This window comes from Kitasatospora sp. NPDC040550 (genome assembly GCF_055594965.1).
Genome location: NZ_JBVIWC010000008.1, coordinates 36066 through 208203 on the forward strand (window position 1 = coordinate 36066; position 172138 = coordinate 208203).

Annotated in this window: 159 protein-coding genes, 1 tRNA gene and 1 pseudogene; 91 read left to right on the top strand and 70 right to left on the bottom strand. The window is 73.4% G+C overall.

The genetic code is table 11. The features are described 5' to 3' along the window. Nucleotides 1-60: 60 nt before the first annotated feature. The 3 genes from ACZ58X_RS14050 to ACZ58X_RS14060 are packed head-to-tail and all read right to left on the bottom strand — an operon-like array spanning nt 61 to nt 1357. Nucleotides 61-252: a DUF397 domain-containing protein gene (locus tag ACZ58X_RS14050; protein WP_470333908.1), complete on the bottom strand. Its 192-nt coding sequence runs from the start codon at nt 250-252 to the stop codon at nt 61-63. Between the two features lie 57 nt (nt 253-309). Next, nucleotides 310-501 (bottom strand): DUF397 domain-containing protein, encoded by a 192-nt coding sequence (locus tag ACZ58X_RS14055; RefSeq protein ID WP_470333909.1) that lies wholly within the window; start codon nt 499-501, stop codon nt 310-312. Further along, nucleotides 494-1357, bottom strand: a complete 864-nt coding sequence (locus ACZ58X_RS14060) for a helix-turn-helix domain-containing protein (RefSeq protein WP_470333910.1) — start codon at nt 1355-1357, stop codon at nt 494-496. Before ACZ58X_RS14060 ends, ACZ58X_RS14055 begins: the two co-directional genes overlap by 8 nt. A 264-nt stretch (nt 1358-1621) precedes the next feature. Here ACZ58X_RS14060 and ACZ58X_RS14065 point away from each other — a divergent pair, with 264 nt between their 5' ends. Both ACZ58X_RS14065 and ACZ58X_RS14070 read left to right on the top strand, forming a co-directional pair. Further along, on the top strand, nt 1622-1987 hold the full coding sequence (locus ACZ58X_RS14065) for an ATP-binding protein (RefSeq protein ID WP_470333911.1): 366 nt from the start codon (nt 1622-1624) through the stop codon (nt 1985-1987). A gap of 11 nt (nt 1988-1998) precedes the next feature. After that, on the top strand, nt 1999-2268 hold the full coding sequence (locus ACZ58X_RS14070; RefSeq protein WP_470333912.1) for a hypothetical protein: 270 nt from the start codon (nt 1999-2001) through the stop codon (nt 2266-2268). Nucleotides 2269-2457: 189 nt separating this feature from the next. Here the strand turns inward: ACZ58X_RS14070 and ACZ58X_RS14075 are convergent, their stop codons facing one another. Further along, on the bottom strand, nt 2458-2826 hold the full coding sequence (locus tag ACZ58X_RS14075; RefSeq protein WP_470333913.1) for a nuclear transport factor 2 family protein: 369 nt from the start codon (nt 2824-2826) through the stop codon (nt 2458-2460). 70 nt (nt 2827-2896) lie between these two features. On the opposite strand from ACZ58X_RS14075, the gene ACZ58X_RS14080 reads away from it, so the two are divergent. Both ACZ58X_RS14080 and ACZ58X_RS14085 read left to right on the top strand, forming a co-directional pair. Continuing rightward, nucleotides 2897-3772, top strand: coding sequence for a LysR family transcriptional regulator (locus ACZ58X_RS14080; RefSeq protein ID WP_470333914.1), 876 nt, complete (start codon nt 2897-2899; stop codon nt 3770-3772). A 65-nt stretch (nt 3773-3837) separates the two neighbouring features. After that, nucleotides 3838-4254: a nuclear transport factor 2 family protein gene (locus tag ACZ58X_RS14085; RefSeq protein ID WP_470333915.1), complete on the top strand. Its 417-nt coding sequence runs from the start codon at nt 3838-3840 to the stop codon at nt 4252-4254. 4 nt (nt 4255-4258) lie between these two features. Here ACZ58X_RS14085 and ACZ58X_RS14090 read toward each other — a convergent pair whose 3' ends face one another. Beyond that, nucleotides 4259-4846, bottom strand: coding sequence for a TIGR03086 family metal-binding protein (locus ACZ58X_RS14090; RefSeq protein ID WP_470333916.1), 588 nt, complete (start codon nt 4844-4846; stop codon nt 4259-4261). Between the two features lie 102 nt (nt 4847-4948). Here ACZ58X_RS14090 and ACZ58X_RS14095 point away from each other — a divergent pair, with 102 nt between their 5' ends. Further along, entirely contained in the window at nt 4949-5740 is a 792-nt protein-coding gene (locus ACZ58X_RS14095) for an AraC family transcriptional regulator (RefSeq protein ID WP_470333917.1), read from the top strand. A 12-nt stretch (nt 5741-5752) separates the two neighbouring features. Here the strand turns inward: ACZ58X_RS14095 and ACZ58X_RS14100 are convergent, their stop codons facing one another. The 5 genes from ACZ58X_RS14100 to ACZ58X_RS14120 form a co-directional block, all read right to left on the bottom strand. Then, nucleotides 5753-6448 carry a VC0807 family protein gene (locus tag ACZ58X_RS14100; RefSeq protein ID WP_470333918.1) on the bottom strand — a complete coding sequence of 232 codons (696 nt, stop codon included), beginning with the start codon at nt 6446-6448 and terminating at the stop codon, nt 5753-5755. A gap of 187 nt (nt 6449-6635) precedes the next feature. Continuing rightward, entirely contained in the window at nt 6636-7625 is a 990-nt protein-coding gene (locus tag ACZ58X_RS14105; protein WP_470333919.1) for an ABC transporter substrate-binding protein, read from the bottom strand. Between the two features lie 70 nt (nt 7626-7695). Beyond that, nucleotides 7696-8520 carry an ABC transporter ATP-binding protein gene (locus ACZ58X_RS14110; RefSeq protein ID WP_470333920.1) on the bottom strand — a complete coding sequence of 275 codons (825 nt, stop codon included), beginning with the start codon at nt 8518-8520 and terminating at the stop codon, nt 7696-7698. Further along, entirely contained in the window at nt 8520-9566 is a 1047-nt protein-coding gene (locus tag ACZ58X_RS14115) for a FecCD family ABC transporter permease (RefSeq protein WP_402489130.1), read from the bottom strand. The genes ACZ58X_RS14110 and ACZ58X_RS14115 overlap by 1 nt, the downstream gene beginning before the upstream one ends. Next, nucleotides 9563-10594, bottom strand: a complete 1032-nt coding sequence (locus ACZ58X_RS14120) for a FecCD family ABC transporter permease (protein WP_470333921.1) — start codon at nt 10592-10594, stop codon at nt 9563-9565. Before ACZ58X_RS14120 ends, ACZ58X_RS14115 begins: the two co-directional genes overlap by 4 nt. A gap of 99 nt (nt 10595-10693) precedes the next feature. On the opposite strand from ACZ58X_RS14120, the gene ACZ58X_RS14125 reads away from it, so the two are divergent. After that, nucleotides 10694-11332, top strand: coding sequence for an HAD family hydrolase (locus ACZ58X_RS14125; RefSeq protein ID WP_470333922.1), 639 nt, complete (start codon nt 10694-10696; stop codon nt 11330-11332). A 62-nt stretch (nt 11333-11394) separates the two neighbouring features. Here ACZ58X_RS14125 and ACZ58X_RS14130 read toward each other — a convergent pair whose 3' ends face one another. Further along, on the bottom strand, nt 11395-11634 hold the full coding sequence (locus ACZ58X_RS14130; RefSeq protein ID WP_470333923.1) for a hypothetical protein: 240 nt from the start codon (nt 11632-11634) through the stop codon (nt 11395-11397). Between the two features lie 498 nt (nt 11635-12132). On the opposite strand from ACZ58X_RS14130, the gene ACZ58X_RS14135 reads away from it, so the two are divergent. Then, entirely contained in the window at nt 12133-12516 is a 384-nt protein-coding gene (locus ACZ58X_RS14135) for a cold-shock protein (RefSeq protein WP_350504961.1), read from the top strand. Nucleotides 12517-12529: 13 nt separating this feature from the next. Here the strand turns inward: ACZ58X_RS14135 and ACZ58X_RS14140 are convergent, their stop codons facing one another. The 4 genes from ACZ58X_RS14140 to ACZ58X_RS14155 all read right to left on the bottom strand — a co-directional run bounded on the left by ACZ58X_RS14140 (nt 12530) and on the right by ACZ58X_RS14155 (nt 16125). Then, nucleotides 12530-13381, bottom strand: a complete 852-nt coding sequence (locus ACZ58X_RS14140) for a menaquinone biosynthesis family protein (RefSeq protein WP_470333924.1) — start codon at nt 13379-13381, stop codon at nt 12530-12532. Continuing rightward, nucleotides 13374-14135 carry a futalosine hydrolase gene (locus ACZ58X_RS14145; protein WP_470333925.1) on the bottom strand — a complete coding sequence of 254 codons (762 nt, stop codon included), beginning with the start codon at nt 14133-14135 and terminating at the stop codon, nt 13374-13376. Before ACZ58X_RS14145 ends, ACZ58X_RS14140 begins: the two co-directional genes overlap by 8 nt. A gap of 11 nt (nt 14136-14146) precedes the next feature. Next, complete coding sequence (locus ACZ58X_RS14150; RefSeq protein ID WP_470333926.1) at nt 14147-14677, bottom strand: hypothetical protein; 531 nt, start codon at nt 14675-14677, stop codon at nt 14147-14149. An 83-nt stretch (nt 14678-14760) separates the two neighbouring features. Further along, on the bottom strand, nt 14761-16125 hold the full coding sequence (locus tag ACZ58X_RS14155; RefSeq protein ID WP_470334110.1) for an MFS transporter: 1365 nt from the start codon (nt 16123-16125) through the stop codon (nt 14761-14763). A 653-nt stretch (nt 16126-16778) separates the two neighbouring features. Here ACZ58X_RS14155 and ACZ58X_RS14160 point away from each other — a divergent pair. Next, nucleotides 16779-17660, top strand: coding sequence for a DUF3027 domain-containing protein (locus tag ACZ58X_RS14160; RefSeq protein ID WP_470333927.1), 882 nt, complete (start codon nt 16779-16781; stop codon nt 17658-17660). Between the two features lie 486 nt (nt 17661-18146). Next, entirely contained in the window at nt 18147-21443 is a 3297-nt protein-coding gene (locus tag ACZ58X_RS14165; protein ID WP_470333928.1) for a sacsin N-terminal ATP-binding-like domain-containing protein, read from the top strand. A gap of 56 nt (nt 21444-21499) precedes the next feature. On the opposite strand, the gene ACZ58X_RS14170 is transcribed toward ACZ58X_RS14165, so the two are convergent. From ACZ58X_RS14170 to ACZ58X_RS14180, 3 genes are all read right to left on the bottom strand, one after another. Next, nucleotides 21500-21709, bottom strand: coding sequence for a hypothetical protein (locus tag ACZ58X_RS14170; RefSeq protein WP_470333929.1), 210 nt, complete (start codon nt 21707-21709; stop codon nt 21500-21502). A gap of 80 nt (nt 21710-21789) precedes the next feature. Next, on the bottom strand, nt 21790-24249 hold the full coding sequence (locus tag ACZ58X_RS14175) for an HAD-IC family P-type ATPase (RefSeq protein ID WP_470333930.1): 2460 nt from the start codon (nt 24247-24249) through the stop codon (nt 21790-21792). A 52-nt stretch (nt 24250-24301) separates the two neighbouring features. Beyond that, a complete protein-coding gene (locus tag ACZ58X_RS14180) occupies nt 24302-24640 on the bottom strand; it encodes a DUF2530 domain-containing protein (protein ID WP_470333931.1) in 339 nt (112 codons plus the stop codon). A 184-nt stretch (nt 24641-24824) separates the two neighbouring features. Between ACZ58X_RS14180 and ACZ58X_RS14185 the strand changes: the two genes are divergently transcribed. Further along, nucleotides 24825-26285, top strand: coding sequence for an NCS2 family permease (locus ACZ58X_RS14185; protein WP_470333932.1), 1461 nt, complete (start codon nt 24825-24827; stop codon nt 26283-26285). Between the two features lie 81 nt (nt 26286-26366). On the opposite strand, the gene ACZ58X_RS14190 is transcribed toward ACZ58X_RS14185, so the two are convergent. After that, nucleotides 26367-26816 (bottom strand): VOC family protein, encoded by a 450-nt coding sequence (locus tag ACZ58X_RS14190; RefSeq protein ID WP_470333933.1) that lies wholly within the window; start codon nt 26814-26816, stop codon nt 26367-26369. A 130-nt stretch (nt 26817-26946) separates the two neighbouring features. Between ACZ58X_RS14190 and ACZ58X_RS14195 the strand changes: the two genes are divergently transcribed. Then, nucleotides 26947-27870, top strand: coding sequence for a DUF4231 domain-containing protein (locus ACZ58X_RS14195; RefSeq protein WP_470333934.1), 924 nt, complete (start codon nt 26947-26949; stop codon nt 27868-27870). A gap of 372 nt (nt 27871-28242) precedes the next feature. Next, a complete protein-coding gene (locus ACZ58X_RS14200) occupies nt 28243-29952 on the top strand; it encodes a hydrogenase maturation protein (RefSeq protein WP_470333935.1) in 1710 nt (569 codons plus the stop codon). Between the two features lie 154 nt (nt 29953-30106). Here ACZ58X_RS14200 and ACZ58X_RS14205 read toward each other — a convergent pair whose 3' ends face one another. Further along, nucleotides 30107-30934, bottom strand: a complete 828-nt coding sequence (locus ACZ58X_RS14205; protein ID WP_470333936.1) for an MHYT domain-containing protein — start codon at nt 30932-30934, stop codon at nt 30107-30109. 294 nt (nt 30935-31228) lie between these two features. Then, on the bottom strand, nt 31229-31651 hold the full coding sequence (locus ACZ58X_RS14210) for a VOC family protein (RefSeq protein ID WP_360239303.1): 423 nt from the start codon (nt 31649-31651) through the stop codon (nt 31229-31231). A 122-nt stretch (nt 31652-31773) separates the two neighbouring features. Between ACZ58X_RS14210 and ACZ58X_RS14215 the strand changes: the two genes are divergently transcribed. Together ACZ58X_RS14215 and ACZ58X_RS14220 are read left to right on the top strand one after the other, a co-directional pair. Beyond that, a complete protein-coding gene (locus ACZ58X_RS14215; protein ID WP_360239300.1) occupies nt 31774-32208 on the top strand; it encodes a MarR family winged helix-turn-helix transcriptional regulator in 435 nt (144 codons plus the stop codon). 364 nt (nt 32209-32572) lie between these two features. Then, nucleotides 32573-33862, top strand: coding sequence for an MFS transporter (locus tag ACZ58X_RS14220; protein ID WP_470334111.1), 1290 nt, complete (start codon nt 32573-32575; stop codon nt 33860-33862). A 51-nt stretch (nt 33863-33913) separates the two neighbouring features. Here ACZ58X_RS14220 and ACZ58X_RS14225 read toward each other — a convergent pair whose 3' ends face one another. Then, complete coding sequence (locus ACZ58X_RS14225) at nt 33914-34432, bottom strand: GNAT family N-acetyltransferase (protein WP_470333937.1); 519 nt, start codon at nt 34430-34432, stop codon at nt 33914-33916. A gap of 46 nt (nt 34433-34478) precedes the next feature. On the opposite strand from ACZ58X_RS14225, the gene thpR reads away from it, so the two are divergent. After that, nucleotides 34479-35066, top strand: coding sequence for an RNA 2',3'-cyclic phosphodiesterase (gene thpR, locus ACZ58X_RS14230; protein ID WP_470333938.1), 588 nt, complete (start codon nt 34479-34481; stop codon nt 35064-35066). A 324-nt stretch (nt 35067-35390) separates the two neighbouring features. On the opposite strand, the gene serC is transcribed toward thpR, so the two are convergent. Both serC and ACZ58X_RS14240 read right to left on the bottom strand, forming a co-directional pair. Beyond that, nucleotides 35391-36515 carry a phosphoserine transaminase gene (gene serC / locus ACZ58X_RS14235; RefSeq protein ID WP_470333939.1) on the bottom strand — a complete coding sequence of 375 codons (1125 nt, stop codon included), beginning with the start codon at nt 36513-36515 and terminating at the stop codon, nt 35391-35393. 151 nt (nt 36516-36666) lie between these two features. Next, entirely contained in the window at nt 36667-37767 is a 1101-nt protein-coding gene (locus ACZ58X_RS14240; RefSeq protein WP_470333940.1) for a citrate synthase 2, read from the bottom strand. 417 nt (nt 37768-38184) lie between these two features. On the opposite strand from ACZ58X_RS14240, the gene pdxH reads away from it, so the two are divergent. The 11 genes from pdxH to ACZ58X_RS14295 all read left to right on the top strand — a co-directional run bounded on the left by pdxH (nt 38185) and on the right by ACZ58X_RS14295 (nt 53071). Next, entirely contained in the window at nt 38185-38817 is a 633-nt protein-coding gene (pdxH, locus tag ACZ58X_RS14245; protein ID WP_470334112.1) for a pyridoxamine 5'-phosphate oxidase, read from the top strand. Between the two features lie 190 nt (nt 38818-39007). Beyond that, nucleotides 39008-39202 (top strand): FxSxx-COOH cyclophane-containing RiPP peptide, encoded by a 195-nt coding sequence (gene fxsA / locus ACZ58X_RS14250; RefSeq protein ID WP_350504982.1) that lies wholly within the window; start codon nt 39008-39010, stop codon nt 39200-39202. Nucleotides 39203-39335: 133 nt separating this feature from the next. Then, entirely contained in the window at nt 39336-40730 is a 1395-nt protein-coding gene (locus ACZ58X_RS14255; protein WP_470333941.1) for a TIR-like protein FxsC, read from the top strand. Next, a complete protein-coding gene (fxsT, locus tag ACZ58X_RS14260; protein WP_470333942.1) occupies nt 40727-44740 on the top strand; it encodes an FxSxx-COOH system tetratricopeptide repeat protein in 4014 nt (1337 codons plus the stop codon). Before ACZ58X_RS14255 ends, fxsT (ACZ58X_RS14260) begins: the two co-directional genes overlap by 4 nt. A gap of 44 nt (nt 44741-44784) precedes the next feature. Then, complete coding sequence (locus tag ACZ58X_RS14265; RefSeq protein WP_470333943.1) at nt 44785-45963, top strand: FxsB family cyclophane-forming radical SAM/SPASM peptide maturase; 1179 nt, start codon at nt 44785-44787, stop codon at nt 45961-45963. Between the two features lie 142 nt (nt 45964-46105). Further along, nucleotides 46106-47194 (top strand): aKG-HExxH-type peptide beta-hydroxylase, encoded by a 1089-nt coding sequence (locus ACZ58X_RS14270; protein WP_470333944.1) that lies wholly within the window; start codon nt 46106-46108, stop codon nt 47192-47194. 348 nt (nt 47195-47542) lie between these two features. After that, nucleotides 47543-47728, top strand: coding sequence for a hypothetical protein (locus ACZ58X_RS14275; protein WP_470333945.1), 186 nt, complete (start codon nt 47543-47545; stop codon nt 47726-47728). Between the two features lie 53 nt (nt 47729-47781). Beyond that, nucleotides 47782-50184: an FxsB family cyclophane-forming radical SAM/SPASM peptide maturase gene (locus ACZ58X_RS14280; protein ID WP_470333946.1), complete on the top strand. Its 2403-nt coding sequence runs from the start codon at nt 47782-47784 to the stop codon at nt 50182-50184. A 16-nt stretch (nt 50185-50200) separates the two neighbouring features. Continuing rightward, nucleotides 50201-50977: an AAC(3) family N-acetyltransferase gene (locus tag ACZ58X_RS14285; protein WP_470333947.1), complete on the top strand. Its 777-nt coding sequence runs from the start codon at nt 50201-50203 to the stop codon at nt 50975-50977. Between the two features lie 251 nt (nt 50978-51228). Next, nucleotides 51229-51897 carry a DUF4097 family beta strand repeat-containing protein gene (locus ACZ58X_RS14290; RefSeq protein WP_470333948.1) on the top strand — a complete coding sequence of 223 codons (669 nt, stop codon included), beginning with the start codon at nt 51229-51231 and terminating at the stop codon, nt 51895-51897. An 85-nt stretch (nt 51898-51982) separates the two neighbouring features. Continuing rightward, nucleotides 51983-53071 carry a serine hydrolase domain-containing protein gene (locus ACZ58X_RS14295; RefSeq protein WP_470333949.1) on the top strand — a complete coding sequence of 363 codons (1089 nt, stop codon included), beginning with the start codon at nt 51983-51985 and terminating at the stop codon, nt 53069-53071. 235 nt (nt 53072-53306) lie between these two features. Here ACZ58X_RS14295 and ACZ58X_RS14300 read toward each other — a convergent pair whose 3' ends face one another. Both ACZ58X_RS14300 and ACZ58X_RS14305 read right to left on the bottom strand, forming a co-directional pair. Then, nucleotides 53307-53759 carry an SRPBCC family protein gene (locus tag ACZ58X_RS14300; RefSeq protein ID WP_470333950.1) on the bottom strand — a complete coding sequence of 151 codons (453 nt, stop codon included), beginning with the start codon at nt 53757-53759 and terminating at the stop codon, nt 53307-53309. Between the two features lie 26 nt (nt 53760-53785). Beyond that, nucleotides 53786-54175, bottom strand: coding sequence for a VOC family protein (locus ACZ58X_RS14305; protein WP_470333951.1), 390 nt, complete (start codon nt 54173-54175; stop codon nt 53786-53788). A 128-nt stretch (nt 54176-54303) separates the two neighbouring features. Between ACZ58X_RS14305 and ACZ58X_RS14310 the strand changes: the two genes are divergently transcribed. Beyond that, on the top strand, nt 54304-55155 hold the full coding sequence (locus tag ACZ58X_RS14310) for a helix-turn-helix domain-containing protein (protein WP_470333952.1): 852 nt from the start codon (nt 54304-54306) through the stop codon (nt 55153-55155). Here the strand turns inward: ACZ58X_RS14310 and ACZ58X_RS14315 are convergent. Beyond that, complete coding sequence (locus ACZ58X_RS14315) at nt 55152-55346, bottom strand: DUF397 domain-containing protein (RefSeq protein ID WP_470333953.1); 195 nt, start codon at nt 55344-55346, stop codon at nt 55152-55154. The genes ACZ58X_RS14310 and ACZ58X_RS14315 overlap by 4 nt on opposite strands. 2 nt (nt 55347-55348) lie before the next feature. Next, nucleotides 55349-56203: a helix-turn-helix domain-containing protein gene (locus ACZ58X_RS14320; protein WP_470333954.1), complete on the bottom strand. Its 855-nt coding sequence runs from the start codon at nt 56201-56203 to the stop codon at nt 55349-55351. A 157-nt stretch (nt 56204-56360) separates the two neighbouring features. Between ACZ58X_RS14320 and ACZ58X_RS14325 the strand changes: the two genes are divergently transcribed. The 4 genes from ACZ58X_RS14325 (at nt 56361) to ACZ58X_RS14340 (ending at nt 58129) form a co-directional block, all read left to right on the top strand. Next, nucleotides 56361-56738: an ATP-binding protein gene (locus ACZ58X_RS14325; RefSeq protein WP_470333955.1), complete on the top strand. Its 378-nt coding sequence runs from the start codon at nt 56361-56363 to the stop codon at nt 56736-56738. Continuing rightward, nucleotides 56735-56980, top strand: coding sequence for a hypothetical protein (locus ACZ58X_RS14330; protein ID WP_470333956.1), 246 nt, complete (start codon nt 56735-56737; stop codon nt 56978-56980). Before ACZ58X_RS14325 ends, ACZ58X_RS14330 begins: the two co-directional genes overlap by 4 nt. Nucleotides 56981-57097: 117 nt before the next feature. Continuing rightward, nucleotides 57098-57556, top strand: a complete 459-nt coding sequence (locus ACZ58X_RS14335; RefSeq protein ID WP_470333957.1) for a MarR family winged helix-turn-helix transcriptional regulator — start codon at nt 57098-57100, stop codon at nt 57554-57556. Nucleotides 57557-57601: 45 nt separating this feature from the next. Beyond that, nucleotides 57602-58129, top strand: a complete 528-nt coding sequence (locus ACZ58X_RS14340; RefSeq protein ID WP_470333958.1) for a hypothetical protein — start codon at nt 57602-57604, stop codon at nt 58127-58129. A gap of 75 nt (nt 58130-58204) precedes the next feature. Here ACZ58X_RS14340 and ACZ58X_RS14345 read toward each other — a convergent pair whose 3' ends face one another. The 3 genes from ACZ58X_RS14345 to ACZ58X_RS14355 all read right to left on the bottom strand — a co-directional run bounded on the left by ACZ58X_RS14345 (nt 58205) and on the right by ACZ58X_RS14355 (nt 59883). Then, nucleotides 58205-58765, bottom strand: a complete 561-nt coding sequence (locus ACZ58X_RS14345; protein ID WP_470333959.1) for a GNAT family N-acetyltransferase — start codon at nt 58763-58765, stop codon at nt 58205-58207. Between the two features lie 90 nt (nt 58766-58855). Continuing rightward, nucleotides 58856-59410 (bottom strand): NIPSNAP family protein, encoded by a 555-nt coding sequence (locus ACZ58X_RS14350; RefSeq protein WP_470333960.1) that lies wholly within the window; start codon nt 59408-59410, stop codon nt 58856-58858. Then, nucleotides 59407-59883, bottom strand: a complete 477-nt coding sequence (locus ACZ58X_RS14355) for a hypothetical protein (protein WP_470333961.1) — start codon at nt 59881-59883, stop codon at nt 59407-59409. Before ACZ58X_RS14355 ends, ACZ58X_RS14350 begins: the two co-directional genes overlap by 4 nt. Before the next feature lie 56 nt (nt 59884-59939). Between ACZ58X_RS14355 and ACZ58X_RS14360 the strand changes: the two genes are divergently transcribed. Further along, nucleotides 59940-60884, top strand: a complete 945-nt coding sequence (locus ACZ58X_RS14360) for a helix-turn-helix transcriptional regulator (RefSeq protein WP_470333962.1) — start codon at nt 59940-59942, stop codon at nt 60882-60884. A gap of 4 nt (nt 60885-60888) precedes the next feature. Here the strand turns inward: ACZ58X_RS14360 and ACZ58X_RS14365 are convergent, their stop codons facing one another. Next, on the bottom strand, nt 60889-61086 hold the full coding sequence (locus ACZ58X_RS14365) for a DUF397 domain-containing protein (protein WP_360239249.1): 198 nt from the start codon (nt 61084-61086) through the stop codon (nt 60889-60891). Nucleotides 61087-61284: 198 nt separating this feature from the next. Here ACZ58X_RS14365 and ACZ58X_RS14370 point away from each other — a divergent pair, with 198 nt between their 5' ends. Genes ACZ58X_RS14370 through ACZ58X_RS14380 form a run of 3 tightly spaced genes read left to right on the top strand, consistent with a single transcriptional unit; the run spans nt 61285 to nt 67936 of the window. Then, nucleotides 61285-62946, top strand: coding sequence for a TIR-like protein FxsC (locus ACZ58X_RS14370; protein WP_470333963.1), 1662 nt, complete (start codon nt 61285-61287; stop codon nt 62944-62946). Then, entirely contained in the window at nt 62943-66941 is a 3999-nt protein-coding gene (gene fxsT / locus ACZ58X_RS14375; RefSeq protein WP_470333964.1) for an FxSxx-COOH system tetratricopeptide repeat protein, read from the top strand. The genes ACZ58X_RS14370 and fxsT (ACZ58X_RS14375) overlap by 4 nt, the downstream gene beginning before the upstream one ends. 32 nt (nt 66942-66973) lie before the next feature. Further along, nucleotides 66974-67936, top strand: a complete 963-nt coding sequence (locus tag ACZ58X_RS14380) for a 2-hydroxyacid dehydrogenase (protein WP_470333965.1) — start codon at nt 66974-66976, stop codon at nt 67934-67936. 21 nt (nt 67937-67957) lie between these two features. On the opposite strand, the gene ACZ58X_RS14385 is transcribed toward ACZ58X_RS14380, so the two are convergent. The 3 genes from ACZ58X_RS14385 to ACZ58X_RS14395 all read right to left on the bottom strand — a co-directional run bounded on the left by ACZ58X_RS14385 (nt 67958) and on the right by ACZ58X_RS14395 (nt 70724). Continuing rightward, nucleotides 67958-68812: an alpha/beta fold hydrolase gene (locus tag ACZ58X_RS14385; protein WP_402489232.1), complete on the bottom strand. Its 855-nt coding sequence runs from the start codon at nt 68810-68812 to the stop codon at nt 67958-67960. 22 nt (nt 68813-68834) lie between these two features. After that, nucleotides 68835-69734, bottom strand: a complete 900-nt coding sequence (locus ACZ58X_RS14390; RefSeq protein ID WP_470333966.1) for a DUF4231 domain-containing protein — start codon at nt 69732-69734, stop codon at nt 68835-68837. Between the two features lie 225 nt (nt 69735-69959). Then, nucleotides 69960-70724, bottom strand: coding sequence for an SIS domain-containing protein (locus ACZ58X_RS14395; protein ID WP_470333967.1), 765 nt, complete (start codon nt 70722-70724; stop codon nt 69960-69962). Between the two features lie 221 nt (nt 70725-70945). Here ACZ58X_RS14395 and ACZ58X_RS14400 point away from each other — a divergent pair, with 221 nt between their 5' ends. Next, nucleotides 70946-71644 carry a metal-dependent transcriptional regulator gene (locus ACZ58X_RS14400; RefSeq protein WP_470333968.1) on the top strand — a complete coding sequence of 233 codons (699 nt, stop codon included), beginning with the start codon at nt 70946-70948 and terminating at the stop codon, nt 71642-71644. Nucleotides 71645-72082: 438 nt separating this feature from the next. On the opposite strand, the gene ACZ58X_RS14405 is transcribed toward ACZ58X_RS14400, so the two are convergent. Next, nucleotides 72083-72787 (bottom strand): bifunctional DNA primase/polymerase, encoded by a 705-nt coding sequence (locus tag ACZ58X_RS14405; protein WP_375888897.1) that lies wholly within the window; start codon nt 72785-72787, stop codon nt 72083-72085. A gap of 305 nt (nt 72788-73092) precedes the next feature. Here ACZ58X_RS14405 and ACZ58X_RS14410 point away from each other — a divergent pair, with 305 nt between their 5' ends. Continuing rightward, nucleotides 73093-74469, top strand: coding sequence for a transcriptional regulator (locus tag ACZ58X_RS14410; protein WP_360239228.1), 1377 nt, complete (start codon nt 73093-73095; stop codon nt 74467-74469). A 164-nt stretch (nt 74470-74633) separates the two neighbouring features. After that, complete coding sequence (locus tag ACZ58X_RS14415) at nt 74634-75836, top strand: hypothetical protein (protein ID WP_470333969.1); 1203 nt, start codon at nt 74634-74636, stop codon at nt 75834-75836. 98 nt (nt 75837-75934) lie between these two features. Here ACZ58X_RS14415 and ACZ58X_RS14420 read toward each other — a convergent pair whose 3' ends face one another. Further along, nucleotides 75935-77236 (bottom strand): ABC transporter substrate-binding protein, encoded by a 1302-nt coding sequence (locus ACZ58X_RS14420; RefSeq protein ID WP_470333970.1) that lies wholly within the window; start codon nt 77234-77236, stop codon nt 75935-75937. A gap of 256 nt (nt 77237-77492) precedes the next feature. On the opposite strand from ACZ58X_RS14420, the gene ACZ58X_RS14425 reads away from it, so the two are divergent. Together ACZ58X_RS14425 and purU are read left to right on the top strand one after the other, a co-directional pair. Next, nucleotides 77493-77927 carry an SCO4402 family protein gene (locus ACZ58X_RS14425; protein ID WP_470333971.1) on the top strand — a complete coding sequence of 145 codons (435 nt, stop codon included), beginning with the start codon at nt 77493-77495 and terminating at the stop codon, nt 77925-77927. 225 nt (nt 77928-78152) lie between these two features. Then, a complete protein-coding gene (gene purU, locus ACZ58X_RS14430) occupies nt 78153-79019 on the top strand; it encodes a formyltetrahydrofolate deformylase (RefSeq protein ID WP_470333972.1) in 867 nt (288 codons plus the stop codon). A gap of 78 nt (nt 79020-79097) precedes the next feature. Here the strand turns inward: purU and ACZ58X_RS14435 are convergent, their stop codons facing one another. Together ACZ58X_RS14435 and ACZ58X_RS14440 are read right to left on the bottom strand one after the other, a co-directional pair. After that, on the bottom strand, nt 79098-80297 hold the full coding sequence (locus ACZ58X_RS14435; protein WP_470333973.1) for a zf-HC2 domain-containing protein: 1200 nt from the start codon (nt 80295-80297) through the stop codon (nt 79098-79100). A gap of 37 nt (nt 80298-80334) precedes the next feature. Further along, a complete protein-coding gene (locus ACZ58X_RS14440; RefSeq protein WP_470333974.1) occupies nt 80335-80910 on the bottom strand; it encodes a sigma-70 family RNA polymerase sigma factor in 576 nt (191 codons plus the stop codon). 667 nt (nt 80911-81577) lie between these two features. Between ACZ58X_RS14440 and ACZ58X_RS14445 the strand changes: the two genes are divergently transcribed. Continuing rightward, entirely contained in the window at nt 81578-82051 is a 474-nt protein-coding gene (locus tag ACZ58X_RS14445; RefSeq protein WP_470333975.1) for an ATP-binding protein, read from the top strand. Between the two features lie 397 nt (nt 82052-82448). On the opposite strand, the gene ACZ58X_RS14450 is transcribed toward ACZ58X_RS14445, so the two are convergent. Continuing rightward, on the bottom strand, nt 82449-83420 hold the full coding sequence (locus ACZ58X_RS14450) for a GlxA family transcriptional regulator (RefSeq protein ID WP_470333976.1): 972 nt from the start codon (nt 83418-83420) through the stop codon (nt 82449-82451). Between the two features lie 190 nt (nt 83421-83610). Here ACZ58X_RS14450 and ACZ58X_RS14455 point away from each other — a divergent pair, with 190 nt between their 5' ends. From ACZ58X_RS14455 to ACZ58X_RS14475, 5 genes are all read left to right on the top strand, one after another. Beyond that, nucleotides 83611-84936 carry an MFS transporter gene (locus tag ACZ58X_RS14455; protein WP_470333977.1) on the top strand — a complete coding sequence of 442 codons (1326 nt, stop codon included), beginning with the start codon at nt 83611-83613 and terminating at the stop codon, nt 84934-84936. Nucleotides 84937-85185: 249 nt separating this feature from the next. Further along, a complete protein-coding gene (locus tag ACZ58X_RS14460) occupies nt 85186-85818 on the top strand; it encodes a GNAT family N-acetyltransferase (protein WP_470333978.1) in 633 nt (210 codons plus the stop codon). Beyond that, nucleotides 85815-86159 carry a DUF4229 domain-containing protein gene (locus ACZ58X_RS14465; RefSeq protein ID WP_470333979.1) on the top strand — a complete coding sequence of 115 codons (345 nt, stop codon included), beginning with the start codon at nt 85815-85817 and terminating at the stop codon, nt 86157-86159. The genes ACZ58X_RS14460 and ACZ58X_RS14465 overlap by 4 nt, the downstream gene beginning before the upstream one ends. Nucleotides 86160-86186: 27 nt before the next feature. Beyond that, the gene (locus tag ACZ58X_RS14470) at nt 86187-87356 is read left to right on the top strand and encodes a LacI family DNA-binding transcriptional regulator (RefSeq protein WP_470333980.1); all 1170 of its coding nucleotides are present in this window, start codon (nt 86187-86189) and stop codon (nt 87354-87356) included. A 174-nt stretch (nt 87357-87530) separates the two neighbouring features. Next, complete coding sequence (locus tag ACZ58X_RS14475) at nt 87531-90986, top strand: SdrD B-like domain-containing protein (RefSeq protein WP_470333981.1); 3456 nt, start codon at nt 87531-87533, stop codon at nt 90984-90986. Between the two features lie 77 nt (nt 90987-91063). Here ACZ58X_RS14475 and ACZ58X_RS14480 read toward each other — a convergent pair whose 3' ends face one another. After that, on the bottom strand, nt 91064-92272 hold the full coding sequence (locus ACZ58X_RS14480) for an MFS transporter (RefSeq protein ID WP_470333982.1): 1209 nt from the start codon (nt 92270-92272) through the stop codon (nt 91064-91066). Nucleotides 92273-92484: 212 nt separating this feature from the next. Here ACZ58X_RS14480 and ACZ58X_RS14485 point away from each other — a divergent pair, with 212 nt between their 5' ends. Then, nucleotides 92485-92637: a hypothetical protein gene (locus tag ACZ58X_RS14485; RefSeq protein WP_470333983.1), complete on the top strand. Its 153-nt coding sequence runs from the start codon at nt 92485-92487 to the stop codon at nt 92635-92637. 98 nt (nt 92638-92735) lie between these two features. After that, nucleotides 92736-94061 carry a dicarboxylate/amino acid:cation symporter gene (locus tag ACZ58X_RS14490; RefSeq protein ID WP_470333984.1) on the top strand — a complete coding sequence of 442 codons (1326 nt, stop codon included), beginning with the start codon at nt 92736-92738 and terminating at the stop codon, nt 94059-94061. Between the two features lie 272 nt (nt 94062-94333). Here ACZ58X_RS14490 and ACZ58X_RS14495 read toward each other — a convergent pair whose 3' ends face one another. After that, nucleotides 94334-94537, bottom strand: coding sequence for a cold-shock protein (locus ACZ58X_RS14495; protein ID WP_030287184.1), 204 nt, complete (start codon nt 94535-94537; stop codon nt 94334-94336). Nucleotides 94538-94991: 454 nt separating this feature from the next. Between ACZ58X_RS14495 and ACZ58X_RS14500 the strand changes: the two genes are divergently transcribed. The 7 genes from ACZ58X_RS14500 (at nt 94992) to ACZ58X_RS14530 (ending at nt 103090) form a co-directional block, all read left to right on the top strand. Continuing rightward, nucleotides 94992-95903, top strand: a complete 912-nt coding sequence (locus ACZ58X_RS14500; RefSeq protein ID WP_470333985.1) for a menaquinone biosynthetic enzyme MqnA/MqnD family protein — start codon at nt 94992-94994, stop codon at nt 95901-95903. Nucleotides 95904-96141: 238 nt separating this feature from the next. Continuing rightward, complete coding sequence (locus tag ACZ58X_RS14505; protein WP_470333986.1) at nt 96142-97893, top strand: serine/threonine-protein kinase; 1752 nt, start codon at nt 96142-96144, stop codon at nt 97891-97893. Nucleotides 97894-98012: 119 nt separating this feature from the next. After that, nucleotides 98013-99236 (top strand): cyclic dehypoxanthinyl futalosine synthase, encoded by a 1224-nt coding sequence (gene mqnC, locus ACZ58X_RS14510; RefSeq protein ID WP_470333987.1) that lies wholly within the window; start codon nt 98013-98015, stop codon nt 99234-99236. A 52-nt stretch (nt 99237-99288) separates the two neighbouring features. Next, the gene (locus ACZ58X_RS14515; RefSeq protein WP_470333988.1) at nt 99289-100017 is read left to right on the top strand and encodes an imidazolonepropionase-like domain-containing protein; all 729 of its coding nucleotides are present in this window, start codon (nt 99289-99291) and stop codon (nt 100015-100017) included. 340 nt (nt 100018-100357) lie between these two features. Further along, entirely contained in the window at nt 100358-100945 is a 588-nt protein-coding gene (locus ACZ58X_RS14520) for a hypothetical protein (RefSeq protein ID WP_470333989.1), read from the top strand. A 46-nt stretch (nt 100946-100991) separates the two neighbouring features. After that, nucleotides 100992-101687 (top strand): demethylmenaquinone methyltransferase, encoded by a 696-nt coding sequence (locus ACZ58X_RS14525; protein ID WP_470333990.1) that lies wholly within the window; start codon nt 100992-100994, stop codon nt 101685-101687. A 113-nt stretch (nt 101688-101800) separates the two neighbouring features. Continuing rightward, nucleotides 101801-103090, top strand: a complete 1290-nt coding sequence (locus ACZ58X_RS14530) for a geranylgeranyl reductase family protein (RefSeq protein ID WP_470334113.1) — start codon at nt 101801-101803, stop codon at nt 103088-103090. Between the two features lie 89 nt (nt 103091-103179). Here ACZ58X_RS14530 and ACZ58X_RS14535 read toward each other — a convergent pair whose 3' ends face one another. From ACZ58X_RS14535 to ACZ58X_RS14545, 3 genes are all read right to left on the bottom strand, one after another. Next, nucleotides 103180-103611: a MazG-like family protein gene (locus ACZ58X_RS14535; RefSeq protein WP_470333991.1), complete on the bottom strand. Its 432-nt coding sequence runs from the start codon at nt 103609-103611 to the stop codon at nt 103180-103182. Nucleotides 103612-103743: 132 nt separating this feature from the next. Next, on the bottom strand, nt 103744-104454 hold the full coding sequence (locus tag ACZ58X_RS14540) for a peptidylprolyl isomerase (protein ID WP_470333992.1): 711 nt from the start codon (nt 104452-104454) through the stop codon (nt 103744-103746). Between the two features lie 83 nt (nt 104455-104537). Continuing rightward, nucleotides 104538-105182 (bottom strand): TetR/AcrR family transcriptional regulator, encoded by a 645-nt coding sequence (locus ACZ58X_RS14545; RefSeq protein ID WP_470333993.1) that lies wholly within the window; start codon nt 105180-105182, stop codon nt 104538-104540. Between the two features lie 94 nt (nt 105183-105276). Here ACZ58X_RS14545 and ACZ58X_RS14550 point away from each other — a divergent pair, with 94 nt between their 5' ends. Both ACZ58X_RS14550 and ACZ58X_RS14555 read left to right on the top strand, forming a co-directional pair. Continuing rightward, a complete protein-coding gene (locus ACZ58X_RS14550; RefSeq protein ID WP_470333994.1) occupies nt 105277-105942 on the top strand; it encodes a CatB-related O-acetyltransferase in 666 nt (221 codons plus the stop codon). A 176-nt stretch (nt 105943-106118) separates the two neighbouring features. Then, entirely contained in the window at nt 106119-107090 is a 972-nt protein-coding gene (locus ACZ58X_RS14555; protein ID WP_470333995.1) for a DMT family transporter, read from the top strand. A 13-nt stretch (nt 107091-107103) separates the two neighbouring features. Here ACZ58X_RS14555 and ACZ58X_RS14560 read toward each other — a convergent pair whose 3' ends face one another. After that, nucleotides 107104-107688, bottom strand: coding sequence for a hypothetical protein (locus ACZ58X_RS14560; protein WP_470333996.1), 585 nt, complete (start codon nt 107686-107688; stop codon nt 107104-107106). A gap of 195 nt (nt 107689-107883) precedes the next feature. Between ACZ58X_RS14560 and ACZ58X_RS14565 the strand changes: the two genes are divergently transcribed. The 20 genes from ACZ58X_RS14565 (at nt 107884) to ACZ58X_RS14660 (ending at nt 131975) form a co-directional block, all read left to right on the top strand. Continuing rightward, entirely contained in the window at nt 107884-109011 is a 1128-nt protein-coding gene (locus ACZ58X_RS14565; protein WP_470333997.1) for a sensor histidine kinase, read from the top strand. After that, a complete protein-coding gene (locus ACZ58X_RS14570) occupies nt 109008-109703 on the top strand; it encodes a response regulator transcription factor (RefSeq protein WP_470333998.1) in 696 nt (231 codons plus the stop codon). The genes ACZ58X_RS14565 and ACZ58X_RS14570 overlap by 4 nt, the downstream gene beginning before the upstream one ends. Nucleotides 109704-110556: 853 nt before the next feature. Beyond that, nucleotides 110557-110916: an NADH-quinone oxidoreductase subunit A gene (locus ACZ58X_RS14575; protein ID WP_360239135.1), complete on the top strand. Its 360-nt coding sequence runs from the start codon at nt 110557-110559 to the stop codon at nt 110914-110916. A 127-nt stretch (nt 110917-111043) separates the two neighbouring features. Then, on the top strand, nt 111044-111598 hold the full coding sequence (locus ACZ58X_RS14580; protein WP_074005520.1) for a NuoB/complex I 20 kDa subunit family protein: 555 nt from the start codon (nt 111044-111046) through the stop codon (nt 111596-111598). After that, complete coding sequence (locus tag ACZ58X_RS14585) at nt 111595-112308, top strand: NADH-quinone oxidoreductase subunit C (RefSeq protein WP_470333999.1); 714 nt, start codon at nt 111595-111597, stop codon at nt 112306-112308. Before ACZ58X_RS14580 ends, ACZ58X_RS14585 begins: the two co-directional genes overlap by 4 nt. Further along, nucleotides 112308-113639 (top strand): NADH-quinone oxidoreductase subunit D, encoded by a 1332-nt coding sequence (locus tag ACZ58X_RS14590; RefSeq protein ID WP_470334000.1) that lies wholly within the window; start codon nt 112308-112310, stop codon nt 113637-113639. The genes ACZ58X_RS14585 and ACZ58X_RS14590 overlap by 1 nt, the downstream gene beginning before the upstream one ends. A gap of 26 nt (nt 113640-113665) precedes the next feature. After that, nucleotides 113666-114457, top strand: a complete 792-nt coding sequence (nuoE, locus tag ACZ58X_RS14595) for an NADH-quinone oxidoreductase subunit NuoE (protein ID WP_470334114.1) — start codon at nt 113666-113668, stop codon at nt 114455-114457. Beyond that, nucleotides 114457-115818, top strand: a complete 1362-nt coding sequence (nuoF, locus tag ACZ58X_RS14600) for an NADH-quinone oxidoreductase subunit NuoF (RefSeq protein WP_470334001.1) — start codon at nt 114457-114459, stop codon at nt 115816-115818. Before nuoE ends, nuoF begins: the two co-directional genes overlap by 1 nt. Beyond that, nucleotides 115815-118319, top strand: a complete 2505-nt coding sequence (locus ACZ58X_RS14605; RefSeq protein ID WP_470334002.1) for an NADH-quinone oxidoreductase subunit G — start codon at nt 115815-115817, stop codon at nt 118317-118319. The genes nuoF and ACZ58X_RS14605 overlap by 4 nt, the downstream gene beginning before the upstream one ends. Continuing rightward, nucleotides 118316-119656, top strand: a complete 1341-nt coding sequence (gene nuoH / locus ACZ58X_RS14610; protein WP_470334003.1) for an NADH-quinone oxidoreductase subunit NuoH — start codon at nt 118316-118318, stop codon at nt 119654-119656. Before ACZ58X_RS14605 ends, nuoH begins: the two co-directional genes overlap by 4 nt. Nucleotides 119657-119662: 6 nt before the next feature. Next, a complete protein-coding gene (gene nuoI, locus ACZ58X_RS14615) occupies nt 119663-120265 on the top strand; it encodes an NADH-quinone oxidoreductase subunit NuoI (protein WP_470334004.1) in 603 nt (200 codons plus the stop codon). Further along, the gene (locus ACZ58X_RS14620) at nt 120265-121161 is read left to right on the top strand and encodes an NADH-quinone oxidoreductase subunit J (protein WP_470334115.1); all 897 of its coding nucleotides are present in this window, start codon (nt 120265-120267) and stop codon (nt 121159-121161) included. Before nuoI ends, ACZ58X_RS14620 begins: the two co-directional genes overlap by 1 nt. Further along, complete coding sequence (nuoK, locus tag ACZ58X_RS14625; protein ID WP_360244848.1) at nt 121158-121457, top strand: NADH-quinone oxidoreductase subunit NuoK; 300 nt, start codon at nt 121158-121160, stop codon at nt 121455-121457. The genes ACZ58X_RS14620 and nuoK overlap by 4 nt, the downstream gene beginning before the upstream one ends. A 14-nt stretch (nt 121458-121471) precedes the next feature. Next, complete coding sequence (gene nuoL / locus ACZ58X_RS14630; protein ID WP_470334005.1) at nt 121472-123367, top strand: NADH-quinone oxidoreductase subunit L; 1896 nt, start codon at nt 121472-121474, stop codon at nt 123365-123367. Nucleotides 123368-123416: 49 nt separating this feature from the next. After that, the gene (locus ACZ58X_RS14635) at nt 123417-125036 is read left to right on the top strand and encodes an NADH-quinone oxidoreductase subunit M (protein ID WP_470334006.1); all 1620 of its coding nucleotides are present in this window, start codon (nt 123417-123419) and stop codon (nt 125034-125036) included. Continuing rightward, nucleotides 125033-126670: an NADH-quinone oxidoreductase subunit NuoN gene (gene nuoN, locus ACZ58X_RS14640; protein WP_470334007.1), complete on the top strand. Its 1638-nt coding sequence runs from the start codon at nt 125033-125035 to the stop codon at nt 126668-126670. The genes ACZ58X_RS14635 and nuoN overlap by 4 nt, the downstream gene beginning before the upstream one ends. A 252-nt stretch (nt 126671-126922) precedes the next feature. Next, nucleotides 126923-127933 (top strand): polyprenyl synthetase family protein, encoded by a 1011-nt coding sequence (locus tag ACZ58X_RS14645; RefSeq protein WP_470334008.1) that lies wholly within the window; start codon nt 126923-126925, stop codon nt 127931-127933. 93 nt (nt 127934-128026) lie between these two features. Further along, a complete protein-coding gene (locus ACZ58X_RS14650; protein WP_360244863.1) occupies nt 128027-128689 on the top strand; it encodes a response regulator transcription factor in 663 nt (220 codons plus the stop codon). Nucleotides 128690-129090: 401 nt separating this feature from the next. Then, nucleotides 129091-130923, top strand: a complete 1833-nt coding sequence (locus ACZ58X_RS14655) for a 2-oxoacid:acceptor oxidoreductase subunit alpha (protein ID WP_470334009.1) — start codon at nt 129091-129093, stop codon at nt 130921-130923. Beyond that, a complete protein-coding gene (locus tag ACZ58X_RS14660) occupies nt 130920-131975 on the top strand; it encodes a 2-oxoacid:ferredoxin oxidoreductase subunit beta (RefSeq protein WP_470334010.1) in 1056 nt (351 codons plus the stop codon). Before ACZ58X_RS14655 ends, ACZ58X_RS14660 begins: the two co-directional genes overlap by 4 nt. A gap of 70 nt (nt 131976-132045) precedes the next feature. On the opposite strand, the gene ACZ58X_RS14665 is transcribed toward ACZ58X_RS14660, so the two are convergent. From ACZ58X_RS14665 to ACZ58X_RS14675, 3 genes are all read right to left on the bottom strand, one after another. Then, the gene (locus ACZ58X_RS14665) at nt 132046-132426 is read right to left on the bottom strand and encodes a VOC family protein (RefSeq protein ID WP_470334011.1); all 381 of its coding nucleotides are present in this window, start codon (nt 132424-132426) and stop codon (nt 132046-132048) included. Nucleotides 132427-132618: 192 nt separating this feature from the next. Next, the gene (locus ACZ58X_RS14670) at nt 132619-134292 is read right to left on the bottom strand and encodes an LCP family protein (RefSeq protein ID WP_470334012.1); all 1674 of its coding nucleotides are present in this window, start codon (nt 134290-134292) and stop codon (nt 132619-132621) included. Further along, nucleotides 134285-134635: a DUF6542 domain-containing protein gene (locus ACZ58X_RS14675; protein ID WP_470334013.1), complete on the bottom strand. Its 351-nt coding sequence runs from the start codon at nt 134633-134635 to the stop codon at nt 134285-134287. The genes ACZ58X_RS14670 and ACZ58X_RS14675 overlap by 8 nt, the downstream gene beginning before the upstream one ends. Before the next feature lie 417 nt (nt 134636-135052). On the opposite strand from ACZ58X_RS14675, the gene ACZ58X_RS14680 reads away from it, so the two are divergent. Continuing rightward, a complete protein-coding gene (locus ACZ58X_RS14680) occupies nt 135053-135694 on the top strand; it encodes a TetR/AcrR family transcriptional regulator (protein ID WP_470334014.1) in 642 nt (213 codons plus the stop codon). Between the two features lie 122 nt (nt 135695-135816). On the opposite strand, the gene ACZ58X_RS14685 is transcribed toward ACZ58X_RS14680, so the two are convergent. The 4 genes from ACZ58X_RS14685 to ACZ58X_RS14700 form a co-directional block, all read right to left on the bottom strand. Further along, nucleotides 135817-136524, bottom strand: a complete 708-nt coding sequence (locus ACZ58X_RS14685; RefSeq protein ID WP_470334015.1) for a hypothetical protein — start codon at nt 136522-136524, stop codon at nt 135817-135819. 521 nt (nt 136525-137045) lie between these two features. After that, on the bottom strand, nt 137046-137606 hold the full coding sequence (locus ACZ58X_RS14690) for an RICIN domain-containing protein (protein ID WP_470334016.1): 561 nt from the start codon (nt 137604-137606) through the stop codon (nt 137046-137048). 58 nt (nt 137607-137664) lie between these two features. Then, entirely contained in the window at nt 137665-138114 is a 450-nt protein-coding gene (locus ACZ58X_RS14695) for a CAP domain-containing protein (protein WP_470334017.1), read from the bottom strand. Between the two features lie 131 nt (nt 138115-138245). Continuing rightward, nucleotides 138246-141164, bottom strand: coding sequence for an AfsR/SARP family transcriptional regulator (locus ACZ58X_RS14700; protein WP_470334018.1), 2919 nt, complete (start codon nt 141162-141164; stop codon nt 138246-138248). A 134-nt stretch (nt 141165-141298) separates the two neighbouring features. Here ACZ58X_RS14700 and ACZ58X_RS14705 point away from each other — a divergent pair, with 134 nt between their 5' ends. Beyond that, the gene (locus ACZ58X_RS14705; protein ID WP_470334019.1) at nt 141299-142729 is read left to right on the top strand and encodes an AfsR/SARP family transcriptional regulator; all 1431 of its coding nucleotides are present in this window, start codon (nt 141299-141301) and stop codon (nt 142727-142729) included. Nucleotides 142730-142745: 16 nt separating this feature from the next. On the opposite strand, the gene ACZ58X_RS14710 is transcribed toward ACZ58X_RS14705, so the two are convergent. Together ACZ58X_RS14710 and ACZ58X_RS14715 are read right to left on the bottom strand one after the other, a co-directional pair. After that, the gene (locus tag ACZ58X_RS14710) at nt 142746-143243 is read right to left on the bottom strand and encodes a hypothetical protein (protein WP_470334020.1); all 498 of its coding nucleotides are present in this window, start codon (nt 143241-143243) and stop codon (nt 142746-142748) included. Between the two features lie 242 nt (nt 143244-143485). After that, nucleotides 143486-143989, bottom strand: a complete 504-nt coding sequence (locus ACZ58X_RS14715) for a hypothetical protein (protein WP_470334021.1) — start codon at nt 143987-143989, stop codon at nt 143486-143488. A 163-nt stretch (nt 143990-144152) separates the two neighbouring features. On the opposite strand from ACZ58X_RS14715, the gene ACZ58X_RS14720 reads away from it, so the two are divergent. Then, nucleotides 144153-144605 carry a hypothetical protein gene (locus ACZ58X_RS14720; RefSeq protein ID WP_470334022.1) on the top strand — a complete coding sequence of 151 codons (453 nt, stop codon included), beginning with the start codon at nt 144153-144155 and terminating at the stop codon, nt 144603-144605. Nucleotides 144606-144710: 105 nt separating this feature from the next. Then, on the top strand, nt 144711-145829 hold the full coding sequence (locus tag ACZ58X_RS14725) for an alpha/beta hydrolase (protein WP_470334023.1): 1119 nt from the start codon (nt 144711-144713) through the stop codon (nt 145827-145829). Between the two features lie 67 nt (nt 145830-145896). Here ACZ58X_RS14725 and ACZ58X_RS14730 read toward each other — a convergent pair whose 3' ends face one another. The 3 genes and pseudogenes from ACZ58X_RS14730 to ACZ58X_RS14740 all read right to left on the bottom strand — a co-directional run. Then, nucleotides 145897-146613, bottom strand: coding sequence for a DsbA family oxidoreductase (locus ACZ58X_RS14730; RefSeq protein WP_470334024.1), 717 nt, complete (start codon nt 146611-146613; stop codon nt 145897-145899). A 93-nt stretch (nt 146614-146706) separates the two neighbouring features. Further along, a complete protein-coding gene (locus tag ACZ58X_RS14735) occupies nt 146707-147264 on the bottom strand; it encodes a GNAT family N-acetyltransferase (protein ID WP_470334025.1) in 558 nt (185 codons plus the stop codon). A gap of 163 nt (nt 147265-147427) precedes the next feature. Next, a pseudogene (locus ACZ58X_RS14740) lies at nt 147428-147874 on the bottom strand (MerR family transcriptional regulator); the annotation flags it as partial. A gap of 68 nt (nt 147875-147942) precedes the next feature. Here ACZ58X_RS14740 and ACZ58X_RS14745 point away from each other — a divergent pair. Then, the gene (locus ACZ58X_RS14745; protein ID WP_470334026.1) at nt 147943-148911 is read left to right on the top strand and encodes an oxidoreductase; all 969 of its coding nucleotides are present in this window, start codon (nt 147943-147945) and stop codon (nt 148909-148911) included. 91 nt (nt 148912-149002) lie between these two features. Here the strand turns inward: ACZ58X_RS14745 and ACZ58X_RS14750 are convergent, their stop codons facing one another. The 3 genes from ACZ58X_RS14750 to ACZ58X_RS14760 form a co-directional block, all read right to left on the bottom strand. After that, complete coding sequence (locus ACZ58X_RS14750; protein WP_470334027.1) at nt 149003-149200, bottom strand: hypothetical protein; 198 nt, start codon at nt 149198-149200, stop codon at nt 149003-149005. Nucleotides 149201-149330: 130 nt separating this feature from the next. Further along, nucleotides 149331-149861 carry a P-loop nucleotide/nucleoside kinase family protein gene (locus tag ACZ58X_RS14755; protein ID WP_470334028.1) on the bottom strand — a complete coding sequence of 177 codons (531 nt, stop codon included), beginning with the start codon at nt 149859-149861 and terminating at the stop codon, nt 149331-149333. 109 nt (nt 149862-149970) lie between these two features. Next, complete coding sequence (locus tag ACZ58X_RS14760) at nt 149971-150687, bottom strand: chitinase (RefSeq protein ID WP_470334029.1); 717 nt, start codon at nt 150685-150687, stop codon at nt 149971-149973. A gap of 260 nt (nt 150688-150947) precedes the next feature. Here ACZ58X_RS14760 and ACZ58X_RS14765 point away from each other — a divergent pair, with 260 nt between their 5' ends. Beyond that, on the top strand, nt 150948-152972 hold the full coding sequence (locus tag ACZ58X_RS14765; protein WP_470334030.1) for a tetratricopeptide repeat protein: 2025 nt from the start codon (nt 150948-150950) through the stop codon (nt 152970-152972). A 63-nt stretch (nt 152973-153035) separates the two neighbouring features. Here ACZ58X_RS14765 and ACZ58X_RS14770 read toward each other — a convergent pair whose 3' ends face one another. After that, on the bottom strand, nt 153036-153227 hold the full coding sequence (locus ACZ58X_RS14770; RefSeq protein ID WP_465653428.1) for a DUF6011 domain-containing protein: 192 nt from the start codon (nt 153225-153227) through the stop codon (nt 153036-153038). A 42-nt stretch (nt 153228-153269) separates the two neighbouring features. On the opposite strand from ACZ58X_RS14770, the gene ACZ58X_RS14775 reads away from it, so the two are divergent. Further along, the gene (locus ACZ58X_RS14775) at nt 153270-154127 is read left to right on the top strand and encodes a TetR/AcrR family transcriptional regulator C-terminal domain-containing protein (RefSeq protein ID WP_470334031.1); all 858 of its coding nucleotides are present in this window, start codon (nt 153270-153272) and stop codon (nt 154125-154127) included. Here ACZ58X_RS14775 and ACZ58X_RS14780 read toward each other — a convergent pair. Continuing rightward, entirely contained in the window at nt 154114-154533 is a 420-nt protein-coding gene (locus tag ACZ58X_RS14780) for a winged helix-turn-helix transcriptional regulator (RefSeq protein WP_470334032.1), read from the bottom strand. The two genes, ACZ58X_RS14775 and ACZ58X_RS14780, sit on opposite strands and share 14 nt — an antisense overlap. Nucleotides 154534-154626: 93 nt before the next feature. Between ACZ58X_RS14780 and ACZ58X_RS14785 the strand changes: the two genes are divergently transcribed. Together ACZ58X_RS14785 and rarD are read left to right on the top strand one after the other, a co-directional pair. After that, complete coding sequence (locus tag ACZ58X_RS14785) at nt 154627-155535, top strand: SDR family oxidoreductase (protein WP_470334033.1); 909 nt, start codon at nt 154627-154629, stop codon at nt 155533-155535. A gap of 131 nt (nt 155536-155666) precedes the next feature. After that, nucleotides 155667-156644, top strand: coding sequence for an EamA family transporter RarD (gene rarD, locus ACZ58X_RS14790; RefSeq protein ID WP_470334034.1), 978 nt, complete (start codon nt 155667-155669; stop codon nt 156642-156644). Here the strand turns inward: rarD and ACZ58X_RS14795 are convergent. The 3 genes from ACZ58X_RS14795 to ACZ58X_RS14805 are packed head-to-tail and all read right to left on the bottom strand — an operon-like array spanning nt 156634 to nt 159964. Next, nucleotides 156634-157611: an ABC transporter permease gene (locus ACZ58X_RS14795; RefSeq protein ID WP_470334035.1), complete on the bottom strand. Its 978-nt coding sequence runs from the start codon at nt 157609-157611 to the stop codon at nt 156634-156636. The two genes, rarD and ACZ58X_RS14795, sit on opposite strands and share 11 nt — an antisense overlap. After that, entirely contained in the window at nt 157598-158650 is a 1053-nt protein-coding gene (locus tag ACZ58X_RS14800) for an ABC transporter ATP-binding protein (protein ID WP_470334036.1), read from the bottom strand. The genes ACZ58X_RS14795 and ACZ58X_RS14800 overlap by 14 nt, the downstream gene beginning before the upstream one ends. 3 nt (nt 158651-158653) lie before the next feature. Beyond that, entirely contained in the window at nt 158654-159964 is a 1311-nt protein-coding gene (locus tag ACZ58X_RS14805) for a LolA family protein (RefSeq protein WP_470334037.1), read from the bottom strand. A 181-nt stretch (nt 159965-160145) separates the two neighbouring features. Between ACZ58X_RS14805 and ACZ58X_RS14810 the strand changes: the two genes are divergently transcribed. Beyond that, complete coding sequence (locus ACZ58X_RS14810) at nt 160146-162734, top strand: bifunctional FO biosynthesis protein CofGH (protein WP_470334038.1); 2589 nt, start codon at nt 160146-160148, stop codon at nt 162732-162734. 278 nt (nt 162735-163012) lie between these two features. Beyond that, nucleotides 163013-164128 (top strand): ADP-ribosylglycohydrolase family protein, encoded by a 1116-nt coding sequence (locus ACZ58X_RS14815; protein WP_470334039.1) that lies wholly within the window; start codon nt 163013-163015, stop codon nt 164126-164128. A gap of 203 nt (nt 164129-164331) precedes the next feature. Here ACZ58X_RS14815 and ACZ58X_RS14820 read toward each other — a convergent pair whose 3' ends face one another. The 3 genes from ACZ58X_RS14820 to ACZ58X_RS14830 all read right to left on the bottom strand — a co-directional run bounded on the left by ACZ58X_RS14820 (nt 164332) and on the right by ACZ58X_RS14830 (nt 166690). Further along, on the bottom strand, nt 164332-164541 hold the full coding sequence (locus ACZ58X_RS14820; protein ID WP_350505095.1) for a DUF397 domain-containing protein: 210 nt from the start codon (nt 164539-164541) through the stop codon (nt 164332-164334). Beyond that, nucleotides 164538-165401: a helix-turn-helix domain-containing protein gene (locus ACZ58X_RS14825; protein WP_470334040.1), complete on the bottom strand. Its 864-nt coding sequence runs from the start codon at nt 165399-165401 to the stop codon at nt 164538-164540. The genes ACZ58X_RS14820 and ACZ58X_RS14825 overlap by 4 nt, the downstream gene beginning before the upstream one ends. A 536-nt stretch (nt 165402-165937) precedes the next feature. Then, nucleotides 165938-166690, bottom strand: a complete 753-nt coding sequence (locus tag ACZ58X_RS14830; RefSeq protein ID WP_470334041.1) for a GOLPH3/VPS74 family protein — start codon at nt 166688-166690, stop codon at nt 165938-165940. A 297-nt stretch (nt 166691-166987) separates the two neighbouring features. Here ACZ58X_RS14830 and ACZ58X_RS14835 point away from each other — a divergent pair, with 297 nt between their 5' ends. Beyond that, nucleotides 166988-169441: a D-alanyl-D-alanine carboxypeptidase family protein gene (locus tag ACZ58X_RS14835; RefSeq protein ID WP_470334042.1), complete on the top strand. Its 2454-nt coding sequence runs from the start codon at nt 166988-166990 to the stop codon at nt 169439-169441. Nucleotides 169442-169587: 146 nt separating this feature from the next. Then, nucleotides 169588-169660 (top strand) — tRNA-Arg (locus tag ACZ58X_RS14840). Between the two features lie 116 nt (nt 169661-169776). On the opposite strand, the gene ACZ58X_RS14845 is transcribed toward ACZ58X_RS14840, so the two are convergent. Next, nucleotides 169777-170580 carry a phosphatase PAP2 family protein gene (locus ACZ58X_RS14845; RefSeq protein WP_470334043.1) on the bottom strand — a complete coding sequence of 268 codons (804 nt, stop codon included), beginning with the start codon at nt 170578-170580 and terminating at the stop codon, nt 169777-169779. 425 nt (nt 170581-171005) lie between these two features. Between ACZ58X_RS14845 and ACZ58X_RS14850 the strand changes: the two genes are divergently transcribed. Beyond that, nucleotides 171006-171992 (top strand): sigma-70 family RNA polymerase sigma factor, encoded by a 987-nt coding sequence (locus ACZ58X_RS14850; protein WP_350505103.1) that lies wholly within the window; start codon nt 171006-171008, stop codon nt 171990-171992. The last annotated feature ends 146 nt before the right edge of the window (nt 171993-172138 follow it).

Here is a 172138-nt window from a genome sequence, read left to right on the forward strand (position 1 = left end):
CATTCGGCCCTCCTTGGCTCGGTTGGCCCGTCGCGCGGTCGGGCGCGACGGGCTGGGAGGCTAGGCGTGGTGGTCGAACTCGCGGGCCTTGATGCCCTGGAGGAGGGCGGAGAGGGTGGCCGGGGTGGTGCGGAGAATGAGGTGGCCCTCGTCGGACTCGCGGAGTTCGACTGCCCGGCCGGCGGCACGCACCTCCACGCACTCGCTGGACGCCCCGCTGTAGCTGGACTTCTGCCACTCTGACTTGCGCATTCGGCCCTCCTTGGCTCGGTTGGCCCGTCGCGCGGTCGGGCGCGACGGGCTGGGAGGCTAGGCGTGGTGGTCGAACTCGCGGGCCTTGATGCCGTTGAGCAGGGAGGCGAGGGCTGCGGGGGTGGTGCGGAGGATGAGGTGGCCTTCGTCGGACTCGCGGAGTTCGATAGCGCCGTCTACGGCGCGGACTTCGACGCAGGTGTCGTTTGCTCCGGAGTAGCTGGACTTCTGCCACTTGAACTTAGTCATGTTTGTCTTCCATCTCTGCCTTGACAGCCTGAATGAACGATCGAGACTCATCCTCCGACAAGGCGACGGACTCCATGCGGCCGAGAGTCTCCCGGAACGCGGCCAGGTGGGGTGGAGCGTCATAGAGGTGGTTGCCGTGGCCCGAGTCCATTTGGACAGTGTCGAGCTCGGGCACTGCACCGTTGGCGTAGGTGAAGTTCTCGCTGGGGCCGGGCAACGTCTCGACATCGAACGGTACGACTCGGATCGAGATTCCCGGAGTGTAAGAGTCTTCGATGAGAGCGCCGAGCTGGTCGGCGAGGATCTTTGGACCGCTGAACTGCATCCGCAGTGCTGCCTCGTGGATGAACCCTGTGTAGGGAACGTCTCCGGACCTGACGATCTGCTGTCGCTGCATGCGGAAGGCAGTTCTGAGATCGACTTCATGAGGAGCTGGGGCGGGGAAAGCCCGGCTGAAGACTGCCGAGGCGTAGGCGCTTGTCTGAAGTAGCCCAGGGAGGAAGGTGATCGTGAAGGTGGCGAGTCTTTGCGCGTGGCCCTCAACTTCGGCCACATCGAGGAAGTCGTCTGAGAGGGTGCCGCGATACTCCTCCCACCACCCCTTGCCTCGCTCACCGATGAGGGTGGCGAGAGCTTCGATGAGGGGCTCGTTGACACAGCTGCAGGCAGCGGCGATCACGCGCAGTCGGTCAGTGCTGATGCCGATCCTGCCTGACTCCATCTGCGTCACCTGGGCTGGGCTCATGCCGACCATCCGGCCAAGTTCAGTGCCGCCGAACCCGGCCTGCTCGCGCATTCTCCGAAGCTCGATTCCGAGTCGGCGCTGGCGGAGTGTTGGGTTCGAACGAGGAGGCATGACTTCCTTCCAGGTGCAGTGAGGCCCAGTCTGCCGCGCTGGCTGAGCGCGAGGCCATCAGTTACCACCGTAGAGGGAACTTTCCGCGAGTGTGGAAATTTGGATACTCGTGTGCGTTATGGTCGATGTCACATCGATCCGACGGATCGTCAGTAACGCTTGCTAGCAAGCGCCGCAGAGCAGCTATGCCCATTTGCCTGGCCTGGCTCACGGCGACATCTATCCGCCGGATCCCCCTTCTCAACCACGCCCGGGAGAACTCCCATGCGTCACCTCAACACGCCCTCGCTCGCCCTCGGCCGCCAGTCCCTCCAGGACGCCATGGTCCGCCTCGGCTGGCCCGCCTCCACCATCTTCGAGGCCGAACTCTGCCTCTACGAGCTCCTCGTGAACGCCTGGCGGCACGGCAACACCCCCGCCCCCGTCGTCCAGATCCTCGCGATGACCCGCAACACCCTCCGGGTCTCCGTCTCCGACGAGAGCCCGCTCTTCCCCGACCTGCACGCCCCCTCCGTCCTCGCCGAGTCCGGGCGCGGCCTCCAGCTGGTCGAGGGCCTCACCACCCGCTGGGGCGTGGACCCCCGGGAGCACGGCAAGTCGATCTGGTTCGAGCTGGACGGCGCCCAGTGACCCGCCAGCCCATGCAGCCCACCGACCCCCGGATCCGGGCCTTCACCGAGGACCACATCCTCAGCCTCCTCGCCGAACTCCACGAGCGCGGGCGCAGGTTCGGCCTGATCTTCCCCTCGGCCGCCACCGACCGGACCCTCGACGGCCGCGTCCTGGTCTGCTTCAACACGGCCCCGGCGTCGACGCTCCTCAACCTCCTCACGCTGCTCCTCGACGCCGACCGCGACCGCGACCGCGACCGCGACCGAGACCGTGACCGCGAGCGCCCGTGCGGTTCCTGATCGCCGCCGCCTTCGCGACGCTCCTCGCCCTCGCGATCGCCACGGTCGTGCTGGGTGTCATCACCGCCCTGAGGGTGATGACACCCGACGAGGACGCCTGAGCGCGAACAGCCGAAGAGGGCCGCCACCGCCCCCGGCGATCACGACCCCCGTCTCCCGTGCTGTTCGGCCCGCCCCGCTCGGCCCTCCTCAGGCTTTCTTCTCGAATCCCGCCAGCACCTCGCGCGGGTCGAAGGTGACCCGGATCCGCGCGATCCTCCCGTCCTCCACGTGCATCCAGTTCGCCGTCGGCGCCGGCGGCGCGATGCTGGTGTTCAGCTCGAACCAGGTGATGACCTCGTCGCCCTCCGCCACCCGCATCTTCACGTCGATCTTCTCCAGCACCTGACCGAGCCCCCGCAGTCCGCCCAGCGCCTGGTCGATCCCGGCCGCGGTGCCGAGCGGGCCCACGAAGTCGACGTCCTCGGCCAGCAGGCCCCGGATGGTGTCGAAGTCACCCGCCTCCCAGGCGGTGAAGTAGGTCTCGGCCAGCTCTCGCGCGTTCTTCGTCGTCGTCATGCCTCCATCCTCCCGCCGCCCCGACCATCCGTCCAACAGATAGAACCGATCCCAGCTATCATCCTCAGATATGGAGATGCACCAGCTGCGCTACTTCGCCGCCGTCGTCGACGAGGGCTCGTTCACCGCGGCTGCCGCCCGCCTGCACGTCAGCCAGTCCGGCGTCAGCACCCAAGTTGCCAAGCTGGAAAAGGAGTTGGGCCAGCAACTGCTGGACCGCGCCGGCCGCCGCATCCACCTCACCCCGGCCGGGGAGGCCATCCTCCCGCTCGCCAAGAACGCCCTGGCCACCCTCGACGCCATCCGGCACACCGCCGCCGAGTTCGCCGACGCCGTACGCGGCCGGGTCCGGCTCGGCATGATCATGGGCTGCTCGATCCCGCCCTTCCTGGACACCGTCGCCGACCTCGGCCGCACTCACCCCGGCATCGAACTGAGCCTGCACGAGGGGCACTCCGACCTGCTCCAGGCCCAGGTCCTGGCGGGCGCCCTCGACCTCGCCCTGATCGGCTACGCGGGCGAGGTGGCCACCGGGCTGGAGGTCGGCGTGGTCGTGGACGATCCGATCGCCGCCGTCGTCCCCGTCGGCCACCGCCTCGACCGCCCCGGCCTGACTCTCGTCGACCTGCGCGGCGAGAAGATCCTCTGCCTCTCCCCGGGCACCGGTCTCCGCGCCGCCTACGACCGCTCCTGCGCGCAGCTCGGCCTCGAACCGCGGGTGGACATCGAGGCGAGCTCCCCGGCGGCCGTGCTCCGCCTGGCCGAGCGCGGCGCCGGGGTGGCCGTCCTCAGCGCCTCCGCCGTGGAGGGCGCCGGCCTGCGGGCCGTCCCGCTGACCGACGCCGGTACGAACGCCCGCCTCGGCCTGGTCGCCCGCCGCGACCAGCACTCCCCGGCCGTCCGCCTCCTCCACACCAAGCTCACGACGGCGATGCGCGCCGACTGAAACCGCCCTCCCCGCGCCGGCCCGTGATGGGATGGCCTCCTGTGCCCGAGCCCGAGGAGGCCGCTGTGTCCCGCACACCGCAGCAGATCTTCCTGAGCTACGTCCACGCCGGCGCCATGACCAGGAACGCCGACGCCCTCGCCGAGTGCTTCACCGAGGACGGCGTCCTCGAGGCGCCGCTGATGCCCGCCGGCGCCGCCTTCCCCCGGCGGCTGGAGGGCCGCGAGGAGATCCGCAGCGCCATGGCGGCGTACTACGAGCAGCACCGGGCGAAGGGCGGGCGCCCGCCGAACGTCGAGAAGTCCGCCTACGTGCTGCACACCACCGCCGACCCCGACGTGTTCATCGCCGAGATCGACACGGTCTTCGACGGGGACGACGGCGAGGAGGAGCGGGCGGTCTCCCTCGTGCAGATCGTCCGCGTCCGCGACGGGAGGATCGCCCGCCTGCGGGACTACTTCTCGCCCGACCTGATGGACTGAGCGGTCAGGCCTTCCAGCGCGGGTCACGCCCCGACGCCGCCAACGCGCGCTCCCACGCCGAGGCGTCCTCGGGCACCGCGACGGGCTCCGCGAACCCGCCGTACTGCCGGAACAGTTCGGCGTTCTCCGCGACGATCTCGCCCACCAGCAGCGCGAGTTCGTCATCGACCTCGATGCTCCCACCCACCGCCCGGGACACGTCCCAGCCGTGCAGCAGCAGCTCCAGGACCAGCATCCGGGCGATCCCCACCGCCGGGAACGGCGACCCGCCGAGGTCGACGTCCCCCTCCCAGGCGGCCGGGTCGCCCCAGGCCGCCACCGCCCGCTCCACCTGGGCCGCGTACTCGGCGCGCCAGTCCGCGTCCGCCGTGAAGTCCCGCTCGATCAGTGCCACCGGCAGTTCGGTGCGCCGGGCCCGGTGCTCCAGGCCGTGCGAGGTGTACAGCACCCAGTGGTTGATCAGTGTCCGGGTGTCGAACTCCCCGCAGGGCGTCGGCGCGTCCAGGGCCGCCCCGGCCGGGACGCCGGTGGCGACCTCGGAAGCGACGGCGGCGGCACGCGCCAGGAGGGGGTGCAGGGGGTGAGCGTTCATGCCCCGATCGTGCGCCGGGGGGCGCCGCCCGGTCTTGAAGAAACGCGACGACCGCGAAGAGACGCGACGACCGTGAAGAAGCGCGACGACTAGCCTGGTGCCATGGCTGCCCCCGATGCCCCCGACCTCGGCCGTGGCGTGCTCCACCCGGCCCGGGCCGCCGAGCTGATCGGCGTGGAGCGGGTGGCGCCCGCGCCCGCCGTGGCGCGCTTCGTGGAGTTCTACTGGGTGGTCCGCTGGGACCTGGCCGGCCACCCGCCGTACGAGCAGAAGGTGCTCGCCCACCCGAACGTCCACCTGGTCTTCGAGGCCCCGCGGGCCCGCGTCTACGGGGTGGACCGCTCGCTCTTCGTCCGCCGTCTCGAAGGCACCGGGCATGTCCTGGGCGTGAAGTTCCGCCCCGGCGCCTTCCGGCCCTTCGCGGGGCATGCGGTGAGCGCCCTGGCCGACCGGTCCGTCCCCGCCGCCGACTACTTCGGGCCCGGGGCGGACGAGGCCAACGCCCTGGTCCTGGACGGGCCGAGCGCGGCGCGGGCCGACGCCTTCCTGCTGCCGCTGCTGCCCGCGCCCGACCCGGTCGCCGAGGAGGTCGCCGCGATGGTGGAGCGGATCACCGGCTCCCCGGACCTGCGCCGGGTGGACGAGCTGGCCCGCGAGCTGGGCCTGACCGTCCGCCGCCTCCAACGGCTGTTCGCCGAGTACGTCGGCGCCTCCCCGAAGTGGGTGCTGCGCCGGGCCAGGCTCCACGAGGCCGCCGAACGCGCCTCGGAGGAGGGGAGGTTGGACCTGGCGGCGCTCGCCGTCGAACTCGGCTACGCCGACCAGGCCCATCTCACCCGGGACTTCACCGCGGCGGTCGGCATCTCACCGGCCCGCTACGCGAGTTCGGGCTGAACTCCGCACGGCTCAGGCGGCCGCCGTCGCAGCCGCGGCCGCCTCGGCGGCGGCCCGGCCACGGGCGCTGGCCCGCTTGGCGTAGGTGATGGTGAAGTAGATCAGCCCGCCGAGCACCGCGAACGGGAGGATGCTGTTGATGGTCACCACTGTGCCGTGCGAGAGCGTGTAGACGAACACGATCCGCAGCGCGGCCTCCAGGATGAACGCGGTGCCCCAGACGATGGTCAGGTTGCGCTGCACCAGCCGGAAGCCCGGGTACTGCCACATCGAGTTCCACCAGGAGACCATCTCCGGGGTGCCGTCGGTGGCGAACTTGCGGCCGAAGTAGAACATGATCGGCTTGGGCGCGGCCAGCGAGCCGAGATACAGCACGCCGAGCAGGCCCGAGACGAAGGAGTCCTTGGCCAGCAGCATCTTCGGGTCGGTCGGGCCGACCAGCGAGACGACGAGGGTCAGCGCCACGAAGACCAGCGAGACGACGGCGAACTCGTCGATCCGGCGGTGCCAGGCGAGGTAGATCACCGTGTCGAGGACCGGGCCGAGGCCGGAGAGCAGGATGGCGGTGGACTCGCTGTAGCCGTGGTCGTGCAGCTGGTTGTAGATCATGATCGGCGCGACCACGTTGAAGGCGATGCTGATCAGCCAGCCGAGCGCGGCGGCCTTGCCCTTGCGGGCAGGGGCGGTCGGAGCTACCGCAGTTGACATGGTGGTGTCCCCCGGACGAAATGGTGTGAATGGGCGGCGCCATTGTGGCGGAAGCGCCGGTCGGCTGCACAACCCGACGATGTCGACTAATCGTCAGTGGGCGGACGAGGCCGCGCCCATGCCGTCCCCCGGCTCGGCCCCGGCCCGGCCCCGGCTCGGCCTCGGCCAGGCCCCGACCGCGCCCCGCCTAGGCCCCGAGGAACCGCTGGAGCTCGTCCAGCATGAAGTTCGCCCCGGTGTACCCGATCCCCTGGAACCACAGCTGGTCGTCCACCGGGAACGCCCGGTGCGCCTTGACCGCCCCGAGGCCCTGCCAGCCCGGGCTCGCCAACGCCGCCTCCTCGCCGGCCCGCTCCGGATCGCCGTAGGTCGCGTACAGCAGCAGGTCGCCGTCCGCCTTGCCGATCTGGTCCAGCGGGATCTCGAAGTCGGACTGCTCGACGTTCTGCGCGTCCGGCCGCCCGACCGCGGCGTCGGCGAGCACCGACCCGGGGAAGCTCTGCCGCCCGAACAGCCGGATCCCGCCGCCCTCCGTGAACCGCACCAGGCTCACCTTGCGCCCGGACAGCTTCGCCGCCGCCAGCGCCCCCGCCACCTGCCCGGCGTGCTTCTGGTACGAGGCGACGAAGGCCGCCCCGGCCGCCACCCGGCTCAACGCCTGGGCGTGCAGCTGGAAGTTCGCCTTCCAGGGCGCCCCGGTGGTCTGGGTGAGCACGGTCGGGGCGATCGCCCGCAGCTGCTCGTACCGGTCGCCGTCCCGGGTCTGGTCGGACAGGATCAGGTCCGGCCGCAGCGCCCGGAGGGCGGCGAGGTCGGGCGCGCCGGCCGGGCCGACCAGCCGGACGCCCGCCGTGCGGGAGGCCGGCCAGTACGCGGGGAAGCCGGTGTCGGCGGCCGGGAGCGCGGCCCCGACCGGGGTGATGCCCAGGGTCAGGGCGGAGTCGAGCACGTCGGTGTCCAGTACGACCACCCGCACCGGCTCGCCCGGCACCTGCACCGGCCCGGTCGCGGCGTTCACCGTCACCGGCGGCAGCGGGGTGGGGGAGGGCGTGCCGCTCGCCTCGAAGTCCGCGGCGGGCGGCTGGGAGCCCCCGGAGCCGCTGCACGCCGCGAGCGCGGCGGCCCCGCCGAGTCCGCCGAGCCCGGCGAGGAACGTACGGCGGGAGATCCGGGGCATCGGCGGGTCCTCGGGCGGTGAGGCTGCGGTGGGCCCGTCGATTATGTCCGAAATGGCGGCTAAAAGGCCGTTAAGCGTCCACGGCCCCGGCCGTTTCGGCCGTCGCCGCCCACGGCGCCCCCGGCACAACGAGCGGAGTGCCCGTCACCGGATCCGGCACCACCACCGAGTCCAGCCCGAACACCTCGCGCACCAGCTCCGCCGTCACCACCTCGCCCGGCGGACCCTCGGCGACCACCCGGCCGTCCCGCATCGCCACCAGGTGGTCCGCGTACCGGGCCGCCTGGTTGAGGTCGTGCAGCACGGCGACGACCGTCCGGCCGCGCTCCACGTTCAGCCGGCGCACCAGGTCCAGCACCTCCACCTGGTGCGCGATGTCCAGATAGGTGGTCGGCTCGTCCAGCAGCAGGATGTCGGTGCCCTGGGCGAGCGCCATCGCGATCCAGGCCCGCTGGCGCTGCCCGCCCGACAGCTCGTCCACACTGCGCTCGGCCAGCTCAGCCGTCGAGGTGCGCTCCAGCGCCTCGGCGACGGCCTCCTCGTCCTCCGCCGACCACTGCTGCCACCAGCTCTGGTGCGGCTGGCGGCCGCGCGAGACCAGGTCCGCCACCGAGATGCCCTCGGGCGCGGTCGGCGACTGCGGCAGCAGGCCGAGCCGCTGGGCGATCCGCTTGGTCGGGATCCGGGCCAGCTCCTCGCCGTCCAGCAGCACCGCGCCGCGCACCGGCTTCAACAGCCGGCCCAGCGCCCGCAGCAGCGTCGACTTGCCGCAGGCGTTCGGGCCGACGATCACCGTCACCCGCCCGTCCGGGATGCCGACGTCCAGGCCCTCGACGACCGTGCGCGCCTCGTAGGCCAGGGTGAGGCCCCGGGCCTCCAAGCGGGGAACGGACATCAGGAACCTCCACGGCGGGAACGGATCAACAGCCACATCAGGTACGGCGCGCCGACCATGCCGGTCACCACGCCCACCGGCAGCTCGGTCGGGGCGAGCAGCCGCCGGGCCACCAGGTCCGCCAGGACCACCACCAGCGCCCCGGTCAGCGCCGAGCACAGCAGCGGCACCTGCGCCGAGCGGGCCAGCCGCAGCGCGATCTGCGGGGCCATCAGCGCCACGAAGTCCACCGGCCCGGCGGCGCCCGCCGCACAGGAGGCCAGCACGATGCCCAGCAGCGCCATGCCCAGCCGGATCCGGTCCAGCCGCAGCCCGAGGCCCACGGCCGTCGCGTCGTCGAAGGAGATCGACCGCTGCGCCCGCGCCGCCCACAGCGCCACCGGCAGGGCCGCCAGCAGCACCCAGGCCAGCCACCCGGCCTGGTCGAAGCCGGTGCCGTTCAGGCTGCCGGTCATCCACACCTTCGCGGCCTGCGCCTGGAAGCCGTCGCCCTTGGTCAGGAAGACGGAGGTCAGCGAGGACAGCGCCACGCTGATCCCGATCCCGATCAGCACGAACCGCTGGGCGTGCAGCCCCCGCCGCCAGGCCAGCGCGTACACCAGCAGCCCGGCCGCCAGTCCGCCGCCGACCGCCGCGTACGGCGCCTGCCCGGTCGAGCCGACCACCCCGTACGCCATCAGCCCGACCACGGTGACGGTCGCGCCCCAGGTCACGCCCACCACGTCCGGGCTGGCCAGCGGATTGCGGGCGACGGTCTGCACCAGCGCCCCGGCCAGCCCGAGCGCCGCCCCGACCAGCAGCCCCACCACCACGCGCGGCAGCCGGAACTCCCCGACCACCAGCTCGTCCGGACTCGGCTGCCCCAGCACCACCTTGACCACCTCGCCCGGCGAGACGGTCGACTCGCCCAGGCACAGCGAGGCCACCACCGTCGCCGCCAGCACGACCAGCAGCCCGACGGCGGCCAGCGCCGAGCGCCGGTGCAGCAGGAACGAGGCCCGCCCGGCCCGCACCACCGAATAGCCGCGCAGCGAAACCGCGGTCATGCCGCCACCACCTTCCGCCGCCGCACCAGCGCCACCAGCACCGGCACCCCCACCAGCGCCGTCATCACGCCCGCCGGGACCTCCGAGGGCGGGAACAGCACCCGGCCCAGGGTGTCCGCGAGCAGCAGCAGGGCCGGGCCGAGGACGGCCGAGAAGGCGAGGATCCAGCGGTGGTCGGCGCCGGCCACCGCCCGGGCGGCGTGCGGCACGGCGAGGCCGATGAAGGCGATCGGTCCGGCCGCCGCGACCGCCGAGCCGGTCAGCACGGTGGCGCCCAGCGCGCCGACCGCCCGGACGGCGCCGGTCCTCGCGCCCAGCCCCTTCGCGGTGTCCTCGCCGAGCGCCAGCGCGTCCAGCCCGCGCGCCACCGCCACCACCAGCAGGGTGCCGACGGCCAGGAACGGCAGCAGCTGCCAGGCCACGTCCGCCGTCCGGCCGGAGAGCGAGCCGACGTGCCAGAACCGGAACTGGTCCATGGTGGCCGCGTCGGTGGTCAGCACCAGGGTGTTCAGCGAGGCGATGAACGCGGACATCGCCGAGCCGGCCAGCGCCAGCTTGATCGGTGTGGCCCCGCCCCGGCCGCGCCCGGCCAGGCCGTACACCAGCACGGTGGCGAGCACGGCGCCCGCGAAGCCGAACCAGACGTACCCGGTGAGGGTGGAGACCCCGAAGCCCGAGATGGCGACCACCACGCCCGCCGCCGCGCCCTGCGAGACCCCGAGGATGCCGGGGTCGGCGATCGGATTGCGGGTCAGGCCCTGCATCACCGCGCCGGCCAGCCCGAGCGCGGCGCCCACGGCCAGCCCGACCACCGTCCGGGGCACCCGCAGCTCGCGGATCACCACGGCGTCGGCGGAGCCGCCGCCGTGCAGCAGCGCGTCGACGGTCGCCGACAGCGGCACCGTCCGGCTGCCGACCGCCAGGCTCAGCAGCACCGCGACGGCCAGCACGGCCAGTGCGGCGGCGAGCCACAGTATTCGGTGACGGGGTGTCCGCCGCTTGCCCGGTGGTGCGGTGGTGTCGGTCATGAGCCCTCTCCGCGGAAAACTCAGGTAAACCTAAGTTCCGCCTCGGAGGCGGGGCAAATCGCCTCGTCCCGGCCCGGACCCGTTGGGTAGCCTGGCGGCATGCCCGCGACCCCGCCCGCCCCGCTCACCGTCGGCTTCGACCTGGACATGACGCTGCTGGACACCAGGCCAGGCATCCACGCCACCTACCGGGCGCTCTCCGCCGAGACCGGCGTCCCCGTCGACGCCGACCTCGTGGTCACCCGGCTCGGCCCGCCGCTGCTGGACGAGATCCGCAACTGGTTCCCGGCCGACGAGGCCGAGCGGGCCGCCGCCCGCTACCGCGAGCTCTACCGTGACCACGCCTTCGCCCCGACCGTGCCGCTGCCCGGCGCCCACGCCGCCGTCGAGGCGGTCCGCGCCCACGGCGGCCGGATCGCCGTGATCACCGGCAAGTACGAGCCGAACGCCCGCCTCCACCTGGAGCACGCCGGACTGGACGCGGACGTCCTGGTCGGCGACCTCTGGGCGGAGACCAAGGGCGAGGCGCTGCGCGCGCACGGCGCGACCATCTACGTCGGCGACCACCTCGGCGACATCGTCGGCGCCCGGCACGCGGACGCCGTCGCGGTCGCCGTGGCCACCGGCCCGTACGACGCCGACGAACTGCGCCAGGCCGGGGCCGACGTGGTGCTCACCGACCTCACCGGCTTCCCGGAGTGGCTCGACCGGCACCTGGCCGGCCACGACCCGGCCTGATCCACCGGACGCGGCCCGGGACTCCGGGGTCCTGGGACTTCCGGGCCCGGGGCTCCGGGGCCCTAGGACTCCTGGGGCGCGATCCGGGCGCGCTGGGCCCGGGCGTTCAGGAAAAGCCCGGTCAGCGCGGCCAGGAAACCGGCCGGCATCAGCATGCTCAGCCAGTACATGGCCGTCGGCAGCGGCGTCAGGTGCAGGAACAGCGGGACGAAGGTGACCAGGGTGGCGAGCGCGCCGATGCCGAAGACCACCGTCCCGGCCTTGACGTACACGTCGCCGGGGTCGGCGCTCTGGCTGCTCACGTCCGCTCACTCCTCCGAGCCGCGCCGGGCCGCCCGTCCGGGGCCCGGTCCGCGCCCCAGTCTGGCAGAACCGCCCCCGCGGCGGCCCACCGGAGCGGCTCGGTCACGTTGCGCAGTTTCCCGGCAGCGATGCGTTTTGATCCCTGCTGGGCGAGGGTATGCAGGGGGTGCCGAGGGGCGCTACAGGTGCGTCCCGTGTCCTCAGACCCGGGGGTGTGAGCCGATGGACTGCGCAGAACCGCGCCCCGGCCGTGCCAGTACCGGGTCGTCCGCGGCCGCGAGATCCCCGCGCTCCCGTCGGCCCGTCCGGCCCTCGGAACGCGGACCCATCGCGGACCGCTGATGAGGCAGTGACGGACCATTAGTCTGCTCCTGACAACGCGCCGGCCGTGAGCGCCCACGGGCGCCGAGCCGAGGTCGGCCGTCTTTCTCCCCACACCACCCAGTGATCCCCGGCCAGGGCCGGGATCCCTCACACCCATTCGAGGACTGTTCGAGATGCCCACCGGCCAGGTCAAGTGGTTCAACGAGACGAAGGGCTTCGGCTTCCTGTCGCGCGACGACGGTGACGACGTCTTCGTCCACACCAAGGCGCTGCCCGCCGGTGTCACCGTGCTGAAGCCGGGCCAGCGGGTCGAGTTCGGCGTGGTCGCCGGCCACCGCGGGGACCAGGCGATGGCCGTGCAGTTGCTGGACGCACTGCCGTCGGTGGCCGCCGCCCAGCGCCGCAGCGCCGACGACATGGCGCCGATCGTCCAGGACTTGATCACCACCCTGGACGCGGTGCTGCCCGGCCTCCAGCGCGGCCGCTACCCGGCCAAGCCGACCGGCCAGAAGCTGGCCGGCCTGCTGCGCGCGGTGGCCGACCAGTTCGACGTCTGAGGCCCGAAAGGGTCTAGAACGCGAGCGCACCCGGGTCGAGCGGGGGCACCAGCCCCGCTGCGGCGGCCCGGGTGAGCAGCGCGTGGACGGCCCGGTAGCCCTCCTCGCCGAGGTCGGCGGTGAACTCGTTGACGTACAGCCCGATGTGCTGGTCGGCCACGGCCGGGTCCATCTCCTGGGCGTGCGCCAGCACGTACTCCCGGCTGGCGGCCGGATCCGCCCAGGCCTGCCGGACGGACTCGCGGATCGTCGCGGCGAGCTCGCGCAGCCGCTCGGCGCCCAGCGAGCGCCGGGCCACGATCGCCCCCAGCGGGATCGGCAGGCCGGTCTCCGCCTCCCAGGCCTCACCCATGTCGGCCAGGCTGTGCAGGCCGTACTGCTGGTACGTGAAGCGGGCCTCGTGGATCACCAGGCCGGCGTCCACCCGGCCGTCCCGGACGGCGGGCATGATCTCGTGGAACGGCAGGACGACGATCTCGCCGAAGCCGCCCGGCACCGCCCGTGCCGCCCAGAGCCGGAACAGCAGGTAGGCGGTGGAGCGCTCGGAGGGCACCGCGACGGTCCGGCCGGCCAGGTCCGCGGGCGAGGCCACGCCCGGCAGGGTGAGCACCAGCGGCCCGCAGCCGCGCCCCAGCGCACCACCGCAGGGCAGCAGGGCGTACTCCTCCAGGACCCAGGGCAGCGCGCCGTAGCTGATCTTCAACACGTCCAGCTCGCCGCGCTCGGCCAGGCCGTTGGTGATGTCGATGTCGGCGAAGGTCACCTCGGGGGCGTCCGCCCCGGGGACGGCGCCGTGCGCCCAGGCGTGGAACACGAAGGTGTCGTTCGGGCAGGGCGAGTACGCGATGCTCAGCCGTTCAGCCACGGCCGGCCTCCTCGATCAGTTCTGGGACGGGAAGCGCGGCGAAGGCCCGCTCCAGGGCGGCCAGCGCCTCGCCGATCCGCCAGGCGGCCCGGTCGCGCGGGCCCACCGGGTTGGACACGGTGCGCAGCTCGAAGGCCGGCACGCCGAACCGGGCGGCGGCCTCGGCCACGCCGAAGCCCTCCATCGCCTCGGCCGCGGCCCCCGGGTGCCGGGCGGCCAGCGCGGCGGCCCGCTCGGCGCTGCCGGTCACCGTGGAGACGGTCAGCACCGGGCCGGTCACGGCCCGGACGTCCCGGTCCGCCAGGGCGCGTCCGGCCAGGGCGACGACGGCCGCGGGAGGGGTGTGCCGGGCGGTGCCGAAGCCCAACTCGGTGACGTCGGCGAAGCCCTCGGGGGTCTCGGCGCCGAGGTCGGCGGCCACCACCGCCGACGCCAGCACGGTGGCGCCGACCGGCGCGAGCGGCGCGAAGCCGCCGGCGATCCCGGCCGAGGCGACCAGACCGTACGGGCGGGCCGCCAGCGCGGCGCAGGCGCCGGCCGCGGCGGCCGCCGGGCCGACGCCCGCGGCCAGCACGTCCACCGGTGCGGCCGCGCAGCGGTGCAGGGTGCCGCCGGGCAGCGGCAGGTCGGCGGCACCGCCGGGCAGGCCGCGCAGCACCGCCTCGGCCTCGGCCGGCACCGCGACGACCACGAGCAGCCGGGCCCGTTCGGGGCCCGGCTGCCCGGGGTGCGCTTCGGAGACCTGCGCGGTCATCGCGGGGAGCGTCAGTCGTTCTTGGTGTTCAGCTGGAAGTACCAGACCGCGATCGGGCTCTCCGACTTCTTGTCGATCTCGACCACGGTGATCACGGTCTTGCCGCTGGAGTTCAGCACCTTGCCCGCGGTCTGGGAGCCGGAGAAGCTCGGGCCCTGGGCGTAGGAGAACAGGCTGGTCTGCCCGCCCTGGCTGCTGGCGCCACCGTTGGTGGAGGCCCACCAGCCGGTCTTGGCGACGTTCGGGCTGACGCCGACGCCGATCCGGTCGCTCGCCCGCACGTCGGACTGCGGCAGGCTGCCGTCGGCCAGGGCCTGCTTGGCCTTGGTCTGGCACTGGTCCTGCTGGTCGTCGGTCAGCGGGCTGCCGTCGTTCCAGCACAGCGGGTCCGTGACGGTCGACGTGGTGCCGACCTGGAGGGTGGCCCGGTGGGAGCTGTGCTCGGTCTGCCCGGCGGCAATCGCGACGGAGGTGCCCACCGTGGCGGCACCGACCACGACGACGGCGCCGAGGGCGGCGATGACACGGGTATTGAGGCTCATGCGACAGAATCTACCGGGCCCGGGCGATCACGCGACGCGGGGGTCGGCCACCGCGTGTTGCTCCGTCACGCCAACCGACCGGTTCAGGCCACCCTGGGCGCGGTCGGATGCCGCCGCAGGCCCAGCCGCAGCAGCGAGCGGGCCGTCCACAGCAGCACCAGGCCGACCACCGAGGCGGCGATCGACAGGCCCAGCACCCCGTTCAGCGGCAGCACGATGCCGACCCCGCCGCCGACCACCCAGGACATCTGCATCAGGGTTTCCGAACGGGCGAACGCCGACGTCCGCACCGCCTCCGGGACGTCCCGCTGGATCAGCGCGTCCAGCGCCAGCTTGCCCAGTGAGGCCGCCATCCCGGACACCGCGGCGACCAGAACCACCGTCACCACGCCGTACCAGAGCGCGGCCGCCGCCGTCACGCAGGTCGCCAGCAGCAGCATCGCGGTGACCGTCGCCTCCGGGCCCCGGGTGCGCAGCCAGGAGCCCAGCACCGAGCCCAGCGCGTTGCCCGTCCCGGCGGCCAGTGCCACCAGGCCCAGCGCCAGGGTCGGCCGCAGGCCGCCGATCGGGTCGGTGCGCAGCAGGAAGGCCAGGAAGAACACCAGGAAGCCGACCAGCCAGCGCATCCCCGCCATCGCCCGCAGCGCCAGCACCACCGAGGGGCCGACGGTGCGCAGCGAGGCCTTGACCTTCGGGGGCTTGTGGTGGATCAGGTGCGTGCCGCCGGCCGGCGCCTCGGCGGACACCTCGGCGTGCAGCACGGCCCGCTGCTCGCCCTTCGCCGAGTCCACCGTGTGCGGCAGGTGGAAGGCCATCAGGGTGCCGATCACGAACACCAGGAAGGCGCCGCGCAGCGGCCAGCCCGGCCCGATCAGGTGCAGCAGCCCGCCCACCGCGGCCGCCACCCCGGTGGCCAGCAGCCCGGCCAGGGTGACCCGGGAGTTCGCCTTCACCAGGGACAGCCGGCTCGGCAGCAGCCGGGGCACCACCACGCTGCGCACCACCCCGTACGCCTTGGACGCCACCAGCACGCCCAGCGCCTCCGGGTAGAGCGCGATGCCGCCGCCGGAGATCACCCCGGCCATCGTCCAGGCCAGTACGGCCCGGGCCAGCATCGACATCGCCATGGCGGCCCGGCGGCCGTGCGGCAGCCGGTCCAGCAGCGGCCCGATCACCGGAGCGAGCAGGGCGAACGGGGCCATCGTGATCAGCAGGTAGAGCGCGACCCGGCCGCGGGCCTCGCCGGTGGGGACGGAGAAGAAGATGGTGGAGGCCAGCGCGATGGTGATCAGCATGTCGCCGAAGGAGTTCAGCGCGTGCAGCTCGATCAGCTTCGCCAGGCCGGACTCGCCCGCGCCCTCGGCCGAGGTGGCCCGGCGGATCCGGCGGCCGGTGCCGTGCACCAGCTTGCCGGTGCGCAGGCCGGCGGCGGAGGCGGTGCGGACCAGGAAGTGGCGGTGGGGCTCGGAGGTCTCCTCGGCGGTCTCCCCGTCGAGGTCCGCGCTGAGGTCGGCGTCGAGGTCCGCGCTGAGGTCGGCGTCGAGGTCCGCGCCGAGGTTCCCGTCGTGGGCGCCGGCGGGGGAGTCCGGTCCGGTTTCGGCGGTTTCGGCGGCTGCCACGGAAACCCGGGCCGACTTTTTCAGACTGACCCGGGCGGCTGCGGACGGCCCGCCGCCCGCCACCGGCTGCGGTTCGCCCGCAGCGGGGACGGGAGACTGCTGTCGCGGCGCGACCCGCGCCTCGTCGGGGCTGCCGGCCTGCGAGGGGCGCAGTGCGTGCTGCGACGGGTTTTCGTCCGCCACAAGCCCATCCTGCCCCAGATTCGCCGGGGTGACGCGGGATTCGGCTCCGCTCGGCGCGGCCTCCGGAAGGTTCGGCTCCGCCCCGGACTGTGCCGGGGCGCCGACCGGCGGGTAGCCTGCCCCAAGGTCCGCCCGCGTGGGCGCCGGGGCGCCGGCAGGCCGGACGGGCGGCGCGGTCGGTACCCGTGGCGGCCCAGGGTCGCGCAGAATGGACGCGGGACTACCGAGCCGCGACGGAGAAGGCAACACGCCGTGGGCGACAGAAGAACTGGGAGAGAATCGACGCCGTGAGTGCTGCGATGCGAAGCCGTACCCCCGACCGGCTCTGTGCCGAGGCCGTCGAACTCGCCCGCCAGGCTGCCGAGGAGGCCGTCGGGCCCGAGGCCGTCGGCGCGCACCTCGGTGCGCAGGCGGACGCCGACCGCGTCGTCACCCACAGCTTCGAGTGCCTGGACGCGGCCTACCGCGGCTGGCACTGGGCGGTCACCGTCGCCCGCGCCCCGCGCGCGAAGAACGTCACCCTGGACGAGGTCGTGCTGCTGCCCGGCCCCGACGCGGTGCTGGCGCCGGAGTGGGTGCCGTGGAGCGAGCGGCTGCGCCCGGGCGACATGGGCCCCGGCGACCTGTTGCCCACCGGCGCCGACGACGCCCGGCTGGAGCCCGGCTGGACCGGCGAGGACGAGCCCGCGCCGAACTCCGCGGTCGCCCTGGCCGCCGAGGAGGACGTGGTCGTCAGCGACCCGCACGTCCAGCCCGCGCCGGCCCGCGCCCGGATCAACGCCGTCGCCGAGGAGCTCGGCCTCGGCCGCAGCCGGGTGCTCTCCCGGCTCGGCCTGCACCTGGCCGCGGACCGCTGGGAGAAGGTCCACGGCCCGCACACCCCGATGGCGCAGGCCGCCCCGGCCGCGTGCGGCAGCTGCGGCTTCCTGGTCCCGATCGGCGGCTCGCTCGGACAGGCCTTCGGCGTGTGCGGCAACGAGTTCGGTCCGGCCGACGGCCAGATCGTCTCCTTCGCGTACGGCTGCGGCGGGCACTCCGAGGCGGCCGTCATCCCGGCCCCGCCGGCGCCGTCCGAGCTGATCCTGGACGAGCTGGTGGTCGAGCCGCTGCAGCTCCACCCGGACCGGACCTCCGGCTCGGTCGAGCCGGACGCCCCGGCCGAGGAGCTCGGCCACTCCTGACGTTCCCCGGCCGCGGCCCGTCCCACTGAACCGGTGGGGCGGGCCGCGACGTTCCAGCAGGTAGGGGTGCCCGCCGGTGGCGGGGCCCCGCCCGCCTGCCGTCCGTGGGGACTCCCCCCAGCCCACGGGCGGCAGCAGGGCGGGCCGTCGGACCCGGCAGTGGGGTGCCGGCCCGGCGGTTCCGCCCCCTCCGCGTCCTCCGCCTCCGCCTCCTCGGCCCGCTCGGCCGCCCGCTGACCCGCTCCGCCGCCCCGCCTGTCGCTGCCGCTGATGCCCGCCGGTGACCGCTGGTGCCCCTGGTCCTGCTGGGACGGGAGTGGCGGACGGTACGGCCGGGCGGACCGCCGCCGACCGGCCCCCGCCTGCGGATTCCCGCGCCCGGCCGGGCCCCGCGCCGCCCCCCGGACCGGGCGGTGGTCGGGAGCAGTCAGTGGGGCAGGGAAGAATGCCCTACGACGTACAGGGCGGCGGAAGGTGGCAGGTCCCGTGGAACCTCGGATCATCGGCAGCGGCACGGACGAGCACCTCGCGGACCCGTTCGGGAGCGCCGCGCTGCGCCGACGGGTGCTGGACGCCTGGGTCGCCTCCCCGGCCCGGTTCCGGGAGGACGCCAACGCCGAGGAGGAGCTGGCGCTCGGCGGCTACCGCGACCGGCTGGTGGTCGAGTTGGCGCAGAACGCGGCCGACGCCGCGGTCCGGGCCGGGCGCGGCCCCGGGCGGCTGCGGCTGACCCTGGCCGACGGCGTGCTCGCCGCCGCCAACACCGGTGCCCCGCTGGACGCGGCGGCCGTCGAGTCGCTGTCCACCCTGCGCGCCTCCTCCAAGCGCGGCGAGGAGCCCGCCGTCGGCCGGTTCGGGGTCGGCTTCGCCGCCGTCCTCGCCGTCACCGACGAGCCCGCCGTGCTCGGCGCCGCCGGCGGGGTGCGCTGGTCGCTGGGCGAGGCCCGCTCGCTCGCCGAGGCACAGCCCGCGCTGGCCGACGAGCTGCGCCGCCGGGACGGCCACGTGCCGTTGCTGCGGCTGCCGTTCGCCGCCGAGGGCCCGGCCCCGGACGGCTACGACACCGTGGTGGTGCTGCCGCTGCGCGATGCCGCCGCCGAGGACCTGACCCGGCGTCTGCTGGCCGCCGTCGACGACGCCCTGCTGCTCACCCTGCCCGGCCTGTCCGAGGTCGTGGTGGAGACCCCGGAGGGCACCCGGACGCTCACCCGCAGCGCCGCCGAGCCCCGCCCGGACGGCGTCACCGAGGTCACCGTCACCGACGACGGCGGCGGCCGGCTGCGGCGCACCCTCTGGCAGACCGCCGGCGCCACCGGTCGGCTCGACCCCGAACTGCTCACCGACCGGCCCACCGAGGAACGCGCCCGCCCGTACTGGACGGTGACCTGGGCCGTCCCGGTCGAGGAGGACGGCACCCCGCAGCGGCCCGCCATCGCGCCGGTGCTGCACGCGCCCACCCCCAGCGACGAGCCGATCGGCCTGCCCGCGCTGCTGATCGCCTCCTACCCGCTGGACTCCACCCGCCGGCACATCGCCCCCGGCGCGCTCACCGACTTCCTCACCGAGCGCGCCGCCGACAGCTACACCGACCTGCTGCGCGCCCGCGGCGCCGACCTCGGCTCGCTCGGCCTCGTCCCCGGGCCGCTCGGGCAGGGCGCGCTGGACAACGCGCTGCGCGCGGCCGTGCTCTCCCGGCTGCCCGGCACGCCGTTCCTGCCGCACCCCGGCGGCGTCGAGGAGGGCACGCCCGCGCTGCGGCCGCGCGACGCCACGCTGCTGGAGGGCGCGGACGGCTCGGTGGTGGAGGCGCTCGCGCCGATCTTCCCCGGCCTGCTGCCGGCCGGACTGGAGCGCCGCACCGAGCTGCGGGTGCTGAACGTGCGCCGGGTGCCGCTGGCCGAGGTGGTCGACCAGCTCGGCGGCCTGGACCGCGACCCGGCCTGGTGGCGCAACCTGTACGCGGCGCTCGGCGCGGCCGACCCGGAGGCGCTCGGCGCGCTGCCCGTGCCGCTCGCCGACGGACGGACCGTCACCGGGCCCCGGCGGGTCCTGCTGCCCTCCGAGGACGCCGACTGGGCGGCCTTCCCCGGCTACCCCGAGTCGCTGGCCGGGGCGCTCGCCGCGCTCGACCTGCGGCTGGCCCACCCCGAGGCCGCCCACCCGCTGCTGGCCAAGCTGGGCGCCGGCACCGCCACCCCGGCCGGGGTGCTGGACACCCCCGAGGTGCGGGCCGCCGTCGCCCGCTCCTACGAACTGGCCGACGACGACCTGGACGCCGCGCTGGAACTGGCCGACGCCGTCCTGGCCCTGGTGAAGGCCGCCGCCCCGGCCGTCGGCGAGCACCCCTGGCTGGCCCGGCTGGCGCTGCTGGACGACGAGGGCGAGCCCGCCCGCGCGGGCGAACTGGTGCTGCCCGACAGCCCGTTCGCGGCCCTCGCCCGCGAGGAGGACGCCGGCTGGGTGGACGACGAGCTGCTGGAGCGCTGGGGCGCCGAGGTGCTGGCCGCCGTCGGCGTGCTGGCCGACTTCGTGCTGGTGCGCGCCGAGGACGTGGTGCTCGACCCGGACGATCTGGAGCGGCTCGACCCGACCGTGCCCGCCGACCGGGCGGCCGGCGGCCACCCCACCGGGCTGCTGGACGAGGCCCCCGACGGGCTCGCCGAGTGGGCCGAGGACGCCCTGGAGGCGCTGAACGCCGACGAGGTGATCGGTGTCCCGCCGGTGGCCGCCGAACTGCTGGCCGTGCGCGACCTCGACCTGGTCGACGACGACGCCTGGCCCGAGGCGCTCGCCGCGCTCGCCCGCCCGCCGTACCGGGACGCCGTGGTCAACCCGGTGCGCACCCTGCTGCCCGACGGCACCTACGCCGACCTCCCGCCGTACACCGCCTGGTGGCTGCGAGACCACCCGGTGCTGGGCGGCCGGGAGCCCGCCGGGCTGCGCGCCGCCGGGGCCGACCCGCTGCTGCGCGGCCTGTACGACGAGGCCCGCACCACCCTGGACGACCAGTTCCTGCACGCGCTCGGGGTGCGCACCACGCTGGCCGCGCTGCTCGCCGAGCTGCACGGCCCGGACGAGGTGCTGGACCGGCTCACCGATCCGGCCGCCGAGGTCGGGCACCGCCAACTGCACGGCATCCACAGCGCGTTGGCCCGGGTCGACCGGGAGCGGATCGAACCGCTGGACGTGGTGCGGGCGTTGCCGCCGCTGGACCCGGCCACCGGGCGCCGCCCGGACCACACGGTGGTGGTGGACGCCACCGAGGCGGTCGTCGCGGACGCCCCCGACCTGGTCCAACTGCTGCACCCGTACCCGCTGCTGCCGGTCGCGCCGGCGCTCGCCGCGGACCTCGCCGAGCGGCTGCACGTGTCGCTGGCCAGCGAGGTGGCGGGCGGGCGGGTGCTCTCCGAGGGCGTGCTGCACCGGGTCCCCGCCGTGGTGCGGGAGCTGCTGCCCGGCTGCCCGGTCGCCTACGAGGAGCACGAGGAGCTGCTGGTGGTCGGTCCGGACGGCGGCGAGGCCGCCGTCGACTGGCGCTGGGACCACGCGGCGGACGCCCCGGAGCCGCCGTACGACCCGGAGCTGGCCGAAGCCGGGGACGAGGACGACGAGTTCGAGGTCCCGCCGGTGCCCGGGCTGCTGCACGCCGCCACCCCGGAGGGCCTGGCGGCCGGGCTCGCCTGGTCGGTCGGCCAGTGGCACCGGCGCTTCGAGGTGCTGGCCGCGCTCAGCGAGCCGGACCGGGCGTACGAGCTGTCCGCGGCCCGGGACTTCGAGGGCTGAGCCCGGTCACCGCGCGGCCCGAGCTCTGCGGTCGGGCGGGGCAGCGGTCGCGCGGCTCAGCGGTCGCGCGGCCTGAGGCGCAGGTAGACGGTGGTGGTGACGGTCAGCCAGACCGCGCCGAGCGTCACCACCGCCGCCGCCTTCACCGCGGGGGTCGGCCTGACCGTCAGGCCGACCCCCGCCATCGCCAGCGCCGTCAGCCCGGCCGCCAGCAATCCGCCCAGGAAGGCGATGAACGCCTCCAGATCCCCGCCCTTGCGTGCCATCGGGCACCCCCTCTCGGGGAAATGCTAAGGGCGCTGACGGGGCCGGGGCGGGCGGGTCGCTCCGTGCCGCGGCGGGCCGGTCACTCCATGCCGCGGCGCTTCATCCAGCCCCAGGCGAGCTCCAGGACGACGCCGCAGACCACCGCGATGGCCACGCCCGTCCACGGGTCGCGCTGTCCGACCAGGGAGAGCTCGAAGAAGTCCGACAGGAACGGCACCAGCAGCACCAGGGCGAAGGCGAGGCCCATGGTGCCGATCAGCAGCAGGCGCCACCAGTTGTACGGGCGGGCGACGATGGCGAGCACCCAGATGGCGATCAGGAAGAGCGTCAGGGTGGCCACGCTGGTGTCGGCCTTGAGGTCGGTGGCGTGGTCGGCCCGGGCCAGCGCGTAGGCGACGAAGGTGCCGGTGCCGGCGATGGCGCCGCCCGGGATCGCCAGCCGCAGCACCCGCTTCACGAAGCCGGTGCGGGCCCGCTCGTTGTTGGGGGCGAGGGCGAGGAAGAAGGCCGGCACGCCGATGGTGAGGGTGGACAGCACGGTGGAGTGCCGGGGCAGGAACGGGTACGGCGAGTGGGTGAAGATCACCAGCAGCGCCAGCAGCACCGAGTAGACCGTCTTGACCAGGAACAGCCCGGCCACCCGCTCGATGTTGCCGATCACCCGGCGGCCCTCGGCGACCACCGAGGGCAGGGTCGCGAAGGAGTCGTTCAGCAGCACGATCTGGGCGACCGCCTTGGTGGCGTCCGAGCCGGTGCCCATCGCCACGCCGATGTCGGCGTCCTTGAGCGCCAGCACGTCGTTGACGCCGTCGCCGGTCATCGCCACGGTGTGGCCGCGGGACTGCAGCGCCCCGACCAGCTCGCGCTTCTGCTGCGGGGTGACCCGGCCGAAGACGCTGGTCCGGTCGGCGGTCTCGGCGAGCTGCTCCGGGTCCTTCGGCAGGGTGCGGGCGTCCACCGGGCGGTCCGCGCCGGGCAGTCCGAGGTGACCGGCCACCGCGCCGACCGAGACCGCCGCGTCCCCGGAGATCACCTTGGCCCGGACGTTCTGGCCCTCGAAGTAGCGCAGGGTGTCGGCGGCGTCCGCGCGCAGCCGCTGCTGGAGCACCACCAGGGCCAGCGGGGTCAGTCCGGCGGCCGGGTCGGGGGAGTCCAGCGGGACGGGCGTGCGGCCGAGCAGCAGCACCCGCAGGCCCTTCGCGCCCAGCTCGTCCACCTCGGCGAGCGCCGGGTGCCCGGCGGGCAGCAGGACGTCCGGGGCGCCGAGCAGCCAGCTGGCCTCGCCGCCCTGGGGTTCCAGCAGCTGCACGCCGCTCCACTTGCGGGCCGAGGAGAAGGGCATCGCCTCGATCACCCGCCAGGCGCGGCCGCCCGGGCCGGCGCCGTCGCCGCGCCCGTACGCGTCGATCACGGCCTGCATGGACGGGTTGGGGCGGGCGTCGGCGCCGGCCATCACGGCGAGCGCGTGCTGGACGGTGTCGCGGTCCACCGGGGCGGAGCCGCCGTCGGCGATCAGCCGCAGGTCGATGACGTCCATGCCGCCCTCGGTGAGGGTGCCGGTCTTGTCCAGGCAGACGGTGTCCACCCGGGCCAGGCCCTCGATCGCCGGGAGCTCCTGGACCAGGCACTGCTGGCGGCCCAGCCGGATCACGCCGATCGCGAAGGCCACCGAGGTCAGCAGCACCAGGCCCTCGGGGACCATCGGCACGATGCCCGCCACCATCCGGCGCACCGCCTCGCGCCAGTCGCGGCCCTCCACGGCCAGCTGGCTGATGATCAGACCGATCGCGGTGGGGATCAGCAGGTAGGTGATGAACCGCAGGATGCTGTTGATGCCGCTGCGCAGCTCCGACTTCACCAGGGTGAACTTGCTGGCCTCCTCGGCCAGCTGGGCCGCGTAGGCCTCCCGGCCGACCCTGGTGGCGGTGAACGCACCCGCGCCGGCCACCACGAAGCTGCCGGACATCACCTGGTCGCCGGGCTGCTTGAGGACGGGGTCGGGCTCGCCGGTGAGCAGCGACTCGTCGATCTCCAGGCCGTCCGCCTCGGTGACCTCGCCGTCGACGATCACCTTGTCGCCGATGCCGAGCAGCACGGTGTCGTCGAGGACGATCCCGGAGACGGAGACCTGCTGGACGGCGCCGTCCCGGCGGACCTGCGGCCTGGCCTCGCCGATCAGGGCCAGGCTGTCCAGGGTCTTCTTGGCGCGCAGCTCCTGGATGATGCCGATCGCCGTGTTGGCGACGATGACCAGGCCGAACAGGCCGTCCTGGAGCGGTCCGACGACCAGGATGATCCCGAACATGATGCCGATGATGGCGTTGAAGCGGGTGAAGACGTTGGCCCGGACGATCTCCCCGGTCGACCGGCTGGACCGTACCGGGACGTCGTTGACCTGCCCTTTCGCCACCCGTTCGGCCACCTCGGCGGCCGTCAGGCCGCCGCGCCGGCCGGGCAGCAGCCCGAGCGGGTGCGCTCCGTCGGGGCGGTCTCCGTCGGCGGGCTGCTGCTCTTCCGCGGGCTGGGCGGGCTGCGTCATGGCACCGACTCTACGGGCGCCTTATGTCCGGTGCGTGCTACTAAAGGACTATTCAGTCCGACTGGGTGGCAGGGCCGGTGCCGCCCCCGGTGCCGTCCGTGCCGCCGTCCGTGCCGCCGTCCGCGACCTGCTCGGCGGCGGCCGCCTCGGCGGCGCGGCTGCGGGCGATCGCGTCCCGCCGGGCGCGGCAGTACCAGAGGCCGATCAGGCCGAGCAGGCCGCCGGAGAGGCAGATCCACGGCCAGGTGCCGTGGCCGTGGTCGGACAGGGTGCCCTGGAAGGGGAGCAGGGCGACGAAGGCGACGAACCACAGCACCGTGCCGGCGCCGACGATGGCGACGTCATTGGCCTCCAGCGGAGGGGGCGAGGGGTGCAGCGGCGTCTTGGGCATGGGGCCTAGCGTACGGGGCGCGGGGGCTTCGAGGAGTGTGGCGGGCGCCCGGTCGGTCAGGGGCGGGCTCTACGCGCGAAGATAGCGCGTGTGCGACCGGGAAACCATACTTGAAGGTCCACGCCCGGCCACCGTCGCCACGGGCGTTCTCCCCCTCCTCAGCTCCCCCACAGAGGACGCACGCATGCCTGTGGTCCAGCCGACCACCGAGTCGCCCGAACCCGCGGAACCCGCGCCCACGCCCCCCACCGGCGCCCTGGACCGCTACTTCAAGATCAGCGAGCGCGGCTCCAGCCTGCCGCGCGAGATCCGCGGCGGTGTCGCCACCTTCTTCACCATGGCGTACATCCTGGTGCTGAACCCGATCATCCTGGCCAGCGCCACGGACATGACCGGGGCCCACCTGGACAGCGCCCAGCTGGTCACCGCCACCGCCCTCACCGCGGGTCTCACCACCCTGCTGATGGGCGTGATCGGCAACGTGCCGATCGGCCTGGCGGCCGGACTCGGCGTCAACACCATCGTGGCGCTCCAGCTCGCGCCCAGGATGACCTGGCCGGACGCCATGGGCATGGTGGTGCTGGCCGGCTTCGCGATCATGCTGCTGGTCGCCACCGGCCTGCGCGAGCGGGTCATGAACGCCGTGCCGCTCGGCCTGCGCAAGGCCATCGCGATCGGCATCGGCCTGTTCATCAGCCTGGTCGGCCTGGTCGACTCCGGCTTCGTCAGCCGCATCCCGGACGCCGCCCACACCACCGTCCCGCTCCAGCTCGGCGGCAACGGCCACCTGCTCGGCTTCCCGGTACTGGTCTTCGTGTTCGGCCTGCTGCTGACCCTGGTCCTGGTCATCCGCAAGGTGCCCGGCGCCATCCTGATCAGCATCGCGGCCTCCACCGTGCTCGCCCTGGTGATCGACAAGGTCGCCGACGTCCCGGCGCTCAAGTGGGGCCTCACCGTCCCCACCTGGCCCGGCAACCCGGTCGCCGCCCCCGACTTCGGACTGGTCGGCAAGGTCAGCCTGTTCGGCGGCTTCGAGAAGGTCGGCGTCCTCACCGGCGTGCTGTTCGTCTTCACCGTGCTGATGTCCTGCTTCTTCGACGCGATGGGCACCATCCTCGGCGTCGCCGACGAGGCCCACCTGCTGGACGAGAAGGGCGACCTGCCGGGCATCAACCGGATCCTGATGGTCGACGGCATCGCCACCGCGGCCGGCGGCGCCACCTCCGCCTCCGCCAACACCTGCTTCGTCGAGTCCACCGCCGGCGTCGGCGAGGGCGCCCGCACCGGCTTCGCCTCGATCGTCACCGGCCTGCTCTTCGTGGTGGCACTGTTCCTCACCCCGCTCGCCACCATGGTCCCCGCCCAGGCCGCCACCCCGGCCCTGGTCACGGTCGGCTTCCTGATCCTGGCCAACTCGATCAAGGAGATCGACTGGGCCGACTACACCATCGCGATCCCGGCCTTCCTGACCATCGTGATGATGCCGTTCACCTACTCCATCACCAACGGCATCGGCTTCGGCTTCATCGCCTTCTGCGTGTTGCGCCTGGCCGCCGGCCGCGGCCGCAGCGTGCCGGTGCCGCTCTACGCGGTGGCGGCGGTCTTCGCCTTCTACTACCTGATGCCGGCCTTCGGCCTGCTCTGACGGCTCGCGCCCGAAGGCCGTACGGCCGTACGGCTCCCGAGGGCCCTCCCCGCACCGGCGGGGAGGGCCCTCGCGGCGTTCCTAGTGCACGCAGAACTCGTTGCCCTCCGGGTCCCGCATGACCGTCCAGGCGCCGCCGGGTTCGGCGACCTCGCGCAGGACGGTGGCGCCGAGGGCTTCGAGGCGGGCGACGGTGGTCGCGCGCCCGCCCGGGCCGGGGTGGATGTCGAGGTGGAGGCGGTTCTTGTCCTGCTTGGGCTCCGGGACGGCCTGGAACAGGATCCGGCGGCCGAGGCCGGTGTCCGAGGCGGGGTCGTACGGGTCCTCCGGGTGGCGGACGGCGGCGAGGGTGCGCCAGGCGGGGCTGCCGTCGACCTCGGTGAGGGCGTCCGGGGTGATCGCGCCGGCGTCCAGCAGCCGGGCGATCAGGGTGGCGTGGTCCTCGACGGTGTAGTCGAGGGCGGCGCCCCAGAAGGCGGCCTGGCGGTGCGGGTCGGCGCAGTCGATGACGAGCTTCCAGTGCAGCGGCATGTAACCGGTTGTATCGGTTACCGGCGGGTGGGGCAATCACCGACGGTCGGAAGGTGTCAAAAAGGCGACCGTGTAGGGCAGTTGGCGGCGGGAATACTGGCTGGACGGAGACGGGGAGGGGACTCGACCGATGGTGCAACAGGATCCGCCCGGGGGCGTCGAGGGGCGACTGCTGCCGGAACTGTTCTGGCGGGCGGACAAGGCCTCGCTGGACGGACAGCGCGAGACGCTCCGCTGGCACCGCGGCCTGATCGCCATGCTGGTGGTCGCCGCACTGATCGGCTCGCTCCCGGGCCCGGACCACAAGGGCGACAGCGATATCAAGCCACTGTTCTCGGTGGCCGCCTTCCTGATCGCCGGCTACTTCTGGTCCCGGCTGCGCCGCGGCAACCCGCAGGGCCGGTGGTACGAGGCGCGGGCGGCGGCCGAGTCGGTCAAGACGCTCGCCTGGAAGTACAGCGTCCGGGCCCGGCCGTTCGGTGGCGAGGCCGAATCGCCGGACGCCGACCGCGGCTACCTGCTCCAGGTCGAGGACGTGCTGCGGGCCTTCGAGGACCCGGAGATCGTGCCGCCCGGCAGCGTCCCGGAGATCACCGAGGAGATGCGGCGCGCCCGGGCCGACAGCCTCGTCGCCCGGCGCACCCTCTACCTGCGCACCCGGGTCGAGGGCCAGCGCACCTGGTACCGCTCCCGGGCCGAGTCCTGCGAGTCCCAGGCGGTCTCCTGGGGGCTCGGCATCGCAACGCTGATCATCATCGGCGCGGCGGCGGCGATCGCCCAGGCCACCGGCGCCCTGGAGGTGCACATCTTCGGCGCCAGCTCGGCCGCGGCCGCCGCGATCATCGCCTGGACCCAGCTCAAGCAGCTGCGCCCGCTGGCCGCCGCCTACCAACTGGCCGCGCGCGAGCTGGAGAACGTCGGCAACCAGCTCTCCGACCTCGACCTCAGGACGCCGGACGCCGAGGAGCGCTGGGCCCGGCTGGCCGCCGAGGCCGAGGACGCCGTCTCCCGGGAGCACACCACCTGGCGGGCCCGCCGGGCCTTCCCGCGGTAGGGCGTGTCTGACAATTCCCGCCGGGCGCGCGACGCCGGGGCACGCACCTCGCCGCGTTGTCGTCGGTCGCCGATGCTCCGCATGGACTCCCTCCTCCGCCTTGCGATGCACGCACCCCAACGCCGCACGCTGATCCGACGCGAATTGTCAGACACGCCCTAGCCTCCCGTCCGCGCGCTGGTCCAGCTCCGGCGCGCCAGTCCAACTCCGGGGAGGGGCTGGGGAGATCCGGCGAAGCGGGGCCACGCCGGGGGCACAGGTGTGCGGGGTGCGTGAGAGTGGGGCGCCGAGGCGCGGAACGTGACCATTACGTGTCCATGCCCTGGTTTCATCGCCTCCGCGCGACCCGCAGTCCCTGCCCGGAGGCCCCCTGTGCGCATTCTCCTGATCGCCACCGCGTTCAACAGCCTGACCCAGCGCGTCCACACCGAGCTGCGCGAGCGCGGCCACCAGGTCGCCGTCCAACTCGCCCTCGGCGACGAGCAGATGAGGGAGGCGGTGGCCCGGGTCGACCCGGAGCTGATCGTCTGCCCGATGCTCACCAGGGCCGTCCCGGCGGACATCTGGTCCACCCGGACGGTCCTGATCGTGCACCCGGGCCCGAAGGGCGACCGCGGCCCCTCCTCGCTCGACTGGGCGATCACCGAGGACGCCCGGAGCTGGGGCGTCACCGTGCTGCAGGCCGTCGAGGAGATGGACGCCGGCGACATCTGGGCCTCCGTCGAGTTCCCCGTCCCCGAGTGCGGCAAGAGCGAGCTGTACCGGGGCGAGGTCGCGGACGCCGCCGTCGAGGCCGTCCTGCTGGCCGTCCAGCGGTACGAGGGCGGGCTGTTCACCCCCGAACCGCTGGACTACGCCCGCCCCGACGTGCGCGGCGAACTGCGGCCCTTCCTGCGCCAGGAGGCGCGCCGGATCGACTGGCAGCAGGACGACACCGCCACCGTGCTGCGCAAGCTGCGCGCCGCCGACTCCCAGCCGGGCGTGCTGGACGAGCTGTACGGGCGGGAGTTCTTCCTGCACGGCGGCCACCCCGAGGACGAACTGCGCGGCCCCGAGCCCGGCGCCGTGCTCGCCACCCGGGACGGCGCGATCTGCCGGGCCACCGTGGACGGCGCGGTCTGGATCCCCCAGCTGCGCCCGCGCCGCACCCCGGGCGGGCCGGTCACCTTCAAACTGCCCGCCGCCACGGTGCTCGCCGACGAGCTGCACCGGGTCCGCGAGGTGCCGGTGACCCCGGAGCAGGCCGCCCGCCGGGACACCTGGTCGGAGCTGCGCTACCACGAGGACGGCGAGGTCGGCTTCCTCGAATTCGGCCACGCCGGCGGGGCGATGGGCACCGAGCAGTGCCGCCGGCTGCTGGCCGCCTACCGTGCGGCCGCCGACCGGCCCACCTCGGTGCTGGTGCTGGGCGCGCCCCGGGACTTCTACTCCAACGGGATCCACCTCAACGTCATCGAGGGTGCGGCCTTCCCGGCGCTGGAGTCCTGGGAGAACATCAACGCGATGGACGACCTGGTCGAGGCGATCCTGACCACCGACGACAAGCTGACCGTCGCCGCGCTGGCCGGGAACGCGGCGGCCGGCGGACTGATGCTGGCCCTGGCCGCCGACGAGGTGTGGTGCCGGGAGTCGGCGGTGCTCAACCCGCACTACCGGCTGATGGGCCTGTACGGCTCCGAGTACTGGACGTACACCCTGCCCGCCCGGGTCGGCGCCGAGCAGGCCGAGCGGCTCACCACCGAGGCGCTGCCGGTCGGGGCCGCACACGCCCGCGGGATCGGCCTGGTGGACCGCACCGCCGGCGGGGACGCGGCGGAGTTCCGCCGCTGGACGGCCCGGGAGGCCGCCCGGCTGGCCGGCTCGCCCGAGCTCACCGGGCGGCTGGTGGACAAGAAGCGCCGCCGCGCCGAGGACGAGGAGGCCAAGCCGCTGGCCGCGTACCGGGCGGAGGAACTGCGCCGGATGCACGCCAACTTCTACCGGGCGGGCGAGCCGTACCACGCGCTGCGGCGGGACTTCGTGCGCAAGGCCTGCCCGGCGGCCACGCCGGAGCACCTGACCGGGCTGCTCGGCCGGCCCTGAAACCCGGCGGCGACGTCCGGCGGTACGGCGGTCACGTCCGGCGGTACGGCGGTGACGTCCGGCGGTACGCCAGTGACGTCCGGCCGGGGTGGGGGGCCCGGCCGGACGTCACTGGTGGGGCCGCCCGCGACCCGGCGCGGGGCGGCGGCCCGGCTCAGCGCCGGGCGGTGGTCCGGCTCAGCGGCTGGCGCTGCGGCGGGACGCGGGGCGTCCGCGGGGGCAGCGGGGCCGCCGGGCCGACGAGCAGCGGCTGGGTGCTGGGCTTGCTCGGGGAGACGGCGAAGGCCAGCGAGCCGAAGAACACGTAGCAGCCGAGCCCGACCCCGAGCGGGAAGATGAACTGCAGCGCCATCACCCCGCCCTGGGTCGACTGCGAGGCGTCGAGGCGGACCGAGAGCGCCGCCATGCCGGTGTAGTGCATCGCGCAGACCGCCACGCCCATCACCGGCGCCGCCGCCAGCACCGCGAGGGTGCCGCGGATGTTCAGGGCGGCCCAGAGCGCGGCCGTGGCGGCGAACACCGCGATGCCGATCGAGAGCCCGACCGTCACGTGGTCGTAGCCGAGCCGGCCGGGCAGCACCATCGCGGCCATGCCCAGGTAGTGCATCGCGGCGACCCCGAGCCCGGTGGTCAGCCCGCCGACCAGCAGGGACAGCACGGGGTGGCGCCGCCAGTACCCGACGGTGAACAGCCCGATGCCGACCACCGCGACGGCGACCAGCAGGCTGAGCACGGTGAGCCCCGGCTGGTAGGTGATCTCGGCGCCGGTGACGGAGAAGCCGAGCATCGCGATGAAGTGCATGGACCAGATGCCGGCGCCGAGCGAGGTCGAGGCGAAGAGCAGCCAGACGGCCCGGCTGCGGCCCTTGGAGACCAGTGCCCAGCGGGCGCTGCGCAGTGCGACGAAGGCGCCGAGGCAGGCGACGAAGTACGAGACCGCCGGTGTCACCCAGCCGTGGTCGGCATGATGGATCTCACCCAATTGAGCTCCCTGGACGAGGGGTTGAGGGCGCCAGGTGTGGGCGGAGCCGGCCGGCGGGGGTACCGGGAAACGGGTGGGACGCGCGCGCAGACGGGCGCGGAGGGGGCTCCGCCGAGGGGAGACCTGGCGTGGTGATGCCCCTGACAACCCGGGACAGTAGCCACTGCCCGGTGGTCGCACAAGGTTCGCGCTTTTCGTGAAGTCCCAGGTCAGGAAGGACCTTTACGCGGCCTGCAAGATCTCGGCACCAAGCCCTGACACCGCCTGCGCACGGTCTCCGGGCGCCTTGGTGCGTTACTCCAGCGGGGCCAGCCCGAACGGGTGCCCGGCCGGGTCGATCAGCACCTTGAGCGTGCGGCCGTGTTGGTAGCTCGGCTCGGTGGCGCCGAGCGCGAGGGCCTTCGCGGTGGACTCCTCCAGGTCGTCGACGTAGAAGTCCAGGTGGAAGTGCTTGCTGCCGTCCGGCTCGGTCCACGGCTCCGGCCGGTAGCCCGTCACCCGGCCGAAGCCCAGCGGGCTGCCGCCCTCCGGGTTGTCCAGGATCGCGAAGTGCTCGTCCACGTGACGGGTCTCCCAGCCCAGCAGCTCGCCGTAGAACGAGGCCAGCGCGACCGGGTCGGCGCAGTCGATGGTGACCATGGCGAGCCGGGCGAAGCCGGAGTCGTCCGGCACGGACTGTGCGGATTGCGCGGGTTGCTCGGAGGCGAGGTCGGACATGTCTGGTCGGCCCTTCCAGGAGGCGGGAACGATCACCCCTCACCAATATGGCACCCGGCCGATCCTCCGGCGCGGTGGGAACCCGTTTTTCCTTAGCGAGAGTAATGACGTAAGCTAAAGAGATGCCCGAGATGTCCGAGCAGGACCTCGCAGCGATCTCACAGCTGCGGTCGTCCACGATGCGCCTCTCCCGACGACTCAAACACCAACGGGTGGAGGAGTCGCTGAGTCCCACCGAGATGGGAGTGCTGGGCACCCTCGCCCGGTGCGGGAAGGCGACGCCGGGTGAGCTCGCCCGGAAGGAGCACGTGCAGCCTCCTTCGATGACCAGGATCGTCGCGATGCTGGAGGAGAAGGGGCTGGTGCGGCGCGAGCCGCACCCCGAGGACCGCCGCCAGGTGGTCGTCAGCAGCACCGAGCAGGCCGAGACGATCCTCGCGGAGAGTCGTCGGCGCCGAAACGTCTGGCTCGCCGAGCTCGCCCAGGGGCTCGACGACGAGGAATGGGCCGTCCTCAGGGAGGCCGCGCCCGTGCTCTACAAGCTCGCCCACCTGTAACTCGTACAGATCGAGGCACACCGACCCCGGCCGGCCGCCGGGAGGAGAAGGAGCCCGCATCACCGCAGGACCGACCACCGTAACCAGGAGCGCGACGGCCCCCGCCAGGGCCGTCGCGCCGCGAGGGGAGACCACCGTGACACCGCCGGCCGCAGCCAGCGCCGCCGCCCGTACCGACGACCCGACCAACGACCCCGCCGCGGACCGCACCGCGGCCGCCGACGCCCAGGCCCCCGCCCCCAGCGGGCTGCCCGGCAGCGGCGACGACGACCCCGACGAACGCACCGCGGCGGACCCCGCCGCTCAGCGCCGGACCCACCCGGCCGCATCTCCCGCAGGAGCCCGCTTCACCAGGCCCGGGGGGATGTTCTCCTCCCTGCGCGTTCGCAACTACCGCTACTACTTCGCCGGCCAGGTGGTGTCCAACACCGGCACCTGGATGCAGCGGATCGCCCAGGACTGGCTGGTCCTGAGCCTCACCGGCAGCCCGCTCGCGGTCGGCATCACCACCGCCATGCAGTTCCTGCCGATGCTGCTGCTCGGCCTGTTCGGCGGCGTGCTCGCCGACCGGATGCCCAAGCGCCGGCTGCTGATCTACACCCAGGGCGCGATGGGCCTGCTCGCCGCCGGCCTGGCCGTGCTGACCGTCGGCGGCGTGGTGACGCCGTACTACGTGTACGCCTTCGCCCTGCTGCTCGGCCTGGTCACCGTGGTCGACAACCCGACCCGGCAGGCCTTCGTGTCCGAGATGGTCGGCCCCAAGGACCTGGCCAACGCCGTCAGCCTGAACGCCGCCAACTTCCAGACCGCCCGGCTGGTCGGCCCCGCCGTCGCGGGCCTGCTGATCGCCGCGGTCGGCAGCGGCTGGGCGTTCGCCGTCAACGCGCTGTCCTTCGCCGCCGTGATCGGCGGACTGCTCGCGATGCGCGAGTCCGAACTGCGCCCGACCGAGCCGATCGCCCGCGAGAAGGGCCAGCTGCGCGAGGGCCTGCGCTACGTGAAGGAGCGGCCCGAGCTGCTCTGGCCGATGGTGCTGGCCGGCTTCATCGGCACCTTCGGGTTCAACTTCCCGACGCTGCTGTCCGGGTTCGCGCACGACACCTTCAAGGTCGGCGCCGGCCAGTACGGCCTGCTGAACACCGCGATGGCCGTCGGCTCGCTGGCCGGCGCGCTGCTCGCCGCCCGCCGGGGCGCGCCCCGGCTGCGCCGGCTGGTCGGCGCGGCCCTGGCCTTCGGCACCCTGGAGGTGGTCGCGGCCTTCGCGCCCGACTACTGGACCTTCGCGCTGCTGCTGACGCTGATCGGGGTGTTCGGGCTGAGCTTCAACACCTCGGTCAACTCCCTGCTGCAGCTGTCCACCGACCCCGAGATGCGCGGTCGGGTGATGGGCCTGCTGGTGCTGGTCTTCACCGGCGGCACGCCGATCGGCGCCCCGGTCGTCGGCTGGGTCACCGCCTCGTACGGGCCCCGGCTGGGCCTGCTGGCCTGCGGCGTGGTGTCCGCGCTGGCGGCCGGCGCGGTCGGCCTGGTGCTGGCCCGCAGCGCGGACCTGCGGGTGCGGTTCGACCTGCACCCCGGTCGCGGCGGGCGGGTGGTGGCCGTCGTGCCGCGGACCGTGCCGGCGCGCAGGTCGGAGCTGGCAGCGGCCTGCTGATGGATCGTCAGGACGCCTCGGGGTGTGACCCCGAAGCGTCCTGACGTCGCGTCAGAGCCGGATCTCCAGCACCTGGCCGAGCCAGGTGCCGGTCGGCTGCTCGACCTCGAAGCCCGCGGTCTCGGTGAAGCCCAGCGCCCGGTACTGGCCGACCAGCTTGCGGTCGTCGCCCGCGTAGCAGTCCACCCGCAGCAGGTCGAGGCCGCGCCGGCGGGTCTCCTCGACCGCGTCGGCGATCAGCGCCGCGCCGATGCCGGAGCCCTTGCGGCTGCGGTCGGTGACCAGCAGGCGGACGAACAGCTCGGGCTCCTCCGAGACCGGGACGAACTTCCCCCGCTGCTCGGCCAGCACGCAGCAGCCGATCGTGCGGCCCTCGTCGTCCACCGCGAGGCGGACCAGGAACGACTCCCCGGTGTACGAGGTGACCTGGTCGACCCGGGCCCGGTCGGTGCTGAACGGCCGGTCGCCCCACTGGCCGGTGCGCTCCCCGGCGGCCAGCCAGGAGACAGCACCGTCGAGCAGGGACAGGATGTCGGGGACGTCCGCGGGACCCCCGTTGCGGATCTTCATGGACACCCGTTCTACACCGAACGGCCGGGCGAGGGAAGCTAGGACCATGAGACTGTTCGTCGCGGTCCTGCCGCCCGTCGAGGCGCTCCAGGGACTCTCCGACGCGGTCGCGCCGCTGCACCGGCTGCCCGGGGCGGACCGGCTGCGCTGGACCACCGCCGAGGGCCGGCACCTGACCCTGGCCTTCCTCGGCCAGGTACCGGCCGAGCGGCTGCCGGAGCTGGAGACCGCCCTGGCGGCCGTCACCGAGGTGCACCCGGCCCACCCGCTGCGGATCGCCGGCGCCGGCCGGTTCGGCGACCGGGTGCTCTGGGCCGGGGTCGAGGGGCGGACCTGGGCGCTGCGCCGGCTCGCGGAGGCCGTGGCCGGGGCCACCGCCGAGTTCACCGGGGAGGCCGACACCTCCGCCTTCCACCCGCACCTCACCCTGGCCCGGACCGGCTCCTCGCGGGGCCACCGGCGGGCCGTCCAGCGGGTCGCGGCGGCCGAGCTGGAGGGGCTGGCGGCGGCGCTGGCGGACTACCGGGGGCCGGAGTGGGAGGCCGCCGAGCTGCACCTGATGAGGAGCGACCCGGCCGGGGGGCTCGCCCACTACGAGGCGCTGCGCTCGTGGGCGCTGGCCGACCGGGGCTGACGGGGCCGGTCGGGGCCGGGGCCGGCGGGGCCGGCGGGGCGGACCGGGGCCGGGGGTTCGGGGCGGGCCAGGGTGAGGTGTGGGTGTGAGCCGGGGGTACGCTCGTTGACCGTGGACCCCAAGACTCGAATGCGCATCGTCTCCGGCACCCTGGTGCTGCTGCTGTTCGTCGTACTGATCAGCTCGCTGGCCGGCAAGTAGCCCGGGCCCGAGCGGCTGGGCGGGCCCGTCCGCCGGGCGGCCCCGAACGGCCGGGACGCCCCCCGGAACGGCGAGAGGGCCACCGCCCGCAGGCGGTGGCCCTCAGCCGTGTCCTCGGAGGGCTCAGCCGGCCAGCTGCTCGACCACGTGGTCGATGCAGTGGGTGAGCGCCTCGACGTCCGCCGGGTCGATCGCCGGGAACATCGCGATGCGCAGCTGGTTGCGGCCCAGCTTGCGGTACGGCTCGGTGTCCACGATGCCGTTGGCACGCAGTGCCTTCGCGACCGCGGCGGCGTCCACCGACTCGTCGAAGTCGATGGTGCCGACCACCTGGGAGCGCTCGGCCGGGTTCGCCACGAACGGGCTCGCGTAGGAGGACTTCTCGGCCCAGGCGTACAGCCGGGACGAGGAATCAGCCGTACGGGCGACGGCCCAGTCCAGCCCGCCGTTGCCGTTGATCCACTCCAGCTGGTCGGCCAGCAGGAACAGGGTGGCGAGCGACGGGGTGTTGTACGTCTGGTCCTTCGACGAGTTGTCGATGGCCGTCGGCAGCGAGAAGAACGGCGGGACGTAACGGCCGGAGCCGGCGATCTCGGCGGCGCGCTCCAGGGCGGCCGGGGAGAAGGTGGCCAGCCACAGGCCGCCCTCGGAGGCGAAGGACTTCTGCGGGGCGAAGTAGTAGACGTCGGTCTCGGTGATGTCCACCGGCAGGCCGCCGGCGCCCGAGGTGGCGTCCACCAGTACCAGCGAGCCCTCGTCCGCGCCCACCGGACGCTTGATCGGCATCGCGACGCCGGTCGAGGTCTCGTTGTGGGTGAGGCCGTAGACGTCCACGCCGGCCTCGGCGACCGGCAGCGGGTGGGTGCCCGGCGCGGTCTTGATCACCGTCGGCTCGGCCAGCCACGGGGCGGCCTTGACCGAGGAGGCGAACTTCGAGGAGAACTCGCCGAAGTCCAGGTGCTGGGACTTCTCCCGCACCAGGCCGAAGGCGGCGATGTCCCAGAAGGCGGTGGAGCCGCCGTTGCCGAGGACGACTTCGTAGCCCTCCGGCAGCGAGAACAGGCTGCTCACGCCCTCGCGCACGCGCTTGACCAGGTTCTTCACCGGGGCCTGGCGGTGCGAGGTGCCGAGCAGGGAGGTCTGGGTGGCGGCGAGGGCACTCAGGGCCTCGGGGCGCACCTTGGACGGTCCGCAGCCGAAACGGCCGTCTGCGGGCTTGATGTCAGCGGGGATCTGGATCTGAGCCACGCGCGCAGCCTACCGGCGCGGGACTCGCCCGGGATACGGTCGTCCGCCCGCTGAGACTGTGATCTTCGCGGCTCGGGGAACGCCGACAGCGGGCCCGGACGGAGCCGGACCCGCTGGTCAGAGGCGTTCGATCGGCCGCTCGGGCGGGGGATCAGTGCGCGATGGCGTCCCAGCCCTCGATCTCCTCGGGGCGGCGCGGGCCGGGGCCGATGTAGCGCGCGGAGGGGCGCACGAGGCGACCGGTGCGCTTCTGCTCCAGGATGTGCGCCGACCAGCCGGCGGTGCGCGCACAGGTGAACATCGAGGTGAACATGTGCGCGGGGACCTCGGCGAAGTCCAGCATGATCGCGGCCCAGAACTCGACGTTGGTGGCCAGCACGCGGTCCGGACGGCGGTTGTGCAGCTCCTCCAGCGCGGCCTTCTCCAGCGCCTCGGCGACCTCGAAGCGCGGCGCGCCGAGCTCCTTGGCGGTGCGGCGCAGCACGCGGGCGCGCGGGTCCTCGGCGCGGTAGACGCGGTGGCCGAAGCCCATCAGGCGCTCGCCCTTGTCCAGCGCGTTCTTGACCCAGGCGGTCGCGTCGCCGGTGCGCTCGATCTCCTCGATCATGCCGAGCACGCGGGACGGGGCACCGCCGTGCAGCGGGCCGGACATCGCGCCCACCGCGCCGGACAGCGCGGCCGCGACGTCGGCGCCGGTGGAGGCGATGACCCGGGCGGTGAAGGTGGAGGCGTTCATGCCGTGCTCGGCGGCCGAGGTCCAGTAGGCGTCGACGGCCTTGACGTGCTTCGGGTCCGGCTCGCCCCGCCAGCGGATCATGAAGCGCTCGACGACCGTCTCGGCCTTGTCGATCTCGCTCTGCGGGACCATCGGCAGGCCCTGGCCGCGGGCGGACTGGGCGACGTAGGACAGTGCCATCACGGCGGCCCGGGCGAGGTCGTCGCGGGCCTGCTCGGCGGAGATGTCCAGCAGCGGCTTGAGGCCCCAGACCGGGGCGAGCATGGCGAGCGCGGACTGGACGTCGACCCGGATGTCACCGGAGTGCACGGGGATCGGGAAGGGCTCGGCGGCCGGCAGGCCGGGGTTGAACTTGCCGTCGACCAGCAGGCCCCAGACGTGGCCGAAGGAGACGTGGCCGACCAGGTCGTCGATGTCGACACCGCGGTACCGCAGGGCGCCGCCCTCGCGGTCGGGTTCGGCGATCTCGCTCTCGAACGCGACGACTCCCTCAAGCCCGGGTACGAAATCGGACATGCGACGGCTCCTTCAGTTCTGCGATCGGTGCTCCGCCGTGGTGGGGCGGCGCTCCAGTGACCGAATCGTGGTTGGCACTCGGTGCCAGAGTGACAGGCACGGGGTGCATTGCGCCATACACCACCGCGGTGATGTTTCCCGTGGGACCACTTGACTTTCCCGTCGAGGGTCGGTCGTGCCCGGGGGACTCCCGGAACCAAACGCCAGGTTCCGGACAATTCCCCGTACGGCGGGCAGTCAAGCGGTGGCGAGTCACCATATCTCCGACCGGGGTTTGTCCGGAGGTAGCGGTGCCGGTTGCTTGTCGTACGGGATGATGTTGGCGTGCAGACCCCGGAACGCGCCCAGTCGACGCCCCTGAGCCCCGCCACCCGGACCCCGGCCGACGAGCCCCGCCCCGGTCCGGACCCCACCGTGATGCGCAAGCACTACATCCACGAGGGACTGGCCGAGGAGCAGCTCGCGCCCGAGCCGATCGGGCAGTTCGCCCGCTGGTTCCACGAGGCGGACGACGCCGGGGTGGTGGAACCCAACGCCATGGTGCTCTCCACCGCCGACGAGCGGGGCCGGCCCAGCTCGCGCACCGTCCTGCTCAAGGGCTTCGACGTCCGCGGCTTCGTGTTCTTCACCAACTACGGCTCCCGCAAGGGCTCCGAGCTCGCCGCCAACCCGTACGCCGCGCTGCTGTTCCCGTGGATCGCGCTGGGCCGCCAGGTGATCGTCCGGGGCCCGGTGGAGAAGGTCGGCCGGGACGAGACCGCCGCCTACTTCCGCACCCGCCCGCACGGCTCCCAACTCGGCGCCTGGGCCAGCGAACAGTCCAGCCCGGTCGAGAGCCGCGCCGTCCTCGAACAGCGCTACGCCGACCTGGAACGCCGCTACCCCGAGGGCGAGGGCGTCCCCGTCCCGCCGTTCTGGGGCGGCTACCGGGTCGTCCCGGAGGAGGTCGAGTTCTGGCAGGGGCGCGAGAACCGGCTGCACGACCGCCTCCGCTACCTCGCCGACCCGGCCGGCCCCGGCGGCTGGCGGGTGGAGCGCCTCTGCCCGTGACCGCCGGGGCCGGGGCGGGTTCCTCGGCCGAGCCCCTGCGCGGCGGGCCACCGGATCTGATGAACCGTCACCGTTTTGTGTAGAATGTGCGCGTCGCGGACCGGGGTCGAGGATTTTTCGGCCGCCGGCCCGCCGTGCCTGCGTGATCGGGTCGTGCCTGCGTGCATCGTAGTGAGGGACTAAGGGACTGATGGGCGTCACCGGTGCGGAAACCGTCGCTGGCCTCGACTCCGACCTGGTCGACGTCGCCGCCCTGCCGCTCGACGAGCTCGACGCCCTGCCCGACACCGTCCTCGGCGACCTGCTGCGCCGGGTCGTGGCGGACGCCCTGACCCCTGGGGCCGAGCCGCTCGCCGCGTTCCAGTCGGCGCTCGAACTCCGCTGACCCCACCGCTGACCGCCGGTTAAACCCCCATTGGTGAACGAGATCGCCAACTCTTGCACCAGCTGGTGCGGTTGACGACATGCTGGGTAAGAAACCAGCGCCGTCACGGCACCGTCAGGGTCGGGGGGAACAGGTGAGTGAACGGGAACAGCAGCGACCGTACTTCTTCTTCAGCTACGCGCGTCGGGACTTCGAGGCGGGGGACGCCTTCGTCGACCAGTTCTTCAACGACCTGAGGGACGAACTCGGGCGCATCCTCGGACCGGCCGTGCAGGCCGACGAACTCGCCTTCCGGGACACCGAACGGCTCCGGCTGGGCGACGAATGGGCCGAGAAGCTCGCGCTGATGCTCGGCCGCAGCCGGACCATGGTGGCGCTCTACTCCCCGGCCTACTTCGCCAGCCTCTACTGCGGCAAGGAGTGGACGGCCTTCCGCGGCAGGGTCCGACGCCACCACGAGGAGACCGCGGAACTGGTCTCGGCACTGATCCCGGTGCTGTGGGAACCGGTCGCGCCCGGGGACCTCGTCACCGAGGTCACCAGGATCCAGTGGGCCCAGCCGGACATGGGCGAGGCCTACGCCCGGCACGGCCTGCGGGCCCTGCTGCGCACCGCCCAGCAGGACGCCTACCGGCAGGTCGTCCGGGTCGTCGCCGGACGGGTCCGGGACGCCGCCGTCCGGCGGCTCGCCGAACTGCCCGAGTTCGACCTGGAGGCCGTCCGCGGCTACTTCCCCGGGCCGGCCGCGCCGGCGCCCGCCGCCGAACCCGGCATGGTCCGGCTGTTCATCGCGGCCGGCCGGGCCTCGGAGGCCGCCGCCGAGGGCGGCTCCCGCCCGGGCGGCTGGTACGGGGCCAGGCCGTGGAACTGGACGCCGTTCTACCCGCCCGCCCAGCCCTCGCTGGCCTCCCGCGCCCAGCAGGTGATCACCAACGCCGGGCACATCACCACGCTGGAGGAGATCGGCGCCGGGCTCGGCGAGAAGCTCGACCAGGCCCGGGAGGACAGCCAGGTCAGCGTCCTGCTGGTGGATCCGTGGGCGGCCGAGACCGAGCGCTACCGGTCCGCCCTGCGCGAGTACGACGACCAGAACCATCCGGTCACCGGCGTGGTCGTGCCGATCGGCGGCAGCGACCCGGACGGGGAGCGCGAACCGCCGTGGACCGGCGTGCGCGCCGTCTTCCGGCGCAACTGGTTGCGCCGGCGCGACCCGGAGCACTTGTTCCGGGTCAAAGTGAGCCAGGAGAGCTTCGACAGCGACCTCGCCATCATGGTGACAGTTGCTCAGAACAAGCTCATGGACGACAACTTGGATTGGGGGGACGATGGCGGCGACGCCTTCGGCTTCGGCCCGGGCGGCGGCCCGGACATGCCGGGCCTCGCCATTCCGGCCGGTCCGCCCGGCCCCTCCGGTCCGTCGCGGAGCCCGTCCGCGCGCCGGGAACCCGAACCGCCACCGAAGGACCTGCCCGGCCAGCGCCCGGGCAGCCACGACGGCTCAGTCCCGCTGAGGGGAGACGGACGATGAGCATCGAGCCCGGCACGGAGCCCGGACGCGGCGGACCGGGATCGGTCGTCACGTTCTACTCCTTCAAGGGCGGCACCGGCCGGACCATGGCGCTCGCCAACGTCGGCTGGATCCTCGCCAGCCGGGGCCTGCGCGTCCTGGTGGTCGACTGGGACCTGGAGGCGCCCGGCCTCCACCGCTACTACCACCCGCTGCTGGTCGACCCCGAACTCCACTCCACCGACGGCCTGATCGACCTGCTGCGCGGGTACGTCAAGCAGGCGCTGCCCTCCGCCGCCGGCCCCACCGGCCAGTCCCCGGCCGCCTGGCTGGACGAACCCGGGCGGCTGGAGGGCTACACCTGCGGCCTCGCCCTCGACCTGCCGGCCGGCGGGCGGCTCGACTTCCTCCCGGCCGGCCGCCAGAACGCCGCCTACGCGGCCGCCGTCACCAGCTTCAACTGGCGCAGCTTCTACCACGGCCGGGACATCCGCGGCGGCGAGTTCCTGCGCGAACTGCGCGAACGCTGGGCCCGCGCCTACGACTACGTGCTCATCGACAGCCGCACCGGGGTCAGCGACACCTCCGGCATCTGCACCGTCCTGATGCCCGACACCGTGGTCGACTGCTTCACGTTCAGCGCCCAGAACATCCGCGGCGGCGTCGACGCCGCCAAGGCCATCGCCGAGGCCGAGGAACGGGCCATCCGGGTCCTGCCGGTGCCGATGCGGGTCGAGGACGCCGAACAGGAACGCCTCGAAGCCGGCCGGGACTTCGCCCGCGAGGCCTTCGCCCCGTACCTCGGCCGCTGGCTGCCCGGCGACCGCCGGGCAGCCTACTGGGCCGACGTCGAAGTGCCGTACAAGCCCTTCTATGCCTACGAGGAGGTGCCCGCCACCGTCGCCGACCGGCCGCAGGAGGCGCGCAGCCTGCTCAACGCCTTCGAGCGGCTGGCCGAATGGATCACCGACGGGCGGGTCCGCTCGCTGCGCCCGCTCGGCTCCGAGGCCCGCCGCCGCCTGTACGGCGCCTACCTGCGCTCCGCCCGGGCAGTGCCCCGCCAGGTCTACGTCAGCTACGCGCCCGAGGACCGGATGTGGGCCGAATGGGCGGCCGGCACCCTCACCCGCTTCGGGTACCAGACCTCCCTGCACAACGCCGCCGAACCGTACACCGGCCAACGGCCGCCGGAGGTCGCCGGACCGCTCGACGGCCAGGGCCGGCTGCTCGCGCTGCTCTCGCCCGAGTACACCGCGCTGCCCCGGGCCGGCGAGGTCTGGCAGCTCCTCCAGGGGCGTGAACTGCCCTCCGGCACCTCGGCGTTGGTAGCCCTGCGGCTGCAGGACTCGGACGAGCCGGTGCCCCGGCCGTTCATCGGCCAGGCGGTGCCCGACCTGGTCCGCTCCTCGGCGACCGGCGCCGAGGCCCAGCTGTACGGCGAACTCGGCCCGCCGCCCGGCAGCAACCGCCAGTTCGACACCGACAGCGGCGAGTTCATCGCCCCCGCCCGCTTCCCCGGCACCGCCCCGCAGGTCCAGGACGCGCCCTCGCGCAACGCCGCCTTCATCGGCCGCGGCAAACTGCTCGAACTGCTCCGCAACCGCTTCACCGGCGGCCCCGCCGCCGTCCTCAGCCAGGTGCTCTACGGCTTCGGCGGCGCCGGCAAGTCCCAGATCGCGGCCGAGTACGCGCACCGCTTCAAGTCCGCCTACGACGTCATCTGGTGGGTGCCCGCCGAGGAGCCCGCCAACATCCCGCAGAAGCTCGCCGAACTCGCCCCCCGGCTCGGCGTACCCACCAGCGACGACGTCGCCCACACCGCCGCCGCCGTCCTGGACGCGCTGCGCCGCGGCCACCCGTACCGCCGCTGGCTGCTGGTCTTCGACAACGCCGGCACCCCCGAGGAACTCGCCCCCTGGCAGCCCGGCGGCTCCTCCGGCGGGCACGTGCTGATCACCTCGCGCAACCAGGGCTGGGCTCGGCACGCCGGCCTGGTCGAGGTCGACGTCTTCCTGCGCGAGGAGAGCATCCGGCTGCTGCGCCGCTTCAACAGCGGCCTCTCCCCGGAGGACGCCGACCAGGTCGCGCACCGCCTCGGCGACCTCCCGCTCGCCGTCGGCCAGGCCGCCGTCTGGCTCCAGGAGACGTCGATGCCGATCGCCACCTACCTCGAACTGCTCGACGACGAGCTCACCGAGATGCTCGAACGCACCCGGCTGCGCCCCGCCGAGTACCCCCACTCCGCCGCCGCGACCTGGCGCATCTCGGTCGAGGAACTGCGACGGATGAACGCCCCGGCCGCCCAGATACTGGAACTCTGCGCCTTCTTCGGCCCCGACGCCATCCCGATGCGGCTGCTCTACAGCCGGGCCGTCACCCGCGCCCTGCGGCTGTCCCCGCGCGCGCCGCGGGACAAGCTCGCGATCGGCGAGTTCCTGCGCGCCATCAACCGGTTCGGGCTGGCCCGCACCGACCAGGGCAGCGAGACGATCACCGTCCACCGGCTGGTCCAGGCCGTGCTCCGGGACCAGGTCGAGGAGGAGCGGCAGGCCGAACTGCGCGGCGTCGTGCACGCCGCCCTGGCCACCGCCAACCCCGGCGACCCGGACATCCCCGCCAACTGGACCGAGTACGCCGAACTCCTGCCCCACCTCTGGCCGTCCGGCGCCGTCGACAGCGGCGACGAGGACGTCCGGCAGTGGATCATCGACTCGGTCCGCTACCAGTGGAAGCGCAGCCTGCACGAGTCCGGCCGGGAACTCGCCGAACGGGCCCTGGAGCACTGGCGCGCGGACGGCTACGGCGGCGCCGGCTTCGACGTCGACAACGACGCCCAGACGCTCATGCTGCGCACCCAGCTGAGCAACATCCGCCGCTCCCAGGGGGCCCTCCAGGAGGCCTACGAGATGGACCGGGACATCCTGGAGCGGTTCACCGCCACCCTGGGCCCGGAGCACTCCCACACCCTCGCCGTCGCCAGCAGCCTCGGCGCCGACCTGCGCTTCCTCGGCCGCTACGACGAGGCCAGGGCACTCGACCGCAGGACCCTGGACGCGGCCCGGCGCACCCTCGGGCCCGACCACCCGCGCACCCTGATGATCACCAACAACCTGGCCGTCTCCGACTACCTGGCCGGGGACCGCTACGCCGCCCTGGAGCGGCACCGCAGCAACTACCTCCAGCAGCGCGACGCCCTCGGCGCGCACAGCCTCTACGCCCTCTCCTCCGCCTCCAACTACGCCCGCGACCTGCGCGAGACCGGGCGGCTGCGGGAGGCGCTGGACCTGCTGGAGGAGACCGTGCGGATCTACCAGCAGACCATCGGCGACAGCCACACCGACACCCTGCGGGCCCGCAAGAACCTCGCCGTCGCGCTGCGCCGGGCCGGGCGCTACCACGAGGCCCTGGAGATCGACGAGGACATCTACCAGCGCTACCTGGACATCAACGGCCCCGAACACCCGGACACCCTGGCGGCCGCCACCAACCTGGCCAGCGACCTCAACGCGCTCGGCGACACCGAACGGGCGATCCCGCTGGCCGAACGGGCCCTCGCGCGGTACCGGGACTACCTGGGCGAGAACCACCCGGTCACGCTGGCCGGCGCCAACAACCTCTCGGTCTACCTGCGGCTGGCCGGCCGGATCGCGGAGGCCCGGGAACTGTCCGGGCGCACGCTGGCGCAGTTCCGGACCGTCCTCGGCCCGGACCACCTGTACATCCCGATCGCCATGATGAACCACGCGAACGACCTGGCGCTGGGCGGTGAGATCCGGGCCGCGCTCGCCCTGGAACAGGAGGCGGAGCCGCTGATGACCAGGGCGCTCGGCCCGGACCACTACGACTCGATCGGCATCAACTCCAACCTGTCGCTGTCCCTGGCGGCGGTCGGGGAGACCGAGCGGGCCGCCGAACTGCGGGCCGACTGCATCCGGCGGGCCCGGATCACGCTGGGGGAGGAGCACCCGACCACCGTCGCCGTGAAGGCCGGCACCAGGCTCGACTCGGACGTGGAGCCCCCGCACGTGTGACGGGCGATCAGGAGATGCCACCGGGCGGTGCTAGGTTCACGCGCATGGTGCCGTTCCGGCAGTTCCTGCTGAAGATCCACAGCCGCTGCAACCTCGCCTGCGACTACTGCTACGTGTACGAGGGCGCCGACCAGAGCTGGCGCGACCGGCCGCGGCGGATGGAGCTCGCCACCGCCCGCCGCACCGCCCGGAGGATCGCCGAGCACGCGGCCGAACAGGGGCTCGACGAGGTCTCCGTGGTGCTGCACGGCGGCGAGCCGCTGCTCGTCGGCGCGGCCCACCTGGACGCCCTGCTCGCCGAGTTGACGCGGATCGCCGAGGCCGGGCCGCGGGTGCGGTTCAGCCTGCAGACCAACGGGCTGCGGCTGCTGGACGAGCCCGCGCTGCTCGACGTGCTGCACCGCCACCGGGTCGGCGTGGCCGTCTCGCTGGACGGCACCCGGGCCGACCACGACCGGCACCGCCGGCTGCCCTCCGGCGCCGGCAGCTGGGAACGCACCGCGGCCGCCGTCCGGCTGCTCGGCTCCCAGCCGCACCGGGAGCTGTTCGCCGGCCTGCTGTGCGTCGTCGACCTGGCCGCCGACCCGGTGGCCACCTACGAGGCGCTGCTGGAGTTCGCCCCGCCCAGGCTCGACCTGCTGCTGCCGCACGCCACCTGGCAGAGCGGGCCGCCGGGCGTCCGCCGCGGCCTCCCGGCCGGGCCGCCCGGGCCCACCGACCCGGCGCCGTACGGCGAATGGCTGATCGCCGCCTTCGACCGCTGGTACGACGCGCCGCGCCGGGAGACCGGAGTACGGCTGTTCGAGGAGCTGTCCGTCCTGCTGCTCGGCGGTCGGGCCGCCAGCGAGGCGGTCGGGCTGGCACCGGTCGACCTGGTGGTGGTCGAGGCGGACGGCACCGTCGAGCAGGCCGACAGCCTCAAGGCGGCCTACGACGGCGCCGCCGGGACGGGCCTGGACGTGTGGCGGCACGGCTTCGCCCAGGCGGCCGCCCACCCGGCCTTCCGGGCCCGCCAGCGGGGCCTCGCCGGGCTCGGGCCGGAGTGCGCGGCCTGCCCGCTGGTCCGGGTCTGCGGCGGCGGGCTCTACGCCCACCGCTACGCCGGGGACGGCTTCGCGCACCCCTCGGTGTACTGCGCCGACCTGGACCGGCTGATCCGGCACATCGCGGGGCGGCTGCGGGCCGGGGTGGCGGAGCTGGCGGGGGCCGGGCGGCGGCGGTAGCGGGGCGGTCGGCGACGGGTGTGCTCACCCGTCCGGGTCATGCACGGGCCGGGACCGGCTGAGTCGGCGTCGCGCGGGGAGACTGCGGGCGGACCGGGCGGGGCGCCCGGCGATCCAGGGGACCTCACGAGAGGACGGACCGGTGACGGGTACGGGCGAGGCGGTGGCGGCCGGGGTGCCGGGCGCGCGCGGGAAACAGGGCAGCGGCGCGGCCGGAAGCGGTGCGGCCGGGCTGCGGCGGCACGGCCTGGACCGGGCGACCTTCCGGGCGATCGCGGCCGCCCGGGGCGGCCCGGAGGCCGTCCGGCTGCTGCGCGCCGGCCAGTTGAGCAAGCGGGCGCTGCTGCTGCTGGCCCTGCGCCGGACGGCGCCGCAGGACGAGGGCTACCGGGAGGCCTACCGCGCGGTGTGCGAACTCCAGCGGGCCGACCGGGCGCGCTGGGAAGAGGTGCTGCTGCGACCGGAGTTGGACGCCTGGGCGGCGGACTGCCTGGCTGCCCTCGCACGGGGCCGGGCGGTGCCGCTGGACGGGCTGGGCGAGTTCCTGCGGGCCGGGGCCGGGCCGGCGCTCGACCTGGAGTGCGAGGGGCTGCGCTGGGCGCCGGTGGTCGACCACCTCGGGCCGCGCCGGGTGGACTACGGGTGCCCGCCGGACGGTCCGCTGTCCGCCGCCGAACTCGGCTGGTGGGAAGTCCAGTTGGCGAAGGCCTGGGAGATCCTGGTGCGCCGGCACCGCCGGCACGCGGAGGCCGTGGCGGCCTGCGTCGCCGTGGTGGTGCCGTTGCGGCCCGCCCCCGGCGGCGAGGCGGTCAGTGCCGCCGCCCGACGGGCGTACGGCGCGGTGGCGGCCTCGCGGCCGGCCGAGCCGGTCCTGCTCGCGCTGGCCCTGGTGCACGAGTTCCTGCACGTCCAACTCGGCGCCCTGCTGGACCTCGTACCGCTCCACCTGCCCAACGGCCCGGCGGTCTACCACGCCCCCTGGCGGCCCGACCGGCGCCCGGCCGGCGCGCTGCTCCAGGGGACGTACGCGCACCTGGGGGTGGCCTCGTTCTGGGCGGCCGAGGCCGCCGCCGGGGTGAGTGAACCGGACCGCGCGGAACGGGAGTTCGCCTGCTGGCGGGGGCACACCCTGACGGCGGCCCGGACCCTGCTGGAGTGCGGCGAACTCACTCCGAACGGACGGGAGTTCACCGAGGAGCTGGCACGCTCCGTCCGGGAGCTGGGGGTCTGAGGCGCGGTACTCCGGACGGATTCGGCCGGCCGGGCGACGGTGCGGCGGAGCCGGGAGCGCCCGCCATGGGCGCCGCCCGCACCCCGGCGCGCATCCGTGCGGAGACCGGCCGAGCGGCTCGAACGCCTGCTCCGGTCAACGCGCTTCGGCGCGCGCGATGGCGAAGCGCGCGACCGCTGAACGGGTGAATTCTCGGGCTTCCGCGCGCCGTGGTACGGCGTCGGCCGGCTGGGCACACCAACTTGGGGAGGCAAGGTGCCGCGCGGAGACCTCGCGGGCACTACATTGGTCGCAACCGGGTGACCTACCCGGACTCGGCAGGTCCTAACCGCGCCTAAGGAAACGAATATGACTCCGGTAACCAGCACCAGGCCGGCCCGTAACCTCACTGACACTCAGGAGGCGCCGGAACGCCCGTCCCTCGCCGAGCTCGCCGCCCTGGGTGCGGAGGAACTCGCCGCCCGGCTGCAGCGCGCCCTTCCCGGCGCGGAATCCGGCCTCGTGCCGGTCGCGGCCTTCAACTCCTCGATCTGACCCGCTCCGGAACCTCGAAACGGACCCCAGGCCGAGCTGAACCCGCCACACCCATGACGACGCGAATTCCGGTGCCACTGACGCAATTCGTGGTCAAGATGCACAGCCGGTGCGATCTCGCCTGCGACCACTGCTACGTCTACGAGCACGCGGACAGCAGCTGGCGCTCCCGCCCCAAGGTGATCGGGGAGGGGATCCTGGCCAAGGCCGCCGAGCGGATCGGTGAGCACGCGCTCGCCCACCGGTTGTCCGCCGTCCGGGTCGTCCTGCACGGGGGAGAACCCCTGCTCGCCGGCCCGGACCGGTTGCGCCGCGCGGCCGAAGCGCTCCGGGCGGCGCTCCCGCCCGGCTCTGCCCTCGACCTGCGCATCCACACCAACGGCGTGCTGCTCAGCCGCGCGTTCTGCGAGCTGTTCGCGGAGCTGGACCTCAGGGTCGGCATCTCGCTGGACGGGGACCGGGCCGCCAACGACCGGCACCGGCGCTTCGCCGACGGGCGGAGCAGTCATCCACAGGTGCTGCGGGCGGTCGGGCTGCTGAACGAGCCCGAGTTCCGGCACCTGTTCGCCGGGCTGCTGTGCACCATCGACATCGAGAACGACCCGGCGGCCGTGTACCGGGCGCTGGTCGAACTGCGGCCCCCCGCCGTCGACTTCCTGCTTCCGCATGCGACCTGGGAGGACCCGCCGAAGCGGCTCCCGGGCGGTCCGGAGGACCCGTACGCGGACTGGCTGCTGGTTGTCCACAGGCTGTGGGAAACGGACGCGCGGCCGTTCGCCGTGCGCACCTTCGAATCCGTGCACCGGACGGTGCGCGGGCTGTCCAGCCTCACCGAGTCGCTCGGACTGGAGCCCTCCGACCTCGCGGTGCTGGAGACGGACGGGACCTTCGAGCAGGCGGACAGCCTCAAGACCGCGTACGACGGGGCGCCCGTCACCGGCATGAACGTTTTCGCGCACAGCCTCGACGACCTCGCCCGCCACCCCGGCATCGCCGCCCGCCAGTCCGGCCTGGCCGGACTGAGCGCGACCTGCCGGGCCTGCCCGGTGGTCCGCGCCTGCGGCGGCGGACTGTACGCCCACCGCTACCGGGCCGACAATGGCTTCGACAACCCCTCCGTCTACTGCGGTGACCTCATGACGCTCATCAACGGCATTGCGGGCAGCGCGGTTTCGGCCCCCGCACCGGCACCCGTGCCCACCCAGGGCGGCCGCCCGCTGCTGCCGACCGCGCTCACTCCGGCCCAACTCGACGAGCTGGCAAGGGGATACGGCGGCGCCGACACCATCGCCGCCCTCGGCGCCGCCCAACTCTCCCTCACCCGGGCGATGCTGGCCGCCGCCTGGGACGCCTCCGGGCAGGGCCGGGCCGCCGCCTGGGAGCTGCTCTCGGAGCTCGACGGGGCGGCGCCGGAGGCCGTGGACGCGGTGCTGGCCCACCCGTACGCCCGGGCCTGGGCCGCGCGGCGGCTCGCCGGGGACCTCACGGTCGGCCTCGGCCCGATGGCGGCACTGGCCGCCGCGGCCGCCGTGCGGGCCGGGCGCGGGGACGCCGTCACGGTGCCCGCCCGGGGCGGTCGGCTGCACCTGCCGACGCTGGGGCGGATCGCGGTGCCGGACGGCGAGGCCGTGGTCACCGGGCACGCCGACGGCTTCGAGGTGCGGGCCGCCGACGGGACGGTGTTCACCAGGCTGGACGACGCGCTGCGACGGGTCCGGCTGGCCGGCGGCTGGACGGTCGCCCTGGAGGACCTCGACCCGCTGCGCGACAGCCACGACCACCCGGTGGCCGACCGGCTGCCCGAAGCCGAACTGCTGGGCTGGACGGGCGCGTTGCGCGAGGCCTGGGAGCTGCTCGGGCGCGACCTGCCCGACTACGCGGAAGGCATCCGGGCCGGGCTGACGACGATCACCCCGCTGCGGCCCGGCCCGGCCGGCCGCGACGTCAGCTCGGCGGCGCGCCAGGCGTACGGCGCGGTCGGCATCGCCCGGCCCGCCACCGCGCCCACGCTGGCGCTGCTGCTCGCCCACGAGTTCCAGCACGTGAAGCTCGGCGCGGTGCTGGACCTGTACGACCTGTACGACCGGGCCGACGACCGGCTGTACTTCGCCCCCTGGCGGCCCGACCCGCGCCCGCTGGAGGGCCTGCTCCAGGGCACGTACGCCCACCTCGCGGTCACCGAGTACTGGGGCACCCGGACCGCCGCGTACGACGGTCTGGCGGGGGAGGCGGCCGACCGGGCGCGGGCACAGTTCGCGCTCTGGCGGCAGTACACCGCCGAGGCCGTCGAGCGGCTGGCCGGATCCGGGGCGCTGACCGGCCTGGGGGCCCGGTTCGCGGCCGGGATGGGGGAGAGCGTCGCGCCGTGGCTCGCCGTACCGCTGCCCGCAGCGGCGGAACGGGACGCGGAGCGGGCGCGGGAGGAGCGGAGCCGGCTCCGTTTCGTCGAGGCCTGAACCGAAGGGGTGTCGGATGATCACCACCGCTGAGCTGGCCGACCGCTTCGCCCGGCTGGGCGTGCGGCCGGGCACGGTACTGCACGTCCAGGCGTCGCTGCGGACCCTCGGGCCGGTCCGGGGCGGGGCGGCCGGGGTGGTCGACGCCCTGCTCGAAGTCCTGGGTGCGGAAGGGACGTTGGTGGCGTTCACCAGCACCCCCGAGAACTCCTCGACCTCACGGATCCACCAGGCCGCGATCGCCGGGCTGACCCCGGCCGAGATCGCGGAGCACCGGGCGCGGATGCCGCGCTTCGACCCGGCCACCACCCCGGCCTCCCCGACCCTGGGCGCGCTCTCCGAAGCCGTCCGCACCCGCCCCGGCGCCCTGCGCAGCAGCCACCCGCAGACCTCCTGGACGGCCCTGGGCCCCCGGGCGGAGGAGATCACCTCCCGGCACCCCCTCACCTCCCACCTCGGCCCCGACTCCCCGCTCGGCCGACTGTACGAGCTGGACGCCCGGGTGCTGATGCTCGGCGTCGACATGGCCCGCTTCACCGCCTTCCACCTCGCCGACCTGCGCCAGCCCGACGTACGGATCCGCGAGTACGGCTGCGTCACGGCGGACGGCTGGACCAGCTTCCGGGCCCCCGACCTGGACGACCTGCACTTCGCCGACCTCGGCGCGGAGGTGCTCGCCGCGGCCGAGGGCGTCACCACCGGCCGGATCGGCGGCGCGGACTGCCGGCTCGTCCCGGTCCGGGAGGCGGTCGACCTGGCCGACGGGCTGCTCCGGGCCCGGGCCCGGAGCTGAGTCCCCGGGCCCAGGGCTGAGCCCTTCGCAGCGGCCCCGCATAGCGTTCGCCCTCAGTCCATTGCAATGAATGGGCTGAGGGTCGTTGCATTCCTGGCAGGACTGTTGCAATGATTTATGGCCGTTGAGCTGCAATGATTAGTCTGTGGCGCGGTTCGGCTGTTGCCGGAGTGCAGAACGCAACGTAGCGTTTCCTTCATCAGAAAGCGGCGGGCCACCGGGTCCGCAACGCGGAGAAGAAGGAGAGCACGATGCAGAAGTTCGCCACCCCCACCCCGGTCTCGGCCGTCCTGGACATCCCCGCCGGCCGCATCCGGATCATCGCCGCCGACCGGGCCGACACCGTGGTCGAGGTCCGGCCCGCCGACGCCGGCCGGAGCCGCGACGTGAAGGCCGCCGAGCGGGTCGAGGTCGCCTACGCCGACGGCGTGCTGCGGGTCGAGACCCCGGAGGCCGCGAACCGCCTCCTCGGCAACTCCGGCTCCGTCGAGATCACCGTCCAACTGCCCACCGGCTCCCGGGTCGACGCGACGGCCGCGCTGGCCGAGTTCCGGGGCGTCGGCCGCCTCGGCGACGTCACCATCGAGGCCGCGCAGGGCACCGTCAAGCTCGACGAGACCGCCGGCGCCCGCCTCGACCTCCAGGCCGGGGACATCGCCGTCGGCCGACTCGGCGGCCCCGCCGAGATCCGCACCCGGAAGGGTGACCTGCGGATCACCGAGGCCGCGCAGGGCGCCGTCACCCTGCGCACCGAGTACGGGCAGATCGAGGTCGGCGCCGCCCGCGGGGTCTCCGCCGCCCTCGACGCCGGAACGGCGCACGGCCGGATCCACAACGCGCTCCGGAACGCCGACGGCACCCCCGGCCTCACCATCCACGCCACCACCGCCTACGGCGACATCACCGCCCGCAGTCTCTGATCCGCCCGTAGTTCCCTGATCCACCCGCAGTCTCCGATCCGCCCGCAGCCCCTGAACCGCACTCCCACCGGAAGCAGGAACCACCATGAGCAGCACCATCGAGCAGGACCGCCCCGAACTCCAGAAGGCCGCCCAGGACTTCGTCGACGCCGGCTTCGCGGGCGTCCAACTGCGGGTCCGCGACGAGCGCGGCGAGTGGACCGGCAGCGCCGGGGTGCACGAGCTCGGCGGGAGCGCGAAGCCCGCCACGGACGGGCAGTTCTGGATCGGCAGCACCACCAAGACCTTCGTCGCCGCCCTGGTGCTGCACCTGGTCGCCGAGGGCCTGATCGAACTGGATGCCCCCGTCGCCGAGCACCTGCCCCGCTTCGGCGGCCTGGACGGGCGGATCACCGTACGGATGCTGCTCCAGCACACCAGCGGCCTCTACAACTGCACCGGCGAGCTCGACGAGAAGGGGGAGTTCGTGCCCGGGCTGCCCTCGATCGGCAAGGCGTGGGTGGACAACCGCTTCCACGACTACCGGCCCGACGAGCTGGTCGAGTTCGCGCTCACGAAGCCGGCCCGGTTCGAACCGGGCGCGGACCAGAGCTACTCCAACACCAACTACACCCTGGCCGTCCTGCTGGTCGAGGCACTCACCGGGCACTCGTACGCCGAGGAGGTGCAGCGGCGGATCCTGCGGCCGCTCGGCCTGCACGACACCCTGGTGCCGGGCAGCCTCTCCGAGCTCCCCGGCCCGCACGCCCACGGCTACTACCGCTACCAGGACGGCGAGGAGTGGACGGTGGTCGACGTCTCCCGGCAGAACCTCTCGCTGCTCTGCGGCTCCGGGGACATGATCTCCACCACCCGCGACCTCCAGGTGTTCTTCGCCGCCCTGCTCGGCGGCCGGCTCCTGCCGGGCGAACTGCTGGAGCAGATGCGGACCCCGCACGGGATGCTCGGCTACGGACTCGGCCTGTTCGTCCAGGAGCTGGGCCCGGAGAACGGCGACATCACCATCGTCCACCACAACGGCGGCGCCCCCGGCGGCTACGGCGCCCTGATGATCGCCACCCCGGACGGCGCCAGGGTCCTCACCGCGGGCCTCACCACCGGCGACTCCGATCAGGACCCGGTCCAGACCTTCCCGCCCGCCCTGGACCGGCTGATCAAGGCGGTCTTCCGCTGACCCGGCCGCAGTCGCCCGAAGTCGCCGCCGCCGTACTTCGCCGGATGGGCCAGGGGCCCTGGGCACCGCCTCCAGCGGTGGCGTGACGCCCGCTGGCAGTGGACGCCGGTGCTCTCCGACACCCCGCTCACGGTCGAGCAGGTGGAGCGGGTTCGTCGGGAACGGACCGGCGCCGAGTAGCAGTTGAGCGCAGGAAGTCGGCCCAGCCGACTTCCTGCGCACGAGGATGACGCACTCAGTGCCGTCGAGGACGTGTCGAGGGCATGTCGCGGGCATCAGGAGCGAGGGCGGCGGCCTCCAGGGTCCGGCGGATCACCCGGATCCCCTGGTCGACCATCGCGGCGATGGGCTCCGCCAGGCCGGGCGGCTGCACGTCGGTGACCCAGACGAAGCGGCTGCGACCACCGGCTTCGGCGAACACCTGCATGGAGGCGTGGTGGTGGACGACGTCCAGAGAGCCGCCGACCACCGAGTAGGCGATGCGCCGGAGACCGTCGTCGAGCGAGACGATCAGCTCGTGCACCACCGTGCCGTCCGCGAAGGTCACCACCCGGACATCCCCCTCGACCCGGGTGCCGACCACGAACACGGGGGCGAGCCGGTGATGGACCTCGCCCCAGTCGCGGATCGCCGCCCAGACCCCCGCGGGGCCGGCCTCGATCAGGACCTCTCGGTGCACGGTTGCCACAGGGTGCTCCTTATCCGTTCGGACGGTCAGTTGGCGGCGGTCGCGGTGGCGGTCGCGGCCGGGACCAGGCAGAAGGGGTGACCCTCGGGGTCGGTGAGGACGACCCACCGGCCCTCGCCCGGCTGGAACTCCGGCCGGGACGCGCCGAGGGCGAGCAGCGCCTCGACCGCGCCCTCCAGGTCGGCGACGGTGAAGTCGAGGTGCAGGTGCCCGCTCCCCTCGGGCCACTGCGGCGCGCGGTGGCCCTCGGCGCGGACGAAGGCCAGCCCCGCCCCCGCGCTGCCCGCGCTGAGGGAGGCGAAGTCCGCGTCGCTGTAGGTGAGTTCCCAGCCGGTGGCGTGCTGGTAGAAGGCGGCGAGCGCGACCGGGTCGGCGCAGTCGACGACCACGGTGGCGAGCTGTTCGAGAACGGGCATGAGCGGACTCCAGGATCGTGAACGAGCGCAAGCCGTACGGGCTTCGGTGAGGAGCCTCGCCCAGCAGCACCGCCCCGGTCTTGAACATCCTTGCGCCGCTGTCAGACCCGGTGCGTAGCGTTCGAGAGGTGCTCACCGCCGACCCTGTCGCCACCCGCCCCGGCTTCGCCATCAGTGCGGTGTCCTGCCGGTCCGACCACAGCCGCTGGTCCGCGCCGGAGGTACGGGCCGACTACCGGGTGGTGCTGGTACGGAGCGGGAAGTTCCGCAGAACGACCGCCGGAGTTCCCGCCGACATCGACACGGCCCTCGGTTATGTGGGCGTCCCGGGCGAGGAGGAGAGCTTCGCCCACCCCTCCGGGGGCGACGTCTGCACGTCGATCAGCCTGACGCCGCACCTGTGGCGCTCCCTGGCCGGGGACGGGGCAGAACCGACCGCGCAGACCCTCTACACCGACCCGAAGCTCGACCTGGCCCACCGGCGCATGCTCGCCGCCGCTCGCTCCGAGGACATCGACTACGCGCTCGCCGAGGAGTTGCTGGGGCTGTTGTCGACGGCCATCGGCCGCACCGTCGCCGGGCGAACCCTGGTAGGAGACCCGGCAGTCGAGCGCGACCGGAATCTCGTCGCGGCCGCCCGCGAGGCGATCGCCGAGGCCGACCCGGCCGCGGACACGCTGTTCGGACTGGCCCAGTCGCTCGGAGTCTCCCCCTACCGCCTCAGCCGGGCCTTCCCGCGCCACCTCGGCGTCTCGGTGACCCACTACCGGCACCGCATCCGCATCGGCCACGCCCTCGACCGCCTGGAGGCCGGCGAGACCAGCATCAGCACCCTCGCCGCCGACCTCGGCTACGCCGACCAGGCCCACCTCACCCGCACCGTGCGCCAACACCTCGGCCACACGCCGACCGCCCTGCGGCGGCTGCTGAGCCCCGTGCCCCCGGCGGTGGGCCGGGGGCACGGGGCCGGCGGGGCTTAGGCGGTGAAGTGGTCGAACTCGCCGGCCTTGGCGCCCTGGATCCAGGCGTTGAGCTTGGCGCGGGTGGTGGTGACGACGGTGGTGGGGTCGTCGGACTCGCGGAGGTAGACACGGTCGCTGTCGGAGGCGATCTCCAGGCAGTTGGTGCTGGTGCCACTAAAGCTCGACTTCTTCCAGTTGAGCTGTTCCATGCTTACCTTCCTTGTACTGCGTATCGAACGTGCTGGAGCAAGCCCCAGGAGTCGCGAGAGGTGGGCGACGGTTCGGACGCACTTGCCGACAAGGGTGGGAGTGCCAAGCCCCTGAGTCGTTCGAACTGCCGCCGGAATGAGGCTACTGCTTCGGGATCGCCGAGAAATGGCGAGCCCTGGGGCTGCTCCATCAGAACGGTGTCCAGCTTGGTGTGTCCGCCGTGAAGCAGCATGAATGGGGTGTCGGTCCTGGCGAAGACAGTGCAGTCGAACGGCAGGATCTGGATGGTGATGTGAGGCAACCTGCCGACCTCGATCAGGTGGTTCAACTGGTCGCGCATGATGGTTGGCCCGCCGTACATCATTCGTAGCGCAGCCTCGTGGATTACGGCGTGGAATGGCGTCTTGTTCTCAGAGCTCAGGATTTGTTGCCGCTCCTGGCGGAACTCGACGGGCTTCTCCGAGTAGTCGAGGATGACTTCGCTGTAAGCCTTGGTCTGCAGCAGGCCCGGGATGAGTAGCGTCTCGTAGGTATCCAGTCGGGTGGCGCTGCGCTCGAACTCGGCGAGATCAAGGGCTGAGGTCGGGACGTGGTGCCGGTAGTCGGTCCACCAGCCCTTGCCGTTGCTCTGGCTCATGTCGAGCAGGCCCGCGCGGTATTCGGGGTCGTTGGCATGGCAGGCGTCGAGCCAGAGGTTCAGGCGAACAGGATTGATACCAAGCCTGGCCGACTCCGTGTGACTGACGGCCGGGCCCTTCATGCCGACTAGATCGCCGAGCTCCGGCAGGGACATACCCGCACCGGTTCGAAGACGTCGCAGTTCATCGCCAAGTCGACGTTGCCTCTCGCTGATCACGGTCCTGAATCCCATTCATATGCCCTTCTCGCGCAGAGGTTCGGCTGCCGATGGCCACCTACTCGCAGTATAGATCCAAGCACGGAGAGTGTTGCAGGATTGTGGTGGTTGGCCCTACAGTCAACTCACCAACTCTTGCACCGCTGGGAGACTCCCCATGTGTGACCCCAACCTCAACTCCCCCTCCCTCCACGTGTCCCGTGAACTGTTGCGCGAGGCCATGGCGCGCGCCGGGTACGACCTCGCCGCGATCGCGGATGCCGAACTCGCCCTCGCGGAACTGATCGTGAACGCCTGGAGGCACGGCCGGACCCCCGCGCCGGTCGTCGTCATCTCCGTCGAGTCCGGCACCCTCCGGGTCGACGTGGCCGACCTCAGCCCCCTCCTCCCCGAACGCCGCAAGCCCTCCGAACTCTCCGAGTGCGGCCGTGGGTTGCAGTTGGTGGAGGGGCTCACCCACCGGTGGGGCGCCGAGCCGCAGACGTTGGGCAAGCGGGTCTGGTTCGAGCTGTCGCAGGGCGATGGTGCCGCGTGAACGCCCTCCATCCGATCCACCCGGCCGATCCGGCGATCCACCACCTCACCGGCCCCCAGCTCACCGGGCTGATCGTGGAACTCCGGACCGAGGGGCGTGAGTTCGGCCTGCTCTGGCCGTCCGCCAAGCCGGGCGAGACCGTCCTGGACGGTCGGGTGCTCGTGGATCTGGGCAACGTCCCCGCCAGTACGGTGATCAACCTGCTCGCACTGCTGCGGGAGTTCAAGCGGCACCGGAACTGAGCGGTGCCAAGTTTGCTACTGGCGAGGAGGCGCGGACGGAACGCTTGACCTCAAGTCGGCTTCACCTTCTAGTGTCGGTCGTGTCGAAATGACCGATGCGAAGGGGAGGGATCGGCCGTGGAGTACTCGCACAGCGATGCCGAATTGATCAAGCAGCCCGTCGGCTACTGGAGTTGGGCCGCGTACAAGGCCGTCGTCAACCGCACCCGTGGGGCGCTGGCCGAGCTCGGTGCCACGCAGCCGCAGTGGTGGGTGCTCGCCCAGCTCGCCCGGGCCGAGGAGCCGAGGACCCGCGACGACGTCTCCGCCGTCCTGCGCGACTACCTCGACACCGGGCAGGACGCTCTCGACGCCGAGATCGACGCGACCGTCGAGCGCGGCTGGGTCGCCGAGCCCGCCGGAGGCCCGCTCGTACTGACCTCCGAAGGCCGGGCGTTCTTCGACCGGGCGGCCGCTCTCCAGGACGAGCTCTGGGCCGAGCGCCATGCGGGCGTCTCCGACGAGGAGTACCTGACCACGCTGAAAGTCCTGCAGCGGTTCATCCACAACACCGGAGGACAGGCCTGGCACCACTGAGCGTACGGAGTCCGGCTGTCCGACCCCGTTCCTAGGATCGGCGCCATGCCCGATGCCTTCACCGTCCTCTGGACCCACGACACCTGCCGTGCCCTGCGCAAGGGGGGCCGGGTGGGCGAGCGGCCGCCCGTCGCCTACAGCGGGGTGCACCAGTCGCTGCCCGCCTGGTCGACGGCCGAGGCCGGGGACGAGGTGTACGCGCTGCACGTCAGCCGGTGCGAGGTGTTCGTGGTGAGCCGGATGCGGATCGTCGACCGGGAGCCCGGCGAGTGCTGCGGCGCCGCCCGAGCGACCTGGGAGGACCCCGCCTTTCCAGGGCACGACGCCTGGTGGATGCTCGGAGCGGGCGGCTGCGGTGCCGAGGCCGTCCACGTGGACGGGACGCCCGTGCGCTTCGACCAGCGGATACCCGGCGAGCTGCTCGGGCGGCTCGCCTGGCGCAACCAGCGGGGCAGGGCCCGAGGGTTGAAGTACCTGGTGGACGGCCGCCTCGAACGCTCCGTCAGCCTCCAGGGCTTCTACCGCCTGACCCCCGAGTCGGCCGACGAGCTCGCGCAGCTCGTCGGCCGGTGACCCGGCCCGTGACCCAGCCGGTGACCCGGCCCGTGACCCAGCCGGTGACCCGTTCGGGGTGCGGTCGGGGTGCGGTCAGTGGCGCTGCTGCCACTCGGCGCGGGTGAGCTCGTACTCGACCTCGCCGTGTTCGGAGCCGGGGATCGCGTCGGGCCAGTCGCCGGTGAAGTTCCGCAGGAACGTCAGGCCGGACTTCTCCATCACGCGCCGGGAGCGGGAGTTGACCGTCATGGTGTTCGCGGTGACCCGCTCCACCCCGAGCTCCGTGAAGCCCTTGTCGATCAGCGCCCGCGAGCCCTCGGTGGCGTAACCCTTGCCCCAGGAGGCCTGGTTGAGCCGGTAGCCGAGCTCGACGACGGCGGGGTCGTGGTCGTCGAGGGGGCGGAACTCGAACCAGCCGAGGAAGGTCCCGGTGGCCTTCTCCTCGGCGGCCCAGAAGCCTCGGGTGCCGGTGCACGGGTGGTCGTGGAGGAGCCGGGGGAGGACCTTCGCCTCGACCGTCTCCCGGCCGGTCGGCTCGCCGCCGTTGATGAAGCGCATGACCTCGGGGTCGTTGTCCAGCGCGAGGAGGTGGTCGGCGTCGGCTTCGGTGAACGGACGCAGGACGAGCCGCTCGGTCTCAAGGAAGACATGCATGGCGTGATCCTGGTTGCCCGCGAACGGGTGCGCCACCGGATATCCGACGGGGCCCAGCGAGGAGCACGTCGGCCCGCTGGGCGAGTGCCGTCAACCGGTGACCGGTTCCAGGCGGAGGCGTTGCTGGGGCCAGGGCGGTTCCTGCTCGGTCGGGCCGAACCAGACCCGGACGTCCTCGCCGGTACGGACGGGGAGGACGGGGAAGTCGTTCTCGGCGTGTTCGGTGCGGTGCAGCGCGTGCTCCGGGCCGAGGTGCCGGGCGGCGTACGCGTCGAAGGACGCGTGGTCGGACGGGTGGCAGACGGTGGCGTGCACCTCGCGGGCCCCCGGCGGCGGGAGGAAGCCGGGCCCGCGGAGCAGCAGGACGTCGTCGCTGTCGACCATGGTGGCGTTGGCCGCATCGCGGTGGGCCCGCCAGACCGGTCCGCCGTAGAAGGCCTCCAGGCACCGGCGGCGCGCGGCCAGGTCGGGGAAGGCGCGCAGCCAGACGAAGCGGTCCGGGTGGTCCAGGTCGCGGAAGCGGCCGCCGAGGGTGATGCCGACGGCCTCCTGCCCGGTCACGAACTCCCGCTCGAAGAGCTCGATCAGGGTCTCCCGGGCGCCGGGGTGCAGGGTGTACTGGCGCAGTTCGACGATGAGGCTCATGCGGCGAGCCCGCCCAGGGCCGGCCCGGTGCGGGTGAAGTCCATGGTCCAGTTGAGCTCCCAGGTGCGGCCCTCGTCGGCGGAGAACTCCTGCTCCCAGCGGGCGGTGTCCGGGCCGAGCCGGTGCCAGGTGAAGTGCACCCGGATCGGGCGGCCGTCGAGGGTGTCCTCGCCGTGGAAGTCGCCGCGGTCGCCGGTGAAGCTGCCGATCACCGGGGGGTCCAGCCGACCGGTGCGGCTGTCGGACCAGAAGATCGACCACTGCCGCGCCTCCGGGTCGTACAGGCGCAGGGTGGCGCCCCGGCGGCCGAGGGTGGGGAAGTCGATCTCGTCGATGTTGCCCGCGCCGCCGAACAGCGGCCGGACCGCCGTGCGGCCGGGGAACTCCTCCCAGGTGCCCCCGCCGGTGAGCGGTGCGGTGAGGCGGCGGTTGACCACGTCCCAGGAGCCGTGAAAGAAGTCGAAGTCGTTCATGCGTCGCAGGCTAGGGGCGCTTCACTGACAACCTCTGTCAGTGAATACTGGGCGCTGTGCGCGCGAGTCGACTGGTCACCCTGCTCCTGCTGCTCCAGAACCGGGGCCGGATGACCGCCCGGCAGTTGGCGCAGGAGCTGGAGGTGTCCGTCCGGACGGTCTACCGGGACGTGGAGGCGCTGGCCGCCGCCGGGATCCCGCTGTACGGCGAGGCCGGGCACGAGGGCGGCTACCGGCTGGTCGACGGCTACCGGACCCGTCTCACCGGGCTGACCGCCGAGGAAGCCCAGGCCGCCTTCCTCGCCGCGCTCCCGGGCACCGCCGCCGACCTCGGCCTCGGCGGGGCCCTCGCCACCGCCCAGCTCAAGCTGCGGGCCGCGCTCCCCGTGGAACTGCGCGAGCACGCCGGGCGGATCCAGGAGCGGTTCCTGCTGGACGCCCCCGGCTGGTACGCGGACCCGGACGCGACCCCGCACCTGGCGGCCGTCGCCGCGGCGGTGTGGGCGCGACGGGCGGTGGTGCTGGGGTACCGGCGGTGGCGGGCGCCGGAGGAGATCGAGCGGCGGGTGGAGCCGTACGGGCTGGTGCTCAAGGCGGGCCGCTGGTACCTGGTGGCCGGCGGGCCGTCCGGGACGCGCACTTACCGGGTCGACCAGATCATCGAACTGCGGCCGCTGCCGGAGGAGTGCGAGGTGCCGGACGGCTTCGACCTGCCGGCGTACTGGCGCGCCCACCTGGCGGACTTCCGGGCCCGGCTGCACACCGGGGAGGCGCTGGTGCTGCTCACCCCGGAGGGCGCCCGGCGGCTCGGGGTGCCGCCGGGGGAGGGCGGCCGGACGCGGGCCCGGGTGCCGATCGAGTCGGTGGACCACGCCCACGGGGAGTTCCTGCGGCTGGGCGCCGAGGTCGAGGTGCTGGAACCGGCCGAACTCCGCGAGCGGATCGCCGGGACGGTACGGGCGCTGGCCGCCCGCTACGGCAGCGCCCGCGAGGAGGGGTGAGGGCTCAGAGGCCGACGAAGTGGTCGAACTCGCCGTCCTTGGCGCCCAGGATCCAGGCGTTGAGCTTGACCCGGGTGGTGGTGACGACCAGGTCGGGGTGGTCGGACTCGCGGATGTAGACGAGGTCCCCGGCGGAGGCGATCTCCAGGTAGTTGGCCTCACCGACACTGAAACTCGACCGCTGCCAGTTGAGCTGGTCCATGAGGGCTCCTCCTGATCGTTCACAACAGCCGCAACGAGGGTACTGCTCCACGCAAGAGGGCAGCGGCATCGTTTCGGTCATGTCAATTCGTGCGGGGCGCTGTGCTATTCCATTGGGGTGTCAGTCGTTCCTACACTGAGACCCCGCCGCACGGGGGCTGCGGGAGCCAGGTTGCCGACGGGCCCGGGGGAGGCACGTGTGACTGACCGGGGCTGGGACGAGGACGAGACCCGGCCGTACTTCTTCCTCTCCTACGCGCACACGCCGAAGTCCGGCGCGCGGGGCGCCGGCGACCCGAACCACTGGGTGCGCCAGCTGTACCGGGACCTCTGCGAGGCGGTCCTCCAGCTCACCACCGTCCCGGCCGGGGTGCCGGTCGGATTCATGGACGAATCCATGCACCAGGGCGAGTTGTGGGCCGAACGGCTGTCCGAGGAGCTGGCGACCTGCCGGGTGTTCGTGCCGCTGTACTCGCCCCGGTACTTCAACAGCGTTCCGTGCGGCCAGGAGTGGCACGCCTTCACCCGCCGACCGGTCTACCCGGCGACCATGGACGTGGAGCGCACCAGCGGCATCGTCCCGGTGCTGTGGGCGCCGATGAGCCGCTACCGGCTGCCCAAAGTGGCCAGCGAACTCCAGTTCAACCACGCGGGATTCGGGCCCGACTACGCCACCGAGGGCCTGTACGCGCTGATGAAGCTCAGCTACTTCCGGGCCGCCTACGAGCTGGCCGTGCACCGGCTGGCGGCGCGGATCGTGCAGGTGGCGGAGGAGACGGTGATCCCGGTCGGGCGGCGGCTGGAGTTCAACGGACTGCCCAGCGCGTTCAACGTGTCCGCCCCGACCAAGCAGCTGCGGATCTCGGTACTCACCTACCACCAGGGCGAGTTGCCGCAGGACCGCAACCCCGACTTCTACGGCGCCCGGCGCACCGACTGGCACCCCTACCGGCCCGCCGGCTCCCCCATCGCGCAGCACGCCGTGCGACTGGCACGGCAGTTGGGGTTCCAGCCGACCGTGCACGAGTTCGACGACGAGGTCGAGTCCATCATCGAGGGCACCGCCGAGGCCCCCGGACTGCTGCTGCTGGACCGGTGGGCGCTGCGCGACCCGCGCCGCCGGGAGCTGGTCCGCCGCTTCGACCGCTCCGACGCCACCTGGGTCAGCGTCCTCGAACCGTGGAACACCGAGGACCGGGAGTGCCTCGAACGGGACGGCGAGTTCAGCGGGCTGAGCGACCAGACGCTGCGCAAGACCCGGCGGGCCGGGCGCCCGAGCTTCCTCGGCGTGACCGGCCCGACCGGGCTGAACAGCCTGGAGGACTTCGACGACGCGCTGCCCCGCGCCGCGATGAAGGCCAAGTACGCCTTCGAGAGCCGGACCAGGGCCGAACCGGAGGACCCCCCGGCGCCCCGGCCGAGCCTGCGCGAGGCCTTCCGCCGCGGCCCCGGGGCGTACGGGCCGGACGGCTTCGGCGGGCACCGCACCGAACCCTTCGGACCGGACCCCTTCGACCGCGACCACGACCCCGACCGGGAGGACCGGGACGACCGCGCCGACCGGGACGCCCGCAACCGGGACGACCGGGACGCCCGCAACCGCGACGAGCCCGACGAACGCGACGAACGCGCCGCGCGGGACGACTACGGCGCCCCCGAGGAACGCACCGTCCGGCTCTCCCGCGCGGACTACGCCGCCCCCGAGGAGCGCACCGTCCGGCTCTCCCGCGAGGACTACGGAGCCCCCGACGACCGCACCGTCCGCACCGCCCGTGACAACGATCGCCCCTACCGCAACGACCGTGACGACGGCGATGACCCCGATGCTGGGATGGCGCCCTTGGGAGGACCGCACCGATGAGCGACAACACCACCAGGAACCTGCGCCTCGGCGCCGCCGAACTGGCCGCCGCCCGCGAGGCCGCCCGGCAGGCCGCCGAACAGGACCGCCAGGGCCGGATCATCACCTTCTACTCGTACAAGGGCGGCACCGGCCGCACCATGGCCCTCGCCAACACCGCCTGGATCCTGGCCGCCAACGGCTTCCGGGTGCTCACCGTCGACTGGGACCTGGAGGCGCCCGGCCTCGCCAAGTTCTTCCACCCGTTCCTGGACCCGGCCTCGCTGGCCGGCACCACCGGGATGATGGACCTGATCGCCGAGTACCGCGAGGAGGCGCTGCGCCCGGTCGAGCACGCCGAGGGCTGGCACCTGGACTTCGCCCGGGTGCACCCGCACGCCCTCTCGCTCTCCTGGCCGTACTTCCCGGCCGGCGGCAGCCTGGACTTCCTCTCTGCCGGTCAGTTCAACCGGGACTACTCCGAGGCCGTCACCCACCTCGACTGGGACATCTTCTACGACCGCTTCGACGGCGGGCAGTTCTTCGACGCGCTCAAGGCCGACATGGCCAAGCGCTACGACTACGTGCTGATCGACTCCCGCACCGGCCTGTCCGACATCGCCGAGATCTGCACCGTGCAGATGCCCGACGACCTGGTGGTCTGCTTCACCCTCAGCGACCAGTCCATCGACGGCGCCTCCCGGATCGCCCAGCACATCCACGACCGCTACCGCGACCGCGGCATCCGCATCCTGCCCGTGCCGATGCGCATCGACGAGGGCGAGAAGGAGAAGGCCGACGCCGGCCGCGCCCTGGCCCGGGTCCGCTTCGACGGCCTGCCCGCCGGCCTCGGCGGCGAGGAACTCGCCGGCTACTGGGGCTCGGTGGAGATCCCGTACCGGCCGTTCTACGCCTACGAGGAGATCCTCGCCACCTTCGGCGACCAGACCGGCACCCCCACCTCGATGCTGGCCGCCTGCGAGCGCCTCACCTCGATGATCACCGAGGGCCGGGTCACCGGACTGCCGCCGATGGACGAGGAGGTGCGGCTGCGCTACGTCGACGCCTTCACCCGCCGCCGCCCGTCCGTGCCCGCCGACCTCTACCTGTCCTACGTGCCCGAGGACCGGATGTGGGCGGACTGGATCGAGTCCGTGCTGACCAGGGCCGGCTTCCGGGTGCTGCCGCGCGACCTCAGCGCCGGCACCGACCCGCGCGAGGAGACCGAGCGCGGCATCGACTCCGCCTACCGCACGGTCGCCGTCCTCTCGCCCGCCTACCAGCGCTCCCCGCAGGCCCGGGCGCTCTGGGAGTCGGTGGTCAACTCCGACCCCTCCGGCACCCGGCGCCAGCTGCTGCCGGTGCGCGTCGGCGACGTCCGGCTCACCGCGCCGTTCAGCAACCGCAACCCGGTCGACCTGGTCGGCCGCGACGAGAACCAGTCCATCCAGAGCCTGCTGCGCGCCCTCGGCCGCGGTGACGCCGTGCTCGGCGACGCCCCCGCCGGCGGCCCGCGCTTCCCCGGCAGCAAGCCCTCGGTGTGGGACGTCCCGCCGCGCAACCCCTCCTTCACCGGCCGCGCCGCCGTCCTGGAGCAGCTGCGCAACCAGCTGCGCGGCGGCATGGCGGCCGTCCTGCCCACCCCGCAGACCCTGTACGGGCTCGGCGGCGTCGGCAAGACCCAGGTCGCGCTGGAGTACGCCCACCGGTTCATGTCCGACTACGACCTGGTCTGGTGGATCGACGCCGAGCAGACCGAACTGGTCGCCCCGGCCCTCGCCGAACTCGCCCGCCGCCTCGGCCTGCGGGTCGGCGACTCGGTCACCGAGGCCGCCGAGGCCGCCCGGGAGGCACTGCGCCGCGGCGTGCCCACCTCGCGCTGGCTGCTGATCTTCGACAACGCCGACGAGCCCTCCGAGATCCGCCGGTTCTTCCCCGGCGGCTCCGGCCACATCCTGGTCACCTCCCGCAACCAGGCCTGGACCGGCCACGCCGAGGCGCTGGAGGTCGACGTCTTCACCCGCGGCGAGAGCGTCGAGCACCTGTGCCGGCGCGCCCGCAGCCTCTCCCGCGCGGACGCCGACCGGGTCGCCGAGGCCGTCGGCGACCTGCCGCTGGCCGTCGAGGTGGCCGCCGCCTGGCTGGACACCACCGGCACCCCGGTGGAGACCTACGTCGCCCAGCTGCACGCCGAGGCCGCCCGCGCCCTCGCCGTCGACCACCCCACCGACTACCCGACCCCGGTCGCCGCGACCTGGAACGTCTCGATCGGCCGGCTGCGCCAGCAGTCCCCGGCGGCCGTCCGGCTGCTCCAGCTGTGCGCCTTCTTCGCGCCCGAGCCGATCTCGATGAACCTCTTCTACAGCGACCAGATGATCCGGGCGCTGGTGAAGTACGACGCCGACCTCAGCGACAAGTTCATGCTCGGCAAGGTCATCCAGGCGATCGGCCGGTACGCGCTGGCCAAGGTCGACGCCGGCAGCAACAGCTTCCAGGTGCACCGCCTCGTCCAGGCGGTGATCCGGGCCGGGATGACCGACGACGAGCAGGAGATCGCCGTCCACGAGGTGCACCGCATCCTCACCGGCGCCCGGCCCGTCCTCGGCGACACCGACGACCCGGCCAACTGGCCCGCCTTCGACGAGATCTGGCCGCATCTGTCGCCCTCCAAGGCGCACAACTGCGACGAGGCCGACACCCGCCAGCTGCTCATCGACCGGGTCCGCTACCTGTGGAAGCGCGGCGAACTCGACCGCGCCCGCGACCTCGGCCACGCCCTCGACGCCGAGTGGACCAGCAAGCTCGGCGAGGACGACCGGCAGACCCTGCTGCTGCGCTTCCAACTCGCCAACGTGCTGCGCTCCCAGGGCAACTACGCCGAGGCACTGGCCCTGGACGAGGCCACCCTGGAACGCCAGCGGGTGCTGCTCGGCGAACACCACCCGTACACCCTGATGACGGCCGGCTCGCTCGGCGCCGACCGGCGGGCGCTCGGCCGCTTCCAGGCCGCGCTCGACCTCGACCAGGAGATCCTGGAGCAGTTCCGCGAACTCTTCGGGGACGACAACCCGCGCACCCTGTCGATGGCCAACAACCTGGCCATCGACTACCGGCTGGTCGGCAACAGCGAGGCCGCCCGCGAACTCGACCAGGAGACCCTCGACCGGCGCACCGCCGTCCTCGGCCCCAAGCACCCCTACACCCTGTCCACCAAGTCCAACCTGGCCCGCGACCTGCGCGAACTCGGCGACTACCGCGGCTCGGTGGACCTCCTCCAGGAGGTCACCTCCGACCTCGGCGACGTCCTCGACCCCGACCTCCCGGAGAACCTGCGCAACGCCAAGTCGCTGGCCGTCTCACTGCGCCGGATCGGCCAGCTCGCCGAGGCCCGCCGGATCACCAAGGAGACCTACGAGCGCTACCTGGAGCGCTACGGCGCCGACGCCCCCGACGCGCTCGCCTGCGCGCTCAACCTGGCCGCCGACCACAGCGCCTCCGGCGACAAGGAGGCCGCCCGCGACCTCTGCTCCACCGTCTTCGAGGGCCACCGGCGGCTGTTCGGCGACGAGCACCCGTTCACCCTGGCCTGCGCCAACAACCTGGGCATCTACCTGCGCGGCAGCGGCGACGTCCAGGGCGCCATCGAGCGCGGCCGGCTCACCGTCGACGGACTGACCCGCTCGGTCGGGGCGGAGCACCCGTACACCCTCAACGCGGTGATCAACCTGGCCAACGCCTACGGCGACGACGGGCAGACCGACCTCGCCGAGCGACTCGGCCGGGCCGCCTACGCGGGACTGTGCGGGCGCTACTCGCCGCAGCACCCGGACGCGGTCGCCTGCGAGGCCAACCTGGCGATCACCCTGCGCACGGCCGGCCGGCACACCCAGGCCGCCGAACTGCGCGCCCGGGCGATCTCCGAGCTGATCCGGCAGTTCGGCGAGGAACACCCCAACACCGTCTCCGCGCGCGGCTGGAAGCGGATCAACCGCGACCTGGAGCCGCAGCCCGTGTAGTCGGGAGAGGGGGCGGGGTACGCTGCCGAGCCATGAGTACCCTGCCCCCCGTCCTGGTCACCCGGCACCCCGCGCCCGGCGTCCTGGAACGGCTCACCGACCGGTACGCCGTCACCGTGCGCGAGACCGACGAGGAGCTGGACCGGGCCGAACTGCTCGCCGCCGTCCGCAGCCGCCGGGCCGTGCTCACCACCCTCAACAACCGGGTGGACGCCGAGTTCCTGGACGCCGCCGGCCCCCAGCTGGAGATCGTCGCCAACCACGCCGTCGGCTACCACAACATCGACCTGGCGGCCTGCGCCGAACGCGGCGTGATCGTCACCAACACCCCCGGCGTGCTCACCAACGCCACCGCCGAGACCGCCTGGGCGCTGCTGCTGGCCGCCGTCCGCCGGCTCGGCGAGGGCGAGCGGCTGCTGCGCTCCGGCACGCCCTGGACCTGGAGCCCGAACTTCCTGCTCGGCCTGGAACTGGCCGGCACCCCGCTCGGCGTGCTCGGCATGGGCCGGATCGGACAGTCGGTGGCCCGCCGGGCCGCCGCCTTCGACATGCCGGTGAGCTACCACAACCGCCGCGCCCTGCCGCCCGAACAGGCCCACGGCGCCGAGTGGAAGCCGTTGGAGGACCTGCTCGCCACCTCCACCGTGCTGGTCGTCACCTGCCCGTGCACCGAGGAGACCCGGCACCTGCTGGACGCCCGCCGGCTGGCCCTGCTGCCGCCCGGGGCGGTGGTGGTCAGCATGACCGCCGGCGTGGTCGACGAGGAGGCGCTGGCCGCCGCCCTGGAGTCCGGCGCGCTGTTCGCCGCCGCCGTGGACAACTTCGAGCACGAGCCGGACGTCCCGTCCGCGCTGCTCGCCCAGGAGCGCGCGGTGCTGGTCCCGCACCTGGGCAGCGCCACCGTGCGGACCCGGCAGGCGATGGGCGGCCTGGCGGTGGACAACATCCTCGCGGTGCTGGGCGGCTCCGAACCGCTGACCCCGGTCAAGGGCTGACCGGCCGGGCGCTCGGAGCCGCTAACCCGCCGCCCAGGCCAGCGCCGTGGTCATCACCCGGAACGCCCCGAAGTGCGCGGCGCCGGGCTCCAGGAAGAGCTCGGCGCCCGGGATGTGGTCGGCCAGCCAGCGCGAGTGGTCGACCGGCGAGAACTGGTCGTCCGCGCCGTGCCACAGCCAGGTCGGCACCCCGATCGACCCGACGTCGAAGCCCCAGTCGGCGGTGAAGGCCAACACGTCGTCGATCCAGCCGTCCGCACCGTGCCGGAACGCCTCCCGGTAGTTGCTCTGCAGCATCCGGCGCAGCCCGCTGTCCGCCACCACCTCCCGGTCGGCGGGCGACAGTTCGGTGCGCAGCCCGTTCAGCAGCCGGACCGGGTCGTCCTTGATCTGCCGGGAGCGGAACTCCATCGCGTCGGCGATCCGGCCGTGCCCGCGCTCCGCCTCCCGGTAGGCGCGGACGTTGGACGGGGTCATCCCCGCGTACCAGTCCAGGCCGGTCGCGTTCCGCGGCGCCAGCCCCACCAGCACCGCCACCCGGCTGACCCGCCCCGGCAGCATCGCCGCGCAGGCCAGCGCGTGCGGGCCGCCGCCGGAGCGGCCCAGCACCGCGAAGTCGCCCAGCCCCAACTCGTCGGCGATGGTGCGGACATCGGCCGCCGCGTGCGACACCCGGCGGCCGAACAGCCGGGTCGAGTCGCCGTAGCCCGGCCGGTCGTAGGAGATCAGCCGCACCCCCAGCCGGTACAGCACGGTGCTGCGCGGATGCGGCCCGACCCGACTGCCCGGCATGCCGTGCAGCAGGAACACCGGACGGCCGCGCGGGTCGCCGAGGGACTCCACGGCGAGGGCGCGACCGTCCGCCGCTTTGACCATCCGTAACGCCACGCGTTCCTCCTCAGTACTCCCGGTCGGTGGTGGTACGCACCTCCCGGCGGGCCTGCCAGGTGGTGTGCTCGCGGGACACCGCGTCCTCGGCGTCCCGGGCCAGCCGGGCCCAGATCTCCTCGGCGTCCATCGACTCCAGGTCCAGCCGGGCGAGTTGCAGGCGGATCAGCTCCAGCTCCTCGGCGGCCAGCCCGTACGCGGCGGCCAGCGGGCGGTACTGGCGCAGCTGCGCCCAGGCGGTGACCGAGGCGGCCACCGCCGACACCGTGCCCAGCGCGTCGTAGGTGAAGGCGCCGAGCGCCCGCAGCACCGCCAGCGCCAGGCCCAGCGCCGGCAGCAGCACCCCCAGCACGCCGGTCCAGTAGCCGGCGCGGGCGCAGTAGCGGGCCTTGTCGCGGTACCAGTCGTGCTGCACCCGGATCCGCTCGTTCAGGTACACCTCGCGGCGTACCGCCAGCGGCTGCCCGCGCAGGTCGCGCATGGCCGGGGTGATGTCCACCCCGGTCGCCGGCACCGCCACCGGGCCGCCCCGGAACGCGCCCAGCACCCGGGCGAGTTGGAAGCGGTACAGGCCCTCGGCGTCCGGCAGGCTGTGCGGCGGCGGCTGGTAGGCGTCCGCCCGGACGGCGAACTTCCAGGCCAGCGTCTTCACCGACTCGGCGGCCGCCCGGCCCTCGTACCAGAGGCCCTGCGGGTTCTGCCGGCCGATCACCACCGCCAGCGCCATCGCGCCCAGGTAGGCCGCGGCGGCCGGCCAGGCCCACGGCTCGCCGTCGGCCGAGCCGGTCGCGGCCGCGACCAGCAGCAGGAGCAGCTCCCAGGCGGAGAGCAGCACCGAACGGCGCTGGCCGCGCAGCGAGGCCGCGTCGGCGGCCCAGAAGAACTCGGGCAGCAGCTCCCGCTCGCGCACCCACCCGGTCCGTCCCGCACCAGACGCCATGCTCGGCCCCCACCCGTCGCTCCGGTCCCTCCGCTCTCCTGCCCCGGGCGGGTCGCCGGTACGCCTGGCCGTCGCCGGGGCGCCGCGCAATGGCCGGGAAGGCCCGGTGGATTGTCCGGTACGCCCCGTAGTCGGACGGTTGCGGGCCGTCAGCAAGGCGTCGTCGGTAGGCGTGGTCGTCGGTAGGTGCGGTCGTCAGTAGGTGTAGAGGATGCGCTCGGCGTTCTCGGCCATCTGCTTGGCGTTCCACTCGGTGCCCCCCGGCACGTTGCCGGAGCGGAACAGCGGCGGCGCGGCGGCGTCCCCGGCGGCGGCCCGGTCGGCCAGCAGGCCGACCGCGGCGGCGACCACGGCCTGCATCAGCGCGCTGGTGACGATGGTGGAGACCGGGCCGAAGGAGGTCTCGGCGCCCGGGTGGGTCAGCTCGCCGTCGCCCACCGCGACCTTGCTGTCCAGCACCACGTCGCAGTGGTCCTTGAGGTAGGTGCCGGAGGGGTGCGCCGAGGGCACCTCGGCGGGGTAGGCCAGCGAGGTCACCCCGATCACCTTCAGGCCGCGGTCCCGGGCGTACCGGGCCAGCTCGACCGGCATCACCTGGCGGCCGGAGAGCGAGATCAGGAACAGCAGGTCCCCGCTGGTCGCCGGGGTCAGGTCCAGGGTCGAGGTGGCCAGCCCGGACACCCGCTCCAGGGCGCTGGACAGCGGCGCGGGCATCATCGTCACCCCGGCCATCCCGGGCACGTTCAGCAGGTTCATCGGGACCAGCCCGCCGGCCCGGTAGACCACGTCCTGGGCCGCCAGCGAGGAGTGCCCGGCGCCGAAGGTGAAGATCCGACGGCCCTCGGTGATCGCCTCGGCCAGCAGGGCGGCCGCCGCCTCGATGGTGTCGGACTCCTCCGCGCGGACCCGGTTCAGGTGGGCGATCGCGGCGTCGAAGTACCGGCCGACCAGGTCGTTCATCGGTTGCCTTCGCTCTCTGCCGGTGGGGGCGCCGGCCGGGTGGGGCGGCCGGGATGGCCCGGACCGCCAGTGGAGAAAGCTACGGCGAGCACGGTCGCGCCCCGGCGGCACCGCTGTCAACAGGAACGAAAACCGGTCCCGGAAACCCCGGGGCGGGCCCGGTTGTCGGTGCGGTACGTCAGAATTGGCGGTGAGGACACCGAAGAACGGAGCCAGCGGCGATGTCTGGGCTGATCGACACCACTGAGATGTACCTTCGCACCATCCTGGAGCTGGAGGAAGAGGGCATCGTCCCGATGCGTGCCCGGATCGCGGAGCGGCTGGAGCAGAGCGGCCCCACGGTCAGCCAGACGGTCGGCCGGATGGAGCGCGACGGGCTGCTCCAGGTCGCCGGGGACCGCCACCTCGAACTGACCGAGGAGGGCCGCCGGCTCGCGGTGCGCGTGATGCGCAAGCACCGCATCGCCGAGTGCCTGCTGGTCGACGTGATCGGCCTGGAGTGGGAGCAGGTGCACGAGGAGGCCTGCCGCTGGGAGCACGTGATGAGCGAGACGGTCGAGCGCAAGGTGCTCGCCATGCTCGGCCACCCGACCCAGTCCCCCTACGGCAACCCGATCCCGGGGCTGGACGAGCTGGGCGACACCAAGGCCGAGGGCGAGGGCTTCGACGCCGCGCTCGTCCCGCTGGACACCGTCAAGCCGGGCGAGGCCGGGGCGGACGTGGTGGTCCGCCGGATCGGCGAGCCGATCCAGACCGACAGCGAGCTGATGAGCACCCTGCGCCGGGCCGGCGTCCGGCCGGGCTCCACGATCAAGGTGACCGTCGGCACCGGCGCCGGCGGCGTGCTGGTCGGCACCGGGGACAACGCGGCGGAGCTGGGCAAGGACATCGCCCAGCACGTCTTCGTCGCCCAGGCCTGACCCGCGCCCGACCGCCGGGGCCCGATCGCCCCGCCCCGTGCGGCGGTCCGGAAGCTCCGCGCGACGTGACGGTCGGGGCCCGCTGCTCCCCGTGCAGCGGGCCCTTCCCGTCCCTCCCCGGCTCCCTCCCGGTCCCCTCCTGCCCCTCCCGTTCCCTCCCGGCCCCTCCACCGCCTCGCCCGGCTTCCCCGTCCGAGCGACCCTTCCGGCGACCCCACACACCGCAATTCCTCCCCTCGGCCGATCATGGCAATCCTTGAGCGCTGTCACTCGTACGAGGGGCTTTCCCGGTTGACCAGCGGGTAGACCGAGGCCTTATCCGCACATGCGTGTGACGGGCCCCGCCTCCGGTGGGAGACAAGGCCCGTCAGTCGCGCGCGTTGTGTCGCGCGGTGCACGCCCTCACCCGATCGGCGCAGGGCGGCAGGCTTCGGCCGTTCAGACGCCGGCCGGCTGGGCGGCCTGGAGCTGCTGGGCGGGCGCCTCGCGGCCGCAGGCGTAGGCGAGCGGGCTGATCAGCTCGGCGGCGTCCGGCAGCCAGCGGTTGGACTCGGAGGGGGAGCGGGCCCACTGGGCGTAACCGGTGGAGCCGATCCGCGAGGGCGGGGCGACCGTCCAGTCCCCCTCGCCGCGGGCGACCAGGTCCAGCCGCCCGGGCGGCCAGCCGAGCTTGCGGAGCATCTCCGGCAGCTTGGCCGCGACCCCGGGCAGCACCAGGAAGTGCAGCCGCCGCCCGACCCGGCCGGGCGAGCTGGGCAGCACCACGACCGGGCCGAGCTGGAGGTCCATCCGCTCCATCCGGGCCAGTGCCAGGCATCCGGCGGTCTCCGGCACGTCCAGGACGTCGAAGGACCGGCCGGTGGGCAGCAGGATCGAGGCCTTGGGCCGTTCGGTCCACCAGCGCCGCACCGCGCCCGGTCCGGCGCTCGCCTTGCGGGCCCAGTCCGCGTCCAGCGGGTGGGCACCCGGCTGGGGGCAGCGCTGGTCGCCGCAGGAGCAGCGGGCGGGTCCGTCGCCGTCGATCAGCCAGGCGCCCGGGGCCACCTCCCAGTGGCGGTTCTCGGCGTAGCCGACGGCTTCGATCAGCAGCGGGGGCAGGCCGGCGTTCTTGTCCTGGCCGGGGGCGTCGGGGATGTCTTCCACGGGCTGCTCAACTACCGTGCGTGAGGCTGGTTACGGCCCGGCGGGCCCCGGTCGGCCGCATCCCGGCAATGTCACCCGAACCGGTGACTCAAGCGAGTTGGGGCGGGCGGAGGCAGGCGCAGCGGGGGCGCACGGAAGCATTCCCCAGGGCGCGCGGGGGGTGCGGTTCGTCACCGTGGGTATCCCGCTGGCGTTGCTGATCGCTAACCTGGTGTCAGATTCCTTGGACGGTCGGACAGTCGGCAACAGATCAGCACATCGTCGCCCGCCGGCCGGGACCGGAGGGTGTGGGGAGGCGAAGCCCAATGGCCGCGAGACCACTCGTCGCACGACAGCCCAACGAGCGCCTGCAGCAACTGATCCAGGAGGCCAGTTGCTCCAACGCCGGCCTGGCCCGCAGGGTCAACCTGTGCGGCGCGGAGCACGGACTGGACCTGCGCTACGACAAGACCTCCGTCGCCCGCTGGCTGCGCGGGCAGCAACCGCGCGGTCAGGCGCCGGCCGTGATCGCCGAGGCGCTCGGGCGCAAGCTCGGCCGCAGCGTGTCGGTCGAGGAGATCGGCATGGCCGACGGCAAGAACCTCAGCTCCGGCATCGGGCTGCAGTTCGCGCCGACCCTCAACGCGGCCCTGGAGCAGGTGTGCGAGCTGTGGCGCAGTGACGTCGGCCGGCGGGACTTCCTCACCGGGGCGACGGTCGCCGCCTCCGCGCTGGTGGAGCCCAGCCGGGACTGGCTGATCACCCCGCCCGACCCGGTGGTGGCCCGCACCGGCGGCCCCCGGGTCGGCCCGACGGACGTGGCCGCGATCAAGGCGACCACCGCGATGCTGGTCGACCTGGACCACCGCTTCGGCAGCGGCCATGTCCGCCCGGTCGTCGTGCACTACCTCAACTCGGTGGTCTCCGGGCTGCTCGGCGGCGCCTACCGGGAGGAGACCGGGCGCCAACTCTTCGCCGCGGTGGCCCGGTTGACCGAACTGGCCGGGTACATGGCGGTGGACACCGGGCAGCCCGGGCTGGCCCAGCGCTACTACATCCAGGCCCTGCGGCTCGCCCAGGCCGCCGACGACCGCGGCTACGGCGGCTACGTGCTGGCCGCCTCGATGAGCCACCTGGCGGCCACCCTCGGCAACCCGCGGGAGATCGCCCAGCTCGCCCGCGCCGCCCAGGAGGGCGCCCGCACGGTGGCCACCCCGACGGCGATGGCGATGTTCTACGCCGCCGAGGCCCGCGGCCACGCCCTGCTCGGCGACGCCCGCTCCTGCGAGGCGGTGTCGGCCAAGGCGCTGGAGATGATGGAGAAGCGCCGCCCCGAGGACGACCCGGACTGGATCGCCCACTTCGACGACGCCTACCTCGCCGACGAACTCGCCCACTGCCACCGGGACCTCGAACAGGCCGGGCCGGCCGAGCACTACGCCCGCCGGGCGCTCGACCTGCACCCGCCGACGCGGGTCCGCCGCCGCGCGGTGGACCTCGTGCTGCTCGCCACCGCCCAGCTCCAGCAACGCGACCTGGAACGCGCCTGCGAGACGGGCACCCAGGCGGTGCGGCTGCTCAGCGGGCTGCGCTCCAACCGGGGCGTGGAGTACCTGGACGAGTTCCGGCGCCGGCTGGAGCCCTACCGGGAGCAGCGGGTGGTGCGCGAGTTCCACGCCAGGGCGGACGCGGAGGCGGCCTGACCATCGTCTGTGCAGGGAGCGTGTGGGAATGTCCCGCCCGCGTGGTCACCCGGTGAGGCGAACCGGTAGCGTGGGCGCGACGTCCAAGGAACTGTGATGCTCCCAAGAACCGACGAGATGTGGTCCGCCGCCAGTGCGCGGTCCTGCACAGGTGAGGAATCGCGTTGAGTCAGCGCCGCTCGTACAACTCGGGTGACTTCAACCTGGACGACCTGTTCCGCCCCGAGCCCGGCCAGCCCCAGGGCCAGCCGGGCCAGCAGCAGGGCCCCACGGCCGTGCCGCCGGTGGGCCGGCCGTCCGGGCAGCCCGAGTACCTGGGCGAGGGCGCGCAGGCGCCGCCCACCCAGGCGATGCCGCCCCAGCAGCCCGCCTGGGGTGCACCGCCGCAGGGGGGTTACGGTGCCCCGCCGCAGGCCCAGCCGGCCCCCGAGACCCAGCACCTGCCGCCGTACCCGGCCGGCGACCCGCAGGGCGGCTACCCGGCGCCGCAGCCCGGCTACGGCGTCCCGCCGCAGGCCGCGCCCGGCTACCAGGGCTACCCGCAGGCCGCGCAGCAGCAGCCGCACCAGCCGCAGCAGCCCCAGCCGGGCTACCCGGCGCAGGGCGGCTACGCCCAGCCGGACGGCTACGGCCAGGACGGCTACGCCACCGACGGCTACGGGTCGGACGGCTACCGGCCGGACCAGGACGCCACCCAGGCGGGGCGCGGCGGCCGCGGTGGCCGGTCCTCCAACAAGCTGGTCATCGGCGGGGTGGTCGCGGGCTTCGCGGCGGCCGGTGTGCTGGTCGCCGTGCTGATGAGCGGCGGCGACGACACCGCCAAGGGCGGCCAGAAGACCGCCCCGGTCGCGGCCACCGGCAGCACCGCCAGCGGCGCGGCGAGCGCGAGCGGCTCCGGCGCCGCCGCCGACCCGGAGGTCAAGGCGCAGGCCCAGCCGCTGTCCGACCTGCTGGGCACCGCGAGCGACAGCCGCAGCGCGGTGGTCTCGGCGGTCGCCTCGGTGCAGAAGTGCGACAAGCTCCCCGACTCGCAGCAGGCGCTGGCGGCCGCGGCCGGCAAGCGGCGTGAGCTGCAGACCAAGCTCGGCCAGTTGAAGACGGACAAGCTGCCCGGCGGCCAGCAGCTGGTCGAGCAGCTCAACGCGGCCTGGACGGCCTCGGCCCAGGCCGACGACGAGTACGCGGCCTGGGCGGGCGACGCCCAGTCCTCCTGCGACCCGAAGAAGCCGGACACCGGCAACCAGCACTACAAGAACGCCGTGCAGGCCAGCGGCACGGCGACCACCGCGAAGAAGCAGGCCTCGACCCTGTGGAACGCGATCGCCACCCAGGCCGGCCTGCCCAGCCGCGGCGACGGCGACCTGTAGCGGACCCCGGACACCGGAGGGCGGGCCCACGCAGGGCCCGTCCGCCCGTCCGCCCGTCCGTGCGCGGTGTGGGGCGGGGCGGGTCAGGGCGGGGTGGGTCAGGACGGGGAGCGGGCCCCGGTGAGGACCCAGCGGACGTCCACGAAGCCCGGCTGCTGCAAGGTCATCCGACCGTTCCTGACCACCTGGTAGGTGACCCAGGTGTTGACCAGCCGGGGCGACTCGGTGCTGGGCAGCATGTTGGTGGTGCCCCAGTTCAGCGGCGGGGTGAGGCCGACGTCGATGCCCTCGCCGCTGTCCAGCAGGGCGTCGACGGACTTCGCCTCGACCGGCTTGCCGGCCGCGGTGAGCTTCTCCACCACCACCCGGAACACCTCGTAGGCGACCCAGGTGGTCTGCACGCCCGGGTCGGAGACGTCGATGGCGTGCCCGTCGGTGGCTTGGGAGCGGACCACCGCGCGCAGCCCGTCCCAGGTCTTGGCCGATTCCGGCGGGTACCAGCTGGTGACGAACGCGCCGGCCAGCGGGCCGGCGTCGCCGCCGGTGGAGTCGACCACCGACTGCTGGACGCTGCCGATCACCGAGGCGATCCGGGTGTTCCTCACGTTCTGCCGCCGGTAGGCGTCCAGCAGGTTCCCGGTCGGCTCGGCGGCCAGGGCGCTGGTGAGGCAGTTGCCCGGCTCGTCCCTGCCGATCGCCTTGCGGACCACCTGGCTGTAGTCCGAGGACTGCTCGGGCGCCTTCACGTCCAGCAGCTTGATGCCGGCCGGCTTGAGCGCGTTGCCCAGGTAGCCGAGCAGGTTGTCACCGGCCGGGGTGTCCGGGCGGATCAGCGAGACGGCCTTGCAGCCGGCGTCGACCAACTGGCGGCCGCTGCCCGCGATCAGCGCGGGCATGCCGCCGTCCACCGGGTAGGACAGCGGGCTGGAGAACTCGGGCTGGGACAGGCCGTAGCCGCCGATCAGCGGGATGCCGGCCCGCTCCAGCACCGGCATGAAGGCGTCGCCCCACTGGCTGTAGGAGCCGAGCACGGCCACCGCCTTGGCGTCCACCGCCTGCTGGGCGCAGGCCTTGGCGCCGTCGGCGGTGTTGTGCTCGTTGCAGGTGATCACGTGCAGCCGGTGACCGCTCAGACCGCCCTTGACGTTGACGTCCCGGCCGATCGACTCGGCGAGCGCGGTCATGCCGGGCCGGTCCGCGGAGCCGGTGCCGGACGGGGCCCAGGTCATCACGGTCAGGTCGTCGGCGGCGGTGGAGGCCCCGGCCGGTCCGCCGCACGCGGAGGCCGAGAAGAGGGTGGGGAACAGCACCGCGGCGGTCACCGCGGCGGCGATCGGGCGGCGCGGGCGGCGTCCGCTGATCGTGGGACGGGCCCGGGACGAGTCCCTTCGGCGGGTCATCGGTCTTCCCTCTCTGGGGCGCCATCCGGCGCACCGGGGGACAGCCAAGCCCCGGAGCCGCAAGCCGAGAGGGACGAAATGTGAACGCTCGGCCAACGGACACCGAAATCCGGGTCGGTACGCGTGTAGATCGCGAGTGGAGCACGAACAGACGGGGAACGTACGATCGTCCACCATGTCCGCCAGCACAGATTCTTCGCACCGGTCCGCCCGAAACCCTTCTCGTCCGGGCCACCGCTCCAGCACGATGGGCGGCATGCCGCTCAACGACCTGCCCTGGTGGCGCTGGCGAGCCCGACTCCGCTCGGCGCTGCACATGCTGTCCGACCCCGGTTTCCAGCACGAGGCCTGGCTCACCGGCCGGGAGGGCTACGGGGACGTGACCGACGCCGTCTACCGGCTGGTCGAGGACACCTGGCTGGACCGCTGGTCCGCCGAGAAGTACGTGGGCACCATCTTCCGCGACTCCGCCGAGGCCGCCCTGGTCGACGTCGCGGTGCTGCGCGCGGTCCAGATGCTGCACGAGGTCGGCGCCGACGCCCCGGCCTCCGCGTACCTCGGCCACCCCGGCTGGCCGGAGACCGTCCGGGCCGCCCGCGAGGCGCACGTCGCCCTCGCCGCGGGGGACGGGGACGACCCGGACGCGGTACCCAAGTCCCTGGACGTGTTGCGCATCCTGACCCAGGTCTGAGGCGAGGCCTGACCCAGGTCCGAGGCGGGGCCTGGGGCGGAGGCCCGGGGCGAGGTCCGAGGCGGGGCCTGGGGCGAAGGCCTGGGGCGTGGTCCGCGGTGCACCGCCGGTCGGCGCCGTCCCGCAGTACGGGCAGCGGGGCGGCGACTGTCCAGGATGTGACACGCTGGACCATTCACGCACGCGCGTCACGCATTCGTACGACCTCAGAACGGGATACCCGCAGTGGAACAGCAGCCGGCCAGCGCCCAGTACGTCCTCACGCTGTCCTGCCCCGACAAGCAGGGCATCGTCCACGCTGTCTCCAGCTACCTCTTCATGACCGGCTGCAACATCATCGACAGCCAGCAGTTCGGGGACGGGGACACCGGACTGTTCTTCATGCGGGTGCACTTCTCCGCCCCCGAACCGGTCACCGCCGACAAGCTGCGGGCCAGCTTCGCCGCGATCGGCGCCTCCTTCGGGATGGACTGGCAGATCCACCCGACCGAGCAGCGGATGCGGATCGTCCTCATGGTCAGCAAGTTCGGGCACTGCCTGAACGACCTGCTCTACCGCACCCGGATCGGCGCCCTGCCGGTGGAGATCGCCGCGGTGGTCTCCAACCACACCGACCTCCAGGACCTCACCGAGAGCTACGGCGTCCCCTTCCACCACATCCCGGTCACCCGGGACACCAAGGCCGAGGCGGAGCGGCAGCTGCTCGACCTGGTCGAGAAGGAGAACGTCGAACTGGTCGTGCTGGCCCGCTACATGCAGGTGCTCTCCGACCAGCTCTGCACCGAGCTGTCGGGCCGCGTGATCAACATCCACCACTCCTTCCTGCCGAGCTTCAAGGGCGCCAAGCCCTACCACCAGGCGCACACCCGCGGCGTGAAGCTGATCGGCGCGACCGCGCACTACGTCACCGCCGACCTCGACGAGGGCCCGATCATCGAGCAGGAGGTGGCCCGGGTCACCCACGACGTCAGCCCGGACCAGCTGGTCGCGCTCGGCCGGGACGTCGAGTGCCAGGCGCTGGCCCGCGCGGTCAAGTGGCACAGCGAGCACCGGGTGCTGCTGGACGGGACCAGGACGGTCGTCTTCGCGTAAGCGCCGGGCGTCCGCGCGCAAGCGCCGGTCGTCCCCGCGAACGCGCCGGGCGTCCGCGCGGCAAGCGCTGCAGGAGCGTTACGGCCGCGCCAGCAGCGGCAGCGCGTGCAGCACCTCGCGGACCGCGGCCCGGTCACCGTGCTCGCCCACCGGCAGCCGGTCCGGGTCCCGGTGCGCGGCCGCCAACTGGCACAGCTCCAGGCCGTCCAGCACCATCGAGGCCACCGGCTCCCCGACGGCGAGCCCCACCCGTCCGGCCGGTCCGGCCGGACCGCTCGGCCCGCCGTCCAGCGGCACCAACCACTCGCCGGCCGCCGGACCGTCCACCACCAGCCGCACCCGCCGAACGGTCCGACCGTCCCCGGACGGCGCCCCGGCGGGCGCGGGCTGCGCCGCGCGCAGCCCCGCCAGCGCCCGCGGCAGCAGCCGGACCACCAGCTCCACCATCTGCCGCAGGTGCTGCGGCGACGGCGGAGCGTACGGGTAGGCCACCGCGCGGGCCACGTCCTCGCCGTGCACGAAGCACTCCAGGGCGCGCTCCACGAAGGCGTCGCGCAGCGGCAGCACCGCGAAACCGAGGTCGACCGGAGTGCTGCCCTGCGGGGCCAGCGCGGCGCTGCGCACCAGGTCGTGGGTCTGCTGCCGCCACCGGGAGCGCACCGACCGGGGCGGCAGCCCGGCCTGGTCGGCGAGCAGCCGGGCGGTCCGCGCCGCGTCCGCCGCGTACCGGCCGCCCTGCGGGGGCACCCGCGGCACCGGGACGGCGGCCTCCTGCGGCGGCACTCGCCGCTCCGCGACCGGCACCGGCCCGGGCCCGGCGGCGGCCGGCACCGGGTCGGGCAGGCCCAGGGCGAGTGCCAGGAAGCCGTCCGCCGCGGTCAGCCGGCCCAGCACCTCGGCCGGGCGCAGCAGCTCGGTGCCGCCGTGCCACGGCAGTTCGGCCACCTCCTGCCACTCCTCCGGGCCGAGGTCGCGCAGCAGCGCGTCCAGCTTGGCGGTCTCCGCGGTGTACGGCATCCCCCAGGCGGGGACGGGCAGTTCGGCCGGGCGGCGGGCCAGGCACCAGTCCAGCACCTGCTGGCGCAGCGAACCGGGCTGGTCCAGCGGCTCGTCCAGGGACAGCCAACCGGCCGCCTCGCGCAGTCGGTCCGCCTCATCGGCGCACTCCGGGCAGGCCGGCAGGTGCTGCTCCAACTCGGCGGCCTCGCGCGGCGGGCAGGCGCCCAGGGACCAGGCGCCGAGCAGCGAGCGCAGGGCGTCGTGCCGCTCCTCGCTCATCCGCCCGCGCACCTCTCGACGGTTCGCACGCTCACCTTCACCTGCCCCCGTTCCCGTCCCCGTGCTCCTGGCGGGCGCGTTCGTCGGCCAGTTCGGTGGCCAGCAGCTCCAGGCCGAGCCGCATCCGCTGCTTGGCGGCCTGCTCGCTGATGCCGAGCAACCGGGCCGTCTCCTGGTAGGTACGGCCGTCGTAGTACGTCACCGCGATGGTCTCACGCAGGGGTTGGGGCAGGGAGTCGACCACGTACTGCATGCGCGCGGCGGTGGCGACGGCCCGGATCTCCTGCTCGGCCGCCCCGCCGCGCTCCGGCGCCAGCTCGGCGCCGCGCCGCGCCCGCAGCCGTTCGACCGCGCGGCGGTGGGTGAGCGCGCCGAGCCAGGAGCGCAGCGAGCCCCGGGCCGGGTCGAAGTCCTCGGGGTGCTCCCAGACGTGGGCGAAGACCTCCCGGGTGAGCTGGGCGGCGGCCGCCTGGTCGGCGAGTATCCGGCCGGCCAGGCCGTGCACCATCGGGGCGAGCCGGTCGTACAGTTCGCCGAGCGCGGTCTCCTCGCCACGGGCGAGGCGTCGCTGCAACTGCTCGTCCCAGCGCGGGATCCCGTCCGGGGTGGCCATCGAGAACCACCCTCCTGCCCGGTTCGCTGGCGTTACCCAACGGTATCCCCTGGCCGGTCCGCGATGGGAGGGATTCGGGCAAGAACGGAACCCGGCCTCGTGGTTCGGTGCGGGTGTGGGCGTGGGTGCGGTCGCCGTCGTCGCCGTTGCGGTCGTCGGCGTTGCGGTCGTCGCCGGGGCCGGGTGGGTCGGGACGGCTCGTCATATCGTGGGACGGTCCGCCGATGCCGCTGTTCGAGACCCGCTGGACATATGTCGCACGGGTGGTTCGCGAGTGGCGGGCGGGGTGACGGGGGTGTCCGGCGGTAGGTTCCCGCCCAGGGCGGGTCCGAACAGGCCCCGCGGGACCGGCGTCGGCCCGGGCCGGACGAGTGCCGGTGCGAGGCTCGCGAGAGTGAACGGGACAGTATGCACTGCCCTGTCCCCCGATCGCCGGAATATGCCCGAAGCGCTTGCTGCGGCCCGTCCGCCCACCCATCCTGAGGCGTATTCGTGTCGCGGCCGTTGTGCGACTGACGAGTTGACGCGGGCGAGTGGCGCGGGCGGACGGGTCGGCGAGCGCCCGGGTGGGCCCGGGTGGCACCGGGCAAAGAGCGAGGGCCCCGCCGGCCGGCTGATCCGGCCCGATCGGGACGTTGGCCGAACTGCGAGTGCAGGTGGTGGAGCGGTGCAGGTTCTTCAGGTACAGCTTGCGGTGCAGGCGGACCCCGCCGAGGTCGGCCGGGCCCGGCGGTGGGTGCGCTCGCGGCTGCTGAACCACGGGGTGGACCCGGACGCGCCGATGGCCGAGACGGTGGTGCTGGTGGTCTCGGAGCTGGTGACCAACGCCGTGGTGCACACCGGCTGTCCGGCCGTGCTGAGACTCTGCCTGCCGGTGGCCGAGGGCCCGGCGCAGGACGCTCCGCCCGGCCCGCTGCGGGTGGAGGTGGCCGACGCGAGCCGGGCCGCCCCGGCCCCCCGGCACGCCGGAGCGGACGAGGACGCCACCAACGGGCGCGGACTGGAACTGGTCGAGCTGCTCTGCGACCGCTGGGGCTGGTACCCGGACGGTTCGGGCAAGCGGGTCTGGTGCGAGATCGGCGCCGGGGCACGACCGGTCGATCCGATGGCGGGCGTGGACTGGGCGGCCCTGGCGCAGTAGCGGCCTCCGGTGGCGATCACCGGCCGAAAGCTGACGCAACCATTCCGAATTTCGGACTACCCATTGACGTGACGTATCCGACTGATCACGCTTGGGTGCGGCTCCCGTTGCGAGGGGACGCCGAGGGAACGTCCGTCCGCCGTCACGGTGCTGCTGTCCAGGGGGATCGCGTCAGCAGGGGGGATCGTGGACTGCCGGTCGCGGACGGCTCCTCGGCGAGTGCGGAGGGTCCGGCGCGGGTTCAGGGCCCGTGCGCCGCGATCGGACGGCGGCCCGGCACGCTGCGCTCGGCGCGCAGGCGGCCGGCCGTCGTCCGTGGTGCCGCTCCGGACGATCGAATTCCGGCCACGCGTCGGGCTCCCGCCGGGTTTCGACCTCGCCCCCGTACGGCCGTTGCTCAGAGCGGGGCGGCTCGGAAGGTGCGCCGGTAGGCGCTCGGGGCCACGTCCAGCCGACCGCGCAGCTGCAACCGCAATGAGGCGGCGGTGCCGAAACCGGACTCCCGGGCGACCTGGTCGATCGTCAGGTCGGTGCGCTCCAGCAACTGCCGGGCCCGCTCGGTGCGCTGGGTCGTGATCCACTGGCCGGGGCTGGCGCCGGTCTCCTCGCGGAAGCGCCGGGTGAAGGTCCGCACGCTCATGCCCGCCCGCTCGGCCAGCCGGTTCAACGGCAGCGGCCCGTCCAGGTGTTCCAGTGCCCAGGCGCGCACGGCGGCGGTGCCGGCGCCCCCGGTCTCCACCGGGCTCGGGGCCTCCACGTACTGCTTCTGGCCGCCGTCGCGCCAGGGCGGCACCAGGCAGTTGCGGGCCACCGCGTTGGCCACCGCGCTGCCGTGGTCGCGGCGCACCACGTGCAGGCAGAGGTCCACCCCGGCGGCCACCCCGCCGGAGGTGAGGACGTCGCCGTCGTCGGTGTAGAGCACGTCCGGGTCCAGCCGGACCTTCGGGAAGGCCCGGGCGAAGCGCTCGGTGTAGCGCCAGTGGGTGGTGGCCGGACGCCCGTCCAGCAGACCGGCGGCGGCCAGCAGGAAGGAGCCGGTGCAGATCGACATCAGCCGCGCGCCGGGCCGGATCCGCCTCAGGGCGGCGGCCAGTTCGGGGGTGAAGGCGGCGTCCGCGCCGTCCGGGTCGGCGTCGTGGGAGGCCGGGACCACCACCGTGTCGGCCCGCTCCAGGAGTTCGGGCCCGTGGTCGACCGAGATCCGGAAGTCGGCGCTGGTGGCGACCGGCCCGCCGTCCAGGGTGCAGGTGGCCACCCGGTAGAGCGGCCGGCCGGAGCCGTCCTTGGCGTTGCCGAAGATCCGTGCGGGGATGCCGAGTTCGAAGGCGATCACACCCCGCAGGGCGAGTACCGCGACCAGGTGCGTCATGTCGTCCTTTCCTTTCCGGTCCGGTCCTTCTCGTCCATCCGGTCTTTCTCGTCCATCCGGTCCTTCCGGGGGTGCCCGCCCGGGCGGTGCCGGTCCGGGCCAGGGTACGCGCCGGACGTGGCCCGATTCTTGCGAAAGCTGTCATTCGGGCCACTCGTCCCGGCCGGGCCCGACCGGGAGACTCGTCCACGTGACCGAACGCAGTGCCCTCGCCGCCTCCACGTCCCCCACCGCTCCGATACCCGCCCCCGGCCGGCGCCCCCGGGTGCACTACGCCTGGGTGGTGGCCGCCGTCGCCCTGCTGGTCCTGCTCGGCTCGGCCGGCTTCCGCTCCACGCCCAGCCTGATGATGGACGCCCTGCACAACGAGTTCGGCTGGTCGCTCGCGACGATCGCCAGTGCCACCTCCGTCAACCTCACGCTCTACGGCCTCACCGCCCCCTTCGCCGCCGCCCTGATGGACCGCTTCGGCGTGCGCCTGGTGGTGGTCTGCGCGCTGCTCACCATCTCGGTCGGCGCCGGCCTCACCATGCTGATGCGCCAGCCCTGGCAGCTGATCCTCTGCTGGGGCGTGCTGGTCGGCCTCGGCAGCGGTTCGATGGCCGGCGCCTTCGCCACCACCATCACCGGCCGCTGGTTCCAGGCCCGGCAGGGCCTGGTCACCGGGGTGCTCACCGCCGCCGGGGCGGCCGGGAACCTGGTCTTCCTGCCGGTCGGCGCCTGGCTGGTCGAGCAGCACGGCTGGCGCTCCGCCGTGGTCGTGGTCTCGCTCGCCGCCAGCGCCGTCGCCGTGCCCGTCCTGCTGCTGATGCGCGAGCGCCCCGCCGACCTCGGCCTGCTCCCGTACGGCGCCACCGAGGCCCCGCCCGAGCCGGCCCGGGACGGCCGGGCCCTGGCCCGCACGCTGCGGGTGCTGCGCGACGCCGCCCGCACCCGGCCGTTCTGGTTGCTGGCCGGCTCCTTCGCGATCTGCGGCGCCACCACCGCCGGCCTGGTCGGCACCCACTTCATCCCGGCCGCGCACGACCACGGCATGCCCGTCACCACCGCCGCGAGCCTGCTCGCCCTGATCGGCGTGTTCGACGTGGTCGGCACCGTGTTCAGCGGCTGGCTCACCGACCGGGTCGACTCCCGGCTGCTGCTCACCGTCTACTACGGGCTGCGCGGCGTCTCCCTGCTCCTGCTGCCGCAGCTGCTGGCCGGCTCGCTGCACCCGCCGATCCTCGCCTTCGTCGTCTTCTACGGCCTGGACTGGGTGGCCACCGTGCCGCCGACCGTCGCACTCTGCCGCCGGCAGTTCGGCGAGGACGCCCCCATCGTCTTCGGCTGGGTGCTCGCCGCCCACCAGATCGGCGCGGCCGTCGTCGCCGGACTGGCCGGGCTGGCCCGCGACGCCCTCGGCAACTACGACCTCACCTGGTACGGCGCCGGCGCGCTGTGCGCGGTCGCGGTCGGCCTCTGCCTGGCGCTGCGCACCGGGCGGCCGGGCGACCGGGCGGTGCCCGCCCTGTCCTGAGCGGTGCGGCGACGGGGCCGGACGGACGTACGTCTGGCACGTACGTCCGTCCGGCCTCATGTTCCGTCTGGTGCGGACGTACGTCTGACAGGTACGTCCGTGTGACGGTCACCGGCATCCGACTCCGGCATGCGTCTGATGCGGACGTCCGTCTGACAGAACGCGTCCGCCCGGTTCGGACGTCCGTCCGGCACGGCTGTCCGGCACAGCCGTCCGGGCCGTCGGGGCGGAGGGCTAGGCTCCGGATCCATGGCGCTCACCTTCACCCTCGACCCGAAGCCCGACCCCGACCTGCGCACCGCCGTGGTCCGGCTGTGGACGGACGTGACCAACGCAGGTGGCGCGGTCGGCTTCGTGGCCCCGGTGACCGAGGACGAGGTCTGGGACACCGCCGACCGCCAGTTCGCCGGGCTCGCCCCGGACGGCCCCGACCGCCTCCTGGTCGCGCACGAGAGCGCGACCGGCCGGCTGGTCGGGGTGCTGTTCTTCGCCTCGATGCGCTTCGAACCGATGGAGCACTGGCGGATGCTCAAGCGGGTCATGGTGCATCCCGACTTCCAGGGACTCGGCCACGGCGCCGAGCTGCTCGCCGAGGCCGAGCGGGTCGCCCGCGCCTGGGGTCTGGAGTCGCTGCGGCTCACCGCGCGCGGCGGCCTGGGTCTGGAGCGCTTCTACGCCCGTTGCGGCTACCGGGAGGTGGGCCGGGTGCCGGCCGCGATCCGGGTCGCCCCCGGGGACGACCGCGACGACATCACCATGTGGCTGGACCTGCGCCGACCGGCTGCCGAGGAGGGACGGCGGCCCCCTGGCCCGCGTCCGGTGTCAGGCATGCTTGACTGGGAGACCCGCCCCGGCTCGAACCAGAAGGATGTGTCCCAGTGAGCAGCAACGGCCCGCAGAAGTCGCACGCCACGCTCCGCTACACCTCCATGCGGGCCAGCATCTTCCTCGGCTGCCTGCTGGTAGCCCTGCTGCTCGGGCACTTCCAGGTCATCCCGGTGAGCGGTGAGGCCGGGATGATCTTCCTGTTCCTGCTGGCCGCGATCGCCTCCGCGCCGCTCAGCTACGTGCTGCTGAGCAGGCAGCGCGACGAGATGTCCTCCCAGATCACCACCAAGGTCGCCGGGATGCGCAGCCGCACCGCCGACCGGATCGCCGCGCAGAACGCCGAGGAGGACGCCGTGGACGACGCCGCCCGCGCGGCGGCCTCCCGGCAGAGCTGACCCGGGGCCCAGCCCGCCGTGCCGAACGTGCCCTCGGTACCCGCTGATCCACACCCGAGCACCGATGCCGGCGCCGACGCCGGCACCCCCACCGGCGCCGACGCGGGCACCGCCACCGACTCCGGCACCGCCACCGCCACCGACGCCCGCACCGCCACCGACTCCGGCGCCGGGCGTGCCGCCGGGACGTGGCCGGCCCCCGTGCGCAGGCCCACCGGGCGGGACGTGGCCAGGCTGGCCGGGGTCTCCCAGGCCACCGTGTCGCTGGTCTTCTCCGGTGCCGAGGCCGGTCGCCGGGTCTCCGAGGCGACCCGGGCGCGGGTCCGCGAGGCCGCCCGCAGCCTCGGGTACCGCCCGCAGGCCGCCGGGCGGCAGCTGCGGCTGGGCCGCAGCGGGATGATCATGCTGGCGGTGCCCAACCTCCAGGGCCCGTTCTTCGGCCGGGTGCTGGAGGGCGTCCACCACGAGGCCGGCCGGCACGGCCTGGCGGTCGTGGTCAGCTCCGGCTGGGGCAGCGCGACCCTGGCCGAGGCCGCCACCGCGGGCCGCTTCGACGGCCTGCTGATCTGCTCCCCGGACGACAGCCAGCTCGGCGAGCTGCCGCCGGACACCCCCGCGGTCTTCCTGGACGCCGACCCCGGCACCGACCGGGCGCGCCCGACCGTCGAGCTCGACGTGGCCGGCGGGATGCGGGCGGCCGTCGAGCACCTGGCCGCGCTGGGGCACCGCCGGATCGGGCACCTGCGGTCCACCCATGCCGCGTACACCTTCCGGGTCCGGCAGGCCGCCTTCGAGCGGGCCGTCCGCGAACTCGGCCTGGAAGTGGTGGAGTTGGGCGTGAGCCTGAATGACGGCCACGCGGCCGCGCGGAGTGTGGCGGGGGAGCTGCTGGAGCGGGCGGACCGTCCGCGCGCGGTGATCTGCGACGACGACGTGGTCGCCTCCGGGGTCTACCAGGCCGCCGCCGAGCGCGGGTTGCGGGTGCCGGACGACCTGTCGGTGGTCGGCATGGACAACGTCGCCGTCTCCGGGCTGCTCGCCCCGCCGCTGACCACCGTCGACCTGCCCGGCGAGGAACTGGGCCGGGCGGGGGCGGCCGCGCTCGCCGGACTGCTGGCCGGCGAACGGGTGGAACCGGTCGCGCCGCTGGCCACCTCACTGGTGCTGCGCTCCTCGACCGCCCCGGCCCCGGCCTGACGGACCTTCGGCGGCCCGCCCCCTCCCCGTCCCCGCCGCCGGTTCGCGCTGCCGCCCATCCCTGCCACCGGTTCGCGCCGCCGCCCGTCCGAGGCTGGTCCCAACGGGTGAAAACCGGCTGCCCCCTCTCGCGCCGCGATCCCGCACAGATAAGCGGACGATGAGATTCCGGCTATGCGGACGCCCCGACCACGAACCCCACGCCTGTCCAGAGCAGCCCGACTGGCCACCGCCTTCGGCCTCTTCGCGGGCACCCTGCTCACCGGCACCCTCACCGCCCCGCCCGCCGAAGCGGCCGTCACCTTCACCAAGACGGTCGACAAGGCCACCGTGGCACCCGGCGAGAACGTCACCTACACGCTGCGGTACACCTGCTCCGTCAGCGACTGCACCAACGGGCACATCACCGACGCCCTGCCCGCCGGGATGGAGTTCGTCGGCTGGTCCCCGGACGCCAGCACCGTCGACGTGGCCGGCTCGACCGTCCCGGCCGCGGGTGCCGTCGGCGCCACCCTCGACGTCAAGCTGCTCACCCTCACCCCGGGGACCACCGCGACCGTCAAGGTCGTCCTCAGGTTCCCCAACTTCACCACCCCGAACGACACCCGGACCGTCAACTCGGCCACCCTGACCGCCGACGGCGAGACCCCCCAGACCGGCAGCGCCACCACCACGGCGCTCGTCCAGCCCGACTACAAGGTCACCAAGGGTGTCCAGACCAGCAGCCAGGACGGCCGTTCGGTCACCTACCAGTTCAGCGCCTGCTCCACCGCCGGCATCCCCAACGTCGACCTGGACGCCGGCCGGCTGGTCGACACCCTGCCGCCGGGCGCCGTCGTCGACACCGCCCGCTCACCCGGCTGGACCCAGGACCCGAACGACCCCGACCGCTGGACCTACGACATCGGCGCCTTCCGGGCCGGCAACGGCCAGGCCGGCTGCCGCATCCCCGGCGTGCTGGTGGTCAACTACCCCGACCCGACCTTCCCCAGCGGCACCACCTCCACCAACTCCGTCGTGCTGCAAGGCGATCCGCTCGGGCCAGAGGGGATGCGCGACCTGTCCACCGCCACCGCCGAGACCCCGGTCTTCCAGCCGCCCGCCACCGGCATCCAGGTCACCGCGGGCAAGGTCTGGCAGGAGCGGACCGTCTCCGGCGACCTCGCCTCCTTCGGCCTCTACCCCCGCAACACCGCCGGCCCCGCCACCGGCCTGGTGATGACCGACCCCGGCTCCGGCACCACCCCCGGCCTCTACGGCTGGCTGATCCCGCAGTCCATCCAGCTGGAGGCCTGGAACCCCACCGGCATCGGCCTCACCCTCCAGTACCGCCTGGACGGCGAGACCACCTGGCGCACCTTCACCCCCGGCAGCCCCCTCGACGGCTCCACCACCCGCCGGATCACCTTCGCCGAGGGCGCCGGCGACCCGGCCAACGACGTGATCGGCCTTCCGGCCGGCCGCTGGCTGGACGGCCTGCGCTTCGAGTGGAACGGCCCGATCCCCACCGGCTGGAGCCCCGGCAACGCCGTCCAGGTCCTCGCCCAGGTGGTCACCCCCGGCCACGACGGCCGCCCCGCGCCCACCCCGCTGCACAACTGCGTGGACGTCACCGGCACCGACGCGGCCGGCGACACCTCCTCCGCGAGCGCCTGCGCCGACACCACCGTCACCGCGGCCACCAACCTGGGCGCCGCCAAGACCACCACCGCCGGGGAGGTCCTCGCCCCCGGCGGCACCGCCACCTTCGAGGTCATCCCGTACAACCGCACCGGGCGCACCCTCGACACCCCGCTCGTCCTGTACGACCTGCTGCCGCCCGGCCTGGTCTACGTCGACGGCAGCGCCCGCCGCAACCCGGCCTACCCGGACGCCGTCGCCCCGCAGTCCGTCCGGGTGCTGCCCGGCCCCGACGGCCGCCAGCTGCTCAAGATGACCTGGCCGGCCGGCGCGCCCGACATGGCGTACCTCAACGACCACAAGGCGTACCGCACCCTGATCGACGCGCAGGTCGCCGGCAGCACCCAGCCCGGCACCCTCACCAACGACGTGTACGTCACCACCGAGGGCGCCACCGCCCCCGTCAGCTGCTTCTACTTCGGCACCGACAGCGGGGTGCCGGACGCCCAGGACCTCAACGGCGACGGCAACACCACCGAGACGATGTGCCACGCCTCCTCGAAGATCGAGGTGCAGGTCCCGGCCGTGCTGCGGTCCTTCAAGGAGGTCAAGGGCGACCTCGACAAGGACTACGCCACCACCGGCACCACCACCCCCGGCGGCGGCATCTCCTACCGGCTGACCGTCCGCAACGACTCGCCCGACCCGGTCACCGACTTCATCGCGTACGACAAGCTGCCCACCCCGGGCGACTCCTACGTGCTGCGGCCCGACATCCCGCGCGGCTCCGCCTGGACGCCCTCGCTCACCCAGCCGCTGACCTCCAGCGACCCGACCGTGCTGATCGAGTACACCACCTCGCCCGACCCGTGCGTCACCGGCGCCATCACCGTGCCCGGCCCCTGCGACGCCGACGCCCGGTGGAGCAGCACCTTCCCGGCACCCGGCACCACCACCTGGTTCCGGGTCCGCCGCCCCGGCACCCTGCCACCCGGCGGGGTGTTCACCCTGACCTGGCCGATGGTCGCCTCCGTCGACGCCGGCAACGCCGACTTCGCCTGGAACAGCTTCGCCTACACCGCCACCGACTCCGGCGGCAGCCCGCTGCTGCCCGCCGAGCCCGCCAAGGTCGGCGTCGGCGTGACCGCCCCCGTCCCGCCGAACAACGCGCTCGGCGACTTCGTCTGGCTCGACCGCGACGGCAGCGGCATCCAGAAGCCCGGCGCCACCGGTGTGCCGGGCGTACGGGTCGAACTGCTGGACGGAACGGGGCAGCCGGTCCGGGACCGGACGGGCAAGCCCGTCACCACCGCCACCGACGCGAGCGGGCACTACCTGTTCGACAAGCTGCCGGACGGGGAGTACGCGGTGCGCTTCGACCTGACGACCCTTCCGGACGGGGCGAAGGTCACCGTGCGCCACGCCGGGACGGACCCGGCGCTGGACTCGGACGCCGACCCGGCGACGGGGACCACCCAGACGGTGCGGCTGGCGGGCGGGCAGCGGGACCTGGAGCTGGACATGGGGGTGGTGCCGGCGAGCTCGCCGTCGCCGTCGCCGTCGCCGAGCCCGTCGCCTTCGCCCTCGCCGAGCCCGTCGCCGTCGCCGTCGCCTTCGCCGACGAACTCGCCGTCTCCCACGGCGTCGCCTTCGCCGACGAACTCGCCGTCTCCCACGGCGTCGCCTTCGCCGACGAACTCGCCCTCCCCGACGGGGTCGCCGTCGCCGTCGCCTTCGCCGACGAACTCGCCCTCGCCCTCGCCCTCGGTCTCGCCGAGCCCGACCCACAGCCCGTCGCCGAGCGGGAGCCCGACCACGAGTGAGCCCGGCACCCCGACGCCGACGCCGACGCGCACGCACACCCCGTCGCCCTCGTGGAGCCACGGCGGCGGCGAGCTGCCCGGCACCGGCGGCAACGGGCTGTTCCCGCTGCTGCTCGCGGCCGGGGTGCTCGGCAGCGGGGTGCTGTTCTCGGTGATCGCCTGGGCCCGTCGGGGTCGCCACAGCTGATCGCCGTAGCCGAACGGAGGACATGACTGCGCCCGCCGGCCAGACCCCGGCGGGCGCAGTCGTCTGTGGGGTGGGGGTCAGCCCACCGGGACGGGCTCGGCGAGCGGCGCGACCGGTGCGCCGCGGAACCAGCGCCGGGCGCCGAACAGCACCAGGCCGCCCAGGGCGATCCCGCCGGCCGCGCACACCGCGACCGGGCGCAGCGATCCCTCGGCGAGGTGGCCGGAGACCGCGTAGCCGAGCGAGTTGCCGGTGGCGAACAGGGTCACCAGCCAGGCGAAGGCCTCGGTGACCGTCCCGGTCGGGGCCAGTTCGGCGACCAGGACGAAGGCGGCCGCCAGCAGCGGGGCCAGCATGACGCCGGAGAGGAAGGCCAGTGCGGCCATCGGGTACGGGCCGGGCAGGGTGACCAGCGGCAGGTAGGAGGCGGCCATGGCGAGGGCCATCAGCCAGGTGCGGGTCGCGGTGCTCTGCCGCCAGGCGACCATGCCGTAGGCGAGTGCGCCGAGCAGCCCGCCGAGCGCGGCCAGTGCCAGCAGGGTGCCCCCGCCGCCGGGCAGGCCGCCGGCGTGCTGCTCGGCGTAGGCGATGAACAGCACGTTCTGCGCGCCGACCGCCCAGCCGGCCCCGGCGAGTCCGACCAGCAGCAGCACCAGGCCGGGGGAGCGCAGCGGGCCGAGCAGTCCGGCGGAGTGCGCGCGGGCGGGGGCGCGCCACGCCCGGGCCGGTGCGGTGGTGGCGACGACCAGGGCTCCGGCCAGTCCGAGTCCGGCGGCGACCCAGAGTGCGGCGACCGGGCTGAACAGGCCGGCGATCCCGGCCACGGCCAGCGGTCCGGCCACGTAGAGGATCTGCTGGGAGGCGGAGTCGAAGGCGTACGCGGTGTCGAGCTGCTCCTCCTCGACCACGTCGGGCCAGAGCGAGCGCAGGCAGGGCTCCAGCGGCGGCATCGCCAGGCCGGCGACGGCGGCGCCGAGCGGCGCGGCGAGCGGGGAGCCGGGGGCGAGGGCGAGCAGCGCGTACCCGCCGCCCGCCACCACGGCGGAGGCGAGCAGGACGCGCGGCTGGCCGGTGCGGTCGACGATCCGGCCGAGCACCGGCCCGCCGACGGCGGCGGCGAGCGCGTACACGGAGGTGGCCAGTCCGATCCGGCCGTAGGGGACGCCGGCTTCGCGCAGGGCGAGGGCGATCACCAGGGCGGTCATACCGGCGGGCAGGCGGCCGAGCAGGGTGCCGAGCAGGAGTCGGGAGACGTGCGGGGCGCGGAGCAGGGCGAGGTAGCCCATCGGTGGTCTTCTCCGGTCAGGGCAGGGGAGGGCGGGGACGCTGTCAAAGTTATACGTATAACTGCCGTTCGGTCAATCCGACCGGAGAGTGGGACTGATGGGGTGTCAGCTTCGTTCGTGTCCGGATCTCACGGCTGGGCGAGGAGTGACCGTGGCTCGATCTCAAACAAGTACTTTGAACATCTCAAACCTTTACTGCTAACGTATCGGCCGTGACCACCTCAGACGCACTGCGGATGCACGGCCCGGGCCCGCTGCCCGGCGCCGCCCGCCCGGGTGCGCTGACCGGTGCTGTGGACAGCCCGCGCCGTTGTCGCGCCATGAGCTGCGCAGCCATGAGCTGTATCGCGGCGGCACGCCCCTGACCGGGGTCCGTGACCTCTCCCCGTCCGGCCCCGAGCCGTGCCGCCGCCTCCGCCCCGCACCCACCGCCAGCAACGCCCTCCCCCGGAGTCGCACCCCCATGTCCACAGCGCCCGAGGCGACCTCGTCGCCGTCCCTGCTCACCCGCATCCGCAAGACGCCGTTCTGGGTGCAGATCGTCGCCGGCCTCGTGCTCGGCGTCGGCCTCGGCTACCTGGCCCGCGCCGCCGACATCTCCTGGCTGGCCACCACCCTGGAGACGATCGGCAAGATCTTCGTCCAGCTGCTCAAGCTGGCCGTGCCGCCGCTGGTCTTCACCGCGATCGTGGTGAGCGTCGCCAACCTGCGCAACGTCACCAACGCGGCCCGCCTGGCCACCCGCACGCTGCTCTGGTTCATGATCACCTCGCTGATCGCGGTCGGCATCGGCCTGGGCCTGGGCCTGCTGACCAACCCCGGCCAGGGCACCAACCTCAAGACCGAGGGCCTCAAGGCGATCGACTCCAAGGGCACCTGGATCGACTTCCTGACCGGGATCTTCCCGACCAACATCGTCGACGCCTTCGTCAAGGTGAACGTGCTGCAGATCGTCTTCATGGCGGTCGTGGTCGGCGCCGCGATCATCAAGCTCGGCACCAAGGCCGAGCCGGTCCTCAAGCTCAGCGAGACCGTGCTGGAGCTGACCCAGACCGCGCTGTGGTGGGTCATCCGGCTCTCCCCGCTCGGCACCCTCGGCCTGATCGGCAAGTCCGTCGCCAAGTACGGCTGGGACCTGCTCAAGCCCTTCGCCACGCTGACCCTCGACATCTACGTCGGCTGCGCCCTGGTGCTGTTCGTCGTCTACTCGCTGGTGCTGCGCTTCGCCGCGGGCCTCAACCCGCTGCACTTCTTCAAGGGCGCCTGGCCCGCCATCCAGCTGGCCTTCGTCTCGCGCTCCTCGGTCGGCACCCTGCCGGTCACCCGCCGCGTCACCGAGCGCCTCGGCGTCCCGAGCGAGTACGCCTCGTTCTCCGTGCCGTTCGGCGCCACCACCAAGATGGACGGCTGCGCCTCGATCTACCCGGCCGTCGCCGCGATCTTCGTCGCCCAGGTCTACAACATCGAGCTGGGCATCAAGGACTACATCCTGATCGCCTTCGTCTCGGTCGTCGGCTCGGCCGCCACCGCGGGCCTCACCGGCGCGATCATCATGCTGACGCTGACCCTGTCCACCCTGGGCCTGCCGCTGGAGGGCGTCGGCCTGCTGCTGGCCATCGACCCGATCCTGGACATGATGCGGACCGCCACCAACGTGGCCGGTCAGGTGGTCGTGCCGGTCGTGGTCGCGGCGCGGGAGCGGATCCTTGACCTGGCCGCCTACAACAACCCCTCCGGGGACCTGTACGAGGAGGACGCGCCGAAGGTCGCGGTTCCGGTCGCCGCCTGACGGTCGGCACGCACGCCGCCCGATCGCCCGCGCGATGCGAAGGGCCCTCCCCGGTGCACGGGGGAGGGCCCTTCGACGTTTCCCTGTTCCCCGCTTGCCCGCTTCCCCGGCTTACCCGGTTCCTCTGGCTTGCCGGGTTCACCGGGAAAAGGCAGGGGGCCCGCCGCGATGGGCAGGCCCCCTTGGGTGCTGCTCTTGTGCTCATGGTGACGGCTGTCGGGAGCCGCCGGCGGACCCGAAGGGTCCCGAGCGATCAGAACATCAGAGGATGGTCAGACGGCGGTGACGTTCTCCGCCTGCGGGCCCTTCGGACCCTGGGTGACGTCGAAGGTGACCGCCTGGTTCTCCTCCAGCGAACGGAAGCCGTTCGCATTGATGGCGGAGTAGTGGACGAAGACGTCGGGGCCGCCGCCCTCCTGGGCGATGAAGCCGAAGCCCTTCTCAGCGTTGAACCACTTGACGGTTCCCTGAGCCATGCCGTTCTCCTTGCGATGCGTGTCGGGGGCCACACCGTGTGGTCCCCGGTCCGCTGCGCTGATCGCCCTGCCTCCGGACGAGTCCGAAGTTTTTCGATATTGCTGAAAAACTACAAAAAGCCCGCGGTTACATGCTCCGCAGGCTTCAAGTACTGCAAGGGGAATCAAACTGCAACTGAGGGCAACGCTAGCATGCGGCCGCTGTGACGACCAGGGGTCACTTGCCCTTCGGACGGCGCGTGTCGTAGGCCCCCGGATCGGGCTGGTTACGGGTGCGGGCAGGCGTGTTGGGGGCGTGCACGAGCCTGCCGGGAGGCGCCCGCGGGCCTGTCCGGAAGCGCCCGCGCGCGTGTCGGGTGGCCGGTGCGAGCCGTCGCGAACTGCAGGCATACGCTGCGGTGAAACGCATGAACAGCGCCGTGGGGAAGCGCACGAACAGCAAGGGAGCGCCGCAGTGGCAGCACCGGACGGACAAACGCGGGAGCCCGAGCACCAGGAGAACACCCCGGTCAGGCCCAGGGTCGGCCACATTCAGTTCCTGAACTGCGTCCCCCTCTACTGGGGCCTCGCCAGGACCGGCAACCTGCTCGACCTCGACCTCACCAAGGACACCCCGGAGAAGCTGAGCGACCAACTCGTCGGCGGCTCCCTCGACATCGGCCCGATCACCTGCGTGGAGTACCTGCGCAACGCCGAGGACCTGCTGGTCCTGCCCGACATCGCGGTCGGCAGCGACGGCCCGGTGATGTCCTGCCTGATCGTGAGCAAGGTGCCGCTCGCCGACCTTGACGGCCGCCGGGTCGCCCTCGGCTCCACCAGCCGCACCTCCGTCCGGCTCGCCCGGCTGCTCCTGGAGGAGCGGGAGGGCGTGCGCCCGGACTACTTCACCTGCCCCCCGGACCTCAGCGCGATGCTCGCCGAGGCCGACGCCGCCGTCCTGATCGGCGACCCGGCCCTGCGCGCCTACCTCGGCCAGGCCGCCGACCTCGGGCTGACCGTCCACGACCTCGGCGAGATGTGGAAGGAGTGGACCGGACTGCCGTTCGTCTTCGCGGTCTGGGCCGTGCGCCGCGAGTTCGCCGAACGCTGCCCCGAGCTCACCGCGGCCGTCCACCGGGCCTTCCTGGAGTCGCGTGACCTCTCACTGGTCGAGGCAGCCAAGGTGGCCGAGCAGGCCGCCCGTTGGGAGACCTTCGACGCGGACGTGCTGGAGCGGTACTTCAGCGAGGCGCTCGACTTCTCGCTCGGCGGGCGGCAGCTCGCCGGGGTCGCCGAGTTCGCCCGGCGGGTCGCCCACGACAGCGGCTTCGCGCCGGACGTGACGGTGCGGCTGCTGGAGCCGGCGGCGCTGCCGGTCGGGCCGTAGAGTCCGTCCCCGAACCGTCGTTCGCGGGAGGGGCCGGCCGGACCAAGGTGGTGGTGCGGCCGGCCCCTTCGCGTGGGTCCGGCGGGCCGGGTCGGGCGGCGGGTCGGGCGTGGGTCGGCGGGCGGGTCGGGCGGCCGGTCGGGCGGTGGGTCGGTCCGGCCCGGTACGGTCTGCTCCCGAGACGCGTCCGGCGGGGTCCCGCGCGGGTGCGGGGGTGGGCGAGGGGAGCGTGCGGGGCATGCGGGCACTGGGATCGGACGATCCGCGCCAGGTGGGCGCCTACCGGCTGTTGCGGCGGCTCGGCTCGGGCGGGATGGGCCGGGTCTACCTCGGCCGGACGGCCGGCGGGCGCACCGTCGCCGTCAAGGTGGTCCGGGCCGAACTCGCGGACGACGCGGAGTTCCGCGCCCGGTTCCGGCAGGAGGTGGCCGCCGCCCGACGGGTCGGTGGCGCCTGGACCGCCCCCGTCCTGGACGCCGACACCGAGGGCGAACAGCCCTGGGTCGCCACCGGCTACGTCGCGGGCCCCGCCCTCGCCGCCGCCGTCCGGGCGCACGGCCCGCTGCCGGAGACCGCCGTCCGCGCCCTCGGGGTCGGACTCGCCGGGGCGCTCGCCCATGTGCACGGGCTCGGCCTGGTGCACCGCGACGTCAAACCGTCCAACGTGCTGCTCACCCTGGACGGCCCGCGGCTGATCGATTTCGGGATCGCCCGGGCCCTGGACGCGACCAGTGGTTTCACCCGTTCGGGTTATGTGGTGGGCTCGCCGGGCTTCATGTCGCCCGAACAGGCGAACGGGCAGCCGTCCGGACCGGCCGGGGACGTCTTCTCGCTCGGCGCCGTCCTGGCCTTCGCCGCCACCGGGGTCCACCCCTTCGGCGAGGACGTCAGCGCGGCCGTCCTGCTCTACCGGGTGCTGCACGAGGAACCGGACGTCACCGGACTGCCCGACGCGCTGCGGGCGGTCGCCCTCGACTGCCTCGCCAAGGACCCGGCCGCCCGGCCCACCCCGCGGCAACTGGCCGCCCGCCTCGACCCGGACGGCGCGGCCGCCGCCCTGCTCGGGCGGGGCGACTGGCTGCCGCCGGCGTTGGCGGCCGGGGTGGGGCGCAGCGCGGTGGAGCTGCTGGACCTCGAGGGGGTACAGGGGGAGGCGCCGCCGTACGCGCCGACGTGGGAGTCGGCCCGGGCGTCGGCTCGGGCGTCGGACCGGGTGTCGGTGCAGGGCGTGGCGTCCGGGTCGGAGCCGGGAGAAGGGGAAGGGGACGGGCCGCTGCCGCTGTGCAGTTACCCGGCCGGGACGGGGGAGGAGCAGGGGCTCGCCCGGCGTCGTCGTCGGCGGGTCGCGGCCGCGGTGGCGGCGGTGCTGGCGGTCGCGGCGCTCGGGGGCGCCGGGTACGCGTGGTACGCGCTGACCGGGCCGTCCGAGCCGGTGGTGTCGGTGCCGACCGTGGGGCCGTCGCCCCTGCCGTCCGTGGACCCGGGCCGGGCCGTCGCCTCGCCGGGGGCCTTCCTGCCGGGTGGGACGCAGGGGGCGTCACCCTCCACGCCGGTGTCCCCGTCCGCGTCGGCGTCCACGGCCGGGTCGGCCCCGCCGACCGGGACGGGCGGGCCGGGGGCGGTGCCCGCGCCGTTCCTGGGCACCTGGAGCGGCGACATGGTCACCGACAAGGGGCTGCCCGGCGGCACCACCACGCTCACCGTCCGCCAAGCGGCGATCGGCCAGGAGGCCACCACCAGCCACAACGGCGTCTCTGGGCTGATCTCGATCAGCTGCGAGGGCGCCTGGACGCTCACGTCGGTCTCCGACACCGAGCTGGTGTTCCGGTCCCGGCTGGTGCGCTCCTCCATCCCCGGCGCCTGCACCGGCGGCTCCAACACGGAGACCCTCAGCCTGCGGTCCGACGGGACGATCCGCTTCACCTCCGCCGACCCGGCGGCCGGGAACCCGGCCGGCACGCTGCGCAGGACCGGCGCGGCGGGCCAGTGAGGCGGGCCGGTGAGACCGGTGGAGGGGCAGTTCAGCGGGCTGACGCGGGCGCCCGAAAGGCCTGGCGTAGGCTGGTTCGGCCGTACCCGAGTTGCACTTGAGAGAGAGAAGGCCGCCAGGTGACCGAGCTCGCAGCGACCACCCTCGATGCGTCCAGCACCGACCTGCAGGCCGTGCTCGACCGGGCCGCCGCCGGCGGCCGGATCACCCCGGAGGAGGCGCTGGAGCTCTACCGCTCGGCGCCGCTGCACGCGCTCGGCTCCGCCGCCGACGCGGTGCGCCGCCGCCGCTACGCGGGTACCGAGCACATCGCGACGTACATCATCGAGCGCAACATCAACTACACCAACGTCTGCGTGACGGCGTGCAAGTTCTGCGCCTTCTACGTGCCGCCGAAGAGCGACAAGGGCTGGTCCCGCGAACTCGACGAGATCCTGCGCCGCTGCGCCGAGACGGTCGAGCTGGGCGGCACCCAGATCATGTTCCAGGGCGGCCACCACCCGGACTACGGCGTCGAGTACTACGAGCGCGCCTTCTCGGCGATCAAGGCCGACTTCCCCCAGCTGGTGATCCACTCGCTGGGCGCCTCCGAGGTCGAGCACATGTCCCGGATCTCGGGCGTCTCCATCGAGGAGGCCATCACCCGGATCCACAAGGCAGGCCTGGACTCCTTCGCCGGCGCCGGCGCCGAGCTGCTCCCGGAGCGGCCGCGCAAGGCGATCGCCCCGCTCAAGGAGTCCGGCGAGCGCTGGCTGGAGATCATGGAGGCCGCGCACGGCCTCGGCGTGGAGTCCACCTCCACCATGCTGATGGGCACCGGCGAGACCAACGCCGAGCGGATCGAGCACCTGCGGATGATCCGCGAGGTGCAGGACCGCACCGGCGGCTTCCGCGCCTTCATCCCGTACACCTACCAGCCGCAGAACAACCACCTCAAGGGCTCGACCCAGGCCACCGTCTTCGAGTACCTGCGGATGATCGCGATCGCCCGCCTGTTCCTCGACAACATCGCCCACATCCAGGGCTCCTGGCTCACCACCGGCAAGGAGGCGGGACAGCTGTCGCTGCACTACGGCGCCGACGACCTGGGCTCCGTGATGCTGGAGGAGAACGTCGTCTCGGCGGCCGGTGCCAAGCACCGCTCCAACCTCACCGAGCTGATCCACCTCATCCGCGCCGCCGACCGCGTCCCGGCGCAGCGCTCCACCACCTACGAGCACCTGCGGGTGCTGGACGACCCGGCCAACGACCCGGTCGACCCCCGGGTGGCCTCGCACATCGCCTCCACGGCGATCGAGGGCGGCACGGCGCACCCCGAGCTCAAGATCCTGGACAACGACTGAGGCCCCGGACGGCCGAGGACCACGGACACCCGAGACCGCTCCGGTCGACGCCGTGCTGACCCTGCACCGGGCCGAGTTCCTGCTGCCCGACCCCGCCGAACCCACCGCCCCGTCCTTCGCCGACGGGGCGGTGGTGGTGCGCGGCGAACTGGTCGAGGCCGTCGGCCCGTACGCGGAGCTGGCGGCGGCCCACCCGTCGGCCCGGGTCCGGGACTGGGGCCGGGCCCTGCTCGCGCCCGGCCTGCGCAACCCCTGCGGGCAGCGGCTGCTGGAGCGGGACTACCACCCGGACCCGCGTGAGGAGATCGGCGTCGAGCCGGTCGTGGACGGGCTGGTCGGCTGCACCGACGAGGCCCGCTACGGGGCCAGTGCGCGGCGCGGCCTTCAGCGGATGCTCGGGTTCGGCGTGACGGCGGTGGCCGGGCCGTTCGCGCGGGCGGCGGTGCGGACGGCGGTGGCGCGCTCGGGGCTGGTGGCGCTGCCGGGGTCGGCGGGGGTCGTGGGGGCAGTGGAGCTGTCGGGGGCGGTGGCGTTGGGCGAGGGGTCGGGGGAGCTGGGCGAAGGGGCGGGCCCGCTGGACCCGTTGGCGGTGCTGCCGCTCGCCCGGGCCGTGCACGGGCGGGTCGCGGCCGGTGGGCGGGCGGACTTCGCGGTGTTCCCGGTGTTTCCGGTGGTGGCGGAGGAGCCGGTGCTGGCGGAGGAGGAGGGCGGGGTCCGGCCGATGGCCGGTGGGTGCCTGGCGACCGTGCTGGCCGGGCGGTTGGTGTACCGGCGGAGGTGACCGCCCGCGGGGGTGGCATGCGGGACGGCCCGCGGGGCGGCTCGCAGTGGTGACGGTCGGCGGGCGGGAGCGGTCGTGAACGGTCGTGAACGGTCCTGAGCTCTCCGGTGTGACGTACTCGTCAGTAGGCGGATTGCCTTGCGGTGCACGGGACTTCCTTCGTGTGCACCCGAACTGCCGCTCCCTCCCAGGGGGGTGATTGTCCCTTCACCGTGACCTGAGGGCCCGCCAGCGGATACGATCCCGGACAGCTCACTCCGTACGCCCACCACACCACCACCCGTGCCCACGGGCGGCGGGGCCGCGTCCCAGGCCCCGGAGGCAAGCCAGGACAGGAACCATGCGAACCGCGACCGTCCCCCCGCCGCGAACCCCGCGGATGGGCCGTGGTTGGTACCTCGCCGCCGTGCTCAGCGCCGTGCTGGCCGTCGGGATGTGCCTGCTCGGTTGGCGCCAGGCCGACCAGGCCGACCGGATCGCGGCCCACCCGGTGAGGGTCGAGGGCGTCGTCACCCAGCTGCCGACCGGCGGCGGCACCTACAGCGCCGTCAGCTACAAGGTCAGCGGCCAGCCGCGCACGGCCGCCGCGCTGCCGCTCGCCGACGGCGCCAAGCTCGGCGACGCCGTCTGCCTCGAACACGCGGCCGACGACCCGGGCGCCGTCCGGATCTGCGGTGACACCTACCCGCAGCCCGTCGGCGTCGGCCTGGCCCGGTTCAGCGTGCCCGTCGCCGTCGTGCTGTTCGTGATCTGCATGCTGCGCATCCGGCGCCACCGGCGGGCCGTCGCCGTCCGCAGCGGGCAGGGCCGGATCGCCGCCAACCTGGCCATGGCGACCGGGGCCCTGGCCGAGGGGATGCCCGCGATAACCCAGGGCAAGCGCTCGCGCCGCCGCCGTCGCGCGGGCGGTCGGCGCGGATCGCACTGAGGCCCCGTTGGTCGGGGCAGCCGTCGCAGGGTGAACAATGGGGGACGTGACCCGAGCCTCCCTGGACAAGCAGCCGCACGAAGTCGCCGCCATGTTCGACGACGTCGCGGCCAAGTACGACCTCACCAACGACGTGCTCTCCCTCGGCCAGGCCCGCGCCTGGCGCCGGGCGGTGGCCGAGGCGGTGGCCGCCGGACCGGGGGACCTCGTGCTCGACCTCGGAGCCGGCACCGGCACCTCCTCGCTGCCCTTCGCCGAGGCCGGGGCCGACGTCGTCCCGTGCGACTTCTCGGTCGGCATGCTCACCGAGGGCAAGCGCCGCCACCCCGAGCTGCCGCTCACCGCCGGCGACGCCACCCGGCTGCCCTTCGCGGACGACACCTTCGACTCGGTGACGATCTCCTTCGCGCTGCGCAACGTCCAGGAGACCGACGCGGCGCTGCGCGAGATGCACCGGGTCACCAAGCCCGGCGGCAAGCTGGTGATCTGCGAGTTCTCCACGCCGACCTGGACGCCGTTCCGGACCGTCTACACCGAGTACCTGATGCGCGCGCTGCCGCCCGTCGCCACCGCCGTCAGCAGCAACCCGGACGCGTACGTGTACCTCGCCGAGTCCATCCGGGTCTGGCCGGACCAGCCCTCGCTGGCCGCCCGGATGCAGGAGAGCGGCTGGTCGAAGGTCGCCTGGCGGAACCTGACCGGCGGGATCGTCGCGCTGCACCGCGGGTACAAGCAGGCGTAGCCGGAGGGAGCGTCTCCGGCAGCGTGAGCGGAACTAGACTGCCGGAGACAAAAGCCGCCATCCCCCCGCCGCAGCTCCAGGAGTGTGTCCACGTGTCCGAGACCGCAGCCGATCTGACGAAGCCGGACAGCACGGTCGAGAGCACCGCCGACGTCATCGTGGTCGGCGCGGGCCCGGCCGGCGCCACCACCGCGTACTACCTCGCCCAGGCCGGACTGGACGTCCTGCTGCTGGAGAAGACCGCCTTCCCGCGCGAGAAGGTCTGCGGAGACGGCCTCACCCCGCGCGCCACCAAGCAGCTGGTGGACATGGGCATCGACGTCTCCACCGAGAACGGCTGGCTGCACAACAAGGGCCTGCGCATCATCGGCGGCGGCGTCCGGCTGGAGCTGGACTGGCCCGAGCTGGCCTCCTTCCCCGACTACGGCCTCGTCCGCAAGCGCGCCGACTTCGACGAACTGCTCGCCCGTCAGGCCGAGAAGGCCGGTGCCAGGCTCTACGAGCGCTGCAACGTCAGCGGCCCGGTCCTGGACGAGCGCACCGGCCGGATCGTCGGCGTCACCGCCAAGCTCGGCGAGGAGAAGCGACCGGTCACCTTCCGCGCCCCGCTGGTCGTCGCCGCCGACGGCAACTCCACCCGGCTCTCCCTCGCCATGGGCCTGCACCGCCGCGAGGACCGCCCGATGGGCGTCGCCTACCGCACCTACTTCAACTCGCCGCGCCACGACGACGACTACCTGGAGTCCTGGCTGGAGCTGTGGGACACCCGCGGCAGCCAGCGCAAGCTGCTGCCCGGCTACGGCTGGGTCTTCGGCATGGGCGACGGCACCTCCAACGTCGGCCTCGGCATCCTCAACTCCTCGCCCGCCTTCGGCGAACTCGACTGGCGCGAGGTGCTCAAGGCCTGGTGCGCGAGCATGCCCGCCGAGTGGGGCTACACCCCCGAGAACATGACCGAGCCGATCCGCGGCGCCGCCCTGCCGATGGCCTTCAACCGGCAGCCGCACTACACCTGCGGCCTGCTGCTGGTCGGCGACGCGGGCGGCATGGTCAACCCGTTCAACGGCGAGGGCATCGCCTACGCGATGGAATCCGGCCAGATCGCCGCCGGCGTCATCGTGCAGGCCCACGCCCGCGTCACCGAGGGCGGCCGCGAGCGCGCCCTGCAGGCCTACCCGCGCATCCTCAAGGACGTGTACGGCGGCTACTACACGCTCGGCCGCGCCTTCGTGAAGCTCATCGGCAACCCCAAGGTGATGCAGCTCGCCGCCCAGCACGGCCTGCCGCGACCGCTTTTGATGCGCTTCACCCTCAAGCTGCTCGCCAACCTCACCGACCCGCAGGGCGGCGACGCCATGGACCGCGTGATCAACGGGCTGGCGAGGGTCGCGCCGAACGCCTGAGGCGAAGGGAAGGGGTGCCTGGGGCGCGGGGGCGCTGGGGGTGCCTGGGGCGCCGGGGGCGGAGGGTGCCTGGGGCGCTGGGGGGCTGGTCAGGGCGACTTCGGTGTCGTCTGCTGCTTCGTCGTCCCCTGCGCGGCAGAATCCTGCTCTGCCGCATCCTGCTCCGCCGTGTCCTGCTCTGCCGTGTCCTGCTCCGCGGTGTCACGGGAGGCGGCGGAGCGCTGTTCGACGTAGGCGAGGCGCTCGTCGAACACCCGGGCCGCGTCGGGGGTGAGCGTCCGCAGGGCGACGAGGGCACTGAACACGACGTCGCAGAGCTCGTGCTGGACGTCCTCCCAGGTGTGGGTGACGCCCTTGCGCGGGTTCTGACCGGTCGCGCCGATCACCGCGGCGCCGACCTCGCCGATCTCCTCGGAGAGCTTGAGCAGCCGCAGCAGGCGCTCCTCCTGCGGCGACTGGGTGCTCTGCTGGTCCAGCCACGCGACCAGGTGGTCGACGCTCTCCCAGATCCGGCTGTCCATGCGGTGCTGCTCCCCTGCGGTGTCGTTGGTGCTGCCACCGTACGGGAGCGGCAAGGGGGGCGGGCCGGACCGCTGCGCGCCGGCCCGGTGCGGCCCGGCCCACCCCAGGTGATCGCCTGCCCGGCCGGTGGATCAGCGCTTGCTGATCTTCACGTGGCGGATGTTCACGGGGACGTTCGGGAATCCGTCGCCCGGGCTGTTCTGGTCGTCCTCGCCGGCGGCGGCGATCTTCTGCAGGACGTCCAGACCGGCCGTCACCCGGCCGAACGGGGTGTAGGCGGGGGAAAGCTTGGTGTCCTTCCAGACGATGAAGAACTGGCTTCCGTTGGTGTTCGGACCGGCGTTGGCCATGGCCACGGTGCCGGCCGGGTAGGTGGCGCCGGTCAGGTTCTCGTCCGGGAAGGAGTAGCCCGGACCGCCGCTGCCCGTCCCGGTCGGGTCGCCGCACTGCAACACGTAGATCCGCTGGGTGGTGAGCCGGTGGCAGTGGCTACGGTCGAAGTAGTCGTGCTCGGCGAGGAAGCGGAACGAGAAGGTGGTGCAGGGCGCCTTGTCGGTCAGCGCCTCGAAGGTGATCGGGCCCTGGTTGGTGCGCAGGGTCGCCTGGTAGGGGCGGGCCGCCTTCGCGGCGTCGAAGACCGGGATGCCCTTGAAGTTGTCGGCCGGGACGGCGGGTGTGTAGGTGCAGGCCGCGCTCGGGGCGGGGGTGGCGCCGGAGGGGGCCGCGACGGCCGTGCCGGTGCTCGCCGCGAGCGGGAGGACGGTGGCGGCGGCGACCAGCGCCCAGTGCTTCCGCTTCACGTGACGGGCCTTCCGTGGGGTGGTGGACGGCGTGCTTGTCATGGAGGAATCATCCACGGCCGGGTGGGTCTTCGGTAGGGGGTGGGGCGGCTGGGGCTCCTTCGGCTGTCGGCGGTGATGTGAAGTCAGTTCTCTTTCGGGATAGGCGTGAACAGTCCGGCTCGGGCGGCGAGGGCGGCGGCGTCGGCGGCCCGTTCGGCGGTGCGGGCGTCCAGCGGTTCGCCGGTGACGAACAGCCGGTAGTAGAGCGGGGCGGTGGCGGCCCGGACCACCTCGACGCCGTCCGTCCCGGCGGGAAGGTCGCCGCGTCCAACGGCCCGTTCGGCGACCTCGGCGGCCTGGCGGTGGCGGGCCGCGAAGAACTCGCGCAGGGCGGCCGCGCCGACGTCGGAGCGCTGGGCGGCGGAGATCAGCGCGGTGGGCGTGGGGCCCTGCTCCGGGTCGGTGAAGACGCTGAACACCTCCTGGGTGATTCGGCGGAGATCCTCTTGCAGGTCTCCGGTGTCGGGTAGTGGCCAGGGCTGGTCGGCGGAGGCGGTCAGTGCGTCGGCGATCAGGCCGTCCACTCCGCCCCACCGTCGGTAGAGGGTCGCCTTGTGGACGCCGGACCGTGCCGCGACCGCCTCGGCGGTGAGGCCGTCGTACCCCTTCTCGGTGACCTCGGCGAGCGTGGCGGCGACCACGTCCGCGCGGACCCGGGCGCTGCGCCCGCCCGGGCGTGGGGTGGGTGTGCGGGACGGCTGCCGGGCGGGGGTGCTGGACTCGCTCAAAGTCGACTCCTGTCGCATTAAGGCTTGCTGCGGGGTGGTGGTCGTGCCATGCTCATCGTAATGCGACTCAAGTCGCATTACGAGAGGAGCCTGTGTGACCACCCGTGCCGTCCCCGACCCGACCGCCCTCCACCCGCTCGCCGGCCACGACCGAGTGGTCCTGCTGCGCCCGCTCGTCACCGACCCGAGGATCGAGGTCGGCGAGTACACGTACTTCGACGACCCCGACGGAGCCACCCGCTTCGAGGAACGCAACGTCCTCTACGCCTACGGCCCCGAACGGCTGGTGATCGGCAAGTACTGCGCGATCGCCACCGGCACCCGCTTCCTGATGGCCGGGGCCGCCCACCCGACCATCGGCGTCTCCACCTTCCCCTTCACGATGTTCGGTGGCAGCTGGACCGAGCAGACCCTCGACATCGTCACGGGCCTGCCCAGCCGCGGCGACACCGTGGTCGGCAACGACGTCTGGTTCGGCTTCGGCGCCACCGTCCTGCCGGGCGTCCGGATCGGCGACGGAGCGATCATCGCGGCCGGTGCGGTGGTCACCGCCGACGTCGAGCCCTACACGATCGTCGGCGGCAACCCCGCCCGTCCGATCCGACGCCGCTTCGACGACGCCGACATCGAACGCCTCCTCCGGGCCGCCTGGTGGGACTGGCCGGCCGAGCTCGTCACCGAGCACGTCCGCGCCATCATGTCCGGTACCCCAGCCGACATCGAGGACATCGCCGAGACGAACGGTCTGCTCGCCTCCTGACCCGCCGGCGCCCGGCAGGGGCATTGATCACCGGCGGCCCGGTGCGCGAAGATGGCGCCCCCTTGCTCCACCCCTCGCCCCGTCCCCCGCTGAGCCACACGCCCAGCTCCCGGGTCCGTCCGACGCCGTACGGTCCTCGCACCCGCCGGTTCCGTTCGTACGGAGGGATCCTCCTCATGTGTGCCTCCCTGTCCTCGTCCTCGTCCTCATCGGGCCTTCGTGATCTGCCGGTCCTGCTCGTGGCAGTGGTGTGGGGGTCGAGCTTCCTCGCCGTCCAGCGAGTGGCCGACCCGGAGACGGTCGTGGCGATGCTCGTCCTGCGCTTCGGGCTGGTGCTGCCGCTGCTCGGGGTGGTCGCCCGGCGCTCACTGCGGAAGCTGAGCCGCGCCGAATGGCTCGGCGGCGCCGCGCTGGGCCTGGTCCTCAGCGGGATCTTCCTGCTGGAGACCTACGGCGCCGTGCACACCTCCGCGACCAATGCCGGGCTGATCATCAGCCTCGCGATGGTGCTCACCCCGCTCGGCGAGAGCGCCCTCGGCCGGACCGCGCCGCCGCGGGCCTTCCTCGCGGCCGCCGGGCTGGCCGTCCTCGGCGTAGCACTGCTCACCGGCGACGGCGGGCTGCGCCCTCCGACCCTCGGTGACCTGTTGGTGCTGGCCGCCGCCCTCGTCCGCTCGGCGTACGTCCTGGCGATGGCCCGCACCCGGGCCGTCCGCGACACCGACATGCTCGCCGTCACCTGGGTCCAACTCGCCTCGGCCACCGCAGTGTTCTCCGTGGTCGCGCTGTCCGTCGGGCCCGCACCCTGGACCGTCGCCCGCTCGTACGGGGCTGGCCAATGGGCCTGGCTGCTGCATCTGTCCCTGTTCTGCACCCTGTTCGCCTTCTTCGTCCAGATGTGGGCCGTCCGGGCCACCTCGCCGTCCCGGGTGAGCCTGCTGCTCGGCACCGAACCGCTGTGGGCCGCCGTCTTCGGCCTCACCGTGGCCGGGAACCGGATGGGCCCGCTCGCCCTGCTCGGCGGAGCCCTGGTGCTGATCGCGACCGAGTGGGGGCGGCGGACCGCACCTGCGCCGCGCCCGGCCGCGAACGCGGGCGAGAGCGCACCCGAGGCGGAGGAGCCGAGCCCGGAGCCGGCCCCGGTCTGATCCGTGGCCCTCGTCACCGGCGCCGCCACAGAGCCCGACGGGCGTAGTCGATGGTGACCGCGCCCAGCAGCGGGCCCCAGGCGACCAGGGGCAGGTAGGCGAGAGTCATCACCACGGCGCCGAGGCCGTGTGGCGAATCCACCTCGGCCAGGTTCCGGGCCCAGCCGCCGAACAGGGCGAACAGCCCCAGCCCGGTCAGCACGAGCGCGCCCAACAAGGCCGGAACGACGGCGAACATGGGGCGCACCCGTCGGCCGGCTATCAGCGGGATCCAGCGCGGAACCACCTGCCCCCAGGGCCGGACCAGGCCCAGGGTCAGGAACGCCAGCCCCTCCGCCAGCGCACTCAGCGCCACGCAGTAGACCGTGCCCCAGCCCGGCTGGTGCTCCGCGTACGCCGCGGCCGTCGCCCCACTGAACCCGAGCGGGACGCCGAAGCCGAAGACGACCCGCCACAGCCCCGAGGGAACCGTGCTGAGCGCGGCGGCCGTGGCGGCGATCCGGGCCCAGCGCGGGGCGGGCGGGACGTCCCGGTCGACCGCGTTGACCGGGGCCATCCGGTGGTCGGATACGCGGGCATTGATCACGAGCTTCGACATGGCGGTGCACTCCCTTCGGCTCCGGCCCCGTGGCCGGTGCGATGACTCAAGACTGGCGGCCGGGACGGACTGGCGGCAGATGCCGATCGGGCTGTTCCTCCTGCTCAACTGCCCTTTGAAATGTGCCGATCGGCACAGGTGCGCCGCCCCTCCCGCGCCGTAATGTGACGGCAGTCGAAGAGTCGAGGAGAGGTGATGACGATGACTCAGATCCTGTCCGGGGTCGTCCTGGTCCTAACACTGCCCGCCTGGTCGGCGCGGGGCCGCCGTGGCACGGCAGCCGTGACCTTGGCGCTCGGGGTGTCCTCGGTGGTGGTCACGGCCGCCGTCTGGATCCTCGGCCGCTGGGCGGAGGGCGACCGCTGGGCCGGACTGCTCGGCCTGGTCGAACTGGCCGTCCTGCTGCTCTCGGTGGTCATCACCCTGCGCGCCGAGGACGGCCCGCGGTGCGCGCTGGCGGCCTGGACGGCGTGCGGAGCGGTCGCCCTCTGGCTGACCAGGTTCGCGTTCGTCGAAGGGCCTGGGGACGTCCTCACGATCTTCGGCTTCGGCTCGGCGCTCTCCCTGCCGGCCGTCCTGATCGGGCTCTACCTGAGGGGTCTGGACGAGGGGCGCGCCAAGGCGGTGGTCGAGGCCAGGCGGGCCCAGCGGCTCGAACTGGCCCACGACCTCCACGACTTCGTGGCGCACGACGTCAGCGGCATGGTGGCCCAGGCCCAGGCCGGCGCCTACCTGGCCTCGGTCGACCCGGCCCGAGCGGTGGCCATGTTCGAACGGATAGAGCAGGCCGGGCAGCGGGCCCTGGCATCGCTGGACCGGACGGTCCAGCTGCTGCGCACGGAGGAGGGGACCGGGCGCGGCCCACAGCCGGGGCTGTCGGAACTCGCGGAGGTGGCCGAGCGGTTCACCGCCGCGGGCGGCGCGGAGGTCCGGCTGGAACTGCCGGAGCAGCCGGTTCCGAGGGAGCTGGGCGGGACGGTCCACCGGATCGTCGTCGAGGCGCTGACCAATGTCCGACGGCACGCCCAGGGCGCCGCACGGGTCGACGTCCGGGCACGCCGTGTCGGCGAGTGGCTCGAGCTGACCGTGACGAACGACGGTCGGTCGACGGGGGCGGCCAGTCGGCCCCGTCGCGGCGGTGGCAGCGGACTGCCCGGTCTGGCCGCGCGGGTGGAGGCACTCGGCGGCACCTTCGAGGCGGGAGCGCATGAGCGGGAGGCCTGGTGCGTGACGGCGAGGCTGCCGCTGGCAGGGCGGGAGGAACCGGAGCGGTCGGAGACTCCGACGAGGACGAGTGCGGGTGCAGGGGAGAAGAGCGGATGAGCAGCAGCGCAAAGCCGATCCGGGTCCTGGTCGCGGATGACCAGGCGGACATCCGCAGTGCGTTCAGGATGATCCTGGACGCCCAGCCGGACATGACGGTGGTGGCCGAGGCCGCGGACGGTGCCGGGGCGGTACAGGAGGCTAAGAGGCTGCGGCCGGACGTGGTGCTCGCGGACATCCGGATGCCGAAGCTCGACGGTCTGGAGGTCACGCGGCAACTCGCCGGTCAGTGCAAGGTGATCGTGGTGACCACCTTCGACCTGGACGAGTACGTGCACACGGCCTTGCGGCACGGCGCGGCGGGCTTCTTGCTCAAGCGTTCGGGGCCGGTTCTGCTGATCGAGGCGGTCAGAGCGGCGATGGCCGGTGACGCGTTGATCAGTCCGCAGGTCACTGTGCGGTTGTTGCAGCACATGACGCTGCCGGGGGCCGCCCCGATGCCTGGGTCCGCGGGTGGAGCAGGCCTGCTGGGTCCGTTGATAGCCGGCCCGGTGGAAGAACTGACCGAGAGGGAAAAGGAGATCGCTGAGCTGGTGGCCGATGGAGCGACCAACGCCGAGATCGGCGCCGGGCTCTTCATCTCACCGGGAACCGTGAAGAACCACCTCGCCAACATCCAGCGCAAGCTCGGTGCCCGTAACCGGGTGGGCATCGCGGCCTGGGTGTGGGAGCAGGCAGTCGGCAACCGGTAGCCGGCCCCTGGCCCGAAGGGCGAGAGCGGAACGACGGAGGCGGCCTGCGCCAGAGCGTGGCCCGAGAGCGAGAGGGAGGCAGGGCAGAGGAGGAGGCGGGCCGAGGGATCCGAGGGCCGCAGCGGAACGTTGGGCCTGCCCTATACGGGAGGCGGCGCCGCGAGGGCGGCGGGTGAAGCGGAGGCGGAGGAGGCGGAGGGCAGGCCCCCAGGGGCCCACAGGCTGCCAGGGCTGCGAGCGCGCAGCAGCCCCGCGCTGGGACCGGCCGGCCCAGCGCAGGTGACACCGGCAGCTGGTGGGCAACCCTGGCGCGGGCGGCGGGCGGCGGGCGGCGGGCGGCGGGCGGCGGGCGGCGGGCGGCGGGAGGGGGAGGGGGAGGGGGAGGGGGAGGGGGAGGGGGAGGGGGAGGCCCCCACGACAACATCGCGCGCTTGTGAACAAAGGGTCAAGCAAGCGTTCCTCCCCCCACCACCCCTCCGAGTGAGCCGCTATAACACGTCAACATGACGCTCCGAAATTTGCTATCCCCGGAGCATAGTTGATATAGGAATGCGCCTCTGACCAGCCGCTTCCAAGATAAATGCGACTACTTGTGACCATTTGACTCCTTTGCGTTGACAACTCTGGGCATGTTCACATTCGCCACCATTCACATGGTGTCGTAGATCACAAAGATGACGATGAACTGCGTGTCGCAGATCACAAGCCACCGGGCATAGGATGCGCTCGTTCCAGGCTTTGTGAACTGCCTCACATGAGGTGGATCTCGGGAACTGGAACGCGGGTTCACCTCAGCGTGACCCGCCGGTTCCGATCTGCAGTCAAGGACGACTGGACGGAGGGAGCGGGGGCTATGAATGCCTACGCGCCGATCCTCGTACTCGGTGCCATCGCGGCGGCGTTCGCGGTCGGTTCCGTCGTGATGGCCTCACTCACCGGCCCCAAGCGCTACAACCGGGCCAAGTTGGAGGCGTACGAGTGCGGCATCGAGCCGACCCCGCAGCCCGTGGGCGGCGGTCGGTTCCCGATCAAGTACTACCTGACGGCGATGCTCTTCATCGTCTTCGACATCGAGATCGTCTTCCTCTACCCCTGGGCGGTGACCTTCGACTCCCTGGGGCTCTTCGGGTTGGTCGAGATGCTCCTGTTCATCGCCACCGTCTTCGTCGCGTACGCCTACGTCTGGCGGCGCGGCGGCCTGGAGTGGGACTGAGGCAGGGGTGGCGCCGCCGCCCTTGTGAACGAGCGGACAAGCTCGGACGGGCCGGACGTTCCCCCGGACGCTCCGCGGGCGCATCGCCGGACGTACCAGAGGACTTGAGGGCATTGAGAGGGATCTGATGGGAATCGAGGAGAAGCTGCCGAGCGGCTTTCTGCTCACGACCGTGGAGACGGCCGCCGGCTGGGTGCGCAAGGCGTCACTCTTCCCGGCCACCTTCGGTCTGGCCTGCTGCGCGATCGAGATGATGACCACCGGTGCCGGCCGCTACGACCTGGCCCGGTTCGGGATGGAGGTCTTCCGGGGCTCCCCCCGGCAGGCCGATCTGATGATCGTGGCGGGCCGGGTGAGTCAGAAGATGGCCCCGGTGCTGCGCCAGGTGTACGACCAGATGCCCAATCCGAAGTGGGTCATCTCGATGGGCGTCTGCGCCTCCTCCGGCGGGATGTTCAACAACTACGCGATCGTGCAGGGCGTCGACCACATCGTCCCGGTGGACATCTACCTGCCCGGTTGCCCGCCCCGCCCGGAGATGCTGATGGACGCCATCCTGAAGCTGCACGACAAGATCCAGCACGAGCCGCTGGGCGTGAACCGGCGCCGCGCCGAGGAGTTGGGCGAGGCCCTGGCCCTCAAGGCGACCCCGATCAGCGAGATGCGGGGGCAGCTGCGATGACCGAGCAGGTACCCGAGACCCGCCGCGAGCAGCCGCCCCGGGAGATCCCGGTCGAGGTGGTCGGCCGCCGGCAGGGCATGTTCGGCGCCGACGGCACCGGCGACACCTCCGGCTTCGGCCGTCTGGCCGCCCCGATCGTGCTGCCCGGCCCGAGCGAACGCCCGTACGGCGGCTGGTTCGACGAGGTCGCCGACGAGTTCGAGGGCGCGCTGGAGGAGCAGGGCCTGGACCCGGCCGAGGTGATCGAGAAGACCGTGGTCGACCGCGGCGAGCTCACCTTCCACCTGGACCGCACCCACCTGTTGAGGGCGGTGCGCATCCTGCGCGACGACCCGGCGCTGCGCTTCGAGCTGTGCCTGGGCGTGAGCGGGGTGCACTACCCGGGCGACCGGGGCCGCGAGCTGCACGCGGTCTACCACCTGCGTTCGATCACCCACGGCCGGCTGATCAGGGTGGAGGTCACCGCCCCGGACGCCGACCCGCGGATCCCCTCCGTGGTGAGCGTCTACCCGACCAACGACTGGCACGAGCGCGAGGCCTACGACTTCTTCGGCCTGGTCTTCGACGGCCACCCGGCGCTCACCCGGATCATGATGCCGGACGACTGGCTGGGCCACCCGCAGCGCAAGGACTACCCGCTTGGCGGCATCCCCGTCGAGTACAAGGGCGCCCAGATCCCGGCTCCCGACCAGCGGAGGTCGTACAGCTGATGAGTACTCAGCACTACGAGGAAGCAGACGCCCGCGACACCACCGAGGGCCGGGTCTTCACCGTCACCGGCGGCGACTGGGGCGAGGTGGTCGAGGCGGTCGGCCGGGCCGACGACGAACGCATCATCGTCAACATGGGCCCGCAGCACCCGTCCACCCATGGCGTGCTGCGGCTGATCCTGGAGATCGACGGCGAGACGGTGAAGGAGGCCCGCTGCGGCATCGGCTACCTCCACACCGGCATCGAGAAGAACATGGAGTTCCGCAGCTGGGTCCAGGGCACCACGTTCGTGACCCGCATGGACTACCTGACCCCGCTGTTCAACGAGACCGCCTACTGCCTGGCGGTCGAGAAGCTGCTCGGCATCACCGACGACGTCCCGGACCGGGCCAGCGTCATCCGGGTGATGATGATGGAGCTCAACCGGATCGCCTCGCACCTGGTCTGTCTGGCCACCGGTGGCATGGAGATCGGCTCCACCACCCTGATGATCTACGGCTTCCGGGACCGCGAGCTGATCCTGGACGTCTTCGAGCTGGTCACCGGCCTGCGCATGAACCACGCGTACGTCCGCCCCGGCGGGCTGGCCCAGGACCTGCCGCCCGGCGCCGTCGACCAGATCCGCGAGGCGGTCCGCACCTTCCGCTCCCGGATGCACGAGTACGACAAACTTGCCACCGGCAACCCGGTGTTCAAGGCCCGGCTGGTCGACGTCGGCTTCCTGGACCTGGCCGGCTGCCTGGCCCTGGGCGCCACCGGCCCGATCCTGCGCGCCACCGGCCTGCCGCACGACCTGCGCAAGACCGATCCGTACTGCGGCTACCAGGACTACGACTTCGAGGTCGCGGTCGCCGACACCGCCGACTCCTACGGCCGGTTCCTGATCCGGCTGGAGGAGATGAAGCAGTCCTTGCGGATCGTCGAGCAGTGCCTGGACCGGTTGCGCCCGGGCCCGGTCATGGTGGCCGACAAGAAGATCGCCTGGCCGGCCCAACTGGCCGTCGGCCCGGACGGGATGGGCAATTCGCTCGACCACATCCGCAAGATCATGGGCAGCTCGATGGAGGCCCTGATCCACCACTTCAAGCTGGTCACCGAGGGCTTCCGGGTCCCGGTCGGCCAGGCGTACACGGCGGTCGAGTCGCCCAAGGGCGAGCTGGGCGTGCACGTGGTCAGCGACGGCGGGACGCGCCCGTACCGGGTGCACTTCCGGGACCCGTCGTTCACCAATCTGCAGACGATGGCGGCGATGTGCGAGGGCGGCCAGGTGGCCGACGTGATCGTCGCGGTGGCCGGGATCGACCCGGTGATGGGAGGCGTGGACCGGTGACCGACGTCGAACTGGGACTGCCGGCGATGCCGGCCCCGCCGTACCCGGAGGAGGTGCGCTCCCGGCTGGCCGCCGACGCCGCCGAGCTGATCGGCCGCTACCCGCAGGCCCGCTCGGCGCTGCTGCCGCTGCTGCACCTGGTGCAGGCCGAGGAGGGCTTCGTCAGCGCGACCGGGATCCGGTTCTGCGCCGAGCAGTTGGAGCTCACCACGGCCGAGGTCACCGCCGTCGCCACCTTCTACACGATGTACCGGCGGCGCCCGGCCGGGAGGTACCACGTCGGGGTCTGCACCAACACCCTGTGCGCGGTGCTCGGCGGGGACCGGATCTTCGCCGACCTCCAGGAGCACCTGGGCATCGGCAACAACGAGACCACCGAGGACGGTGAGATCTCGATCGAGCACATCGAGTGCAACGCCGCCTGCGACTACGCCCCCGTGGTGATGGTCAACTGGGAGTTCTTCGACGACCAGACCCCGCAGAGCGCCCGCCGGCTGGTCGACGACCTGCGGGCCGGCCGCGAGGTGCGGCCCACCCGCGGTGCCCGGCTGTGCGGTTTCAAGGAGACCGCCCGGATCCTGGCCGGCTTCCCGGACGAGCGTCCGGGTGCCAACGACGAGTCCGGCGCCGGCGGCGCCCCCTCGCTGGCCGGGCTGCGGCTGGCGCGCGGCGAGGCCCTGCCGGGTACCGCCGGCACCAAGGTGGTCTCCCCCCGTCACGAGGCCCCCCGCCACGGGGAGCCGGGCCACGGGGAGCCGGGCCACGGGGAGCCGAGCCACGAAGGCAAGGCCGACGGCCAGGAAGGGACCGAAGCGTGATGACCTCCGCCGAGCCGGCCGAGAAGCTGCTCACCCCCGTCCTGTCCGACCCCTGGGACGACAGCCGCCCCTGGACCCTCGCCACCTACCGCCGCCACCACGGCTACGAGGGCCTCGAGGCGGCCCTCGCGATGCCCCCGGATGACGTGATCGCCCTGGTCAAGGACTCCGGTCTGCGCGGTCGCGGCGGCGCCGGCTTCCCCACCGGGATGAAGTGGCAGTTCATCCCGCAGAACGACGGCAAGCCGCACTACCTGGTGGTCAACGCGGACGAGTCCGAGCCGGGCACCTGCAAGGACATCCCGCTGCTGTTCGCCAACCCGCACTCGCTCATCGAGGGCATGATCATCGCGTCCTACGCGATCCGCTGCGACCACGCCTTCGTCTACCTGCGCGGCGAGGTCGTCCCGGTGCTGCGCCGGCTGCACGCCGCGGTCGCCGAGGCGTACGCGGCGGGACTGCTCGGCCGGGACATCCTCGGCTCGGGCGTGAACCTGGACATCACCGTCCACGCCGGCGCCGGCGCCTACATCTGCGGCGAGGAGACGGCCCTGCTGGACTCGCTGGAGGGCCGGCGCGGTCAGCCGAGGCTGCGCCCGCCGTTCCCGGCGATCGCCGGCCTGTACGCCTGCCCGACCGTGGTCAACAACGTCGAGTCGATCGCCTCGGTGCCGCCGATCCTGGCCCGCGGCAAGGAGTGGTTCAAGGGCCTGGGCACCGAGAAGTCCCCGGGCTTCACGCTGTACTCGCTGTCCGGCCACGTCACCAACCCCGGCCAGTACGAGGCCCCGCTCGGCATCACGCTGCGCCAGCTGCTGGACCTCTCCGGTGGTGTCCGGGCCGGGCACCGGTTGAAGTTCTGGACCCCGGGCGGCTCCTCCACCCCGATGTTCACCGACGAGCACCTCGACGTCCCGCTGGACTACGAGGGCGTCGGCGCGGCGGGTTCGATGCTCGGCACCAAGGCGCTGCAGGTCTTCGACGAGACCACCTGCGTGGTGCGGGCGGTGACCCGCTGGACGGAGTTCTACGCCCACGAGTCCTGCGGCAAGTGCACCCCCTGCCGGGAGGGCACCTACTGGCTGGTCCAGCTGTTGAAGCGGATCGAGGCGGGTGAGGGCGTCGAGGGGGACCTGGAGAAGCTCCTCGACATCGCCGACAACATCAACGGCAAGTCCTTCTGCGCGCTGGGCGACGGCGCGGCGAGCCCGATCGTCTCCTCGCTCCAGCACTTCCGGGCCGAGTACGAGCGGCACCTGGCCGAGCGCCGCTGCCCGTTCGACCCGGCCGCCTCCACCGTCTGGGCCGACGGCCCCCGCCCCGGCCACCAGTCCGCCACCGAGAGGGAGGTGCACGCGTGACGATCACCGAGCCGGCCGCCTCCACGAACGACGGAGCCGCCGTCGAACTGGTCACGCTCACCATCGACGGCGTCGAAGTGAAGGTCCCCAAGGGCACCTTGGTGATCCGGGCCGCCGAGACCATCGGTACCCAGATCCCGCGCTTCTGCGACCATCCGCTGCTGGATCCGGCCGGCGCCTGCCGGCAGTGCATCGTGGAGGTCGAGGGCCAGCGCAAGCCGGTCGCCTCCTGCACGATCCCGGTCGCCGAGGGCATGGTGGTGCGCACCCAGCTGAGTTCGCCGGTGGCCGAGAAGGCGCAGCGCGGCGTGATGGAGCTGCTGCTGATCAACCACCCGCTGGACTGCCCGGTCTGCGACAAGGGCGGCGAGTGCCCCTTGCAGAACCAGGCGATGAGCAGCGGCGCCGCGGACTCCCGGTTCGAGGGGATGAAGCGCACCTACGCGAAGCCGCTGCCGATCAGCAGCCAGGTGCTGCTGGACCGGGAGCGCTGCGTGCTGTGCGCGCGCTGCACCCGGTTCTCGCAGCAGATCGCCGGGGACCCGTTCATCGACCTGGTGGAGCGCGGGGCGCTGCAGCAGGTGGGCACGGGGGAGGGGGACGACTTCGAGTCGTACTTCTCCGGGAACACCATCCAGATCTGTCCGGTGGGTGCGCTGACCTCGGCGGCTTATCGTTTCCGCTCGCGCCCGTTCGACCTGGTGTCCTCGCCGAGCGTGTGCGAGCACTGCTCGGCGGGTTGCGCGCAGCGCACCGATCACCGGCGGGGCAAGGTGCTGCGCCGGCTGGCGGGCGAGGACCCGGCGGTGAACGAGGAGTGGAACTGCGACAAGGGCCGTTTCGCGTTCCGTTACGCCCAGCAGCGGGACCGGTTGACGACCCCGCTGGTGCGGGTGGACGGCGAGCTGGTGCCGGTCTCCTGGCCGGAGGCGTTGCGGCGGGCCGCGGAGGGCCTGCGCGGGGCGCGTACGGGTGTGCTGGCGGGCGGCCGGGTGACGGTGGAGGACGCGTACGCGTACGCGAAGTTCGCCCGGGTGGTGCTGGGCACCAACGACGTGGACTTCCGGGCCCGCCCGCACAGCGGTGAGGAGGCGGACTTCCTGGCCGCGGCGGTCGCCGGGCGCGGGGTGGACGTGGACGGTTCGGGCGTCGACTACGCGGGGCTGGAGCAGGCTCCGGCGGTGCTGCTGGCGGGGTTCGAGCCGGAGGAGGAGTCGCCGATCGTCTTCCTGCGGCTGCGCAAGGCGTCCCGGGGCAACGGCGTCAAGGTGTTCTCGGTGGCGTCGTTCGCCTCCCGGGGGCTGGCGAAGCTGCGCGGGGCGCTGCTGCCGGCGGCGCCGGGGACGGAGCCGGAGTGGTTCGCGGCGCTGGCGGCGGACGAGCCGTTGAACGACGAGGCCGGGCGGGCGGCCGAGCTGTTGCGCCGGCCGGGTGCGGTGATCCTGGCGGGTGAGCGGCTGGCGTCGGTGCCGGGCGCGTTGACGGCGGTGCTGCGGTTGGCGCACGCGACCGGGGCGGCGCTGGCCTGGGTGCCGCGCCGGGCCGGGGAGCGCGGGGCGGTGGAGGCGGGTGCGCTGCCGGGTCTGCTGCCGGGCGGCCGTCCGGTGGCGGCCGAGGCGGCGCGGGCGGAGGCGGCCGCGGTGTGGGGGGTGGCGGAGCTGCCGTCGCGTCCGGGCCGGGACACCGGCCAGATCCTGACCGCGGCGGCGCGGGGCGATCTGGAGGCGCTGCTGGTCGGCGGGGTGGATCCGGACGACCTGCCGGATCCGGCGTTGGCCGGGGAGGCCCTGGCGGCGGTGCCGTTCGTGGTGTCGTTGGAGCTGCGGCCGTCGGCGGTGACCGAGCGGGCCGACGTAGTGCTGCCGGTGGCGGCGGTGGCGGAGAAGGCGGGGACGTTCCTGGACTGGGAGGGCCGGGTGCGGATGTTCGAGGCCGCGCTCAAGCCGGACCAGCAGATGGGCCGTCACCTCCAGTCGGACCTGCGGGTGCTGGCGATGCTGGCGGACGCGCTGGGGCACCGGCTGGGCCTGGCGGACGTGCGGGCGGCCCGGCTGGAGCTGGACCGCTTCGGGCCGTGGCGGGGTGACCGCGCGGCGGATCCGGCGGCGCACCCGGGTGTGCTGCCGCGTCCGGCCACCGGTCAGGCGGTGCTGGCGGGTTGGCGGCTGCTGCTGGACGGGGGCTCGTTGCAGGACGGGGATCCGCATCTGGCGGGGACGCGGCACCGGGCGGTGGCCCGGGTGTCGTCGGCGACGGCGAAGGAGGTCGGCGCGGACGCCGCGGGTGCGCTGCGGCTGACCGGGCCGGCGGGTTCGCTGGTCCTGCCGCTGGAGGTGACCGAGTCGGTCCCGGACCGGACGGTCTGGGTCCCGCTCAACTCCACGCCGGGCGGCGCGCACCGCGCGCTCGGCACCACCGTCGGCCATCTGGTGACGATCGCCGCGGCCGAGCTCGCGCCGGTCGCCGTCGAGGGCGGGGCCCGGGAAGGGGAGGTCCGATGACGACTCCGCAGCCGTACGAGACGCTCCACTTCTTCGGCCAGGACCCGTGGTGGCTGGTGCTGTTGAAGGCGGTGTTCTGTTTCGCCTTCCTGGTGCTGACGGTGCTGGTGGCGATCGTCTGGGAGCGCAAGGTGGTGGCCTGGATGCAGTTGCGCATCGGGCCGAACCGGCACGGGCCGTGGGGTCTGCTGCAGTCGCTGGCGGACGGGGTGAAGCTGGCGCTCAAGGAGGACCTGGTCGTCAAGGGCGCGGACAAGGTGGTCTACGTCCTGGCCCCGATCGTCTGCGCGATCCCGGCGTTCATGGCCTTCGCGGTGATCCCGTTCGGCCCGGCCGGCGAGGAGGTGTCGGTCTTCGGCACCCGGACGCCGCTGCAGCTGACGGACTTCCCGGTGGCGCTGCTGTACATCCTGGCCACCGCCTCGATCGGCATCTACGGGATCGTGCTGGCCGGTTGGTCCTCCGGTTCGACGTACCCGCTGCTGGGCGGGTTGCGGTCGGCGGCGCAGATGATCAGCTACGAGATCGCGATGGGCCTGTCCTTCGCGGCGGTGTTCGTCTACTCGGGGTCGATGTCGACCTCGGAGATCGTGGCGCACCAGCAGCCGAAGTGGTTCGCGGTGCTGCTGCCGGTGTCGTTCATCGTCTACATCATCGCGATGGTCGGGGAGACCAACCGGGCGCCGTTCGACCTCCCGGAGGCCGAGGGCGAGCTGGTGGGCGGTTTCAACACCGAGTACTCCTCGTTGAAGTTCGCGATGTTCATGCTGGCCGAGTACGTCAACATGGTGACGGTCTCGGCGGTGGCGTCGACCCTGTTCCTGGGCGGCTGGCGGGCCCCGTGGCCGGTGTCGGCCTTCTGGGAGGGCGCCAACCACGGCTGGTGGCCGATGCTGTGGATCACCGTGAAGATCCAACTGCTGCTGTTCTTCTTCATCTGGCTGCGCGGCACGCTGCCGCGGTTGCGCTACGACCAGTTCATGAAGCTGGGCTGGAAGGTGCTGATCCCGGTCTCGCTGGTGTGGCTGGTGCTGATCGCGAGCGTGCGGGCGCTGCGCAACGAGGGGTACGGCTTCGGCCAGGTGGTGCTGTACGTGGGCGCGCCGGTCGGCGCGATCCTGCTGCTGGCGCTGGTCCGGGACTTCCTGCGGAAGGAGAAGGAGCCCGGTCAGGAGCAGGAGGCCCCGGGGGAGGGCGAGTTCGATCCGATGGCGGGCGGGTACCCGGTGCCGCCGCTGCCCGGGCAGGTGCTGCCGCCGGTGCCGCGCCGGCCGGGCCGGGCCCCGAAGCAACTCCAGGACGCCCTCAACGGGGCCGACCATTCCGAAGGGAGCTGATCCGCGATGTCGTCCGACCAGACGGGCCGGCCCGAGCGGGCCGACCGGCCGTCGGTGCTCGGTCCGGCCGCCGGTTTCGGCGTGACCTTCAAGGCCATGTTCAAGAAGCGGCTGACCGAGCAGTACCCGGAGCAGAAGAAGCCCACGGCGCCGCGCTTCCACGGCCGCCACCAGCTGAACCGGCATCCGGACGGGCTGGAGAAGTGCGTCGGCTGCGAGTTGTGCGCGTGGGCCTGTCCGGCCGACGCGATCTACGTGGAGGGCGCGGACAACCGGGACGAGGAGCGCTACTCGCCGGGTGAGCGCTACGGCGCGGTGTACCAGATCAACTACGCCCGCTGCATCCTGTGCGGGCTGTGCATCGAGGCCTGTCCGACCCGGGCGCTGACCATGACCAACGAGTACGAGCTGGCGGACTCCTCCCGCAAGGACCTGATCTTCACCAAGGAGCAGCTGCTGGTGGGCCTGTCGGAGGACATGGTCGACACCCCGCACGCGATCTTCCCGGGCACCGACGAGGGCGCGTACTACCGGGGCGAGGTCACCGGGGCGGCGCCGGGGACGGTCCAGCAGGAGCGCACCGACCGGGAGAAGGAGGTGCGGCAGTGATCGCACAGCTGGCGGCGGCGAGCGGGACGACCTCCACGGGTGAGGCCGTCCAGTTCTGGGTGCTCGCGGTGATCGCGGTCGGTGGCGCGCTGGGCATGCTGCTGATGCGCAAGGCGGTGCACAGCGCGCTGTGCCTGGCGGCGACCATGCTGGCGCTGGCGGTCTGTTACATGGCCCAGGGCGCGGTGTTCCTGGGCGTGGTGCAGATCGTGGTGTACACCGGCGCGATCATGATGCTGTTCCTGTTCGTGGTGATGCTGGTCGGCGTGACCAGCGAGGACTCTCTGAAGGAGCAGTTGAAGGGCCAGCGGTTCGCGGCGGTGCTGTGCGGGCTGGGCTTCGGGGTGCTGCTGATCGCGGGCATCGCGAACGCGAAGCTGAACCACTTCACCGGGCTGGCCGAGGCCAACGCCGAGGGCAATGTGCCGGGCCTGGCCCGGCTGATCTTCACCCGCTACGTGTGGGCCTTCGAGGTCACCGGCGCGCTGCTGATCACCGCGGCGATCGGCGCGATGGTGCTGACCCACCGGGAGCACGTGACGGCGCCGAAGACCCAGCGGGAGCTGGCGGAGCAGCGGGTGCGGGACAACATCCAGGTGCCGCCGCTGCCGGCGCCGGGCGTGTACGCGCGGCACAACGCGGTGGACGTGCCGGGGCTGCTGCCGGACGGCACGATCGCGGAGGACTCGGTGATGGCGACGCTGCGCGAGCGGGGCCAGGTCCGGGACGTCAGTCAGGAGATGCTGCGGCGGATGGCGGAGCTGGAGAACAGCACGGCGGACTGGCTGGGCCGGCCGTCCTCGGAGCGGCCGGTGGTGGCGCCCGCGCGCAGGCCCTTGGAGCCGGTCCCGGGTCACGGGGCCGAGGAGCACGAGGCGGGGGAGGGGGAGCGGTGAATCCGGTCAACTACCTTTATCTGTCGGCCCTGTTGTTCACCATCGGCGCGTCCGGGGTGTTGATCCGGCGCAACGCGGTCGTGCTGTTCATGTGCGTGGAGCTGATGCTGAACGCCTCGAACCTGGCCCTGGTGACGTTCTCCCGGCTGCACGGGACCTTGGACGGTCAGATCATCGCGTTCTTCACCATGGTGGTCGCGGCGGCCGAGGTCGTGGTCGGCCTCGCCATCATCGTCTCCATCTTCCGGACCAGGCACTCCGCTTCGGTCGACGACAGCAATCTGATGAAGCTGTAGGCGGAGGGCCTTCGGTGAACTCTCTCATTCCGCTGCTGGTGGCGGCTCCGCTGGCCGGTGCCGCCCTGCTGCTCCTGGGCGGTCGTGCCTTCGACCGCTTCGGCCACTGGCTGGCCACCGCGCTCGCCGCGCTCTCGTTCGGCTTCGGCCTGGCCCTGTTCTCGGACATGCTGGGCCGGGACGTCGAGCACCGGGCGGTGACGAAGCACCTGTTCACCTGGGTGCCGGTGAACGCCTTTCAGGCCGACGTCTCGTTCCGGCTCGACCAGTTGTCGATGACCTTCGTGCTGTTGATCACCGGGGTGGGCACGCTGATCCACCTGTACTCGGTGGGCTACATGGCGCACGACGAGCGCCGGCGCCGCTTCTTCGCGTACCTGAACCTGTTCCTGGCCGCCATGCTGCTGCTGGTGCTGGCGGACAACTACCTGCTGCTGTACTTCGGCTGGGAGGGCGTGGGCCTGGCCTCGTACCTGCTGATCGGCTTCTGGCAGCACAAGCCGAGCGCGGCGACGGCGGCGAAGAAGGCGTTCCTGGTCAACCGGGTCGGCGACATGGGCCTGTCGATCGCGATCATGCTGATGTTCGCCGAGTTCGGCTCCTTCGCCTTCACGCCGGTCTTCGACGGGGCGCACGGGGCGAGCGAGGGCAGGCTGACGGCGATCGGCCTGATGCTGCTGCTGGCCGCGTGCGGCAAGTCGGCGCAGGTGCCGCTGCAGTCCTGGCTGGGGGACGCGATGGAGGGCCCGACCCCGGTCTCGGCCCTGATCCACGCGGCCACCATGGTGACCGCCGGGGTCTACCTGATCACCCGGTCCTCGGCGATCTTCGACCTGGCGCCGGACGCCCAGACCGCCGTGGTGGTGGTCGGCGCCGTGACGCTGCTGTTCGGTGCGGTCGTCGGTTGTGCCAAGGACGACATCAAGAAGGCGCTGGCCGGTTCGACCATGTCGCAGATCGGCTACATGATCCTGGCGGCCGGGCTGGGCCCGATCGGCTACGTCTTCGCGATCATGCACCTGGTGACCCACGGCTTCTTCAAGGCCGGGCTGTTCCTCGGCGCCGGGTCGGTCATGCACGGCATGGACGACGAGGTGAACATGCGCCACTACGGCGGCCTGTGGCGGAAGATGCCGTGGACCTTCGCCACCTTCGGCCTGGGCTACCTCGCCATCATCGGCTTCCCGGGGCTGTCCGGCTTCTTCTCCAAGGACAAGATCATCGAGGCGGCCTTCGCCAAGGGCGGCACCGAGGGCTGGATCCTCGGCCTGTGCGCGCTGGTCGGCGCGGCCGTCACCGCGTTCTACATGACCCGGGTGATGCTGCTGACCTTCTTCGGCGAGAAGCGCTGGCAGCCGGACGCCGAGGGCAACCTCCCGCACCCGCACGAGTCGCCGCGGACCATGGTCGTGCCGATGGTCCTGCTGGCCTTCGGCTCGGTCTTCGCCGGTGGGCTGTTCGTCCTGCACGGCTCCTTCCTGAAGTGGCTGGAGCCGGTCACCGGCCACAGCGAGGGCGACTCCCCGCTCGGCTCCTGGACGGTCACCGGGCTGACCACGGCCTGCATGCTGGCCGGCGTGGGCCTGGCGTACCTGATGTACGGGCGCTCGCCCGTCCCGGTGGTGCCGCCGGTCGGCTCCCCGCTCACCCGGGCGGCCCGCCGCGACCTGCTGCAGGACGACTTCAACCACGCGGTGCTGGTGCGGCCGGGCTCGGCGCTGGCCGCGACCCTGGTCTACTTCGACAGCCGCGGCCTGGACGGCTTCGTCAACGGCCTGGCCGCCCTCATCGGGGGCCTGTCCGGCCGGCTGCGGCGGGTCCAGAACGGCTTCGTCCGCTCGTACGCGCTCTCCATGTTCGGCGGCACGCTGGTGCTGGTCGCCTCGACTCTCCTGATGAGGTCCGTGTGATGACAGTTACTCGCCCGCTCGGCGGGGAATCGCGTCGGGAGGTCTGGTCGTGAGCGTCCTGCTGACCACCACCTGCGCCGTCCCGGCGGCCGGCGCGGTGCTGACCGCCGCGCTGCCCGCCGGGACGAACGAGGCCCGGCGGCGCACCACCAAGACCGTCGCGCTGGCCGTGTCCGGGGTGACCCTGGTGCTGGCCGCCCTGGTGGCGCTGCGCTTCGACCCGCACGGCGCCCGGTTCCAGCTGACCGAGTCGTACAGCTGGATCCGTTCCTTCGGCATCACCTTCTCGCTCGGCGTGGACGGCATCGGCGCGGTGCTGGCCCTGCTGACGGCCGTCCTGGTGCCGATGGTGATGCTGGCCTCCTGGCACGACGCGGACCCGGCCGCGCCGGGCCCCGACGGCAGCTTCGAGAACAACCGGCGCACCCAGGCCTTCTTCGCCCTGATCCTGGCGGTGGAGGCGATGGTGGTGGTGTCCTTCTACGCCACCGACGTCTTCCTGTTCTACGTGTTCTTCGAAGCCATGCTGATCCCGATGTACTTCCTGATCGGCGGCTTCGGCGACCGGGCCGGCGGCCCCGAGTCGGCGCGTCAGCGCTCCTACGCGGCCGTCAAGTTCCTGCTGTACAACCTGCTCGGCGGCCTGGTGATGCTGGCCGCGGTGATCGGGCTGTACGTGATCGCCCAGGAGCAGGGCCTCGGCACCTTCGACCTGCCGACCCTCACCGGGGCGGTCGCCGACGGCAGCCTCAAGCTGTCCGGGACGGCGCAGAACGCGCTGTTCCTCGGCTTCTTCTTCGCCTTCGCGGTGAAGGCCCCGCTGTGGCCGCTGCACACCTGGCTGCCGAACGCGATGGGCGAGGCGACGGCCGGCACCGCGGTGCTGATCACCGCGGTGGTGGACAAGGTCGGCACCTTCGCGATGCTGCGCTTCTGCCTGGGGCTGTTCCCGGACGCCTCGAAGACCTTCGCCCCGGCGATCCTGGTGCTGTCGCTGGTCGGGATCGTCTACGGCGCGCTGCTGGCGGTCGGCCAGAAGGACATCAAGCGGCTGGTCGCCTACGCCTCGATCTCGCACTTCGGCTTCATCATCATGGGCATCTTCGCGATGACCAGCCAGGGCCAGAGCGGCGCGACCCTCTACATGGTCAACCACGGCCTCTCCACCGCCGCGTGGATGCTGGTGGCCGGCTTCCTGATCTCGCGCCGCGGCTCGCGGCTGATCGCCGACTACGGCGGCGTGCAGAAGGTCGCCCCGGTGCTCGCCGGGACCTTCCTGATCGGCAGCCTGGCGACCCTGTCGCTGCCGGGGCTGGCCCCGTTCGTCAGCGAGTTCCTGGTGCTGGTCGGCACCTTCACCCGCTACCCGGCGATCGGCGTCGTCGCCACCCTCGGCATCGTGCTGGCCGCGCTGTACGCCCTGCTGCTGTACCAGCGCACCATGACCGGCCCGGTGAAGGAGGGCGTGCGCGCGATGCCCGACCTCAAGGTCCGCGAACTGGCCGTGGTGGCACCGCTGGTGGCGCTGACGATCCTGCTCGGCGTGTACCCGAAGCCGCTCACCGACCTGGTGAACCCCTCGGTGGACGCGACGCTCTCGCAGGTCCACCGGACCGATCCGGCGCCGGCCCACCCGGTCGCCGCCACCTCAGGAGGTGAGCAGAAGTGAGTGCCACCGCAGTGCTCGCCGCCGTCGGCGGCAACACCCCCAGCATCCCGGCGCCGCACATCGAGTACGGCCAACTCTCCCCGATGCTGGTGGTCTTCGGGGCCGCCGTGGCGGGCGTCCTGGTCGAGGCCTTCGTGCCGCGCCGGCTGCGGCACTGGACCCAGGTGTCGCTGGCGCTGGTCGCGCTGGCCGGCGCGTTCGCCGCCGTGGTGGTGCTGGCCACCCAGGGCCACGGCGCGCCGCGGGTCGACCTGCTGGCCATGGAGTCGGTCGCACTGGACGGCCCGGCGCTGTTCCTCCAGGGCGTGATCCTGCTGGTCGCCGTCGTCGCGGTGCTCACCTACGCCGAGCGGAAGCTGGAGCCCAAGGCCGGCGGCCTGCCCGCCGACGCCTTCGCCGCCCAGGCGTCCGCCACCCCGGGCGGGGAGCAGGAGCGGGCCGCGGTCCGGGCCGGCTTCGCGACCACCGAGGTGTTCCCGCTGACCCTGTTCGCGGTCGGCGGCATGCTGCTCTTCCCGGCCGCCAACGACCTGCTGACCATGTTCGTGGCGCTGGAGGTCTTCTCCCTCCCGCTGTACCTGCTGTGCGCGCTGGCCCGGCGCCGCCGGCTGCTGTCCCAGGAGGCGGCGGTCAAGTACTTCCTGCTGGGCGCCTTCGCCTCGGCGTTCTTCCTGTTCGGCACCGCGCTGCTGTACGGCTACGCGGGCAGCGTGAAGCTCGGCGACATCGCGGACGTCATCGCCGGCAAGGCGATGACCACCCCGGCGCAGCTGAGCAGCACCCAGAGCGACGCGCTGCTGCTGACCGGCCTGGCGATGCTGGCGGTGGGCCTGCTGTTCAAGGTCGGCGCGGTGCCGTTCCACTCCTGGATCCCGGACGTCTACCAGGGGGCGCCGACCCCGGTGACCGGCTTCATGGCCGCGGCCACCAAGGTCGCCGCGTTCGGGGCGTTCCTGCGGCTGTTCTACGTGGCCTTCCCGGGCCTGCGGCTGGACTGGCGGCCGGTGCTGTGGGGCGTGGCGATCCTGACCATGGTGGTCGGCGCGGTGCTGGCGGTGACCCAGCAGGACGTCAAGCGGCTGCTGGCGTACTCCTCGATCGCGCACGCCGGGTTCATCCTGACCGGGGTGATCGCGGTCAACAAGCAGGGCCTGTCCTCGGTGCTGTTCTACCTGGCGGCGTACTCCTTCGTGACGCTGGGGGCCTTCGCCGTGGTCACCCTGGTGCGCGACTCCAAGGGGGAGGCGACCCACCTGTCGAGCTGGGCGGGGCTGGGGCGGCGCTCGCCGCTGGTGGCGGCGGTCTTCGCGCTGTTCCTGCTGGCCTTCGCCGGGATCCCGCTGACCTCCGGCTTCACCGGGAAGTTCGCGGTGTTCCAGGCGGCGGCGGCCGGCGGGGCGACGCCGCTGGTGATCGTCGGTGTGCTGAGTTCGGCGGTGGCCGCGTTCTTCTACATCCGGGTGATCGTGCTGATGTTCTTCTCCGACCCGCAGCCGGGCGGTCCGACGGTGGCGATCCCGAGCGCCTTCACGGCGACCGCGATCGGGGTCGGGGTGCTGGTCACGCTGGGTCTGGGCCTGCTGCCGCAGTACTTCCTGGACCTCGCGTCCAAGGCCTCGCTGTTCGCGTACTGACCGTAGCCGGTCGGTTTGTCGGAGATCGGTCCGGATCCGCGGGCCGATCTCCGGCCTTTGTTTCCCGATGAATTCGCCCCCACCGCGGCTCCGTCCGCGCAGGCCTCCTGACCAGGGCTTCCGGCGCGGTCATGACGGGATCCGCACGCCCGTGCAGTGATCCACTCGCGACCGGATACCCTGCCTGTATGGCCAGCGGCGGCACTCAGGGACCAGGCCGCTAGATCGACCAGGGACAGAGGAGTGGTCTTCGTGACCGTCGTGGGACCCTTCGGGCTCAGCGTGCAGGACCGCGACCTGACCCGGGACGTCCAGGCCGGACTGGACGCCGTGGAGGCGGCGCTCTCCGAGGCCGTCAAGAGCGACGTCCCCTTCATCACCGTCACCGCCTCCCACCTGATCGAGGCCGGCGGCAAGCGCTTCCGTCCGCTGCTCCTGCTGCTGGCCGCCCAGTTCGGCGACCCGGGGGCGCCCGGCGTGGTGCCGGCCGCGGTGGTCGTCGAGCTGACCCACCTGGCCACGCTGTACCACGACGACGTGATGGACGAGGCCCCGGTGCGCCGCGGCGCGGAGAGCGCCAACTCCCGCTGGGACAACTCGGTGGCCATCCTCACCGGCGACTTCCTGTTCTCCCGCGCCTCCCAGGTGCTGGCCGACCTCGGCCCGGAGGCGGTGCGGATGCAGGCCGAGGCCTTCGAGCGGCTGGTGACCGGCCAGATCCTGGAGACCCGCGGCCCCGGCCCGGAGGCCGACCGGCTGCTGCACTACCTGGACGTGCTGGCCGGCAAGACCGGATCGCTGATCGCCGTCTCCTGCCGGATAGGAGCGCTGATGGCCGGCGCCCCGCCCGCACTGGTGGACACCCTCGGCGAGTTCGGCGAGCGGATCGGCATCGCCTTCCAGCTGGCCGACGACGTGCTGGACGTCGCCAGCGACGGCCACGAATCCGGCAAGACCCCCGGCACCGACCTGCGCGAGGGCGTGCCGACCCTGCCGACCCTGCTGCTGGAGCAGATGCCGGCCGACCCGGACGACCCGGCCGACACCCGGCTGCGCGCACTGCTCACCCAGGACCTCTCCGACGACGACCTGCACGCCGAGGCGCTGCGCCTGCTGCGCGCCCACCCCGCCCTGGAGCGCGCCCGCCGGGAGACCCTGCGGCACTCCGAGGAGGCCCGGGCGCTGCTGGCCCCGCTGCCGGACTGCGCGGCCAAGGCCGCCCTGGACGGGCTCTGCGACGCGGTGGCGATCCGCACCATGTGACCGCCCCCGGCGGATCGGACCCCGAGCCCGTACGGGCGCGGGCGGATGGGGGAGACTGACACCCGTCAGCTCACGCCTGCCCGGAAGGTCGCCATGCGCCGCGTCGTCATCGCCGAGGACTCCGTACTGCTCCGGGAAGGCCTGACCAGGCTGCTCACCGACCGCGGCCTGGAGGTCGTGGCGGGGGTCGGGGACGGCGCCGCCCTGGTGAAGACGATCCACGACCTGGCGGCGGCCGACGCCCTGCCGGACGTGGTGGTCTCGGACGTGCGGATGCCCCCGACCCACACCGACGAGGGCCTGCGCGCCTGCGTGGAGCTGCGCGGGCGCTACCCGCAGCTGGGCGTGCTGGTGCTGTCGCAGTTCGTGGAGGAGCGCTACGCCTCCGAGCTGCTGGCCGGCTCCACCCGGGGCGTCGGCTACCTGTTGAAGGACCGGGTCGCCGAGGTGCGCGAGTTCGCCGACGCGGTGGTGCGGGTCGCCGAGGGCGGCACCGCGCTGGACCCGGAGGTGGTGCAGCAGCTGCTCAGCCGCAGCCGCAAGGGCGACGTTCTGGCCAATCTCACGCCGCGCGAGCGCGAGGTGCTCGGCCTGATGGCCGAGGGGCGCACCAACGCGGCCGTGGCCAAGCAGCTGGTGGTGTCGGACGGGGCGGTGGAGAAGCACGTCAGCAACATCTTCCTCAAGCTGGGGCTGGCGCAGAGCGCGGAGGACCACCGCCGGGTGCTCGCGGTGCTGACCTACCTCAACTCCTAGCCGGGGCCGTCCGGGGGCCGTCCGGGGCGCCCGCCGGGGGGCGCCTGCTCCGTACCCGGAATGATCTCCGGCGGGCGGGCGTTGTCCCTGGGTGCGGTACCGGAACGGGCGGGGGAAATTCCTGCGGGAGTTCCAACCGGGCCCGAGGTCGCGCGCATAGGATGCGAGCGGTGCACCAGGCGGACGGGGCACGGGGCCGCGCCCGCGGTGGTGCGTCCACGAGGAGGTCCGCGGCAGTGACCAGTCAGGTCGATCAGTCGGAGGCAGTGGACGGATCGGGCGGCGACGAGGGTCGTACCGGCGGTGGTGACGGACGCCCCGGAGCGGCCGGACCAGCCGGCCCGCACGCCCCGGGCAGTCCACCGGAGAGGCGCCCCAAGCCCGTTCGCAGACTCGACCGGGTGATCATCCGGTTCGCGGGGGACTCCGGCGACGGCATGCAGCTCACCGGTGACCGCTTCACCTCGGAGACGGCCGCGTTCGGCAACGACCTCTCCACGCTGCCGAACTTCCCGGCCGAGATCCGGGCCCCCGCCGGCACCCTGCCGGGCGTCTCCTCCTTCCAACTGCACTTCGCCGACCACGACATCCTCACCCCGGGCGACGCGCCGAACGTGCTGGTGGCGATGAACCCGGCGGCCTTGAAGGCGAACCTGCCGGACCTGCCGCGCGGCGCGGAGATCATCGTCAACACCGACGAGTTCACCAAGCGCGCGCTGACCAAGGTCGGTTACGCGGCGGACCCGCTCGGCGACGACTCGCTGGACGCCTTCCACCTGCACCGGGTGCCGCTCACCACGCTGACCCTGGAGGCGCTCAAGGACAGCGGGCTGGCCCGCAAGGACGCCGAACGGGCGAAGAACATGTTCGCCCTGGGCCTGCTGTCCTGGATGTACCACCGGCCCACCCACGGCACCGAGTCCTTCCTGCGCGCCAAGTTCGCCAAGAAGCCGCAGATCGCCGAGGCCAACATCAGCGCCTTCCGGGCGGGCTGGAACTTCGGCGAGACCACCGAGTCCTTCGCGGTCTCCTACGAGGTGCCGCCGGCCAAGCTCCCGGCCGGGCGCTACCGCAACATCTCCGGCAACCTGGCGCTGTCCTACGGGCTGATCGCCGCCGGGCAGCGCTCCGGCCTGCCGCTGTACCTGGGCTCGTACCCGATCACCCCGGCCTCGGACATCCTGCACGAGCTGAGCCGGCACAAGGACTTCGGGGTGCGCACCTTCCAGGCCGAGGACGAGATCGCCGGGATCGGCGCCGCGCTCGGCGCGGCCTTCGGCGGGGCGCTCGGCGTGACCACCACCTCCGGCCCGGGCGTGGCGCTCAAGTCGGAGACGATCGGCCTGGCGGTCTCGCTGGAACTGCCGCTGCTGGTGGTGGACATCCAGCGCGGCGGCCCGTCCACCGGCCTGCCGACCAAGACCGAGCAGGCGGACCTGCTGCAGGCCATGTTCGGCCGCAACGGCGAGGCGCCGGTGCCGATCGTCGCCCCGGCCACGCCCGCCGAGTGCTTCGACGCGGCGCTGGAGGCGGCCCGGATCGCGGTGACCTACCGCACCCCGGTGTTCCTGCTCTCGGACGGCTACCTGGCGAACGGCTCGGAGCCCTGGCGGATCCCGGAGGTCGACGAACTGCCGGAGATCGACCCGAAGTTCGCGACCGGCCCGAACCGCGAGGACGGTGCCTTCTGGCCGTACCTGCGGGACCAGCACACCCTGGCCCGCCCCTGGGCGGTGCCCGGCACGCCCGGCCTGGAGCACCGGATCGGCGGCATCGAGAAGCAGGACGGCACCGGGAACATCTCCTACGACCCGGCCAACCACGACCTGATGGTCCGCACCCGGCAGGCGAAGGTCGACGGGATCACCGTCAAGCCGGTGGAGGTCGACGACCCGACCGGCGACGCCCGGGTGCTGGTGCTCGGCTGGGGCTCGACCTACGGCCCGATCACCGCGGCGGTGCGCCGGGTGCGCGCGGACGGCGGCGAGGTCGCCCAGGCGCACCTGCGCAACCTCAACCCGTTCCCGGCCAACCTGGGCTCGGTGCTGCGCAGTTACGAGAAGGTCATCGTGCCCGAGATGAACCTGGGCCAGCTCGCGCTGCTGCTGCGGGCGAAGTACCTGGTGGACGCCGAGTCCTACAACCAGGTGCGCGGACTGCCGTTCAAGGCGGCGCAGTTGGCGGACGTGCTGTGGGCGGCGATCGGCACCCTGGACGAGGAGGACCACCGATGAGTGAGCACGCGTTCCCGTCCTTGAAGCTGGTGCCCAAGGCCGACGGGCCGCAGAGCGCCCGGGACTTCAAGACCGACCAGGAGGTGCGCTGGTGCCCGGGCTGCGGTGACTACGCGATCCTGGCGGCGGTGCAGTCCTTCATGCCGGAGCTCGGCATCAAGCGGGAGAACACCGTCTTCGTCTCCGGCATCGGCTGCTCCTCGCGCTTCCCGTACTACATGAACACCTACGGGGTGCACTCGATCCACGGCCGGGCGCCGGCGATCGCGACCGGGCTGGCCTCCTCCCGGCGGGACCTCAGCGTCTGGGTGGTGACCGGGGACGGCGACGCGCTGTCGATCGGCGGCAACCACCTGATCCACGCCCTGCGGCGCAACGTCAACCTCAAGATCCTGCTGTTCAACAACCGGATCTACGGCCTCACCAAGGGCCAGTACTCGCCGACCAGCGAGCTCGGCAAGATCACCAAGTCGACCCCGATGGGCTCGCTGGACGCGCCGTTCAACCCGCTGTCGCTGGCGATCGGCGCCGAGGCCTCCTTCGTCGCCCGCACCATCGACTCGGACCGCCAGCACCTGCAGTCGGTGCTGCGGGCGGCGGCCGAGCACGAGGGCACGGCGCTGGTGGAGATCTACCAGAACTGCAACATCTTCAACGACGGCGCCTTCGAGGTGCTCAAGGAGGCCGGCACCCGGGACGAGGCGCTGATCCGGCTGGAGCACGGGCGGCCGATCCGCTTCGGCGCGGACGGGGCCAACGGCGTCTTCCGGGGCGCGGACGGCGAGCTGTCCACCGCCCCGGTGACGGCGGACAACGAGGCGCGGGTGCTGGTCCACGACGCCCACGCGGCCAGCCCGACCGGCGCCTTCGCGCTGTCCCGGATCGCCGACGCGGACACCCTGCACCACACGCCGATCGGCGTGCTGCGCGACGTCCGGCGCCCGGTCTACGACGACCTGATGGAGAGCCAGCTGGCCACCGCCGTCGCCCACCGCGGACCTGGCGACCTGGCGACCCTGCTGGCGGGCGGCGACACCTGGACGGTCGACTGACCACCCCGCCCCGCCACCACGCGTCGGCGCCCCCGCCCGATCCGGGACGGGGGCGCCGACGCGTTCGCGGCTACTGCCGGGCCCACTCGACCAGCTCGACCGGGACCCCGCTCGGGTCGGTGACCTGGAAGAGCTTCTCGCCCCACGGCTCCTCGCGCAGCGGCAGGGTGATCTCGACCCCCTCGCCGCGCAGCCGCGCCTCCTGGGCCGCGATGTCCTCGACGGTGAACGCCAGGATCACCCCGTCCGCGGTCCGGTGCCGCTGCTCCTCGGGCAGCACCTCCAGCCCGCGCCGCAGGTAGACGACGTTCACCCCGCCGTCGGGGTGGCCGAGCGAGACGAAGCCGTCGGCGGACATCAACTCGGTGTAGCCGAAGTGCCGCTGGAGGAAGGCGGCGGAGGCGCCGGTGTCCTCGACGGTCAGGGAGACGACGGTGCTGGTGATGTGCATGCGGAGCCCTCTCGTCACTGCGCACGGTTATCCCGTACGCAGTACACTATACATAGTACGGAGAATCTCGCCAGGGATCGGCCGGGGAAAGCGCCGAGGGAGGCCCCCGGTGGGGACCTCCCTCGTGCGGTGCTGCGGTGCTGTGCCGTGGTGCTGCTGCGGTGCCGTGGTGCTGCGGTGCCGCGGTTCGCGTCAGAAGACGCAGGGGATGCCGCCGTCGGACGTGGCGTCGACGCCGGGGCCCTGCATCGGCAGGTTGGCGGCCGGGTCGCCGGTGGGGGCGGGGCCGCTGGGGGCGGCGGACTTGTCGTCGGCGCCGGTGAAGGAGGTGCCGAGGGTGACCACCACGTGGCCGGCGGCGGCGGTGGCGGACTCGGTGGCGGTGGCGCCGTAGCGGGCGGCGATCTGGTCCGCGGCGTCCTTGGCGCCCTTGCCGTAGGTCACCGTGGTGGTCTTCGGCTTGCTGCGGGCCGGGCCGGTGGTGCCCTCCTTGAACCCCATCGCGACCAGGGCCTTGGCCTCGGCGGAGGAGGAGACCCCGGCGGCGGAGGAGGCGTTGTACACGTCGACGGTGGCCGCGGCGGCCGCCTTGGCCGGGGCGGTCGCGCTCGGCGAGGGGGTGGCGGGGGCCTCGGTGGTCGGGGCGTCGGTGGCGCCGTCCGCCGGGGCGGCGGGGGCGGCCGCGTCGGCGTAGCCGAACAGCTGCTTGACCACCTTCTGGATCTTCGACGGGGTGACCAGGTTGACGTCCTGGCCGTTCCTGGTGCCGAAGCCGTCGAAGGTCAGGGTGTTGAACTCGACGTTGCCGCCGGTCAGCGCCGGGGCCTGCTGGGCGAAGTCCAGGACGTTCCACTCGTTGTCGATCACCAGGTCCTTCTGGACGACGCCGAACAGGTCCTTGAGCTTGCCGAGGTCGCTGATGATGCCGTCCTGCTTGAGCTTGTGCACGACGGAGGAGATGAAGGCCTGCTGGCGGTGGGTGCGGGCGAAGTCGCCGGTGTTGCCCTTGCCGTCGTCCAGGTTGTGGCGCTGGCGGACGAAGGCCAGCGCCTGGGAGGCGTTGAGGGTGTTGATGCCCTTCTTGAAGTCGGCGCCGGAGCCCTGGCCCTCCATCGCCGGGTCCTTGGTGTCGTGGGTCAGGCAGACCTGGATCGGCTCCACGGCCTTGGCGATGTCGTAGAAGCCCATCAGGTTGACCTCGGCGATGTGGTCCACCGGCTGGTTCACGAAGGTCTGGACGGTGCGGATGGTGGCCGCCCGGCCGGCGTCGCGGCCGGCCTTCTCCAGGTCGGCGCCCTTGAGGCCCTTGGCCTTCGGGCTCCGGTCGAAGGCGTCCTTGGCGTTGCCGTACGCCTCCTTGATCTTGTGCATGCCCTGCTGGGAGCCGTCCCCGTTGTAGGTCATGACGTAGTCGTCGCGCGGGATGGAGACCGCCTGCACCTTGCCGCCGCCCGCCGGTATGTGCAGCAGGATCAGGGAGTTGGTGTTGTACCCGCCGATGTCCGAGCTGTGGCCGGCGTGCAGTTCGTCCTGGACGAACTGCGGGGGCAGGTCGGAGCCGTCCATCGCCTTGCGGCTGTCCAGGCCGATCAGCAGCAGGTTGACCGAGTTGTCCAGGTGCTTGGGGGCGTCCTTCTTGGTCTCCGCGATCGCGTTGGAGGTGGTCATCCCGTCGGTCAGCGACGTGTACTCGTACCAGACCACCCCGCTGGCCGCGAACACCGCGAAGCCGACCGTGGTGGCGACCACCCGGCCGGCGATCAGCAGCGGGGAGCTGCGGCGGCCCGTCGGGGCGGCCGCGGCCCTGCGCCCGGCGGCCCGGCCGCCCTCCGGCCGTTCCCGTTCCCGTTCGCGCTCGTCAGCCATGCTGCCTCCTCCGGTCCAGGGCCACCCGGGCCACGATCACCAGCAGGGCCGCCACGGCGGCCTGCGCCATCACCGGGAAACCGTGCACCACCCACTTCGCGGCGCCGGTGGCCAGGGCCTTGCCCCGGTACGTGTCGCCGTTCGCGGCCAGCTCGGCCGCGGCCGTCACGCCGAGCACCACCAGCGGGGAGGCGGCGACCACCCACCACCAGCCGCGGCGGGTGCTGAGCCCGGCCGCCAGGCCGGTGCCGATCACCGCGCACACCGCGAAGGCCAGGCCCATGCCCGGCCCGGAGAGCTCGTCGACCACCGCGCCGACCAGCGGCAGTCCGAGGGCCGCCACCGGGGGCAGTGCGGGCCCGCCGGAGAAGGGACGCGTGGGGCCCGCGGGCCGACTCGCCGTCCGCCGTCGTGAACCCTGGTCGGACGACCGTCCTCGCTGCCCCGCCACTCACTCACCCCCGGGTGTTCCCGTGCTTCGCGCGCCACGTCGGCGCTGCGCCGGGTCTGCCGTGGTAGAGCGGTTGCGGCGCTGCCAGTACGGGACGCTGGTGTTCGGCCGGCCGGTTCCCGTTCTCGGTTTCCCGCTGCTGCTCGGGGGCAGGCACGTTTTCGGATTTGCTCTACAGAGGTGTAGAGATCGTACGCAGCATAGAGCACGCCTGTTCGGTGGCAAGTCCGCTCGTGAACGGGCCAGCAGACACTACACCGGGCAGTTTCTGAGACGGTCGGCGGGGCGCCGACGGAGAAGGAGAAGGTCGTGGCGACCACGGGCGCAGCGGGACGGCCGGAGAAGCGCAGGGCGATCACCGGGGCCGCGACCACGGTGTTCGGGCGGGAGGGGTACGTCCGGGCCAGCATGGACGCGATCGCGGCCGAGGCCGGGGTGTCCAAGCGCACGGTCTACAACCACTTCGCCGACAAGGAGACCCTCTTCCTGTCGGTGGCGCTGCAGAACTCGGCGGAACTGGCCGAGCGGATGCGGGAGTTGCTGGCGGAGCACCTGGACGGCGCGGTGGACGTGCGGAGCGCCCTCACCGCCTTCGCGGTGGAGCGGGCGAACGCGGCGCCGGCCGCGGGCGAGCTCGGGGCGCTCGGCCGGGCGATCCGGGCCGAGGTGGCCAACATCCCGGCGGACGTCCTGGAGGCCTGGCTGGAGACCGGCCCGGCGGCCGCCCAGCGGGCCCTCGCGCAGTGCCTGGCGGAGCTCGGCCGGCGCGGGCTGCTGGCGGTTCCGGACCCGGGGCTCGCGGCCGAGCGCTTCACCCTGCTGACCTTCCACGGCGTGGCCGAGCGCTCCTTCTGGGGCGCCCTGCCGGTGGCCGAGGAGGAGGTCCGGCGGATGGCCGGGTCCGGGGTGGACGCCTTCCTGCGGATCCACGGCGGGCCGGCCGCGGGCTGAGCGCGGGCTGAGCGCGACCCGGTGGACGGGGTGGCCCGGAGCCGCCCCGCCCACCGGGTCGTCGAAGGTCACCGGCGGTCGCCGCGGATCACCACCGCTCACCGCCGGTCACCGTCGACGGGTCACTTCCAGTTGACGCCCTTGCCCAGGGTGTACGGCTCGCCCCAGTACTCGGCGCCCGACACCTTGGTGGCCGTCGGGGCCAGCGCCAGCACGCAGGAGGTGATCGACTGCCCGTTGGTGAAGCCCTTCGGGAACGAGGGGTGCGGGCACTTGTCGAAGCTGCCGATCAGCATCACCTCGGCGGCCTCCGAGCCGTCCGGCAGGGTGCCCTTCACCTGGGTCAGGCTGGAGAAGGACAGGTCGGTGCTGCCGGTGTTGGTGACCTTGAACCGGATGTAGTACGGCACCATGCCCGCGGCCTTGTCGCCGAGCTTGAGCGGGGTGAGGTCGGCCGGGTCGCCCTTGTCGATCGAGGTGACCGCGAGCGAGACGGTGCCCTTGGTGCTGCCCGAGCTGAACGGGACGGTCGCCGCGTCGCCGATCTTCACCGTGGTGCCGGGCGCCGCCGTCGGACCGGCCTGGGCCGGGGCGCCGCCGGTGGTCCCGCCGGTGGCCGTACCGCCGGCGCCGCCGGTCGGCGCGGCCGCCGAGGCGGAGGCCGCCGGGGTGGTCGGCGCGGCGGACGGCGTGGCCGGGGCCTGGGTGGCCGGCGGGGTGGTGGCGCTGTCGGACGACGCGGCGTCGTCGTTGCAGGCGGTCATGGTGAGCGCGCCGACCACGGCCAGGCCGGCCAGGGCCATGGTGCGACTGTTGCGGATGGTCTTCATGTGACGTCCCCCGTGCGTGCGGACCGCCGTGGCGGCGGTTCTCCTGAGGGACGTTCATAGCGCAGGGGGAAAGCCGGACGCCATTCCTTTGGCGCCGTCTTGACTCCGCCGTGACGAGTCCCACGCGGGTTCGTGACAAGGGATGCCGAGTCGTGATCAGTGGTACCCGAACCGCCTGCCACCTGGGTCGATCCGGTGCCGTGCGATTCCGTCCGCCATGCGTACGGGCACCGCGACGATGATCGACCAGCCGGACGTCCTGACCAGTCGGACGCCCTGACCAGCCGGACGTCAGCACCCGTTCGTTGTACGTGGTGACGGTGGTGAAGCCGAGCTGCCGGCAGAGGTGGATCGCCGGGGCGTCGTCGGCGCCGATCTGGACGAACAGGTGCGGCGCGGGGTCGGTGCGCAGCCGCGCGGCGAGGGCGGTGCGGTCGTGCGGGCTGATCCGGGGCACGCGATCGAGGGCAGGCCCGTTCCGCCGGCCACCCCGGGCCGGCGGAACGGGCCCCGTGGGGCGGCTACTTGTGCCAGCGCTGGGCCGGGTCGCCGCCGTTGCAGGAGGTCACCGAGGTGTACTGGGCGATGCCGTTGCCCTTGAGGCACTGCCCGGTGGCGACGTTGCGGATCAGGTACCAGCCGCGGTCCTCGTCGGTCAGCCGCCACTTCTGGTTGGCGCCCATCCAGGGGCCGTTCTGCTGGTTGAGGCCGTCCCAGCCGCCGGGGGTGTCCCAGAGCTGGACGGCGCCGGTGCCGTGCGAGTCGAGGTCGAGCACCTTGCCGTTGCCACCGTGCGAGATGGCGGTGGTGCCGTCGCAGTAGTCCCAGAACGTCCAGGTCTGGGCGGGGGACTGGTTGGCGGTGTAGGTGCCGACCCGCTTGCCGTTGGTCTCGTCGTTGGACGGCAGGTCGAGGGCGCCGGCGGAGCCGTTGAAGACGTTGACGGTGGCGTTGACGGACGGCCCGAGGTCGCAGGGCCCGGGGGCGGCCGCCTGGGCGGCGGGGGCGGCGACCAGGACGGTGGTGGCCAGGGCCGCGGCGGCGCCGAGTCCGGCGAGCAGGCGGCGGGTGGGGGTGGTCATGGCGGTTCTCCTTAGGTCGGGTGTTGTCGAGGTGCGCGGTGGCGGTCGGACCGGGTGGTCAGACCTGGCCGAGGGTCAGCACGTAGCGGCCCGGGGCGCCGGAGCGGCCGGGTGCGAAGCCGGTGCCGAGGTGGTTGAAGCGCGGGTCGAGCACGGCGTCGCGGTGCCGGGGGCTGTTCATCCACAGCTGTACGGCCTGGGGCACGCTGTCGGCCGGGGCGATGAGCTCGGCGGCGAAGCGGAACGCGAAGCCGGCCGTCCGGACCCGGCGCCAGGGCGTGCTGCCGTCGGTGCCGTCCTGCTGGAGGAGGTCGTGCGCGGCGAGGTCGGCGGCGTGGCGCTGGGCGGCGGCGTCCAGCCGGCCGTCCGGGGTGAGCAGCCGGGCGCCGGCGTGGACCCGCCGGAAGTTGACGGAGGTCAGCAGTTCGGTGCGGAAGTCGACGCCGGGTCCGGTCAGGCCGGCTGCCGCGGGGCTCGGGACCCGGCCGCCGTGCACGAGCGTGGTCATGGGTCGCGCCTCTCCTCGGGGTGTCGCCCCGGGGCGGCGGGTGCCGCGGTCCGGGGCCGGATGAGGAGTACGGTCCCGGACCGCGGTAGACAGGCGGTCAACGCGCGTAGCGGACGATCACCCGGGGTCGGTCACCCCAACTCGGCCAGTGCGGCGCTGACCTGGGCCGCGTCCTCGTCGAGGCCGAGCCGCCGGTAGCCGTCCAGGGCGTCGGTGAGGCAGGCCCGGGCCTGGCGGAGGCGGCCGAGGCCGGTGAGGGCGGTGCCGAGGGTGCGCAGCAGCCCGGCTTCCAGGGCGGGGCTGGTGCGGCGGGCCTGCGGCAGGGCGGCCTCGGCGACGTCGGCGGCGAGCAGCCAGCGCCGGGCCTCGCCGTGGATCCGGGCGGCGAGCTCCCCGGCGGCGGCCTCGAACACGGTGACCTGGAGGGCGGCGAACTCGTCCCGGGCGCCGAGCGCGTGGGTGAGGGCGGCCTGGCCGTCCCCGCACAGCCGCAGCACCCGGGCCAGGTAGTAGCGGCCGGTGGCGGCGGAGACCGGTCCGGCGGCGGTCATCAGCCGGGCGCCGCGTTCGGCGGCCTCCCGGGCCTCGGCGAGGCGTCCGGTCTGGGCGGCGTTGAACGCGAACTCGCCGAGGGCGCTGCCTTCGGCGCGTTCGGCGCCGAGGCGGCGGAAGAGTTCGGCGGCGCGGCCGGCGTGTTCGGCGGCCTCGGCGTGGCGGCCGTGGACGCGGGCGTTGCCGGCGAGGTTGACCAGGGCCTTGGCGAGGACCCGTTCGGTGGCGGGCGTGGTGCAGAGGTCGACGGCGCGGCGGAGCTCCGCCTCCGACTCGGCGTAGTGGTTGATGTGCCAGAGCATGGCGCCGCGCAGGTAGCGGGCGAGGGCGAGCGGGCCGTGCGCGCCGCGGGCCCCGGCCTCGTCGGCGAGGCGTCCGGCGAGGTCGACGATGACGCCGGTCTGGGTGCGTTCGGCGAGCACGGCGCCCATCCGGTCGGCGAGTTCGGCGGCGCGGGCGAGCGGCAGGGCGGGGTCGGCGCAGCTGAGCGCGATGGCGGCGGCGTGCACCTCGGCCTGCTCGCGCATCCAGCGCACGGCCTCCTGACCGTCGGCGATGGGCACGCCGGGGGAGGTCACGGGGGCGCGGAGCAGGCTGAGTTCGGCGTCCTCGGCCTTGCGGGCGGCCCGGTCGGCGTTGCGGGCGGCGGCGAGGCAGAAGTCGGTGAGCCGGTCGGCGGCGGCGGTGTGTTCTGCGGGGGGTTCCTCGGCGGCGAGCCGGCCACGGGCGTAGTCGCGGACGAGGTCGTGGAAGCCGTAGCGGCCGAAGCGGGGGGAGTGCAGCAGGTTGAGGTCGACGAGGGTCTCCAGCAGCCGGTCGGCCTCGTCCTCGCTGCGGCCGAGCAGCGCGGCGGCGCAGGGCAGCGGGAGGTCGGGGGCGTCGGGCAGCGAGAGCAGGCGGAAGGCGCGGGCGAGTTCCGGGTCGAGGCGGTGGTAGGAGAGGGCGAAGGTGGCCTCCACGGTCCGCTCGCCGTCGGTGAGTTCGGCCAGCCGGTGCTCCCGGCGCAGTCCTTCGGCGAGGGCGGCGAGGGTGAGCGCGGGGTCGGTGGCGAGCCGGGAGGCCGCGATCCGGACGGCCAGCGGCAGCAGGCCGCAGGCCCGTACGACGTCCTCGGCGGCCGCCGGTTCGGCGGCGACGCGGTCGGCGCCGACGATCCGGGTGAGCAGTTCCAGCGCCTCGGCGGGCGGCAGGGTGTCCAGGCGCAGGTGGTGGGCGCCGGAGAGGCCGGTGAGCCGCCGCCGGCTGGTGATCAGGACGGCGCAGCCGGCGGCGCCGGGCAGCAGCGGTTCGACGTGGTCGAGGGTGGCGGCGTTGTCGAGGACGACGAGGACGCGCCGCCCGGCGAGGGCCGAGCGGTAGAGGGCGCTGCGTTCGCCGGTGTCATTGGGGATCTCGCCGGGGGCGACGCCGAGGGCGCGCAGGAAGCCGGCCAGGACGGTGCCCGGGTCGGGCGGGGTGCGGTCGGCGCCGCGCAGGTCGGCGAAGAGCTGGCCGTCGGGGAAGCGGGCGCGGACCTGCCGGGCGGTGTGCACGGCGAGGGCGGTCTTGCCGACGCCGCCCATGCCGTCCAGGGCGGAGACCACGACGGCGCGCCCGCCGGCCCCGGCCAGCCGGTCGGTGAGGGCGTCCAGTTCCTCGGTGCGGCCGGTGAAGTCGGGCAGCCCGGAGGGGAGCTGGTCGGGCGCCTGCCAGGGCTCGGCGGCGGGCTCGGGGTCGGCGCCGGCCCGGGCGGGCAGCAGGGTGGTGTCCTCGCGCAGGATGCGCAGCTGGAGTTCGGCGGCGGCCCGGTCGTGCGGGGGCAGGGCGGGGCGGGCGTCCTCGTAGACGGCGAGCGCCTCGGCCTTGCGTCCGGCCTGGTAGAGGGCGCGCATCAGGACGGCGGTGAGCCGGGGCCGGCCGGGGTGTTCGAGGGCGAGCGCGGTGGCCTCGGCGGTGAGGTCGCTGCGGTCGCCGAGGTCGGCGTCCAGTTCGAGCTGGGTCTCCTTGGCCGAGATGCGCTGTTCGGCGAGGCGGGCCCGGAGTGCTTCGGCGTGCGGCCCGGGGAGCCCGGCGAGGGCTTCGCCGGCCCACAAACGCTGGGCGCGGTGCAGCACCTCCCGGACCTCCTGCCCGGGCGCGTCCGCCCGGCGCAGGTGCTCGGCCTCGGCGAGCAGGGCCTGCCACTGCTGGGTGTCGGTGGGGGCGGCGCGCAGGGCGTAGCCGTCGCCGACGCGGTGCAGCGGCAGCTGGTCCGGGTCGCCCGCGGTGTGCGGCCTGAACGCGGCGCGCAGCCGGGAGACGGCCAGCTGGACGGCCTTGCGCGGGTCGGACGGCGGGGTGCCGCCCCACACGCCCTCGACCAGCACCGAGCTCGCGACCGTCCGCCCGGCGGCGCCGATCAGCACGGCGAGCAGGGCGCGCTGCTGCGGGCGGCCGAGCTCCACCTCTTCCGTCCCGTACCAGGCCCGTAGCGGGCCGAGCAGCGCGAAGCGCAGTCCGGTCCCCCCGATGTCCACCATGTCGTCCCGTTTCGTGAGTCGTCCCGTGCCGGGATCTCGCCACTTCCGTCCGGACTGCGGCGCCCCCGTACCCCGGCTTCTATGCTCTGTTCACAGATTGTGCCCTGGACGTCGGAATTCCGAGAGGGTGGGGAGTGGAGCTCGATTTCCGCGTGCTGGGGCCGTTGCGCGCCCGGTGCGAGGGCCGTGAGGCCGACCTCGGCAGGCCGCAGCAGCGGGCGGTGCTGGCCGCGCTGCTGCTCGCCCCTGGGCAGTTGGTGCCGACGGACCGCCTGGTCGAAGGCCTGTGGGGTGAGGACGACGCCCGCTGGCCGAAGGATCCGGTGGGCCAGATCGGCACCCACGCGCACCGGTTGCGGCGGGCCCTGGACGCGCCCGGGCTGCTGGTGGCGGCGGCCGGCGGGTACCGCCTGTCGGTGCCGCGCGACGCGGTGGACCTGTTCCGGTACGAGGCCGCGGTGGCCGAGGCCGTCGCGCTGCGTCACCGGGATCCGCTGCGCGCCCGGGAGTTGCTGATCGGGGCGCTCGACGCCTGGGAGGGCCCGCGGGCGCTGGAGGGCGTGCCCGGTCCGCTCGCCGAGCGGGCCCGCGAGCGGCTGGCGGCCGGGCGGCTGGCGGCGCTCAAGGTGCGGTACGACCTGGACCTCGCGCTCGGCGGCCACGAGGAGGTGCTGGAGGCGCTGGATCCGCTGGGCGAACTGGCGCGGGCGTACCCGCTGGACGAGGAGGTGCACCGGCTGCACCTGCTGGCGCTGCACCGCTGCGGCCGTTCCGAGCGGGCGCTGGCGGCGTACGAGGAGCTGCGGGAGCGGCTGGACCGGGAACTGGGCCTCGAACCGGGGGCCGCGGTGGCGGAACTGGCCGAGCGGGTCCGGGGCGGGGAGCCCGTGGCGGCGGCCCGGGCGCTGCCCCGACCGTGCCAGCTGCCGCCGGACATCCCCGACCTGGTCGGCCGGGCCGGGCTGGTGGGGGAGGCGGAGCGGGCGCTGCGGGCCGGCGCCTCGCCGGTGGTGGGGCTGTCGGGGCCCTCCGGCAGCGGGGCCTCGGCGCTGGCCGTGCACGTCGCCCACACGGTGCAGGACGCCTTCCCGGACGGGCAGTTGTACGCGGCCGGCGGGGAGGCCGGTGCCGTGCTGGCGGGCTTCCTGCGCGCCCTGGGGGAGCGGCCCGGCGACGGCGCGGGGGCCGTCGAGCTCGGCGCGCGCTACCGCGAACTGCTCGCCGGGCGGCGGGTGCTGGTGGTGCTGGACGGGGTGGCCGACCCCGGGCTGCTGCTCCCCGAGGTGCCGGGCTGCGCCGTGGTGGTGGCGGGCGCCGAGCCCGGGGCGCTGCCCGGCTGCGCCGTGCGGCTCGCGGTGGGACCGCTGGAGCCGCACGACGCCTACGAGTTGCTGGCCCGGATCGTGGGCGCGGAGCGGATCCGCCGCGAGCCGGACGCGGTGGCGGGGCTGGCCGCGATCTGCGGGTACCTGCCCGTCCTGCTGCGGACGGCGGCGACCCGGCTGGCGGCCCGCCCGCAGTGGTCGGTGGCCGACCTGGTCCGCTGGTTCGCGGGGCGGGGCTGAGCCCGTCCCAGCGGCCTCAGTACAGGTCGGAGGAGAGGGCAACGGTGTTGGGGTCGCCGCCGTTGCCGCTGCGGGGGATGATGCCGCCGTTCCAGTGGACGCCGGAGCGGCCGGCGTCGAAGACCATCAGCTTGGCGTGCGGGTGGCCGGCCGTGCCGAGGGACCAGCAGACGCCGCCGTTGGCGGAGTAGACCACGAGGTTGCCGTCGGACTGCATGACGGCCTTGTAGCCGCAGCCGACGGTGTTGCTGGCATAGGCGACCTTGGTGAACTGCCCGTTGCCGTCCTTCTGGTAGACGACGAAGTTGCCGTCGGGCTGCATGATCACTCGGGCGGTCATGGAGTCGACGTGCCAGCCCGGGTAGAGCGGCTCGTCGTCGTAGATCGCGGTGTAGCCGTCGCCCTTTTCGAGCGCCGCCTGGGCGGTGCCGGTGGTGGCCATCGTCCCGGCCAGGGCGAGGGCGGTGGTCGCGCCGGCCATGGCCATGTGCCGGAGGGTCCTCTTCGTCTTCATGTCCCCGTGTCGCCTCTCTCGGTCCTCCGCGCCCCGTGTTCCCCCGGGGGCGCCGTGTCGCGATGATCATCGCGCGGGCCGGTAGACAAGCGATGAACGCCCGCCCGCCGGGTTCGGCGGGCGGGCGTCGTGCGCCAGGGTTCGGGCGTCGGTCGGCAGCGGATGTCCGGCGGGCCGGCGACGGTCCGGGCGTTCGAGGCGGGCGATCGGGGCGGGCGATCGGGGCGCCCGCGTCAGCGGTCTCAGTACAGGTCGGAGCTGCGGAGGTTCTTCCACTCCAGGCTGTGGGCCGGCGGGGTGGCGTAGCAGATCGCGAGGCCGCCCTTCTCGGCGACCACCAGGGTGGCCAAGCCGGCCGGGTTGGTCTTGAAGGTGTTGCTGGACCAGCAGGGCTTGCTGTCGGCGCTGTAGACGACGAAGTTGCCGTCGCCCTGCATGATCGCCTTGACGCCGCAGCCGAGCGTCCCGGGGGCGACCCAGACCGGGTGGGGGTTGACCGGGACGCCCCGGTAGAGCACCAGGTTGCCGTCGCCCTGCATGATCAGGCTGGTGTCACCGGCGGTGAGGCGGTCGCCCGGGTAGAGGACCCCGGGCTCGTTCAGGCTCGCGGTGTCGGCCGCCTGCGCGGTGCCCGCCGACACCATCGTCCCCGCCAGCGCCAGCACACCGGCGGTCGCGGCCAGGGCCATGCGCCGCGGGCCCGTCTTCGTCTTCGTCGTCTTCGTCGTCTTCGTCGTCTTCCGCATGTCCCCGGGTGCCTCTTCTCGTTCGTCCGCGCCCCTTGTTCCCCCAGGGGGCGCCGTATGGCAATGATCATCGCGCAGGGCGGTAGACAAGCGATGAACGCCCGCCGGGCGGGGGACGGGCACCAGTCCGCACCCCCGCGCGCCCGTGTGAAACCCTCGGCCCATGGGGGATGAGTTCACGCGCCGCATGGCCGCCGCCTGGGAGTGGTGGGACGCCGCCATCGAGGATTCCCAGGAGGGGCGCTGGGTCCGCTCCGCCCTCGAACGGGAGATCGTCGACGACCTCGCCGCCGCGACCGTCGGCTGCCCGCCCCGGCCCGGTGAACTCCCCTGGCCGGCCCGGCTGGCCCGGATCGCCCGCTGGGCCGCCGCGCTGCGGCTCGCCGCCCGGGCCGGCGGCTGGGAGCTGATGCCGGTGAGCGGCACGGCCCCGGCCCGGCCGGCCGGGATGGCGACCCTGCTCTCCGCCCTCCACGCGGCCGGAGAGCAGGGCGAACTCTGGCTCGACGGCCTCCGCGCGGACGGCCCGCCGCCCGTCGCCGAGGTGGTGAGGGTCGAGGCTTTCCTCTTCGGCCCGGGCTCCGCCGAGGACCTCCGCCAGTTCTTCTACGACTGACGCGACTGATGCGACTGATGTGACCGGGGCGGGCGCCTCGGCGGTGCGCGATTCCCTGCCGCCCCAGGTGCAACCGAACACCTGTGTCCACCCGTTTCAGCAGGTGTGAACCTCACCGGCACCCCGTTCTTCGTTCTCGCGCTGCTCCTCGTCCCGCTCTCCGTGGGCCTGCTGATGTACCTGTGGAACCGGGTGGGCGGCCCGCGGGCCCTGCGGTTCGGGTCGCGGCTGCTCATGGTGGCTTTCGCCCAGGTCACGGCGGTGACGCTGGTGTTCGTGCTGGTGAACAACGACAACCAGCTGTACGGCAGCTGGGACGACCTGCTCGGCACCGGCAACCACGTGCGCGCCGTGCCCGTGCCGCCCCCGGCGGACGCCACGGCGGCGGCGAACGCGCCCGACCAGCCCAAGGTGGTGCAGCAGTTCGGGCCGGTGGACGACAACGCCGTGCCGAAGGACGTGAAGACGACCCAGCTCAAGGGCCGGGTGTCCGGGGTGGACGGCGAGGTGCTGGTCTGGACGCCGCCGCAGTACGACGACCCGGCCTACAAGGACAAGAAGTTCCCGGTGGTCGAACTGCTCGCGGGCTTCCCCGGCTCGTCCAGCGCCTGGTTCGGCAGCATGAACGTCTCCAAGCAGCTGGGGCCGCTGATGAAGTCCGGGCAGATCGCGCCGTTCATCCTGGTCTCGCCGCGTGTCGTACTGCTCGGCAGCCACGTCGACACCGGCTGCGCGGACGTGCCGGGCAAGGTCAACGCCGAGACCTGGCTGGCCCGCGACGTGCCGCAGATGGTGCTGGACAACTTCCGCGCCGAGCCGGGCCCGGAGCACTGGGGGGTGGCCGGCTACTCGGCGGGCGCGCACTGCGCCGTCCGGCTCGCGCTGGGCCACCCGAACCGGTTCCACGCGGGCGTCAGCATGTCCGGCTACAACGACCCGATGGGGGAGTCCGACTCGCTGACCGCCAAGGACGCGCACCTGCGCGAGGTCTCCAACCCGCTCTACCTGCTCCAGCACACGCAGACGCCGCCCAACGTCGCTCTGTACATGACGGGCAAGAAGGGCGACGGCCTGGAGGACGCCCAGGCGCTCCAGAAGAACGCCAAGGCGCCGACCACCGTCAACCCGGTGGAGGTCAACGGCCCGCACCTGACCTCCACCTGGCAGCCGCTGGTGCCGTCGGTCTTCACCTGGCTCACCCAGACCATCGGGAAGACCGGCTGACGGTCTGCGGTCTGCCGTCTGCCGTCCGGCCCTCTGCCGTCCGCGCTCTGCGGTCTGCGGTCTGCGGTCAGCGTTGCGGCAGCTCGCAGCCGTCCGGCCCGCAGGCCTCGGCGTCGCCGGACGCGCCGACCTGGACCAGCGGGGTCGGCACCCGGCTCGCCCAGGCCTGCTCCAGCGCCATGGTGAAGGTCTCGGCGGGCTGGGCGCCGGACACCCCGAGCCGCCGGTCGAGGACGAAGAACGGCACGCCCGTCGCCCCCATGGCGCTCGCCGTCGCCTCGTCCTCGCGCACCGCCTCGGCGTACGCCTCCGGGTCGGCCAGCACGGCGGCGGCCGCCCCGCCGTCCAGCCCGGCCCCGACGGCCAGCTCGACCAGCCGCCCGGGGTCGAAGGCGGAGCGCTCCTCGGCGAAGTTGGCCCGGTACAGGGCGTCCAGCAGCTCGGCCTGTCGGCCGTGCTCGGCGGCGAAGTGCAGCAGCCGGTGCATGTCGAAGGAGTTCGCGGCGTCCCGGCCCTCGTCCAGGTACGGCAGGCCCTCGCCGCGCGCGTTCTCGGCGATCCGGGCCTCCGCGGCCTCGGCCTGCTCCAGGCTCATCCCGTACTTGGCGGCGAGCAGCGGGACCACCGGCCGGGCCGCCGTCGGCGCGTGCGGGTCCAGCTCGAAGGAGCGGTGGACGACCTCCACCTCGTCGCGGTGCGGGAACGCCGCCAGGGCCCGTTCGAACCGGGCCTTGCCGATGTAGCACCACGGACAGTTGATGTCGCTCCAGATCTCCACGCGCACGGCGCCGCACTCCTTCTGCTCCCGCGCGGTCCGTCCGCGCCTGCGGTGGTCCCAACGCGGTCGAGGACCTGAATATTTCTTGCCCTGAAATATTCAGGTCCGGGGGTCGGTGACCGCGCGCTCGTAGCGGCTCATCCAGAGCACCGGGACGTCCTCCTCCGGCTGCCCCGGCAGGCCGAGCCAGCGGGCGTCGCCGCGGTGGGTGAAGCCGCGGCGCTCGTAGTAGTCGCGCAGCGAGCGGTTGTGGGCGACGCAGTCCAGGCGGAGGGCGGCCGCGCCGCGCTCGCGGGCGCGGTCCCCGGCCCAGGCGAGGATCACCCCGCCCAGGCCGCGGGCCGACCGGCGGACGGCGAGCCGGTGCACGTAGCCGGCCGTGCCGCCGACGTCCGCCCACAGGTCGTCGGCCCAGTCCAGGGTGACCGTTCCGGCGGTCTTGTCGCCGACGTCCACCAGCCAGGTCTCGCCGCGGTCGATCGCCCCGGCCACCCACGCGGGCGGGAAGCGGTCCGGCCACTGGCGGATGCCGCGCCCGCCCAGCCAGCCGGCCGCCTCGTCCAGCACCTCCAGCACCGTGCCGGTGCGGTCCGGGGTGGCGGGCCGGAACGACACCCGGTCGCCGGCCCACTCGATCGGAGCGTTCGTCGTTGCCACAGTCCTGTCCGTCCTACCGTTCGGGTGCGAAGGCCGATGTGGGATCCCCCGCCGTCCAGCGTTCCGGCTCCGCCGATTCTTCCGGCGCCTCCGGCACTTCTGGCACCTCCGGCCCTTCCGGCGCCTCCGGTGCTGCCGGAGCGGGTGGTCGGCCCGGGCGGACGGTCGGGTCCCAGAGGCCGGTGGCCTCGCCGCGCGCGAGGTGCTCGGCGTAGACGGCGGTCTTCCAGGCGATCACCGAGCGGCACTCCTCCAGCGCCCGGATCCGCTCGTCGACCCGCCGCTGGTGGGCGTCGAGCAGGCGCAGCCGCTCGGCCTCGTTGCCCGGGCCCCGTCGCACCAGCTCGGCGAAGTGCCGCAGCTCGGCCAGCGGCATGCCGGACTCGCGCAACCTGACGCAGATCCGCAGCCACTCCACGTCGAACGCGCCGTAGCGCCGACGGCCGCCCGCGCCGCGCCGGACCGGTTCGACCAGCAGGCGCTCGCGCTCGTAGAAGCGCAGGGCGTCCACGCTGAGCCCGGTCCGCTCCGCCACCTCGCCGATGCCCAGCTCCGCCGCCCGGCCCTCGCCCCCGTGCCCGTGCTCGTGCCCGTGCTCGTCACCCACCATGGCGCCCAGCCTAGTTCGGAGGCGACGGACTTGAGCTGGACCGCACTCCAGCTCCTACCGTCCTCGCCATGACCACCGATGACCAGCGGCCGCTCGGCTCGCCCTTCTCCGCCACCAGCACCGCCGAGGCCGTCATGGCCGGCCTCGACCTCACCGGCCGGACCGCCGTCGTGACCGGCGGCGCCTCCGGTCTCGGCCTGGAGACCGTACGGGCCCTGAGCGCGGCCGGCGCCCGGGTGATCGTCCCGGCCCGCCGACCGGAACCCGCCCGCGACGCGCTGCGCCACCTCGACGGCTGCGAGGTCGTGCCGGCGGACCTCACCGACCTCGACAGCGTGCGCACCGCCGCCGAGCTGATCGCCGGGGCCACCCGCCACGTCGACCTGCTGTTCGCCGTCGCCGGGGTGATGGCCACCCCGGAGCGGCGCGTCGGGCCGGGCTGGGAGGGGCAGTTCGCCGCCAACCACCTCGGGCACTTCGCGCTCGCCCGCGCGCTCCACCCGTTGCTCGCGGCGCGCGGGGCCCGGGTGGTCGTCAACAGCTCGGCCGGGCACGCCCTCACCGACATCCGGTGGCACGACCCGCACTTCCACGACGGGTACGACAAGTGGCTCGCGTACGGGCAGTCCAAGACCGCCAACGTACTGTTCGCCGCGCACCTCGACGTGCTCGGGCGGGCCGACGGCGTCCGGGCCTTCGCGCTCCACCCCGGCAAGGTCATCACCGGCCTCCAGCGGGAGCTGACGCTCCGGGAGCAGGTCGACCGCGGCTGGGTGGACGAGCGGGGCGCGGTCGTCGGGGCGGACTTCAAGAGCCCCTCCCAGGGCGCCGCCACCGGCCTGTGGGCGGCGACCTCCCCGCTCCTCGACGGCCGCGGCGGGCTCTACCTGGAGGACTGTGAGGTCGCCCGGGTCGCCGCCCCCGGGCAGCCGATGGACGACGGCGGCGTCCGCGCGTACGCCCTCGACCCCGGTTCGGCGGCCCGCCTCTGGGAGGTCTCCCTCGCCGCGACCGGAGCCGCCCCGATCACCCGTTGAGGGCAGGACCGGACCGCTACAGGCAGATCCAGCAGTACAGCCGTTCGCCCGCCGCCCGCGCCCGCCGCCCGCGCCCGGCGGGCGAGGGCGATCAACTCCCCGGCCAGTGGGGCGAGATCCGCCGGATCCGACCGGCCCCGCTCCTCAGCACGACGCCCGGGCCGATCCGCTTGGCCTCGACCACGTCGAAGTCCGCGCCGACGACGGCCGACGAGCCGTCGGCCGCTGCCAACGCCCGCACCACGGCCTCCGCGTCAGGCGCGCGGAAATAGTCGGTCAGCACACCCATCCCGGCTGCCACCCCCTCGTCTCGGTCCTGCGGGCAGTCCAGCAGACGCCACTGACACCGTTCACTCGATCGGCTGACGTCCGGAGCGGGAAGTCGGCCGGTCCGACGTCCCGCTCCACGGACGGGCCCGTCAGGCGAAGGACGGCCAGCGGGCGGCGGCCCAGACGTGCCAGTCGGCCCAGGGGGCCGGAGGCGGGTCGAGGTGGTGACCGGCCAGTTCGGCGGGGTCGGGTTCCTCGAAGTGGGCGCGGCCGTCGAGGAGGTCGGCCTCGGTCATCGGGAAGGTCTCGTCCGGGGTGGTGGCCCAGCGGTGGGCGATCCGGGCGCGCTGGGTGTGCTGGTCCACCGGGAGGTAGTGGAGCCGGCAGGACGCCCCGGCCGCGGCCGCCAGCCAGCGGATCGCGGAGCGTTCGTCGCGCCCCCAGCAGCCGAAGTCGACGACGACGTCGGTGCCCGCGCGCAGGGCCTCCAGTCCGAGCGAGAGCAGGCGGCCCTCCAGCACGTCCCGCTTGCCCCCGGCCTCGGCCCCGGCCGGGCCGAACAGCGGGAGCATCCACTCGTCCGGGCTCAGCCGGACCGCCCGGTGCTCCGCGGCGAGCCGGCGCGCCAGGGTCGTCTTTCCGGCGCCGGGCAGCCCGACCATCAGGAAGAGCGTCGTCACGCCCGCATGGTGGCAGCCGCGGCGCGGCGGGCGCGAACGCATTTGCCCGCGGAGCGGGAAACCGGACCGGCCGACGTCCCGCTCCGCGGGCACCCGGCGGCCCGGCGGGTCAGCAGGAGATGTTGCCGCCGCCGACGTTGGTGCCGAGCACGCCGACGAACTGCTTGAACAGGTTGATCCGGTCGTTGCGCTCGTCCGGGTTCTTGCCGTTGCACTCCAGGTCGCCGTTGATGCTGCGGATGGTCTCGCCGAAGCCCCGGTTGTTGACGATGGCGTCGTGCGGGGTCATGGTGCCGGCGCCCTTCTGGGTGTCCCAGAACCAGAGGGCCGTCTTCCAGGAGACGGCCGGGTCGGTCTGCACCAGGTTCGGGTTGCGCAGCAGGTCGATGCCCAGGGCGTCGCCCGCGGCCTTGTAGTTGAAGTTCCAGCTGAGCTGCAGCGGCCCGCGCCCGTAGTAGGCGGACGTCCCGGCCGGACAGCCGTAGGACCGGCCGGTGTCGCAGTAGTGGCCGTAGTTGGCCTTGTTCTGCTCGACGACGTACTTGAGCCCGCCGGTCTCGTGGCTGACGTTGGCCAGGAAGGCGGCGGCCTCGCGCCTGCGGGTGGCGTCGTCGCCGCTGGTGGTGAACTTCGGGTAGGCGCCCAGGGCGTCGGTGAGGCCCTTGTACGTGTAGAAGGAGTTCCGGTTCGGGAACATCTTGTTGAACTGGGCCTCGCTGACCACGAAGGACGCCGCGGCGGCCGGGGTGGCGACCGGCCCGGTCAGGGCGAGGGTGCTCAGGACGGCGGCCGCGGCGAGTGCGGAGAGGGTGCGGGAGGGCTTCATCGTTCCTCGTCAAGGGTGGGGATGCGGAGGCGAAGGGTGCTTCGCTCTCGAAGCACCGGAGTCATCGTGGTGGCCGCCGCCCTCGACCTGAACCCTTCCCCGCCCCAAACCACTCGTAAGGGTCTTGTCCGGTGGGGCAGTTGTCCGTCACGCCCACCGCAGGGTGATCATCCGCCAGTCATACGCACCGGATAGCCTCGTCCGCGCACGAAGACCGAGGAACCAGCGAACACCGCGCGACCGCGACCGGGGGACAGGGCATGGCGCACACCGACGACGACGGCGACGAACGGCTGGCGGCCGAGGGCGAGGTGGCCGTCGCCCGGCTCGCGATCGACTCCGGGGACCTCGGCCACGCCGCCGACCACCTCGCCGATGCCATCCTCACCGACCCCCAGCTGCCCGAACTGCACGAGGCCCTGGCCGAGTTGTGCGCCGCCACCGGCGGCCCGGCCGCGGCCCGCGAGCTGTTCCCGCTGGACGGCGAGGTCTATCTGGGCACGGTCGTCTGCCGCGCCCACGTGGAGGCCGCCGCCGGGGACTGGGACACCGCCGTCGGCCTGCTCGCCTCGGCGATCCAGTACGAGCCGGCCCGCCCCTGGGCGCACACCGCCTGGCTCGCCCGCGAGGACCTGCCCACCCTGGTCGACCCGGACGCCGTCGCCCAGGCGGTGGCCCGCGCCGCCGGCGCGCTCCCGGACCCGCTGCCCGCCGAACTCGCCGACGCCGTCAGACCCTTCGAGCGCTTCCTGCGGGCCGTGGTGGCCCGCCACCCCGACCACCCGCTGCTGCTGGCGATGGCCTCCGGCCTGACCCGCCGCTTCGGCGCCACCACCCGCGCCGTCGAACTCGCCGAGCGGGCCCACCGGCTGGCCCCCGACTACCTGCCCGCCGTGATGCTCGGCAACGCCCTGCGCGCCGACGGCCGCCCCGAGGCGGCGCTCGCCGTCTGGGAGGCCGAACTGTCCCGGGTCGCACCGGCCGGGGGCAACTCCAGCGGCTACCTCGCGGTGGACGTCGCCGAACTGTACGGCGCCCTCGGCCGGCCCGCCGAGGGCCTGCCCTGGCTGGAGCGGGTCCTCGCCGCCGAACCCGGGCACCCCAAGGCCGGCCCCGCCCTGTACGGCCTGCGGCACGCCGTCGACGGCGAGGCGGTCCACCTGCTCGCCCTCGCCGACCACCACCGGGACCACCCCGACCACGCGTACGCCCAGGACCTGCTGGAGCGGCTCAGCCACCGGGAGTCCTGGCTCGGGATGGTCTCCGGCACCACCGAGGCGACCGTCAACGTGCTGCACCAGGTGCTCGGTTCGTCCGGCACCGGCCGCGACACCGAGGTCGACTGCACCGCCTCCGCCGTCGAGCCGCCCAGCTCGGTGCTGGCCGTGCACCTCGCGCTGCCGCGCTCCACGGTGTCCTACCGGTCCGTCGGCGAGCCCGACCCCAGGCTGCCGCTGACCGAGCCCACCACCCGGATCTGGGCCTGGGACGGCACCGACCCGCGTCCGGCCGTCGCCGCGCCCGCCCCGGCCAGCGCCGAGCTCGTGCGCGCCACCGCCGAGATCGTCTGGCCGACCGTCCCCGCCGCCTACGACCACGCCGTCCGGCTGGCCGGGCTCCCGCTGGACGAGCTGCTCGGCGTGCTGGTCCACCCGCCGCTGCCGCGCGAGGACGACCTCGGCCGCGCGCTGCTCGCCCACCAGCCCGAGCTGTGGGTGCGCGCCGTCCAGGCCTTCGCCTGCCTCGGCATCGCCCACCACCGCACCGACCAGCCCTGGGAGGGCTCCGAACGCCGCCGGGTGCTGCGCGACCTGCTGCTCGGCCCGGAGGACTGGGTGGTCGAGGCGGCCGGCTTCGCGTTGGTCGCGATCGGCTGGACCCACCCCGCCGCCCGCGCCGACGTCGCCGCGCTGCTGCGGCAGCGGCTGCACTACAGCGCCCGGGCGAGCCGCAGCCGGGTGGTGACGATCCTGCGCTCGTACTGCGCCCTGGTGCTGGCCGCGCCGTGGGTGGAGCGGTCCGACCGCGAGCTCGCCCGGCAGCTGCTGGCCGAGGCCGACGCCCGGGACGGCCGGGACGGCGAGGCCGAGGAGGCCGAGGGCGCCGAGGGCCCTGAGGGTGCTGAGGGACCTGAGAGCGCTGAGGGTGCTGAGCGACCCGGGGACGCCGACGCGCCCGGCCCGGCGGTGCCCGAACCCCCGCAGCGGCAGTGGCAGGGGCAACGGCCGGCGGAGCCGGGGCGGTCCCGCCCCGGTCTGCTCCGCCGGCTCTTCGGCCGCTCCTAGCGCCCGTCCTCCCCGGGCCGGCCCCCGGACTGTCCCGGCCCGCCACGGGTCCTGGCCGGCGCCCTACACGCCCGGCAGGGTCTCCTGGTCCACGTCGAACCGGGCGACCCGCTCCGCCGGGTCCCGGCACTCCGGCCCGAGCCGGAGCATCCGCGACTCCGGGTCGTGCAGGGGCCGGTGGCAGCGCCGGCAGGTGACCCGGGGGCGGAGGACCTGGGTGGTGTCCGTGCCGGGAAGCGGCTGAGGGCTGGTCATGGGGAGACGGTAGCCGCCGCCTCCCGTGGGAGGATCCTCCGCATGGCCACCGACCGCAGCAGCGCCGACCGCAACGGCGCCGACCGCAGCAGCGCCGACCGCAACGGCGCCGAGCGCAGGAGCGCCGACCGCGCCAACGCCGACCGCAGCAGCGCCGGAGACCCGGCGCGCACCCTCGCCCTGCTCTGGGGGCTCACCGCCGAGGAGAAGCCGGGCCGCCGCGGCCCCCGGCAGGCCCGGTCGACCGGCGAGATCGCCGCCGTGGCCGTCGCCCTGGCCGACGCCGAGGGCGTGGAGGCCGTCACCATGCGCCGGGTGGCCCAGGAGCTGGGGCTGTCCCCGATGGCCCTGTACACCTACGTGCCGGGCAAGGCCGAGCTGCTCGACCTGATGCTCGACACCGTCTACGCCACCATGCCCCGCAGCGCCCCGGCGGAGGCGGGCTGGCGGGCCAGGGCCACCGCCGTCGCGGACGACAACCGGGCGCTGTTCCGCGCCCACCCGTGGGTCGCCGCCGTCTCCACCAGCCGTCCGCCGCTCGGCCCCGGCCTGATGGCCAAGTACGAGTACGAGCTGCGCGCCCTGGAGGGCACCGGCCTGCCCGACGTCGAGCTGGACGCCGCGCTGACCCACCTGCTCGGCTTCGTCCAGACCTGCGCCCGGATGGCCGCCGACGAGCGGGCCGCCCAGCAGGACAGCGCGATGACCGACGCCCAGTGGTGGCAGGCCAACGCCGAGCTGCTGGCCCGGGTCTTCGACCCCGAGCGCCACCCGGTGGCCGCCAGGGTCGGCGCCGCGGCGGGCGAGGCGCACGGCGGCGCGTACGACCCGGACCACGCGTACGCCTTCGGCCTGGCCCGGGTGCTGGACGGGCTGGAGGCCCTGATCAGGGAGCGGTAGCCCGCCCGTCGTACTCCTCGCGCGCCGCGACCACGGCGGCCACCCGCCGCTCCGACCAGTGGGCGAGCGCCGCGACCAGCTCCGCCGCCTCCCGCCCGAGCGGGGTGAGGCTGTAGTCGACCCTGGGCGGGATCACCGGGTACGCCTCGCGCAGCACGAAGCCGTCCCGCTCCAGCGTCTGGAGGGTCTGGGCGAGCATCTTCTCGCTGACCCCCGAGACCTGCCGCCGCAGTTCGCTGAACCGGTAGCCGCGTTCGCGCAGCGCGCCGAGGACGAGCACGCCCCAGCGGCTGGTGACGTGCTCCAGCACGCCCCGGGACGGGCACATCCGGTCGAAGACGTTCGCCGCGGGCGGTACGGCGTCGACCGGCGCCCCGCCCACCGTCCGTACGGTGCTTACCTTCATGTCAGTACCCTACTTCGAAGTGCGTACTTTCGAAAGGTTAGTGCCAGCCCTAGGGTGAGTGTCGAGGCCAGGACCCATCCAGAGGAGCACCCCATGTACGTCGTCACCGGAGCCACCGGCCAGCTCGGCCGCCTCGTCGTCGAGGGCCTGCTGGCGCAGGTCCCCGCGAGCGAGGTGGCGGTCGCCGTCCGCTCCGCCGGGAAGGCGGCCGACCTGGCCGCGCGCGGGGTCGACGTCCGGGTGGTCGACTACGACCGGCCGGAGAGCCTGGCCGGCGCCTTCGCCGCCGGGGACCGGGTGCTGCTGATCTCGGGCAGCGAGGTCGGCCGCCGGATCCCGCAGCACCGGGCCGTGGTCGAGGCCGCCCGGGCGGCCGGGGTCGCCCTGCTCGCCTACACCAGCATCCCGGCCGCGGCCACCTTCCGGCTGGCCGACGAACACCGGGCCACCGAGGAGCTGATCCTCGCCTCCGGCCTGCCGTACGCCTTCCTGCGCAACGGCTGGTACACCGAGAACTACCTGGGCGACGCGGCCGGCACGGTCGAGCGCGGCGTGGTGCTCGGCAGCGCCGGGGACGGCCGGGTGGCCACCGCCCCGCGCCGGGACTACGCCGACGCGGCGGTCGCGGTGCTGCTGGGCGAGGACAAGGGCGACGACGCGAGCGGCGACGCGAGCGGCGACGGCGCGGGCGAGCAGGGCCGGGTGTACGAGCTGAGCGGCGACACCGCCTGGAGCCTGCCCGAGCTGGCCGCCGAGCTGGCGCAGGCCTCCGGCCGGCCGGTCGCGCACCGCGACGTCACCCCGGCCGAGCACCTGGAGGTCCTGGTCGGCGCGGGCCTGCCGCAGGGCTTCGCGGAGGCGCTGGTCGACGTGGACGCGGGCATCGCGCGCGGCGAGCTGGCCGGCACCCCGGGCGACCTGGCCCGGCTGATCGGCCGCCCGACCGCCCCGCTGGCGCGGTCCGTCCGCGAGGCGCTGGCCGCCCGGCCGACCGGCGCCTGACCAGCGGGGACGCCCGAGCCGTCCAGCATTCAAGCAATGTCATGACCAAAATCCGGAAACGGAGATGACAGCCCGCCCTCCCGCCCGCTACCGTCGCATCGATGTTCACGCGCGCGGGAGGGCACTCGGCCATGCCACAGACGACCCAGCAGGACAGCGGCCGAGGCCTCTGGTACGGCATGGCGGCCTACGGGATCTGGGGGATCTTCCCCCTGTTCTGGCCGCTGCTGGAGCCCGGCGCCGCCGACGACATCCTCGCCAACCGGATGGTCTGGTCGCTGGTCGCGGTGGTGCTGATGCTGGTCGCCCAGCGGCACTGGAGCTGGATACGCCCGCTGCTGCGCCAGCCCCGCCGACTCGCCATGCTGGCCGCCGCGGCCACCGTGATCTCCGTCAACTGGGGCGTCTACATCTGGGCCGTCAACAACGGCCACGTGGTGGAGACCAGCCTCGGCTACTTCATCAACCCCCTGGTCACCATCGGCTTCGGCGTCCTGGTGCTCAAGGAACGGCTGCGCACCGTGCAGTGGACGGCCGTCGGCATCGGCGCCGCCGCCGTCGCGGTGCTCACCGCCGCCTACGGGCAGCTGCCCTGGGTCGCGCTCACCCTGGCGCTCTCCTTCGCCACCTACGGCCTGTTGAAGAAGCAGGTCGGGCTGAGCGGGCTGGAGAGCCTGGCCGCGGAGAGCGCCTTCATGTTCCCCTTCGCCCTCGGCTACCTCGTCTACCTGGAGGTCAGCGGGCGCGGCACCTTCGGGCACACGGTGGCCGGCTCGTACGGCTGGGGGCACTCCGCGCTGCTGGTGGTCAGCGGGGTGATCACCGCCGTCCCGCTGCTGTTCTTCGGCGCGGCCGCCGTCCGGGTGCCGCTGACCGTGCTCGGCCTGCTGCAGTACCTGGCGCCGGTGTTCCAGTTCCTGATCGGCGTCGCGGTGTTCCACGAGTCGATGCCGCCCGCGCGCTGGGCCGGCTTCGCCCTGGTGTGGGCCGCGCTCGCGCTGCTCACCTGGGACGCGCTGCGCCAGGTGCGGGCCGACCGCGCCGGGCGGACCGCGGCCGTGCCGCGACCCGCCCCGGCGGGGGCGGCCAAGGAACCCGTCAGGCGCTGATGTCGCGGCTGGTGAACCGGGCCCAGGCCGCCGAGCCGAACACGGCGACGTAGGCGGCCTGGAGGCCGAGGTCCTTCCACACGCCGTCCCAGTACATCGGCTCGCGCAGCAGGTCCGAGAAGCTCATCCAGTAGTGGGTGAACAGGAACGGCCGGACCGCGTCCAGCTGCGGGAAGGCGTCCAGGATCTGCACCGTGATCACCAGCCCGACGGTCGCGGCCATCGCCGCGATGCCGCTGCCGGTGAGGGTGGAGACGAACAGCCCGATCGCCACCAGCCCGGCCAGCGAGGCGGCCACCACCCCGGCCACCAGCACCGCCCGCAGCAGGGCGTCGCCGAAGCCGATGGTGTCCCCGGAGATCAGGGTGACCTCGCCGAGCGGGAACAGGGTGGCGCCGGTGGCCAGCGCCGTCACCGCGACCGCCGCGGTGGCGGCCAGGCAGAACACCAGCCCGGCGGTGAACTTGGCGGCCAGCAGCCTGGTCCGCCCGGCCGGCGCGACCAGCAGGTAGCGCAGCGTCCCGGTGGCCGCCTCGCCCGCCACCGAGTCCCCGGCGACCACGCCGACCGTCATCGGCAGGAAGACCGGCAGGGCCACCGCCAGCGCGGTGAACACCAGGAACAGGCCGTTCTGGGTGGTCTGCGCGATGAAGCTCGGCGCACCCCCGCCACCGCCGCGCGGACTGTCGGTGTTGAGCTTGACGATCATCCCGATCAGGACCGGCAGCGCCGCCAGGATGCCCAGCAGCACCTTGGTGCGCATCCGGCGGAAGGTCAGGTGCAGCTCGTTGCGGAACAGCGCCAGGAAGCCGGACGCGGTCTGCGGCCGCCGCCCGGCCACCGGCGCCGTCCCGGTCACCGGCGCCGTCCCGGTCACCGGCGCCGTCCCGGCCGTCGCCGTCGAAGCCCCGGCCGGGGCCGCTGCGTCCGCCGTCGTCCCGGCCGCCGAAGCCTCAGCCCGCGACATCGAAGCCCTCCCCGGTCAGCGCCACGAAGGCGTCCTCCAACGTGCCCCGCTCCAGCCCGAACCCGTGCACCCGGACCCCGGCCTCGACCAGCGCCGCGCACAGCTTGGGCAGCGCCTCGTCGCCGCTCGCGCCCAGCTCGCCGTCGACCCGGCCCTCGCCGGGCACCAGCGCGCCCACCTGGTGGGCGGCCAGCACCTCGGCGGCCTGCGCCACGTCGGGGGTGCGGACCACCAGCCGGCCCTGGGCCCGGGCGGCCAGCTCGGCCACGGTGCCCTGGACGACCAGCCGGCCCCGGGACATCACGGCCGCGTGGGTGCAGACCTGCTCGATCTCGTCCAGCAGGTGCGAGGAGAGGAACACCGTGGTGCCCTCCGCCGCGACCTCCCGCACCAGCGCCCGGATCTCCCGCATGCCCTGCGGGTCCAGCCCGTTGGTCGGCTCGTCCAGCACCAGCAGCTCGCGCGGCTGCAGCAGCGCCGAGGCCAGGCCCAGCCGCTGCTTCATGCCGAGCGAGTAGGCGCGGGCCTTCTTCCCGGCGGCGGCGCCCAGGCCGACCCGCTCCAGCGCGCGCTCCACCCGCTGCCGACGGGTGCGCGGGTCGGCGGTCGGGTCGGCGGCGTCGAAGCGGACCAGGTTGTCCCGGCCGGAGAGGAAGCCGTACAGCGCCGGGCCCTCGATCAGCGCGCCCACCCGGGGCAGCACGGTGGCGACGGACTGCGGCATCGACTCGCCGAGCACGGTGGCCGCGCCGGAGGTGGGGGCGATCAGGCCCATCAGCATCCGGATGGTGGTGGTCTTGCCGGAGCCGTTGGGGCCGAGGAAGCCGAACACGGAGCCGCGCGGCACGGTCAGGTCCAGGCCGTCGACGGCGAGTTGGCCGCCGCGGAAGCGCTTGGTCAGGCCGCGGGTCCTGATCACGTCATCGGTACGGGGGGCCGGAGGAGCGGAAGGAGCGGAAGGCACGGGGGCCGGGCGCGACGCGGCGCCCGGACCCCCGGCCGACTCCGTAACGTCCCCCGTTACGGGAGCCTCGGTCATCCGTCAGTTCACCCCGGCGGCGTGCTGGAGGACCGACAGGGTCACCGCACCGGCGAAGACCCGGCCGTCGTCGGTGAGCAGGACGTTGACGACCTTGGTGCTGATCAGGGTGCCGCCGCCGACCGGCTTGCCGAGCGACTTCACCAGCGCCTGCGGGTTCATCGACCGGCTCTGGTGCTTGCCCTGCCGCCCGTCGGCGTTCGGCGCCGCGGCGGGCGCCCCGACGGCGGCGGGCAGCCGGGTGGAGACCACGGCCGTCCAGCCCTCGCCGATCACGTTCACACCGTCGTGGCCCTTGGCCTGCTCGGCCTGCTCGCCCGCAGAGCCCTGGGAGCCCGCGGCGCCCTGGACACCTGCGGAGCCCTGGTCACGGGAGCCGTGCGCGCTCTTCGCCGCCGGGTCCGCCTTCCGCTCCGTCACCTTGGCGCCCTTGGGCACGGTGAAGTCGAAGGTCTTGGCGGCCGGCTCGGCGAAGGACACCTCGGTGAAGTGCACGTCCAGCACGGTGGAGCCGTCCGTGGACTTCACCACCACGGCGAGCGGCACCCCGTTGTCGGCCGCCACCGAGATCCGCACCTCGGAGATCGTCGAGCCGGACCGGGTCGGCTTGACGCTCAGCCGGTAGGCCTTCTGCCCGGCCACGGTGGCCGTCCCGTCGACGGTGACGGAGGTGGTGCCGGCGCTCCCGGTCAGGAACTGCTTCGCCGCCTCCTGCGGGGTGGTCGGCACCCCGGTCAGCGGGGCCTTCGGCTTCCCGGCGTGGTCGGCGTGATCGGCCGGACGCCCGGTCAGGTGCAGGGCGGTGTTGGTCGAGCTGTCCCAGGCCCAGCTCTGGTCGCCGTTGCGGACCAGGGTGTAGCCCGCCATGTTCTCCATCAGGTCGACCCGCTGACGGTCCGGGCCGTCCGCCGCGACCCGCAGCGTCTGGTCGCCGCCGAGCAGGCCGAGCAGCTTGGCCTGCGGGTCCGCGCCCGCACCGCCCCCGTCGTTCCCGCTGCCGTGCCCGGCCGCCGCGCCGAGGCCGCCCGCGGCCGCGCCCAGCAGCTGGGCGGGCACCCCGAGGTCGGTGGAGACGGAGACCGTCCCGGACAGGGTCTGGGCGTCCGAGCCGAGCACCTTGGCCACCACCTGCTCGGCGGACAGCTGCGGCAGGTCCGGTGGCGCGTCGGCGGCCAGCGCCGGCACCAGCCCGACCCCGGCGGCGATCACCGCGACCACCGCCAGCGGCACCCCGACCCGCACCGTGGTGCGCCGCCGTGAGCGGTACGGCACCCCGCCGTCCGAACGGTCTTCCCCCGCCGTCCCATTGGTCATGGCGTCCTCAACTCCTCTACGAACCCGTGCGATTGGCCCTGCTCCTCCATTAGAGGCCGGTACCGCCGCCACGTCATCGCCCTGCGGGGGCACTTCGAGGTGAACCTGACGGGTACGCCGACCCTGAGACGGCCTCAGGGTTGGGTCATCCCGTCGTACCACCCTGGCGTAGGGTCGCGCCATGGACGGAACCGCAACGGACGCAAGCAACCCTCCGACCGCGAACGCCATGCGGCGCGCCCTGCGCCGCGCCCGGGACGGCGTGGCCCTCGACCCCACCGAGGCCGCCGTCCTGCTCCAGGCCAGAGGCGAGGACCTGCGCGACCTGTGCGCGAGCGCCGCCCGGGTGCGCGACGCCGGCCTGGAGGCGGCCGGCCGCCCCGGTGTCATCACCTACTCCAAGAGCGTGTTCATCCCGCTCACCCGGCTCTGCCGCGACAAGTGCCACTACTGCACCTTCGTCACCGTCCCCGGCAAGCTGCGCCGGGCCGGGCACGGGATGTTCATGTCCCCGGACGAGGTGCTGGAGGTGGCCCGGCGCGGAGCCGAACTCGGCTGCAAGGAAGCCCTGATCACCCTCGGCGACAAGCCCGAGGACCGCTGGCCCGAGGCCCGCGAGTGGCTGGACGCGCACGGCTACGACGACACCATCGCCTACGTCCGGGCCATGTCCATCCGCATCCTGGAGGAGACCGGCCTGCTGCCGCACCTCAACCCCGGGGTGCTGAGCTGGACGGACTTCCAACGCCTCAAGCCCGTCTCCGCCTCGATGGGCATGATGCTGGAGACCACCGCCACCCGGCTGTGGAGCGAGCCCGGCGGCCCGCACTTCGGCTCCCCGGACAAGGAACCCGCCGTCCGGCTGCGGGTGCTGGAGGACGCGGGCCGCAGCTCCGTCCCCTTCACCAGCGGCCTGCTGATCGGCATCGGCGAGACCCACCAGGAGCGCGCCGAGTCGCTGTTCGCGCTGCGCAAGGTCTCCCGGGCCTACCACGGCGTCCAGGAACTGATCCTGCAGAACTTCCGGGCCAAGCCGGACACCGCGATGCGCGGCATGCCCGACGCCGAACTGGACGAGCTGGTCGCCACGGTGGCCGTCGCCCGGCACCTGCTCGGCCCGACCGCCTGCCTCCAGGCACCGCCGAACCTGGTCGACGGCGAGTACGAGCGGCTGATCGCCGCCGGCATCGACGACTGGGGCGGCGTCTCCCCGCTCACCCCGGACCACGTCAACCCCGAGCGCCCCTGGCCGCAGATCGACCGCCTCGCCGAGCGCTCCGCCGCGGCCGGCTTCGACCTGCGCGAGCGCCTCGCCGTCTACCCCGAGTACGTGCTGCGCGGCGAACCCTGGCTGGACCCGCGGGTGCTGCCGCACGTCCGCGCCCTGGCCGACCCGGCCACCGGCCTGGCGAACCCGGACGCGGCCGTCGTGGGCCGCCCCTGGCAGGAGCCCGAGGACCTGCCGGAGTCGTACGGCCGGACCGACCTGCACACCGCCGTCGACACCGAGGGCCGCACCGGCGACCGCCGGGCCGACTTCGAGGACGTGTACGGCGACTGGGAGGTGCTGCGCGAACAGGTGCTGGCCAAGGGCGCGCCCGAGCGCCTCGCCGGGGACCTGCGCGAGGCGCTCGCGGTGGCCGCCGACGACCCGACGAAGCTCACCGACGACCACGCGCTGGCGCTCTTCCACGCCGACGGCCCGGCCCTGGACGCCCTGTGCCGGATCGCCGACGACGTCCGCCGGGCGGCGGTCGGCGAGGAGGTCACCTACTGCGTCACCCGGAACATCAACTTCACCAACGTCTGCTACACCGGCTGCCGCTTCTGCGCCTTCGCCCAGCGCCGCACCGACGCCGACGCCTACACCCTCTCCCTGGAGCAGGTCGCCGAACGGGCCGCCCAGGCCTGGGAGGTGGGCGCCACCGAGGTGTGCATGCAGGGCGGCATCCACCCGGACCTGCCCGGCACCGCCTACTTCGACATCGCCCGGGCGGTGAAGGAGAAGGTCCCCGGCATCCACGTGCACGCCTTCTCCCCGATGGAGGTGGTCAACGGGGCCACCAGGACGGGCCTGTCGATCCGCGACTGGCTGCAGCGGGCCAAGGAGTCCGGCCTGGACACCATCCCCGGCACCGCCGCCGAGATCCTCGACGACGAGGTCCGCTGGGTGCTCACCAAGGGCAAGCTGCCCGCCGCGACCTGGGTCGAGGTGGTCACCACGGCGCACGAGCTGGGCATCCGCTCCTCGTCCACCATGATGTACGGACACGTGGACACCCCCGCGCACTGGCTCGGGCACCTGCGGCTGCTCGCCGGGATCCAGCAACGCACCGGCGGCTTCACCGAGTTCGTCACCCTCCCGTTCATCCACACCAACGCCCCGGTCTACCTGGCCGGCATCGCCCGCCCCGGCCCCACCGCCCGGGACAACCGCGCCGTGGTCGCGATGGCCCGGCTGCTGCTGCACCCGCACATCCCCAACATCCAGACCAGCTGGGTCAAGCTGGGCGCCGAGGGCGCGGCCGAGATGCTCCGCTCCGGCGCCAACGACCTCGGCGGCACGCTGATGGAGGAGACCATCTCGCGGATGGCCGGCTCGGCGTACGGCAGCTACAAGTCGGTGCGCGACCTCCAGGCAATCGCCGAGGCCGCCGGCCGCCCGCACCGCCAGCGCACCACCCTCTACGGCGAGGTGCCCGCCGAGCGGCGGGCGGCGGCGCTCGCCTCGGACGGGCACCTGCCGGAGCTGCTGCCGGTCCTGGACTGAGGCCGGCCGTCCGGCCCGCCGCACCGTCGGCGGGCCGGACGCGGGGGCATGCGCGGGGCCGCTCGGGGCCGCTCGGGACCGCTCGGGACCGCTCGGGGCACCGTCGGCGGACCGGGCACGGGGGGCACACGAGGCACCCGGGGTACCCGAGCGTGCCGGCACCGGAGTGCGAGGGATCCCGTCGATCCGTTCGAACCTTCGAAGTACAGTGCCAGGGCGCGTCGGCGGCCGTGGTGTCGCACGCGGCCCCCGACCCCGACGAAAGGCGCCCCGTCGTGATGCCACTGTGGTCACGAGCCCAGCAGCAGGACTTCCGCAGCCGGGTGCGCGGCTGCCTGCTCGGCGGTGCCATCGGTGACGCGCTCGGCGCCGGCGTCGAGTTCGAGCCGCTGGAGAAGATCCGGGCCCAGCACGGCCCGCAGGGCGTCACCGGCTACCTCCCCGCCCACGGGCGCACCGGCGCCGTCACCGACGACACCCAGCTCAGCCTGTTCACCGTGGACGGCCTGATCCGCGCCCACATCCGGCGCGACACCGGCAGCTGGCACCCGCCCACCGACCTGCACCTGGCCTACCTGCGCTGGGCCGCCACCCAGCGCGACTGGGGCCCGGACGAGCGCCGCCCCGACCTCGGCTGGCTCGGCCGCGAGGAGTGGCTGTACGCCCAGCGCGCCCCCGGCCAGGGCTGCCTGACCGGCCTCAGCGGCCCGGACGGCGAGCGCCTCGGCACCCTGGAGCGGCCCAAGAACCCGCACTCCAAGGGCTGCGGCACGGTGGTGCGGGCGGCGCCCTTCGGGCTGCTCACCACTTGGGAGCCGGGCCTGGTGTTCCAGCTCGCGGTGGAGTGCTCGGTGCTCACCCACGGCCACCCCACCGGCTACCTCGCGGCGGGCGCCTTCGCGGTGATCGTCCAGGCCGTCGCCCGCGGCGGCACCCTGGAGGAGGGCGTGCACCTGGCGCTGGCCCTGCTCTCCGAACGGCACGCGCACGAGGAGACCACCGCCGCGCTGCGCGCCGCGCTCGACGCGGTCCGGGCCGGCGAGCCGTCCGCCGAGCGGGTCGAGGCCCTGGGGGAGGGCTGGGTCGCCGAGGAGGCGCTGGCCATCGGGGTCTACTGCGCACTGGTCGCCCACGACGTCCGCTCGGGCCTGCTGCTGGCCGTCAACCACTCCGGGGACAGCGACTCCACCGGCTCGATATGCGGCAACCTGCTCGGGGTGCTGCACGGCGACACCGCACTGCCGCCGGGCCTGGTGGCGGGTCTGGAGGGGCGCGGCGCGATCCTCGAACTCGCCGACGACTTCGCGCTGGAGCTGATGCACGGCACCGAACTGCACGACCTGCGGAGCCCGGAGGGGGCCGGCTGGGCCACCCGCTACCCGGTGGCGCGCTGACCGGCGACGCGCGGGCCGCTCCCGTACGGGCCGTCGGCCCCCGGGTTGCCCGCCCCCGGGCTGCCCGTTCCCGGGCTGCCCGCCTCCGGGTCGCCCGCCCCACGGACGCGGGCCCCCGGAACGGCAGTTGCCCGTAGCGCCGACCGCCGCCGCTCGGGGCGACGGACAGCGCTACGGGCAACTGGGCCGAGCACGGATCCCGTTCAGACCTCGCCGAAGGCCCCCGCCGCAGCGGCGGACGCGAAGGCGTTCCAGGCCTGGGTGGAGAAGCGCAGCTGCGGACCGGCCGGGTCCTTGGAGTCCCGGACCGCGACCGCACCCGCGGCCGGTCCGGCGATCTCCACACAGGCGCCCTGGCCTCCACTGTGACTGCTCTTGCGCCAACGGGTTCCGTGCTCGGCGGGGGTGCTCATTCGTGGTATCCCTTTTCGATGTCGGCTATCAGCGACCGGCTCTCCGCGACACCGAGTGCGGCCGCTCTCAGGTAGTCGTACAGACCGGTATAGCGGCGCACATCGGCCTCCTTCTCCAGGTAGAGATCGCTCGTCACACCTTCGAAGTAGACAACCGTGGAATCGGCTGACTCCGGGAACTCCAGCAGGGAGAATGTCCCGGTCATGCCGGGGTGGGCGCCGTGCGAGAACGGGATCACCTGGATGGTGATGTTCGGGCGCAGGCTCAGCTCCAGCATCTGCCGCAGCTGGCGGGCCATGATCTCGCGACTGCCGACCTCGCGGCGCAGCGCCGCCTCGTCTATGACGGTCCACAGGCTGCCGAGCTGGTTGTCGCCGTGGACGCGCTCCTGGCGCTTCATCCGCACCTGGACCCGGCGTTGCACCGCGATCGCGTCGGTGTCCGGCTGGGTGCCCTCGACCACCGCCTGCGCGTACTGCTCGGTCTGCAACAGGCCGGGGATGAAGGAGGACTCGTACGCGCGGATCGAGGAGGCCTCGGCCTCCAGCCCGATGTAGACGCTGTACGGGGTCGGCATGTCGTTGAAGTCGTGCCACCAGCCGCGCTGGCGGGACTCCTTGGCCATCTCCATCAGGCTGCCGCGCATCTGCTCGTCGGCCACGTTGTACACGTCGCAGAGGTCGCGCACGTCGCGCTGGCTGATGCTGCGGCGGCCGTTCTCCAGCCGGCTGATCTTCGACTGGGAGACCATCAGGCGGCCGGCCACCTCCTCCGCCGTCATCCCCAGGCCCTCGCGGAGTTTGCGCAGCTCGGAGCCGAGGCGTCGGCGGCGCACGGTGGGATTGATGTTCGCGGACACGTCGACCTCCGGCCGAACCTCTGGTGATCGTTGGAACGGCAGCCCTCGGAACACTTCGGACATTGGGACCAACCCCCCTGACTTGGAGCAGCATGTCACCTTGGGCCAGGTCGGCGCCGGGGAATCACAGCAGCGCGGTAGAACAGATCATCGGAAAACCGCGTCCGTGAGACAGCGAAAGCCCCCAGGTGGTAATGCGGCTCGGCGACTCGAACCGGTAGTTGCGGTGGGCCCCGACGGGCCTGCGGGAACGGCAGAGGGGCGGTCGCCGGGCGACTTGCGTCGCGGGGCGACCGCCCCTCTGTGCTCCTGGTGCTTCTCGTGCTTCCGGTGTGCCCGGTGCCTCCGGCGGTGCCGGTGGTGCCGTTGGTACCGGTCGTCCTGGTGGTGCGGAGATGTGCGAAAGGTCGTTCAGCGCCGCCGAGGGGCGCGAACGGTGCGCCGCGCGCTGCCGGGCGGTCCGTCGGACCTTCCGTCGGACCTTCGGTCGGACGTGCCGCCGGGGGCGTCGCCCGCTACGGGTCCGGCGGTCCGGGTCAGCGGACCCCGACCCGCGGTGCGGGGACCCGCCCGCCCGGGGCCCGGCCCGTGGCACGGGCACCGGAGCGACCGGAACCGACCCCGACCCCGGCCCCGGGACCCTGGGATGAACGGTTCTGCTGCGCCGGCAGGCCGTTCTGCACGTCCATCACGGCGTGCGCGACCATCCCGCCCAACGGGTCGTACCGGATCAGGTCGCGCAGCCGCGACCGTGAGGACCGGCCCTCGTTCCCCGGGTACAGGTGCTTGCCCAGCCCCACCGAGTGGGCGAGGGCCGCGAGCGCGGCCGTCCGCGGGTCCGGCGGCACGCCGGTGCGGATCGCGGTGTCCAGTCGCTGCTTGATCGCGGCGTTGGTGCAGTCGTCGGACGCCTGGTACCGGGTCGTCGGCAGCACTCCGCACACCTGCCCCGGCACGGCCGTGACCATGCCGCAGCGCTCCAGGTGCGCCAGGTACGTCTGTCGCAACCCCAGCCGGGGCCCGCCGATCCAGTGCGCCGCGCGGACCGGACTGCCGCGTCGGCGCAGCAGTTCCAGTGCGTGGTCGAGGGTCGGGTCACCGGTCGGCCGTGCGAGCACGACGGCGATCCGGTCACCCTCCGGTACGATCCGTCCGGCCAGGGACAGCTCGACGAGCTGGGCCCCGGCGAGTCCGAGGTCGAGGGTCTGCGGCTGCGCCGTGGTACCCGTGGTCGGGTCCAAAGCGAGCAGCAAGAGTTCCTCGGGAACAGTTCTGCGGCTCTTGCCCATCCAAGCCTCCCCGCGTGGATGAGAGACAGGGTGACGCCTCTCACACGGGCTTGTCGAGTACGCCTCCGAATCGTGACCTTGCGGTGAAGGCGCGGAACCGGCGGCCTCGGGCCCGGCGTCTGACCCTTGAACAGACCGCGTTGCGGCCGTGCGGCGGCAATAAGCGCCGGTCGGGCGGGGTGTGCGCGGCCGGACGGCCGTCGGTGGCGGAGACTGTACAGGTACACGGGGCGGGGCGTCGGCTTCCCGAAATCGGGTCTGCCGGTGCCCCGCCGGGCGTTGAGGAGGCTGGGATACGTGGGCGAGTCCCCCGACAGGGTGCTGAGGGACGGCGAGCGGGAGCAGGAGCGGGACCGCGAGCGCGAACGGGCGGGCGCGACGGCTGCCGGGGCGTCAGGCGGGGCCGTCCGGCCCTCGGCCGACGCCTCGACCGAGGCTGCCGCCGACGCGTCCGCTGACGCCTCGCCCGCTGCCGACACTTCGGCCGACTCCGCTGTCGACACGCCGAAGGCGGGAGCCAAGGGCGGCCCGACGGTGGAGCTCCGTGTCCGGGATGTGGACAGTCGGACGACCATGCTGCGGCTGCCGACGGACGACCGGACCACCGCCCTGCGGCTGCCGGTGGACAACCGGACCACCGCGCTGCGACTGCCGGACGAGCTCCGCAAGCCCGCGGACGAGGGTGGTTCCGACGGCGGCCCGCAGAAGGGGAAGGGCGCCCCGGAGGCCGGCGGCGAGAAGGGGAGCACCGAGCGGACGCCCGCCGCCGACCCGCGTCTCGCCATCCGGACCGCTGCGGCGGCGGATCCGGCCGACGGGACCGGCGAGGACGACTCGACCGACGAGGCCGACGGGCTCGATGAAGCCGACCGGCCCGATGACGCGGCGGAGGCCGCGAAGCCGGAGAAGCCGGCGAGCGTGAAGCGGGCGGAGGCCGAGCAGGCCGACACGCCCGACGACGCCACCGCCCCCGCCGCCGGGAAGGCCGACGCGCCCAAGACCCCCGGAACCTCCGGGACTCCCGACACCTCCGAGACCCCCGACGCGACCGAGACCCCCGACGCCACCGCGCCCGTCGCACTGACCGGGGACGGGCAGCCCGGTCAGCGGTCGGGCGGGGCGGGGCAGTCGGGCCGGTCCGAGAAGCTGGAGAAGCCCGCACCGCTCCGTACCCCCGCGGCCCCGGCGGCGCCGCCCGCCGCCGGCACCGTCCCCGAGCCCCCGGAGCCCACCCCGCTGCCGGAGCCGGAGCCGGACCCGGCCCCCGAACCGCTGCCCCGGCCGGCCCCCAAGCCGACCCCCACCCCCACCCCCGCGCCGACCCCGCTGCCCGAGCCGGACCAGCGGCCGGTGCCGCCCGTCCCGCCGCTACCCCGGCCCGAGCCGCTGCCCTCCCAGCAGGTGCCGCCGCGGCCGCAGGCCCGGCCGGAACCGGAGCCCCAGCTCCAGCCCCAGCCGCTGCCCTCGCCGGAGAACACCGCCGAGGCGATGGAGGTGCTCGCCACCCTCAACGCCCGCCCGGTCTCGCCGCTGCGCCGCGCGCTCAAGCGGATCACCATCTGGACGGCCTTCCTGGCCGTGGTGCTCGGCGTGCTCGTGGTGGCCCAGCTGCTGCGCCCGCTGCCGGACCCGAAGGTGCGGATGACGACCGCGGGCAGTTTCAGCTTCGCCGGCGACCAGTTGGACCTCGCCTGGCCGGCCAAGGGCCAGTCCGCCGCCGAGGTGGTCGGCGTCGGCAGCCTGGGCAGCTCGGGACAGGAGACGCCGGCCCCGATCGCCAGCGTCACCAAGGTGATGAACGCCTACCTGATCCTGCAGAAGTTCCCGCTCAAGAAGGGGGAGAGCGGCCCCAAGATCAAGGTCGACAAGCAGGCCGCGCAGGAGTCCGGCAACGCCGACGAGTCCCGGGTGACGCTCGTCGAGAACCAGGAGCTCACCGAGTACCAGGCGCTGGAACTGCTGATGCTGCCGTCCGCCAACAACGTGGCCCGGCTGCTCGCCCGCTTCCACTCCGGCTCCGAGGACGCGTTCGTCAAGCAGATGAACGACACCGCGGCCAAGTTCGGCATGGCCAACACCACCTACGCCGACCCGGCGGGCTTCAACGCGGACACCAAGTCCACCGCGAAGGACCAGCTCAAGCTGGCCGAGCAGGCCATGCAGGACGAGATCTTCCGGCAGATCGTCTCCACCCCGGACACCACGTTCAACAACGTGAAGATCCCCAACACCAACAACCTGATCAACCCGAAGACCGGCGTCATCGGCGTCAAGACCGGCTCCAGCACCCCGGCCGGCGGCTGCCTGATGTGGGCCGCGTACAAGGAGATCGGCGGCGTGAAGCGGCTGATCCTCGGCGTCACCCTGGGCCAGCAGGCCACCAGCCCGAACGCCGGCGACGGCATCCTGCCGACCGTGCTCAAGGTCAGCGGCAAGCAGATCCAGGCCGCGCAGAACGGGCTGACCGGCCAGACCGTGGTGAAGAAGGGCGACGTGGTCGGCAGCGTGGACGACGGCCTCGGCGGCAAGGTCGCGGTCGTCGCCACCAACGACCTCGTGGTGCCCGGCTTCCCGGGCGTCACCGGCACCGTCACCCTGGACCCGTCCGCGCTGGGCCACAACGAGAAGGCGGGCAAGGAGGTCGGCACGCTGCGCGTCGGCGCCGGCGACAGCCGGACGGAGGTCCGGGTGGCCCTCCAGTCCGACCTGAACCCGCCGTCCATCGAGTCCCGCCTGCTGCGCCTGCTCTGACCGTCACGGCGCGTGGGGAGCCGGCCCGCCCGGCTCCCCCCGCCCTGTCCCCCCGTCAGACCCCGGCATCCCCGCCTCCCGGTCCGCCACCCCCGGCCGACCCCCGATCCGGTACGCTGTGAACGGCCTGGTCACCGACCGGCCACGCCTCAGTAGCTCAGGGGATAGAGCACGGCTCTCCTAAAGCCGGTGTCGCAGGTTCGAATCCTGCCTGGGGCACATTCAGAACCGCAGTTCGCAGGCCCTCCGCCCACCCCGGGCGGAGGGCCTGCGGCCGTTCCCGCTCCTCCGCACCCTCGGCCCGCCACTGCCGTCCTGCCCCCAGGGAGGGCAGATCAGCGGACCGGACCGTCCAACTCGCCGTCCTCCAGCGGCCCGTCGGCCCGCGGCGCCCGGACGGACGGCACGATGACCCGCTGGACCCTGGGCCTGGTGCGCCAGTTGACCCGTCGGACGTCCCGGGCCAGGGCACCCGGCCGCCAGAGTTCGATCACGGCCGTCACGACGCCGAGCACGGCGCCGGCGGCCAGCCAGCCGGCCAGCACGTCGCTGGGCCAGTGCACCCCGAGGGCGGTCCTGGTCCAGCCGATGGTCAGCACCGTCACCGCGGCCACCGCGCAGGCGGCGGTCCGGCCGCGTCGGCCGACCCGGTACCAGACCAGGCCGACCAGGACGGCACAGGTGATCGCCGAGGCCATGGCGTGCCCGGAGGGGAAGGCCGGGCCGCCCGCGTGCGAGACCGGGTCGGAGAAGGCGGGCCGCTGCCGGCCGACGGCCAGCTTGAGTGCCCACTGGGCCGCCCAGCCCACCAGCGCCTGAGCGGCCACCCAGCCGGCCAGCACCCGGGCGCCGATCAGCAGGAGCCAGGCGGCCGCACAGCCCAGCAGGATACGCATCGTGACGGGGCCGCCGATGTCGGAGAGGGTCTGCACCGCGGCGGTCCAGATCCGGTGATCGCGCGCGTAGGAGTGCAGTCCGCCGATCCAGTCCTGGTCGAACTCGTGCAGGGGGTGCCAGCGGCCCGTCACCAGCGTCGCCAGAAGGCCGAACAGCGCGGCGCAGCCCAGCGCGACCGACGCGTCCCGGAGGAGGCGGCGATGACGCACGGTGACGGGTCTCGTGCTGTTGGTCAGGTGCATGCCTGACACCTTCCCAGTGCGCTGTGCCGATCGGGAGCTGGAGTGATAGCGATTCGGCATCTTTTGTGCGGAGGACCTGCGTGCGCCGGGGGGCGGGCGCGGGCGGAAACCAGGGGCGCGCGGGAACGTCCACCGGCGTTCGCCTGTTCAACCAATGGGCGGCGGTTGCGTGTGCGGGCGGTGAAGAAGCGCTCCACGAGCGGTCGCGAACGGGCACCCGAGGTGCCCGGGTGGTCACCGAGTGTCCAGAACCGGGGTGAAAACCGGCAGGATACTGCATCGCGAGGAAGAATCTGAACGACTTGGGAATGTTGTCCGGAATCTGTTCGTTGGATCGTTACGTGTGAGCCCCTGGGGGCCCGCACTTCTTGCCCTCCAGGGGGGCAGGCAGGCAGACCTCGGCAACACCAGCAAAGGGAGCAAGCATGGCCACCCGTGCCGTCGTTCGCGACAGGGCCGACCGGACTCGCGCGGCCCGCCCGACCAACCTTGAGGCCGACCGCGACCTGGTCGGTATGTACCTCGACGAGATCGCCAGGACGCCCCTGCTCGATGCCGCCGAGGAGGTCGAGCTCTCGCTGCGGATCGAGGCCGGTGTGTACGCCCAGCACCTGCTGGACGAGAGCGAACTCCCCGACGGTCAACTCCCCGACGGCGTCACGCGCGAGGAGCTGGAGGCGATAGCCGCCGACGCCGAGCGCGCCAAGGACGTCTTCATCCGCTCGAACCTGCGCCTGGTGGTGGCGGTCGCCCGGCGCTACCCGCGCAGCGGGCTGCCCCTGCTGGACCTCATCCAGGAGGGCAACGCCGGCCTGGTGCGCGCCGTCGAGAAGTTCGACTACGCCAAGGGCTTCAAGTTCTCCACCTACGCGACGTGGTGGATCCGGCAGGCGATCACCCGCTCGATCGCCGACCAGTCCCGCACCATCCGGCTGCCCGTACACCTGGTCGAGGAACTCGGCCGGATCCGCCGGGTGCAGCGGGAGAAGTCCAAGGAGCTGGGCCGCGAGGCGGAGCCGGCCGAGATCGCGGCCGAGCTGGACACCACCGAGGCCCGGATCAAGGACGTGCTGGACTGGGCGCGCGACCCCGTCAGCCTCAACATGTCGGTCGACGACGAGGGCGAGACCCAGTTCGGCGACCTGGTGGAGGACACCGGGGCGACGTCCCCCGAGGACGCCGTGATGGTCATGCTCCGCCGCGAGGAGCTGGACGGCCTGATCGGGCGACTGGACGACCGCACCGCCTCGATCATCCGCTCCCGGTACGGCATGGAGGACGGTCGCGAGCGCACCCTCACCGAGGTGGGCAAGCAGCACGGGCTCACCCGCGAGCGGATCCGGCAGATCGAGAAGCACGCCCTGGCCGAGCTCAAGAAGATCGCCGACCATGCGGGCTTCGAAGCCGCCTGACGGCCGGCGGCCGAGGTCGACCACCCGGGCCCGGGGGGGGGGGGGGGGGGACCCCGGGGGCTTCTACGCTGGCGGGACAGTTCGGAACGCTATCCGGTGAGTGGACAGGATGAGCCAGCAGGAAAAAGGGTGGGCGCAGGAACCGG

What these genes read in the sequence shown, in the direction of transcription:
- ACZ58X_RS14050 (WP_470333908.1), bottom strand. Translation starts at nt 252, where the DNA reads ATGCGCAAGTCAGAGTGGCAGAAGTCCAGCTACAGCGGGGCGTCCAGC.
- ACZ58X_RS14055 (WP_470333909.1), bottom strand. Translation starts at nt 501, where the DNA reads ATGACTAAGTTCAAGTGGCAGAAGTCCAGCTACTCCGGAGCAAACGAC.
- ACZ58X_RS14060 (WP_470333910.1), bottom strand. Translation starts at nt 1,357, where the DNA reads ATGCCTCCTCGTTCGAACCCAACACTCCGCCAGCGCCGACTCGGAATC.
- ACZ58X_RS14065 (WP_470333911.1), top strand. Translation starts at nt 1,622, where the DNA reads ATGCGTCACCTCAACACGCCCTCGCTCGCCCTCGGCCGCCAGTCCCTC.
- ACZ58X_RS14070 (WP_470333912.1), top strand. Translation starts at nt 1,999, where the DNA reads ATGCAGCCCACCGACCCCCGGATCCGGGCCTTCACCGAGGACCACATC.
- ACZ58X_RS14075 (WP_470333913.1), bottom strand. Translation starts at nt 2,826, where the DNA reads ATGACGACGACGAAGAACGCGCGAGAGCTGGCCGAGACCTACTTCACC.
- ACZ58X_RS14080 (WP_470333914.1), top strand. Translation starts at nt 2,897, where the DNA reads ATGGAGATGCACCAGCTGCGCTACTTCGCCGCCGTCGTCGACGAGGGC.
- ACZ58X_RS14090 (WP_470333916.1), bottom strand. Translation starts at nt 4,846, where the DNA reads ATGAACGCTCACCCCCTGCACCCCCTCCTGGCGCGTGCCGCCGCCGTC.
- ACZ58X_RS14095 (WP_470333917.1), top strand. Translation starts at nt 4,949, where the DNA reads ATGGCTGCCCCCGATGCCCCCGACCTCGGCCGTGGCGTGCTCCACCCG.
- ACZ58X_RS14100 (WP_470333918.1), bottom strand. Translation starts at nt 6,448, where the DNA reads ATGTCAACTGCGGTAGCTCCGACCGCCCCTGCCCGCAAGGGCAAGGCC.
- ACZ58X_RS14105 (WP_470333919.1), bottom strand. Translation starts at nt 7,625, where the DNA reads ATGCCCCGGATCTCCCGCCGTACGTTCCTCGCCGGGCTCGGCGGACTC.
- ACZ58X_RS14110 (WP_470333920.1), bottom strand. Translation starts at nt 8,520, where the DNA reads ATGTCCGTTCCCCGCTTGGAGGCCCGGGGCCTCACCCTGGCCTACGAG.
- ACZ58X_RS14115 (WP_402489130.1), bottom strand. Translation starts at nt 9,566, where the DNA reads ATGACCGCGGTTTCGCTGCGCGGCTATTCGGTGGTGCGGGCCGGGCGG.
- ACZ58X_RS14120 (WP_470333921.1), bottom strand. Translation starts at nt 10,594, where the DNA reads ATGACCGACACCACCGCACCACCGGGCAAGCGGCGGACACCCCGTCAC.
- ACZ58X_RS14125 (WP_470333922.1), top strand. Translation starts at nt 10,694, where the DNA reads ATGCCCGCGACCCCGCCCGCCCCGCTCACCGTCGGCTTCGACCTGGAC.
- ACZ58X_RS14135 (WP_350504961.1), top strand. Translation starts at nt 12,133, where the DNA reads ATGCCCACCGGCCAGGTCAAGTGGTTCAACGAGACGAAGGGCTTCGGC.
- ACZ58X_RS14145 (WP_470333925.1), bottom strand. Translation starts at nt 14,135, where the DNA reads ATGACCGCGCAGGTCTCCGAAGCGCACCCCGGGCAGCCGGGCCCCGAA.
- ACZ58X_RS14150 (WP_470333926.1), bottom strand. Translation starts at nt 14,677, where the DNA reads ATGAGCCTCAATACCCGTGTCATCGCCGCCCTCGGCGCCGTCGTCGTG.
- ACZ58X_RS14160 (WP_470333927.1), top strand. Translation starts at nt 16,779, where the DNA reads ATGCGAAGCCGTACCCCCGACCGGCTCTGTGCCGAGGCCGTCGAACTC.
- ACZ58X_RS14170 (WP_470333929.1), bottom strand. Translation starts at nt 21,709, where the DNA reads ATGGCACGCAAGGGCGGGGATCTGGAGGCGTTCATCGCCTTCCTGGGC.
- ACZ58X_RS14175 (WP_470333930.1), bottom strand. Translation starts at nt 24,249, where the DNA reads ATGACGCAGCCCGCCCAGCCCGCGGAAGAGCAGCAGCCCGCCGACGGA.
- ACZ58X_RS14180 (WP_470333931.1), bottom strand. Translation starts at nt 24,640, where the DNA reads ATGCCCAAGACGCCGCTGCACCCCTCGCCCCCTCCGCTGGAGGCCAAT.
- ACZ58X_RS14185 (WP_470333932.1), top strand. Translation starts at nt 24,825, where the DNA reads ATGCCTGTGGTCCAGCCGACCACCGAGTCGCCCGAACCCGCGGAACCC.
- ACZ58X_RS14190 (WP_470333933.1), bottom strand. Translation starts at nt 26,816, where the DNA reads ATGCCGCTGCACTGGAAGCTCGTCATCGACTGCGCCGACCCGCACCGC.
- ACZ58X_RS14195 (WP_470333934.1), top strand. Translation starts at nt 26,947, where the DNA reads ATGGTGCAACAGGATCCGCCCGGGGGCGTCGAGGGGCGACTGCTGCCG.
- ACZ58X_RS14210 (WP_360239303.1), bottom strand. Translation starts at nt 31,651, where the DNA reads ATGTCCGACCTCGCCTCCGAGCAACCCGCGCAATCCGCACAGTCCGTG.
- ACZ58X_RS14215 (WP_360239300.1), top strand. Translation starts at nt 31,774, where the DNA reads ATGCCCGAGATGTCCGAGCAGGACCTCGCAGCGATCTCACAGCTGCGG.
- ACZ58X_RS14220 (WP_470334111.1), top strand. Translation starts at nt 32,573, where the DNA reads ATGTTCTCCTCCCTGCGCGTTCGCAACTACCGCTACTACTTCGCCGGC.
- ACZ58X_RS14225 (WP_470333937.1), bottom strand. Translation starts at nt 34,432, where the DNA reads ATGAAGATCCGCAACGGGGGTCCCGCGGACGTCCCCGACATCCTGTCC.
- thpR (WP_470333938.1), top strand. Translation starts at nt 34,479, where the DNA reads ATGAGACTGTTCGTCGCGGTCCTGCCGCCCGTCGAGGCGCTCCAGGGA.
- ACZ58X_RS14240 (WP_470333940.1), bottom strand. Translation starts at nt 37,767, where the DNA reads ATGTCCGATTTCGTACCCGGGCTTGAGGGAGTCGTCGCGTTCGAGAGC.
- pdxH (WP_470334112.1), top strand. Translation starts at nt 38,185, where the DNA reads ATGCGCAAGCACTACATCCACGAGGGACTGGCCGAGGAGCAGCTCGCG.
- fxsA (WP_350504982.1), top strand. Translation starts at nt 39,008, where the DNA reads ATGGGCGTCACCGGTGCGGAAACCGTCGCTGGCCTCGACTCCGACCTG.
- fxsT (WP_470333942.1), top strand. Translation starts at nt 40,727, where the DNA reads ATGAGCATCGAGCCCGGCACGGAGCCCGGACGCGGCGGACCGGGATCG.
- ACZ58X_RS14265 (WP_470333943.1), top strand. Translation starts at nt 44,785, where the DNA reads ATGGTGCCGTTCCGGCAGTTCCTGCTGAAGATCCACAGCCGCTGCAAC.
- ACZ58X_RS14275 (WP_470333945.1), top strand. Translation starts at nt 47,543, where the DNA reads ATGACTCCGGTAACCAGCACCAGGCCGGCCCGTAACCTCACTGACACT.
- ACZ58X_RS14280 (WP_470333946.1), top strand. Translation starts at nt 47,782, where the DNA reads ATGACGACGCGAATTCCGGTGCCACTGACGCAATTCGTGGTCAAGATG.
- ACZ58X_RS14285 (WP_470333947.1), top strand. Translation starts at nt 50,201, where the DNA reads ATGATCACCACCGCTGAGCTGGCCGACCGCTTCGCCCGGCTGGGCGTG.
- ACZ58X_RS14290 (WP_470333948.1), top strand. Translation starts at nt 51,229, where the DNA reads ATGCAGAAGTTCGCCACCCCCACCCCGGTCTCGGCCGTCCTGGACATC.
- ACZ58X_RS14295 (WP_470333949.1), top strand. Translation starts at nt 51,983, where the DNA reads ATGAGCAGCACCATCGAGCAGGACCGCCCCGAACTCCAGAAGGCCGCC.
- ACZ58X_RS14305 (WP_470333951.1), bottom strand. Translation starts at nt 54,175, where the DNA reads ATGCCCGTTCTCGAACAGCTCGCCACCGTGGTCGTCGACTGCGCCGAC.
- ACZ58X_RS14315 (WP_470333953.1), bottom strand. Translation starts at nt 55,346, where the DNA reads ATGGAACAGCTCAACTGGAAGAAGTCGAGCTTTAGTGGCACCAGCACC.
- ACZ58X_RS14325 (WP_470333955.1), top strand. Translation starts at nt 56,361, where the DNA reads ATGTGTGACCCCAACCTCAACTCCCCCTCCCTCCACGTGTCCCGTGAA.
- ACZ58X_RS14340 (WP_470333958.1), top strand. Translation starts at nt 57,602, where the DNA reads ATGCCCGATGCCTTCACCGTCCTCTGGACCCACGACACCTGCCGTGCC.
- ACZ58X_RS14345 (WP_470333959.1), bottom strand. Translation starts at nt 58,765, where the DNA reads ATGCATGTCTTCCTTGAGACCGAGCGGCTCGTCCTGCGTCCGTTCACC.
- ACZ58X_RS14350 (WP_470333960.1), bottom strand. Translation starts at nt 59,410, where the DNA reads ATGAGCCTCATCGTCGAACTGCGCCAGTACACCCTGCACCCCGGCGCC.
- ACZ58X_RS14355 (WP_470333961.1), bottom strand. Translation starts at nt 59,883, where the DNA reads ATGAACGACTTCGACTTCTTTCACGGCTCCTGGGACGTGGTCAACCGC.
- ACZ58X_RS14365 (WP_360239249.1), bottom strand. Translation starts at nt 61,086, where the DNA reads ATGGACCAGCTCAACTGGCAGCGGTCGAGTTTCAGTGTCGGTGAGGCC.
- fxsT (WP_470333964.1), top strand. Translation starts at nt 62,943, where the DNA reads ATGAGCGACAACACCACCAGGAACCTGCGCCTCGGCGCCGCCGAACTG.
- ACZ58X_RS14380 (WP_470333965.1), top strand. Translation starts at nt 66,974, where the DNA reads ATGAGTACCCTGCCCCCCGTCCTGGTCACCCGGCACCCCGCGCCCGGC.
- ACZ58X_RS14385 (WP_402489232.1), bottom strand. Translation starts at nt 68,812, where the DNA reads ATGGTCAAAGCGGCGGACGGTCGCGCCCTCGCCGTGGAGTCCCTCGGC.
- ACZ58X_RS14395 (WP_470333967.1), bottom strand. Translation starts at nt 70,724, where the DNA reads ATGAACGACCTGGTCGGCCGGTACTTCGACGCCGCGATCGCCCACCTG.
- ACZ58X_RS14400 (WP_470333968.1), top strand. Translation starts at nt 70,946, where the DNA reads ATGTCTGGGCTGATCGACACCACTGAGATGTACCTTCGCACCATCCTG.
- ACZ58X_RS14410 (WP_360239228.1), top strand. Translation starts at nt 73,093, where the DNA reads ATGGCCGCGAGACCACTCGTCGCACGACAGCCCAACGAGCGCCTGCAG.
- ACZ58X_RS14420 (WP_470333970.1), bottom strand. Translation starts at nt 77,236, where the DNA reads ATGACCCGCCGAAGGGACTCGTCCCGGGCCCGTCCCACGATCAGCGGA.
- ACZ58X_RS14425 (WP_470333971.1), top strand. Translation starts at nt 77,493, where the DNA reads ATGCCGCTCAACGACCTGCCCTGGTGGCGCTGGCGAGCCCGACTCCGC.
- ACZ58X_RS14435 (WP_470333973.1), bottom strand. Translation starts at nt 80,297, where the DNA reads ATGAGCGAGGAGCGGCACGACGCCCTGCGCTCGCTGCTCGGCGCCTGG.
- ACZ58X_RS14440 (WP_470333974.1), bottom strand. Translation starts at nt 80,910, where the DNA reads ATGGCCACCCCGGACGGGATCCCGCGCTGGGACGAGCAGTTGCAGCGA.
- ACZ58X_RS14450 (WP_470333976.1), bottom strand. Translation starts at nt 83,420, where the DNA reads ATGACGCACCTGGTCGCGGTACTCGCCCTGCGGGGTGTGATCGCCTTC.
- ACZ58X_RS14460 (WP_470333978.1), top strand. Translation starts at nt 85,186, where the DNA reads ATGGCGCTCACCTTCACCCTCGACCCGAAGCCCGACCCCGACCTGCGC.
- ACZ58X_RS14475 (WP_470333981.1), top strand. Translation starts at nt 87,531, where the DNA reads ATGCGGACGCCCCGACCACGAACCCCACGCCTGTCCAGAGCAGCCCGA.
- ACZ58X_RS14480 (WP_470333982.1), bottom strand. Translation starts at nt 92,272, where the DNA reads ATGGGCTACCTCGCCCTGCTCCGCGCCCCGCACGTCTCCCGACTCCTG.
- ACZ58X_RS14490 (WP_470333984.1), top strand. Translation starts at nt 92,736, where the DNA reads ATGTCCACAGCGCCCGAGGCGACCTCGTCGCCGTCCCTGCTCACCCGC.
- ACZ58X_RS14495 (WP_030287184.1), bottom strand. Translation starts at nt 94,537, where the DNA reads ATGGCTCAGGGAACCGTCAAGTGGTTCAACGCTGAGAAGGGCTTCGGC.
- ACZ58X_RS14505 (WP_470333986.1), top strand. Translation starts at nt 96,142, where the DNA reads ATGCGGGCACTGGGATCGGACGATCCGCGCCAGGTGGGCGCCTACCGG.
- ACZ58X_RS14520 (WP_470333989.1), top strand. Translation starts at nt 100,358, where the DNA reads ATGCGAACCGCGACCGTCCCCCCGCCGCGAACCCCGCGGATGGGCCGT.
- ACZ58X_RS14535 (WP_470333991.1), bottom strand. Translation starts at nt 103,611, where the DNA reads ATGGACAGCCGGATCTGGGAGAGCGTCGACCACCTGGTCGCGTGGCTG.
- ACZ58X_RS14540 (WP_470333992.1), bottom strand. Translation starts at nt 104,454, where the DNA reads ATGACAAGCACGCCGTCCACCACCCCACGGAAGGCCCGTCACGTGAAG.
- ACZ58X_RS14555 (WP_470333995.1), top strand. Translation starts at nt 106,119, where the DNA reads ATGTGTGCCTCCCTGTCCTCGTCCTCGTCCTCATCGGGCCTTCGTGAT.
- ACZ58X_RS14560 (WP_470333996.1), bottom strand. Translation starts at nt 107,688, where the DNA reads ATGTCGAAGCTCGTGATCAATGCCCGCGTATCCGACCACCGGATGGCC.
- ACZ58X_RS14565 (WP_470333997.1), top strand. Translation starts at nt 107,884, where the DNA reads ATGACGATGACTCAGATCCTGTCCGGGGTCGTCCTGGTCCTAACACTG.
- ACZ58X_RS14570 (WP_470333998.1), top strand. Translation starts at nt 109,008, where the DNA reads ATGAGCAGCAGCGCAAAGCCGATCCGGGTCCTGGTCGCGGATGACCAG.
- ACZ58X_RS14575 (WP_360239135.1), top strand. Translation starts at nt 110,557, where the DNA reads ATGAATGCCTACGCGCCGATCCTCGTACTCGGTGCCATCGCGGCGGCG.
- ACZ58X_RS14580 (WP_074005520.1), top strand. Translation starts at nt 111,044, where the DNA reads ATGGGAATCGAGGAGAAGCTGCCGAGCGGCTTTCTGCTCACGACCGTG.
- ACZ58X_RS14585 (WP_470333999.1), top strand. Translation starts at nt 111,595, where the DNA reads ATGACCGAGCAGGTACCCGAGACCCGCCGCGAGCAGCCGCCCCGGGAG.
- ACZ58X_RS14590 (WP_470334000.1), top strand. Translation starts at nt 112,308, where the DNA reads ATGAGTACTCAGCACTACGAGGAAGCAGACGCCCGCGACACCACCGAG.
- nuoE (WP_470334114.1), top strand. Translation starts at nt 113,666, where the DNA reads ATGCCGGCCCCGCCGTACCCGGAGGAGGTGCGCTCCCGGCTGGCCGCC.
- nuoF (WP_470334001.1), top strand. Translation starts at nt 114,457, where the DNA reads ATGACCTCCGCCGAGCCGGCCGAGAAGCTGCTCACCCCCGTCCTGTCC.
- nuoH (WP_470334003.1), top strand. Translation starts at nt 118,316, where the DNA reads ATGACGACTCCGCAGCCGTACGAGACGCTCCACTTCTTCGGCCAGGAC.
- nuoI (WP_470334004.1), top strand. Translation starts at nt 119,663, where the DNA reads ATGTCGTCCGACCAGACGGGCCGGCCCGAGCGGGCCGACCGGCCGTCG.
- ACZ58X_RS14650 (WP_360244863.1), top strand. Translation starts at nt 128,027, where the DNA reads ATGCGCCGCGTCGTCATCGCCGAGGACTCCGTACTGCTCCGGGAAGGC.
- ACZ58X_RS14660 (WP_470334010.1), top strand. Translation starts at nt 130,920, where the DNA reads ATGAGTGAGCACGCGTTCCCGTCCTTGAAGCTGGTGCCCAAGGCCGAC.
- ACZ58X_RS14665 (WP_470334011.1), bottom strand. Translation starts at nt 132,426, where the DNA reads ATGCACATCACCAGCACCGTCGTCTCCCTGACCGTCGAGGACACCGGC.
- ACZ58X_RS14670 (WP_470334012.1), bottom strand. Translation starts at nt 134,292, where the DNA reads ATGGCTGACGAGCGCGAACGGGAACGGGAACGGCCGGAGGGCGGCCGG.
- ACZ58X_RS14685 (WP_470334015.1), bottom strand. Translation starts at nt 136,524, where the DNA reads ATGAAGACCATCCGCAACAGTCGCACCATGGCCCTGGCCGGCCTGGCC.
- ACZ58X_RS14690 (WP_470334016.1), bottom strand. Translation starts at nt 137,606, where the DNA reads ATGACCACCCCCACCCGCCGCCTGCTCGCCGGACTCGGCGCCGCCGCG.
- ACZ58X_RS14695 (WP_470334017.1), bottom strand. Translation starts at nt 138,114, where the DNA reads ATGACCACGCTCGTGCACGGCGGCCGGGTCCCGAGCCCCGCGGCAGCC.
- ACZ58X_RS14700 (WP_470334018.1), bottom strand. Translation starts at nt 141,164, where the DNA reads ATGGTGGACATCGGGGGGACCGGACTGCGCTTCGCGCTGCTCGGCCCG.
- ACZ58X_RS14710 (WP_470334020.1), bottom strand. Translation starts at nt 143,243, where the DNA reads ATGAAGACGAAGAGGACCCTCCGGCACATGGCCATGGCCGGCGCGACC.
- ACZ58X_RS14715 (WP_470334021.1), bottom strand. Translation starts at nt 143,989, where the DNA reads ATGCGGAAGACGACGAAGACGACGAAGACGACGAAGACGAAGACGGGC.
- ACZ58X_RS14720 (WP_470334022.1), top strand. Translation starts at nt 144,153, where the DNA reads ATGGGGGATGAGTTCACGCGCCGCATGGCCGCCGCCTGGGAGTGGTGG.
- ACZ58X_RS14745 (WP_470334026.1), top strand. Translation starts at nt 147,943, where the DNA reads ATGACCACCGATGACCAGCGGCCGCTCGGCTCGCCCTTCTCCGCCACC.
- ACZ58X_RS14750 (WP_470334027.1), bottom strand. Translation starts at nt 149,200, where the DNA reads ATGGGTGTGCTGACCGACTATTTCCGCGCGCCTGACGCGGAGGCCGTG.
- ACZ58X_RS14760 (WP_470334029.1), bottom strand. Translation starts at nt 150,687, where the DNA reads ATGAAGCCCTCCCGCACCCTCTCCGCACTCGCCGCGGCCGCCGTCCTG.
- ACZ58X_RS14765 (WP_470334030.1), top strand. Translation starts at nt 150,948, where the DNA reads ATGGCGCACACCGACGACGACGGCGACGAACGGCTGGCGGCCGAGGGC.
- ACZ58X_RS14770 (WP_465653428.1), bottom strand. Translation starts at nt 153,227, where the DNA reads ATGACCAGCCCTCAGCCGCTTCCCGGCACGGACACCACCCAGGTCCTC.
- ACZ58X_RS14775 (WP_470334031.1), top strand. Translation starts at nt 153,270, where the DNA reads ATGGCCACCGACCGCAGCAGCGCCGACCGCAACGGCGCCGACCGCAGC.
- ACZ58X_RS14780 (WP_470334032.1), bottom strand. Translation starts at nt 154,533, where the DNA reads ATGAAGGTAAGCACCGTACGGACGGTGGGCGGGGCGCCGGTCGACGCC.
- ACZ58X_RS14785 (WP_470334033.1), top strand. Translation starts at nt 154,627, where the DNA reads ATGTACGTCGTCACCGGAGCCACCGGCCAGCTCGGCCGCCTCGTCGTC.
- rarD (WP_470334034.1), top strand. Translation starts at nt 155,667, where the DNA reads ATGCCACAGACGACCCAGCAGGACAGCGGCCGAGGCCTCTGGTACGGC.
- ACZ58X_RS14795 (WP_470334035.1), bottom strand. Translation starts at nt 157,611, where the DNA reads ATGTCGCGGGCTGAGGCTTCGGCGGCCGGGACGACGGCGGACGCAGCG.
- ACZ58X_RS14800 (WP_470334036.1), bottom strand. Translation starts at nt 158,650, where the DNA reads ATGACCGAGGCTCCCGTAACGGGGGACGTTACGGAGTCGGCCGGGGGT.
- ACZ58X_RS14805 (WP_470334037.1), bottom strand. Translation starts at nt 159,964, where the DNA reads ATGACCAATGGGACGGCGGGGGAAGACCGTTCGGACGGCGGGGTGCCG.
- ACZ58X_RS14810 (WP_470334038.1), top strand. Translation starts at nt 160,146, where the DNA reads ATGGACGGAACCGCAACGGACGCAAGCAACCCTCCGACCGCGAACGCC.
- ACZ58X_RS14815 (WP_470334039.1), top strand. Translation starts at nt 163,013, where the DNA reads ATGCCACTGTGGTCACGAGCCCAGCAGCAGGACTTCCGCAGCCGGGTG.
- ACZ58X_RS14820 (WP_350505095.1), bottom strand. Translation starts at nt 164,541, where the DNA reads ATGAGCACCCCCGCCGAGCACGGAACCCGTTGGCGCAAGAGCAGTCAC.
- ACZ58X_RS14830 (WP_470334041.1), bottom strand. Translation starts at nt 166,690, where the DNA reads ATGGGCAAGAGCCGCAGAACTGTTCCCGAGGAACTCTTGCTGCTCGCT.
- ACZ58X_RS14845 (WP_470334043.1), bottom strand. Translation starts at nt 170,580, where the DNA reads ATGCACCTGACCAACAGCACGAGACCCGTCACCGTGCGTCATCGCCGC.
- ACZ58X_RS14850 (WP_350505103.1), top strand. Translation starts at nt 171,006, where the DNA reads ATGGCCACCCGTGCCGTCGTTCGCGACAGGGCCGACCGGACTCGCGCG.